This is a genomic window from Rhodococcus sp. ACPA1, assembly GCF_002300195.1.
In the GTDB taxonomy this organism is placed as follows: domain Bacteria; phylum Actinomycetota; class Actinomycetes; order Mycobacteriales; family Mycobacteriaceae; genus Rhodococcus_F; species Rhodococcus_F opacus.
On sequence record NZ_NSDX01000001.1, the window covers coordinates 630,597 to 861,282 of the forward strand.

A 230,686-nucleotide genomic window follows, 5' to 3' on the forward strand; every position below is an offset into this window, starting at 1 on the left:
GGTCGGACGGGTCGCCGTGGGTGGGCAATGCGGCCACCAGCTTTCCGTACCTCGACACGGACGTCACCCGGTCGCTCGGCCTCGCCGGAACGCGTGGCGAGGCCAATTACACCGAGGACGAGATTCTCGAGATCAGCAAGCCGTATTTCGAGAACGGCTGGCAGATCTCCTGCCATGCCAACGGTGACGCCGCGGTCGCCCTGGTCCTCGACGCGTGGGAGCGGATGCTCGCCGACTCTCCACGAGAGGATCACCGACTCCGGCTCGAGCACGTCGGGGCGATGACCCCGGACCAGTTCCGCCGAGCGACCGAACTCGGCGTCACGTGCAGCCTGTTCGTCGACCACCTCTACTACTGGGGCGACGTGCTCGTCGACGACCTGTTCGGTCCCGAGCGTGGAGCACGTTGGGCGGCTGCCGGTTCCGCGATCAAGGCGGGCCAGCGGATCTCGTTCCACAACGACGGCCCGGTCACCCCGACCAACCCGCTGCGCAACATCGCCGACGCCGTCACCCGCCGCACCCGATCGGGACGTGTGCTCGCTCCCGAGGAACGGATCTCCGTCCCGGATGCACTGCGGGCGGAGACGATCAACTCGGCGTGGCACCTCCGGAGCGAGGACGCCATCGGGGCAATCGTCCCCGGTATGCACGCCGATCTCGTCGTGTTGTCGGCCAACCCGCTTCTGGTGGATCCCGACGACATCGCGGACCTCGAGGTGCTCGCCACGATCCTGGAGGGTCGGACGGTCTTCGGAAAGCTGGAGTGATCCGGGTGGCGCCCGGGTCGAGGGCTCTGCGGTCGATCGGGACGTCAGCCGGAAACTGGATCCGGACTTCGGGTTACACCCGCAAATGGCTGGTTCTCGGCGTCGTGATCGGGACCGTCGCCGGGCTCGGGGCGGTCGTGTTCTACGTCGCGCTGTCGGAGGCGACGCAACTGCTTATCGTCGGCATCGGGGGCTACCACCCGCCGACCGCGGCGGGCGACGGTGGGGCGGTCGGCAGCCGGGAGTTCACGAGACCGTGGGCGATCCCGCTCGTGGTGTGCCTGGGTGGACTGGTGTCGGGCATCATCGTGTTCACGCTGGCACCGGAGGCCGAGGGGCACGGCACCGACGCGGCGATCGACGCCGTTCACCGGGACCCCCGCATGATCCGCGTCCGCGTCGTCCTCGTGAAGCTGGTCGCGTCCGCGATCACGATCGGGTCCGGCGGATCCGGCGGTCGCGAGGGACCCACCGCGCAGATCTCGGCGGGTTTCGGATCGCTTCTCGCCCGCAGGCTGGACCTGTCCCCACGGGACGGTCGAATCGCCGTGGCGATCGGCATCGGCTCCGGTATCGGCGCGATCTTCGGCGCCCCGCTCGGCGGCGCGGTGTTGTGCTGCACGATTCCCTACAAGGAAGACTTCGATTTCGAGGTGCTCGTGCCGGCGCTGGTCACGTCGATCGTGAGTTACACGGTGTTCGGTAGCTTCCTCGGATTCGGGCCGCTGTTCGGGTACGCCGCTCAGGACTACGTCTTCGACACCCCGGTCCAGCTGGTGTGGTTCGCGCTCATCGGTGTGCTCGGCGGCCTGATCGGATTGCTGTACAGCGGGACGTTCTACACGGCCGTCGATCTCACCCACCGTCTGCCCGGCAGCCGGATCGTCAAACCGGCGGTCGGCGGGCTGCTCGTCGGACTGATGGCGCTCGTGTTGCCGGAGGTGCTGGGCAGCGGTTACGGCTGGATCCAGCAGTCGATGGCCCGCGGCGACCTCACGGCCATCCCGCTGTGGGTGGTGCTGCTGTTGCCGTTCGCGAAGATCCTCGCGACGTCGCTGTCCATCGGCTCGGGGGGATCCGGCGGCATCTTCGGCCCGGGAATGGTGATCGGGGCGTTCACCGGTGCCGCGGTGTGGCGACTGCTGGAACCGATCGCCCCAGGCGTCCCCGACAATCCGGCGCCCTTCGTCATCGTCGGCATGATGGCCTGCTTCGGGAGCATCGCCCGCGCTCCTCTCGCGGTGATGCTGATGGTCGCGGAGATGACGGGAAGCGTCGGTGTGCTGGTGCCGGGAATGATCGCCGTCGGGCTCGCCTATCTCATCGTGCGCCGATCCGGGAAGACGATCTACCGGGCGCAGCTCGAGAACCGTGCGGAGGCTCGGCTCGCCCCGGGATGATCGGATCGGGGTCCGTGTGCGGAGGGCCGGGTGGATTCCGGCATGCTTGTGGCCATGACTGTTCACGTTCCTCAGTACGTCGACCTCCTCTGGCCAGCGCTTCAGGCTGCCATTGCTCTCGGTGGTTCGGCGTCCAACGAGGAGCTCGACAGCGCCGTCGTTGAGCGAGAAGGGCTTTCGTCCGACGTGCAGGGTGTGCTGCACGGTGACGGTCCGAGCACCGAGATCGAGTACCGGTTGGCGTGGGCCCGCACCTACCTCAAGGGGATGGGTCTGCTCACGAACAGCCGGCGCGGGGTGTGGAGTGTGACGGAGAAGGGCCGCGAGGTCGCCGAGAGCGAGATCCGCCCCCTGCACGCCGAGTTCTCCGCCGAGAACCGCAAGAAGAATGCCGCCCGCAAATCGGCGAAGGCCGCGTCCCGCCGCAACGACGAACCGGATGCCAACATCGCCGAGGCCGAGAACGACGCGGACTGGAAGGACCTCCTGCTCGACACGGTCCTGAAGATGTCGCCGCCCGCGTTCGAGCGGCTGACCCAGCGGTTGCTGCGGGAGGCCGGATTCTCGAGCGCGTCCGTCACCGGTCGCGGCGGTGACGGGGACATCGAGGGGCTCGGCGTGTATCAGTTGTCGTTGCTCAGTTTCCCCGTGTTCTTCCAGTGCAAGCGCTACAGCGGCAGCGTCGGGGCCGGCGCGGTGCGCGATTTCCGCGGCGCGATGGCGGGGCGCGGCGAGAAGGGCCTGCTCATCACCACCGGAACGTTCACCGGTGACGCGCGCACGGAGTCCAAGAGGGACGGCGCACCGCCGATCGACCTGATCGACGGCGACCGGCTGTGCGACCTGTTGAAGGAGCATTCACTGGGTGTCCAGACCACCACGCGCCTCGTCGAGGACGTCGAGGTCAGGTCGGATTACTTCCACTCGCTGGAGCCGAAATGATCAGCGTCGGGTCACCGCCCCGGCACCCGGACACTCTTTCCCGTTGCGGTATGGCCACGAAGCGATCACGCAGGCCCTGAAGCGGTGCCGCCACCGTCTTCCCGTGTGTAAAGAGGAAGTTAAATACACATGTCACTGACGTGAAAAGCGACCGAGGGAAGTCGATATGACGACCACATCGCCGTGGCCGTTGATGGGCCGCACGGTCCGGCCGCCGGCGGGGATGCTGGCGGACCGTCGGTTCGGGATGCTCGTCGACCAGTTCTTCGGACTCTTCCACGACGCCAGCCAGGGCGGTGGGGCGCTGGCCGTCTACCTTCACGGTGAACCGGTCGTCGACGTGTGGGCCGGGTGGGCGAGCCGCGACACGTTCTGGCAGGACGACACCGTCACCCTCACGTTCTCCACGGGCAAGGGCGTCGCGTCCACCGTTCTGCACCGTCTCGCGGGACGCGGGATCATCGACTACGAGGCGCCGGTGGCGCAGTACTGGCCCGAGTTCGCCGCCGAGGGCAAGGACGAGATCACGGTGCGTGAACTGCTTTCGCACCGCGCCGGACTGCACCGGGTTCGCGGGCTCGTGCCCGGACCGCTGAGTCTGATGGACCATTCGCTGGTCAGTGCCGCACTGGCCGCGGCGACCCCGGATCAGCGGCGGCTGAAGGTCCCCGGCTATCACGCGGTGACGTTCGGCTCGCTCGTCGCCGAACTGACGTCCCGCGCGGCCGGAAAACCCTTCACCGAGCTGGTGCGCACCGAGGTCGCCGAACCGCTCGGGGTGAAGGAGTTCTGGTACGAGGTGCCGCCGGCCGAGCGTGCCCGGATCGCGAGGACCTTCCCGCACATCAACCCGTTCGGCGTTCCGTGGGGAGCCACGTCGTTCGCGATGTCGCGGCTGCCGGGTCTGCGCAACGTCGCCGACGCCGGCATGCCCGCCGGCTTCGACGCCCTCGTCCGCAACCCCGCGATCCACGACAGCGTCATGCCGGGGTGGAACGGCGTGTTCAGCGCCCGCGCGCTGGCGCGGATGTACGGGGCGCTGGCGAACGGCGGAACCGTCGGCGGCGTGGAGTTCCTCCCGCCGGACGTCGTGGCGCAACTGAGCCAGGTGCAGACGACGGCCCGCGACTACGTCCTGGGCATACCGATGAACTGGCGGCTCGGCTACCACGCGGGGATGGTGGCACGCCGCAGGCAGCCGTCGAATACCTTCGGGCACTACGGCTTGGGTGGGTCGGGCGCATTCGCCGACGCCGACAGCGGGCTGTCGATCGCATTCGTCACCAACCGCCTCGGCAACATGCTGACTCCCATCGCCGACCTCCGCCTGCCGAAGCTCGGCTCGACGGCGCTCGCCATCGCCGAGAGGCTGTAGCCGAGCAGTTCCGGCCGCCGGCGAACCAATTCGATTTCGACGCGCCGTTTTTCGATCGTCGCGAGCCGCAGGTCTGGAGAGCGGGGGACCGGTAGCATCGTGTCCGTGACCGACGCGACCGCCCACACCAGCCGTCCCGATCGGTTGCGTGTCCTCGTCTACAGCGACGATGCGAACACCCGCCAGAAGGTTGTTCTGGCGCTGGGGACGCGTCCGCACCCCGACCTTCCGGAGTTGGAGTACGTCGAGGTGGCGACCGCGCCCGTGGTGATCCGGCAGATGGATGCTGGCGGTGTCGACCTTGCCGTTCTGGACGGGGAGGCGGTGCCCGCGGGCGGGATGGGGATCGCGAAGCAGTTGAAAGACGAGATCGACGACTGCCCCCCGATCCTGGTCCTGACCGGGCGCCCCGACGACGCCTGGCTGGCCACCTGGTCGCGGGCCGAGGCCGCGGTGCCGCATCCGCTCGACCCGATCCGGTTGTCCGAAGCGGTCATAGCGCTGCTGCGCACCCGCCTCTCAGCTTAGGCTCTCCTGACTCCGATTTCCGCCGCGTGAAGGTGCATCGAGCGCCTGTGCCGCAGGGGTTTTCCGTACTTCGAGATCGCCTGGAACTCGCACGGTCAAATCGACCGGGCTCGACGACTTCCCTTGTACGCTGTGGCATAACTCACAAGAGCGTAGCTTCGGAAACGACCGCCCGGGAATCGGGCGGACAGGCTCGGGAAGAGGGGAGCTGAGACGGCATGAATGTCTACGTGCCGATCCTCGTGCTCGGGGCGATTGCGGTCGCGTTCGCGGTCTTCTCCGTGATCGTGGCGAGGATCGTCGGTCCGAGGCGCTACAACCGTGCCAAGCTCGACGCCTACGAGTGCGGCATCGAGCCGACGCTCTCGCCTCTGGGTGCGGGCCGCATCCCGGTGAAGTACTACCTGACGGCCATGCTCTTCATCATCTTCGACATCGAGATCGTGTTCCTCTATCCGTGGGCTGTTCATTTCGATGCTCTCGGCTTCTTCGGTCTCGGGGCCATGGCCCTGTTCATCTTCAACGTCTCCGTCGCCTACGCGTACGAGTGGCGGCGTGGCGGTCTCAGTTGGGACTGATCGGTCCCGTCAGCGATCCAAAAGCTAAGTCGGAAGAGAAGAGTCGGATATGGGCATCGAGGAGAAGCTGCCGAGCGGCTTCCTGCTGACCACGGTCGAAGGGCTCGCGGGTTACGTCCGCAAGGGTTCGCTGTGGCCGGCGAGTTTCGGGCTCGCCTGCTGCGCGATCGAGATGATGGCCACCGCCGGCGGACGCTTCGACATCGCCCGTTTCGGCATGGAGGCGTTCCGGGCCTCACCGCGGCAGGCGGACCTGATGATCGTGGCAGGCCGGGTGAGCCAGAAGATGGCGCCGGTTTTGCGGCAGATCTACGACCAGATGGTCGAGCCGAAGTGGGTGCTGGCGATGGGTGTCTGCGCGTCGTCGGGCGGCATGTTCAACAACTACGCGATCGTGCAGGGCGTCGACCACATCGTGCCGGTGGACATCTATCTGCCGGGATGCCCGCCGCGGCCCGAGATGCTGCTGAACGCGATCCTCACGCTGCACGAGAAGATCCAGCAGATGCCGCTCGGCGTCCACCGGGAGGAGGTGGCGCGTGCGGCGGAGCAGGCGGCGCTGGCCGCCACCCCCACCATCCAGATGAAGGGCCTTCTTCGATGACCGGGGCGAGCGGCCGTGGTTCGAGGGAGCGAAGCGAACCGAGCGGTTGGGGCCGGGGCCGTGCGGTGGTGTCGGGGGTGCGAAGTGAGCCGAGCGGTTGGGGCCGGGGCCGTGCGGTGGTGTCGGGGGTGCGAAGTGAGCCGAGCGGTTGGGGCCGGGGCCGTGCGGTGGTGTCGGGGGTGCGAAGTGAGCCGAGCGGTTGGGGCCGGGGCCGTGCGGTGGTGTCGGGGGTGCGAAGTGAGCCGAGCGGTTGGGGCCGGGGCCGTGCGGTCTGGACCGAGGAACGAGGGAGCGTAGCGAGTGAGTGACGAGGGAAGACCGCACGACAAGGCCCCGGCACCCGCGAGCGAAGCGAGCCATGTCCCAGAACAGATCGGTGTGCGCAAGGGGCTGTTCGGGGTGCGGGGTAGTGGGGATACGTCGGGGTATGGGCGGTTGGTGCGTCCGGTGTTGTTGCCGGGGAGTACGCCGCGGCCGTATGGCGGGTATTTCGACGAGGTCGCGGATGGGCTGGGGGCGGCGTTGGCGGAGTCGGGTGTGGGTTTCGAGGTGGCGATCGAGTCGGTTGTGGTGTCTCGGGGTGAGGTGACGTTCGGTGTGCGGCGGGAGTTTTTGCCGTTGGTGGCGCGGGCGTTGCGTGATGAGCCGGATCTGCGGTTCGAGATGTGTCTGGGTGTGAATGGTGTGCATTTCCCGCAGGATGCGGGCCGGGAGTTGCGTGCGGTGTATCCGTTGTTGTCGATCACGCACAATCGTCGGATTCGTCTGGAGGTTGCGGCCCCGGATGCGGATCCGCATATCCCGTCGTTGTACGACGTGTATCCGACGAACGATTGGCACGAGCGGGAGACGTACGACTTCTTCGGGATCGTGTTCGATGGTCATCCGTCGTTGACCCGGATCGAGATGCCGGATGACTGGCCGGGTCATCCGCAGCGGAAGGACTATCCGCTCGGCGGCATTCCCGTCGAGTACAAGGGCGCGGAGATCGCGCCGCCCGACGAGCGGCGGGGGTACAACTGATGAGCGAGGACACGGTTTTCACGGTCGCCGGTCAGGACTGGGACGAGGTCGTCGATGCGGTGAAGGCGTCGTCGGGTGATGCGGGTTCGGAGGGCGCCGAGGAGCGGATCGTCGTCAATATGGGTCCGCAGCATCCGTCGACGCACGGGGTGTTGCGGCTCATCTTGGAGATCGAGGGTGAGACCGTCACGGAGGCCCGGTGCGGTATCGGTTATCTGCATACGGGGATCGAGAAGAACCTCGAGTACCGGACGTGGACGCAGGGCGTGACGTTCGTGACGCGGATGGATTACCTGTCGCCGTTCTTCAACGAGACGGCGTATTGCCTCGGTGTGGAGAAGTTGCTGGACATCACGGACCAGGTTCCGGAGCGGGCGAGCGTCATCCGGGTCATGTTGATGGAGCTCAACCGCATCTCCTCGCATCTGGTGGCGCTGGCCACGGGTGGTATGGAGTTGGGGGCAGTCACGGCGATGCTGTTCGGTTTCCGGGAACGCGAGCTGGTTCTGGACGTGTTCGAGATGATCACGGGACTGCGCATGAATCACGCGTACATCCGGCCGGGCGGTTTGTCGCAGGATCTGCCGGAGGGTGCCGTGGAGAAGGTGCGCGAGTTGCTCACGTTGATGCCGGAACGGCTGCGGGACATGGAGAATCTTCTCAACGACAACCGCATCTGGAAGGGGCGTACGCAGGGCATCGGGTATCTCGACCTCACGGGGTGCATGGCGCTCGGCATCACCGGTCCGATGCTGCGTGCGACGGGTCTGCCGCACGATCTGCGTAAGTCGCAGCCGTATTGCGGTTACGAGAATTACGAGTTCGACGTCAGCACCGATACGGGGTGTGACGCGTATGGCCGCTACCTGATCCGGGTCGACGAGATGAAGGAGTCGCTGAAGATCGTCGAGCAGTGCCTCGACAAGTTGCGGCCGGGCCCGATCATGGCGGAGGACAAGAAGATCGCGTGGCCGGCGGATCTGACGCTGGGCCCCGACGGTCTGGGCAATTCGCCCGGGCACGTCCGCGAGATCATGGATTCGTCGATGGAGTCGCTGATCCATCACTTCAAGTTGGTGACGGAGGGTTTCCGGGTGCCGCCGGGCCAGGTGTATGTGGCGGTGGAGTCGCCGCGGGGTGAGCTCGGTGTGCACATGGTGAGCGACGGCGGCACCCGCCCGTACCGGGTGCATTTCCGGGATCCGTCGTTCACGAACCTGCAGTCGGTGGCGGCCACGTGTGAGGGCGGCATGGTTGCGGATGTCATTGCGGCGGTCGCGAGCATCGATCCGGTGATGGGGGGCGTGGACCGATGACCGAGCAAGCAGCACCGAAGCAAACCCCCATCTTCATCGAGTTCGGGCCCCGGCCGGAGGAGCACGGGCTGCTGGTGCGGCCGGGTGCGCGTGAGGAGTATCCGCCGGAGGTTCGTGCGCGGCTGGACGCCGACGCCGACGTCGTCGTCGCGCGCTACCCGAATTCGCGTTCCGCGCTGCTACCGCTGCTGCATCTGGTGCAGGCGGAGGACGGGTGCATCACGCCGGCGGGGATCGAGTTCTGTGCCGGCCGGCTCGGATTGACCGGCGCGGAGGTGGCCGCGGTGGCGACCTTCTATTCGATGTACCGGCGCGACCCGACGGGCGACTACTACGTCGGAGTGTGCACCAACACGTTGTGCGCGATCATGGGCGGCGACGCGATCCTCGCCGCCCTGGAGGAGCACCTCGACCTGCCGCACGGTGGCACGTCCGCGGACGGCAAGGTCACGCTGGAGCACATCGAGTGCAATGCGGCGTGCGATTACGCCCCGGTGGTGATGGTCAACTGGGAGTTCTTCGACAACCAGACCCCGGAGTCGGCTCGCTCACTCGTCGATTCCCTGCGTTCTGGTGAACGGGTGTCGCCGAGTCGCGGCGCGACGCTGTGCACGTTCCGGGAGACCGCCCGCATTCTCGCCGGGTTCCCCGACGAGCGTCCCGGTGCGCTGGCGGAGGGCGGTACCGCGGGTGACGCCACACTGGCCGGCCTGCGCGTGGCGCACGAACGGGGCATGGCGGCGCCGGATCCTGCGGAGACGTCGCTGATCCCGGAGCCGCCGTCGCGGGACACCGAGCCGGTGGCGGCGGAATCGGCGAAGGACCAGCCGTCGCCTGCCCCGTCCGCGACGGTGCCGCCGGATCGGTCCACCTCCGAGACGGATCCGGCGGCCACCGACTCGGGTCGAAAGGGAGACTGACATGCCGCTGACCCCTGTCCTCAGCCGCTACTGGGACGAGCCCGAGTCCTGGACCCTCGACACGTACCGTCGCCACGACGGGTACGAGGCCCTGCAGAAGGCGCTGCGCATGGACCCGGACGAGGTCATCTCGACGGTCAAGGAGGCAGGACTGCGCGGTCGCGGTGGTGCCGGGTTCCCGACCGGGATGAAGTGGTCGTTCATCCCGCAGGGCGACGACAAGCCGCACTACCTCGTGGTCAACGCCGACGAGTCCGAACCGGGCACCTGCAAGGACATGCCGCTCCTGCTGGCCACGCCGCACGCGCTCGTCGAGGGCGTCATCATCGCGGCGTACGCGATCCGCGCCGGGCACGCCTTCATCTATGTGCGCGGCGAGGTGGTGCCGGTGCTGCGCCGGCTGCACGCCGCGGTCGCGGAGGCGTATGCGGCGGGCTACCTCGGCAAGAACATCCTGGGCACCGGTTTCGACCTCGAACTGGTCGTGCATGCGGGTGCAGGGGCGTACATCTGCGGGGAGGAGACGGCGCTGCTCGATTCGCTGGAGGGTCGCCGTGGTCAGCCTCGGTTGCGTCCGCCGTTCCCCGCGGTGGCCGGTCTCTACGCGTCACCGACCGTCGTCAACAACGTCGAGTCGATTGCGAGCGTCCCACCGATCATCGTGAACGGCATCGAGTGGTTCCGGTCGATGGGCAGTGAGAAGTCGCCCGGCTTCACCCTGTACTCCCTGTCCGGGCACGTGACGAAGCCCGGACAGTACGAGGCCCCGCTCGGAATCACCCTGCGGGAGTTGCTCGAGTACGCGGGTGGAGTCCGCGCAGGGCACCGATTGAAGTTCTGGACTCCGGGCGGTTCCTCGACACCGATCTTCACCGACGAGCATCTCGACGTCGCCCTCGACTACGAGGGTGTCGGCGCCGCCGGATCGATGCTGGGCACCAAGGCCTTGCAGATCTTCGACGAGACCACGTGTGTGGTGCGTGCCGTGCTCCGCTGGACCGAGTTCTATGCGCACGAGTCGTGCGGCAAGTGCACGCCCTGCCGGGAAGGCACCTATTGGCTGGTGCAGATCCTGGAGCGGCTCGAGCGAGGGGAGGGGACCGACGCCGATCTGGAGAAGCTGCTCGACATCGCCGACAACATCCTCGGCAAGTCGTTCTGCGCTCTCGGTGACGGTGCGGCCAGCCCGATCATGTCCTCCATCAAGTACTTCCGCGACGAATACCTCGCACACTTCGAGCAGGGTAGCTGCCCGTTCGACCCGCATCAGTCGACGCTCATGGCTGGAGTACACGCATGATCCGGCGCGGGGGCCGTCCGGTCTGGACCGACGAGCGAGGGAGCACAGCGAATGAGTGACGAGGGAAGGGCGGGCGTGAAAGCCCCGGCGCCCACTAACGAAGTAGGCGTCGTCATCGACGGCGTCGAGGTGAGTGTCCCCAAGGGCACGTTGGTAATTCGTGCCGCGGAGATGATCGGCATTCAGATCCCGCGGTTCTGCGATCACCCGCTGCTCGATCCGGTCGGCGCCTGCCGCCAGTGCCTCGTCGACGTGGAGGGGCAGCGCAAGCCGCTCGCCTCCTGCACCACGACTGTCACCGACGGCATGGTCGTCCACACCCAGCTCACGTCGCCCGTCGCCGACAAGGCGCAGAAGGGTGTGATGGAGTTACTGCTGATCAACCATCCCCTGGACTGCCCGGTGTGCGACAAGGGCGGCGAGTGCCCCCTGCAGAATCAAGCGATGTCGAACGGGCGCGCGGAGTCGCGTTTCGGTGAGGTCAAGCGCACGTTCCCCAAACCGATTCCGCTGTCCACGGAGGTCCTGCTGGACCGTGAGCGGTGCGTGTTGTGCGCGCGGTGTACCCGGTTCTCCCAGCAGGTCGCCGGCGACCCGTTCATCGAACTCATGGAACGGGGCGCACTGCAGCAGGTCGGGATCTACGCGAAGGAACCGTTCGAGTCGTATTTCTCCGGCAACACCGTCCAGATCTGCCCGGTGGGTGCGCTGACGGGTTCCGCGTACCGTTTCCGGGCCCGCCCGTTCGACCTGGTTTCCAGCCCCAGCGTGTGCGAGCACTGTGCGAGCGGGTGCGCCCAGCGCACCGACCACCGGCGGGGGAAGGTGCTGCGCCGGCTGGCGGGCGACGATCCGGAGGTCAACGAGGAGTGGAATTGCGACAAGGGGCGGTGGGCGTTCGCCTACGCCACCGAGCGTGACCGGATCACCGCCCCGTTGGTCCGCGGCGACGACGGCATTCTGGCACCCGCCTCCTGGTCCGAGGCCCTGGCCGTCGCGGCGCGGGGATTGGCCGCTGCGCGGGGGAACGCGGGTGTTCTCGTCGGGGGCCGGTCCACGTGGGAGGACGCGTACGCGTACGCGAAGTTCGCGCGAACAGCGCTCGGCACCAACGACATCGACTTCCGCAGTCGCGCGCACTCCGGTGAGGAGGCCGAGTTCCTGGCCGCCCGGGTGGCGGGGCAGCGACTCGCGGTCACCTACGAGGACCTCGACGTCGCGCCGGTCGTCCTTCTCGCCGCGTTCGAGCCGGAGGAGGAATCGCCGATCGTCTTCCTCCGGCTGCGCAAGGCCGCGCGCGCGAAGGCCGTTCCGGTCTACTCGATCGCCCCGTACACGTCCCGTGGGCTGGAGAAGATGTCCGGCCGGCTGCTGCGGTCCGCGCCGAATGCGGAGGCGGAGGTCCTCGACGGACTCCGCACGGGTGATCTGGACTCGGGTGTCACCGAGCTGCTGCGCCGGCCGGGTGCGGTCATCGTGGTCGGGGAGAGACTCGCCGGGGTGCCGGGGGCGCTGTCCGCGGCGATCCGGCTGGCCGACGACACCGGGGCCCGGCTGGCCTGGGTGCCGCGACGGGCCGGCGAACGAGGCGCGCTCGAGGCGGGCGCGCTGCCCGGACTGCTCCCGGGTGGCAGACCGGTGGGCGATCCGGAGGCGCGGCGGCAGGTCGCGTCCGTATGGAACGTCGCGGATCTGCCGGACACCGCAGGCCGGGATACCGCGGGCATCCTCGCCGCGGCCGAGGCGAAGACGCTCGGGGCGCTGGTGATCGGCGGTGTCGAGGCCGACGACCTCCCCGACCCGCAGGCCGTGCTGGCCGCCGTCGAGGCGGCGGGGTTCGTCGTGAGTCTGGAACTGCGCCGCAGTGCGATCAGCGAGCGCGCGGACGTGGTGTTCCCCATCGCACCGGTCATGGAGAAGCCGGGCACCTTCCTCGACTGGGAAGGGCGCACACGCGATTTCGACGCCGCCCTCCGCGCCACCGGGTCGATGCCCGATCAGCGGGTGCTCCACGCGATCGCCGGCGAAATGGGTGTCTCGCTGGGTCTTCCGGACGCCGCGACCGCACGGCGCGAACTCGAGAGGCTCGGCGCCTGGGACGGTGACTTCCCGGATCCGCCCGACCACCCGCAACCGCCGCGGCGGGAACCCGGGCCGGGGGAGGCGGCGCTCGCCACCTGGCGGATGCTCCTCGACTCGGGACGGCTGCAGGACGGGGAGCCGCACCTGGCAGGCACTGCCCGCACTCCGGTCGTTCGGATGTCCGCGGCCTCGGCGGCAGAGTCGGGTGCCGCTGACGGAGATCCGGTCACCGTCACGACGGAACGGGGCGCCGTCACGCTGCCGTTGGTGATCACCGACATGCCGGATCGAGTGGTGTGGCTGCCCCTCAACTCGCCCGGATCCGCCGTCTACCGGCAACTGGCCGCCCGGGCGGGGAGCGTCGTGAACGTCCGCCGCGCGGCCGGCACCAGCGGGATGGTCGCGGGAGGTGCGCTGTGACGATCGAGGCCGTCTACCCCGACCCTGCGCTGTTCGGCCACGACCCGTGGTGGCTGGTGCTCGGCAAGGCCCTGGCCATCTTCGTGTTCCTCGTCCTCACCCCGCTTCTGACGATCCTGGCCGAACGCAAGGTCATGGCCTGGATGCAGATGCGCGTCGGCCCGAACCGGGTGGGCCCGCGGGGCATGCTGCAGAGCCTCGCCGACGGCATCAAGCTCGCACTGAAGGAGGGGATCGTCCCGAAGGGTGTGGACAAGCCGATCTACATCCTGGCGCCGATCATCGCCGCGGTGCCTGCGTTCATGGCGTTCGCCGTGATCCCGTTCGGCCCGGCGGTGTCGATCTTCGGGCACTACACGCCATTGCAGCTGACGGACCTCCCGGTGGCCGTCCTCTACGTCCTCGCGGCCACATCGATCGGCGTCTACGGCATCGTGCTCGCCGGCTGGGCGTCCGGCTCCACGTACCCGTTGCTGGGAGGGCTGCGCTCGACGGCGCAGGTGATCTCGTACGAGATCGCGATGGCGTTGTCGTTCGCGGCCGTCTTCCTGGACGCCGGAACGATGTCCACGTCGGGCATCGTCGCCGCCCAGGAACACACCTGGTACGTCTTCCTGCTGCTGCCGTCGTTCCTCATCTACGTCACGTCGATGGTCGGCGAGACCAACCGGGCGCCCTTCGACCTGCCCGAGGCGGAAGGCGAACTGGTCGGCGGGTTCCACACCGAGTACTCCTCGCTGAGCTTCGCGATGTTCATGCTCGCCGAGTACGTGAACATGGTGACGGTCTCGGCGCTCGCCACCACACTGTTCCTCGGCGGTTGGCACGCCCCGTTCCCGCTCAGCCTGTGGGACGGCGCCAATTCCGGCTGGTGGCCGGTGCTCTGGTTCACGCTGAAGGTCTGGGGTTTCCTGTTCGTGTTCGTCTGGCTGCGGGCCACGCTGCCCCGGCTGCGGTACGACCAGTTCATGGGTCTCGGCTGGAAGATCCTGATCCCGATCTCGCTGGTGTGGGTCATGATCGTCGCCACCGTCCGGGCCTTCCGCAACGAGGGTTACGACGCCCGGTCGATCGCGCTCGTCGTCGCCGGCCTCGTCGTGGCCCTCGTCGTGGTGGTGCTCCTGTGGAAGCGCCTGCGTCCGGGCGGCGTTCGCGCACCCGAGAAGCCGGTCGAGCCGCGGGGACCTGCCGAACTGGCCCCGGAGACACTCGAACCGTTCGACCCCATGGCCGGTGGATTCCCGGTCCCGCCGATGCCGGGTCAGACGCTGCCTGCGTTCCGGCGCACGCCCGTCTCCGTCGCCGGCGCGCACTCCACCGGTCCCACCCAGGAGGACAGCGATGACTAAATTCCTCGGCCCCATAGCGGGTTTCGGCGTGACCTTCTCGACGATGTTCAAGAAATCGAACACCGAGTTCTACCCCGAGGAGAAGGTGCCGACGGCGGCCCGCTACCACGGCAGGCATCAGCTCAACCGTTACGCGGACGGGTTGGAGAAGTGCATCGGGTGCGAACTGTGTGCCTGGGCGTGCCCCGCCGACGCGATCTACGTGGAGGGCGCCGACAACACCGACGAGGAACGCTTCTCGCCCGGCGAGCGGTACGGCCAGGTGTATCAGATCAACTACCTGCGCTGCATCGGGTGCGGGCTGTGTATCGAGGCGTGCCCGACGCGGGCGCTGACCATGACCAACGAGTACGAGATGGCCGACGACAACCGGGCCGGTCTGATCTACGAGAAGGACCGGCTGCTGGCCCCGCTCGAGTCCGGCATGGTCGAGTCGCCGCACCCGATGGCCCCGGGCACCACCGCTGAGGACTACTACCGCGGCACGGTGACCGGGGGAGCGGTGGCTGCGGCGCAGGACGAGTCCGAGGTCGAGGACACGGCGGGGGACAGGCCGTGATCGAGGGAGGAGAGCCGACGTGGTGAACACGATGCCGTCCGCGGTCCAGCTGGTCGCGGAACCCTTCACCCAGACCTCGACGGGCGAGGGTGTGCAGTTCTGGGTCCTCGCGACCGTGGCCGTGATCGGCGCGCTCGGAGTAGTCAGCGCAACCAAGGCCGTGTACTCGGCTATCTTCCTCGCGACGACCATGATCATCCTGGCTGTCTTCTACATCGCCCAGGGCGCACTCTTCCTCGGCGTCGTGCAGATCGTGGTGTACACCGGCGCGGTCATGATGCTGTTCCTGTTCGTGCTCATGCTCATCGGCGTCGACTCCTCCGAATCCCTCGTGGAGAACCTCCGCGGTCAGCGGGTGGCCGCGATCGCGGCGGGACTGGGATTCGGCCTCCTGCTGATCGGCGGTATCGGGAGTGCGTCCGTCTCCGCGTTCACCGGTCTCGATCAGGCCAACGCGGGGGGCAACGTCGAGGGGCTGGCCGAACTCGTGTTCCTCCGGTACGTGTGGGCTTTCGAACTGACCGGTGCGTTGCTGATCACCGCGACCATCGGAGCGATGGTGCTCGCCCACCGGGAGCGTTTCGAGCCGCGGAAGGACCAGCGCGAGTTGTCCCAGGACCGCGTCCGCGAGGGTGCCCGTGTCACACCGCTGCCCAGTCCGGGTGTCTACGCGCGGCACAACGCCGTCGACATACCGGCGTTGCTGCCCGACGGTACGTTCTCCGAGCTGTCCGTCAGCCGGTCGCTCGAGCGGCGGCCGAGCCTGCCCGCCCGGGCGCTGGGCACCGCGGACGTCGCGACCCCCGAACCCGGTGCCACCGACGAGGGGGGTCGGCGATGAACCCCGAGAACTACCTCTACCTGTCGGCGCTGCTGTTCACGATCGGTGCGGCCGGGGTGCTGATCCGCCGCAACGCGATCATCGTGTTCATGTGCATCGAACTGATGCTCAACGCCTCGAATCTGGCGTTCGTGACGTTCGCCCGGATGCACGGCAACCTCGACGGCCAGGTCTTCGCATTCTTCACGATGGTCGTCGCGGCCGCCGAGGTCGTCGTCGGTCTGGCGATCATCATGACCATCTTCCGTTCCCGCCGTTCGGCTTCCGTCGACGACGCCAACCTCCTCAAGAACTGACGGGTCCCCGATGACGCACATCCTCGAGAAGGTGACTTTGCCCGACGACGACTCCCCGATCGGCGGTGCGGCATGAGCGGAACGCTCTCGTCGGCCGTGTGGCTGCTGCCGGTTCTGCCGCTCTTCGGAGCCGCCGTGCTCCTGCTGGCGGGCCGGCGCAGCGATGCGCGGGGTCATCTCCTCGGCTGCGCGACGGCACTGGTCTCCTTCGCGCTCGGCGTCGTCTTCTTCGTCGACATGCTGGGCCGGGACGCAGCCGAGCGGGTCGTGCACCAGACCCTGTTCAGCTGGGTGCCCGTCGGCGAACTCCAGGTGGACTTCGGTCTCCAACTCGACCAGCTGTCCGTGTGCTTCGTGCTGCTGATCACCGGAGTGGGTTCGCTGATCCACATCTATTCGGTCGGCTACATGGCGCACGACCCGGAACGACGGCGTTTCTTCGCCTACCTCAATCTGTTCCTCGCCGCGATGCTGCTGCTGGTGCTGGCCGACAACTTCCTCGGCCTGTACGTCGGCTGGGAGGGTGTCGGTCTCGCCTCGTACCTGCTCATCGGGTTCTGGCAGTACAAGCCGTCCGCGGCGGCGGCCGCGAAGAAGGCGTTCGTGGTCAACCGCGTCGGTGACATGGGTCTGGTCCTCGCGATCATGATCATGTTCTCGACTTTCGGCTCGATCGAGTTCGCCGACGTGTTCACTCGTGCCGACGCCGCCAGCGAGGGCGTGCTGACCGCGATCGGGCTCGCGCTGCTGCTCGCCGCGTGCGGCAAATCGGCGCAGGTCCCGTTGCAGTCGTGGCTCGGTGACGCCATGGAAGGCCCGACACCGGTGTCGGCGCTCATCCACGCCGCGACCATGGTCACGGCGGGTGTGTATCTGATCGTCCGGTCCAACGCGATCTTCGACCTGGCCCCGAATGCCCAGCTCGCCGTCGTGATCGTCGGCGCGGTGACCCTGCTGTTCGGCGCGATCATCGGCTGCGCGAAGGACGACATCAAGAAGGCGCTGGCGGCATCCACGATGAGCCAGATCGGGTACATGGTGCTGGCCGCCGGTCTGGGACCGGCCGGGTACGCGTTCGCGATCATGCTGCTGCTCACCCACGGCTTCTTCAAGGCAGGCCTGTTCCTCGGCGCCGGCTCGGTGATGCACGGCATGAACGACGAGGTGAACATGCGCCGCTACGGCGGTCTGCGCACCGTCATGCCGATCACGTTCGTCACGTTCGGGCTGGGATACCTGGCCATCATCGGGATTCCGCCGTTCTCCGGCTTCTTCTCCAAGGACAAGATCATCGAAGCGGCGTTCGCCGCCGAGGGCGTTCAGGGCGTCGTCCTCGGGACGGTCACGCTGCTCGGCGCGGGACTCACCGCCTTCTACATGACCAGGGTGATGCTGATGACCTTCTTCGGACAACCGCGGTGGGCTTCCGGGGCGAGCGACGCGAGCGGGGATCGTCCCGTCGCCGACCCACACGAATCGCCAGGGGTGATGACGGTGCCGATGATTCTGCTCGCGGTCGGTTCGGTCGCCGCCGGCGCCCTACTCGCCGTCGGCTCCTCCCTGCAGCACTGGCTGGAACCGGTCGTCGGCGCCCACCACGGCGAGCCCGCCCTGCCCCTGTGGGCGATCACCGCACTCACTCTGGTGGTGGTGCTCGCGGGAGTCGCGGTGGCCTACCGGCAGTACGCCCGGCAGCCGATCCCCGAGGTCGCGCCGGAGAAGGTCACCGCATTCACCGCCGCAGCCCGGAAGGACCTGTACGGCGACGCGTTCAACGAGGCGGCGCTGATGCGTCCCGGGCAGGAACTGACGCGAACACTCGTGACCGTCGACGGCAGGGGAGTCGACGGCGCCGTCAACGGGTTCGCCGCGCTCGTCGGCGGAACGTCGATGCGGGTGCGGCGTCTGCAGACCGGGTTCGTCCGGTCGTACGCGCTGTTCATGTTCGCCGGTGCGGCACTTCTGGTCGCGACGATGCTGGTGAGGCTGTGGTGAGCGGGTTCCCGTGGCTGACCGCCCTCTGGGTGCTGCCACTCGTCGGTGCCGGTGTGGTCCTGGCTCTGCCCGTCCACAAGCGCGCGCTCGCGAAATCCGTTGCCGTGGGCGTGTCCGTGGTGGTGCTGTGCCTGGCGGTCGTGCTGGCGATCCGGTTCGATCCGACCGGCGAGCAGTACCAGTTCGTGGAATCGCACGCCTGGATCCCGGCGTTCGGCACCCGGTACATCCTGGGCCTCGACGGCATCGCGCTCGTCCTGGTGCTCCTCACCGCCGTTCTGGTCCCGCTGCTGCTGCTGGCGGGGTGGAACGACGGTGACACCGCGCCCGACTACGGGCAGCGGCGGATGGCCCACACATACGTGGCACTGACGCTGATGGTCGAGGCGATGGTGATCGTGTCGTTCACCGCCCTCGACGTCCTGCTCTTCTACATCTTCTTCGAGGCCATGCTCATCCCGATGTACTTCCTGATCGGAGGATTCGGCGGGGTGGGGAGGACGTACGCCGCGGTGAAGTTCCTGCTCTACAACCTGTTCGGCGGCCTGATCATGCTGGCCGCGGTCATCGGGGTGTACGTGGTGACGGCGCGCCAGGACGTCTTCGGCGGCGGCACTTTCGACTTCCGGGTGATCGTCGCCGAAGGGCTGGACGCCGACCCCGGCGTGCTGAAAGCGCTGTTCCTCGGTTTTATGTTCGCGTTCGCGGTCAAGGCGCCGTTGTGGCCGTTCCACACGTGGCTGCCGGGCGCCGCGGTGGAAGCCACCCCGGCCAGCGCGGTGCTCATGATGGCCGTCGTCGACAAGGTCGGGACGTTCGGCATGCTGCGCTACTGCCTGCAGATGTTCCCCGAGGCGTCCGCGTACTTCGCACCCTTCGTCACGGTGCTGGCGGTGATCGGCATCATCTACGGCGCGGTGCTGGCCATCGGCCAGACCGACGTGATGCGACTGATCGCCTACACGTCGATCTCGCACTTCGGGTTCATCATTCTCGGCATCTTCGCCATGACGAGCCAGGGACAGGCCGGATCGACGCTGTACATGGTCAACCACGGCATCTCGACGGCGGCGCTGTTCCTGATCGCGGGGTTCCTGGTGTCGCGGCGCGGCACCCGCCTCATCGCCGACTACGGCGGGGTGCAGAAGGTCGCGCCGGTGATGGCAGGGACGTTCCTCGTGGCGGGCCTCGCCACGCTGTCGCTGCCCGGCCTGGCGCCGTTCATCAGCGAGTTCCTCGTCCTGGTCGGCACGTTCTCGCGCTACCAGATCGCTGCCGTGGTCGCGACTTTCGCGCTCGTCCTCGCCGCGATCTACGTGCTGTGGCTCTATCAGCGGATGATGACCGGGCCGCTGAAGGAGGGCAACGAGACCGTCCGCGATCTCGTGCGCCGTGAGATCGCGGTCGTGGCGCCGTTGATCGCCCTGCTGCTCGTCCTCGGCGTCTATCCCAAGCCCGTGCTGGACGTCATCACACCCGCGGTGAGCCATGTCCTCGTCACCGTTGGTCAGCACGATCCAGCACCCACCGTCGCCGGACAGGACCCAGAGGGAGGCACACACCGATGAGTACCTCCGAACTCGTACTCGCCCAGTCCTCGACGTTGCGCGCGCCGGACATCGAATACGGTCAGCTGGCACCGATGTTGATCGTGTTCGGCGTTGCTGTCGCCGGTGTGCTCGTCGAGGCGTTCCTGCCCCGGCGCGGCCGCTACTCGAGCCATCTCGTACTCGCGCTCGGAGGACTCACCGCCGCGTTCGTCGCCGTCGTCATGCTCGCCGGAACCCGCGACTCCACAGTCGCGGGCGCGGTGGCCGTCGACGGCCCGACGCTGTTCCTCCAGGGAACGATCCTGCTGATCTCGATCCCCGCGATCCTGCTCATCGCCGAGCGGAGCGTCGACAGCGGGGTCGCCGCCGCGACCGCGGAGGTCACGGCCGCGAGTGCAGCCGAGCCGGAAGGCGGAACCGACGCCTTCACCCCGCAGGCATTCGCCGTCCCCGGCAGCGTCGCCGAACGGGAGGCCACCAAGAACGCCCCGGGGCACACCGAGGTCTTTCCACTCACCCTGTTCGCGGTCGGCGGGATGCTCCTGTTCCCGGCGTCCAACGACCTCCTCACCATGTTCGTGGCGCTCGAGGTCCTGTCGCTGCCGCTGTATCTGCTGTGCGGGCTGGCACGGCGTCGCCGTCTCCTGTCGCAGGAGGCGGCACTCAAATACTTTCTGCTCGGGGCGTTCTCGTCGGCGTTCTTCCTGTTCGGGGTGGCCTTGCTGTACGGCTACGCCGGAACCGTCGAGTTGCCGAGGATTGCCGACGCGCTCGCCCGGGGCACCGACGACAAGACGCTGGCGCTGATCGGTACCGCGCTGCTGTCGGTGGGCCTGTTGTTCAAGATCGGCGCCGTCCCGTTCCACTCCTGGATCCCCGACGTCTATCAGGGTGCACCGACCCCGATCACCGCCTTCATGGCGGCGGCCACCAAGGTCGCGGCCGTCGGCGCGATGCTGCGCATCTTCTATGTGGCACTGCCCGACCTGCGGGCGGACTGGCGGCCCGTGATGTGGGGCGTCGCCATCCTCACCATGGTTGTCGGTGCGGTCATGGCGGTCACGCAGAACGACGTCAAGCGGATGCTCGCGTACTCGTCGGTCGCGCACGCAGGATTCATCCTCACCGGTCTGGTCGCGGCCAACCGGGCCGGTCTGTCGTCCACGATGTTCTACCTCTTGGCCTACGGATTCAGCACGCTCGGCGCGTTTGCCGTCGTCACGCTGGTGCGGGACAGTCGGGGCGAGGCGACGGACCTGTCCCGCTGGGCGGGGCTGGGCCGGCGCTCGCCCCTGGTCGGCGGGGTCTTCGCGCTGTTCCTGCTGGCGTTCGCCGGAATCCCCTTGACGAGTGGGTTCGTCAGCAAGTTCGCGGTCTTCCAGGCCGCTATCGAGGGCGGCGCCGTTCCGCTCGTTCTCGTCGGTGTCGTCAGCAGCGCGATCGCGGCGTTCTTCTACGTCCGGGTCATCGTCCTGATGTTCTTCTCGGAGCCGCAGAGCGACGCCCCGACGATCGTGGTGCCCAGCATGTTCACCGCCGCGGCCATCGCGGTCGGAGTGGTGGTGACGGTGGTGCTCGGAATCCTGCCGCAGGGGGCACTCGATCTGGCCGACCAGGCCGCGGTGTTCTTCCGCTGACTCGGGGCGCTGCCGGTTCGTCGCGGGGCGCGAGCGTCCGATGTGACGGATGTAGTCCAAGTGGCTGGCGGGACCCGTGTGAGTGTGGTGGAATGCAAACCGGACAAGATACCGACTGAGCGAGAGTGAATGTCGGAGACACGCCGGAGCGCGACCGATCGGATATGGGGGCCACAGTGCAGATTTCTCGGAGAGACCTGTTCCGGTACGCGGCAGCGGGATCCGCCGTGGCCGGGATCGCGGCGCTCACGTCCACCACGTCCTCGGTCGGCGTCGCGAAGGCGGACAGCCTCGGCATCCTGATCGACTACGCCGGTGGGGTGCCCTCGGCGGACGCCATTCTCGAGGCCGGCTATGCCGGCGCCATCCGCTACGTGTCCGACCGCCGTCCCGGCGCCGAATGGATGGAAGGCAAGCCGATGCTCGCCGACGAGGCGCAGGCGTTGCTCGACGCCGGACTGTCGGTCGTCTCGTGCTACCAGTTCGGCAAGGGGCCGACGGCCGATTGGCGCGGCGGTCTCGAGGCGGGCAAGCGGCACGCGGAGCGCGGACTCGAATTGCACCTCGCCGCAGGCGGTTCCGAGGACCGGCCCATCTACGCGTCGATCGACGACAATCCCACGCCCGCCGATTTCCTCACCATGATCGCCCCGTACCTCGCCGGGTGGGAGTCGGTGGTCGGCAAGGGCAACACCGGCATCTACGCCAACTCCGCGACGCTGGATCTGGCCGTCCTCGCCGGGCTCGGATCGTGGTACTGGCAGCACGATTGGGGCACACCCGAGGGGTACGTCCACCCGTCGGCGCACCTGCACCAGTACGAGATCGATGCGAGCAACGTCGACGGGGTCGGCATCGACCTCAACGACATCCTGAAGCCCGACTACGGGCAGTGGTGACCGGGCTAGGCCGCCGGTTGCCCGCCCATCCGGGCAAGCCACTCCCGGGCGTCGTCGGGTAGCTTGCCGGCGGCTTCCGCTGCGCGGCACCACTTCTTGGCCGCGGCGAGAAAATTCATCGGGTTGTACGCGTCTTCCTCGCGTGACCACAGGTTGTCGCCGGCGTAGTGCAGGATCGTGATGTTCGCGGCCGCGTGCTCCGAACCGTCGCCGGGATCTTCCATCGGGTTGTCGATCTCGCAGATGACCCATCCGCGGTCCTCGTCGATCACGTACCAGTTCGCCGGGAACGCGGTCATCCGGCTGCCGGGGAACGCCGACATGGTGCGCGTGACCCATGTCCGAATGGCCTCGCGTCCGTCGAAGACTCCGAAAGCGTGCTCGACGTACGTGGCGTCCTCTGTGAAGAGGTCGGCGAAGCCGTTCCAGTCTCCGCGTTCGACGCAGCGGCTGACGGTTCGCTGGTAGTGCGCGAAGGCCTCTTCGAGCTCGGCACGACTCCACGGCATGTGTGCATCCCTTCTCTCGTCCGGCACCCGAATGCGAGCGCCCCCGGAAGATGAGAACACGTTTCAGTTCGTATGTGGGACGTTTTCCGGTGGATGGGACGGCGTGAAACGCTCCTCGAGGCAACTCCGATTACCTGGTGTCACTCTTTTCACTCTGGAACCCGGAGGTCTCCCATGGAGCTGCTTCTCAATTTCGTGTACACCGTCGCCTCGGTCGTCTATACCGCGCTGTTCGTCAACGGATCCTGATGAAGATGTGCACACTACACACCTTGTGTATGGTGCACAATAATGCCTCGGGCAGAATGGCGGTAACTACTGGAGGTGTCGGTGTCCGATCGTGACGAGGTGGCGGCAGATGTCGAGAACGAATTGACATTGCTGTCGCGCTATCACGCCCATGCGCAACGGGCGGGATTCCAACTCGACCGTTCCGCCTACCTACTCCTCGGACGCCTGGAACTGGAACATCCGCTCAGCCTGAAGCAGCTCGCCGAGGCATTCCGACTCGACATCTCGACCATCAACCGGCAGATCGGCGCGTTGCTGAAGCGCGGCCTCGTCGAACGCGTCCCCGACCCGGACGGCGGAATGGCCCGCAAGGTAGAGGCCACCGCGCTGGGGCTCGAACAACTTCACGCCGACCGGGCGCTGGGCCGAAAAGGCGTCGAGCGCATCATCGCCGAGTGGAGTGACCACGACCGGGGCGAGCTGCGCCGGCTGCTGACGAAGTTCAACGGCGAGATCGAGACGTACGACGGCAAATCCTGGCCGCGCGCCGGGCGGACGTCGTGACGGACCGCGTCAGGACTGGACGTGGGCGGTCGCGTCCCGGGCGAGGTCCGGTTCCTCGGCGATGACCGTGAGGTGAGGGTGTTCCGGCGGCGAGTCGTGCCACCCCTTCCACGCCATCAGGGACCACCGCGACAGCCCCGACAGGGCAGACCCGAGGCTGGCGAACGAGGCGGTGCTCAGTGCCGAGCCTGCCGACCCGACCGATCCGATCGAGAGCACCGAGCCGACACTCCCGATGGACAGGATGGAGTAGGCGGAACCGATCGAGAGGATCGACCCCTCCGACCGAATCGACAGTATGGACCGCCGGGCGTGTCGCGATCGCAGTGAGTGGTCGGGTGCGTGATGCGTCGAGGGCATTCCTCGGTCTACCACGGTGGTGCCGTCGGCAACAGTGAAGTGGTGCAGACATGAGCGAAGGGCCCTCCGGAAGATCCGGAGGGCCCTTCGCTCGTCAGCTGTGAAGAGTTACGCGACCTGGAACATTCCGACGGTGGGGAGGAAGCTGCACGTGATCGGCGCGGCGCCTTCCTTCTGCGTGGTCAGTCCACCCGACACGACCGCGAGGACGCGGCCCGGGCCGGTGTCCGCGATCGCCGACAGGGTTGCCGGTCCGTCGGGGTTGATCTTGGCCTCGTTGGTGAGGTTCTGGGTGGCGCGCCGCTGGTTGTCCAGGTTGATCCACGTCACGGTCAGCGGATTGGGCTGTTCGGCGGCAACGGAACTGGTTCCGAGGGCGGTGAACACGAAACCGGCCTGACCTGCCTTGGGTCCGGGCGGGGGCAGCTGGGCCGGACCGGGGACCGCGAGTGCGGTGCCCACGGAGTCGGCGCCCTCTCCGATGCAGCCCTTGCCGATGGTCGGGTAGAGGAACTGCGCGATGACGGGTGCGTTCTCCTGCGGGATCTCGGGTCCGCCGCCGCCGCTGCCGTCGAGGAACGTGATGACGCGCTCGAGGGTGGACTTGAGTTCCGGCGGGATGCCGGGGGACTCGAGGAGGATGCGGGCCTGGTCCAGGATCGCGTCCTGAGGTCCTGCGGCGATGTCTTCGGTACCAGCTGCTGCGCCGATGATCGCGGGTGCGAACGATGCGAGCATCTCCACGGGGATGCCTTCGGGCACGGGCGGCGGCGTCGGCTGCGCATTCGCCTGGGCCGGCACTGCCATAGCGGCTGCTGCGGCAACAGCGAGAGCAGTGACTGCTCTGCGCATACCTCGGGTTCGAAGCACAGTCTCCCCATCCTTAGTCATAACAGCGTGGACGACAACTCAATCCACGTCTGACGGCTCGGGGGGTCACTCTATGTACAGCGCCCCCGGGTTGTACAGCTCACGAGTTCGTTCACCGATAGCTGCGGCATCCCGGTGGGAGTGTATGGCATACAGACCCCGACGGTGATCTTCCGGTGACCATAGCTTGTGGCACGTGTGGTTCGTGTGATTGGTGATGCAACTGTTACGCGCGGCTACGGACACCTCGGGGCCCGCGGAGAGCGCCGTCTACGCTGTGCGGGACCGTTTCGGGATCGGCTGAGACATCTACACACCTCACGGGGAGAGCACCACACTGTGTCCGACCATGCAGCGTCCGACGACGGAGCAGCCTCCGACGACCCGTCATCCGAGCGTTCCCCCACGTCGTCCTGGGGATCGTCCGCCCTGCACGGCTTGTTGCGGTGCGCGCCTGTGCTTCTCGTGTTGTCGGTGCTCGGGCGCATGGCGTGGACGCTGTTGAGTCCCAACGGGATGAACCTCGTCGACCTGCACGTCTACGTAGACGGTTCCGAGGCCCTCCGCGGTGGCAGTCTCTACGACTTCACCTATTCGGAAGTGACACCGGACTTTCCGCTGCCGTTCACCTACCCGCCGTTCGCCGCGCTGGTCTTCTTTCCCCTGCATTTCCTGCCGTTCCCCCTGGTCGGGGTCGGCTGGCAATTGCTCACCATCCTCGCCCTGTACGCGCTGGCGCGAATGAGCCTCGAGCTCGTGCTCGGTGACGCCGCGCGCAGCCCGCACTGGCGGGCGGTCGCGGTGCTGTGGACCACGGTGGGGGTGTGGGTGGAACCGGTGCGCACCACGCTGGACTACGGCCAGATCAACGTCTTCCTCGCGCTGCTCGTGATGACCGCGGTCCGCAGCTCCCGGTGGTGGCTGTCCGGTGCGCTCGTCGGTTTCGCCGCCGGGATCAAACTGACCCCGGCGATCACCGGCCTCTACTTCCTGATGCAGCGCCGGTGGAAGGCCGCGGTCTTCTCGGGCGTCGCGTTCGCCGCGACCGTCGGAGTCAGCTATCTCCTGATCGGCTCGGAGGCTCGGGAGTACTTCACCCACCTGCTCGGTGACGCCGATCGCATCGGGCCGGTCGGCTCGGTGTGGAATCAGTCCCTGCGCGGCGCGTTGTCGCGGCTGCTCGGGTACGACGTCGAGACGGGCGTCCTCTGGTTGCTGGCGGTGGCGGTCACGGCGGTCCTCGCCGTCCTGGCCTGGCGGGCGATCGCCCGGGACGATCGGCTCGGCACCCTCGTCATCGTCGAGTTGCTGGGGCTGCTCGTCTCACCGATCTCGTGGTCACACCACTGGGTGTGGGTCATCCCGATGCTGATCTGGCTGCTGCACGGCCCCTACGGATCGATGCTGGGCACCCGGATCCTCGCCGGATACTGGCTCGTCACCACCCTCATCGGCGTGCCGTGGGTGCTCAGCTTCTTCCAGGACTCGATCTGGCTGATCTCCCGGCCCGCGGTACTCGCGTGGCTGGGCACGGTCGACGTCGTCGGCGCATTCGGTGTCTACGCCTGGGTCGCCTACGCCGGGCGCCGCACGAAGCGTGCCGCGGCTGCCGCCACGGTCAGCCCGCCAGTGAGTCGATCTGCGCAGCAAGATCCAGATCCAGCTGCGTGAGCCCGCCGGCGGAATGCGTCGACAGTGTGTAGGTGACCTTGCGCCACCTGATGTCGATGTCCGGATGGTGGTTCGCCGCCTCCGCCGCCTCCGCGACCTTCCGGACCAGCTCCACGGCTTCGGGGAAACTCGGCGACTCGACGGTGCGGACGAGGGAATCACCCGCCCGCCGCCACCCGGGCAGTTCTGCGAGCGCGGTGTCGATCTCTCCGTCTGACAGCAACTCGGCCATACCCCATGATGGTGCGGTGCCAGTGGAACGTGCAAGGCCTGTCGACCACGCCGGAGAGGTGGTGGCGGCCGCGATCATCGTCGACGGCCGGCTGTTGCTCGCCCAGCGGACCCGGCCCCCGGAACTCGCGGGACTGTGGGAGCTGCCCGGGGGCAAGGCGGAGGCCGGGGAGACCGCCGAGGACGCGCTGCGCCGCGAACTGCGGGAAGAACTCGGGGTCGAGGTGTCGGGCGGCGACCGGATCGGTGACGACGTGCCGCTGCCCGACGGCCGGGTGCTCCGCGCGTACCGGGTCGAGCTGGTGTCGGGAACACCCGTCGCGCTCGACCACGCGGAACTGCGGTGGGTGGACGGACGGGAACTGGGGGAGATCGACCTCGTCGGCAACGACCGCGGGTGGGTGCCGGACCTGCGAGTGCACCTGAACGGGTGGGGCTGACCTCAGGCCGCGCGGGCTTTCTTGAGCCCCTTCTTCAGTTCCTTCTTGGAAGCGCCCTCGTTCTCGAGCTTCTTCATGCGCATGATGACCACCGGGCACTTGATGCAGCGCGTCTTGCTGCGGCAGCACTTCTTCTTCGGTTTGAGACCCGAGACCTTGCCGGCCTTCACCTTGCCCATACTCGGCTCGGCCTTCCTACTACGGTGAACACCGGTATCCGCCGGCTACACCCAGGTTAGCGTCCCCTCAGCTTTCGGCCCCGATCCACACGCGGGACAGGCCGAATTCGACGTGGCGCAGATCACTTTACGCTGGTCGGGCAGGCTCCGGGCAGCCGGCGATGCGCGAAGTAGCCGCTCGGGCGGGTAGTATTCACGTGGCCGCGATGCCTGCACTGGGCGATTTACCATCGCCTCGACGAGGATTCTGAATCGAGATGACAAGGCGGCCGCCAGAAAGCCGTGCGAGGGAACTTTCGCGTGGCCGAATCAACTCAGCCAGGAGAGCCACCGCGTGACCATCACCAGCTTCCGTAACGTTGCCATCGTCGCACACGTCGACCACGGCAAGACCACTCTCGTCGACGCCATGTTGCGTCAGTCGGGGGCATTCGAGGAGCGCGCCGAACTGGTCGATCGCGTCATGGACTCCGGCGACCTCGAACGCGAGAAGGGCATCACCATCCTCGCGAAGAACACCGCCGTCCACAAGCATCACGGCGACGGCAGTGTCACGGTCATCAACGTCATCGACACCCCCGGTCACGCCGACTTCGGTGGTGAGGTCGAGCGCGGCCTGTCCATGGTCGACGGTGTCGTCCTGCTCGTCGACGCGTCCGAGGGCCCGCTGCCGCAGACCCGCTTCGTGCTGCGCAAGGCGCTCGCCGCGTCGCTGCCCGTCATCCTCGTGGTCAACAAGACCGACCGTCCCGACGCCCGCATCGAAGAGGTCGTCTCCGAGAGCCACGACCTGCTGCTCGACCTGGCCTCCGACCTCGACGACGAGGCCGCCGAAGCTGCCGAGCTCGCCCTCGACCTTCCCGTTCTGTACGCCTCCGGCCGCGAGGGCAAGGCGTCCAAGGTTCAGCCCGAGAACGGTCACGCACCGGACGCCGAGAACCTCGACGCCCTGTTCGAGGTGCTCCTCAACTACGTGCCCGCGCCCAAGGGCAACGTCGACGCGCCGCTGCAGGCTCACGTCACCAACCTCGACGCGTCTGCGTTCCTCGGCCGCCTCGCGCTGGTCCGTATCCACAACGGCGAGCTGACCAAGGGCCAGACCGTCTCCTGGTGTCGCGAGGTGGACGGCGAGCCCGTCGTCACCAAGGCCAAGATCACCGAACTGCTCGCCACCAAGGGTGTCGAGCGTCAGCCCGCCGAGAAGGCCATCGCCGGCGACATCGTCGCCGTCGCCGGTTTCCCCGACATCATGATCGGCGACACCCTCGCCGACCTGGAGAACCCGGTCCCGCTGCCGCGGATCACCGTCGACCAGCCCGCCATCTCGGTGACCATCGGCACCAACACCTCGCCGCTCGTCGGCCGGGTCAGCGGACACAAGCTGACCGCCCGCATGGTGAAGTCGCGCCTCGACCAGGAACTCGTCGGCAACGTCTCGCTCAAGGTCCTCGACATCGGTCGCCCCGACGCCTGGGAGGTCCAGGGTCGTGGTGAGCTCGCGCTCGCCATCCTGGTCGAGCAGATGCGCCGCGAGGGCTTCGAGCTCACCGTCGGCAAGCCGCAGGTGGTCACCCGTCAGGTCGACGGCAAGGTGCACGAGCCCTTCGAGGAGCTCACCATCGACAGCCCCGAGGAGTACCTCGGCGCCATCACCCAGCTCCTCGCCAACCGCAAGGGCAAGATGGTGCAGATGGCCAACCACGGCGCGGGCTGGGTCCGGATGGAGTTCATCGTTCCCTCGCGCGGCCTGATCGGCTTCCGCACCGACTTCCTCACCGAGACCCGCGGCACCGGCATCGCGAACGCCGTGTTCCACGGCTACGCGCCGTGGGCCGGCGAGATCCGCGCCCGCCACACCGGCTCCCTCGTCTCGGACCGCACCGGCTCGGTCACCCCGTTCGCGATGATCCAGCTCGCCGATCGCGGAACGTTCTTCGTCGAGCCCGGCGCCGACACCTACGAGGGCATGGTCGTGGGCATCAACCCGCGCCAGGAGGACCTCGACATCAACGTCACCCGCGAGAAGAAGCTGACCAACATGCGTCAGTCCTCCGCCGACGTGATGGAGACCCTCGCCAAGCCCATCAAGCTCGAGCTCGAAGGCGCGATGGAGTTCTGCGCCGGCGACGAGTGCGTCGAGGTCACCCCGGAGGTCGTGCGCGTGCGCAAGGTGCACCTGTCGGCCACCGACCGTGCCCGTGAGCGTTCGCGCTCCAAGGCCCGCGACAAGGCGGCCCTGTAGTCGGCACGTCCGACCACATCAGACACAACCGGGCGAATGTACCTTCGGTCGATCGGCGACCGAAGGTACATTCGCTCGAGGGTTTCCGGAGCCTTCCGGTATCTCTGAGGAAAGGCGGCGCGGTGGTTGCTGGGGGTCGACTCGAGAGAGTTCGAGGAGTGCGGGGCCGAAAGCGTGGGAACGGTGTGGCAGTGACCGCGCTCCTGCTGGCAGTGTCGACGGCGATACTCACGTCGTGCACCGCGGATCCACCCCCGCCGGTCGAGAGTACCGACAGCCCCAAGCCGACGGCGTCGCCGACCGAGAAGCAGCCCGTCGTCGTGGCCATCGACGACGTGGGCAGCGGGTTCAACCCGCACCTCCTGTCGGACCAGTCGCCGGCGAATTCCGCGGTCAGCGCCCTCGTGCTGCCGAGCCCGTTCCGTCCGGTGCCCGATCCCGCCCACCCCGGCGGCAGCAACTGGATTCCCGACTCCTCGCTCGTGATCTCCGCGGACGTCACGTCGCAGGAACCGTTCACCGTCACATACCAGCTGCGGAACGAGGCGCAGTGGTCCGACGGCGCGCCCATCGCCGCCGAGGACTTCCGCTACCTGTGGCAGCAGATGATCAGTGCCCCTGGCGTGGTCGACCCCGCCGGCTACGAACTGATCGAGGACGTCAGGTCGTCCGGTGGCGGCAAGACGGTCAGCGTCGTCATGAAGGCCGCCTACCCGGCGTGGCGTGAACTCTTCACCGACCTGCTGCCGTCACATCTCATCAAGGATTCCCCCGGTGGCTTCGCGACCGGACTGTCCGAGAACATCCCGGTGTCGGGCGGGCACTTCCACATCAAGTCGATCGACCGCGGACGTGACGAGATCCTGCTCGAACGCAACGACCGGTTCTGGGACAAGCCGGCGACGCCCGACCAGATCCTGATGCGCCGCGACGGCACGCCGTCGCAGCTCGCCGACTCGATGCGCAACAACGATACGCAGGTCGTCCAGATTCACGGGGGCACAGCCACTTCCGCCCAGCTCGCAGCGATCCCCACAGTGCGAACGGGTTCGTCGTTCCAGCCGCGCGGACTCGACCTCACGCTGAACGGCCGGGTTCCCGAACTCGCGGACGTCCGGGTGCGGAAGAGTCTGCTGGAGCTTCTGGACACCGAACTGCTCGCCGTCGTCGGCGCCGGCAGCGAGGCGTCGGCGGTCCCGGCGCGCTCGCAGGTCTACGCCCCCTCCGATCCCGGTTACACCGCGACCGCACCCGCGCGGCCGAGCCGCGAGCAGGTGCTGGCGAAGCTGGCCGAGTACGGATACGTCGCCGAAACCCCCACGGACACCGTCGTTCCCGCAGGGGCGGCGCCGTCGACCCAGCTGGTCCGCGACGGCGTCCCGCTGACGCTCGTCATCGGGACACCCGAGGGTGACGACACCGCGAGCGCGGTCGCCAACACGGCCGCCGACCAGTTGCGTGGCGCCGGCGTCGACGCCACCGTGACGTCCCTGCCCGCCGAGGAGTTGTACGGGGAGTCGCTCAGCAAGGGCGACATCGGAGCGGTCGTCGGATGGTCGCGCGCCGGGTCCGACCCCGCGACGGCGTTGGCCTCCCGTCACAGCTGCCCGCCCGCTGTGGTCGCTGCGACCCAACCGAACACCGAAACCACCGGCCCCGAACGTGATTCGGTCGCGGAGGCCGAGGCCCCGTCGAACCTGTCGGGAGTCTGCGACCCCACCCTGCAGCCGTCCATCGACGCCGCGCTGCGGGGGGTCGGTGATGTGCCGCAGGCTCTCGCCGACGCCGACCGCAAACTCTGGGATCTGGCGGCGGTGCTGCCGATCATGCAGGACCGCACGCTGGTCGCGGCGGGACCCGGCGTCGACGGGGTGTCGCTGTCGGGCGCCGTGCCGGTCGGAATATTCAGTGACGCAGCGGACTGGAGCAGGATCAAGGAATGAGTGAGCGGCGACTTCTGCTGGTCCATGCCCATCCCGACGACGAGACCCTCACCACCGGCGGCACCATCGCGCGCTACGCCGCCGAGGGTGCCGACGTTCACGTCCTGACGTGCACGCTCGGCGAGGAAGGCGAGGTGATCGGCGAGGAGTGGGCGCAGCTGGTCGCCGACGCCGCCGATCAGCTCGGTGGGTTCCGGATCGGCGAACTGACGTCCGCGCTGTCGTGTCTCGGTGCGGGAAGGCCGCGGTTCCTCCTGGGGGCGGGGCATTTCCGTGATTCCGGCATGGCGGGCACGGCGTCGGCGGCAGACCCCCGCGCCTTCGTCAACGCCGACCGCGACTCCGTGACCGCCGCGATGGTGGCGGTCATCCGGGAACTGCGGCCGCACGTCGTGGTCACCTACGACCCGGACGGCGGGTACGGGCACCCCGACCACATCCAGGTGCACACGATCACCACCGCGGCCGTCGAGGCGGCGGGTTCGGCGAAGTACCCGGACTGCGGCGAACCGTGGGAGGTCGCGAAGCTGTACTGGACGGTGACCGAGGCGAGCGCGCTCGAGTCGGGAATCTGCCGTATCGGCGACATCCCCGACGGCTGGCGGCTGCCGGAGCCCGGCGAATTGCCGAGCGTCCCGGACGCCGACGTCACGACGGTGATCGACGTGCGGAGCGTGCTCGACGCGAAGAGGGAAGCGTTGTCGGCGCACGCCACCCAGGTGACGGTGGCGCCGAGCGGAACCGAGTACGCGCTCTCCAACGACATCGCGCAGCCGATTCTGGCGGAGGAACATTTCGTGCTGGTACGCGGCGCCGTCGAGGATCGAGACGCCGACGGCAGGGAACGGGACCTCTTCGGTGGCGTCGGTCACTGACCGCCGGTATCTGTGACGAGGGTTACGTATTACACTGTGGCCCACGTCACGCAGCGGCCTAGGTCGAGTCCGCGGGACACCCGTCAGGAGAGGCGATAGATGTACAACTGGGATGTTCAGAACGCCATCGTCGCGTTCGTCGATACGCTTCGGCCTTCGTGGCCGGCCCAGCACGACCTGTACTACAGCGTGCTGTACGGATTCGCCGACATGCAGAGCCATTTGCTGACCCTGCTGGGCTACCCGCCCGTCGCCTGATCCACTATTGACACATGACCGTCGGCGCCGCAGCGAAACCCGGACACCTCGATGTTCTGGGGAGGGTCACCCTCGCGCTGCTGGTGTTCGACGGTTTTCTGTGCGCCGTCCTCTCGGTGCTCTTCCTGCCCACCTACCTCGGGGCCACACCGTTCCCGATCAGCATCCTCGCCGCCGCGGTCGCCAACCTGGCGCTGGTGATCGCTGCCCGGTCGACGACCGGCCGGGTGGGGTCGGGAATGCTGCCGCTCGCGGGATGGGGATTCGGATTCCTGCTCTGCATGTTCGGCGGTCCGGGCGGCGACGTGCTCATGCTCGCCTCCGTCTGGACGCTCCTGCTCCTGATCGGTTCACTGGTCCCGGCGGCGGTCTACCTGTGGAAAGTCAGCGCGAAGGCGGCGTTCGGATCTGTTTCACCGACAGTGGGCGAGGGTACGCGGTAGCGACCAGCAGTCTGCTGAAGGAGCACCGCGATGACAGATCAGAACTTCACGACCGACGACGCCGGCATCCCGGTGTCGAGTGACGAGCACTCGCTCACGATCGGGACGGACGGGCCGATCCTGCTCCAGGATCACTATCTGATCGAGAAGATGGCCCAGTTCAACCGCGAACGCGTTGCGGAGCGCCAACCGCACGCCAAGGGGGGCGGGGCGTTCGGACGGTTCGAAGTTACCGAAGATGTCTCCGCTTACACGAAAGCCGATCTCTTCCAACCCGGCAAGAAGACGGACCTGCTGATCAGGTTCTCGTCCGTGGCCGGCGAGCGGGGCAGCCCGGACACGTGGCGCGACCCACGTGGATTCGCCGTCAAGTTCTACACCGACCAGGGCAACTACGACATGGTCGGGAACAACACACCTGTCTTCTTCATGCGCGACCCGATGAAGTTCCAGGACTTCATCCGCTCGCAGAAGCGACGGGCCGACAACAACCTCCGCGACCACGACATGCAGTGGGACTTCTGGACGTTGTCACCGGAGTCGGCGCACCAGGTCACGTGGCTGATGGGCGACCGCGGCATCCCGCGCACCTGGCGGCACATGAACGGCTACTCCAGCCACACGTACATGTGGGTGAACGCCGCCGGAGACAAGTTCTGGGTGAAGTACCACTTCAAGACCGACCAGGGCATCGAGTTCTTCACACAGCACGAGGGCGACCAGATGGCGTCCATGGACACCGATTACCACACGCGAGACCTGTGGGAGCACATCGAAGGCGGCGAGTACCCGAGCTGGACCTTGAACATGCAGATCATGCCGTTCGAGGATGCCGACGACTACCGGTTCAACCCGTTCGACCTCACCAAGGTGTGGCCGCACAGCGACTACCCGCTGATCCCCGTCGGCAGGATGACGCTCGACCGCAACCCCACGGACTACCACTGCGAGATCGAACAGGCCGCGTTCGAGCCCAGCAACCTGGTCCCCGGCATCGGCCCGAGCCCGGACAAGATGCTGATCGGCCGGCTGTTCTCCTACCCGGACGCCCACCGCTACCGGATCGGCGCCAACTACAAGGAGCTGCCCGTCAACAAGCCGCACGTGCCCGTCCGCTCGTACTCGAAGGACGGCAACATGCGGCACCACAACCCCGGGGATCCGGTCTACGTGCCGAATTCCAAGGGTGGCCCGCACGCGGACCCGTCGCAGGTGGGGGAGACCGCCACCTGGTACAGCGCCGGCGACATGGTCCGCTCGCCGTACGCGCTCCACAGGGAGGACGACGACTGGGGTCAGGCCGGGACGATGGTCCGTGAAGTGCTCGACGACGCCGCCCGGGACCGCCTGGTGGACAACATCGTCGGCCATCTGCTGAACGGTGTCAGCGAACCGGTTCTGGCGAAGGCGTTCGAGTACTGGCGCAACGTCGACAAGACCCTCGGCGATCGGATCGCCGACGGTGTCGGGAAGAAACAGTCGGAGACCGACCCCAAGGCGGGCGAACAGGCCAATGCGGCGCGGAGCAGCGCGCAGGCGAAGGCCTAACGCTCGAACGCCACCGGGTGCCGAGCCTGGTACAGCATCATCTCGCCCGCCCCGGGAATCTTCAGGGACGTGGTGAGGCCGTACCCGTCGTCGCGGATTCCGCGGGTGAACTCGGCGCCCTTGGCCTCGAGTTCCGCGACGGTCGACTCGATGTCGTCGCACATCAGGGAGATCTCGTGATGCGGCCGAGTCGACCACGGCTCACCGCCGCGATCGTCCGAGGTGGGGTGCACACCCATCTCGGACGGTCCGGTGCGGAAAATCAGCCAACCGCCGCCGGCGTCGACGTGTGACCAGCCGAGCACGTCCCGGAAGAAGTCGCGGGCCGCTTCGGCGTCGTCGGCGTAGACCAGTGTGTGCACGGCAGTGATCATGTGGGCAGCTTAGTGCGATTCGTCCGTCACACTGGGAGAATGTCGAACGACGAACTTTCCGGACTGACCATCGCCGTCACCGCCGAACGCCGGGCAGCCGAGTTCATCACGCTCCTCGAACGGCACGGGGCCGCCATCGTCCACACACCGGCCATCCACGTGCTGCCGCTCGTCGACGACTCCGACCTGCGGTCTCGCACCGCCGACATCATCGCGTCCCCGCCGGACCTCCTCGTCGTGAGCACCGCCGTCGGCTTCCGGGGATGGCTGGATGCGGCGCGGGCCTGGGACGAGGAAGACGCACTGCTCGCCGCCCTGCAGTCGGCGCGGATCATCACCCGCGGTCCCAAGGCGAAGGGCGCCGTCCGCGGCGCCGGCCTGCGCGAGGAGTGGTCGCCGGAGACGGAATCGTCCGAAGAGGTGCACGAACACCTCGTCGCCGAGGGTGTGCGCGGTCTACGCGTCGCGGTCCAGTTGCACGGCACCATCACCGAATGGGAGCCGATGACCGACCTGAGCGTCTCCCTCGCCGGTGCCGGGGCCGAGACCACGGCCGTGTCGGTGTACCGGTGGATCAGACCCGAGAACCAGCAGCCGCTGCTGACGTTGCTCGACCAGATCATCCGAGCCGAGGTCGACGCCGTCACCTTCACCAGCGCACCCGCCGTGTCGTCCCTCCTCAGCACCGCGAAGGACACCGACCGCGTCGAGGCCCTCCTGCACGCGTTCCACGGTCCGGTCGCACCCGTCTGCGTCGGCTCGGTGACGGCCTCACCCCTCACCGCCCTCGGCGTCGACACCATGCAACCCGCCCGGCCCCGGCTCGGCAGCATGGCCAAATACATCATCGAGGAACTCCCGAACCGGCGGCATGCGGGGTGAATGGCACTTTCGGCGCTTCAGATAAGGCGGATGTACCGTTCGCCCGGAACTACCGGATCAGGCCGGCGGCACTGGCGGCGTCGGACAGCACCGACTCGAGCATGGCGGGGGTGAGCCGGCCGGTGAAGGTGTTCTGCTGGCTGACGTGGTAGCAGCCGAACAAGTGCAGGGGGCGTTCGGCGCCGGGGAGTTCGACGTGCGCGCCGTGCCCGAACTTGGGCCGCGGCCGGGGGACGGCCCAGCCGGCGTCGTCGAGGACGGGGAGCAGCGACTGCCAGCCGAATCCGCCGAGCACGATCACCGACCGCAGGTGGGGTTGCAGGATGCGCAGTTCGGCGTGGAGCCAGTGGCGGCAGTTGTCGCGTTCGTCCGGGGTGGGCTTGTTCGCGGGCGGCGCGCAGTGCACCGGGGACGTGATGCGGACGCCGAACAGTTCGAGGCCGTCGCCGATGTGGGTGGCGGTCGGCTGGCTCGCGAGTCCCACAGCGTGGAGTGCGGCGTAGAGGAAGTCGCCGCTGCGGTCGCCGGTGAACATGCGCCCGGTCCGGTTCGCGCCGTGGGCGGCGGGGGCGAGACCGACGATCAGCAGCGACGCATCGGGTGGGCCGAATCCGGGAACCGGTCGACCCCAATAGGTTTCGTCACGGAACGACGCGCGCTTCTCGCGTGCGACCTTCTCCCGCCACTCGACGAGGCGGGGGCAGGCTCGGCATTCGATCAGCTGGGCGTAGAGACCGGCGATGTCGGTCAGCGCCGCGCCCACACGTCACCTCCGCCGGGTGTCACCGACTCGACGAGCGACCACGCCTGACCGGCAGGCAGATCGATCACCAGGTATTTCCCGGTGCCTGCGGGTGTGGCGGCGATGACGGTCGCCACACCCGCCCGCCGTTGGAAGAACGTCTGACGGACGGTCCACCCGATGATCCCGTCGGCCTCGAGGCTGTCCCGGGCGCGGTCGAGGGAGCCGCTGCGGGTGATCAACCACCCGGGCAGCACCGCATGGCCGAGTCCACGGTACCGATCCCACGCCAGTACCACGCCGCCGACCGCGAGCGCGACGATCGCGGCCCACGCTGCCCAGAACACGGGCCGATCGAGGATCACGAAGACCAGGGCGACGGCGAGCGCGATCTCGGCGGGGATCAGGGCCCGCGTGTAGCGCCGCCGCTGGGCGACCGGGCCGTGAGGGGTGAGCGGGACCGCAGCCTGACGGTGGTCGCCGATGACGGTGGCCATCACCCGCTCCGCTTCCGCACGCGGCGCCTGGGGGAGCAGGAGCGAGGACTCCCGCCTCTCGGCGCTGACGCCGGTCATGACGGCATCCAGTCGGGCGCCCCCGGCGAGCCGGAGGAGGAGCGGTTCCTCGAGGGTCGTCCCGCGGAGGCGGGCGCGGTCCAGGGTGGTCTGGCGGGTCTTCAGCAGCCCGTGGCTGACGTGCAGGGTGCGGCCGTTGTCGGTCAGCGTCATGTTGCCGTACGTGAGGAGGTACCGGATGCAGGCCAGGGCGCTGGCGGCGATCAGGAGGACGATGATCCCGACGACGACGGCGATGGCGATCCCGACGCGCTCGGCGGATTCGATGCCCTCGGCCACCGTCGACGAGCGGGCGATCTTCGCGCCGATTCCGTACTGGAACGCGAGACCGACGATCGCCGCGATGGTCACCACCCCGGTCACCGAGAACGGGGCGTAGCGGACCCAGGCCGGTGTCCAGTGGCCGATCTCGGTCACTGCAGGCTCCTGCGTGACCGCAGTGTGTTCGACGTCGGGTAAGGGCTGCCGGGCGAGCAGCGCGGCCCGCAGGTCGGGAACCAGCCCGGTGGAGAGGGCGTTGAGTTCGAACTTCGCCGCGTCGGGTTTGGAGCCCACCTGCTGGCCGGTGCCGATGCGCACGATCGACAGCCCGAGCAGGCGATGCAGGACCCCCGCCTCGACGTCGACGGATCGGATGCGGTTGCGTGGTACCGACAGCAGGCGTTTGCGGAACAGGCCCTGCCGCAGTTGCACGTGGACCGGACCGATGCGGTAGCTCGTCGTGAACCACCGCGAGATGCCGAACACGACGAACACGACGATGGCGACGAGACTCCACACGTGGTTGCCGCTCTGGGTGCCGATCACCAGCGAAATCAGCAACACGGGCAGAAGTTTGACGATCTCGTCGACCGGGTGGACGAGCAGCATCCGGCGGTCCAGGCGCAACCAGGGCTGTTCCTCCTCTGCGGCGACCGCGGCCTCGCCGTGCGCGATGGGGGGAGCGATTCCCGGTTCCGGTGCCGCACTCATGTGGCGTCACCGACATTGGTGCCCGCGATCTCGGTGAGCCGCGCGACGGTGCGGTCGGCGGTGTCCTGGTCGAGGGCGGAGATCTTGACGGCACCGGCCGACGACGCCGTCGTGACGGTGACGGTCGCCAGCCCCAGCATCCGGTCGATGGGTCCGCGTTCGGTGTCGACGGTCTGGATGCGGGAGATCGGCGCGATGCGTCGTTCCTGGGTGAACCAGCCGCTGCGGGTGTAGACCGCGGTGTCGCTGATTTCCCAGCGGTGCACCCGGTACCGCCAGAGCGGGACGACGGCGACGTGGAGGATCGCGAGCACGACGGTGATCGAGAGGACTGTGACGTGCACCCACACGGGCCACCAGTGGAAGACGAGGGCGACGGCTTGCACGAGGAAGAGCGGAAGCCAGAGAAGGGCGGCATTGATCGCCCACAGTTGCTTGGCCTTGGGGCTGGGCCGCCACAGCGGGTCCGCCATCGTGACGGTGGTGGGCACACTCATGCCCCTACTTTGGCCGTGCCCCGGCATTCTGTCGAGAACCGACCTATCGTGGGAGAACCCCCCGAAGTGAAAGGAGCGCAGACATGACGTCATTCGATGCGGCCGATTCTCCGGAGGTTCCCGAGGCAGACCGGCTGGAGCAAGAACTCGCCGTGGACGACGACAGTTCCGACGAGGTCGAAGAAGTGTCGTCACTGGAGGTGAACGAGGCGGACGTGGCCGAGCAGAGCCGGGCGGTTCCGGTCGACGAGGACTACCCCCGCGGGTAGCGATCCGCACGGTTCGCGGGAGTCTGGGTGGCAGTGGTCGTCGTCGATGGCGCATGATCGCTGGGTGACCCATTCAGGTGAAGAATCCGGCCGGCCCACGATGCTTCCCATGCCCGGTGTTCCGGCACCAGCTCCGTCCGGCGCGTCTGCGCAGGAAGTGGCCCCCTCCGCCTCCGCGATGCGGCGGGTGCTGCGCCGCGCGCGTGACGGCGCCACTCTGAACGTGGACGAGGCGACGACCCTGCTGCAGGCCCGCGGCGACGACCTGGCCGACCTGTGTTCGTCGGCGGCGAAGGTCCGGGACGCCGGGTTGCTGGCGGCGGGCAGACCCAAGGCTGTCACGTACTCGCGCAAGGTGTTCATTCCCCTGACGCGGTTGTGCCGGGACAAGTGCCACTACTGCACGTTCGTCACCGTGCCCGGCAAGTTGCGGGCCGAGGGGCGCGGCGCGTATCTGGAACCGGACGAGGTGCTGGAGATCGCCCGGCAGGGTGCCGAATTGGGCTGCAAGGAAGCCCTCTTCACACTGGGCGACCGTCCCGAGGATCGGTGGCCGGAGGCCAAGCAGTGGCTGGACGAGCGCGGCTACGATTCGACGCTCGACTACCTGCGTGCGATGTCGATCCGTGTCCTCGAGGAGACCGGGCTGCTGCCGCACCTGAACCCGGGTGTGATGAGCTGGGAGGAGATCTCCCGCCTCAAGCCGGTGGCCCCGTCGATGGGCATGATGCTCGAGACGACGTCTACCCGGTTGTTCACCGACAAGGGCGAGTGCCACTACGGCAGCCCCGACAAGGATCCGGCGGTGCGGTTGCGCACGCTCACCGACGCCGGACGGCTGAGTGTGCCGTTCACGACGGGCATTCTGGTGGGTATCGGCGAGACCGTCCGGGAACGGGCGGAATCGATCATGGCGATCCGCAAGTCGCACAAGGCGTTCGGGCACGTCCAGGAAGTGATCGTCCAGAACTTCCTCGCCAAGCCCGACACCGCGATGCGCGACACCCCGGACGCGGGCCTCGAGGAATTCGCCGCGACCATCGCCGTGTCCCGGTTGCTGCTCGGCCCCGGGATGCGCATCCAGTCGCCGCCCAACCTGGTGTCGAACACCGAGTGCCTGGCGCTGCTGGGTGCGGGTGTCGACGACTGGGGCGGCGTGTCGCCGCTGACCCCGGACCATGTGAACCCGGAGCGGCCGTGGCCGAACCTGGACACCCTGGCCGAGATCACGGCGGAGGCCGGGTTCGAGCTCACCGAGCGCACGGCGGCGCAGCCGCAGTTCGTGCTGGCCGGCTCGCCCTGGATCGATCCGCGGATCACCGGGCACGTGCAGGCTCTCGCGGACCCGCACACCGGGCTGGCGAAGCTCGACACCACGCCGGTCGGGTTGCCGTGGCAGGAGCCGGACGAGTCCTGGGAGTCGGCGGGCCGGGTGGATCTGAACACCGAGATCGACACCGAGGGCCGCAACACCGAGACGCGCAGCGACCTCGGCAGTGCGTTCGGGGACTGGGAGACCGTCCGCGAGCAGGTGCTGGAGTTGAGCGGCCCGGTGCGGGTGGACACGGACGTCCTCGCGGCGCTGCGCAGCGCCGAACGTGACCCGGCGGCCTGCACCGACGACGAATACCTGGCGTTGGCGACGGCCGAGGGTCCGGGGCTCGAGGCGATGGTGGCGCTGGCCGATGCGCTCCGCAAGGACGCCGTCGGCGACGAGGTGACCTATGTGGTGAACCGGAACATCAACTTCACCAACATCTGCTACACCGGGTGCCGCTTCTGCGCGTTCGCGCAGCGCAAGGGCGACGCGGACGCGTTCACGCTGTCCACCGGCGAGGTCGCGGACCGGGCCTGGGAGGCGCACGTCGCGGGCGCGACGGAGGTCTGCATGCAGGGTGGCATCGACCCGGAGCTTCCGGTCACCGGGTACGCCGATCTGGTGCGCGCGGTGAAGAAGCGGGTGCCGTCGATGCACGTGCACGCGTTCTCCCCGATGGAGATCGTCAACGGCGCCTCCCGCGGCGGGCAGAGCATCCGGGACTGGTTGACGGAACTGCGCGAGGCCGGTCTCGACACCATTCCCGGCACCGCCGCGGAGATCCTCGACGACGAGGTGCGCTGGGTGCTCACCAAGGGCAAGCTGCCCACCGCCACCTGGATCGAGGTGGTGACCACCGCGCACGAGCTGGGTCTGCGGTCGAGTTCGACGATGATGTACGGCCACGTCGACAACCCGAAGCACTGGGTCGGGCATCTGCGGGTGCTGCGCGGAATTCAGGACAAGACAGGCGGATTCACCGAGTTCGTGCCGCTGCCGTTCGTGCATCAGAGTGCGCCACTGTATCTGGCGGGCGCGTCGCGTCCCGGTCCGACCAACCGTGACAACCGGGCCGTCCACGCCCTGGCTCGGATCATGCTGCACGGGCGGATTCCGAACATCCAGACCAGCTGGGTGAAGCTGGGGGTCACCGGTACCCAGGTGATGTTGCAGGGCGGTGCCAACGACCTCGGTGGCACGTTGATGGAGGAGACCATCTCCCGGATGGCGGGTTCGGAGCACGGATCCGAGAAGACCGTCGAGGAACTGCGGGCCATCGCCGAGGGAATCGGCCGCCCGGCACGCGAACGCACCACGACACACGCCCGACGCGAGGGAAGGACACCGGCCGCATGAGCGAGACGGACCGGCTGGGCGACGACCAGGTCGTCATCATCCTGGATCGTGCCGCACGGGGCATCAACCCCGTGCTCGATCTGGCTCTCACGGATCCGTTCGGAATCAAGAGCCGGACGTTCACCCCGACAGTGGAGGACCGGAGCGCCGCGGAGGCGCTGCTCGACGGCATCGCCTGGGTTCTCGACACCGTCCAGTTCCCGGGGACGGCGTCGTGGGAGAAGGCGAGCGACGACGAGCGGGCCCAGTGGTGGGTGACGCGGATCGGTGCCCTGAACACGATCGCGGTCGCATTCCCGGGCATCTTCGGTGTGCTGCTCAATCGGCTCCCGATCCAGGACGTGCTCGGGTTCGCGAATCAGGCCGTCGTGCTCGTCGCCGTCGCCCGGGAACACGGCGTGACGAACCGGTCCGACCAGGTGGACCTGCTGGCGTCCGTACTCTGCCGGCGTGAGACGGATGCGCCCGCGGTGCTCGCCGACACGGCGCGATCCGATTCCGCGGACAGCGAGTCGGTGTGGCTCCCGTTCGCGCTGATCGGAGCGCTGTGGCGCACCGCCCGCACGGTGCGCGCGCTCAGTGACGAACTCGACAAGCGTCCTGGGCCGGGCTCGACCTACTCTCTGCTGGGCAACATCCCGGTGGTCGGTGTGGTGGCCGGGTATCTCGGCGAACGGGGCGCGCTGGTGAGAGCCGCGAAACAGGGCGAGCAGTGGATCGCGTCCCGGGCGCCGCTGCCCGCGGCGGTACGCCGGGTCAGGTAACCCTCACCGCAGAGAGGTCCGCCGGGCAGGCGATAATAGTTTCTTCCGCGGGGTACAAGCGGCCCGTACCTCGTGCTTACTCGTGTCAGAAAGGCAGGGAGAGCGGCAGTGCCCTACACGATTGCTGAACCGTGCGTGGATGTGTTGGACAAGGCGTGTATCGAGGAATGCCCTGTCGACTGCATCTACGAGGGCGGACGGATGCTCTACATCCATCCGGACGAATGCGTGGACTGCGGCGCCTGTGAACCCGTCTGCCCCGTCGAGGCCATCTTCTACGAAGACGACGTCCCGGAGCAGTGGAACGGCTACATCGCCGCGAACGTCGACTTCTTCGACGACCTCGGTTCCCCCGGTGGCGCGGCGAAGCTGGGCAAGGTCGACTACGACCCGCCTTTCGTCAAGGCTCTGCCCCCCATGGGCGAGGACTAGATGTGCCTCGTATCCCGGTAGCACAAGCACTTCCCGACTTTCCGTGGGACTCGCTCGAGTCGGCGAAGGCGAAAGCCTTCGCCCACCCGGGTGGCATCGTCAACCTGTCGGTGGGGACCCCGGTCGATCCGGTCGCCCCCATCATCCAGGACGCGCTGACCGCGGTCGCCGCGGTTCCGGGATATCCGACGACGCACGGCACCGAGGAACTGCGGAACGCCGCGGTGGAGGCGCTGCGTCGCCGCTACGGAATCACCGGCATCGATCCGGCAGCGGTGCTGCCCGCGATCGGCACGAAGGAGCTCATCGCCTGGCTGCCACGCCTTCTCGGGCTCGGCGCCGACGACCTCGTCGTCATTCCCGAGCTGGCGTACCCGACCTACGAGGTCGGCGCGCTCCTCGCGGGTGCGCGGGTGATCCGGGCCGACGGTCTCAACCGGCTCGGCCCGGAGGGCGCGTCGCTGATCTTCGTGAACTCGCCGTCCAACCCCACCGGCAAGGTGCTCGGGCTCGAGCATCTGCGCAAGGTGGTCGACTGGGCGCGGCGCCGCGGCGCGATCGTGGCGTCCGACGAGTGCTACCTGGGATTGAGCTGGGAAGGCGAAGCCCTCTCGATCCTCGACGAGCGGGCGAACGACGGCGATCTCACCGGGCTCCTCGCGGTGCACTCACTGTCGAAGACCTCCAACCTCGCGAGTTACCGCGCGGGGTTCGTCACCGGTGACCCGGCGTTGGTGGCCGAACTTCTCGAGGTCCGCAAGCACGCGGGCATGATGGTGCCGTTGCCGATCCAGTCGGCGATGACCGCCGCGCTCAGCGACGATGACCACGAAAACGAGCAGCGTGAGCGGTACCGCCGTCGCCGCGAGATCCTTCTCGCAGCGGTGCTCGGCGCCGGATTCACCGTCGACAACTCCGAAGCCGGGCTGTACCTGTGGGCGACCCGCGGCGAAGCCTGCCGGGACACCGTCGAGTGGTTCGCCGAGCGTGGCATTCTCGTGGCACCCGGGGAGTTCTACGGTCCCGGCGGCGGCACCCACGTGCGCATCGCCCTCACCGCCAGCGACGAACGAATCGCGGCCGCGGCCGAACGACTGGTCTGACCCGAGTCGGCCCGAACTGAGCGGTCACGGTGAAAGTATGGGGCCGTGACCCTCGACGACGTCGCCGAAAAACTGTACGGCCTCGACCCCGGTGAGTTCGTCGAGGCCCGCACCGCGCAGGTGACCGCGGCAAGGGAGAACAAGGACCGCGCCCTGGCGACCGAGATCGGGAAGCTGCGGAAGCCGACGGTCGTCGGCTGGCTCGTCAACCTGCTCGCCCGCGAGCTACCCGACGAGGTCGGTGCGCTCCTCACCCTCGGTGACGCCCTCCGCGACGCGCAGCGACACCTGTCCGGCCCGGACCTTCGGCGGCTGAACACGCAACGGCAGCACGTGGTGCGCGCGTTGGCGCGCAAGGCCGGTGAACTCGCCGCCGAGCGGGGCCGGACGGTCGGGGAGGACGCACTGCGGGATGTGGGGCAGACGCTGCACGCCGCTCTCGCCGACGCCGAAACCGCCGAGCAGGTGCGGCGCGGCCGGGTGGTGACGGCGGCGAGCTACAGCGGATTCGGTCCGGCCGGACTCACCGTCGTCCAGGGAAAAGCCGCGACGAAGACCCCGAAGTCCGAACCCGCCACCACGCCCTCGGCCGAGAAGTCGGGGAGGAAGTCGAAGAAGAAGTCGGTGGAGCGCGACCACGACGCCGAACGGGCGGCGGCGGAGGCGGAACTGGCGGACGCCACGTCGAAGGCGGACGAGGTCCGCGGCGCGCTGGACGACGCGAACGCGGAGCTGGAGCAGGCGCGGTCGACGCTGACGGAGATCGACCACCGGATCGAGGAACTGCGCGCCGAACTCGAACACACCGAGCAGGAGCGGCAGTTCACCCGGAACGCGGAGAAGGCGTCGGCGGAGGCGGTGCACCGGGGGGAGCGAGATCTCGACGCGGCGGAGCGGCGGGTCGAGGACGCCCGGCGCGCAGTCGACGATCTCGGCTGAGGACGTCCCGGCTCCTTGACCTCGAGCGCCGTTCAGGTTCTAGCCTGGCGTCATGTCCTTCACTCAGCAGGAACTCGACTATCTGGCGTCACAACGACTGGGCCGGCTCGCGACGGTCCAGCCGAATGGAACCTTGCAGGTCAGTCCTGTCGGCTTTCACTACAACGCCGCCACGTCCACGATCGACATCCAGGGCTACAACATGGCGGCGAGCCGCAAGTTCCGCAACGTCGCCGACAACGGGAAGGTGGCGTTCGTCGTGGACGACGTGCCGTCCGTCGACCCGTGGCGGGTCCGCTGCGTCGAAATCCGCGGGCGCGCCGAGGCACTCGACGCCGAGGCGGCCCAGGCGAACGATCTCGGCGGACCGACCATTCATATCCACCCCGAACGGATCATCAGTTTCGGACTCGGCGCCACCGACCAGGACGTCCATCAACTCGTGTCGAACGCACGCGACGTGTAAGGCGAACTACGCGACGTCCGGGCGGTAGCCGGCTGCGAGGACGGCGACGGTGGACGGCGGTGTCAGGACGGTGGCGGTGCCGGTCGGCCGGTTCGCCGGAGTCCCGTATCCCTCGGCCGACCACGGGACGACGGTGTCGTCGCGCACGACCGCGGGTCCGCCGTCGAACAGCGCGAAGGCGCCGTCGGGCAACGACGACCACGCGGCCTCGTGAGTGCGCTGGTGGGAACCGACCAGCCGTTCCCCGTGCAGCCGGGCGTCCATCTCGTCCGCGCCGGGCAGCCCGCCCCCGTGTGCCGACTGCCAGGCGACGCGAAAGTCGTTGTACCGCTCGCGTCGGCACAGGGCGCACGGCCGGTGGCCGGCGGCGAGGGCGACCGCCTCGTCGTGGAAGAACAGGACCGTGTAATGGCCCTCGCTCCACTGGGCGACGGTGCGGGCCGGGTAGTCGGTGACGCAGATGATCCACCGCTTGCCGGAATGGTTGCGCACAACGCTGTGCCCGCGGTGCAGGCAGCCCCGGTTCCCCATGAACCGGCCACGGAGTGGAATCGCGACGATCTCGGATCGGGGTGACACGCGATTCCGTTCGGCCATGTGCCGATGGTAGCCAGCCGACCCGCGCGTCAAAACCGGATGAGTACCCCCGTCCGGCGCTAACCTGGGCTCAAGGGTTCCGCTCGGACGGGTCTCCCCGTCCGCCCGCGGTCCCGGTCACAGTTCCTCACGATCTGAGGGCAGGAGGCAGGCAGCATGGACGCCATCACCCAGGTTCCGGTGCCCACCAACGAGCCGGTCCACACGTACGCGCCGGGCAGTCCCGAACGTTCTCGAGTGCAATCGGCACTCACCGACATCGCCACCAATCCCGTCGACATCCCGCACGTGATCGGCGGCAGACACCGGCACGGCAACGGCGAGCGCGTCGACGTCGTGCAACCCCATCGGCACGCCGCCGTGCTCGGCACGCTGCGCAGCGCCACCCACGACGACGCGTCGGCGGCGGTCGAGGCGGCCACGGCCGCGGCACCGCACTGGCGGGCCCTCTCGTTCGACGACCGCGCCGCGGTCATCCTGCGCGCCGCCGACCTGCTGTCCGGGCCGTGGCGCGAGACGCTCGCCGCGGCGACGATGCTCGGCCAGTCGAAGTCGGTTCAGCAGGCGGAGATCGACGCGCCGTGCGAGCTGATCGACTTCTGGCGCTTCAACGTTCACTTCGCACGCCAGATCCTCGCCGACCAGCCGATCTCGTCACCGGGTGTGTGGAACCGGCTCGAATACCGTCCGCTCGAGGGGTTCGTCTACGCCATCACGCCGTTCAACTTCAGCGCGATCGCGGGGAACCTGCCGACCGCGCCCGCGTTGATGGGCAACACCGTGATCTGGAAGCCGTCGTCGACGCAGACCGTCGCCGCGTACTGGACCATCAAACTGCTCGAGGCGGCGGGAATGCCACCCGGCGTGATCAATCTGCTCACCGGCAGTGGGCAGGCGGTCTCGGAGGTGCTGCTGAGCGATCCCCACCTCGCGGGTATCCACTTCACCGGGTCGACCCGGACGTTCCAGCATCTGTGGAGCGAGGTGGGCGCGAACATCGGGAAGTACGCCGGCTACCCCCGGCTGGTGGGGGAGACCGGCGGGAAGGACTTCGTGGTCGCGCATGCGTCGGCCGACGAGGACGTGTTGCGGACGGCGCTGATCCGCGGTGCGTTCGAATACCAGGGCCAGAAGTGTTCGGCCGCTTCCCGTGCGTACGTCCCGAAGTCGCTGTGGCGGCGGATGCGTGACACGTTCACCGCGGAAGTCGACGCCCTCACCTACGGTGACGTGACGGATCTGGAGAATTTCGGTGGCGCCCTCATCGACCGGCGTGCGTACGACAAGAACGTCGCGGCCATCGAACGTGCCCGCAGCGCTGCCGGCCTCGAGATCGCCGTCGGCGGCAAGTACGACGACAGCGTCGGCTACTTCGTCCGCCCCACCGTGCTCCTCGCGGACGACCCGGCCGATGAGGCGATGACCACCGAGTACTTCGGTCCGATCCTGACGGTGCACGTGTACGACGACTCGGCGCCGAACTCGTTCGCCGACGTGCTCGCGAAGGTCGACTCGGCGGCCCCGTACGCGCTGACCGGTGCGGTGATCGCCGACGACCGCCAGGCCGTCGAGCAGGCAACGTCTGCTCTCCGGTTCACCGCCGGAAACTTCTACGTCAACGACAAGCCGACCGGTGCCGTCGTCGGGCAGCAACCGTTCGGGGGCGCCCGCGCCTCGGGCACGAACGACAAGGCGGGGTCCAAGCTCAACCTGCTGCGGTGGGTGTCGGCCCGCACGATCAAGGAGACGTTCGTCCCGGCCACCGATTACCGTTATCCGCACATGGGGTCGGAATGAAAGCGCCCACGGTTCTGGCGAATCCGTTGCGCCCGGCGATCCTCGCGGCGGCCCGGTCGTCCCGTGTCAAACGGGCGGTCACGGGTGCCCCCGTCACGCGGAAACTCGTCGACCGCTTCATCGCCGGGGAGAGCCGGGAAGCGGTGCTGTCGTCGGTCCGGGAGATCCTCGATTCGGGCCGGTCGGTGTCGATCGACTTCCTCGGTGAGGACACGCGAGACGCGGCAGGAGCCCAGGCGACGGTCGACGAATATCTGGCGCTCGTCGCCGATCTCGGGGCGCTACCGGAAGCAGCGGAAGGGACTTCGGGTGTTCGCCGGCTCGAGGTGTCGGTGAAACTGTCGGCGCTCGGGCAGGCGCTCGCCGGCGACGGCCGCAGGATCGCCACCGACAACGCCCGCACGATCTGTGCCGCCGCGGAGGCGGCCGGGGTGTGGGTGACCGTGGACGCCGAAGACCACACGACCACCGATTCGACGCTGGCGATCGTGCGCGAACTCCGCAACGACTACCCCTGGCTCGGTGCGGTGGTGCAGTCGTACCTGCGACGCACCGAGGACGACTGCCGTGCCCTCGCCGGACAAGGTTCGAGGGTCCGGCTCTGCAAGGGGGCGTACCGGGAACCCGAGTCCGTGGCCTTCCAGGACCGCGCCGCCGTGGACGCGTCGTATCAGCGCTGCCTCGGGATCCTCATGGACGGATCCGGGTACCCGATGGTGGCCTCGCACGATCCCGCCGTCATCGACGCCGTCGCCCCGCTGGTCGGGCGCACCGGCCGCGCCGCGGACGCCTACGAGCACCAGATGCTGTTCGGGATCCGGGACGTCGAACAACGTCGGCTCGCCAACGAGGACAAGCAGGTTCGGGTGTACGTGCCGTACGGCAGTCAGTGGTACGCGTACTTCATGCGGCGGCTGGCCGAGCGTCCCTCGAACCTGCGGTTCTTCCTGCGCTCGGTGGTCACGCGGGACTGAACGACGCGGGCCGCCGATCGGCTGCGGCGGGGAATCGCCGTTGTAAGGTTTCGCGGTGACGACTTCGGGCGGGGGATGGACCGGTGCGGTCCTCTACGCCGTCGTCATCGTGCTTGCCACGGTGCTCGCTTCGACCCGCATCGGCGAGGTCCGGCTCACTCGTCCGCCGCGCACCGCGGTGGTGCTGTGGTTGCTGATCGCCGTGCCGTCGCTGCTGCAGATCGTCGTCCCCGCAGTCCTCGACGCCCTCGAGCGTGACCCCACCCAGATCCGGGACCACCAGTGGTGGCGGATCGTCACCTCGGTTGCGGTGCAGGACGGGGGACTGGCCGGAACCGTGGTGAATCTGCTCGTTCTCGCCTGGGTGGCCCCGCCCGCGGTCCGGGTCTGGGGTGGAGCGCGGGCCGTTCTGTTGTTCGTGGCGAGCCAGATCATCTTCGGCCTGTTCACCGCGTTCCTGTTCCCGTCGCCCGGCGCGGGCAACTCGGGTGCCACGCTCGCGCTGGCCGCGTCCCTCGCCGGCCTGGTGGTGATGCAGTCCAAGGAGTGGCGGGCACTCGCCGCAAGCGGCGGCATCGTCGTCGCCGGTGTCCTGCTGGTGGTCGTCGACGACGCCCACGGACTGGCTGTTCTGACCGGGGCGCTGCTGGGCGCGGCGCTGGCCACCGTCAGTCCGCCACCGGGAGACCCACCGGACCGCGCCCGGGCCCTGTGAGAAGCTGACCGTGTGCTGCTGCGATCTCTGAATCCTCTGGCCGTCGCCCAGGGCGACGACATTCCCGACGCCATCCGGATCGGCGACACCACCCTGTCGCGCGGCGACGTGCTCGGTGCGGCGACGTCCGTGGCCGAACGTGTGGCACGCGCGGATCGGGTCGCGATCCTCGCCACCCCCACCGTCACCACCGTCCTCGCCGTCGTGGGCTGCCTCATCGCCGGCGTGACCGCGGTGCCGGTGCCGCCCGATTCCGGTCCCGCCGAACTCGAGCACATCCTGCGCGATTCCGGCGCGCAGGCGTGGCTGGGTGAGGCGCCCGCGGACGCGGCGGGCCTGCCCGTCGTTCCGGTCCGCGTCCACGCCCGGTCGTGGCACAGCTACCCGGAACCGCCCGAGTCGGGCATCGCGTTCGTGCTCTACACCTCCGGCACCACGGGACCGCCCAAGGGAGTCCTGATCAGCAGGAAGGCCATCGCCGCCGGTCTCGACGCCCTCGCGGACGCCTGGCAGTGGACCCGCAACGACACACTGGTACAGGGACTTCCACTGTTCCACGTCCACGGTCTCATCCTCGGTGTGCTGGGACCGTTGCGTATCGGCAGCCGTCTCGTCCACACGGTCAAGCCCACCCCGGCCGCCTACGCCGCGGCACGGGGGACGATGTACTTCGGTGTTCCCACGGTGTGGAGTCGCATCGCCGACGACCCCGAGTCGGCGCGCGCGCTGTCGGGTGCCCGACTGCTGGTGTCGGGCAGCGCCCCTTTGCCCGTGCCGGTGTTCGAGAAGCTGCACGAGCTGACCGGGCTCGCACCCATCGAGCGGTACGGCATGAGCGAGACGATGCTCACGCTCAGCACCCGGGCCGACGGCGAGCGTCGCCCGGGGTGGGTCGGTGTGCCGGTCCGCGGCGTCGAGACCCGGCTGCGCGACGAGCGCGGCGGCGACGTCCCCCACGACGGCGAATCCATCGGCGGTCTGCAGGTGCGCGGCCCGATGTTCTTCGACGGCTACCTGGGCCGGCCCGACGCGACGGCCGAATCGTTCACGGACGACGGCTTCTTCAAGACCGGCGACGTCGCCGTCATCGACCCGGAGGGGTTCCACCGCATCGTCGGCCGCGAATCCACGGACCTCATCAAGTCGGGCGGATTCCGGGTCGGGGCAGGGGAGGTGGAGACCTCCCTCCTCGGCCACCCGAGTGTGCGGGAAGCCGCGGTGGTCGGCCTTCCCGACCCGGACCTCGGTCAGCGGCTCGTGGCGTTCGTGGTGGGGGACGACGTGTCGGAATCCGAGCTGATCGAGCACGTGGCCACGGAACTGTCGGTGCACAAGCGGCCCCGCGAGATCCGTGTGGTCGAGTCGCTTCCACGGAACGCGATGGGCAAGGTGCAGAAAAAGCAGCTGTTCTGAAATCGGTATGGTGGCGGGCGATACCGGCCCAACACGGATTGGCAGGCGCACAGTGAGTGTCGAGAGCATCGTTCAGAGCACCCGAATCGTCCTCGCCTCACGGCCGGACGGCGCGCCCACCGCCGACAACTTCCGGCTCGAGGCGGTGAACCTCCCCGAACCCGCCGACGGTCAGGTGCTGGTCCGCGTCATCTACCTGTCCCTCGACCCGTACATGCGCGGCCGGATGAGTGCCGCCGAGTCCTACGCCGACCCGGTCGAGATCGACGAGGTCATGGTCGGTGGCACCGTCGGGCAGGTGGTCGATTCCCGGCACCCGGATTTCGCAACCGGTGACTACGTTCTCGGGTATGCGGGCTGGCAGTCGCACGCCGTGGTCGACGGCAACCAGCTCCGCACGCTCGACCGCGACGCCGCGCCGCTGTCGACCGCCGTCGGAGTTCTCGGCATGCCGGGCTTCACCGCGTACTCCGGCCTGTTGAAGATCGGGCAACCGAAGGCGGGCGAGACGGTGGTCGTCGCGGCGGCCAGTGGTCCGGTCGGGTCGGCGGTGGGGCAGATCGCGAAACTGAAGGGCGCCCGGGCCGTCGGGATCGCGGGCGGACCGGAGAAGTGTGCCTACCTGCTGGACGAACTCGGATTCGCCGCCGCTGTCGACCACCGGTCCCCGAACTTCGCCGAGGAACTGCGCGCCGCGTGTCCCGACGGCATCGACGTGTACTTCGAGAACGTCGGCGGTGCGGTGGCCGCGGCAGTGCTGCCGCTGCTCAACCTGTATGCGCGAGTGCCCGTGTGCGGCCTGATCGCGCAGTACAACGACACGGAGGCCCCCGAGGGGCCGGATCGGCTGCCGGGGTTCTTCACCCGGGTGCTGGTCAAGAGTCTCACGATCCGCGGATTCATCCAGCGCGAGTTCGTCTCCGAGATGTACGCGGACTTCCAGCGTGATGTGTCCGGGTGGATCCGGGAGGGGCGATTCGCTTACCGCGAGGACATCGTCGACGGGCTCGAGAATGCGCCTGCGGCGTTCATCGGCCTCCTCCGCGGCAGCAACTTCGGCAAGATTGTGGTCCGGGTCGCCGAGGAGACCTGACAGACCCTCGTCTGTGGCACCTCACACCCGCGGGGAGGCCGGGAGGGCCCCGCTCCGCCCGGAGCCGATACTCGATCGGCGGTCGAAGCGCCGACGGACACGGGTCCGGACGACGGCCGTCCACGTGGGATCACCCGTATTCGCCCTGGACAGGGCGCTGTCGTGATACAACGGTGACAGAAGCGAACCCTCGTTATGTTTTCGTGATGTCGATGGTGCGGGAGTTCGGTGTCATCCACATATGGGAGTGATCAGATCTATGACGAATCATAGTTCGGGGCCGGGTTCGCAGATCCTCGTCGACGGCAGGCCCGCCTCGGCCCCGCTGCGCGACACGCTGACCGTCGCGCAGAAACTGGTCCGGCATTTCGCCGACAACGTGACCCCGTGCGGTTCGCTTCCCGGCGAACAACTGCAGAGCGACGTCATGGATTTCACGATCGTCTGCCTCGGCCTCGGTATCCAGATGCTCGACGAGGGCATCAGCCCGACGGACGAGGACCTCGCAGAGGTACGCAACAGTTCCGCGCGCTGGGCCCGCGAGGGATTCCCGTTGAAGCTCGTACTCCGCATCCTCCACGAAGGTATCCAGGAGGCCGGCGACCTCGTCGCCTCGAACGCCCGCGAGGAAGACCTGCCCGAACTCCTGGTCATCCAGAAGGTGATGTTCAGCCTGCTCGAGTGCGTGACCGTCGCCGCCACGACCAGTTACGTGGAGGAACTCGAAGCCGTCAACAGCGAACGTGACGGTGCCGCGGTCAATCTCGTCACGGCGCTGCTCAGCGGCAGAAAGGCGGCGACCGCCGCGCGGCACGCAGGCGTGGAGTTGGCCGACGAGTACGTGGTGCTGGGGCTGTCGATTCCGTCGCATCCCACGGAGGCCGTGACCCACCGGCGCAAAACCGTCGTCGCCCGGCAGAAGCTCCGCCGGTTGCAGATCGAGCTCGCGGACGCCGCGGGTGGTGCCGCCCTCTGTTCGCTGAGCCCGGACGGTGGAACGCTGTTGCTGCCCGGCTCACCCGAGCGGGCCTGGATGGTGTCCCTGCTCGACCGCATCGGAGCGGCCGCCGGAGTTCCGCTCACCGCCACGGCAACCCGGGTTCGCACTGCCGGTATCCCCGCGGCGGCGGACCAGGTCCACGAACTCCTCGACCTCGCCCATCAGCTGGCGCTGGAACCGGGCCTCTACGAGATGGACGATCTGGCGCTCGAATACCAGCTCACCCGGCCCGGACCGGGCAGAACCCACCTGGCGCGGCTCCTCGAGCCGTTGCAGGGCTCACCCGAACTGATCGAGACGCTCGAGGTGCACATCGGCCACGATCTCAATCGGCAGCGCACCGCGAAGCAGATGCACCTTCACACCAATACGGTGGATTACCGGCTCAAGAGGGTGGCGCAGCTGACGGGCTGCGATCCGACCCGCCCGTCCGGGCTGCGGCAGATCCAGGCCGCGCTCGTCGCCCGCCGGCTCGAGGTCGCGCAACCCGAGCGCTGACTCGCTGGTCGCCCGGAGGCCGGGGTTGATACCGCCCCGTCACTAGCGCAGCGTCGTACGCTGCACCGTTCGCTACGATGTGGGGCGGATCATATTCGGTCCGGGTGTGTCGGTGGTCGTCTCGTGACCGAAATGTTAGGGAGGCAGGCGATGGCCGGAGGGCGTCATTCGAGCGCGGGGCAGGAGCGCGACGGTCGCTCGCCCGGGTTCTACGCGGTGTGCGCCGCCGTCGTGATCGGACTCGTGGCCTCCGTTGTCGTCGTCGTTCAGGCGGTGCGCTCCTGGGCCGACGACTGCGATCAGGTCACCGACTACACCCTCGCCGCCGACCCGAGCATCGTGCCCGCTCTGAGCAGCATTCTCGGCGAAGCGAAAGACACCGACCTGGGCTGCGCGAACGTCGCCGTCAGCGGCGCGACGTCCGGCGACATCGCGGGACGGCTCGGCAAGGGAACCGACGCCCCGGATCTCTGGATCCCCGACACCGGCGCCTGGGTGGGCAAGGCGGCACTCACCGCAGCCGGTCCCGTCGAGGTGATGACGGGTTCGATCGCATCGTCACCCGTCGTCCTGGCGTCCCGCGAGGCGGACGCCCCCACGTCGCCGACGTGGCTCGCCGCGCTCCAGATCAAGGACATCCAGCTGGGCAACCCCCTCGTGACCGGCGTCGCGCAGGCTCCGATCAACGCGGCACTCGCCGAGGGCCAGGCCGATCCCGTGTCCGCGGGGACGGTGCGGGCGGCGCTGGTCCCGCTCGCGCAGGAGGAGAGTGCACGCACCGTGGACGAGCCCGTCGGCGAGGAGATGCTGCAGGGCGTCGTCGACAACGGTGGAGTCGCCGTGGCCACCGAACAGTCCGTGCTCGACTTCTCCGACGGTGACGGCGCCCGCACGCTCACCGCGACGGTGCCCCCGACGGGCAGCAACTTCATGAACTTTCCGCTCGTCGTCACGTCGCCGGCCCCCGACCGGCACTACAAGGCCACCCAGGTGGCACGTGCCGTCGCCGCTGTTCTCGGTGGCGACGAGGCCCGCGCGGTACTCGCGGAGAACGGATTCCGCGGACCCGACGGGAGTCCACTGGCCGACGGCCGCGGTGTCGGCAGGGTCACCAAGCTCGCGCTCGAGGACGAGTCGGCACTACAGGACGCCCTCGGCGGGTGGGCGTTGATGGCGTTACCCATTCGCACGCTCGTCGCGATCGACGTGTCGGGGTCGATGGAGACCTCCGCAGGCAACCGGTCGCGCATGGATCTCACGGTCGATGCCGCACTCGCCGGCAATGCGATGTTCCCGGACAGCGTGTCGGCAGGCCTGTGGGCGTTCTCGCAGGGGCTGGGCGGGGGACCGCAGGACTACAAGGAGATGGTCCCGATCCGGCGCTACGACACGGTGGTCGACGGTGTCACGCAACGCCAGTTGATGGCGCAGCAGGCGACGAAGGTCGAAGGGCTCATCGGCGGTGGCACCGGGCTGTACGACACGACGCTCGCCGCGTTCCGGACGGTGCAGGAGACGTACGATCCGCGCGCCGTGAACAGTGTGATCATCTTGACCGACGGTGCCAACGAGGACCCGGACTCCATCACCAGGGACCAGCTGATGAGCATCCTGGAGCGGGAGATGGATCCGGCACGCCCCGTCATCATCGTGACGATCGGCATCACCGACGACGCCGACGCGGCCACGCTTGCCGAGATCTCGCGGGTGACCGGAGGGTCGAGCTACGTCGCGAAGGATCCCGCCGACATCGCGAACGTGTTCGTCAACGCGCTGGCGGCCCGCGGTCGGAGCTAGGGGAATTCCGTTCCGGCACAGTCGGACATTTCGAGCACACCCCTAGCCATTCACCTGCCGACAGTGCTTGGGTGGAAGTCAGGGGTGGACCCATTCGAGGAGCTCGTCATGGCCAAACCGTTCAGAGGTGTCGTCAACCTGGATATTCGTGACTCTGTCCCGGACTGGGGACCGTACGAGCAGCCGAAGGCACCGTCCGGCGCACCGAACGTGCTGTACATCGTCCTCGACGACGTCGGGTTCGGCGCCCTGGGCTGTTACGGCGGGCCGATCGAGACGCCGAACATCGACAAGATCGCGGCCAATGGTCTGCGGTACACCCAGTGGCACACCACCGCCCTGTGTTCGCCGACCCGGTCCTGCCTGCTGACCGGCCGCAATCACACCACCAACGGGATGGCCTGCATCAGCGAATGCGCGGTCGGCTTCCCCGGCGCGAACGGGCACATTCCGCCGGAGTGCGCGACCCTCGCCGAGGTCCTGGTCGAGCAGGGATTCAGCACGGCGATGGTCGGCAAGTGGCACCTGTGTGCCGAGGACGAGATGAACCTCGCCTCCACCAAACGCAACTGGCCCGTCGGCCGCGGCTTCGACCGCTTCTACGGCTTCCTCGGCGCGGAGACCAACCAGTGGTACCCGGACCTCGTCCACGACAACCACCCCGTGCAGCAACCGGCTACCCCGGAGCAGGGCTACCACCTCAGCGTCGACATCACCGACAAGGCCATCGAGTACCTCGACGACGTCAAGGCGATCGCCCCCGACCGGCCGGTGTTCCTGTACTACGCACCCGGCTGCGCGCACGCACCGCACCAGGTGCCCCGGGAATGGGCCGACCGTTACCGGGGCCGGTTCGACGACGGCTACGAGGCGCTGCGCGAGCAGACCCTGGCCCGGCAGAAGGAGATGGGCCTGGTCCCGCAGGACACCGAACTGCCCCCGGTGAACCCGATCGGGACCCCCGACACCCGCACCGGACCCGACGGGCAACCGTTCCCGCCGCTCGACTTCACCCGACCCTGGGACGCCCTGGCCGCCGACGAGAAGCGGCTCTTCGCCCGGATGGCCGAGGTGTACGCGGGGTTCCTGTCGCACTGCGACGACCAGATCGGGCGCCTGATGGCCTACCTCGAGGACACCGAACAGCTCGAGAACACCATCGTCATGCTGGTCTCCGACAACGGCGCCAGCGGTGAGGGCGGCCCGGACGGTTCGGTCAACGAGAACAAGGTCGCCAACGGCGTGCCGGACGATCTGGCCGAGAACCTGAAGATGCTCGACGAGCTCGGCAGCACCAAAACCTACAACCACTACCCGAACGGGTGGGCGATGGCGTTCAACACCCCGTTCAAGATGTGGAAGAGGTATTCGTACAACGGCGGCACCAGCGACCCGTGCATCATCTCCTGGCCCGCCGGAATCGCCGCCCGCGGCGAGACCCGCGACCAATACCACCACGCCATCGATCTCGTCCCGACCGTCCTGGACTGCCTCGGGCTCGAACTCCCGGACACCGTCAGGGGCCACACCCAGCACCCGCTGCAGGGGGTGAGCATGCGGTACAGCTTCGACGCGGCCACCATCCCGACGGCCAAGCACACCCAGTTCTACTCGATGCTCGGCACCCGAGGCATCTGGCACGACGGCTGGCAGGCCGTCACCACCCACCCGGCGATCAGCGGCTGGGCCCGGTTCCCCGACGACACCTGGGAGCTCTACCACACCCAGATCGACCGCGCCGAGCTGCACGACCTCGCCGCCGAGGAGCCCGGGCGGCTGGCCGAGCTGATCGGGCTGTGGTTCCACGAGGCCGGCGCCAACCAGGCGCTGCCCCTCGACGACCGCTCGGCGGTCGAGATCCTCACCACCGCGCGCCCCCAGCTCGCGCCGCCGCGCAACCGCTACGTCTACCGCGCGGGCGGTGCCGAGGTCCCCGAGTCGGTCGCGGTCAACATTCGCAACCGCTCCTACTCGATCGGTGCACTGGTCGATCTCCCCGAACCCGGGGCATCGGGGGTGCTGTTCGCGCACGGCAGCCGCTTCGGTGGGCACGCCCTGTACGTCAAGGACAACCGGCTGCGTTACGAGTACAACTTCCTCGGCAGCGAGGAACAGCGGATCGTCGCCACCGAGGACCTGCCGACCGGCGAGAACCTGCTCCTGGCCGCCTCGTTCGACAAGGACGGTGAGGATCCGCCCGGCATCGCCCACGGGGTGCTGACCCTGTACTACGGGGACCGGAAGGTCGGCGAGGGCCGGATCAAGACGCAGCCCGGCAAGTTCAGCATCGCCGGGGAGGGCCTCACCGCCGGCCGCGACACCGGGGAACCCGTCACCGACGACTACCCCGGCACCGCCCCGTGGGCGTTCACCGGCGGCACCCTGAACCGGGTGGCCGTCGACGTCAGCGGCGAACCCTACGTCGACCTCGAACGCGAAGCCGCCGCCATGCTCTCGCGTGAGTGAGAGCGGAAACGCCATGACGGAGCCCCTTCCGAGCTGGCGTGAGCGTGCCGGCAAGGCGGCCGTCCTGGAATTCGTCGGGCGTGTGACGGCGGAGGACGTTCCCGTGGAGGAGCGGATCGCGGTCTTCGACAACGACGGCACACTGTGGTGTGAGAAGCCGATGCCCATCCAGCTCGACTTCATCCTGCGACGCCTCGTCGTCATGGCCGAGCACGATCAGGAACTTCGCACCCGTCAGCCCTGGCAGGCCGCCTACACGCGCGACTACGACTGGCTCAACGCTGTCATCACCGATCACTACCGCGGCGACGACAGCGGGGTGACGGTGCTCGCCGTCGGGGTGCTGGCCGCGTTCGCCGACGTGACCGTCGAGGAGTTCGAGGCCGGGGCGGACCAGTTCCTGCGCACCGCCCGGCATCCCACCCTCGACCGGGACTACCTGGCGTGCAGCTATGCACCGATGGTGGAGTTGCTCGCGTACCTGGCCGTCAACGGATTCCGCAGCTACATCGTCTCCGGCGGCGGCCGCGATTTCATGCGGCCGATCAGTCACGACGTGTACGGCATTCCGCGGCAGAGGGTCATCGGTAGCGGGGTGTCGCTGATCTGGAAGCACGACGGCGTCAGGGGCGCAATCGTCCGCAGAGCCGAGGCCGACGTCCTCGACGACGGACCCGAGAAGCCGGTGCAGATTTGGAACCGGGTCGGCAGACGGCCCCTCCTGGCGGCGGGAAACAGCAACGGGGACATCCCGATGCTGCAATTCGCGGAGCAACCGGACCGGCCGTCGTTGCGGCTGCTGCTGCGCCACGACGACGCCGCCCGCGAATTCGACTACGTCGCGGGCGCCGAGCAGGCACTCGAACTGGCCGACGCCAACCGCTGGACCGTGGTGAGTATCGAAAAAGACTGGGCAACGGTGTTCCCATCGCTTCCTGACCAGGTCGGATGAGTCCTGTCACGGCCATGGGATCTGCCTACGCGCGGTGGTTGCGGCGGTGAGGAATCGACAGTTGAGGACACCGCGGCGGCGTAAACTTGTCGGGACAGATCGCTGTCGCCACCTGGCGAATCCCTACCGCCGTTCGTGAGGGCACATCATGGTCGCGATGGACTCGTTGCGGGTTTCGTCCGCCCAGGAGGCGCTCTGGCTGGCGCAGAAGTTGGCGCCCGGCCTGTCGAACAATATTGCGGCCTATCTCGACATTTCCGGCGACATCGACCCTTCGGTGATGGAAGCCGCGCTGCGGCGAGTGGCGGACGAGGCTCGCTCGGTACTGGTGAATTTCGTCGAGGACGAGGATGGCCCCCGCCAGGTCGTGCGGGACTCGAAGTCGTGGAAGCCGTTCTTCATCGATGTCAGTGCGGAAGCAGACCCCGAATCGGCGGCGAAAGCGTCGATGTCAGAGGTCGGCGCCGTACCCTTCGATCTCGAACGGGATGCGCTGTATCGAGCAGGCTTGATCAAGGTTCACGGCACGCGATACTTCCTGTGCGCCGTGTGCCACCACATCGTGATGGACGGGTTCGGCGTCGCGATTCTTGCCCGTCGAATCGGTGAAATCTACACCGCGCTGCAGACCGGAAGACCGATTCCTGAATCCGGATTCGGTGGACCGGAGTTGATCGTCGACGAAGATGCCCGCTATCGGCGGTCCGACCGATTCACCCGCGACAAGGAGTTCTGGCGGAACTACACCGCTGCCTTGCCCGAACCACTTCGCCTGCCGCGGCATCCGAGTTCGCCGGTTCCCGTGACTGTGCATCACAGCCTGACGGTGTCGGACGACGAGACCGCGCAATTGCTGACGGCGGCAGAGTCGATCGGGATACCGATGCCGGGCTTCCTGGCGGCAGCGGTAGCCGGACTCTTCCATCGCCTCTCGGGGATGTCGGAGTTCATGATGCGATTGGCCGTCGCCAATCGGGTCGGGGCCGCACGACGCACACCGGGGTTGGTGTCGAATGCGGTGCCGTTCCGGGTGGAGATCCCACCGCGGGCGCTTTTCGCCGCCGTCGCACACGACGTGGGTACCGAGATTCGTGCCATCTTGCGTCATTCCCGTTATCAGGGCTCCGATGTCAGGAGAGACAGAGGACTGTCCGGATCCGTGGAGAATCGTTTCGGTCCGATTCTGAATATCATTCCGTTCTTCGATTCGATCGATTTTGCAGGCAATCCGGCATCCATGCGCGGCGTGTCGTTCGGCCCCGTGGACGACCTCTCGGTTTCGATCTACTACGGCGGTCGGGGCAGTGCCGGAATGAACGTCGAGATCGACGCGAACGGCGCGCTGTACAGCGGTGAGGATGTGCGGCTATATGCAGATCTGCTGATGGCGTTCGTCCGTGCGGTCGTCGCCGACCCGGAAGGCCGGATAGAGGAACATGACTTCCTCCGACCCGCCGAACGCGAACTGGTTCTGCGTACCTGGAACGACACGACGGTACCGGTACCCCGGGCCACGATTCCCGACCTGGTCGAACAGCGGGCCGCCGCGACACCCGACGCGGTGGCACTCACTCTCGGCGATCGGCACTGGACATATCGAGACGTGAATGGTCGAGCGAATCGGTTGGCGCGGTACCTCATCGCTCGCGGTGTGGGCCCGGAATCCCTCGTGGCAGTCGCGATGCAACGGTCCTCCGAGTTGATCGTCGCGCTCCTCGCGACTCTCAAGGCCGGCGGCGGGTATCTCCCGATCGATCCGAACTATCCCAGCGCGCGAACCGCTTTCATTCTCACCGATGCCGCACCGCTCCTGCTTCTGACCGACACCGCGACCGCGGCATCTTTGCCGGACAACGACATTCCCTGTCTCGTGTTGGACCTGGACGACGCCGACACCGACGGCATGTCAGCGGTGATCAACCCCGTCGACGATGACCGGATCGCCCCGCTGAGACCGGGCAATACCGCGTACGTCATGTATACGTCCGGTTCGACCGGCACCCCGAAAGGGGTCGTCATCAGCCACCGCAACGTGGTGTCGTTGTTCGCCGGAACCGATCGGTGGTGCGGTTTCGGAGGCGGGGACGTGTGGGCGTGGTGTCATTCGCAGGCCTTCGACTTCTCGGTGTGGGAGTTGTGGGGGGCATTGATGCACGGCGGGCGGGCCGTGATCGTGCCCTGGGAAGTGGTGCGCTCGCCCGCCGAGTTGTGGAATCTGGTGCGGCGGGAGCAGGTGACGATCCTCAATCAGACCCCGTCCGCGTTCTACGAGTTCGCAGATGCCGAACGCGAGGACCATTCCCCGGGGCCTGATTCGGTACTGCGAATGGTGGTGTTCGGCGGAGAGGCATTGGACCCGGGCCGGCTACGCGGCTGGTTCCCGGGCGAACGTTCGAACAGTCCGATTCTGGTGAACATGTATGGCATCACCGAAACCACGGTGCACGTGAGCTATCTGGAGTTGACCGCACGCGCCGGGGACGGTGGTCGAAGCCCGATCGGGATTCCTATCGGTAACACGCGGGTCTTCGTGTTGGGGTCGGGATTGGTGCCGGTGCCGATCGGTGCGGCGGGGGAGTTGTATGTCGCAGGGTTCGGGGTGGGCCGTGGATATGTGGGTAGGGCCGGGTTGACGGCGGAACGGTTCGTAGCGTGCCCGTTCGGAGAACCCGGTTCGCGAATGTATCGCTCCGGCGACGTGGTGCGGTGGACGTCCGACGGCATGCTCGATTTCATCGGACGCGTGGACGAGCAGGTGAAGGTGCGGGGATTCCGGGTCGAGCCGGGGGAGGTCGAGACGGCTCTGATGTCACATCCCGCGGTGACGCAGGCGGCGGTGATCGCCCGCGAGCCCCCTTCCGGCGCCGATCGTGCGGACGGGGACACCGGAACCGACACGCAGCTGGTGGGGTATGTGGTGCTCGACAGGGGCGTCTCGCTCGTCCGTGACAGAGCACGGGAGGCCGAGCTGGTGTCGCAGTGGCGGCGGGTATACGACGACCTGTATTCCGGGGACGCGTCCCATGCCGGTGAGCAGCTCGACCCGACGGAGTTCGGAGAGGATTTCGGGGGGTGGAACAGTAGCTATACCGGGAAGCCCATCGCCCTCGAGCACATGCGGGAATGGCGCGCGGCGACCGTCGTTCGGATTCGCGAGCTCGGGCCGGCTCGGGTGTTGGAGATCGGGGTCGGAACAGGACTGCTGCTCTCACAGTTGGCGCCGCACTGCGAAGAGTATTGGGGCACGGACTTTTCCGCTCCCACGATCGACGCCTTGCGATCTCGGTTGGCGGAGCGGCAGGACCCCTGGGTCGAGCGGGTGCACCTGCGGGTCCAGGCCGCCGACGACCTCGGGGGTGTGCCGCACGGTGTTTTCGACACCGTGGTGTTGAACTCGGTCGTGCAGTACTTCCCGAACGCGGGGTATCTGATCGACGTGATCGGCACGGCACTGCGATTGCTCCGTCCCGGGGGCGCGCTGTTCCTCGGAGACGTCCGGAATCTCGCGTTGCTCCGGGAATTCGCGACTGGCGTGCAGATCGCCCACGCGGATGCCGACACGACTGCCATGGTGCTTCGCGATCGGGTGCGCCGGGGCATTGCCGCCGAGCAGGAGTTGCTGCTCGCGCCCGAGTTCTTCACAGCATTGCCGACGCTGATCCCCGACATCGGCGGAGTCGACATTCAACTCGAGCGCGTCCGGGCGGTCAACGAATTAAGCTGTTACAGATACGAAGTCGTGCTACGCAAGAAGCCGGCGCAGACCCGGTCGCTGGCTGATGTGCCGTCGACGTCGTGGCAGCGATTCGGCGATCCCACCGTCTTGCGGCAGTTCCTGACGGGCCGGCGTCCGGACCGTGTGCGGGTGATCGGTGTGCCGCACGCGGGGTTGGCGCCCGACGTCGATGCCACACACGCGCTCGACGACGCCGCTGACCGCGATCACGTCTCCGCCCGGCGTGACGCGGACCGTCGAACGGACGCGATGTTGCCGCAGGACTGTCACGACATCGGTGAGGAGCTGGGGTTCGCGGTGTCGGTGACCTGGTCACCGACACCGGGCCTGATGGACGTGATATTCACCGACATCACCACCCGGCCGCACGAGAATACGCAGGCATCGGTCGCGGTATCCGATGTCTATTTGCCCGACGGTCCACTCGGCGACATGACCGAGTACGTCAACGACCCCGGTGCAAGCAGGCTGTCGTCCGAGGTTCGGCGCTTCGTGGCCGGACGACTGCCGGAGTTCATGGTGCCCGCGGCGGTGGTAGTGCTGGATCGGTTACCGTTGACCGTGAACGGCAAGCTCGACCGGAAAGCGTTGCCGGCACCGGAATTCATCGGTGGCGTGTTTCGGGCCCCGCGGTCACCGGTGGAGGAGACTCTCGCGTCGCTCTACGGTGACGTGCTCGGTGTTCCGCGGGTGGGGATCGACGACAGTTTCTTCGACCTGGGCGGGCATTCTCTGTCCGCGACGCGGTTGGTGGGTTTGATCCGCAACGCGCTGGGCGTGGAGGTGCCGATCCGGGTGGTGTTCGAATCCCCGTCGGTCGCGGAGTTGGCGCCCCGGCTGGGCGAGGCCGCGGTGGCGCGGGTGCCGTTGCTCCCGCGGGCGCGGCCCCATCGGGTGCCGTTGTCGTTCGCGCAGGCCCGGTTGTGGTTCCTGTATCGGTTCGAGGGACCGTCGGCGACGTACAACATTCCGGTGGCAGTGCGGTTGACCGGCGCCCTCGACATCGAGGCGGTGGTCGCGGCGGTCGGGGATGTGGTGGCCCGGCACGAGAGCCTGCGGACGGTGTTCGGGGAGGACGAAGGGGTGCCGTTCCAGCGGATCCTGCCCGCGGAGGAAGTCCCGATTCCGGTGCACGCGGAGAAGATCGATCAGGCGCGGTCGAGGCAGGCCGTTGCGGAGGCGGCGGGATATCGGTTCGATCTGTCCGGCGAGATTCCCATTCGAGCAACACTGTTGGAATGTGGTTCCCGAGAGCACATCCTGGTATTGGTGCTGCACCATATCGCGGGGGACGGGGGTTCGTTGGGGCCGTTGGCCCGCGACATCGCGGTCGCATATGCGGCGCGGACCGACGGCGAGATGCCGGGGTGGGTGCCGTTGCCGGTGCAGTACGCCGATTACACCCTGTGGCAGCGGGAGCTTCTGGGCAGTGCGGATGATCCGGGGAGTGTGCTTGCCGCACAGGTCGAGTATTGGCGGGCCGAGTTGGCGGGGCTGCCCGAGTGCATCGAGTTGCCGACCGATCGTCGACGTCCGGCCGAACCGAGTTACCGGGGCGGCACGGTGGAGTTCGTGATCGCACCGGAACGTGCGTCGGCAGTCACGGAACTTGCCCGCAGATGTGGGGCGACACCATCGATGGTGCTCCAGGCGGTGCTGGTGGTGCTGCTTCGCAGACTCGGCGCGGGGGAGGACGTTGCGATCGGGGGACCGATCGCGGGTCGCACCGACGAAGCGTTGACCGAGTTGGTGGGGTTCTTCGTCAATACCTGGGTGCTGCGGGTGGATCTGTCGGGGAATCCGCGGTTCGATCAGGTGCTCGACCGGGTGCGGGGTAAGGCGTTGGCGGCATATGGGAATCAGGATGCGCCGTTCGAGCGGTTGGTGGAGTTGCTGAATCCGGTCCGGTCGACGGCTTATCATCCGTTGTTTCAGGTGTCGTTCGCCATGCAGAACAATGCTTTTCCCGAGGTCGAGTTCCCTGGGTTGGACTGGACCACACTTCCGGCGCCGACCGGGACGTCGCGTTTCGACCTGTCCTTCACTCTCACTCCCGATGACGAGCAGGGTCTGGCCGGGGTCGTCGAGTACGCGAGTGATCTGTTCGACCGCGGGACGGTGGAGGGTATCGCGGCTCGGTTCGTGCGGTTGTCGGAGTTGATCGTGGCGGATCCTCACGGGCGGATCGAGGGGTACGAGATCCTCGGGCCCGACGAGCGTGAGCTGGTACTGCGGACCTGGAACGGCACGAGCGTACCGGTACCGGACTCGACGATTCCCGGCCTGTTCGAGGCCCAGGTCGCCGCGACTCCGGACGCGGTGGCGGTCACGTTCGGTGACGAGAACTGGACCTATCGGGAGTTGAGCAGTCGAGCGAATCGGCTGGCACACCGCCTGATCGGTGCGGGTGTCGGCCCGGAAGTGCTGGTGGCAGTCGCATTGGAGCGGTCACCCGAGTTGGTCGTCGCGTTGTTGGCCATCCTCGAGGCCGGGGGCGGGTATCTGCCGATCGACCCCCGCTACCCGAGTGCACGGACCGGGTTCATCCTGACCGACGCCGCTCCGATCCTGATCCTGACCGACACCACCACCTCGAGCATGCTGCCCGACAACGGTATCCCCACGCTACTACTCGACGCGTACTCGGACGAGGTCGATCAACGGGAGGACATCCCCGGCGACAACGACCGCGCCACACCACTTCGGCCGGACAACACCGCGTACGTGATGTACACCTCCGGATCGACCGGCACCCCGAAAGGGGTCACGGTCGACCACCACAACGTCGTCAACTGCATGGTGCAGGTGGCCGCGAGTCTCGGTGGGCCAGGGCTGGCGCGGGTGCTGGCAAGTACGTCGGTGAGTTTCGACGTGTCGGTGTTGGAGATCTTCGCTGCGTTGTGCGCCGGCGGGAGTATCGACATTGTGCGTGACGTTCTCGTGCTCGGCGAACAGCGCGGCTGGACCGGGGGAGTGATCAGCACTGTCCCGTCGGCGTTCGAGGAGATACTCGATCAGATCGAGAGCACGGTGAGTGCCGAGACGGTGGTGTTCATCGGCGAGCAGTTGTCAGGGCAATTGCTCAGTGCAGTCGGTGCCGCGATTCCCGGTGTCCGGGTTGTCAACGGGTACGGTCCGACGGAGACCACCGTCTACGTGACGAGCCAGGTCGTGGAGTCGTCGGACAACCCTGTCGGTGGGTCGGTGCCGATCGGTGTGCCGGTACGGAATTCGCAGGTATTCGTGTTGGGCGCCGGGCTTCGGCCGGTTCCGGTGGGTGTGGTGGGGGAGTTGTATATCGCCGGGGTTCAGTTGGCGCGCGGCTATCTGGGCCGGCCCGGGTTGACGGCGGAGCGGTTTGTCGCATGTCCGTTCGGGGCGGTGGGTGCGCGAATGTATCGATCGGGGGATCTGGCGCGGTGGACTGCTGATGGTGTGCTCGAGTTCGTGGGACGTGCTGACGAGCAGGTGAAGGTGCGGGGGTTCCGGGTGGAGCCGGGGGAGATCGAAGCGGTACTACTGAAGCACCCGGCGGTGGCGCAGGCAGTGGTCATTGCCCGGGACACCCCGGCGACGGGCGGGCAGTTGGTGGGGTACGTCGTCCTCGAGCCCACCGACACCGACACGGGTGTGGGGGTACGAGAGTTCGTGACGGGGCGGCTCCCGGAGTACATGGTGCCGGCGGTGATCATGCTGGTGGATCGGTTGCCGTTGACGGCGAACGGGAAGCTGGATCGGAAAGCGCTACCGGCACCCGAGTTCACCGGTGGGATGTTCCGCGCGCCGCGGTCATCGATCGAGGAGACACTGGTCTCGCTTTTCGCTGACGTGCTGGACGTCCCGCGGGTGGGGATCGACGACAGCTTCTTCGATCTCGGTGGGCATTCGCTGTCCGCGACACGGTTGGTCGGGCGGATCCGCACGGTGCTGGGGAAGGAGGTCCCGATCCGGGTGGTGTTCGAATCTCCTACGATCGCCGCACTGGCACCGCGACTCGGCTCCGGAGCGGTTCGGCCGCCGCTGGTCCCACGTACGCGGCCTGAGCGGGTGCCGTTGTCGTTCGCGCAGGCACGGCTGTGGTTCCTACACCGCTTCGAGGGCCCGTCGGCCATCTACAACATCCCGGTGACGGTGCGACTCACCGGCGACCTCGACACCGAGGCCTTGGTGGCGGCGATCGAGGACGTGATCGCCCGGCACGAGAGCCTGCGAACGATCTTCGGCGAAGCCGAGGGGATTCCGTTCCAGGAAATCCTTTCCACCGACGAGGTCCCTTCGCCAGTGCAGATAATCGACGTCGAGGCAGACGAGATACCCGCGGCAGTGACCACGGCTGCAGGGTATCGGTTCGACGTCGAACACGAAATTCCGATCCGGGCAACGTTGATGGCGTTCGGATCCCACGACCACATCCTGGTCTTGGTGCTCCACCATATTGCGGGGGACGGGGCGTCGTTGACATCGCTCGCACGTGACATCGCCGTCGCGTATGAGGCCCGTTCGGAGGGCCGGGTTCCGGGGTGGGCACCGCTGCCGGTGCAGTACGCCGATTACACCCTGTGGCAGCGAGAAGAACTGGGCAGTGAGCACGATCCGGGCAGTGTGATCTCCACCCAGCTCGACTACTGGAAAACCGAGCTGGCGGGGCTACCCGACTGCATCGAGCTACCTGCCGACCGGCGACGACCGGCCGCACCGAGTTACGGCGGCGGAGTGGTCGAGTTCTCGATCGGACCCGAACGTGCGACGGCGATAACCGAATTGGCTCACAACAGTGGGGCAACACCATCGATGGTATTGCAATCAATGCTGGCGGTAGTACTCCGCAGACTCGGTGCCGGGGGCGATGTCGCGATCGGGGGACCGATCGCGGGTCGCACCGACGAAGCGTTGACCGAGTTGGTGGGTTTCTTCGTCAATACCTGGGTGCTACGCGTCGATGTGTCGGGGAACCCGCGGTTCGACCAGGTGCTCGATCAGGTCCGCGGGAAGGCGTTGGCGGCGTACGAGAATCAGGATGCGCCGTTCGAGCGGTTGGTGGAGTTGCTGAATCCGGCCCGGTCGACGGCTTATCATCCGCTGTTTCAGGTGTCGTTCGCCATGCAGAACAACGCTTTCCCCGAGGTCGAGTTCCCTGGGTTGGACTGGACCACACTTCCGGCGCCGACCGGAACGTCGCGTTTCGACCTGTCTTTCACCCTCACCCCCGACGGTCACCAGGGTCTGGCCGGAGTCGTCGAGTACGCGAGTGACCTGTTCGACCGGGCAACGGTGGAGGGCATCGTGGCCCGGTATGTGCGCTTGTCGGAGTTGATCGTGGCGGATCCGCGCGGGCGGATCGAGGGGTACGAGATCCTCGAGCCCGACGAGCGCGAGGTGTTACTCCGGACCTGGAACGACACCGTAGCCCCCTTGTCGGAGACCACCGTCGTGGAACTGTTCGAGCGACAGGTGGCGGCGACACCCGACGCCGCAGCGGTGACCTTCTCCGACCGGAGCTGGACTTACCGAGAAATCAACACACAGGCGAACCGGCTGGCGCACTATCTGATCGGCGCCGGGGTCGGCCCAGAAACCGTGGTGGCCGTCGCACTGGAGCGGTCGGAAGAGTTGGTCGTCGCCTTGTTGGCGGTGCTCAAGGCCGGCGGCAGCTACCTTCCCATGGACCCGAACTATCCCAGTGCTCGCGCCGGGACAATTCTCGCCGACGCGGCACCGCGGCTGATCCTGTCCGACACTGTCACCGTGGCCACGCTGCCCGACCACGATATCGACCGGGTACTGCTCGATGCAGACCTGGACCTCGACACGACTGCAGCCGCCGTGAGGGGCCGGGCCGATCACGATCCCGTCGACCGCGATCGGATCACCCCGTTGAGGCCCGATCATGCGGCGTATGTGATGTACACCTCGGGGTCGACAGGTGTTCCGAAGGGTGTCACGGTGAGCCACCGAAGTGTGGTGTCGTTGTGCGCCGGCACTGCCGACCGGGTGGGTGCGGACGCCGCGGATGTGTGGGTGTGGTGCCACTCGGTGGCGTTCGATTTCTCGGTGTGGGAGTTGTGGGGCGCGTTGGCACACGGTGGCCGCGTGGTGGTCGCGCCGTGGGAGGTGGTGCGCTCACCGATCGAGTTGTGGAAGTTGGTGGTTCGCGAACACGTCACGGTTCTCGGGCAGACGCCGTCGGCGTTCTACGGGTTCGGGGAGATCGAGCACGACGACCCCGCGGTCGGGGCCGGTTCGGTGTTGCGCACGGTGGTACTCGGCGGAGAGGTGGTGGATCCCGCAAGGCTGCGGGGCTGGTATCCGGGCGAGGATTCCCGCCATCCACAGGTGAGGATCGTCAACGGTTACGGGCCGACGGAGACGACGGTCTTCGCGGCGATGTACTCGCTACCCGAATCTCGGAGTGGGGGTGACCGGATGAGTGTCCCCATCGGCGTTCCGGTGGGCGGTGTGCGGGTGTTCGTGTCGGGTGCTGGGTTGACGCCGGTCCCGGTGGGTGTGGTGGGTGAGTTGTATATCGCCGGGGTGCAGTTGGCCCGCGGTTATCTGGGTCGGTCGGGGTTGACGGCGGAGCGGTTCGTGGCGTGCCCGTTCGGGGAGCCGGGATCCCGCATGTATCGATCCGGGGACCTGGTGCGGTGGACCGCTGACGGTGTCCTCGAATACGTGGGACGCGCGGATGAGCAGGTGAAGGTCCGGGGGTTCCGGGTGGAACCAGGGGAGATCGAAGCGGTGCTGCTGTCGCACTCTGCCGTGTCACAGGCAGTGGTGATCGCCCGGGAAACCCTCGTCGGCACCGAATTGGTGGGGTACGTCGTTCTCGATTCCCGGACCGATACCGACTCCCTGGGGTTGCGGGGGTTCGCGGCCGGGTTGTTGCCGGAGTTCATGGTTCCGGCGGCGGTCGTGGTGGTGGACGGGTTGCCGTTGACGGTGAACGGGAAGTTGGATCGGAGGGCGTTGCCGGCACCGGAGTTCACCGGTGGGGTGATCCGGGCGCCGCGGTCGCCGGTAGAGGAGACTCTGGTGTCGTTGTTCGCGGATGTTCTCGGTGTTCCGCGGGTGGGGATCGACGACAGCTTCTTCGATCTCGGTGGCCATTCGTTGTCGGCGACGCAGTTGGTGAGCCGGATTCGGTCGGTGCTGGGGGTGGAGGTCCCGATCCGGATGATCTTCGACTCCCCTGCGGTCGCCGAACTCGCACCCCGGCTGAGGGACGGCCCGGCACGGGTGCCGTTGACTCCGCGGGTGCGGCCCGAGCGGGTGCCGCTGTCGTTCGCGCAGGCCCGGTTGTGGTTCCTGTATCGGTTCGAGGGCCCGTCGGCGACGTACAACATTCCGGTCGCGGTGCGACTCACCGGCGACCTCGACACCGGTGCGGTGGCGGCCGCTGTTGCGGACGTCGTCGCCCGGCACGAGAGTCTGCGTACAGTATTCGACGACCTGGACGGTGCACCGGTTCAGCGGGTCCTCCCCGTGGCGGAAGTACCAGCTCCGGTGCACGTGGAGAAGGTCGACCCGGCCGGCGTGATGGCTGCGGTGACGGCGGCGTCGAGGTACCGGTTCGACATTGCACACGAAATTCCCCTCTGGGCAACATTGTTGGAGGCCGGACCCCAGGAACACGTCCTGGTGATGGTCCTGCACCACATAGCGGGGGACGGGGGGTCGTTGGCGCCGCTGGCTCGGGATGTGGCGGCCGCGTATGCGGCCCGCGCCGACGGACACGCTCCGGGGTGGGCACCCTTGCCGGTGCAGTACGCCGATTACACCCTGTGGCAGCGGGAAATTCTGGGGAGCGAGGACGATCCGGGCAGTCTGCTGACCGCCCAGCTCGACTATTGGACAACCGAACTGACGGGGCTGCCGGAGTGCATCGAGCTACCCGGCGATCGTCGCCGACCGGCCGCACCGAGTTACCGTGGCGGCACCGTGGAGTTCGGGATCGATCCCGGATTGGTTTCGGGAGTGGACGAATTGGCCCGCGGTCGTGGCGCGACACCGTCGATGGTGTTGCAATCGGTGTTGGCAGTGCTGCTCCGCAGGCTCGGTGCCGGGGTGGACATCGCGGTGGGGTCGCCGATCGCGGGTCGCACCGACGAAGCGTTGACCGAGTTGGTGGGGTTCTTCGTCAACACCTGGGTGCTGCGCGTCGACGTGTCCGGGAATCCGCGATTCGACGAGGTCCTCGACCGGGTGCGGGTGAAAGCCCTGGGTGCGTACGAGAATCAGGATGCGCCGTTCGAACGGTTGGTGGAGTTGCTGAACCCGACCCGATCGACGGCCTATCATCCGTTGTTCCAGGTGTCGTTCGCCATGCAGAACAACGCTTTTCCGGATGTCGAGTTTCGTGGACTGGACTGGACCACACTGTCGGCGTCGACCGCGACTTCTCGTTTCGACCTGTCCTTCACCGTCGCCCCCGACGAGCAGCAGGGTCTGGCCGGGGTCGTCGAGTACGCGAGCGATCTGTTCGACCGGGGCACGGTGGAGACCATCGCGGCCCGGTATGTGCGGCTGCTCAGGTGCATCATCGAAGATCCGCAGGGTCGGATCGAAGGCTACGAAATCCTGGAACCGACCGAACGCGAGCGGGTACTGCGGACCTGGAACGACACGAGCTCGCCGATACCGGATGCGACGATCCCGGGCCTGTTCGGGCAGGAGGTCGCTGCAACTCCCGATGCCGTGGCAGTGACGTTCGGTGGCGAGAACTGGACCTACCGGGAGCTGAGCAGTCGAGCGAATCGGCTGGCACGCCATCTGATCGGTGCGGGTGTGGGGCCGGAAGTACTGGTGGCGGTTGCACTGGAGCGGTCACCCCAATTGGTTGTCGCGTTACTCGCAGTCCTCGAGGCCGGGGGCGCGTATCTGCCGATAGACCCCCAATACCCGAGTGCGCGGACCGAGTTCATCCTCGCCGACGCCGCGCCGCTGCTCATCCTCACGGATACCGCAACCGCACGCACGCTGCCGGACAGTGACATACCCCGGATACTCGTCGACGTCATCTCGGACGAGGACGGACACGCGGAGGGCCTCAACCCCGACGACAGCGATCGCACCACGTCACTGCGACCGGGCAACACCGCGTACGTGATGTACACCTCCGGATCGACCGGGACGCCGAAAGGAGTCACCATCGACCACTCCAACGTGGTGAACCTGGCGTTGCACGGATGGCCGGACGGACCCGGTGAGCGCGTGTTGCTGCATTCGTCGATGGCGTTCGATGCCTCGGCGTACGAGTTGTGGCCGACACTGCTCAGTGGAGGCCGGTTGGTTGTCGCCCCGCCCGGGTCGCTGGACAGCGAGGTGCTCGAGCGGGTCGTCGACGCGGTTGGTGTGACGTCGATGTTCTTGACGACCCCGCTGTTTCACCTGTTGAGCGATTCGCCGGACCATGAGAGGGGAGCGCTCGACCAGCCACGTCAGTTGGTCACCGCGGGCGATGTGTTGTCGCCGCGCGCTGTACGACGCGTCCTCGCCCGCCACCCGCGCATCACCGTGGTGAACGCGTACGGGCCGACGGAAACCACCGTGTGTGCCACCGCGTACTCGGTATCGGGTTCGACGGGCTTCGACGACCAGGTCAGCGTGCCGATCGGGGTGCCGATCGGTAATGCCCGCGCACTCGTCTTGGGAACCGGGATGGTGCCCGTCCCGGTGGGTGTGGCCGGGGAGTTGTATATCGCGGGATCAGGTGTGGGCCGCGGGTACATCGGCCGGCCGGGGTTGACGGCGGAACGGTTCGTGGCGTGTCCGTTCGGCGAACCGGGCTCACGGATGTACCGCTCGGGTGATCTGGTGCGGTGGACGACCGAGGGTGTGCTGGACTTCGTCGGCCGCGCAGACGAGCAGGTGAAGATCCGCGGAATCCGAATCGAACCCGGCGAGATCGAAACGGTGTTGGTCTCGCACCCCGCAGTGGGATCGGTCGTGACGGTGGACCGGGTAGGTCCGTCGGGGCAGAAGGTGCTGGTGTCGTATGTGGTCGCGGCGCCCGGGGCCGAGGTGGACGTCGAGGCGTTGCGACTGCTCGCGGCGGGCCGTCTACCGGACTACATGGTGCCGTCGGCGATCATCGTCGTCGACCGGATACCTCTCACACCGGCCGGCAAACTCGACCGCCGAGCACTTCCCGAGCCTGATCTCGCATCCGACACCCCGTACCGGGCTCCACGATCCATCGCCGAGCAGACATTGGCGGCGGTGCTGGCCGACGTCCTGGGTGTCGATCGGGTGGGTGTCGACGACGACTTCTTCCGGCTCGGCGGGGACAGCATCATGTCGACCCAGGTGGTGTCGCGGGCGCGGGCTCGCGGCGTGCTGGTGTCGGCGCGAGACGTGTTCGAGCGACGGACCGTCGCCGGGCTGGCCTCCGTCGCGCATCCGGTGAGGGATGACGACTCCGTCGTTTTCGAGGACGTGCCGTTGCCGCGTCCGGCTCCAAAACAGCTGTCGGGCATCGAGGCACGGTATCCCGAGGCCGTGGAGGTGTGGCCGCTGGCACCGCTGCAAACAGGTTTGGTCTTTCACGCGATGCTGGCGTCGGAATCGGCCGATGTGTATGCGGTGCAGACGGTGCTGGGTCTGTCCGGGCAGGTGCATGCGGACCGTGTGAAGGCCGCGGCACAGGCGATACTCGATCGCCACGCGAATCTGCGGGTCGCGTTCCTCACCGAGGGGGTGGCGGAGCCGGTCCAGGTGGTGCTCGAGGGCCTCGTGGTGCCGTGGTGGGAAGCCGACGTCAGTGGTGTCGATGCCGGGGAGCGAGACGACGAACTGGCACGGCTGCTGTCGGACGATGCGGCTGCCGGCTTCGACCTGTCGGAGCCACCGCTCCTGCGTTTCGGTTTGGTCGCGATGGGCGACGAAGACTTCCGGCTGGTGGTCTCGTATCACCACGTACTGCTCGACGGATGGTCGATGCCGTTGCTGATGCGGGAGATGCTGACCGTCTACGGTGCCGGCGGGGACGGAGCCGTACTGGAACCCGTGGTCTCGTATCGCCGGTATCTCGGGTGGCTCGCGACTCAGGATCGGCAACGGTCGCTGCAGGTGTGGGAGGAAGCGCTCGACGGTGTGGAGCCCGCGCTGCTCGCGACCGGGCGCCCGGAATCGGCGCGGGGATCGTCCGTGCTCCGGCGTGCGCTCGACGAGGGCCTGTCGTCGGCGATACCGGAGCTGGCGTCTCGGTGGTCGGTGACGGTGAATACCCTGGTGCAGGTCGCGTGGGCGATCGTGCTGGGCATGCATACCGGCCGCCGTGATGTGGTGTTCGGCGCGACGGTCTCGGGTCGGTCCGGACAGATTCCCGCCATCGAGTCGATGGTGGGGCTGTTCATCAACACGGTCCCGGTGCGGGTCCGGCTTCGTCCCGAGGAATCCATCGCCCGGTTGATCATCCGGGTTCAGGCGGAGCAGGCGGAGTTGATCGAGCATCATCATGTTCCGCTGCCGGAGATCCAGCGGGTCGCCGGCGTGGGGGCCCTGTTCGACACCTTGACGGTCTTCGAGTCGTACCCGAACGATCTGCGGAGCCTCGCCTCCTTGCTCGAGTCGACAGGCTCCCTCGCGATCACGTCCCTGGATTCATTTGGGGGAACCAACTATTCGTTGACGCTCGCGGTGGAAGCCGGTGAGCGGACGTCCGTATCGCTGTGGTATGTCCCAGCCTTGTTCGATGACGACGAGGTGGGTCGGATCGCGGACAGGTTCCACCGAGTTCTGGAATCACTGGTGGCTGCGCCGGAGGGCGCGACGGGAGACATCGACCTCCTCGCGCCGGAGGAACGGAACCTGCTGGTTCCCGTGCGCGGCGCGGCCGCGGAGACGGTCCGGACACTGCCGGAGATCCTCTCTGCCGCAGTCGTACACGATCCGAGTGCGGTGGCGGTCGTGTGTGGAGAGCGCTCGCTCACATACCGGGAGTTGGATGACGAGTCGAGTCGTATTGCACGGGTGTTGATCTCACGCGGGGTCGGGCCGGAATCCGCGGTGGCCGTGGCGGTGCCGCGGTCGGTGGAGTCGGTGCTGGCGGTATGGGCGGTGGCGAAGGCAGGTGGTGCGTTCGTTCCGGTGGATCCGTCGTATCCGGCGAGTCGGCTCGAGTACCTGATCGCCGATTCCGCCGCGCGTTGCGGAATCACGGTCGCCGCGTGCGTCGGTACCCTGCCGAGAACCCTCGACTGGTGGGTGCTCGACGATCCGGAGGTGCGAGCCGAGTGTTCCCGTCGGTCCACTGAATCGGTGACCGATGCGGGCCGGATCGCTCCGTTACGGGCCGATCATCCCGCGTACATGATCTACACGTCGGGGACGACGGGTCAGCCGAAGGGCGTCGTCGTACCGCATCGGGGACTGGGTAGTCTCGCGGCGGAGATGGCGGAGAGGTTCGCCGTCACGGCGGATGCACGCGTGCTGCACGTGGCGTCGCCGAGTTTCGATGCGTCGGTGCTGGAGTACCTGCTGGCGACGGGTTCGGCAGCGTCGATGGTTGTGGTTCCGGCGGGTGTGGTCGGTGGTGAGGAACTGGGCCGGATTCTCGAGAGTGCGGCGGTGACGCACGCGTTCCTCACCCCCACGATGTTGGCGACGGTGCCGGTCGAGCGGATGTCGTCGGTGCGATGCCTGCTCACGGGTGCGGAGGCGGTTCCGGTATCGGTGGTGGAGTCGTTCGCTGCGGGACGGCGGATGCACGACCTCTACGGGCCGACGGAGGCGACCGTGGCGGTCGCGGCCTCGCCGTCGTTATCCCCGCACGGTCCGGTGACTCTGGGCGGTCCGGTCCGGGGTGCGTCCCTGGTGGTGCTGGACACGTGGCTGCGTCCGGTGCCGGTGGGAGTGGCGGGGGAGTTGTATGTCGCCGGGGCCCCGCTGGCTCGGGGATATCATGATCGGACGGGACTGACGGCGGAGCGATTCGTGGCGAACCCGTTCGGCTCGCCGGGTGAGCGGATGTATCGCACAGGCGATGTCGTGCAGTGGACCGAGCGGGAAACCGGTGTAGGACTGGAGTATCTGGGGCGCAGCGATTTCCAGGTCTCGGTGCGGGGCCGTCGGATCGAGTTGGGCGAGATCGACGCTGCGCTCACCGAGCAGCCGGGAATCGGCTCCGTGGTGACGGTCGATCGGAAGGGCCCGTCCGGGCAGACGGTGCTGGTCTCCTACGTGGTCCCCGCAGCCGGGAGTGAGGTGGACGCCGAGAGCGTGCGGACGGTGGCGGCGGGCCGCCTGCCGGAGTACCTGGTGCCCTCGGCGATCGTGGTGCTCGAGAAGTTGCCGCTCACACCGGCCGGCAAGCTCGACCGCAGTGCGTTGCCGGAGCCGGAGTTCTCGTCGAGCAAGGCGTTCCGGTCTCCTCACACCGAGACCGAGGAGATCCTCGCCCGCGTGTTCGCCGAGGTACTCGGCGTCGACCAGGTGGGGATCGATGACGGATTCTTCGATCTGGGTGGCGACAGCATCCGGTCGATCCAGTTGGTGTCGCGCGCGAAAGCGCGGGGTGTGCTGATCACGGCGCGGGATGTGTTCGAGCACAGGACTGTCGCGGGGCTGTCCGAGGTTGCAGTCCTGAACCACGACCCGGATCGGGTCGTGGTTCAGGAGTTGTCCGGTGGCGGAGTGGGGACGATGCCGTTGACGCCGATCGGGCGGTTCCTCCTCGCGCGGGGTGGTGGGTACCGCCGATTCGCGCAGACGATGGTGTTGGAGTTGCCCGACGGTATCGATCGGGCCGGGTTGGCCGCCACCATCGGCGCCGTGATGGCACGTCATGACATGTTGCGATCGCGTGTGGTGACCGATGACGCTGGGGAGCAGAAACTTCGGGTCGATCCCCCGGATACGGTCGACGTGAACCGCCTGATTCGACAGGTCCACTGTGATGACGTACCGGGCGATCCGGCGTGGCTGCGGCTGGCGTCGGCGGAGTTGGATGCGGCCCTGGGGCGTGTGGATCCGGCGGCGGGCGTAATGGTGCAGTTCGTGTGGCTGGACCACGTCCCCCGTGACGGCGACGGTTCGGCGGGTTCGGGTCGGCTGCTGGTCGTGGCCCACCACCTGGTCATCGACGGCGTGTCGTGGCGGATCATCATCCCGGACCTGGCGGCGGCCTGGGCGCGGGTGCGTACCGGCGAACGCCCGGAACTGCCGGCCGGCGGGACGTCGATGCGGCGGTGGGCACACGGGCTGGTGGACGAGGCATTGCGGCCGGGGCGAGTGGCCGAGTTGCCGTTGTGGCAATCGATTCTGGAGGGCCCCGACCCGACGTTGGGTTCGCGCAGACGCGACCCGATCCTCGATGTTCTGTCCACAGTGCAGCACGTGCGGATCCAGGTGCCAGCGCACGCGACAGCGTCGCTGCTCACCAGGGTCCCCAAGGTCTTCCGCGCAGGCGTCGACGATGGTCTGCTGGCGGGGTTGGCGATGGCGTTGACCCGCTGGCGCCGCCGTCGCGGGGTTGTCGAGCCGTCGTCGTTGATATCCCTGGAGAATCATGGTCGCGAGCAGCACGTCATACCCGGTGCGGATCTATCCCGCACGGTCGGCTGGTTCACGACAGCTTTCCCGATTCGCCTCGATATCGCGGGCGCCGATCTCGACGACGCATTCGCCGGCGGGCCCGCTGCCGGGATCGTGCTCAAAGCGGTCAAGGAACAGGTGCTGGCGCTGCCCGACCGTGGCATCGGTTACGGGCTGCTTCGGTATCTGAACGCGGACACCGCACCGCAACTCGGGAAGTATCCGGGCGGACAGATCAGTTTCAACTATCTGGGGCGCATCTCGGCCGCCGATGTTCCCGAGGAATTCCGTGACCTCGGCTGGATGCCCGCGAGCGAGGGAACGGCGCTCTCCGCGACGATGGATCCGGACATGCCGGCGATGGCCGAAGTGGACATCAATGCGATGGTGACCGACGGTCCGGACGGTCCCCGACTCGGTGCCGTGTTCGGATTCCCCGCCGGGGTGCTCTCCCGTGACGATGTTCAGGAACTTGCCGACCTGTGGTGCGACGCAGTCTCGGCACTGGCTCGGCACGCGCAGGGGCCCGGGGCCGGCGGGCTGACACCGTCCGACGTGCCGCTGGTGTCGGTGTCGCAACGCGATATCGAGTCGTGGGAGGACCGGTACCCGGGCGTCGTGGATGTGTGGCCGTTGACCGCGATGCAGTCCGGCCTGTTGTTCCACTCGATGCTGGCCGGTTCGGCGTTCGACGCGTACACCACCCAACTCGTTCTGCATCTCGGCGGACGGGTCGATCCAGGGAGGATTCTCGCTGCGGGACAGGCTTTGCTGGATCGCCATGCGAACCTGCGGACCGCGTTCGTCGACGATCCCGAATCCGGGCCGGTACAGGTCGTCCTCGGCGCAGTCGCGTTGCCGTGGCGCGAGGTCGACCTGCGGAACCTTCCCGAGGGCACTCGAGACGGCGAGTTCCAACGTCTTCTCGTCGAGGATCAGGCCACACATTTCGACCCGGCGGCGCCGCCGCTGATCCGGTTCACGCTCGTGACGATGGGACAGGATCGATTCGAGCTGGTGATCACCAATCATCACGTGCTGCTCGACGGATGGTCGATGCCACTGCTCGCTGAGGAACTACTCGTGCTGTACGTCTCGGGAGGCGACGCCGCCGCGTTACCGAGAGCTACGGGGTACCGGAATTTTCTGGTCTGGCTGGCCGCGCGCGACCGAGCCGAATCTTGTCGAATCTGGGCGCAGGCCCTCGCCGGGATCGAAGAGCCGACCCTGCTGGCGCCCGCGCACCCGGAGCGGGAAACAACCTCGGGGGAAGAGCACGTGACGGTCGAACTGCCCCCGGAGACGGCCGCGAGCTTGTCGGTGCGGGCCGCCGAACTGGGTGTCACGCTGAACACCGTCGTTCAGGGAGCGTGGGGGATTCTGCTCGGACAGTTGTCTGCCCGGCGGGATGTGGTGTTCGGCGCGACGGTCTCCGGCCGGCCGGCCGGACTGCCCGGTGTCGAGTCCATGGTGGGCTTGTTCATCAACACTCTGCCGGTGCGGGTTCAGTCCACACCGGGCGACACTGCTGCGGAGTTGTTGACCCGGTTGCAGAAGCAGCAGGCCGGCTTGTTCGATCACCACTACCTCGGGTTGACGGAGATAAACAAGGCCGCCGGGGTGCGCGACCTGTTCGACACCCTCGTCGTGTTCGAGTCGTACCCGATCGATCGCGCCGCGTTGGCAGCCGCAGACCCCATCGACGGAATGGTCGTCACCGGAGTTCATACGATCGACGCGTCGCACTACCCCATGACCCTGATCGCGAGAGTCGACTCCCAACTTCGGTTGACCGTGGCGTATCTGCCGAACCTGTTCGGCGCCGCAGCCGTCGACACGATCGCCCGGCGGCTCACCCGTCTCTTGCAGACAGTCGCGGACGACCCTCACGTCGCCGTGGACCGCATCGACCTCGTCGAATCAGGCGAGCGTCGGTTGGTGGTGGGAGCGTGGAATGACACTGCGGTCCTCGTGCCGGAGGTGACACTTCCCGACCTTTTCGAACGCCAGGCGGCTGTCACGCCGGAGGCGGTGGCCCTGACGTCCGACGACGAGCAGCTGACGTATCGAGAGGTCGGCGAGCGAGCGAACCGGTTGGCTCGGAGACTGATCGCGCACGGCGTCGGTCCGGAGTCTCTGGTCGGTGTCGCCGTGCGACGTTCGATCGATCTCGTGGTGGGAATCTATGCGGTCGTGACGGCGGGTGGAGCATATGTGCCGATCGACCCCGACTACCCCAGCGAACATATCCGGCACATGATGGAGTCCGCGGCACCGGTCTGTGTGTTGACGCGATCGACCGACCGCGTACAGATCCCGGGCGGCGTCCCCGTGCTGGAGATCGATGGCGCGCAAGGACCTGATGTCGACTCCTCACCCGTCCGCAACGAGGATCGAATCACCCTGTTGAGGCCGGGTAACACGGCGTACGTGATCTTCACGTCCGGCTCGACGGGCCGGCCGAAGGGGGTCGCTGTCAGCCATTCGGCGATCGTGAATCAGTTGCTGTGGATGCGGGACCATTTCGGCTTCGACCACGACGACGTTGTGCTGCAGAAGACCCCCGCGACATTCGATGTGTCGGTGTGGGAGATGTTCCTGCCACTGGAGGTCGGGGCGCGGCTGGTGATCGCCAAGGCCGAGGGACACCGCGATGCGGCCTATCTCGCCGAGATGATCAGATCGGAGAAGATCACCACCGGCGACTTTTCGCCGTCGATGCTGGCCATGGTCGACGAGCGACTCGAGCCGGCTGATTGCGACTCGCTTCGACGAGTCTTCTGCGGCGGCGAAAACCTGCTGTCCTCGACGGCACGCCACTTCATGGAGCGCAGTGGCACTGCGCTCCACAACGTGTACGGGCCGACCGAAACGGCCCTTCAGGTCACCCACCATCGATGCGGCCCGTCGGAGGACACGAGCGCGCCGATCGGCGCGCCGGTGTGGAACTCCCAGGTCTTCGTGCTGGGTGCGGGGTTGGTGCCGGTTCCGGTGGGTGTGGTGGGCGAGTTGTACATCGCCGGGGTGCAGCTGGCCCGCGGTTATCTCGGCCGGTCGGGGTTGACGGCGGAGCGGTTCGTGGCGTGTCCGTTCGGGGCGGTGGGTGCGCGGATGTATCGGTCGGGGGATTTGGTGCGGTGGACCGCCGAGGGTGAGCTCGAGTTCGTGGGGCGCGCGGACGAGCAGGTGAAGGTGCGGGGGTTCCGAGTCGAACCCGCCGAGGTCGAGGCGGTGCTGCTGACGCATCCTGAGGTGGCGCAGGCGGTAGTGGTGGCCCGCGCCACCGGCAGTGGCACCGAGTTGATCGGATACGTGGTTCTCGACATCGACGGGGTCGACGGGTCGAGTGATCCGGCGGCCGGGGTTCGTCGTTTCGTGGCCGGGTTGTTGCCGGACTTCATGGTTCCGGCGGTGATCATGGTGGTGGATCAGCTGCCGTTGACGGCACACGGGAAACTGGACCGGAAAGCGTTGCCGGAACCGGAGTTCACCGGCGGCATGCTGCGGGGTCCGCGGTCGCCGGTGGAGGAGACTCTGGTGTCGTTGTTCGCGGACGTGCTCGACGTCCCGCGGGTGGGAATCGACGACAGTTTCTTCGACCTGGGTGGGCATTCGTTGTCGGCGACGCGGTTGGTGAGCCGTATTCGGTCGGTGTTGGGTGTGGAGGTTCCGATCCGGGTGGTGTTCGAGTCCTCGACGGTGGCGGAGTTGGCACCCCGACTCAGGGAAGGCCCGGTCCGGGTGCCACTGACCGCGAGGGTGCGGCCCGAGCGGGTGCCGCTGTCGTTCGCGCAGGCCCGGTTGTGGTTCCTGTATCGGTTCGAGGGCCCGTCGGCGACGTACAACATTCCGGTCGCGGTGCGACTCACCGGCGACCTCGACACCGGTGCGGTGGCGGCCGCTGTTGCGGACGTCGTCGCCCGGCACGAGAGCCTGCGAACCGTGTTCGGTGAGGAAGGGGGTGTGCCGTTCCAGCAGATCCTGCCGGCTGAGCAGGTCGTCGCGGAACTGCCGGTTCAGATCGTCGACGTGCGGGACAGCACTCTGATGGATGCAGTCGCGGAGGCGGCGGGCTGTCGATTCGACCTGTCGGTAGAGATACCCCTGCGGGCCCGCGTTTTCCGAGTTTCCGAATCAGAGCACGTGCTGGTACTGGTGCTGCACCATATCGCGGGGGACGGGGGTTCGTTGGGGCCGTTGGCCCGCGACATCGCCGTCGCGTACGCGGCGCGCACGGCGGGCCACGCGCCGGAATGGGTGCCGTTGCCGGTCCACTATGCGGATTACACGTTGTGGCAGCGGGAGATCCTGGGCGACGAGTCGGATCCGGAGAGTGTGCTGGCCACTCAGGTCGATTATTGGCGGGCCGAGTTGGCGGGGCTGCCCGAGTGCATCGACCTACCCACCGATCGGTGCCGACCGCCGGCACCGAGTTACCGCGGCGGCACGGTGGAGTTCGTGATCGCACCGGAACTGGGTTCGGAGGTAACCCAACTGGCCCGCAGCGCGGGGGCGACACCATCGATGGTGCTCCAGGCGGTGCTGGTGGTGCTGCTTCGCAGACTTGGCGCGGGGGAGGACGTTGCGATCGGGGGACCGATCGCGGGCCGCACCGACGACGCCCTGGCCGAGTTGGTGGGGTTCTTCGTCAATACCTGGGTGCTGCGGGTGGATCTGTCGGGGAATCCGCGGTTCGATCAGGTGCTCGACCGGGTGCGGGGTAAGGCGTTGGCGGCGTATGAGAATCAGGATGCGCCGTTCGAGCGGTTGGTGGAGTTGCTGAATCCGATCCGGTCGACGGCTTATCATCCGTTGTTTCAGGTGTCGTTCGCCATGCAGAACAACGCTTTTCCCGAGGTCGAGTTCCCTGGGTTGGACTGGACCACACTACCGGCGCCGACCGGGACGTCGCGTTTCGACCTGTCTTTCACTCTCACTCCCGATGACGAGCAGGGTCTGGCCGGGGTCGTCGAGTACGCGAGTGATCTGTTCGACCGCGGGACGGTGGAGGGTATCGCGGCCCGGTTCGTGCGGTTGTCGGAGTTGATCGTGGCGGATCCTCACGGGCGAATCGAGGGGTACGAGATCCTCGAGCCTGACGAGCGTGAGCTGGTACTGCGGACCTGGAACGGCACGAGCGTACCGGTACCGGACTCGACGATTCCCGGCCTGTTCGAGGCCCAGGTCGCCGCGACTCCGGACGCGGTGGCGGTCACGTTCGGTGACGAGAACTGGACCTATCGGGAGTTGAGCAGTCGAGCGAATCGGCTGGCACACCGCCTGATCGGTGCGGGTGTCGGCCCGGAGGTGCTGGTGGCGGTCGCATTGGAGCGGTCACCCGAGTTGGTCGTCGCGTTGTTGGCCGTCCTCGAGGCCGGGGGTGCATACCTCCCCATCGACCTGCAGTACCCCGGTGCACGAACCGGGACCATCCTCACCGCCGCCGCTCCGCTGTTGATCCTCAGCGACACCGTGACCGAAAACTTGTTGCCCGACAACGACATCCCCCGGATGCTTCTCGACACCCGCACCGACGAGGGCGGACGATGGGAGGCGCGAAACCCCGACGACAACGACCGCACCACACCACTGCGACAGGACAACACCGCGTACGTGATGTACACGTCCGGGTCGACGGGTGTTCCGAAGGGCGTCGCCGTGAGCCACCGGAGTGTGGTGTCGCTGTTCGCCGGTACCGCAGGGTGGGCCGGCTTCGACGCCGGGGACGTGTGGGGGTGGTGTCATTCGGTGGCGTTCGATTTTTCGGTGTGGGAGTTGTGGGGGGCGTTGGTGCACGGGGCCCGGGTTGTGGTGGTGCCGTGGGAGGTGATGCGTTCGCCGGTCGGATTGTGGGAGGTGGTGGTTCGGGAGCGGATGACGGTTCTCGGTCAGACGCCGTCGGCGTTCTACGAGTTCGCCGAGGTCGAGCGTGAGGATCCCGCTGTGGGGGCGGATTCGGTGCTGCGGATGGTGGTGTTCGGCGGTGAGGTGTTGGATCCGGCCGGGTTGCAGGGCTGGTCCCGGGGCGAGCGCGTGAATCCTCTGATTCTGGTCAACGGGTACGGGCCGACCGAGACGACGGTCTTCGCGGCAACCTTCGTGCTACCCGAGTCGGGTGAACGCGCCGACCGGGCGAGTGTGCCGATCGGAGCGCCGGTGGGCAATACGCGGGTGTTCGTGCTGGGTGCGGGGTTGGTGCCGGTTCCGGTGGGTGCGGTGGGGGAGCTGTATATCGCCGGGGCGCAGTTGGCTCAGCGGTATGTCGGTCGGCCGGGGTTGACGGCGGAGCGGTTCGTGGCGTGTCCGTTCGGGGAGCCGGGTGCGCGGATGTATCGATCCGGGGATCTGGTGCGCTGGACCGCCGGCGGAGTGCTCGAGTTCTGCGGAAGAGCGGACGAGCAGGTCAAGATTCGTGGATTCCGGGTCGAACCCGCGGAGATCGAGGCGGTTCTCCTGAAACATCCGGCCGTGACCCAGGCGGTGGTGGTGGCCCGGGACACCGTCACCGGCACCGGATTGGTCGGTTACGTGGTCTCCGACGCCGCCGACACCGCCGGCACCGACACAGGTGTCGAGGTCCGTCGGTTCGCGGCCGGGATTCTGCCGCAATACATGGTTCCGGCGGCGGTGATGGTGCTGGACCGGTTGCCGTTGACGGTGAACGGGAAACTGGATCGGAGAGCGTTGCCGGCACCGGAGTTCACCGGCGGGGTGTTCCGGGCGCCGCGGTCACCGGTGGAGGAGACGCTGACTTCGCTCTACGCCGAGGTTCTCGGTGTTCCCCGGGTGGGGATCGATGACAGTTTCTTCGACCTGGGTGGGCATTCGTTGTCGGCGACGCAGTTGGTGAGCCGGATTCGGTCGGTGTCGGGGGTGGAGGTCCCGATCCGGGTGATCTTCGAGTCTCCGACGGTCGCCGAACTCGCACCCCGCCTGGGTGAGGAGGTCGAACCCGACGCGCTCGATCCGTTCGCGGCCATCTTGCCGATCCGAAGCGAAGGATTCGGACCGCCGCTGTGGTGCGTCCACCCGGGCGGCGGACTGAGCTGGTGCTACATGGGCCTTCGCGCCCACCTCCCCGGCAGGCCCATATATGGTCTGCAAGCACCGGGCTTCGATGGAGTGACGCCGCTACCGACGTCGATCGAGACGATGGCCGCCGACTATCTCGAGCAGATCCTCACCGTTCAGGACGATGGCCCGTTTCTTCTGCTCGGATGGTCGTTCGGTGGCCTTGTCGCCCATGCGATCGCCACCGCGCTGGAACGCCGGGGGCTCGAGGTTGCATTCCTCGCGATGATGGACAGCGTCCCCGGTGCCGGGGATCTCCTCATCGGCCGGGCGGCGCCTTCGGATGACGACATTCGACAGTCGATCCGGGCATGGGCGCAGAGCCGCTACGGCGAAATCGTCGATTCGCCCGACTATGCGCCCGTCTGGGATGCCGCACGTGCAATCTATCGGAACGACCTACGGCTGGCCGCCGACCACGTACCGCAGATCTATCACGGTGACGTGGTGTTCCTCCGTCCGACATTGACGGATGACGGATCGATGTCGAGCGAGTCCTCGGCCGAGACGTGGCACGCATACGTCACCGGCGACATCGTGACTCACGACGTTTACAGCACGCATGCCGATATGGATCAGCCTCGTCCCCTCGCCGAGATCGCACGGATCATCGACCATGCACTGGCCGAACCGGGTCGGCGCACACGACAACCGGAAGGCTGATGACGGGCGGCGGCCCACCACGCGGCGATCGGACGGGAATCCTCTGCGAACACCCTCCCGAACAGGAACACTCACACCATGGACACGGTCAGGTTCTTCGAACTCGCAACCGAAGTGTTCGAAGTGCTCGGTGTCCTCGCGATGGTTGTCGGGTTCCTCTTCGCCTTCTTCCTCGCGGTGCGCGCGTGGAAGCGGACCGGAGACGGCACTCAGGCGTTCAAGACCCTGCGGGAGTCGCTCGGGGGCGCGATCCTGCTCGGCCTGGAATTGCTCGTCGCAGCAGACATCGTCAAGACGGTCACCTCGACGCCGTCGCTGACCGATGCCGCCGTCCTGGGAGTGATCGTGCTGATCCGCACCGTGCTGAGCCTGTCCATCGAGATCGAAATCGACGGTGTCGCACCGTGGCGGAAGGCGTTCGTGACCGGACCGCAGGTGCTCGCCCATGCGGCGCGCTCGTCCGCGGGGCAGGAGCCGAGTTCGGGCCGGTGAGTCGCCGGCCCGAACCGGTCACACCGTCTGCGGCCGCTTGCGCAGCCGGGTGTTGAGCACACCGAGCGCTGCGATGACGAGGAACAGGACGCACGTCGAGATCAGCTGGGTGCGGGCGTCGGTGTCGAAGAGCATGAGGACGACGAAACCGGCGAGCATTGCGAGCGTGACGTAGCTGAGCCACGGGAACAGCCACATCCGCACGGTCAGCTTGCCTTCGCGTTCGAGCTGCGGGCGCAGTCTCAGATGCGAGACGACGATGAAGATCCAGATGACCAGGAGCGCCGAACCGACGGCGTTCAGGAGAAGTCCCAGGAGGTCGTCCGGCAGCCACCAGTTGAGCAGGACGCTGACGAAACCGAAGAACACCGACAGCAGCACCGCATTGAGGGGCACCCCGGAATTCGAGATCCGGGCCATGAACGCGGGACCGTCGCCGCGCCGGGACAGCGAGTACGCCATCCGCGACGTGCCGTAGATGTTGGCGTTGAACGCCGACAACAACGCGACCACGACCACCAGTTCCATGAACCCGGCCACGTACGGGATGTGCGCCTGGTTGAGGACGGCCACGAACGGTCCGCTCTTCAGGTCCGAGGAATCCCAGGGAAGGACGAGGACCATGATCGAGATCGAACCGAGGTAGAAGACGCTGATACGCCAGACGACGCTGCGCACCGCCACGGCGATCGACCGCTCGGGGTCCTCGGATTCAGCGGCGGCGATGGTCACGATCTCGATGCCGCCGAAGGCGAACGCCACCACCAGTAGTCCCGCGGCGACCCCGGCGAAGCCTTCCGGCATGAAGCCGCCGTGGCCGAAGAGGTTGGTGGTGCCCACCGGTTCGGTGTCCGGCAGCAGGCCGAACACCAGCAGCACGCCGATCACCAGGAACGCGATGATGACGGTAACCTTGATGGCGGCGAACCAGAACTCGAACTCGCCGAAGTTGCTGACCTTCGCGAGGTTGACGGCCGCGAAGAAGATCACGAACACGAGGGCGACGACCCATTGCGGCACGCCGGGCAGCCAGCCGCTCACGATGCCGGACGCGCCGGTGATCTCGGCGCCGAGCACCATGATCAGCATGAACCAGTAGAGCCAGCCCATCACGAATCCGGCCCACTCGCCGATGCCGATCCGCGCGTAGTGCGAGAACGATCCGCTGGCGGGGATTGCCGCTCCCATCTCGCCGAGCATCCGCATCACGAAGACGACGATGATGCCGGCGAGAAGGTAGGAGACGAGGACGGCGGGACCGGCGGTCGCGATGCCGACACCGGTGCCGAGGAACAGTCCGGCACCGATCGCGGAACCGAGGCCCATCATCGTGAGGTGACGGACCTTCAGGCCCCGGCCCAGGGTGCTGGTCGAATCGGTCATGGTGCCGGGTGTTCGCGTACCGCTCACCGGGTCAGTCGTTTGCGTGCAGAGCGGCGTTCAGTTCCACGCCGGTGCCCTTCCACGGCACGACCTCGACGGCTCCCGACACGGAGTTGCGACGGAACAGCAGGTTGGACTGGCCGTTGAGTTCCTTGGCCTTCACGACGGTGCCGTCCGGCCCGGTGACCTTGGTGCCCGCGGTCACGTACAGGCCGGCTTCGAGGACGCAGTCGTCGCCGAGGGAGATGCCGAGACCGGCGTTGGCGCCGAGCAGGCAGCGCTTGCCGACGGAGATGGTCTCCTTGCCGCCGCCGGACAGGGTGCCCATGATTGACGCGCCGCCGCCCACGTCGGATCCGTCGTCGACGACGACGCCGGCGGAGATACGGCCTTCGACCATGGAGTTGCCGAGCGTGCCGGCGTTGAAGTTGACGAAGCCCTCGTGCATCACGGTGGTGCCGCTTGCCAGGTGGGCGCCGAGGCGGACGCGGTCGGCGTCGGCGATGCGGACGCCGGACGGCACGACGTAGTCGACCATGCGCGGGAACTTGTCGACACCGAACACGGTGACCACGCCGCGGATGCGCAGACGCGACCGCACCTTCTCGAAGCCCTCGACCGCACAGGGACCGAAGTTGGTCCACACCACGTTGGACAGCAATCCGAACAGACCGTCGAGGTTGACGCCGTGCGGGGTCACGAGGCGATGCGAGAGGAGGTGAAGGCGCAGGTAGGCGTCGTGCGCGTCGACCGGCGGCGCCGACAGGTCGGCGATGGTGGTGCGCACCACGACCTGGTCGACCTCACGCGCTTCGTCGGGTCCGGCGAGGAGTGCCAGATCGGAAGGGATGTCGCCACCCTCGATCCGCACGGTGCCCGCCTCGTCGAAGTTTCCCAGCTCGGGCGCCGGGAACCAGGTGTCGAGAACCGTGCCGCCGACGGTCACGTTGGCGATGCCTACTGCTGATGCTCCCTGTGTGCTCACGGCAGTAAAGGTTACTGCCTCATTACTCGGGCATTCCCAGCGGTCGTTATCGGGGCGTGATCGAAACGAAACCGAGCGGGTTCCGGCCATGTGGGGGACCATGCACGGGGCACGTGAGACACACCGGGAAAGGTCGTGGGAATGCGCATTTCGCACTGGGGTCGATTCATCGGAGGAGGCGTGCGGGCCGTGGCCGCGGGCGCACTGCTCGCCGGGGCCGTGTCGGTGGTGGCGCCGCAGACCGCGTCCGCCGCTCCGGTGTGCCCGGGCGCCGGCCAGGCACCGGTCCTCGTCGGGCGGGTGCCCGGAGCGGCGCTCGAGGGCGTCGCCGTGGACGGCGGCGGCCGCCTCTACACGACGGACCTTCTGAGCGGGCGGGTGTTCCGCCTCGACGCCCCGGGAACCCCCGCGGTCCCGGTCGCGACGGTGCCGGACGGCGGGGCCGGGGCGCTGGCCTGGGCGTCGGACGGTTCCCTGCTGGTGGGGTACGGCGCGGACGCCCGCGTGTTCCTCGGCGACATCCTGCGCCCGGGTGCGATCGCGAAACTGAACACCGCGACCAACGTGCTCACCCCGTTCGTATCGGGGCTGAGCGCCGCGAACGGACTCGATGTCACCGCCGACGGAACCGCATACGCCACCAACGACTTCGGAACCCAGATCGGACGGGTGTTCCCCGACGGGCGGGTGGAGCCCCACTGGGCGACGCTGCCCAGCGCCAACGGCGCGGTGCTCGGCGCGGACGATCGGTACCTCTACGTGTCGCGGACGTTCGTGAATCCGGGCGTGAGCCGGATCCCGCTCGCGAACCCCGGAGCGCCCGAGAGCATCCTCGACCTGGCCGGTCTCGACAACTTCGCCGCTCCCGACGGCCTGGCCCTGGACTCGCGAGGCCGTCCGGTGGTCCCGGCCAACGTGCGCGGCGAGATCTGGCGGCTCGACTCGCCGGGGCAGTACTGCGTGCTGGCCTCCGGTCTGCCGACGTCGAGCATGGTCGTCTACGGGCAGGGGTCCGGCGGCTTCTCGGCGGGACGGCTGTTCCGCATCGGTTTCGACGGTGCGATCTACGAGATCCCGGGCGGCTTCGACGGGTAGCAACGCCCGAGCGGGCGGACGGGTCGGCTTAGGGTGGACGGGTGAGCCCACTCGACCTCCACGCCGATCCCATCGACCTCACCGCCGCCCTGGTGGACATCCCGAGCGTCTCGCACGACGAGTCGGCGATCGCCGCAGCCGTCGAGTCGGCGCTGCGGGAGCAGACCACCGGTTTCGAGATCATCCGCAACGGGAACGCCGTACTCGCCCGGACCGATCGGGGGCTGCCGAGCCGGGTGATGCTCGCCGGTCACCTCGACACGGTGCCGATCGCCGACAACGTGCCCTCGCGGCGTGAGGGCGATCTGCTGCACGGATGCGGAACGGTCGACATGAAGTCGGGCGACGCGGTGTTCCTGCACCTCGCCGCCACCATCGAGAATCTCGCGCACGATCTGACCCTGGTGTTCTACGACTGCGAAGAGATCGCGGCCGTCCACAACGGGCTCGGACGGATCGAACGCGAGATCCCCGAGTGGCTGCGCGCGGACGTGGCGATCCTCGGCGAGCCGACGGGAGGCCTCATCGAGGCGGGATGTCAGGGCACGTTGCGGGTGACGCTGACCACCCGCGGCACCCGCGCGCACTCCGCGAGATCGTGGCTGGGCGACAACGCGATCCACCGCTTCGCCCCGGTTCTGCAGCGGTTGTCGGACTACACCGCGCGGTCGGTGGACATCGACGGCTGCGTGTACCGGGAGGGGTTGTCCGCCGTGCGGATCGCAGGCGGCGTCGCAGGCAACGTGGTGCCCGACGCGGCGGAGATGGACGTGAACTTCCGCTTCGCCCCCGACCGCAGCGCCGAGCAGGCGATCGACCACGTGCGGGAGGTCTTCGACGGGATCGAGCTGGGTTTCGAGGTCACGGACCTGTCGCCGGGAGCCCTGCCCGGGTTGAGCGACCCGGCGGCTGCGGCCCTGATCGAGGCGGCGGGTGGCGAGTTCCGCGCCAAGTACGGGTGGACCGACGTCTCGCGGTTCTCCGCGCTCGGCATCCCGGCCGTGAACTACGGTCCCGGCGACCCGAACTTCGCCCACAAGCGGGACGAGCACGTGCCCGTGCAGCAGATCACCGACGTGACGACGGTGCTGCGCGCCTATCTGAGCGCCCCGTGACTGCCCGGTGCCCCGAACGGGCCACCCGCTAGCCTGGGGCGCATGGCACCCGAGAAGAACACTCACGGCCGGAAGTCCTCGTCCGTGAAGCACCGGGGTCCGGTGCAGTTGAGGCGCGCCCGCAAGGACGACACCACCACCACCGACGAGCGGTTGCTCGACGAGCGGGGCTCGACCGACTGGGTGCACACCGACCCCTGGCGGGTACTGCGGATCCAGAGCGAGTTCATCGAGGGGTTCGGTGCCCTGGCCGAGGTGCCGCGCGCGGTCACCGTCTTCGGTTCCGCTCGCACACCGGACGGCCACCCGGAGTACGAAGCGGCTCGGGCGCTGGGTGCGCGCCTGGCCGAGGCGGGTTACGCCGTCATGACCGGCGGCGGCCCCGGCGTCATGGAGGCGGCCAACCGCGGTGCCAGCGAATCGGGTGGTTACTCCATCGGCCTCGGTATCGAGCTACCGTTCGAGGAGGGCCTCAACGAGTGGGTCGACCTCGGCATCAACTTTCGCTACTTCTTCGCGCGCAAGACGATGTTCGTGAAGTACTCGCAGGCGTTCATCTGCCTGCCCGGCGGGTTCGGGACGCTCGACGAGCTGTTCGAGGCGCTGACTCTGGTGCAGACGCGCAAGGTCACGAGATTCCCGATCGTCCTGTTCGGCACCGAGTACTGGTCCGGGCTGGTGGACTGGTTGCGGGGAACTCTCCAGCGCAGCGGCAAGATCTCGGAAGGTGACGTCAATCTCTTGCACGTCACGGACAGTGTGGAGGAAGCGGTGCAGATCGTCATACGGTCGCAGCAGGGTGTCGACGAAGCTGCCCTGCTCGGAACGGAGGATCAGTGGTGATGCCGAAAACTGTTCCGACGCAACCGTTCTCGGTGTGCGTCTACTGCGCGTCCGGCCCCGTCGACGACCATTTTCTGGAACTCGCGGCCCGGGTCGGCACCGAAATCGGTAAGCGCGGTTGGCAACTCGTGTCCGGCGGCGGCAACGTCTCGATGATGGGCGCGGTGGCCGAGGCCGCCCGCGCGGCCGGGGCCACGACCGTCGGTGTCATCCCGAAAGCGCTGGTGCACAGGGAAGTCGCCGACGTCGACGCCGACGAGCTGGTGGTCACCGACACCATGCGCCAGCGCAAGCAGATCATGGAGGACCGGGCCGACGCGTTCGTGACTCTGCCCGGCGGTATCGGCACGCTCGAGGAGCTGTTCGAAACGTGGACCGCGGGCTATCTCGGCATGCACGAGAAGCCGGTGGTCCTGCTGGATCCGCACGGTCACTACACGGGGCTGCTCGACTGGCTCGACGGGCTGCGGGGCGGCGGTTTCGTGGCGCAGCGCGCCCTCGACAGGCTGCTCGTCCGGTCCGATGTCGGGGAGGCACTGGACGCCTGCGTGTCCTGAGGCGGCGTCCGGTCCGCGTCGTGGCGCACGTTGTTACCGTGCAGTAAGGTGACCTGACTCATACTGCAGGCCTGAGGGGATGTCATGCGTTCTGAAGCTCGTTCGACGATCGGGGTGGTCGACCTCGCGAAGCGGCTGCCGGCCATGATTCCGGAGCTGCCGATCATGGCGAAGGGGGTCCTCGGCCTGATCCGGACCCCCGACGCGAGGGAATCGATCGGCCTCGTCTTCCAGCGCGCCGCCGCAGCGCACCCGCGCCGCACGTTCCTGCGGTTCGAGGGCGAATCGCTGAGCTACCGGAACGCCAACATCCGCGTGAACCGCTACGCCCACGTGCTCGCCGACCTCGGCGTGGCACGCGGGGACGTCGTCGGGATCCTCGGTAAGAACTCGCCCGAGACGCTGCTCATCGCCCTCGCCGCGGTCAAGCTCGGCGCCGCCGCCGGGATGCTGAACCACAACCAGCGCGGAGATGTACTGGCCCACAGCATCTCGCTGCTCGACAGCCGGGTCCTGGTGGTGTCCGAGGCGTGCGGCGAGGCCATGGACTCGCTCGACGAACCGCCCGCCGTGCCCTCGGTGCTGTACTTCGACGACCTCGACCGCCTCGCCGGGAAGGCCGGGGACGACAACCCCGAGGTGTGCGAGCAGATCCAGGCCCGGGAGAAGGCCTTCTACATCTTCACCTCCGGCACCACGGGACTGCCGAAGGCCAGCCTGATGAGCCATTTCCGCTGGCTCAAGAGCATGTCCGGACTCGGCAACATGGGCGTCCGGCTGCGTGGCAGCGACGTCCTCTACTGCTGCCTGCCGCTCTATCACAACAACGCGCTGACGGTGTCGCTGTCCTCGGTGCTCGGGTCGGGTGCGACGCTCGCACTGGGCAAGCAGTTCTCGGCGTCCAAGTTCTGGGCCGACGTCGAACTGAACCGGGCCACCGCGTTCACCTACATCGGCGAGCTGTGCCGGTACCTGCTGAACCAGCCCGAGAAGCCCGGCGACCGCGACAATTCCATCCGGCTGATGGTCGGGAACGGTCTCCGTCCGGAGATCTGGTCCGAGTTCACCACCCGGTTCGGGATCTCCCGGGTCGCCGAGTTCTACGGCGCCAGCGAGTGCAACATCGCGTTCGTCAACGCGCTCAACGTCGACCGGACGGCGGGCATCTGCCCCCTGCCGCACGCGGTGGTCGAGTACGACGAGGACAGCGGATCGCCGCGGCGGCACTCCGGCGGCAAGCTGCGGAAGGTGCGCACCGGCGACGTCGGACTGCTGCTGTCGAAGGTGACGGACCGGGCGCCGTTCGACGGGTACACCGATGAGGAGGCCACCGACAAGAAGCTCGTCCGCGACGGCTTCGAGGACGGCGACTGCTGGTTCGACACCGGCGACCTGGTGCGCCGCCAGGGCTGGTCGCACGTGGCGTTCGTGGACCGGCTCGGCGACACGTTCCGCTGGAAGGGGGAGAACGTCGCGACCACCGAGGTCGAGGGCGCACTCCTCGCGCATCCCGCGGTCGAGCACGCCGTCGTCTACGGCGTCGAGATCCCCGGGACCGACGGTCGCGCGGGGATGGCCGCGGTGACGTTGCACGAGAACGAGAAGTTCGACGGCGCCGACGTCGCGGAGTTGCTGTTCCAGCGGCTGCCGTCGTACGCGGTGCCGCTGTTCGTCCGCATCGTCGATTCCCTCGAGCAGACGTCGACGTTCAAGAGCCGCAAGGTGGAACTCCGCAAGGAGGGTTACGACGTCGAGGACACAGACACGTTGCACGTGCTGTCCGGGCGCAGCGACGGCTACAAGCCCTCGTACGACGGGTACGTCGACGAAGTGGCGAAGGGTTCGCTGCCCAAGGGGTGATGCGCCTTCGGCGCCCGTGAGTACTTGTCAACCGCCCGCCGTTAACAAGTACTCACGGGTGGTTTCGATTTCGCTGCGTGCCAATATTGGTGACATGGCCGAGACAGACGTACCGCCCGCGCCCGACCACCCGTCGCCCACGCTGTGCGGGCGCCCCGTGGCGGTCGATCGTGCGCTCGTGATGGCCATCGTGAACCGGACACCCGATTCGTTCTACGACCGCGGTGCCACGTTCACCGATTCCGCCGCCATGTCGGCGGTCGAACGGGCTGTGGACGAGGGTGCCGACCTCGTCGACATCGGGGGTGTGAAGGCCGGACCGGGTGACGTCGTCGACTCCGCGGAAGAGACCCGGCGGGTGGTGCCGTTCGTGGCCGCGATCCGCGAGCGCTACCCGGAGTTGCTCATCAGCGTCGACACCTGGCGTAGCGACGTGGCCCGGCTCGCCGTCGCCGAGGGTGCCGATCTCATCAACGACACGTGGGCCGGCGCCGATCCTGCGCTCGTCGAGGTGGCCGCGGAGACGGGTGCCGGCATCGTCTGCTCACACACCGGGGGAGCGGTTCCGCGGACCCGCCCGTTCCGCGTCCGCTACACCGACGTCGTCGCGGACGTCCTCCGGGAAGTGGTGTCGGCCGCCGAGAACGCGGCCCGGCTGGGTGTGCCCGCCGACTCGATCCTCATCGATCCGACCCACGATTTCGGGAAAAACACCTATCACGGGCTCGAGTTGTTGCGGCGAGTGGAAGATCTTGTAAATACGGGATGGCCAGTGCTCATGGCGCTGAGCAACAAGGACTTCGTCGGGGAGACTCTAGGGGTAGATCTCGTCGAGCGGTTGGAGGGAACATTGGCAGCGACAGCGATGGCCGCCGCAGGAGGCGCCCGTGTCTTCCGTGTCCACGAAGTTGCCCCCACGCGTCGAGTGGTGGACATGGTGGCCGCGATTCAAGGCCGGCGCGCACCGTCCCGCACCGTGCGGGGGCTGGCATGAGTGCCGTGGGGGCCCGGGCGGCCCGCACGATGGTGGCGGAGGAGCGAACCCCACGCAGCTGGGCCGAGGCGAACAGCTGGGACCAGCCGTCGTGGAGCATCGCCGAACTCGAACGGGCCAAGGCTGGGCGCACCGTCTCGGTGGTCCTGCCGGCGCTCAACGAGGAGGAGACCGTCGCCGCGGTGGTGGACACGATCCACCCGTTGCTCGGTGGTCTGGTGGACGAGTTGATCGTGCTCGATTCGGGATCGACGGACCTGACGGCGGAACGCGCACGCGCGGCGGGCGCCACCGTCATCAGCCGGGAGGAGGCGGTGCCCGCGTTCCCGCCCGTGGCGGGCAAGGGCGAGGTGCTGTGGCGTTCCGTCGCCGCGAGCACCGGTGACCTCATCGCCTTCGTCGACTCGGATCTCATCAACCCGGATCCGGCCTTCGTCCCGAAGCTGCTGGGACCGCTGCTGACGGCCGACGGCATCCATCTCGTGAAGGGCTACTACCGCCGTCCGCTCCGCCTCAGCGGCACGGAGGACGCCAACGGAGGTGGCCGGGTGACCGAACTCGTGGCGCGTCCCATGCTGGCCTCGCTCCGGCCGGAGCTGACGTGTGTGCTGCAGCCGCTGGGCGGCGAGTACGCGGGCACCCGGGAGTTGCTGTCGGCGGTTCCGTTCGCCCCCGGCTACGGCGTCGAGATCGGCCTGCTGCTCGACACGTACGACCGTCTCGGACTCGGTGCGATCGGGCAGGTCAATCTGGGGGTGCGCAAGCACCGCAACCGCCCGCTGTCCGAACTCGGGGTGATGAGCAGGCAGATCATCGGCACGATGATGCGGCGCTGCGGGGTGCCCGACTCCGGGGCGGGTCTGACCCAGTTCCTGGTGGACGGCGACTCCTTCGTTCCGACGACGACGGACGTCGCGCTGGCCGACCGCCCGCCGATGAACACGGTGTGCCCCTGACCGCGCGCCCCTGAAGGAGGTTGCTGTCAGACGTCCGTGACAGGATCGGGGCATGGTGACAGCCCTGCTCTATCTGCTCGTCATGGCGTTCGTCGGCGCGATGCTGTTCCTCGCCGCCAGTGCGGTGTTCGGCCGTTCCGAGGAACTCGCGCCCCTGCCGCCCGGCACCACACTCACGGCCCTGCCCGCCGAGGGTGTGACGGGCGCCGACGTGGAGGCGTTGCGATTCCAGCAGACGCTGCGGGGGTACAAGGCCAGCGAGGTCGACTGGGCGCTGTCCCGGCTGGGCCGTGAAATCGATTCGCTGCGTGAGCAGTTGGCGGCGGTCGAAGCCGCGTCCGAACGGCCGGGGGATGCCTCGTGACAGCCCCCGAGGACCGGGTGCGGTGCGAGTGGGCGGTCGACACGGACGGGTCCCGGCTGTACCGGGACTACCACGACCTCGAGTGGGGTCGTCCGCTGCACGGCCGCGACGAGTTGTACGAGAGGCTGTGCCTCGAAGCGTTCCAGTCGGGACTCTCGTGGATCACGATTCTCCGCAAGCGCGAGGCCTTCCGGGCCGCGTTCGCCGGGTTCGATCCGGAGGCGGTGGCCCGGTACACGGAACGCGACGTGGCGCGCCTGCTCGAGGACGCGTCGATCGTGCGGAACCGGGCCAAGATCGAGGCGTCGGTGAGCAATGCGCGGGCCCTCCTGGAGTTGTCGGACACCGACCTCGACACCCTGCTGTGGTCGTTCGCCCCGCCGCCGCGCCCGAGCCGCCTCGCCACCGTGAACGACGTCCCGGCCGTCACACCGGAGTCCACCGCGATGGCGAAGGAATTGAAGCGCCGAGGGTTCAAATTTGTGGGCCCTACCACTGCTTATGCACTCATGCAGGCCACCGGGATGGTGGACGACCACGTGGCCGCCTGCTGGGTCCCGATCACTGCCTGAACTGCCGGTGGACCTGCCTATTTGTGACTCAGGTTCCCGGTACTCGTGTCCATAGGGAAGAATGGATGTCACAAGCCTCGCCGAGTGTTGGCGGGGTGCCAAAATTTGTCGAGGCGCAAGCAGGCAGCGCAGATCTGGAGGGAGCAGAGGATGGCGGCCATGAAGCCCCGGACCGGGGACGGTCCCCTCGAAGCAACCAAAGAGGGACGAGGAATCGTCATGCGGGTTCCGCTCGAGGGTGGTGGACGTCTGGTTGTCGAGCTCACCCCGGAGGAAGCTGCCGCACTCGGTGAAGAGCTCAAGGGCGTCACCAGTTAGTCGAGTGCGGAGAGAACCTCACAGGGCAGGCCCCGTCGCCGTTCTCGGTGCGGGGCCTGTTCCGTGTCCGGAACGGGGAGGCGAACGTTCGTGCTGGCCGATGTGACCGACCTGTTGGCGTGCCCGCAGTGCCGGTCCCGTGTGGAACTCGACGACGGCGCGATCCTGTGCGACCAGGGGCATGCCTTCGATGTGGCGCGTCAGGGTTACGTGAGTCTGATGACCGGCGCCGGTGGCAAGTTCGACGGCGACAGCCCCGAAATGATCGCGGCACGTGCGGACTTCCTCGGCGGCGGCAGCTTCGACCCGCTGATGGACGCCGTCGCCGACGCGGTGGTGGCGGGCACCGGGCCCGGCGACGATCCCCGGATCCTCGAGATCGGCGCGGGCACAGGCCACTACCTGGCGCGCGTCCTCGACGCCGTCCCGACCGGCCGGGGAATCGGGCTCGACGTGTCCAAGTATGCGGCGCGGCGCATCGCCAAGGCTCACCCACGCGCCGGCGCAGTGGTTGCCGACGTGTGGCAACACCTTCCGGTGCGGGATCACGTGCTCAGCCACGTCCTGTGCGTGTTCGCGCCGCGCAACGCCGACGAAGCGCACCGGGTGCTCGCCGAGCGCGGCTCCCTGGTGGTCCTCACCCCCACGGAGCGGCACCTGGGGGAGCTCGTGGACCTGCTCGGCATGGTCCGGGTGGACGATCGGAAGGTCGAGCGGCTCGGGGCCGCGATGTCCGGGCGGTTCGAGCGTACCGACCACATGGCCGTGGAGTACCCGATGTCGTTGTCGCACCTCGACGTGGCCCGGCTCGTCGGGATGGGGCCGTCGGCGCGGCACCTCACCCCCGACCGGCTCGCGTCCTCGATCGCGGCGCTGCCGCAGGAATATCCGGTGACGGCGTCGGTGACGGTATCCACCTACGCCCGGCTCTGAGCCCCTCGGTCAGCGCCGGGACAACGCGTCCTGGTAGACGTCGAGCGTCTGCTGTGCGATGGCCGCCCAGGAGAACTCGGCGATCGCCCGCGCCCGCCCGGCCTTGCCCATCGCCTGGGCAGTGCCGGCGTCGGCGGCGATTGCGTTGACCGACTCGGCCAGCGCCTGTTCGAACGCCTCGGGCTCGTACGAGTTGTAGTGCACCAGACGGCCGGTGACCCCGTCCTCCACCACCTCGGGGATACCGCCGACGTCGGACGCCACGACCGCGGTCTCGCAGGCCATGGCCTCGAGGTTCACGATCCCCAGCGGCTCGTACACGGACGGGCACACGAAGACGGTTGCGGCCGACAGGATCTCCCGCACCTGGTCGGTGGGGAGCATTTCCCGCACCCAGAACACGTTGCCCCGGTGCGCCGCGAGCGCGGCCACGGCCTGCTCGGTCTCGGCGGCGATCTCCGGGGTGTCGGGGGCCCCCGCGCACAGCACCAACTGGATCTCGGGCGCGAAGTGGTGTGCTGCGGCGATCAGATGACCGACGCCCTTCTGCCGCGTGATACGGCCCACGAACGCCACCATCGGCTGGTCCGGGTCGACGCCGATCTTGGCGAGGGCGGAGTCCCGCGGACCTGCGGGCCCCGCGTGCCAGACCGACGTGTCGATCCCGTTGCGCACCACGTGGACCCGGTGCGGGTCGACGAACGGGTACGCGTCGAGGACGTCGAGTCGCATCCCGGCGCTCACGGCGATCACCGCGTCGGCGTGCTCGACGGCGTTGCGCTCGGACCACGAGGAGATGCGGTAGCCGCCGCCCAGCTGCTCCGCCTTCCACGGCCTCCGTGGCTCGAGGGAGTGGGCGGTGAGGATGTGGGGCACGTCGTACAACGCGGACGCCAGATGGCCCGCCAGGCCGGTGTACCAGGTGTGGGAGTGCACGACGTCGGCACCGGTCGCGGCGTCGGCCATGCGCAATTCGGCAGACAGCGTCGCGAGTGCCGGATTGGCCCCGGCCAACACGGGATCGGGGGTGTGCACGACCGCTCCGACGCGCGGAGCCCCCATGCAGTGCACGTCCACCTCACACAGCTGCTTCAACTGAGCAACCAGTTCGGTGACGTGTACACCCGCACCGCCATAGATCTCCGGTGGGTATTCCTTGGTCATCATCGCCACCCGCACCGGCCTAACGTAACCGTCCGGGACGCTTCGGGCCACCGCTCTCGGACACATTCAGGTATCGGAGAAACGGTGACTCGGCGCTTCGCTGGCGGGGGGAGTGGCCGCCCGATAGGTTGACAGGGTGAGGAGCCAGCCACATGTGCTTGGAATCGTGCTCGCCGGCGGCGAGGGCAAACGTCTCTATCCGCTCACCGCGGATCGGGCGAAGCCCGCTGTGCCTTTCGGAGGCGCCTACCGGTTGATCGATTTCGTGCTCAGCAATTTGGTCAATGCGGGATACCTCCGCCTGTGTGTTCTGACGCAGTACAAGTCGCACTCGTTGGACCGCCACATCTCTCAGACGTGGCGACTGTCCGGGTTCGCGGGTGAATACATCACTCCCGTTCCCGCGCAGCAACGTCTGGGCCCGCGCTGGTACACCGGTAGTGCGGACGCGATCCTGCAGTCGCTGAACCTCGTCTACGACGAGGATCCCGAGTACATCGTCGTGTTCGGTGCCGACCACGTGTACCGGATGGACCCGGAGCAGATGGTGCAGCACCACATCGAGTCGGGTGCCGGGGTGACGGTGGCCGGGATCCGGGTGCCGCGCAGCGAGGCGTTCGCGTTCGGCTGTATCGACAGCGACGAGTCGGGTCGCATCGTCCAGTTTCTCGAGAAGCCGGCGCATCCGCCGGGCACCCCGGACGACCCCAACATGACGTTCGCGTCGATGGGTAACTACGTGTTCACCACCAAGGTGCTGGTCGACGCGATCCGGGCCGACTCCGAGAACTCCGATTCCGACCACGACATGGGCGGCGACATCATCCCCGCGCTCGTCGAGGCGGGTGAGGCGTCCGTGTACGACTTCAAGGACAACATCGTTCCCGGCGCCACCGACCGCGACCGGGGCTACTGGCGCGACGTGGGAACGCTCGACGCATTCTACGACGCCCACATGGACCTCGTGTCGGTCCACCCGATCTTCAACCTCTACAACCGTCGGTGGCCGATCCGCGGTGAGACGGAGAACCTCGCGCCCGCCAAGTTCGTGCAGGGCGGCCTCGCGCAGGAGTCCGTGGTCGGGGCCGGGTGCATTCTGTCGGCGGCCACGGTGCGCAACTCCGTGCTCAGCTCCAACGTGATGGTCGACAGCGGCGCGACGGTCGAGGGCAGCGTCCTCATGCCCGGTGTGCGCATCGGCAAGGGCGCCGTGGTACGCCGCGCCATCCTCGACAAGAACGTGGTCGTCGGCGACGGCGAAATCATCGGCGTCGACCTCGAGCGCGACAAGCAACGCTTCGCCGTCAGCAACGGCGGCGTCGTCGCCATCGGCAAGGGCGTCTGGATCTAGCGGGAGGGCCCCGGAACGGGGCTCTCAGAGCTTGGACGCGCAGAGCAGTCCGTCGCCGATCGGCAGGAACACGCGGATCAGCTGGTCGTCCTCGGCGAGTGCCTTCGCGGCCTCGCGGACGGCGACGGTCGCCGCGTCACGCTGGCTCGGGTCGACGACCCGCCCCCCGTGCAGGGCGTTGTGCAGCACGATCGCGCCGCCCGGACGCAGCAGGCGAACCCCTTCGCGGACGTAGTGCGGGTGATCGACCGGTGCGCTGTCGACGAACACCAGGTCGTACGCCCCGTCGGCGAGCCGCGGCAGGACGTCGAGTGCCCGGCCGTTGATCAGCCGGGTCCGGGCCGGTGCGATGTCGTTGGTCCGGAACGACAGCTTGGCGGCCCGCTGGTGCTCGGGTTCACTGTCGATGGTGGTGAGGACGCCGTCCTCGCGCATGCCCCGGAGCAGCCACAAACTGCTCACACCCGCGCCGGTTCCGACCTCGACGACCGTCTTGGCGTCCAGCATGCGGGCAAACAGGGCTAGAGCAGCACCGACCGCGGGAGGCACCGGTCCGGCACCGAGGTCGTCCGCCCGCTCCCTGGCCGCACCGAGGGCCTCGTCTTCACGGACAGCCCCTTCTGCGTGGGTGAGTATCCGTTCGGCGTTTGTCTGCACGCACATGAGGCTATCGGGGTCTCGTCATCGCCGCTGCGAGGCGCGCTCGACGACAATGCCGCGACCTGCTCGGCCGCGATTCTCAGGAATACCTCAGCTTGCTCACACCGCACACATATCGCGGTGGGAAAGAGTATGTCCAACGCCAGATCCGAAGACCGCCCGGCGGGGAGATCACGACGACGGAGGAAAGTCCGAGAATCCGGGAACAAATCCCGGGCGTCGGGAGTTGACGCCTATACCACGTCCAGTGATCTGCGGTCCTGAGTAGGAGGATCCACTTAACTCGATGAGCAACCACACGATGGCTCCAGACGAGAGAAACACCGACGAGCAGCTGTCGGACGCCGAGCTGACGGGCACGGCTGTGTTCGATGCCACAGGCGAGAAGTCGGCCATGCCGTCCTGGGACGAACTCGTCCGCGAGCACGGCGACCGGGTCTACCGACTGGCCTACCGGCTGTCGGGCGACGCGCAGGACGCCGAGGACCTCACTCAGGACACGTTCATCCGCGTGTTCCGTTCCCTGTCCGACTACCAGCCCGGCACGTTCGAGGGCTGGCTGCACCGCATCACCACCAACCTCTTCCTCGACATGGTCCGCCGTCGTAACCGCATCCGCATGGAAGCGCTCCCGGAGGACTACGATCGTGTCCCGGCCGACGGACCGAACCCCGAGGAGATCTACCACGACGCCCGCCTGGACGCGGATCTGCAGGCAGCGCTCGATTCGTTGGCCCCGGAGTTTCGCGCCGCGGTCGTGCTGTGTGACATCGAAGGACTGTCCTACGAGGAGATCGGTGCCACACTGGGTGTCAAGCTCGGAACCGTGCGTAGCCGCATCCACCGCGGCAGGCAGGCTCTGCGTGAGCATCTGGCTGTGAACGGAAAGGTTGACTCCGATCAGATCGGCGTCGGGTAGTTACCAGGAGGGACGAATGACGCAGGGGCGTGTACCTCGCCAGTTTGGCTCCACCGAACACCTGGCGAGTGAGGCGATCGCCGCCTACGTCGACGGTGAACTCCGCATGTCCGCTTATCTGCGCGCCTCCCACCACCTGTCGATCTGCCCCGAGTGCGCGTTCGAGGTGGACTCCCAGCAGCAGGCACGGCGTGCCCTGCGCCGCAGCGGCGACGTCGCCATGCCGTCCGGTCTCCTGGGTCTGCTGAGCCAGATCCCCAGTTGCAACCAGGGCGATCCCGCCGACAAGTCCCCGTTCGACTCCCACTCCCCGGATTCGCCGGTCACGAGCGCGTACTCGATCACGAGCCGGATCTGGTCCCGGCGCCGGCGCCGTTGAGCGCATCCGGACCGACGACGGCGGTGTCCACGCTCAGCGAGGCATCGGTGATACTGGGGCGCGTGACTGACGCACACGAGGGGGACACGACAGCGTGACGGCGGATTACAAGACTCCGGGTTCCGATACGACGGCACCCGACGGTCCCGTGGCGGACGAGTCGGGCACTCTCCGCCCGGCGGACGCCCCACGGCTCGATCCGAGGCCCGTCTACCGGCCGCAGATCGACGCAGCGTCCAGCCGCGCGTTCGGCCGTCCGGGTGGCGTCACCGGCTCCTTCGCCCCGTCCGATGCCCGGCGTGAGAGCGAACCCTCGGTGAAGGTCGGTGCCCCCGACCCCCTGCTGGCGGAGGCGTTCGGCCGGCCGGACGGCGAGGTCGACACCATTCAGCGTGATCCCCACCGCAAGCCCGCGACCCCGGCGGGCGAGGCACCGCCCGCCGACCCCTGGCGTAATCCCGACGCGGGCGTCGAGCTCGGCTCCCCGGCGTTGCACGCCGAAGAACATTCGCGCCCGCCCGCTCCCGCGCTCAGCGCCCGCGAGGTCCTGTTCGGCGGCAAGGTGGCACCGAAGGCGCTCGTCGCGCTCGGCGGAGTCGCGCTCGCGATCGGTCTGGTCGGCGGCCTCCTCGCCGCCGTGATCACCGCCGATCGCAGCTCGCTCACCAGCCAGAGCGTCACCCTCGTCCAGGGCGGCGGCGAGGAAGACCTCGGCCAGTCGCCCGTCGCGCAGGTCGCGGACGCCGTCCTGCCCGCCGTCGTGTCCATCCAGGTGGCGGTCGGCGATCAGGGCAGCACCGGTTCCGGTGTCGTCATCGACGGCGCCGGCTACATCGTCACCAACAATCACGTCATCTCCGCCGCGGCCACCGCCCCCGACGGCGGCAAGATCCAGGTGATCTTCTCGGACGGGACCAAGGCCGAGGCCCAGATCGTCGGTCGCGACATCAAGACCGACCTGGCCGTGCTCAAGGTTTCCGCCGACAATCTGACGGTCGCGGAACTCGGCAAGTCCGGCGACGTGCAGGTGGGTGAGGACGTCGTCGCAGTCGGATCGCCCCTCGGGCTCAGCAAGACCGTCACCCGCGGAATCGTCAGTGCCCTGCATCGTCCGATGCGACTGTCCGGCGAGGGCTCCGACACGAACGCCGTCATCGACGCCGTCCAGACCGACGCCGCCATCAACCACGGCAACTCGGGCGGCGCGCTCGTCGACGACACCGGCCGGGTCATCGGCATCAACACCGCCATGCTCAGTGAGTCCGGCGGCTCGGTGGGTCTCGGCTTCGCGATTCCCATCGACGACGTCACGACGGTCGCTCAGACCCTCATCCGGGACGGCCGGATGCACCACCCGGACATCGGCGTCAACGCCCGCACCGTCGTCAACGACAACACCAGCGGCGCCCAGGTGGCCAATGTCCGCACGGACAGCCCGGCCGCGCGGGCCGGGATCGTCGAGAACGATGTGATCGTCAAGGTCGGCGACCGCACGGTCACGAGCGCCGACGAACTGGTCGTCGCCGTCAACCTGCAGAAGATCGGCGAACCCGTCCGGGTTCAGCTGATCCGCGAGGGCCGACTCGTCGATGTCGACGTGACCCCGGCCTCCGACTGACTCGAGAGGTTGCTGTGAGATCGCTCCGTCACCTGGGCACACACCCTCACCGCACAGTAGGCTGACCACGTGTTCGGCAACATTGGTTGGGGCGAGTTCATGGTCCTCCTCGTCGCGGCTCTGGTCATCTTGGGACCCGAGCGGCTTCCGGGTGCGGTCAGCTGGGTAACGAAATCACTGAGGCAGGTCCGTGAGTATGCGAGCGGCGCCAGCCAGCAACTCAAGGACGAGCTCGGTCCGGAGTTCGAGGATCTGCGCAAGCCGCTGTCGGACCTCAATCAGCTGCGCGGCATGACACCGCGCGCGGTCATCACCAAACACCTGCTCGACGGTGACGATTCGATTCTCACCGGCAACTTCGACAAGCCGAGTTCGGTGTCGTTCGACAAGTCGGGAACGAAGGCCGTCAGCGCCGATCCGTCGACACCCACTCCTGCGCAGAACAAGCCGCTCGCGGCAGGCGAGCGCCCCCCGATCGACCTCGACGCAACGTAGACGCTGCGCGCATGTGCGCCTTTCCGGTTGTTCCAGCAACCAGAAAGGCGCACGGGCCCGGAGGGCCTACAGGTGGCGGGTGGTGTCGATCCCCAGCGACATTCCGGCGAGTCCACGCTTGCGGACGGCCAGCTTGTCGGCGATGTCGCGGAGTGCTGTCGCGGCCGGCGAATCCGGGTGGCCGAGGACGATGGGAACACCGCCGTCGCCGCCTTCACGGACCGCCTGCTCGAGCGGGATCTGCCCCAGCAGCGGCACCTTCGCGCCCACGGCCTTCGTGAGTCGGTCGGCGACGGCCTGCCCGCCGCCGGACCCGAAGATGTCCATCCGGCTGCCGTCGGGCATGTCCATCCAGGACATGTTCTCGACGACTCCGACGATGCGCTGACGGGTCTGCAGTGCGATGGCGCCTGCGCGCTCGGCCACCTCGGCGGCCGCCTGCTGCGGGGTCGTGACGACGAGGATTTCCGCACCGGGGATCAGCTGTGCGACGGAGATGGCGACGTCGCCGGTGCCGGGCGGCAGATCGAGCAGCAGAACGTCCAGGTCGCCCCAGAAGACGTCGGCGAGGAACTGCTGCAGCGCGCGGTGCAGCATCGGACCACGCCACACGACCGGGGTGTTGCCCTGGGTGAACTGGGCGATGGAGATCATCTTCACGTCGTGCGCGACGGGCGGCATGATCATGCGTTCCACCTGCGTGGGCTTGGCGTCGGTGCCGAGCATGCGGGGAACGGAGTGCCCGTAGATGTCGGCGTCGAGCACGCCCACCGACAGTCCGCGGGCGGCGAGTGCGGCGGCCAGGTTGACGGTGACGCTGGACTTGCCGACGCCGCCCTTGCCGGACGCGACCGCGTAGACGCGGGTCAGCGAGCCGGGCTGGGCGAACGGGATGACGGGCTCGGCCGAGTCTCCGCGCAGCGACTTACGGAGTTCGGTGCGCTGCTCGTCGCTCATCACGTCGAGTTCGACGCGGATCGCACCGACACCGGGAACGTCCGCCACGGCCTTGGTGACCCGGTCGCTGATCTCGGTCCGCATCGGACAGCCCGCGGTGGTCAGGTAGATCGCGATGTCGACGCTGTCGTCGGCCGCGATGTCGACGCTCTTGACCATCCCGAGTTCGGTGATCGGTTTCCGGATCTCGGGATCCTGGACGCGCGCCAGGGCGCTACGTACAGCGGACTCGCTCAGGACTGGCATGACTCAATGGTAAGGATGTGCGCTCAGTGGATGCGCGGCAGGTCCGCGGCCGCCGGGATGATTCCGCTGGAGTAGCCGGCGGACCATGCGAGCACGTTGGCCACATAGGCGGCGGAGTTGTTGTAGCGGTGCACGGCCTTGGCGGCCTGAATCGGATCCTTGACGTTCAATCCGCCGTCGCACAGGTACTTTCCGGTGGTCAGCGCGGAGTCGAAGAGGTTCTGCGGATCGGCGACGCCGTCGCCGTTTCCGTCGCCCGCGTAACGATTCCACGTCTCGGGGAGGAACTGGGTGGGTCCGACGGCGCGGTCGTAGTTGGCGTCGCCGTCCAGCTTGCCACCGTCGGTGTCGCGGATCACGGCGTTGCCGCCGAGGGTGCCGTCGAGGACGGGGCCGAGGACGGGCTTGAGCATGTTGCCCTTGTCGTCCGCCTTGCCGTCGTAGGCGTGGGTGGACTCGACGCGGCCGATTCCGGCGATGAGCGTCCAGTACATGCCGCAACCCGGCTGTTCGACCGCGAGGATGCGCTCGGCGTTCTGGTAGGCCGCGACGCTGATGGCCGGGATGCCGAGCGCGCCCTGGGCGATGCTCGCCGGAAGGGGAGGGGTGGCCTGGACGGGTGCGAGTGCCGGCGCAGCGGGCGCCTCCGCGGCCGCCGGTGCGGCTTCGGCGGCGGTGTCGGCCACGGGGGTGACGGCTTCCGCGGCCTCGGGTGCGGTGTCGGTCGCCTCCTGGGCGACGTCGGCGACCTCCGACGAGGAGCTCGTGGAAAGGAAAGGGACCTTGGGTGCGGCGCCGGCCGTGTTGGCTGCGGTGATCAGTCCGATGGGGACGAGTCCGGTAAGCGCGATGACCGAATTGCGGCGGATATGGGAATCCGTCTTCTTGTTGTGCCGACCCACTCGATTGCCTCCTGCGACCCCCGTCTTGGGGTGTTCCGTTCAACTGACCGGATCGAGGCTACCTGATTCGATATGTTTCCGTTATCCAACCGTGATCAAACGGGCTTGTATCGCACGGTTCCGTTACTCCGAAGGCACGTGAGCGAGGGTAACCAACACGGCAAGGTCACGCCAGGACGTGGACGTGCCGGGGTGTCGGAGGGATCGGGCCGGTCGCTGCGTCAGGAGCCGGACACCGGAACGCTCCGCCGCGCGCCCTGCAAGCAGAGCGCGCGGCGGAGGAGGGGGTGATTACCGGGGAACGGCGTCGGCCGGAGGGGCGTCCGGGGCGGGCTCGACCGGGGCGGGTGTGGCGGATGCCGGAGCGCCGGGGTCGGCGGGCGGGCAGAAGATCAGACAGGGCAGTTGCGGCAGCGGCGGGAGTCCGGGAATCGGCGGGGCCGGCGTGGGCGTCGGGGGAGTGGCCGCACCGTCCGTGGACGGCTGCGGGGTGGTCGCGAGATCACGCGGGAGGTCCGCTTCGGCCGCGGCGGCGTCGGCGAGCCGTCCGGGCGAGGGCGAGGCCGACTCCGACAGCTGGCTCGGCGTCGGCGTTCCACCGTTCCTGTAGGCGTTCGACCAGGTGATGACGTTGGCCGCATACGCAGCAGAGTTGTTGTACCGCAGGACCGCGCGGGTCTCCTGGAGCGGATCGCGGAGGTCGAGACCGCCTGAGCAGAGGTACCGGGCGGCCGCCAGCGTCGCGTCGAACACGTTGTTGGGATCGGCCACGCCGTCCGCGTTGCCGTCGGAGGCGTACTTGGCCCACGTGGACGGAATGAACTGCATCGGCCCGACGGCGCGATCGTGCCCGGGGTCGCCGTCCGTGGCGCCGCGGTCGGTGTCTCGGATGACCTCGTTGCCCGCCAGCCGGCCGTCGAGAACGGGGCCCAGAATCGGGGTGAGTGTGGTGCCGACCGAGTCGGTCCGGCCGCCGCCGGCATGACCCGATTCGATGCGGCCGATCCCGGCCAGCAGATGCCACGGCAGACCGCACTTCGGGGACTCCGCCATCATTTCGAGTTCCGCGGACCGGTACGCGTTGAGCACGATCTCCGGGATGCCCAGCGCGCTCAGGATCACCGGTGCGGCGATGAGCCCGGTGCCGGACGGCGACGTCGGAGATGTGGGATTTGTCACCGCGGGCAGCGGCGCGGGCGCGGGCGGCGGGGGAGCGGCCCTCTGGGACCGCGCGATCCGGGGTGTCGGCGCCACGATTCCCGACGGCGGGAAGTACGCGGCCTGGGGCGTGGTTCCCGGCGTGATCGAAGCTGCTCCGAGCGTCGTCGCCCCGCCGGTGGACGAGACGGCACTGGTGCCGACGGATGCGCCGCTGACCGCAGAACCGCCGGTCGAGGACCCGAGGGTGGCAACTGCGCCCACTGTCAGGGCAGTCACCGTCAACAGTCCACGTATCCGCACTCGATCACCCCCTGCGGTGCTCTTCCTTTTCGCACACCGCATACATCCGAGAAGATGTGACTGACGTTACATATACGTGATCGACCCTGCCGGAGTTTGCGGGGATTCGCCGAGCCTCATTTGCGCCGGGTGCGGGTCTCTTCCTCGTCGCCCAGCAGCGACTTGATCTCGTCGAGTTCGCGCCGCAGGTAGTCGCGGGTGGCGACCTCACCGATCGCGATGCGCAGAGCCGCCAGTTCCCGTGCGAGGAACTCGGTGTCCGCCTTCGTCTGCTCGGCGCGCGAGCGGTCCTCCTCGAGGGAGACGCGGTCGCGGTTCTCCTGGCGGTTCTGCGCCAAGAGGATCAGCGGCGCCGCGTAGGCGGCCTGGGTGGAGAACGCCAGGTTGAGCAGGATGAACGGGTACGGGTCCCACTGCAATCGGACGGCGAAGACGTTGATGATGATCCAGACGATCACGACCACCGTCTGGATCATCAGGTAGCGGCCCGTGCCGAGGAACCGGGCGAAGTTCTCGCTGGCCCGGCCGACGGCCTCCACGTCGTACGTGACGCGGAAGCGGCGGGTGCCCCGCGGGGTGTCGAGGCGCTGTCGGTCGGACAGGCTCCGGGCGGCTGCGCTGGCTGATTTCTCGCTCATCCGTCGATCTCCTCTTCACGCCAGTCCTCGGGGAGGAGGTGGTCCAGGACATCGTCGACAGTGACCGCACCGATCAGGTGGTCCTCGTCGTCGACCACCGGCCCGCACACCAGGTTGTAGGTCGCGAAGTAGCGGGTCACCGACGTCAGGGAATCCTCGGGTGCCAGCCGTGGCATGTCGGTGTCGAGCAGTCCGCCGACCAGGCTCGCGGGCGGCTCGCGCAGCAGTTTCTGCAGGTGCACGCATCCCAGGTAGCGGCCGGTCGGCGTCGCGGTCGGTGGGCGGACGACGAACACCATGCTCGCGAGGGCGGGGGTGACGTCCGAGATCCGGGCGCGGGCCAGGGCCTCGGCGACCGTCGTCGACGCGGTGAGGACCACCGGCTCCGGCGTCATCAGACCACCCGCGGTGTCGGGGGAGTGCTCGAGCAGCCGGCGGACCGGCTCGGAGTCCTGCGGATCCATCAACTGCAGCAGCGATTCGGCCTCGGTCTCGGGAAGCTCACCGAGGAGGTCGGCGGCGTCGTCGGGGTCCATGGCTTCGAGGACGTCGGCTGCCCGCTCGACCTCGAGGTGCATGAGCAGGTCCGTCTGGTCGTCGGAGGGCAGTTCCTGGACGACGTCGGCGAGGCGTTCGTCGTCGAGTGCGAGGGCGAGTTCGTGGCGGCGTTTCTCCGGCAGGAGCCGCATCGCGTTCGCGACGTCGGCCGCGCGCATGCCCTCGAACTGCGTGAGCAGCGCCGAGACGCCCTGGCCGGGCATCGCCAGGTCGGTCTGCGTGAGGCCCTGGACGTGCTGCCACTCGACGACGTGCATGGCGGCGCGGCGACCGAGTCGGCCGCGGTGCCCGCGCACCGCGACCTTCGACACCACCCAGTCCCGGGTGCGGGTCTGCTCGATGCCCAGATCGACGACGATGATGTCGGCGTCCCGCAGCTCCTCGAGTTCCGGGTCGTCCACGCGCACGTGGGAATCCGCCACCTGGGCGAGTGCGAGCACCTCGCCGGGCCGCTGCTGGAATCGGCGCAGACTGACGTTGCCGGTGGTGAGTGTCACCGAGCTCGGTTCGATGGCGGTGACGCGGAGCATCGGGACGAAGATGCGTTTGCGCGTGAACAATTCGATGACAAGTCCGAGGACGCGCGGCTGCTGCCGGCCGACGCGCGCGGTGATCACCACGTCCCGGACGCGGCCGATCGACTCCCCATCGGGGCCGAGCACCACCAGGCCGGCCAGCCTGGCTGCAAAAACCTTGTTCGCAGCTGCCATGATTGCCAGGCTAGATCCTTGTACAGAAATACAGGGAATCGAACACCTGCGAAAGTGGAGGATCGTCCGTCATGAGTTCCGTCTACAGGCCACGGCGATCGGTGCTCGCCGTTCCGGGCAGCAGCCGCAAGATGATCGACAAGGCGAAGGGGCTGCCCGCGGACGAGATCTTCCTCGACCTCGAGGACGCGGTGGCACCGCTCGCCAAGCAGGAAGCGCGCGGCACCATCGCCGAGGCGCTCGCCGAGGACGGGTGGGGCGACCAGATCAAGGTGGTGCGGGTCAACGACTGGACCACCGAGTGGACGTACGCCGACGTCGTCGAGGTCGTGGGACGCGCGGGCGCCCACCTCGACGCGATCCTGCTGCCGAAAGTGCCGGACGCCAGCCATGTTCAGGCCCTCGACCTGCTGCTGACCCAGATAGAGAAGGCCAACGGGCTCGAGGTCGGCCGGATCGGCATCGAGCCGCAGATCGAGAATGCGATCGGGCTCACCAACATCGACGCCATCGCGACGGCCAGCCCCCGCGTGCAGACCCTGGTGTTCGGTCCCGCCGACTTCATGGCGAGCATCAACATGCGCACGCTGGTCGTCGGGGAGCAGCCGGACGGCTACGACCGCGGCGACGCCTACCACCACATCCTGATGACCATCCTGATGGCCGCCCGCGCGCACGGGGTACAGGCCATCGACGGTCCCTACCTGCAGATCCGCGACGTGGAGGCGTTCCGCCGGTCGGCGCAGCGCACGGCCGCGCTCGGCTTCGACGGCAAGTGGGTTCTGCATCCCACCCAGATCGAGGCGGCGAACGACGTGTTCAGCCCCCGTCAGGACGATTACGACCGGGCCGAACTGATCCTGGACGCCTACGAGTTCCACACCTCCGCGGCCGGCGGGGGTCGCGGTGCCGTGATGCTCGGCGACGAGATGATCGACGAGGCGAGTCGCAAGATGGCGCTCGTGATCTCGGCCAAGGGGCGCGCCGCGGGTATGAAACGGACCACCGAGTTCGTGCGACCCGACGAGAAATAGCCTCAGCAGGCAGAATGGTTCTCACAGGACCGATCCTGAGAGAACCACACGAGGAGACCAGCTGACGATGACGAATCCACTCGGACAGTCCAATGGGGCGCGGCGTGGGGCTCTGCCGGAACCCCCCACGGGCTGGCCCATCGGTTCGTATCCCACCTACGCGGAGGCGCAGCGCGCCGTCGACTACCTCTCCGATCAGGAATTCTCGGTGGAGGACGTCACCATCGTGGGTGTCAACCTCATGCAGGTCGAGCGGGTGCTGGGCCGCCTCACCTGGGCGAAAGTGATTGGCGGGGGCATTGTTTCGGGCGCCTGGCTCGGCGTGTTCTTCGGTTTGCTGCTGGGCATCGTCACGGGCGGTTTCCTGGCGCCGCTCGTCGTCGGCATCGTCGGCGGCATCATCTTCGGGCTGATCTCCACGACGATCCCGTACGCGGCGACGCGGGGAACCCGGGACTTCGCGTCGACGATGCAACTGGTCGCCGGGCGGTACGACGTGCTGTGCGAGCCGAAGTCGGCGGAGAAGGCCAGGGACATGCTGGCCAAGCTGGCGCTCTGATCGGCGCTCTCGCCTCGGCCTGCGGGTTGCGGCCGGGTCACGGATTGCGTCCTATTCGCGACGTTCGCGGCGATTTCACCCAGTTCGCCGACGATGTCGGATAGGTTTACGGCGCAATGCGTGGGCCCAGGCCCTCGCCGAAACCGTGACCTGTCGGTGGAGTGCGCGTTCCGGCAGGAACAAATGTGCGGGCCCGCGTGCCCAGCCGTACCGCGACTGGATCCGTGAGGGGCCGCTCGAGGAGGCGGCTGTGCTGCATCGCACCAAGCCCGGACGCTCGCTGAAGTGGGGACTGATCGGTGCGGCCACCGTCCTCACCATTCCCCTGCTGGCTGGGTGCGGGTCGTCCGAAGAGGGCATCGTCCTCAGCTTCTACACGGCTGCCGACGGCGCCGAACAATATGCGGAGGCCGCGGCCAACTGCACGGCCGCGGCCGGCGGCCGGTACACCGTGGAGCAGCGCACGCTGCCGAAGGGCGCGGACGATCAGCGGCTCCAGCTGGCCCGCCGGCTCACCGGAAACGACACGTCGCTCGACATCATGACACTGGACGTGGTGTGGACCGCCGAGTTCGCCGAGGCCGGCTGGGCGGTGCCGCTCCCACCCGGCATCGCGGCGGAGGTCAGCGAGGGCACGCTCGAAGGCCCCCTCGAATCCGCGAAGTGGCAGGACCAGCTGTACGCCGCGCCGCTGAACACCAACACCCAGTTGCTCTGGTACCGCAAGGACCTCATGCCGGACGGGCAGCCGCCGCAGACGTGGGATCAGATGATCGACATCGCGGAGGGCCTCGCGGCGGAGGGCCGGCCCAGTTGGATCGGGGTGCAGGGCAAGCAGTACGAAGGCCTGATGGTGTGGTTCAACACCCTGCTCGCGAGCGCGGGCGGGTCCGTCGTCGCCGAGGACGGGACCACCGTGACGGTTGCCGACGGCGACGCCGCGCTGAAGGCGCTCGAGGTCATGAAGCGGGTGGCCACCGCGGAGGGTGCCGACCCGTCGGTTTCCCAGGGCGACGAGGCGTCGTCCCGGCTGGGGATGGAGAGCGGAAAGGCTGCGTTCGAGGTCAATTGGCCGTTCGTGCTGCCGGGCATGATCGAGAACGCGGAGAAGGGGGACCTGCCGTTCATCGACGAGAAGGGCAACCCGACGTCCGTGGACACGGGCAACACGGTGCTCACCGTCGACGGTCAGCAGAACTTCCTTCCGGCGCCGTACCCGTCGGTGATCCCCGGGCGACCGGCCGAGGTGACGATCGGCGGGTTCAACATCGCGGTCGCGAAGACCAGCCAGCACCCGGACCTGGCGTTCGAGGCGGTGTCGTGCCTGCGGAACGAGGAGAACCAGCGCAACAACGCCGTCAACGGTGGTGTGCCGCCGACGTTGGCGAGCCTGTACGACGACCCGGCGTTCCAGGAGGCGTACCCCGCGTGGCGTGAGGTGCGGGAGAGTCTCGAGACGGCATCCGTCCGCCCGGTGTCACCGGCGTACCAGAGCATTTCGACCCTGATCACCGACACGCTGAATCCGGTCGGTGACATCGACCCGCCGCGTACCGTCGACGAACTCGCCGAACAGGTACGCAAGGCGGTCAACTCGGAAGGGCTGATCCCGTGACGACCGAAACCGTGCAGGCGGACCGGGCCGAAGAGCCGAAAGTCGCGTCGAAGAAGCAGATCTCGGAAGGGAAGAAGGCCGAACGCCGACTGGGTTTGTGGTTGGTGGCTCCCGCCGCGATCCTCATGGTCGCGGTCACGGCCTACCCCGTCGTCTACGCGGTGTGGCTGAGCCTGCAGCGTTACGACCTCCGCTTCCCCGACGACCGCAAATTCGTGGGCCTCGCGAACTACGTATCGGTGCTGTCGGACGCGTACTGGTGGCAGGCCTTCGCGGTGACGGTGGGCATCACGGTCGTGTCGGTGGTCATCGAGTTCGTCCTGGGCCTGATCCTGGCGCTCGTGATGCACCGGACGCTGGTCGGGAAGGGCATCGTGCGGACGGTGGTGCTGATCCCGTACGGCATCGTCACCGTGGCCGCCGCGTACAGCTGGTACTACGCGTGGACCCCGGGCACCGGGTATCTCGCCAACCTGCTGCCCGACGGCAGCGCCCCGCTGACGCAGCAGATTCCGTCGCTGGCGATCATCGTGCTCGCCGAGGTGTGGAAGACGACGCCGTTCATGGCGCTGCTGCTGCTCGCCGGACTGGCCCTCGTTCCCGACGACCTCCTCAAGGCCGCGCAGGTCGACGGCGCCGGGGCGTGGACGAGGCTGGTGCGGATCATCCTGCCGCTGATGAAACCCGCGATCCTCGTGGCGCTGTTGTTCCGCACCCTCGACGCGTTCCGGATCTTCGACAACATCTACGTCCTCACCAAGGGCGCCAACGACACCGGATCATTGTCGATCCTCGGCTACGACAACCTGTTCAAGGCGTTCAACCTCGGTATCGGCTCGGCGATCAGCGTCCTGATCTTCCTCTGCGTCGCACTGCTCGCGTTCGTGTTCATCAAGCTGTTCGGCGCCTCGGCTCCCGGGTCCGACACGGAAGGAAACCGATAGCCATGGCCGTCGTCGACACACCTCGCCGCAAGATCAGCTGGTCCGTGGTCAACCTGCTCGTCCTGCTCTACGCACTGGTCCCGGTGCTGTGGATCGCCAGCCTGTCGTTCAAACCCGCGGGAACGATCAAGGACGGCAAGTTCATTCCGCAGAAGTGGACGCTCGACAATTACCGCGGGATCTTCCAGACCAACGCGTTCACCAGTGCGCTGATCAACTCCATCGGCATCGGTCTCATCTCCACCGTGATCGCCGTCGTCATCGGCACCATGGCCGCCTACGCCATCGCCCGGCTGGACTTCCCGGGTAAGAAGCTCCTGGTCGGTGTGGCTCTGCTGATCGCGATGTTCCCCCAAATCTCCCTCGTGAGCCCGCTGTTCGACATCGAGCGCAGACTCGGGCTGTTCGACACCTGGGCGGGTCTGATCCTCCCCTACATCACCTTCGCGCTCCCGCTGGCCATCTACACGTTGTCCGCCTTCTTCAAGGAGATCCCCTGGGAGCTCGAGAAGGCGGCCAAGATGGACGGCGCCACACCGGCGCAGGCATTCCGGAAGGTCGTGGCACCGCTCGCAGCACCGGGCATCGTCACCGCCGCGATCCTGGTCTTCATCTTCTGCTGGAACGACCTGTTGTTCGCGATCTCGCTGACCTCGACGGAACGGTCCATCACCGCGCCCGCCGCGATCGCGAACTTCACCGGCGCCTCCCAGTTCGAGGAGCCGACGGGCTCGATCGCCGCGGCCGCAATGGTGATCACGATCCCGATCATCATCTTCGTGCTGTTCTTCCAACGACGCATCGTGGCCGGTCTGACCTCCGGCGCAGTGAAGGGCTGAGACCTGCTTGCAGGGTCGAAACTATGAAGGAGTTTCTGTGGCCGAAATCGTGCTCGACAAGGTGACGAAGCTGTACCCGGACGGCGCCAAGGCGGTGAGCGACGTCGACATCACGATCGCCGACGGCGAATTCATCATTCTGGTCGGACCGTCCGGTTGCGGAAAGTCGACCACTCTCAACATGATCGCCGGGCTGGAGGACATCTCGTCCGGTGAACTGCGCATCGCTGGGGAGCGGGTCAACGAGAAGGCGCCGAAGGACCGCGACATCGCGATGGTGTTCCAGTCGTACGCGCTGTACCCGCACATGACGGTGCGGCAGAACATCGCGTTCCCGCTCACCCTGGCGAAGATGTCGAAATCGGACATCGCGGCGAAGGTGGACAACGCCGCCAAGATCCTCGACCTCACCCAGCACCTCGATCGCAAACCGGCCAATCTGTCGGGCGGACAGCGGCAACGGGTCGCGATGGGCCGGGCGATCGTCCGCAGCCCCAAGGCGTTCCTGATGGACGAGCCGCTGTCGAACCTCGACGCCAAACTCCGCGTCCAGATGCGCACCGAGATCGCCCGGCTGCAACAGCGACTCGGCACCACCACGGTGTACGTCACGCACGACCAGACCGAGGCGATGACCCTCGGCGATCGGGTGGTGGTGCTGCGGGGCGGCGTGGTTCAGCAGATCGGGGCGCCGCAGGATCTGTACGACCACCCGAACAACCTGTTCGTCGCCGGGTTCATCGGTTCGCCGTCGATGAACTTCTTCCCGGGGCAGCTCACCGCCGACGGGGTGTCGACGCCGCTCGGCGAGTTCACACTGCCCCCGGAGACACGCGACAAGATCGGGTCGTCGAACACGGCGAAGGACGTCGTCGTCGGGATCCGGCCCGAACACTTCGAGGACGTGGGGCTCGTCGACGAGGGGCAGCGAGCGGCCGGTGCCACGTTCACGGCCAACGTCGAGGTGCTCGAGTCGATGGGTTCGGACAAGTACGCCTACTTCACGGCCGAGGGACCGCAGGTGACCTCCCGGGAACTCGAGGAGCTCGCCGCCGACTCGGGGACCGCGGTCGCAGGCGGCGGGCAGCTGGTCGCCCGGTTGTCGACCGAATCGTCCGCGGCGCACGGCAGGCCGGTGGAACTGTGGTTCGACCGGGCGAAGATCGCCCTGTTCGATCAGGACTCGGGAGCCAACCTCACCCTCTGACCGGAGCGCTCACCCGAACCTCTGGTGTTCGCTCCGCCGAGGCCACCGACCGTGCCCCACTCGGCCGCGAGGGCGGTCGCGTGGACCTCGTCCTCCTCCTCGTCGGAGGGGGTGCGGGTGGTGCGCGTGATCCCGAAGAACGGCAGCAGCCCGGCGAGGGCGGCCGCGGTCGCGCCGACGACGAACGCGATCACGTACGCCGATTCGGTCGGGACGTCCGTTCCGTCGATCGTGATGCCGGCGAGCAGGGTCGCGAGCAGCGCACTGGCGAACGAACTGCCCACGGACCGGGCGATGGAGTTGATGCTGTTCGCGACGCCGGTCTCGTCCTGCCGGACCTCGGCCACGAGCAGCGACGGCAGCGACGCGTACGCGAGGCTGATGTAGGTGTTGACCAGCAGGATGGCCGCGATCACCTCCCACGTGCGGTCGTGGGCGAAGACGAACACGACGAAACCGCTGACGCCGACGACGCTCGCGGCGATGAGGACGGCACGGGAACCGAAGCGGTGGATTAGTTTTCCGCTGAGGATGGAGGCGAGGACGCCGCTGATCGCGCCCGGCAGCAGGTACACGGTGCTGGCCTCGAGGACGGTGGCTCCGAAGCCGTATCCGGCCACCGCGCGCGGGGTCTGGACGAAGTACGAGCTGCCCAGGAACATCACGAACATCGACATGCCGACCACGAGCGCGGACAGGTGGGTGACGAGGACGGGTGGGTTGGTCAGCAGCCGGGGCGCGACGAGTGGGTCGGTGATCCTGCGTTCGTAGAGGAACCAGCCGATCAGGACCAGGATTCCGGCGATTCCGCTGACGATGGTGACGGGAGACGTCCAGCCCCAGGTGCCGCCCTCGGCGAGCGGCAGCAGGACGAGGACCAGGCCGGCGGCGAGACCGGCCGCGCCGATCCAGTCGATGGAACCTGTGCCGACGCGCGGGCGGCGGGGGATGGCGATCCAGGCGAGGACGAGTCCGGCGGCGGTGATGGCCGACGACAGCCAGAAGATGCGGTGGAAGTCGGCGCCGTCGGAGACCAGCACACCGGTGAGGACGATGCCGAAGCATCCGCCGAATCCGAGGGTGCCGGAGAAGATCCCCATCGCCCCGGTCAGCTTCTCGGCGGGAAGTTCGTCTCGCAGGACCGCGATGCCGATGGGAAACAGCGCGAACGACACGCCCTGGAGCACGCGGGCGAAGATCAGCACTCCCACGGACGTCGACAGCGCACCGATCAGGGAGCCGAGCAGCACGACCACGAGCACCCCGAGAAGGACGGGGCGTTTGCCGCGGAGATCGGCGAGGCGGCCGAGGACGGGTGTCGCGGTGGCGGCCGCGAGGAGGTTCGCGGTGAGGAGCCAACCGACGGCGGTGGGGCCGACGTCGAGTTGCGCACCGATGGTCCCGACGATCGGCACCACCAGTGTCTGCAGAACGGCGACAATCATCACGACGAAGCACATGACGGGCAGGAGTGCCCTGGCTGCGGTTGTCGATCCGGCGGCCATGGGGTCCTCCTGTAGGGGTCGGTGAACGGGCGTAATCAAATACGGTACTGGGGCTAACTAACGAGGGGGTTCACGGTGGGGTCTGACCGCATGTCGAATCGAGCACTGGGCCGGGCGACACTGGCCCGGCAATCGCTGCTGAGCCGGTCGGACGCGTCCGCCCTCGACATGATCGAGCACCTGTGCGGACTGCAGGCCCAGGCACCGGCCCCGCCGTACTTCGCACTGTGGGCGCGGTTGACACGATTCCGCGCCGAGTCGCTGTCGGACCTCATCGAGAATCGCGCGGTGGTGCGGATGGTCGCGATGCGCGGGACCGTGTTCGCCCTGTCGGCCTCGGACGCGCTCTCATTCCGTCCGCTCACGCAACCGCTGCTCGACCGCGACCTCCACACCAACACGCAGTACCGGTCGAGTCTCGACGGGATCGACCTCGGCGCCCTCGCCGCCGCGGGACGCGAACTGGTGCGCGACGAACCCCGCACGCAATCGCAGATGCGGCCCCTGCTCGAGGAGCGGTTCCCCGGCCGCGACGGCGCCGCGCTCGCCCACGGCGTGCGGGGACTGGTCCCGATGGTCCAGGTTCCGCCGCGCGGGCTCTGGGGCAGGTCGGGGCAGCCGGCGCTGTCGACGCTGGAGTCGTGGGTGGGTCGTCCACTGTCCGCCGCGCCGTCCATCGACACGATGCTGTTGCGCTACCTCGCCGCGTTCGGCCCCGCGAGCGCGCGGGACGCCCAGGCCTGGTCGGGACTGACCCGGCTCGGTGAGGTCCTGGACCGGCTGCGGCCGGAACTCCGGGCGTTCGCGGGGGAATCGGGACCGGAACTGTTCGACCTTCCCGACGCACCCCGGCCGGACCCGGGCACCCCCGCCCCCGTCCGTATCCTCGCGCCGTTCGACAACGTGCTGCTCTCGCACGCGGACCGCGGACGCCTCCTCGACGACGACGTGCGGAAGAAGGTCTTCACCCAGAACGGCATCATCAAACCTGCCGTCCTGGTGAACGGCAGGGTCGCGGCCTTCACCACGACGGTGGTCGAGAAGTCCCGTGCGGTACTCGACGTGGAGCCGTTGGCGAAGATCGCGAAGACGCACCGCACCGCGATCGAGGCGGAGGGCAGGCGACTGTTGAAGTTCGCGCACCCCGACGCGCCCGAGCGCGTCGTGCGGTTCACGGGCTAGCCGGTTTGTGTCTGCGCGGTGCGAGGTGACTGAGCTCGGCGATGATCTCGTCGTTCCAGACATGCTGGCGCACAAGGCGGTACCGCTCCCGCGCCACCCACAGGTAGGCCTCGGCGTCGGTGTGGTCGGGCAGCATCTCGGCGGCCCGCAGCATCCGGACCACCGGCAGGAACTCCTCACCGAACCAGCGCCGCGCCACGGTCTCACGGCTGAGGAATTCGCCCACCTCCTGCATGAGCCGGAAGCCCCACGCCTCGACGCTCTGGCTGATCTCCGCGTACTCCCAGGGATCGGTGACGACCACGGCCGCCCGCTGTGGCCCGCTCAACGGCACCCGCGTGAGGAACAAGCGGCGGTGATCCTTGATGACCAGGTCGCCGCGCTGCGCGATCCCGTCGGGGGAGATCTTGGTCTGGATCTCTGTGACGTAGGCGTCGATCGTGCTCCAATGCATCGCGTACGCGATGGAGACACGGTGGTGGCCGTCGCTGACGAAGTGCATGGACCCGATCCGATACACCTGGATCGGCGGCACCGACTCGCCCCGGCGCTGTGCGGCCGCCAGCCGTTGCCAGCGCTCGCGCACGCGGGTGGACGTGGGCCGGAAGAACCGGTCGAAGTCGCGGGTCCGGTCGACGCTCCCGACGATCGAGTTGACCGGGATCACCTGCAGTCCGAGCGATCGTTCCCCGACTCGGCCGACGGCCGCGACCACCTCGTCGAACGGCAGGATCTCGTTGACGTCGTCCGGTTCGCGGCGAAGCCAGCTGACCAGCCGCGACAACTCGGCGCGACGACGCTGGCGGGTGAAATCGTTCTCCGCGTCGGCGGCGGGGAACCCGGTGTCACGTGCCATGCCTGCGCCTGACGATGGTGGGGTCGGCGCCCGGGGCCAACTCCATCAGGGTGAATCCCACGGTGTTGATCACCGTGGTCGCGCCGAGCGTGCGGTCCTCGGCCGCCCGGCCGTACGGGTGGACGTGCCCGTGAATCATGACGCGGGCCTGCAGCCTGCCCGCCAGGGTCTCGAAGCATTCGAAACCCCGGTGCGGTGGATCCTCCTGGTCGCCCACTCCGCGCGGTGGGCTGTGCGTGAGCAGCACGTCGACGCCGGACACACCCGAGCGGCGTGCGTGCCACGCACTCGTCAGAGCCAGGTTGCGCGCCCGCCGCCGCTGCTGCCGCTCGGTCCACTGATTGGGGCCGTCGTTGTAGCGGATCGACCCACCCAGGCCTGCGATGCGCAGGCCCGCGATCCGCACGATCCGGCCGTCTGCGTTGACCGCGCCGCAGGGTCCCGGCCACGCCGAGGGCAGACCCGCCCGCATCCATCCGACACGTCCCGCGGAGTAGCCGGACAGATCGGCGTCGTGGTTGCCCGGCACGAAGACGCACGGCGCGTCGAGCGCGTCGATCAGGTATTCCAGGTAGTCGAACGGGAGATCGCCCGCACCGAGGATCAGGTCGACGTCCATGGCACGCACCTGCGAACTCCACAGCGACTCGATCGTCTCGTCGGACACTGCGAGTACCGAGACCATGCTCCGACGCTACCGGCTCGCGAGGCCGGAGGACGGGTGAGCGGCTTCGGTGGTTTGATTGCGGGGTGACTGACAGCGTTGTGGCCTCTGTTCGCGCGCACCTGCTGGGGCAGATCGGGGGACCGGAGCCGACTGCGGCATCGGTGACGTTCCTGGGCGTCGAGCCGCTGGACGTGCTGCGGTTCGCACCCGACGACGAGGATCTGGTTCGCTATGTGACCCTGGGGTGCTCCCGGCACCCGATGGGCGACCCCGGTGAGCTGGTGGCCGACCCTCTCCGTGGCCCCCGCGCCGAACTGATCCTCACCCTGCGCGGCGGGGCCGGGGTGGCGTCGGGAGTGGCGCGCACACTCGCGGTCCTGGCGGCGGCGCCCTCGGTGGAAGGCGTGGTTCTCGTCGAGGACGCCTTGCTCGACGTGGGGGAGCCGCTGTGGAAGGACACACCGTTCACCGCCGTGCTGCTCGGTGAGTCGACCATCCCCGACCTCCCGCTGCCCGAACCCGCGGAGGCCGTGCGGTTCCTCGCGGTCGTGCCGATCACCGGCACCGAGGCGGCGTGGGTCCGACTGCGCGGCGCCGGCGCACTGCGCGACGCCTGGGCGGAGGCGGGCATCGACGTCCGCGATCCGCACCGCGGAGCAGCGTCCCTCTAGAGCCAGTGGTTCCGGCGGAACGTGACGAACAGGCCCACCGTCACCGACGCGATCACGAACACCACGCCGTGATAGCCGTACTGCCAATGTAGTTCGGGCATGTTGTCGAAGTTCATGCCGTAGATGCCCGCGATCATCGTCGGCACGGCCGCGATGGCCACCCACGCCGAGATCTTGCGCATGTCGGTGTTCTGCTGCACGGCGATCTTCGCAAGGGCGGCATCGACGAGTGAACTGAGGACCTCGTCGTATTCGGCGATCCGCTCGGCGACGGTGGTGTGGTGGTCGAGGACGTCGCGGAAGTAGCGGCGGATCTCCTTCGGCACCGGATTGCCCGGGGATCGCGTCAGCCGGAGCAGCGGATTGGACAGCGGGTTCACCGACTTGCGGAGTTCGACGATCTCGCGCTTGAGAAGGTAGATGTGTTCGACCGCGACGCTGCTGCGCGGACTGAACACCGCCTCCTCCATGCCGTCGACGTCCTCCTCGATGGCCTGGGTGACCTCGAGGTACGTGTCCACCACGTGGTCCGCGACCGCGTGCAGCACCGCGTACGGACCCAGGGCGAGCCGCTCCTGGTTCGCCTCCAGCGCATGGCGGACGTTCGCGAGCGGGGAATGGTCACCGTGCCGCACGGTGATGACGAAGTCGGCGCCGACGAACACCATGATCTCGCCGGTCTCGACGATCTCGCTGGCGGTGGCCACCGACTCGTGCGGCACGTAATTGACCGTCCTCAGTACCAGGAACAGCACGTCGTCGTAGCGTTCCAGCTTCGGCCGCTGGTGGGCGTGGACGGCGTCCTCGACCATCAATTCATGCAGCCCGAATGTCTCGGCCACGCTCTCCATCTGCCCCTCGTCGGGGGCGAGCAGCCCGACCCACACGAACCCTTCGCCCCGTGTGCGGACCTCGGCCATCGCGGCCTGGTGCGTGTACTTGCCGGGGAGCCTCGTGCCGTCGACGTACACACCGCAATCGACGATGGCGCGCGCGGTCGGGATGCGGATCCTGGGGCCGGGGTCCCTGTCACCGCTGCGCTGATCCTTGTCGCTGCCGCGCTTGGGGAGCGAGGGCACAGACGGCACGGGGCCCTCCCTTCACCGTCGAGTCGGAAACGCTGCTGGTGAATCGTACGTCAGCCCCGCTCCGGGCCGGCGGCGTCGCACGACACGCCAGGCTTCCGGGGCGCACGCTCGGACCCCGTGCCGCGACACCTGACAGACTGGTCTGGTGCTCATCGATCTCCACACCCATTCGACGGCCTCCGACGGAACCGACAGCCCGGCGGACCTGGTGCGCGCCGCGGGGTCGGCGGGACTCGACATCGTGGCGATCACCGATCACGACACGACGGCGGGGTGGGCCGAAGCGGTCGCGGCGTTGCCCGCGGGGCTCGCGCTGGTGCGCGGCATGGAGATGTCCTGCGAGGGGCGCGGTGAGGACGGACGCCCGGTCGCGGTGCATCTCCTCGCCTACCTGTTCGATCCCGCGCACGCGGCGTTCGCACGCGAACGGGAGCGATTGCGGAACGAGCGGATTGTGCGAATCCGCGCGATGGCCGAGTTGATGATGGAGGACGGCCTTCCCATCGATGCCGACGAGGTGCTCGCGGAGGCGGGCCCCGCGGCGGGGCGCCCGCACCTGGCCCGGGCCCTGATGCGCGCCGGTGTGGTCGGCAGCGTCGGTGAGGCGTTCGTGGATCTGCTGGCCCCACGCGGCCGGTACTTCGTCGACAAGTCGGACACCCCCCTCGACGACGCCGTGCAACTGGTGGCGGAGGCCGGGGGCGTGAGCGTTCTCGCCCACGGACGTGCCCGCACGAGGGGACGGCTGCTGTCACTCGATCACGTCCGAGACCTGGCGGGAGCCGGTCTGCACGGGCTCGAGGTGCATCACCCCGACCACTCGGCGGACGACGCTCGGGTACTCCAGGAAGTGGCCGACGAACTCGGCCTGGTCGTCACCGGCTCCTCCGACTACCACGGCACGAACAAGGCCATCCGGCTCGGCGAGTTCACGACGGACACCGACGAATTCGACACCCTCGTATCGAAAGCATCCGGGGTGCAGGTGGTCTCGGCGTGAACACGCACGAGTCCGAGCGGTACGACCCCTACGGTCCCACCCTCCCGAGGACGGTGACGGCCACCGAACCGCGCCGCAGCCCTCTCGTGGTCCGCACGCTGCGCGCCCTCAGCGGGGCCGTCGCCGCCGGAGTGGTGATCCTCTGCCTGGTCGTGATCGGCTCCGCCTACGTGGGCGGCGGCCGGGGCTTCCCCGGCCCGGGGACGATCTCCATCACCGCGCACGTGGCCGCGTCCGTGTTCGTGATCGTGGCGCAAAGGTTTGCGGACCGCCGCGACGGTCTCGTCGCAGTGGTCGCATCCGTCGCCGTCCTCGCGGCGGCGGCGCTTCTGCTGGCTACCCAGTGGTGGGGTTGACGGACGCTCGGCGCGTTATGTGAAACCGGCTCTCACAGTGACCCATCGGTAACTTATTCTCACAGGTAGAGGCCAGAAAACGTGAGACATCTGACTCTCGTGGCAATTTGATTGTGCATCGATATTCGTGCCAGACTTAGCACCACTCCGACGTCGGCGCCACCGCCCTTCGGCGGGGGTTTTATGGCAGTGTTGCCAGGGCTCACCCGCCCGTGCCATGACGCTTCGGAAGTTCTGCGGCCATCGTGATCGCGCACCCCGGAAGCTTCACCCTCAGTTGTCGTTCGTGGAGTAACTGTGAAGATCAGCGCCGATCCTCACGGTTACCTCTCAGTAACCCGGCCCCGAGTGAGCCTGGACTTAGCAGGAGTGTCATCGTGTCCATCGTGTCCGAACCCACCACACCGCAGAAGGTCGAGCTGACCGACGAGGAGATCTTCGCCGGCCACATCGGGGGGAAGCTCTCGGTCGAGACCACGACCGCCCTCGATACCCAGCGCGCCCTGTCCATCGCCTACACCCCCGGCGTCGCGCAGGTTTCCCGCGCCATCGCCGCCGACGAAACCCTCGCCGACCGCTACACCTGGACCAGCCGCCTCGTGGTCGTCGTCTCCGACGGCTCCGCGGTCCTCGGCCTCGGGGACATCGGCCCGCGCGCCTCCCTTCCCGTGATGGAGGGCAAGTCCGCCCTGTTCAAGAACTTCGCCGGCCTGAACTCGATCCCGCTGGTCCTCGACACCAAGGACCCCGACGAGATCGTCGAAACCCTGATCCGGCTGCGCCCGAGCTTCGGTGCCGTCAACCTCGAGGACATCTCCGCGCCGCGCTGCTTCGAGATCGAAAAGCGCGTCATCGAGGCCCTGGACTGCCCGGTCATGCACGACGACCAGCACGGCACCGCCATCGTCGTCCTCGCCGCCCTCAAGGGTGCGGTCACGGTCCAGGACCGCGACCTCCACCAATTGCGGGTGGTCATCTCCGGTGCCGGCGCCGCCGGTGTCGCCTGCGCGAACATCCTGCTCGCCGCGGGGATCGCCGACGTGACCGTCCTCGACTCCAAGGGCATCGTCTCCGCCGACCGCAAGGACCTGAACGAGGTCAAGGTCGACCTGGCCGCGCGCACCAACCCCGCCGGCCGCCGCGGCGGCACCGCCGAAGCCCTCAACGGGGCGGACGTGTTCCTCGGGGTGTCCGCGGGCACCGTCCCGGAGGAGCTGATCGCGACGATGGCGAAGGATTCCATCGTGTTCGCGCTGTCGAACCCGGACCCGGAGATCCACCCCGACATCGCCCGCAAGCACGCGGCGATCGTGGCCACCGGACGCTCGGATTTCCCGAACCAGATCAACAATGTGCTTGCCTTCCCCGGTGTGTTCCGTGGTGCGCTCGATGCCGGTGCCCGCCGGATCACCGAAGGTATGAAGCTCGCCGCCGCCGAGGCAATCCTCTCGGTCGTCGGTGACGAGCTGGCTGTAGACAAGATCGTTCCCAGCCCGCTCGATCCTCGCGTCGCCCCCGCTGTCGCGGAGGCAGTCGCCGCCGCTGCTCGTGCAGAAGGCGTCACCGACTAGCGAGAATCCGTCGAGCACCCCGATCCGGAACCCGCACCCACGGTTCCGGTGTCGGGGTGTTTGCCGTTGGGCGACTTCTTCGCTACGACGCGCGTTCGGCGATCTGTTCGGCGCTCGGGTTGCGGCGCAGGCGGCCCGTCCCCGGAACGGACGCCCACACCGCCAGCGCGAGCAGGCCGTCCACGACGAGGGCGAGGATCGTCACGAGCAGCGCACCGACGAGCACCCGGTCGTACTGGCGGAGCGCCAGTCCGTCGAAGATGTAGCGTCCCAGGCCGCCGAGGTTGACATACGCGGCGACCGTTGCGGTCGCGATGATCTGCAGGGTGGCGTTGCGTAGCCCGCCGAGCATGAGCGGCAGCGCATTCGGGGCCTCGACACGTGTGAGGACCTGCCACTCGGTCATTCCCATCGCGCGGGCGGCGTCCACGACCGTCCGGTCGACGTTCGCGACACCCGCGTAGGTGCCCGCGAGCACCGGCGGGATTCCGAGGATCACCAGGGCCAGGATCGGCGGGATCAGACCCAGCCCGAGCAGCAGCACCAGGAACGTCAGCAGACCCAGCGTCGGCAGCGAGCGGAGCGCGTTGACCAGACCGACCACGACAACGTCACCTTTGCGCAGATGTCCGATGATCAGACCGATCGGCACTGCGACCACCGCGGACAGTGCGACCGCCAGGAAGCTGTACCAGAGGTGTTCGAGGATGCGGGCGCCGATTCCGGTGCTGCCCGACCAGTTGCCCGGGTCGACGATGTACTCCCATGCGCCGCCGAAGATGTTCACGAAGCCTCCCCTGCGGCCGGGGCCGCCGACTGTCCCGCGACCAGCGGCGTGCGCCGGACCTTCTGCTGCCGGGTCCACGGTGTCAGTGCCCGGCCCACCAGGAACAGCAGCAGGTCGAACGCGAGGGCCAGAACGACGATAGCGATGATCCCGGCGAGGATCTGGTCCGGGTAGTCACGCTGGTAGCCCTGGGTGAACAGGGTGCCGAGCCCGCCGATCCCGATCAGCGAACCCACCGACACCAGCGAGATGTTGGTCACGGCCACCACTCGCACATTCGCGACGAGAACGGGTAGCGCGAGGGGCAATTCGACGGTCAGGGCCCGGCGGAGCCGTGTGAAACCCATCGCGGTGGCCGAGTCGACGACGTCGGCGGGAACGGAGTCGAGGGCCTCGGGCACGGCGCGGATGAGCAGGGCGGTGGAGTAGATCGTCAGCGCGATCACCACATTGAGCGGATCCAGGATCTGCAGTCCGACGACGGAGGGGATTGTCACGAACAATGCCAGCGACGGGATCGTGAACGCGATGCCCGCGACGATCAGCGTGATCTTCCGCAGCCAGGACGCACCCCGGATCGCGGTCCCGACCGGGACCGCGATGAGCAACCCGATCAGGAGCGGAACCAGCGCGAGGTAGAGATGGGTCTTCGTCAGGTCGACGACGACCGAGAAGTTGTCGATGAGCCACCGCATGGGATCACGGCCCGTCCGGGGTTGCCGGTTGGGCAGTGAAGAAGTGCTCACCCCTCGCGCGATCCTCGGCTGCCCGCTGCTCGGCCAGCTTCGCGATCACCTCGGAGCCGAGGATGCCACCGGTGACCGCGCCGCCGGCGTCGACGGCCACTCCGATGCCCGACGGAGAGGAGATCGCCGCGTCCAGGGCCTGCCGCAGGTCGGAGCCGGGGGAGAAGAGGGAACCGCCCGCCGCAGTGCATTCGGAGACGGGCCGTCCGGCCCGCGCCCCCTCGACGCCGGTGACGTCGATCCACCCCCGCGGTACGCCCGCATCCGTGACGACCAGGACCCATTCACCCTGTTCGAGCCGGAGTGCGGGCAACTCCTTCTCGGTCGCCGTCCGGATGGTGTGCAGCGGAACCTGATCTGCCGTCCGGAACGACAGCCCGCGGTACCCGCGGTCGCGTCCCACGAACGAGGCGACGAAATCGGTGGCCGGCGCGGACAGCACCGTGTCGGGCGCGTCGTACTGCTGCAACCGGCCGCCCGGTCCGAAGACCGCCACCCGGTCACCGAGTTTGACGGCCTCGTCGATGTCGTGGGTGACGAACACGATCGTCTTGCGCATCTCGGCCTGCAGGCGCTGCATCTCGGCCTGCAGATCTTCGCGGACAACGGGATCGACGGCGCTGAACGGCTCGTCCATCAGCAGGATCGGCGGGTCGGCGGCCAGCGCCCGCGCGACCCCGACGCGTTGTTGCTGCCCGCCGGACAACTGGCCGGGATAGCGGGACGCCAGCGCCGGGTCGAGTCCGACGCGTTCGAGAACCGCCAACGCGGCCTTGCGGGCGTTGCGTCGTGAGTCGCCGCGCAGCACCGGCACGGTCGCGACGTTGTCGACCACCGTGCGGTGCGGCAGCAGTCCTGCGCTCTGGATGACGTAGCCGATGCCGAGCCGAAGCTTCACCGCGTCGGTCTGGGCGATGTCGCGGCCGTCGACCGTGATCGTTCCCGCGGTCGGGGTGATCATCCGGTTGATCATCCGCATCGACGTGGTCTTGCCGCAGCCGGACGGCCCGACGAAGACCGTGAACGATTCGGCGTCGATCTCCAGGTCGAGGTTGTCGACCGCCGTCGTGCCGTCCGGGTACTGCTTCGTGACTCCCGAGAATGTGATCACGGCAGGCTCCTCACGAGACCGGCTTGTCGAGCCCCTGGTCCGTCACCCACTGCTTCGCGGCCGCAGCCGGCTCGGTTTTCGCCTCACCCGAGACGGAATCGTTGAGCGCGACAAGCTCTTCGGTGGTCAGCTTCGCCGACAGCGCGTCGAGCGCCCGGGTCAGTTTGTCGGAGGACTTGGTGGCGCGCACCACCGGCACGACGTTCTGCGCCGCGAAGTTGTTCTGCGGATCCGCGAGCACGACGAAACCGTTCTGCGCGATCGCCGGGGACGTCGTGAAGATGTCGGCGGCCGTGATCTGTCCCGACGCGAGGGCGTCCACCGTGGCCGGTCCGCCGCCGTCGGCGATCGGGACGAAGTTGTCGGCCGTGATGTCCAGGCCGTACTTGGCCTTCAGGCCGGGCAGGCCACCGGGACGTTCCTGGAATTCGGCGGGTGCACCGAACTTCACCTCGTTCGAGTGCGCCGCGAGATCCGCGATGGAGGTGAGGTTCCAGCGCTGCGCCGTCTCCTTCGTGACGACGACGGCGTCCTTGTCCTCGGCCGGGGCCGGCGTGGTGATCGTCAGCTCCGAACCCAGCGCGGCCGGCAGCGCGGCGTCCACATCGGCGGCGCTCGTGGCCGTCGAATCCGGGTCGAGATACTGCAGCAGGTTGCCCGTGTAATCGGGGATGACGTCGATCGACCCGTCCTTCAGCGCAGGAATGTAGGCCTCACGGCTGCCGATGTTGAATTTCGTCGTCACGTCGAACCCGTTGGCGCGGAGGACCTCGGTGTAGATGTTCGCGACCGTCTCCGATTCGGGGAAGTTCGCGGATCCCACGATGATCGTGTTCGGGTCGTCACCCGATCCCTCGCCGCCGGCGGACAGGGGGTCGGATCCGCCACCGCACGCCGCGAGCGACACGACGGCCACCGTCGCGAGAGCGATACTGCCAACGGAGCGGCGGGTGAAACCCGACAGAATTCGTGAGGTGCGCATGAGCGTCCTTCCCGTTGTCACCGGCGCCGGACCTGCCGACGGAAACCGGTGGACGCGTGTCCGCGCCATCGGTTGGCCAGTGTAACGATAGGGGCGGACAGAGCACGGTTTTCGACCAGCTCGAGGTAAACGAAAGGCGCGACGTGGAACACACACGCACAGACGGACCGGCCGGGCGCCCGGCGGCATGGTTCCGGGCCCTGATCGCCGGGTCCGCGCTGCTACTGGTCGCGGGGGTGGCGTCGGGATGCGCAGGCGGTGACACGACCCTCGACGGTTCCGCGGGACAGGGGCCGGGCGAGATCGTGGTGGGTGCGGGTGACGGCGCGGAGAGCCGGATATTGGCCGAAATCTATGCGGGTGCCCTGCGTTCGACCGGGGCGCCGGTCGTCACCGACGGGGGACTCGGCGACCGGACCGCGTACCTCGGACAGCTCGATGCCGGAAACGTCACGCTGGTGCCGGAGTTCACGGGCCGGTTGCTGCGCTACTACGACCCCGAATCGGCGGAGACGGAACAGGACGATGTGTTCGAGGCGTTGAGCAAGGCTCTGCCGCAGGGGCTTTCGATCTCCGACTTCGCGGCCGCCGAGGACAGGTCGGCGCTGGCCGTGACCTCGCAGACGTCGGGGCAGCTGGATCTCACCACCCTGGACGAACTCGTTCCCTCGTGCAGCCGGAGCGCAGCCGTGCTCGCCCCGGCGTTCGAGGCCGACGCGCTTCCCGACCTCGCCGGCTGCACGTTCGCGCAGACCCGGACAGTCGCCGACGACGCCGCCGCCGTCGGCGAACTCGCCGCCCCGGCATCGGCGGACGGAGCCGTGCGGGTGGCCGGGGTGACCACCGCGTCACCGGACGTCTCGGACGCCGATCTGGTGCTGCTGGCCGACGACGATCACGTGTTCACCGCACAGAACGTGGTGCCGCTGTTCCGGATCGGAACTCTCACCGAAGCCCAGCTGAAGGCGTTGAACGTCGTGGCGGGTGAGCTGACGACCGCGGACCTGGCCGACATGATCGGCCAGGTCCGCGGTGGTGCCGATTCAGCCGACGTGGCGCGGGTGTGGCTCGACGCTCATCTGTGAACCCAGGAACACCCCGAGTTCCGCGACCGCATCTGCGGCCTCGCGGACCAGGGACGCCTGCAGGTGGGCGACGTGCCACAGGCGGGCGTACTCGGTGAGCGTGACGTCCACGTCCGACTCGTTCAGCTTGTCGACGAATTCCATGATCTGCGGGTAGAGCACCTCGTCCACCCCGACGTGGATCAGCGTCGGCGGCAGTCCCGCCAGATTTCCGTGCAGCGGTGCATAACCCGGATCGTGTGCGTCTCCGTTGCCCAGGTACTTCTCGGCGGCGTCGAACGACCACGCCGTGTTGACCACGAGATCCCGATCCCGGGACGTGTCACGCCTGCCGGGATCGACCCACGGGGCGATCAGCGCCAACGCGGCCGGAGTGACACCGTGCCGGTCGATCAGGCGCCGCGCGGTGGCGACCGTCAGGCCACCGCCCGCCGAATCGCCCGCGATGGCGAGTTGCTCTGTCTCGTAACCGTGTTCGGTGTTCAGCTCCATGTACGCCGCGACCGCGTCCTCGAGCCCGGCCGGGAACGGATGCTCCGGAGCCAGCCGGTAGTCGAGGGTGTAGACGACACTGCCGGATTCCCTGGCGATGTGAGCGGCCAGCGAACGGTGCGTGGCGAGCGAACCGATCGTGTACGCCCCACCGTGCAGGTAGAGCACGGCGGTCCGGCGTTCGGTGGCTCCCACCGTGATTCGCTCCGCCGGCCGCCCGGCCAGCGAGGTCGGGCGGACGACGGCACCTGCAGGGACCTGCTGCAGCGGAGCGCCGAGGTCGAGGATCGCCCTCTGGACGGTGTACGGAAGCCGGGCGTCGAGGCTGAGGCGGTAGAAGGGCCGGAGGGCCGCCGCGACGACCGGCAGCGGCAGGTGGAAGCTCATCGGTACCTCAGTTCGACTTGGGGAGGACTCGTCCGGCGACGAGGGCAACCACACGCTGGTAACTCGGTCCGACGAGCCGCACCCAGGCGTCGAGGAACTTGGCGTCGGCGCCGATCAGGACGCGCGGCTTGCCCTTGCGGACACCGTTCACGATGGTCTCCGCGGCCGCCTCCGGAGTGGTGCGAGCGAGTTTCTGGTCGAAGAACTTCGCAAACGTGTCGAGGTCCTCGCCCGGTCCCGCGGTGGCGTTGCGGGCGATGGCCGTCTTGATGCCACCCGGGTGCACACACGTCACCTTGACGGGGTGCTTGGCGATCAGCATCTCCTGGCGCAGCGACTCGGTGAAACCGCGCACCGCGAACTTCGCCGAGTTGTACGCGCTCTGACCCGGCATGGACAGCAGCCCGAAGAGGCTCGAGACGTTCACCACGTGGCCGTCGCCCGACGCGATGAGATGCGGCAGGAAAGCCTTGGTGCCGTTGACGACTCCCCAGAAATCCACGTCCATGATCTTCTCGATGTCCTTGAACTCGGACTTCTCGAACTCACCGTGGTAGGCGATGCCGGCGTTGTTGTACACCTGGTTGATCTTGCCGAAGTGCGCCCGCACGTCGTCGGCGTACGCGAGCACCGCCTCGCGCTGGGTGACGTCCAGGTGATCGGCCTTGACCTCGGCGCCCAGTGCCTCGGCCTGGCGTGCCGTCTCGGCGAGCCCGACCGTGTCCATGTCCGAGATCGCCAGTCTGGCACCCCGGCCTGCCAGGTTGAGGGCGAGCGCCCTGCCGATACCGGAACCGGCTCCGGTGATCACGACTACCTTGCCTGCGAACTCGCTCACTGTGCTGTCACCTTGTCGTCGTCGAGGTCGATCTGTGCCGGGATGGCGGCGGGGCCGGGGGTCTTGCCGTTCACGTGCACGGGTGCGGGCAGATCGGCGGTGGCCACGCTGTCGTACGCGGTGAGGTCGAAGCGCTTCGTCTCGTTCCGGAACTGGAACGTGAAGCCCGGCCACAGCGTGGTGTTGTTGCCGTGCTTGTCGAGGTACCAGCTCGCGCACCCACCGTTGTTCCAGACACTGTGCGACAGCTTCTCCTGGAGTTCGGCGTTGTACCGGTCCTGGGCGTCCTGACGGACCTCGATCTTGCCGATGCCGTACTTGTCGAGCGTCTGAAGGGCGTCGACGAGGTAGTTGAGCTGCGACTCGATCATGAAGACCATCGAGGTGTGGCCCAGGCCCGTGTTCGGACCCACCAGGAAGAACATGTTGGGGAAGTTCGCGATCGCCGCGCCCTTGTAGCCCTGCTGTCCGCCCTCGTCGAAGACGTCGGCGAGCGAGCGCCCGTCCTTGCCGAAGATGCCCTCGAACGTGGGGGAGTCGGTGACGTGGAAGCCGGTGGCGACGACGATGGCATCGACTTCGCGGACGGTGCCGTCCTTCGAGACCACCGAGTTGGCCCTGACCTCGGCGATGCCGTCGGTCACCAGGTCGACGTTGTCCTGCGCGAGGGTGGGGTAGTAGTTGTTCGAGATCAGCATGCGCTTGCAGCCGATCTGGAAGTTCGGCGTGACCTTCTTGCGCAGATCCTTGTCCTTGATCTGGCGGCGCAGGTGGCGCTCGGCCGCCAACTGCAGCGGCTTCATGAAGACCGGGGCCTTCGCGAGTCCGACGACCTGGCTCTCGCGCATCCAGTAGATGCCGGTGCGGCACAGCTTCTGGAAGCCGGGGAGGTACTTGAACGCGGTGTGCTCGAGCTTCGTGTACTCGCGGTCCGCCCGGGGCAGGATCCACGGCGCCGTGCGCTGGTACACGTCGAGGTGCGACACCTTCTTGCCGATGGCGGGCACGATCTGGATGGCCGAGGCGCCGGTGCCGATGACGGCGACGCGCTTCCCCGTCAGGTCGGCGTCGTGGTTCCAGCGGGCGGAGTGGAAGATCTCGCCCTGGAAGCCTGCGATGCCCTTGATGTCGGGGAGGGACGGCTCGCACAGCGCGCCGACCGCGGACACGAGGACCTTCGCGACGAAGTTCCCCTTCGTGGTGGTGACCTCCCAGCGGGTGGTCGACTCGTTCCAGTGGGCGGACTGCACGTCACAGCCGAACAGGTGCTTGTCGCGCACCTTGTACTTGTCGGCCACCGACTGGATGTACTTCTGGATCTCCGGCTGCGTCGAGAACGACCGTGTCCACTCCGGGTTCAGCGCGAACGAGTAGGAGTACAGATGTGAGGGAACGTCGCACGCCGCACCCGGGTACGTGTTGTCTCGCCAGGTACCACCGACATCGGTGCCGCGTTCGAGCACGAGGAAGTCGATCTTGCCTGCCTGGGTCAGCTTGATCGCCGCGCCGAGGCCGGCGAACCCGCTGCCGATGATCAGCGTGTCGATGTGCCGGACACCTGCGGTGGTGGCGGAAGTATCTGTGACGGGGAGACTCATGTAAGAGACAATAGGGCGCTATTGAGGGGCAGTCAATAGCCTATTGACCTTCATTCAGTAGTCTTGTCTCATGGACGTCGTGAAGCGGACCCGTCTCAGCCCCGAACAACGGCGCGCGCAACTGATCGATCTCGGCGCGAAGATGCTGGCACAGCGCCCGTTGGAGCAGATCTCCGTCGAGGACATCGCCGATCAGGCGGGTGTCTCCCGCGGCCTCCTGTTCCACTACTTCGCGTCCAAGCACGACTTCCACCTCGAGATCGTCCGGCACACCAGCAGCGAGATGCTCGCCCGCACCGCCCCCGACCCGTACGTCGGGGAAGCGCGGGATCCGATGCAAATCCTGCGCTCGGTGCTCGCGTCGTACGTCGACTACGTCAGCGAGAACCGTGGCACGTACGTGTCGCTCCTGCGGGGAACGGCGAGTGGCGACCCGGACATGCGCGCCGTCTTCGAGGAGACCCGCGCCGTGATGTCCGAACGGACCCTCGAACAACTGCCTGCGATCGGGATCGAGCCCACCCGGGCGGTCGAACTCGCCGTCCGGGGCTGGATCGCCTACGTCGAGGAAGTCACGATCACCTGGCTGCGCGACCCGCACCTGACCCGCGACGAACTGATCGAACTCAACGTTCAGGCGCTTCCCGCGCTCGCCGTCGCCGCCGCACCCGAGATCGCCGCCGCGCTGGTGTCGGCCACCACGACCCGACACCCCTAGTACTCGGGGCACACCCGTAGTACCCGCGGGTGACACCGGTTTCGTTCCCCGGCGTGACGTGGTCACGCACGAGACGTTCCTAGCGTTCTCGTCATGACCACCCTCGATCTCCGCTCCCGCGTCGTCGCCTCCCGCCAGGTGCCGCTGGCGGTGATGGTCGCCGCGATGTCCGCCCTCGCGCTGGTGTGCGCCGTCGGCCTCCTCGTCGACGACCGGACCGTGCTCGGGGTGTCCGTGTGGCTCGAGCCGCTGAAGTTCGCGGTCTCCTTCACGCTCTACGGGGCCACCCTGGCGTGGTTGCTGACCCTCCCGCACCGAGGCAGCAGATGGACGCGTGCCATGGCAACGGTGTTCGCCGTGACCGGCATCCTCGACGTCGGATTCATCGCTGTGCAGGCTGCGCGCGGAACGTTCAGCCACTTCAACACGTCCGACGACGCCGTCAACACGATCGGCCAGTACGTGTTCATGACCGGTGTCCCCGGACTGTTCGTCGCGAACCTCGTGATCGCCCTGATCCTGCTGTTCCAGCGCGTGGGGGACCGTCCCCTCACCCGAGCCATCCATGCAGGCCTGTTCCTGGCGGTGGCCGGGATGGCACTCGGCTACCTCATGGGATTCCAGGGTCGCCAGACGACGACCGACGCGAACGGCCGCGTCGTCGAACTCGCCGCGCGGCACAGCGTCGGCGTCACCGACGCGAAACCGGGACTGCCGGTCACCAACTGGAGCACGTCCGGCGGCGACCTCCGCATCCCGCACTTCGTCGGACTGCACGGCCTGCAGGTGATGCTGATCGGCACCCTCGTCCTGAGCGTCCTCGCGTCGCGGATACCCTGGCTCCGCAGCGAGGGAACCCGAGCCTCCCTGATGGCCGTGCTGGCGCTCGCCTACACCGGGCTGCTCGCCGTGCTCACCTGGCAGGCGTTCCGCGGCCAGCCGCTGATCCACCCCGACGCGCTCACCCTCGCCGCCCTCGGTGGACTCCTCGCCGCCACCGCCCTCGCCGTCCGGGCCGTGAGGTCGCGGGCGGAGGCCGGGCAGCAGGCGGGGCCGGCCTAGAGATGCCGCAGGAAGCGGTCGGGTCCGTCGAGGAACGACCGCCAGTTGCGGACGAGGTCGAGCTGATTCCACTCGGGGTAGTCGATGCCCTCGTCGGTGAGTTCCCAGATCTCGGCGCCGGGCGCGGCGGCGAGGAGGGGAGAATGCGTCGCCATGATCACCTGCGAGCCCTCCTCGGCGAGATCCGCGATCACGCCCAGCAGCGCCAGACAGGACTGGAACGACAGCGCGGCCTCCGGCTCGTCCAGAATCCACAGGCCGACGCCGATCGGACGGTCGGCGACGTACCGCAGGAACGACTGACCGTGCGAGAGCTGGTTGAACGACGGATCGTCCGCACGGGGACGTGACTCGTCGGCCGCACCGAACAGCGAATGCATCGACTCGGCACGCAGGAAACACCCGCCGTACGGCTGCGGCCGGGCGCCGACACACGTGAGGTGAGTGCCGAGGTCCGCGTCCTCGGGGCTGGATCCCGCCGACCACAACCGGTCCTGCGCCCCGCGGAACCCGCCCTGCCAGGCCGCGGCGATCGACTCGACCAGCGTCGACTTCCCGACACCGTTCTCACCCACGATCACCGTGACCGGCCGCTCGAATGCCAGCCCGTTGTCGCACAGTTCCGCCACCGAGGGCAGGTCCAGATACCACGAAGCCGGGTCGAATCCGCTCCGTGGAGTGAACTCGACCCGGCTCAATGGCAGATCAGTCAAACGCTCAGCTGAACGCTTCAGCCGAAGGCTTCATCGATGATCTCCTGCTGTTCCACAGCGTGCACCTTGCTCGAACCCGACGACGGTGCCGACATCGAACGACGCGAGATGCGCTTGATTCCGGACAGCTTGTCGGGCAGCAACTCGGGCAGAGCGAGACCGAAGAACGGCCACGCACCCTGGTTCGCCGGCTCCTCCTGAACCCACCGGAACTCAGTGGCGTTCGGGTAGCGGTCCAGCGTCTCGCGGAGACGACGGCTCGGAACCGGGTACAGCTGCTCGATACGGACGATCGCGATGTCCTCGCGGTTGTCCTTCTGCTTCTTCGCCAGCAGCTCCCAGTACAGCTTGCCGCTGACGAGGAGGACACGACGAACCTTGTCGCGTTCGGCGTCGCCCGTCTCGTACGTGGGCTCCTCGAACACCGAGCGGAACTTGCCGGTGGTGAAGTCCTCGACGTCGGAGACCGCGGCCTTGTTCCGCAGCATCGACTTCGGGGTGAAGACGACCAGCGGGCGGCGGATTCCGTCGAGCGAGTGACGACGCAGCAGGTGGAAGTAGCTGGCCGGGGTGGACGGCACGGCCACGGTCATCGAACCCTCGGCGCACAACTGCAGGAAGCGCTCGATCCGACCGGACGTGTGGTCGGGACCCTGACCCTCGTGGCCGTGCGGCAGCAGCAGCACGACGTCGGACAGCTGGCCCCACTTGGCCTCACCGGACGAGATGAACTCGTCGATGATCGACTGCGCGCCGTTGACGAAGTCACCGAACTGCGCCTCCCACAGCACGAGCGCGTCCGGGTTGCCCACGGAGTAGCCGTACTCGAAGCCGACGGCGGCGAACTCGCTGAGTGCGGAGTCGTAGACCAGGAACTTGCCGGGGTTCTCGCTGCCCAGGTTCTGCAGCGGGGTGTACTCGGCGCCCGTCTTGCGGTCGATGAGGACCGAATGACGCTGCGTGAACGTGCCGCGCTTGGAATCCTGGCCGGACAGGCGAACCATCTTGCCCTGGTCGACCAGCGAACCGAATGCGAGCAGCTCGGCGAACGCCCAGTCGATCTTGCCCTCGCGGGACATTTCGCGGCGCTTCTCGATGACCGGCTTGACGCGCGGGTGCACGGTGAAGCCCTCGGGCACGTTGACGAACGCGTCGCCGATTCGCTCGAGCACCGACTCGTCGACGGACGTCTTCAGCTTCGTGGGCAGCACCTGGTCGAGCTCGACCGACTCACTGGGCTCCGGCGTGTACTTCTCGAGTTCGCGAACCTCGTTGAACACCCGTTCCAGCTGGCCCTGGTAGTCGCGGAGTGCGTCTTCGGCTTCCTTCAGCGAGATGTCGCCGCGGCCGATCAGGGATTCGGTGTAGCTCTTACGCACGCTGCGCTTGGTGTCGATCACGTCGTACATCGCCGGCTGCGTCATCGACGGGTCGTCGCCCTCGTTGTGACCGCGACGGCGGTAGCAGATCATGTCGATGACGACGTCCTTCTGGAACTTCTCCCGGAAGTCGACAGCGAGCTGGGCGACCCAGACGCAGGCCTCGGGGTCGTCGCCGTTCACGTGGAAGATCGGCGCGCCGATCATCTTCGCGACGTCGGTGCAGTACTCGGACGAACGCGAGTACTCCGGGGCGGTGGTGAAACCGACCTGGTTGTTGACCACGATGTGCACGGTGCCGCCGGTGCGGTACCCGCGCAGCAGTGCCAGGTTCAACGTCTCGGCCACGACACCCTGACCGGCGAACGCGGCGTCGCCGTGCAACATGAGCGGCAGGACGGTGAAGCCGTCCTCACCCTTGTCGAGGATGTCCTGCTTCGCGCGGACCAGGCCCTCGAGGACCGGGTCGACCGCCTCGAGGTGCGACGGGTTGGCCGTCAGCGACACGGTGATGTCGTTGTCGCCGAACATCTGGATGTAGGTGCCCTCGGCGCCGAGGTGGTACTTCACGTCGCCGGAGCCGTGCGCGGCCGCCGGGTTCATGTTGCCCTCGAACTCCGTGAAGATCTTCGAGTACGGCTTGCCGACGATGTTCGCGAGAACGTTGAGGCGACCGCGGTGCGGCATGCCGATGACGACCTCGTCGAGCTGGTGCTCGGCGGCCTGGTCGATGACGGCGTCCATCATCGGGATGACGGACTCGGCGCCCTCCAGGGAGAAGCGCTTCTGGCCGACGTACTTGGTCTGCAGGAACGTCTCGAACGCCTCGGCAGCGTTGAGCTTGCTCAGGATGTACTTCTGCTGAGCGACCGTGGGCTTGACGTGGTGCGCCTCGACCCGGTCCTGCAGCCACTGCTGCTGCTCCGGCTCCAGGATGTGCGTGTACTCGACGCCGACGTGGCGGCAGTACGCGTCGCGCAGCACGCTGAGCACGTCGCGCAGCTTCATCTTCTCCTGGCCGTGGAAGCCGCCGACCTTGAACTCGCGGTCGAGGTCCCACAGGGTCAGGTCGTGCGTGCGGACGTCGAGGTCCGGGTGGCTGCGGAACTTGTCCTTGACGAACTGCAGCGGATCCGTGTCGGCCATCAGGTGACCGCGGTTGCGGTACGCGGCGATCAGCTCGAGAACACGGGTGTTCTTGTCGACGGCGCCTTCGGGCACGTCCTTGCGCCAGCGGACCGGCTCGTACGGGATGTGCAGCGCGTGGAAGATCTCGTCGTAGAACTCGTCGCTGATCAGCAGGTTGTGGATGGTCCGGAGGAAGTCGCCGGACTCGGCACCCTGGATGATGCGGTGGTCGTACGTCGAGGTGAGCGTCATGAGCTTGCCGACGCCGATCTCGGCGAGGCGCTCGTCGCTCGCGCCCTGGAACTCGGCGGGGTACTCCATCGCGCCGGCACCGATGATGGCACCCTGGCCGTTCATCAGTCGCGGCACGGAGTGCACGGTGCCGATGCCACCGGGGTTGGTGAGCGAGATCGTGACACCCGAGAAGTCTTCGGCGGTGAGCTTGCCGTCACGCGCGCGCCGGACGATGTCCTCGTAGGCGCTGTAGAACTGCGTGAAGTTGTGGGTGTCGGTGTTCTTGATCGCGGCGACGACGAGGGACCGGCTGCCGTCCTTGCCCGGCAGGTCGATGGCCAGACCGAGGTTGGTGTGTGCGGGGGTGACCGCGTTGGGCTTGCCGTCGATCTCGGCGAAGTGCCGGTTCATGTTCGGGAACGCCTTGACCGCCTGCACGATCGCGTAACCCAGCAGGTGCGTGAACGAGATCTTGCCGCCGCGGGTACGGGCGAGGTGGTTGTTGATGACGATCCGGTTGTCGAACATCAGCTTCGCAGGGATGGCGCGAACGCTGGTGGCGGTCGGAATGGCCAGAGAGGCCGACATGTTCTTGGCGACGGCAGCAGCTGCGCCGCGGAGAACCTTCGACTCTTCTACTGCAGGAGCGGGAGCGGACGCCTTCGCGTCCTTCGCCGCGGTCTCCTTCGCGGGTGCGGCCTTCTTGGGGGCCTCGGTCTTCGGGGCAGCAGCCTTCGGAGCTGCACCGTTGGGTGCAGTCTTCGGTGCGGCACCGTTGGCCGTCTTGGTCTGAGGCTTGGGTGCGGTCTCGGACTCGGGAACCGGGGGAGTCGACGCCTTGGCGGAGGGAGCGGCAGCAGGTGCGGCGGTGGTGGTGCCGTTCGTGCCGTGTCCGTTGGCTGCGCCTGCCTTGGCGGCGGCGTCGGGAGAGTAATCCGTCAGGAATTCGTGCCAACTCGCGTCCACGGACGACGGATCGTCCTGGAAACGCTGGTACATTTCGTCAACCAACCACTGGTTCTGTCCGAACTGGGATGTAGAGCTGCTGCTCACGGCAGGTGTTCGCCTCGTTTCTATTTCGGTACCCGATCAGAGCGCCTATATACATGAGACTAGCCCTCGCGTGTGACGTGTAGATCGCCAGGCCTGCACGTGTGAGCTGTCTCACGGCCAACCGATGGGGTCACCATCGATGACGGTTCTCGCCCCGCGATTATTCCCCGCGCCGGTCTCCGCCGCATCCCACAGTCCCGAATAGTGGCCACCGGCATAGCGCAGGGTGGCGTGCGATCCGGTTTCGACCACCCGCCCCTCGTCGATGACGAGGATCACATCTGCCCGGGCCGCGGTGGCCAGTCGGTGGGCCACCACCACCGACGTCCGGGTGCGGGTCACACGGCTGCTCGCCTCGAGAACTACCTGCTCGGTGGCCGGATCGAGCGTCGCGGTCGCTTCGTCGAGCAGCAGCAGGTCGGGGTCGACCAGCTCGGCCCGGGCGAGCGCGATCAGCTGGCGCTGGCCGGCCGACAGGCCCTGCCCGCGCTCGCCGATGGGGTGACGCATCCCACCCCGCAATCCGGCGATCGTGCCCAGTGCGCCGACCGCGCGTGCAGCGTCCTCGATCTCTTGACGGCTCGCATCCGGGCGGCCGTACGCGATGTTGGTGGCGACGGTCCCGGTGAACAGGTGGGCTTCCTGGGGGACGACGCCGAGGCGTCCGCGGTACGCGCCGAGCGGGTACCGGCGGAGGTCCACGTCGTCGACGAGCACCGCGCCGGACGTCGGGTCGTAGAAGCGGGCGAGCAGTTTCACGATGGTCGACTTGCCCGCGCCGGTCCGGCCGACCAGGGCAACGGTGGTGCCGGCGGGGATGTGCAGGTCGATGTCGGTCAGGGCGTCGCTGTCCGCGCCCTGATAGCGGAACCCGACGTCGCGCAGGCGCAGCTCGCCGCGCAGGTGCCCGTCGATCGGCTGGAGGTCCTCGCGTGAGGTCGCACGCTCGATGGAACTGGGTGTGCGGAGCAGGTCCCCGATCCGGAGCAGACCGACACTGGCCTGCTGGTACCCATCGAACACCTGGGACAGCTGCTGGATGGGCCCGAACAGGAGCCCGAGGTACAGCACGAAGGCGACGAGCGTCCCGGTCGTCGTGTCGCCGCCCGCGACCTGGCGCGCACCGACGAACACCACGGCGGCCAGGGCCAGGTCCGAGAGGAACGCGATGAACGGGAAGTACAGCGAGATCGCCCGCTGGGATCGCATCCGGCTGCGCCGGTAGCTGTCGGCCCGCTCGGCGAACCGGCGTGCGGCGAACCCTTCGCGGCGGTATGCCTGGGCCGCACGGAGCCCGGCGATGTTCTCCTGGAAGTCGGCGTTGACGAGCGAGATCCGCTCACGCGAGACCGTGTACGCCACCGAGGAGATCCTGCGGAAGATCAGCGTCGCGACGACGAGCGGCGGGATGACGGCAAGCGCCACCAGCGCGAGCGTGACGTCGGTGGCGACGAGCGCGACGGTGATACCGAGGACGGTCAGGACGCTCACCACGGCGGTGGACATTCCGGTCTGGATGAACGACGACAACGCGTCGACGTCGGTGGTCATCCGGGTCATGATGCGACCGGACAGCTCGCGCTCGTAGTAGTCGAGTCCGAGCCGCTGCAGGTGGGCGTAGCTGCGCACCCGCAACCCGAACAGCACACGTTCCCCCGCTCGGGCGGTGAGGACCGTCATCAGTGCGACGACGAGCCAGCCGGCGACCACGAGAGCGACGCCGACCCCCGCCGCGGTCCACAGCGTCGCGGAGTCCTGCGGGACGACACCGCGGTCGATCGCGAACCGGACGATCGACGGGAACGCGATCCCCGCGAGCGAGTCGAGCGCGAGGCAGACGACGACGGCGACGAGGAGGGCACGGACCGGCCGCAGGATCCGCGACAGCCGGAAGTCGGGCTCGGGCAGGCGCAGGTTCCGGGTGTCGATGCCCGGGCTCTCGACGGCGGGCGGAAGCGCATCCACGGCCTGCCGAAGCTCCGGGGTCGCGGCTACGTTGCCCAGCGCTCCCGCCATCGGTCCGCCGGCGGCACGGCCGCCGCCGGGTCCCGCGCCGGGAGCCGGGGTGCGGCCGGACGCGGCGGGCACGTCCCACTCCTCGGCGCCCTCCGGCCACAACTCGGACTCGGACGGCATGCGCTGATACGGCATCGGCTCGCTCGGTGCGGGGACGCTGACGTCGATGGGGCCCGCGTTGTCGGGGGAGGCGAACAGTGCGCGGAAGAGCGGGCACCGTTCGTCGAGTTCGGCCACCGTGCCGGAATCGATGATCCGTCCGCGGTCGAGGACGGCGACCCGGTCGGCGAGCGACAGGGTCGAGCGGCGATGCGCCAAGATCAGAGCAGTTCGGCCACGATTCGCCCGCAGCGCCGCGAAGATCGACGCCTCGGTGGTGGCGTCGACGGCGGAGGTCGCGTCGTCGAGGATCAGCACTCTCGGGTCGGTGAGGAGTGCGCGTGCCAGCGCGATCCGCTGCCGCTGCCCCCCGGAGAGGGTGAGACCGCGTTCGCCGACCACGGTGTCGTAGCCGTCCGGCAACGCGGAGACGAACTCGTCGGCGGCAGCCATGTCGGCGGCGGCGCGGATCTCCTCGGCGCTGGCGTCCGGCCTGCCGAGGGCGATGTTGGCCGCGATGGTGTCGGAGAAGAGGAACGGCTCGTCGAACACGAGGCCGACGGCTTCGCGCAACTGCTCGGCGCTCAGCTGCGCGACGTCGAACGACTCGCCCGCCGACGTGAGGGACACGGAGCCCGAGGACGGGGCGTAGAAGCGCGGGAGCAGCAATGACAGGGCGGTCTTGCCGGAGCCGGCCATCCCGACCACCGCGACCGTCTCGCCGGGTGCGATATGCAGGTCGAGTCCACGGAGGATGTGCCGGTCGGATTCGAAGCCGAACGTGACCGCGCGCAGGTCCACACCCAGCGGCCCGCCGGGCAGGGCGGTGGGGTGCGGCGGGTCCGCGACCTCCGGTTCGGCGTCGATCACCTCGTACACGCGCTCGACGGCGGCCCGGGACAGCTGGGCCATGATCACGACCGACGACAGCGTGCGGGTGACGCCGGTCATCGTGGCGACGTACGTCGCGAAGGCGAGGAACGTGCCGATCGTGATGGAGCCGTGCAGGGCTAGGTAGCCGCCGACCGCGATGACCCCGACGAGACCCAGTTGGGGCAGTGCCGCCATGGTCGGTGCGAAGCGCGCATTGATCCGGGCGGTTCGCAGGCGTTCCGCGTACAGCGTCCGGCTGTGGTCCTCGAGCTGGTCGACGGCCCGGCGCTCCTGGCCGAAGCCCTTGACCACGCGGACGCCGGTGACGGTCTCCTCGACGTGCTGCGCGAGGTCGGCCGCCCGTTGCTGCGCCGACCAGGTGGCCGCGAACAGTTTCGGTCGCATCGCGTAGACGACGAGGCACACTGCGGGGACGATCACCAGCGCGACGACGGTCAGCAGCGGTGACAGCCAGGCCATGATGGCGAGCGCGAGGACGAATTGGAGCAACGCGCCCGCCGACAACGGGACCATCGCGAGCAGGCCCTGCACCAGTTGGAGGTCGGTGATGGACCGGGAGACCACCTGACCGGTGCGGATCTGATCCTGCCCCCGCCCGTCGAGCCGTTGCAGCGCACCCAGCAGTCCCAGCCGCAGATCGTGCTGGACGTCGAGCGACAGCTTCCCGGCGAGCATCCGGCGGCCGTACTGGCAGCCGAAGCGGACGCACGCGAGCAATGCGATGAGCAGCGCGGCGATGCCGATCACCTGGGTGTCGCGACCCGAGCCGGCGGCGTCGACCGCGTACTTGGTGAGGAGGGGAAACGAGATGTCGATACCCGCGGCGACGACCGTCACGGACAGGGCACCGACTGCGACGCGGCGGTGCGCCCAGCACTCACCGCTCAGCCGTCGAATCCAGCCCGGCCGTGCCTGATCCTGCTCCAGCGTCTGCTCCCGTTCGATCACCGAACCGGACGCACTCTCACCTGCCACTGGATCCACGTTAGCGCCGGGTACCGACAGGGGCGGCACCCGGCGCGGTGTCAGGTGATGTCGCGCTGCCGGGTGAGCGCCCAGCCGCCGCCGACGACCACCGCGGTCCACACGAGCAGGGCGAGGGGCGCGGTGGGCCAGAGCGTCAGCCAGTCGATCTCGTTGCCCGCGGCCGCGTTCGCGACCGTCCCGAGGGTGGCCGACACGGGGAGGACACTGCCGACGGAGCCGATGCCGATCCCGCTGAGGATCGAGCGGAGGATCATCTCGCCGAGGGTGTACCAGACCACCAGGGCGATGCAGCTTCCGACGGACGAGCCGGTGAGCATCGACACGCCGCCGCCGATGAGCGCCCACAGCGCCCCGCAGAGCAGGGCCGCCCCGAGCATGGCGAACAGGGATCCGCGCAGTTCGAAGGTGTCACCGCCGAACGTCAGCAGCAGGGCGACGCTGACCACCTCCACCACGAGGCAGTAGAAGAAGCCGAAGGCCGCGGTGACGGCGAGCTTGGTGCCGATCACCCCGTCCCGGCCGCGAGCGGTGAGGAATGTGGTGGTGAGCGTCTTGTACCGGAATTCGGTGCCCACGTTCACCGCCCCGAAGAGCGCGGCGAACAGGACGACGAGGGCGACCGCGACCGCCAGCCCGAACAGGGTGGCGGCGAGGTTGGCCTCGCCCGGATCGGCCTCGAACGCGTCGGTGAACGCACGCATCACCGGCAGGGTGATCGCGCTCGAGAACATCCCGACGATCAGCGGTGCGAGACCGAGCATCCACCAGAACCGCAGTGTGGTGACCTTGCGGAATTCCGCGGTGAGCAGCGCCGTCATCGCGGACCTCCGGACATCGGACCCTGCTGGGGGTGTGCGGATGGTGGACCGTAGCCCGGTGGCGGGGCGTACCCGGGAGGCGGACCGTAACCCGGCTGTGGGGCGTACCCGGGAGGTGCGTACCCGGGCTGGGGCGCGTACGTCGGCGGTGGGCCGTACCCCGAGGGTGCCGCGGCGCTCGCTCCGGCCACGTACTGGCCTGCGGTCATCGACAGGAAGAGTTGCTCGAGGTCGATGTGATCGCCGACGGCACCGAAGATCGTGACCCCGGCTTCGGCGGCGACGGACTCGACGAGTTCGAGGGACGCGCCGACGACGGCGAGGCGTCCGTCCGCGAGCGACCGGGCATCGACGATGCCCTTGGCGGCCAGGGCGGTCGCCAGCGCGGGCGGGCTCGAGGACGCGACGAGCAGCCGGCTCTGCTGCGACTTGCGCAGTTCCTCCATTCGTCCCTGATAGACGAGGGAGCCGCGGCTGACGATCACGAGATTGTCGACGGTCTGCTCCACTTCGCGGAGGATGTGACTCGAGATCAGCACGGTCCGGCCGGATGCGGCGAAGCCCTTCAAGAACTCACGCAGCCAGGCGATGCCCTCGGGGTCGAGTCCGTTGGCCGGTTCGTCGAGGATCAGGATGCGCGGATCACCCAGCAGCGCCGTCGCCAGCGACAGCCGCTGACGCATGCCGAGGGAGAAGCCGCCCGCCTTGCGCCCGGCGACGTCCTCGAGCCCGACGAGCGCGAGCACCTGCAGTGCGCGAGCGTCCGGCACGCGAATCGCGGACGCGTACACCTTCAGGTGGTCGAGTGCCGTCCGGTTGGGGTGCAGGCTCTGCGAATCCAGGACGGCACCGACTGTGCGCGCGGGGTCGACGAGGAGGCGAATCGGGACACCGGCGACCGTGGAGGCGCCGGACGTCGGCTTCACGAGACCGAGGATCATCCGCAGCGTCGTGGTCTTGCCCGACCCGTTGGGCCCGAGGAATCCGGTGATCGATCCCTGCGGCACGGTGAAGCTGAGGTCCGTGACCGCGTCGACGTTCTTGAAGCGTTTCGACAGCCCCCGCACCTCGATCGGCGCCGTGAAACTTCCCGGGATTGCTGTGGTCAACCCGTCCTCCCCTGCCACAATCGAATGGAACTGTTTCGACCCTACTGGGCTGCCGTGCCGAGATTCACCAACTGACGTACAGGGCGTCTGCGACGGCGCATGCTGAAACCAATCGATTGGGGACGCACATGAGCAAGCACCACCATCACCATCGCGACGTCATTTCTCCCGCCTACACGGGGCGCCTCTCGATCGATCCGTTTCCGGCGCTGCGGCTGCCGGACGAGGAAACCGATCCCGAGGCCGCCTACCGGTTCATCCACGACGAGTTGATGCTCGACGGCAGTTCGCGGCTGAACCTGGCCACGTTCGTCACCACGTGGATGGATCCCGAGGCCGACAAACTGATGGCCGAGACGTTCGACAAGAACATGATCGACAAGGACGAGTACCCCGCCACCGCGGCGATCGAGTCCCGTTGCGTGTCGATGGTCGCCGATCTGTTCCACGCTCCCGACCTGTCGACCACCGACCCGTCCAGCGCCACCGGCGTCTCGACGATCGGTTCGAGCGAGGCGGTCATGCTGGGTGGTCTCGCGCTCAAGTGGCTGTGGCGGGCGAAGCGGGAGGCGGCCGGGAAGGACACTGCGCGACCGAATCTGGTGCTCGGCAGCAACGTCCAGGTGGTGTGGGAGAAGTTCTGCCGGTACTTCGACGTCGAGCCGAAGTACCTGCCGATGGAGAAGGGCCGCTACGTCATCACGCCGGAGCAGGTTCGGGACGCGGTCGACGAGAACACGATCGGAGCGGTCGTGATCGTGGGCACCACCTATACGGGGGAGCTCGAGCCGGTGGCCGCGATCGCGGATGCTCTCGACGACCTCGCCGCGTCCGGCGGCCCGGACGTCCCGATCCACGTGGACGCGGCGAGCGGTGGCTTCGTCGTTCCCTTCCTGCAACCGGAGTTGCTGTGGGACTTCCGGGTTCCGCGCGTGGCCTCGATCAACGTGAGTGGTCACAAGTACGGATTGACGTATCCGGGGATCGGGTTCGTGGTGTGGCGCGACAAGGAACACCTTCCCGAGGGGCTGGTGTTCCGGGTCAACTACCTGGGCGGCGACATGCCGACGTTCACCCTGAACTTCTCGCGGCCCGGCAATCAGGTGGTGGGACAGTACTACAACTTCCTGCGACTGGGCCGGGCCGGCTACCGGTCGATCATGGAGACGCTGCGCGACACCGCAGTTCGCGTGGGCAGACGCATCGCCGAGATCGAAGGCTTCACCCTGATCACCGACGGCACCGACATTCCGGTGGTGGCGTTCGAACTCGTCGGCGACCCCGGGTTCACGGTCTTCGACGTGTCACACGAGCTGCGGGCGCGGGGGTGGCAGGTGCCCGCCTACACGATGCCCGCCGACGCGGAGGACGTGGCAGTCCTGCGCATCGTCGTGCGCGAGGGCTTCAGCGCCGATCTCGGATCCCTCGTCGCCGAGGCGATCGAGGAAGTGTGCGCCGAGCTCCGCGAGAAGGGTGGCGGGCGTTCGACGGAACAGCACTTCGCCCACTAGGTCAGGCCTCGATCGCGCGGAGTTCGTCCGGCCAGCGGGCCGGGGCGGGCCCGAACGCTTCGCGCGCGTTCTTGACGACACCCTTGCCGATGGCCCGGTTGCCTGCGCCGCCGATGGCCGCGCCGATGCCGGCGGGCACCAATTTGCCGAGGATCAGTGCGCTGCGGCGGGCGGCGTACTTGGTGATGAACTTGCGCACCAGGGTGCTGTTCATGCCCTTCATCGTGGGGCCGGGGATGCGGCTGGTGATGGCGCTCGCCCAGTTCTTCGCCGTCACGCCCGTCGCCTTCTGGACGATTTCCATGCCCGATTCGCCGAGCGCCACCGAGAGGACCAGTGCGCGCCGCTGCTGGTGGTCGGCGGCGGAGATGCCGTGCACCGACGCGACAGCGAGAGTGAGGAGAGCCGCCGCTTCCAGGAAGAACGCCGATTCGGCGCCCACCGCCGCGATGGACGCGACTGTGCCGACTCCGGGAATGGCGGCGGTGGCGCCGACTGCGCTGCCGCTGCCCGTCACGGCCAGCAGGAACATCTTCTCCATGCGCTCGATGATCTGCGCGGGCGACTCACCGGGGTGCGAGCGCCGGACCCATTCGACGTACCTGGCCACCGCGGGAGCCTGGAGACGGCTTCCGTTGTCGAGGACCGAGACCAGTACCTTCTCCACCGGTCCACCATTGCCAGCCATCGGGGCTCCCGTCTCGCCGTGTGCTTCGAGTGTGCTGGCACCGACTGTAGGTGAGTGAACGGTGTGGCCGGTGTCGGCACCGTTGCCTAGGCTGGTTTCGTGAGCGTCGCCGACAGCGATACCGCGGTGTCGTCCGGGGCCTTCCGGCGCCCGGCGGTACCGTTGCGCGCGCTGGTCACGGGATACGACGGCTATCGGCTGGCCGGTTTCGAGCCCGGAATCCACCTCGGTCTGCCGTCGCCCTGCCTCACGGTGATCGTGACGATCGACGAGCCGCTCGACATCGCCGCCCAGGCGACGCCCGAGCAGGCGCCCGGTCGTTTCGACACTCTGGCCAGCGGCATCGCCACGGCACCGGTGACGATCCGGCACGACGGCAACCAGCACGGCGTCCAACTGGCACTCAACCCTCTCGGCGCCCGGGCACTACTGGGGGTGCCCACCGCCGCCCTCGGCGCCTGGGTCGTCGGACTGGAGGAACTGCTCGGTCCCGACGCGGGGGAACTGACCGAACGGCTGTCGCTCGAACCCGGCTGGGACGAGCGGTTCGCGATCCTCGACGACGTCCTGACTCGCCGCGCGGCGCCGGCGGAGATCGACCCGCACCTCACCCGCGCCTGGCATCTGCTCGTGGCTGGCGAGGGTACCCGGGTCGGTGACGTCGCGCACGAGGTCGGCTGGAGCCGAAGGCATCTGGTGAACAAGTTCGTCGCAGAGTACGGCGTGACGCCCAAGGACGTGGTGCGGTTGTCGCGTTTCCACCGTTCGCACCGCATGCTCAAGGGTGCTGCCGGGGCGACGCTCGCCGACGTGTCCGCGGTGTGCGGGTACTACGACCAGGCCCACATGGCGCGGGACTGGCGCGACCTCGCGGGCGTCGCACCGTCGCGGTGGCGCGAGATCGACCCGTTCTCATTCGTCCAAGACCCCTACCACGACGAGGGCGCAGAGTGATGACATGACTACTTCGACGCACACCACATGTGTGTGGCCCACCCTCGTCTACCGCGATGCGCGGGCCGCGATCCGCTTCCTCGTCGACGCCTTCGGGTTCGCCGAGAAGGCGGTGTACGGCGAGGGCGACCGGGTCGATCACGCCGAACTCGGCTGGCCGAAGGGCGGCGGGATCATGCTCGGCTCGCCCAGTGAGGACTCGGTCATCAGCGACCTGCCGGCGGGGACCGGCTCGGTGTACCTCGTCGTCGACGACCCCGACGCCCTCCACGAGCGCGCGGTGGCCGCCGGTGCCACGATCGTCCGCGGACTCCGGGACGAGGATTACGGATCGCGCGGATTCACCTGCCGCGACCCCGAGGGCGTGTTCTGGAGTTTCGGCACCTACACCGGCTCGTAGACCGGCCCCATCACGCCCCGTGCCCGGCCGGGACGTCCTCGCCGGGCCTCGGCGGAGGTGGCGGTGTGCCGTCCCCGAACGGCCTGCCGCCCAGCTGTTCACGCCCGTGCGGTTCGAGCCAGCCGGACAGATCGGGACCCTTCGGCACGATCCCGGTGGGATTGATGTCGGTGTGCACCATGTAGTAGTGCTGCTTGATCTGGGTGAAGTCGATGGTGTCGCCGAACCCGGGTGTCTGGAAGAGATCGCGGGCATAACCCCACAGCACGGGCATCTCGTCGAGTTTGTTCCGATTGCACTTGAAATGTCCGTGGTAGACGACGTCGAAGCGGGCCAGGGTGGTGAACAGGCGCACGTCCGCCTCGGTGATCGTGTCCCCGACGAGGAACCTGCGGTCGGTCAGGCGGTCCTCGAGCCAGTCGAGCCGGGCGAACAGGCGGTCGTACGCGGAGTCGTACGCCTCCTGTGATCCGGCGAAACCACACCGGTACACCCCGTTGTTGACGTCGCGGAACACGAGATCGGCGACCTCGTCGATCTCGTCGCGCAGCGGCTCGGGGTAGAGGTCGGGCGCGCCCTCACGCTGGTACCGCGTCCATTCCGAGGACAGATCCAGGGTGATCTGGGGGTAGTCGTTGGTGACCACCTGCCCGGTGGGGACGTCGACGATCGCGGGCACGGTGATGCCCCGCGAGTAGTCGGGGAAACGCGCGAAGTACGCGTCCTGCAGGCGCGGGATCTTCAGCACGGGGTCGAGCCCGCCCGGATCGAGATCGAAAGTCCAGCTGCGCTTGTCGTGGGTGGGGCCGCACAGTCCCATCGACAACACGTCCTCGAGTCCGAGCAGTCGCCGGACGATGATCGCGCGGTTGGCCCACGGGCACGCCCGGGCGGCGACGAGACGGTAGCGGCCGGGTTCGACCGGATAGCCGTCGCGGCCGTCGGCCGTGATGCGGGTGGGGATGTAGTGGGTGTCGCGCGTGAACTCGGCGCCGGATTCGACGTAGGCGCCTTCCGTGCTGTGCGATTCTGCCGTTCGGTCTGTCATGGTCGACTCGTCCCCGTCTTTCGATGTGTCTCAGAGCGTACTTCGGGAGATCGTGACCGCGGCGTACGTTCCCAGTTCCCGGTACCCGGCGCGGGCGGCGAGCGCGCGCGAGGCCAGATTGTCGCGGGGTGAACGGCATTGGGCGATCAGGCCGCTGTCGAGCGCGTCGTCGGTGGCGATCCCGGCGACCGTGGCGCCCAGTCCCCGGCGCCGGAACTCCGGCGCCGTCAGCACGCCGACATCGGCGAGGAAACCCTGGAACTCGGCGTACCCGGCGGAACTGATCGGCTGCTGCGCGTCGTCGAGAATCGTGAACCATCGGTCGCGGTCACCCAGATGGGCCTCGGTCACGTCGTCCGGGGGACACGCCTCCTCGACCTGCCGGACGTGGTCGTGTTCGTGGGAGACGAGCGGTGGCTGCCCGGTCGCGGGATCCTGGTAGTCGGTGCCGAACGCGAGCACCAGGGGACCGGCGCACCGTCCGGACCGATCCTGGGTGAGGGCGAGCAGGGTCGCGGATTCGGTCAGTTCCTCCGACGTGTGCCCGTCGGCACGCTCGATCGCCCACCGCGGTCCGACGAGCGCGGACGTCTCGCCCAGGCGCAGGAATCGGATCGTGTCCGTGTCGTCGTCCACCCGGACGGCGCGGTCGTCGGCGCCCGGCCGGGTGGACAGTGCGTCGTCGGGCAATCCCAGTTCGCGTGACCAGGCGAGTCGAATGATGTCGAGTTGATGGGAGTCCACGGGACCCACGGTAACCGCTTGTTCCCTGTCAGCCCGGACGGTATATTCCACGTGGAGTATTCGACTCGGAATAGTGGGAGGTGGTGACCGTGGCACTTACGCCGCTCGGTGTCACCATCCTCGGTCTGCTGTGTGAGCGCACGATGCATCCGTACGAGATGTACCAACTCGCGGCCGCCCGGCGTGGGCGCGTCGTGAAGATCCGGCCGGGGTCGCTCTACCACACCGTGAGCAGGCTCGAAGGTGAAGGACTGGTGCGCACCACCGGCACCGACCGGGCGGGAAACCGGCCCGAACGCACCATGTACGAGGTCACGGAGGCGGGCCGGGAGGCCCTCGTCCAACGGGTGAGCGACATGCTCGCCACCCCGGTGCGCGAGTACCCGCAGTTTCCCCTCGCCCTGGCGGAGGCGCACAACGTCGACGCCCCCACCGTCGTTGGACTGCTCCGGGAACGGCTCGATCACCTCACCCGCGAGATCGACGAACTCGAGACCGCCGCCGCGCTCGCCTGTTCCACCGAGACCCCCAGGCTCTTCCTCCTCGGCAACGAATTTCTCGTCACCGTCGCCCGCGCGGAGCACGAATGGCTCAGCGCCCTGGTGGCCGACATAGACTCCGGAGCCCTTCCGTGGCTTTCGCCGGAACTTCTCGAACGACTGACACACTCACGCCGGATCCCATCCGGTTCAGCAAAGGATTGACGATGGACACCGAGCGCACCGCACCACCCACGTCGCCACCCGAGCATCGAAATCCGTGGCCGGCTCTGTGGGCCCTCGTCATCGGCTTCTTCATGATCCTCGTCGACAGCACCATCGTCGCGGTGGCCAACCCGGCGATCATGAACGACCTGCACACCGACATCAACAAGGTCGTCTGGGTCACCAGCGCGTACCTGCTGGCCTACGCGGTGCCGCTGCTGGTCACCGGTCGACTCGGTGATCGGTTCGGTCCCAAGAACATCTACCTGATCGGGCTCGTCCTGTTCACCGGGGCGTCGCTGTGGTGCGGCCTGTCCGGCACCATCACCATGCTCATCGTCGCCCGGGTCTTCCAGGGACTGGGCGCCGCACTGATGACGCCGCAGACGATGGCCGTCATCACCCGCACGTTCCCGCCGGACCGCCGCGGCACTGCGATGGGTCTGTGGGGTGCCGTCGCCGGTGTCGCCACCCTGGTGGGACCGCTCGCGGGCGGCGTGCTCGTGGACAATCTCGGCTGGGAGTGGATCTTCATCGTCAACGTGCCCGTGGGCGTGATCGCGTTCGTGCTGGCCTGGCGGCTGGTGCCCGCGCTCGAGACCCACGAGCACAAGTTCGACATCCCCGGTGTCGTACTCAGTGCGCTCGGCATGTTCTTCCTCGTGTTCGGAATCCAGGAAGGCAGCTCGTACGACTGGTCGGCGACCGTTCTGGCGTCGATCGGCGCCGGCCTCGTCCTTCTCGGCGTCTTCGTCTGGTACCAGTCCTGGAACAAGAACGAGCCGCTCCTGCCGCTGGGCCTGTTCAAGGACCGCAACTTCTCGCTCGCCAACGTGGCGATCACCGCGATGGGGTTCGCGATCACCGCGATGGTCCTGCCGCTGATGTTCTACACGCAGGCGGTGCGGGGTCTGTCGCCGACGAAATCGGCCCTGCTCCTCGTGCCCATGGCCGTTCTCACCGGTGTGTTCGCCCCGTTCATCGGCAAGCTGGTGGACCGCACCCACCCGCGGTACATCGCGGGCGCCGGGTTCCTGCTGTTCTCGATCGCGCTCGGCTGGCTGGCCATGGTCATGTCGCCCGACGTCGCGATCTGGGAACTGCTGCTGCCGATCGGTCTGATCGGTCTCGCCAACGCGTGTATCTGGTCGCCGCTCGCGGCCACGGCCACGCACAACCTTCCGCCCCATCAGGCGGGCGCCGGAGCCGGCGTCTACAACACGACCCGCCAGGTCGGCGCCGTCCTCGGCAGCGCCGCGATCGGCGCGCTCATCACGGCCCGCCTGTCCGCGCAGGGGCTGAACGCCGACAGTCAGGAGGCCGGCGTCGGCGAGATGCCCGAGTTCGTGAAGGAGCCGTTCGCGACGGCGATGTCGCAGTCGATCTGGCTGCCCGCCGCCGTCCTGCTGATCGGTTTCGTCGCCTCGGTGTGTTTCGCGCGACCGCTGCGTGAGAAGAAGCCCGGAGTCAGTGCGGGCGACGCAGCCAGTCGGGAAACATCACTGCAGGGTTGAGGTAGTCCGCGGGATCGAACGCCTGCTTGATCGCCCACATCGCGGTGATGTCCTCGTGGCCGAGGGCGAGGTCCAGGTAGTTGCGCTTGTGTGCGCCGACGCCGTGCTCGGAGGCGATGTTGCCGCCGTGATCGCGGATCAGTTCCGTGACCGGCCGGTACAGCACGGACTCGTCGGGGCAGCGCAGCACGTTGAGGTGGACGTTGCCGTCGGCGACGTGCCCGAACAGTACCGGGACCGCGTCGGGGGCCCGGCCCGTCACCAGTGCGACCGCGTCGGCGACGAACGCGGCCAGGGTGTCCAGCGGGAGGGCGGCGTCGAACTTGAGCGGGGGCCCGAACAATCCGACCACCTCCGCGAACGCCTCCCGCGCCGCCCACACCCGGGCGCGGCCTGCGGGATCGATCCCGACAGCGGGTTCGTCGTCGGGATCGCACTGCTCCAGCGCCCCGGCCAGCTCGTCGGTGAGGTCGCGCCGGCCGGCCAGTTCCACGAGGAGGTACCACGGCAGACCCGTCGGAACGGCGAAACCCAGCCGCGAGGAGGCCAATTCGAGCCCGCGTCCGTCGAGCATCTCCACGGCGTCCACCCCCTCGAGCCGCCGGACGACGCGAGCGGCGTCGATCAAGCCGGGCAGTTGCGCGAAGCCGGCGAGGGCGGTCACACGGAACTCCGGCACGGGGCGGAGCGTGAGATCGACGGTCGTGACCACACCGAGAGTGCCCTCGCTGCCGACCCACAGCGCGGGCAGGTCGTATCCGCAGTTCTCGGCACCCACCCGCATGCTGCGCCGCACGATCGCCCCGTCGGGCAGCACCACTTCCAGGCCCAGCACCTGCGCCGACATGTGTCCGTACCGCACGGTGTGCAGCCCACCGGCATTGGTCGACACCATGCCGCCGATCGTCGCGGAATCGCGGGACGCGATGTCGACGCCGAACAGCAGTCCGGCGTCGGCGGCGGCGTTCCGGAGCGTCGAGAGGGTGACCCCGGCGCCGACGGTGACGCGCAGGTTCTCGCGGTCGACGGCACCGACTGCGGTCAACCGTTCCGTCGACAGCAACACGTCGTCGTGCTCGGGCACCGTCCCCGCTTCGAGTCCGGTGCGGCCACCCTGCACGGTGACCTTCACCCCGGCTCGGCGGCAGATGCCCAGCACGGCCGAGACTTCCGCGGCATCCGCGGGCCGGACGAGTGCGCTCGCCCGCCCGCTGTAGCGCCCCGTGTGGTCGGTGGCCCGGGCGGCGAGCACGTCCGCGTCCACGGTCACGAACCGTTCGCCGACGACGTCGGCCAGCGCCGCACGCAGCGAGTCCACACCCCGATCGTAGGCGGAACGCGTGTGGCAGTCTGGCGGCATGACTGAGCCTGCAGCCGCGCATCCCACCCGACTCGAGCGTGTCCGGACGGACGCCGGCGCCGAGATCGCGATCCTGACGTTCGCCCACGGCGCACTGAACCTCTTCGATCAGGCGATGTTCGACGCCGTGCAGGCCGACGTCGCGGCGCTCGCCGAGGATCCGCCCCGCGCGGTGCTGCTGCGCGCCGAGGGCAAGGTGGTCTCCGCAGGAGTGGACGTCCACGTGTTCGACGGGCTCACGGCGGACCAGGGCGCGGACCTGTGGCAGGAGTTGTTCGCCGAGATCTGCCATCCGCTCGAGGCGCTGCCGTGCCCCGTCGTGTACTCGGCGCACGGACTGACGCTGACCGCGGCCTTCGAGATCGCGCTCGCCTGCGACATCATCCTCGCCGCACCGAAGGCGAAGTTCGGACTGGTCGAGACGGTGGTGGGGCTGACCCCGTCGATGGGCGGTCCGCAGCGGCTGGCCGAGCGGGCGGGGTCGGGCCGCGCCCGGGAACTGGTGATGACCGGCGACCTGTACGACGCCGCGACGCTGCGCGACTGGGGCGTGGTCAACGCCGTCCACGAGGACGTCGACGCGGAGGCCCGCGCCCTCGTCGCACGGCTGGCGGACGGGCCGACACGAGCACACGACGCCACGAAGCAGATCATCTCCGCGTGGCGGTCGGGTGGAGTCGCGCACGCCGACTCGATCACGCCCGACGTGTCGGGTGCGCTGTTCGAGACCGACGACCTCCGGGGTGCGGTACGCAGCTTCCTCGACGTCGGACCGGGCAAGGCGACGTACCGCGGGCGGTAGGCGTCGGCGATCCGCTCCCCGCAACTGTGACGGGCGTCATATAGTCGTGGCAACGTCCCGGTCGCGCAGCAGTGTCGTCAGCGGAGGTGCAGATGCCGTCGTCCCTCGTCGAGTACCCGAGTAGTGGTCCCTTCTTTCACGACGACCGGGTGGTCCGTGGTCGCGACGGCCTGCTCCGGTACGGCGGGCTCAACCCGTCGCTCACCGAGCTGCTCGACATCTCCGTGCACCGCTACGCGGGCCGGGTCGCCGTCGAGGAGGACGGTGGCCGGTCGCTCACGTTCTCGCAACTGTGGACGTCCGCGGCGCGGGTGGCCGGCGGGCTGAAGTCGAAGGGCGTCGAGATCGGCGACCGCGTCGCCGTCCGGCAGCCCATGGGGGTCCGCTGGGTCGAAGCCTTCCTCGGGGTGTTGCTCGCCGGCGGCGTGCCGGTCGGGGTGAGCCCGGCACTCGACGACGCGCAGACCGGTGAGGTGCTCGCCGACAGCGAGTCGGTACTGATCCTCGACGGCGAACTGCCGGAGGGCATCTCGTTCATCGACGACGGCGCGAGCCCCGACGAGCTGGTGCTGCTGTCGTACACGCCCGGACCGTCGGAGTCCCCGAAGGGTGTGGAGCTGAGCAACGAGAACGTCCTCTCGACCATCGAATCCGTGCTCCACGCGCGCGGGTTCAGCTCCGAGGGACTGCGGAATCTCCTCGTCGAACCCGAACTGCACACCGTCGGATCGCTCGTCGAACTGCTCTCGACGCTGGTGGTGGGCGGAACGGTCCTGCTGACCGGGAGCACCGACGCGGCGTCGTGGCGCGGCACCGGTGCCGACGTGCTCACCGCGGCGCCCGCCGTCCTCCTGCGGGCCGTGGAGACCTCGCGGGTGACGAGCTTCGGCCGGCGCGCGGTGCGCTGGATCGACTACAGCGGCTCCGGACTGTCCCTGGAGCAGTCGCAACTGCTCCGGCGGACGTTTCCTGCGGCCAGGCACTTTCTCGGGTGGGGGATGACCGAGACGTGCGGGGCGGGCCTCGCACTGCCCGACGAGTGCGCTCTGACACACGCGGGCAGCGTGGGCGTCGCGTTCGGCGGGATGGAGGTGGCCCTCCTCGGTCCCGACGCCGGCCGCGGTGTCGGCGAATTGCTGTGTCGCGGTCCAGGAGTCAGCCGCGGCTACTGGAACCGGCCCGAGGTCACCGCGAAGACCTTCACGGGTGGCTGGTTTCACACCGGCGACACCGCGAATATCGACGGCGACGGCTTCGTCCGTATCGTCGACCGCGACACCGCTGCCTAGGTGGTGCGAAAGGCAGGTATCCACCCGTGAGCTCTCCCGTCGCCGAGCTGCACATGCACATCGAGGGTTCCCTCGAACCCGAGCTGATCTTCGCGCTGGCCGAACGGAATTCCGTGCAGCTGCCGTACGCGGACCTCGACGATCTCCGCTCGCGGTACGAGTTCACCGATCTGCAGTCGTTCCTCGACCTGTACTTCGCCAACATGCAGGTGCTGCGGACGGCGCAGGACTTCGCGGACCTCACCCGCGCCTATTTCGCACGGGCGTCGGCGGGCGGCGTCGCGCACGTGGAGTTCTTCTTCAACCCGCAGGCCCACGTCAATCGTGGTGTCCCGCTGCAGGAGGTGCTCGACGGGATCATGGACGCGGTGGGAACCAGCGAGCGGGAGTTCGGCCTGAGCAGCGCCGCGATCGCCGCGATCCTGCGGGACCGTCCCGTGCACGAGGCGGAGGAAGTGTTCTCCGAGATCATCCGGTTGCAGACGCCGATCGTCGGGCTCGGCCTCGACTCGGCCGAGGTGGGCAACCCGCCGTCGCTGTTCGAGGACGTGTTCGCCCGCGCCCGGTCGGAGGGGCTGCACGTGGTCGCCCACGCAGGCGAGGAAGGTCCGCCGGAGTACATCTGGCAGGCGCTCGACCTCCTCGGCGCCGAGCGCATCGACCACGGGGTGCGGGCGCTCGAGGACCCGGCGCTCGTAGCGCGTCTGGTGGACGAGGAAGTGCCGCTGACCGTGTGCCCGCTGTCGAACGTGCGACTGTGCGTCGTCGACTCGTTGTCCGAGCACCCGCTGCGAACCATGCTGGAGGCGGGTCTGCTCGTCACCGTGAACTCCGACGATCCCGCGTACTTCGGTGGGTACGTCGACGACAACTTCGCCCAGCTGCGGGATCAGCTCGGCCTCACGGATGCCGAGCGGGAAACCCTCGCGCGCAACTCGATCACGGCGTCGTTCGCAAGCGACGCGCGCAAGGCGCAACTGCTCCGCGGCTGACGGTTCCGGCCCTCAGTCGATCAGCCCCGTGTCGCCGAGACTCGCGACGACCGCCAGGACGTCGCGGTCGCGGCCGTACGGGCCGACCAGGCAGAGGCCGACGGGAACCCCGTCGTCGGTGCGCAACGGCACGGTCGCGTTGGGCAGTCCGGAGATGGTCGCGAGGCACGTGAGCATGCCGGTGGCGCGCATCGTGTTCCGGAACCGGTCACCGCTGGGGTAGCTCGTCCGCTCGGGGGCCGTGGAGGAGGTCGCGGGCAGCAGGAGCAGGCTGTCGCCCACGTACGCGGTGATCGTCTGCGACGCCTCGCCGAGCATGATCAGCTTCCGGCCGTACGTGGATTCCCAGATGCGGCTCGCGGCGGCGAAATTGCGGCCCGGTTCGTCGCCGAGCGACGTCATCGCGCCGCCCACCCAGTCGCCGTGCAGCCGCCACGCCTCGTAGCCCTGCACGGCGACGACGGCGTCGTACCAGTCGGGAAGCCGGCCGATGTCCGTGTCGGTCCACGTCAGCCGGGGGAGGGAACTCTTCTCCCACGCGGTGAGGGCGCGCCGCACCGCACCGAGCGCCCCCGCCTCGGCGACGGCGTTGATGCCGTCGGAGGTGAGCGCGCTGCGGAACGGGGTCTCCGCCGTGAGCGGGAGAAGCGCGCCGGAGACCGCGACGAGGGTGTCGAGGTCGCCGCAGACCCACGCCGGGGTGTCGAACGTGGGGGACAGCGGGAACAGTCCGTCGGTGGAGACGGCGCCCCGGGACGGTGCGAAGCCGTACAGGCCCTGATACGAGGCGGGGATGCGGACGGAACCGGTGGTGTCGACACCCAATCCGATGTCGGCGGCGCCCTGCGCGACCGCACTCGCGGCGCCCGACGTCGCACCGCCGGGGAGGCAGTCCTCGGCGCGGGGGTTGGGCGGGGTGCCGAACTGCTGGTTGATGCCGGAATGCCCGTAACCGAGGTCGTCGGTCTGGGCCAGGCCGACGACGCGGGCGCCCTGACCGAGGAGGCGCGCCACCACTGCGGCGGTATCGGTTTCGACGGGTGCCTCGGCGAGACGCCGTCCGCTGCCCGCACCGATCTGCTGTCCCGCAACGGCGTACAGGTCGGTGACGGCGAGCCGCTTGCCGGCGAGGGGCCCGTCACCGGTCGGCGCGACCAGCGGATCCCCCTGCACGCGCCACGTCGCCTTGTCGACGGGCACGAACTCGGACACCGCTCCGCCGCCCGGAACGGACAGGCCGTCGGGAAGCGGCGGAACCTCCGGGTCGTGCAGGCGTTCCCCGCACGCGCCGAGCATCACGGCACCGAGCGCCGCCGCTCCGGAGGCACCCGCGACGCGAAGGAAGCCGCGACGGTCGAAAGATCGACTGGGGGGCACCTAGCCCACGTTAGCGACCGAGGACCTGCTGGAGGTACGCGTTGCCGAACATTCGCTCGGGGTCGTACTTGTCGCGCACGGCGACGAACTCGTCGAAGTTCGGATAGGCAGGCCGCAAGTCGTCGGCGGTGCGGCCGTGCATCTTGCCCCAGTGCGGTCGCCCGTCCGCTTCCCGGGCGATGGCCTCGACCGCGGAGAAGTACGGCTCGTGATCGCGGCGATGGTACTGGTGCACCGCGATGTACGCCGTGTCCCGGCCGTTCGCCGTCGAGAGCCACACGTCGTCGCCCGCGGCGAAGCGGACCTCGACGGGGAACGCGACCGTGAAACCGGACTTCTCCACCCACGAGTCGATCGCCGCGAGAGTGTCGGGAAGCGCCTCGGTGGGAACCGCGTATTCCATCTCCCGGAACTTGACCCGGCGCTCCGACGCGAAGACGCGGTAGCTGCGGTCGGTGAATTCGCGCGCGCTGAGCATGCGCGACGACAGCCGATTGATCTTCGGGATCGCTGCCGGCGCAAGGCCGGCGGCCCTGTTGATGCCCTCGAACAGGACGTTGGCGAGCAGTTCGTCGTCGACGTAGGCGCGGACCGGGTGGAGGGGAGAGACCGGGGTGTCACCGGGTAGCCGGGTGTTGCGTTTCGTCAGCACGCGGCGGGTGTGCGGAAACCAGTAGAACTCGAAGTGGTCGATCGTGGTGCGGTCGTGGTCGAGCCGGTCGAGGGTGGCGTCCAGTGACTCGGGCTTCTCGACGGCATGCATCACGTAGTGCGGCACGCACTGGATCGTGACCTTCGAGATGATGCCCACGGCGCCGAGCCCCAGCCGTGCCGCCTCGAACAGTTCGGGGTTCTCGGTGGGGGAGCAGTCGGCCACCGAGCCGTCCGCCAGCACCACCTGCAGGGCGCGGACCTGAGTGGCGAGCCCTCCGAAACGCGCACCGGTGCCGTGGGTTCCGGTGGACAGCGCACCCGCGATGGACTGCACGTCGATGTCGCCCAGGTTGATCATCGCCAGGCCACGGTGCCAGAGTTGCTCGCTCAGGTCGTGCAACCGCGTGCCGGCGAGGACGGTGACGAGGGCGCCCGCCGGTTCGTCGAGGGTGACGGATTCGATTCCGGTGAGGGCGTCGAGGCTGACGAGGATCCCGTCGGTGACGGCGACCCCGGTGAAGGAGTGACCCGACCCCACGGCCTTGACCCGCGTTCCGTGCTCCGCGGCACCGCAGACGAGCGCGCTGAGTTCCTCCACCGAGCGCGGAGTTGCGAAGCGCAGCGGGTTCGCCGTCTCGGTGCCCGCCCAGTTGCGCCATGTGTCCTGTGCCATCCGCCCATCATGAACCTGGACGCTCGTCCAGGCAAATGACGGGTTGGTCGGGCGTCCGTGTTGGTCACGGGCGAGGCTCCCGCAGGTTCTACGATCAGAGGATGCTGAACAGGCTTCCTGCGGATGAACGTCGTGCCCAACTCGTCGAGTCGGCGCTCGCCATCGCGGAGCAGCGCGGCGTCGCGTCGGTCACGGTGCGTGCCGTGGCGGAGGAGGCGGGCGTCTCGCTCGGTGTGGTGCACTACTGCTTCGAGAGCAAGGAGGAGCTCCTCGCGGCGATGGGTGAAAGCCTTGTTCTGCAGCTCAGCGCGTCGATGCGGCTGGCGTTCGGTCAGGTTCGGCACGCGCCGGACCTGCGCGGGATCGACGGTCTGCGCGAACTTCTCCACATCGGGATCAGCGGAATGTGGCCGATCATCGAGGCCACCCCGGACCGTCAGTTGCTGACGTACGAGATCACCGCGCAGGCGTTGCGGCACCGGGCGTCCGGGAGCGAGCGGGCCGGCGACATCGCGGGGCAGCAGTATCGGACCATGGACGAGGAGGCGATCGAGTTCCTCGCCGAGTGCGCCCGCATCGCCGAAGTCGGCTGGGCCACCCCGGTCGAGGCGATCGCGCGGTTCGGGCTGGCCATCCTGGACGGGCTCGTGCTGCGGTGGCTGGTGGACCGCGACAGTGAGGCGATGATCGCGGCGCTGGACGACATGGTGCACGTGATCGCGTCGAAGGCGGTCGAGCAGGACTGAGCGGCCCCTTTTTATCTGGACAATCGTCCAACTCGATGGTTGACTGGCGTCGCAGACCGATGGAGAAGATTGGACGAACTGTGACGCCCACGCTCGACCGTCTCATCGCCTCGACGACCGAGGTCGACCCGCCGCTGGCCGCACTCGACCTGACCGCGCTGCGCGCCAACGCCGCCGACCTGGTGCTGCGCGCGGGCGGCACCCCCGTCCGCGTCGCCAGCAAATCCGTCCGCTGCCGCGCGGTCCTCCAGGTCGCCCTGGGGGAGAATCTCACCGGGGCCGGCGGGTTCCGCGGGATCATGGCGTATTCGCTTCGCGAGGCGATCTGGCTCGCCCGGCACGGCGCGGACGACATCCTGATGGGCTACCCGACGGCCGACCGCGGGGCCCTCGCCGAACTCGCGGCCGATCCCGAACTGCTGAACCGGATCACGTTGATGGTCGACAGCGACGACCACCTCGACTTCGTTCTCGCCGCTGCCGGCACCACGTCCCTCCGGGCCCGGCTGTGCATCGACGTCGACGCCTCGCTGCGGCTCGGGCCGGTCCACATCGGGGTCCGCCGCTCCCCGCTCCGCGAACCGTCCGCTGTCGCCGCGTTCGCGAGGCGCGCCGCCGGGCGGGGGTTCGCCGTCGTCGGTGTCATGTTCTACGAAGCGCAGATCGCGGGTCTGCCCGACTCCAGTCCGCCGATCGGCTGGATGAAGCGGGCGTCCGCGAAAGAACTCGCGACCCGTCGCACTGCCGTGGTGAACGCCGTGCAGTCGGAGGTCGGGGTGCTCGAGATCGTCAACAGCGGGGGCACCGGCTCGCTGGAGGTGAGCTCCGCGGACCCGGTCGTGACGGAGGTGACCGCCGGCTCCGGTCTGTACGTCCCGACGCTCTTCGACAAGTACCGCGCGTTCCGTCCGCACCCGTCGCTGTACTTCGCCCTGTCGGCGGTCCGGCGCCCGGCACCCGGCATCGCGACGCTGTTCGGCGGCGGCTACATCGCCTCCGGTCCCGCCGGGGGCAGTCGCGTGCCCACGCCGGTGTGGCCGCCGCGGCTGAAGCTACTGCGCAACGAGGGCGCCGGTGAGGTCCAGACCCCGGTGACCGGAAAGCCGGCAGCGGATCTCGGCATCGGCGACCGCGTGTGGTTCCGGCACGCGAAGGCCGGCGAGCTGTGCGAGCGGTTCACCGAGGTGCACCTCGTCGAGTCGGACGGCTCCCGCACCGTGGTGCCCACCTACCGTGGCGAAGGTCAGTGCTTCGGCTGACCGGTGAGCCGCATGAAGGCACCCAGCTCGGTCAGACCTTCCGGGGTGCTCGGCATGTACTGCGTCAACGATTCCGACCGGATGATGATCGCAGCCCACTTGCCGCGGGACACCGCCACGTTCATCCGGTTCCGCGACAGCAGGAACGACATGCCGCGCGGCACGTCCTCGATCGCCGACGCGGTCATCGACACGATGGCGACGGCCGCCTCCCGCCCCTGGAACTTGTCGACCGTGCCCACCTCGACCTTGTCGAGGCCGACCGCGGCCAGATCGCGTTCGATCAACCCGACCTGCGCGTTGTACGGCGCCACCACCAGGATGTCGGACTCGTCGAGTGGGCGGGTGCCGTCGAACTCGCTGGGGTCGGTCCAGCCGGAACCGAGCAGCTTCGTGATCCGGTTGACCACCTCCCGCGACTCCTCGGGGGATTGGGTGGCGTTGCCCTGGTGGTCGACGAAGACGGTGTGCACACCCGGTTCCATGCCGTCGAGTCGTCGTGCGGCACTGGCCGATTCCTGCGAACGCAGCTTGCCGTCGTAGGACAGTGTCGACACGGGCGCGCACAGTTCCGGGTGCATCCGCCATGTGCGTTCGAGGAAATAGCCCCGGCTCTCGGGCAGCGCCCCGTGCCCCTCGGCGAGCCACCCGAGGGCCGACGCGTCCACCGGTTCCGGGTGAGTGCCCTGGCTGACCTGCGGAAGTTGCTGAGGATCGCCGAGAAGCAGGAGATTGCGGGCCGCGCCGCCCACCGCGATGGTGTTGGCGAGAGCGAACTGCCCGGCCTCGTCGATGACCAGCAGATCGAGGCTGCCGGGCGGAACCCGGTCGGTGTTCGCGAAGTCCCATGCGGTCCCGCCGATCACGCAGCCCGTTCCCTCGGCCTGGTCGATGAAGCCGGGGTAGTCGTTGGAGCTGATGTCGGTCCACGTCGCGGCGCGATGCCGCCCGTCCTTCTTCGCGACGAGTTCGGCGGGGAGCCCGGCCTTCACGACGCCGCCGAGCATGTTCTCGATCACCGAATGCGACTGTGCGACCACGCCGATCCGCCAGTGGTGCTGCTCGACGAGCGCCTTGATCACCCGGGCCCCGGTGTACGTCTTGCCGGTGCCGGGAGGCCCCTGCACCGCGACGTACGAGTCGTCGAGCTCGAGTAGTGCCGCGGTGATCGCGCCCGCGTAATCCGTGCCGTCGACGGGTGGGAGCGGATTCCCGCTCCGGGTGCGCGGGTCGGACCGCCGCAGAATGTCCACCGACGCGCACAGCGGGAGCTCCGGCAGCGGCGAGCACATGCCGTCCGCGGCCACCGCGATGGACGATTCGATCCGATCGGTCGTGATCGGGGGCCCGGGGGTGATCGCCGTCGGAAGTTGCACGTACTCCTCGCCGTTCAGGAGTTCCTCGACGATCACCACGTCGCGGCGGCGGCCGTCCTTCCCGACGTCGATCACGTTGACCGTGCACGTTCCCCGCTGCTGCGGATTGTCGCCCGCGACCGCCTCGGGTGCGGGGGTGTCGTACAGCGCGTACATCGTGGTCTTGGGCCCCACCGTGCTCCCGGTCCCGAAACGGCCGGTGAGCTGAAGTCGCCGGCGCAGCTTGCGCTGCCGCGGGCTGCTCTTGTGCCAGCTCTCCTCGACGACCGCGGACGACACCACCAGAACGTCCCGGATGTCCGACAGTTCGTCGTGCGGCACGACCAGCCGGTCGAAGTGCGCCCACCAGAACGGTTTCCGCTCACGGCGGTGATAGCCGACCGCCGCCGCCATGAGCGCGGCCGCCTGCTGGTCGTGTCCCCGGTGCTCGCTCGGTCCGTGCCCGGCGAACTCGCGTAACGCCGCCTCGGTGGGGGTACATTCCTCGGTCACCGGGGTGGGCCCGTCGCCGGGCGGCCGGAGGGCGACGCCGTGCGTCTCCGCCTGCCCGATCAGCCAGTCGCGCAGCCGCAGCGTGGAATCGCAGTCGTACTCGTTGTAGTCGGCGATGCCCTGCAACAGCGCGCGTGCCTCGTCCTCGCGGCCGTTGTCGCGGTGATCGCAGTAGTCGGCGTACGCGACCACCGATGCGGCGGCGTTGGTGACGTCGCCGTCGCGCGGCTGCTCCGGCATGTACAGCGGTTCGAGTTTCTTGATGCTGTAGGACTGTTCGCCGATGCGCAGGCACCCGCGCACCACCGGATACAGATCGACGAGGACGTTGTCGCGCAGCAGGGTGTCGACGGTCTCCTCGCCGACGCCGTGCCGTCCCGCCAGCCGCAGCAGCGCCGACTTCTCGTACGCGGCGTAGTGGTAGATGTGCATGTTCGGGTACTGCTGACGACGCGCGGTCACGTAGTCGAGGAAGTCGACGAGTGCCTGCCGCTCCTCGGCGCGGTCGTGTGCCCAGAACGGCCGGAACACGGAGGCGTCGGCGGGACCCTCGACCACGCCGAAAAGGTATTCGAGACCCCAGTCCGTGGATCCGTTCTCGGCCCAGAGCGGGTCGCCCTCGAAGTCGAAGAAGATGTCGCCGTCGTCCGGTTCGGGCAGTCCGCCGAGCGCCTGCGGGGCGTACACCTGGAACTCGGGGGTCCCCGAGGACTCCTGCCGCAACTGCAGGGCGGCCTGCGCGCGAAGCGATTCCAGGGTGCGCTCGGGCAGGCCCTCGACGCTGCCCGCGTGCGAGGCGAGGGCGTCGAGAGTGCCGATCCCGGCCGCGATCAGCCGGCTCCGCTGCGTCGAGCGCATTCCGGCCACCAGCAGCAGGTCGCGGTGCTGCTCCACCTCCGGGGTGCACGTGTCGCACCGGCCGCACGCCGTGTACCGGGGGTCGCCCCACTCCGCGAGGGACTGCTCGTCGCGGTGCTCGTCGAGAATTCGCTCGAGCGAGGACCGTCGCGCGGAGTACACGGGAACGATGTCGCCGAGCGAGTGCGCCGAGTCGCTGTCGTCGCCGAGCAGCAGGTGGACCTCGGGGGACGTCGGGATTCCGTTGCCGGCCAGCGCTTCCGCGTACGCGGCGAGCTGCAGCAGGGCCGACACCTTCGCGTGCCGTGACAGTTTGGTGTCGTACACGGCATACGTGTCGCCGTCGCGGACGAGGAAATCGCAGAAACCCAGGAAGCGGCCGTCGAAGAACGTCCCCTGGTACACGACGTCGGCGCCGCCGCGGATCGCCTCCACGGTGGCCAGGTTCGCCTCGAACAGACCCACCGAGGTGTATTCGGGACGGTCCATCGTGACCACCCCGTCGCCGTACTCGGCGCGGAACTGCTCGAGCCGGCGATGTTCGTGAGCATCGCCCAGGCTCGACGTCCGTCGCAGCATCGGGTCGTCGTTTACGGACGTGGCGGCGGAACCGGCCCCGGCGAGCCCGAGCGTGGCGTCCAGCCGGCGCAGCAACGCGAACTCGCAGGTGGCGGCCGCCGAGAGGTCGCTGGCGCTGTAGACGATGGTGTCGTCGAGGAGGAACACAGCTACGTCCCCAGTTCTGCCGGTGAGTTCACCCGGCCGATTGTGCCATCGGGGTGCGACAGAGCCAGAATGGCAGCCATGCCCTTCTTCGACGGCCACTCCGGACGAGTCCACTACCGGCACTGGAGCGCGGTGGGAGGACCCGTCGCGCAGCTGGTGTTTCTCCATGGCATGGGGCAGCACACGGGTCATTACCACCGGTTCGCGCGCGGACTGACGCCCGCCGGAATCGGGGTGTGGGGGATCGACCAGGCCGGTCACGGACTGTCCGAGGGCGACCATCCGGGATCCGTGGCGGACCTGGCGGAGGACGCCGCGCTTCTCACCGGCCTCGTCGGCAGACATGCGCCGGATGTTCCGCTCGTGCTCATGGGGCATTCGCTCGGTGCCGCGGTCTCGATGGAACTGCTCGCGTCCGGTGACTCCGGTTTCCGGTGCGCGATTCTGTGCGGGACGCCGAAGACCGCCGCCGTGCAGCAGACGGCGGATGCGCTCGGGTCACTCGGGATACCGCTGCTCGCGGTCCACGGCGTGGACGACCGCATCGCACCGATCGACCCCGTCCGGGACTGGGCGGCGGGGATCGGAGGCCTCGAGTTCCGGGAGTTCGAGGACGCCGGACACGACCTGCTCCACGAGAAGGTCCACACATCCGTGACCGCGGTGGTCCGCGACTTCATCCTCGGCGCTGCGCGCCCGTGAGTGGTCGAGGAGTGCAGGCACTCCTCGACCACTCACGGGCGGCGGAGCCGCTTACGCGTAGATGGCCTCGATGGCCGCGCCGTGCTCCTTGTGGATGACGTTCCGCTTGAGCTTCAGCGTGGGAGTGAGCTCACCGGTCTCCTGCGTGAAGTCGACCTCGAGGATGCGGTACTTCTTGATCCGCTCCGGGTTGGACACCTTCTTGTTGCCCTCGGCCACGGCCTCGTCGATCTCGGCGACCAGGTCGGGGTTCTTCACCAGTTCGGACACCGGGGCGTCGGCGGCCAGTCCGTGGCGTTCCTTCCAGCCCGGAAGGGTTTCGGAGTCGAGGGTGATGAGCGCGCCGATGAACGGCTTGCCGTCACCGACGACGAGGCACTGGCTGATCAGCGGGTGCGCGCGGAGTGCGTCCTCGAGTACCGCAGGTGCGACGTTCTTGCCGCCCGCGGTGACGATGATTTCCTTCTTGCGTCCGGTGATCGAGATGTAGCCCTCTTCGTCGATCGAGCCGAGATCGCCGGTGTGGAACCAGCCGTCCCGGATCGAATCCGCGGTGGCCTGCTCGTTGTGCCAGTACCCGCCGAACACGACGGGACCCTTCAGGAGCAGTTCGCCGTCCTCGCCGATCTTCGCGGCGTGGCCGTCGATCGGCTTGCCGACGGTGCCGACCTTCTGCGCGCGGGTGGTGTTCACGGAGATGGCGGCGCTCGTCTCGGTGAGGCCGTAGCCCTCGTACACCGGGACGCCGATGCCGCGGAAGAAGTGACCGAGGCGTGCACCGAGTGCGGCGCCACCGGAGACGGCGCGGTCGCACTCGCCGCCGAGGGCGGTGCGCAGCTTCGAGTAGACGAGCTTGTCGAACAGGGCGTGCTTGAGCTTGAGGCCCAGCCCGGCGCCGCCGTTGTCCTGCGCCTCGCTGTATGCGATGGCCGTGGCGGACGCCTTCTCGAAGATGCTGCCCTTGCCGCCGTCGTACGCCTTCTGCTTGGCGGAGTTGTAGACCTTCTCGAACACGCGCGGCACCGACAGGATGAAGTGCGGCTTGAACGCGGCGAACTGGTCGAGCAGCGTGGTGAGGTCGGCGGTGTGCGCGACCGTGACCTTGGCGTCGAACGCACCGAAGGAGATGGCGCGGGCGAAGACGTGCGCGAGGGGCAGGAACATCAGGGTGCGCCTGCCCGCGTACATCGCGTCGCTGAGTGCCAGCTTCACGGCCGCGGACTCCGCGTAGAAGTTGGAGTGGGTCAACTGCACGCCCTTGGGGCGGCCCGTGGTGCCCGACGTGTAGATGAGAGTCGCGGGGGAGGACGCGCGCACCTGGTGACGACGCTCGTGCAGCTGCTCGTCGGTGACGCCTTCGCCGCGCTTCGACAGTTCGTCGATGGCGCCGCCCTCGATCTGCAGGACCTCACGCAGGTCCGGCGCGGCATCGGTGACGACCTTCAGCGCGTCGGCCTGCTTGGCGTTCTCGACGACCAGCAGCGACGTGCCGGAGTCTTCGAGGATCCACTTCGCCTGATCGGGCGCAGACGTTTCGTAGATGGCGACGGTGCACCCTCCTGCCGTCCAGATCGCGTAGTCGATGACGACCCACTCGTACCGGGTCGCCGACAGGATCGCGACGCGATCACCGAGCTCGACGCCGGAAGCGATGAGGCCCTTCGCGACGGCGGAGACCTGCTCCGCGAACTCCGCGGCGGTGACGTCTACCCACCCACCGTTGCCGGGGCGCTTGAACGGAACGAACTTCGGGTCTTCCTCGGCATGACGGAAGACCGTGTCCGCCATGGAGGCGTCCTCCGGAATTGAGAACGACTGCGGTACCGAGAATTCACGCACTATGACCCCTCCACTGAAACGACATGACGGATGTGCATTCGATCACATTTGTCCCAGTTTCGCACCAGGGTCGATGTCCGTTATGTGTATTTCTGTTCTGACCAGCGGAGATAAGTGTAACTCGGCGTAAACTGATAACTCAGGCAGCCTCTTCCACGCGGCGCGAGTTGGCCGACAGCCAGCGCCGGATCGCGTAGTTCAACTGGTCGGGATCGACACCGAGTTCGGTGGCGGTCGCCGCGAGGATCTCCTCGGCGAGGCCGTCGTCGGTGGCCTCCGAAATGCCGAGCGCGCCGCTGATGAACACGTCCGCCACCCGATTCGGCCGGACCCCGGGGATCCCGGCGAGCATCAGGAAGTGCGCCCACGTGACATCGCTGCTCTCCCCGCACACCTCGATCCACGCGTCGTGGATCTGCTCCAGGGCGGCTTCGTCGCGGGCGGCCTCGAGAAGGTCGTCGATGCTGTTGATCCGGAGCTGGTGTAGTCGCTCCGCCGCCAGCTGGATGTGGCGCGCTTCGATCGGCACACCGGTCGCGGAGTACCGCCTCTTGTACGAACCGACCTTGCCCGCCCACTGCTCCGAGCTGCCCGCCTCCTCGAACGTGCGGAGAAGGTCGCGCGCGCCGTCGGTGAGGGGCTGATCGGGGTGCGCCCGCCGGTACGCCAGGTAGCGGTCGACGACGGCGACCTCGCTGTGCCCGGCGCTCGACTGCACCGATTCGATGATGCAGAGGGCGAGGCTGTGCCGGTAGGCATCGGAGGTGACCCAGCCGGACGGGTCTCCCAATCGGTCGCGGCACGCGGTGACGACGGTTTCGACGGTATCGGCAGAGACGGTCACGAGATCCTCCAAAGGCAGTCTGTTCTGTGCTCTGTCCGGTGTATCGACAGGGCCTCCGGGAACGTTGCACTGGAGCTGAAGATTCCTCGAGAACCACCGTCAGTGGTGGGCCAGCAGGTCTGTGACCTCGCTGTCCGAGAGTTGATGAAAATCGTCGTACGCGTTGCCGACTCCGCCGAGATCGGCCGGAATGTACGGGCAGACCACCTCGTCGGCGGTCACGCGCAGACGTCCGACGGCCTCGGGCGCCGCCACCGGGACCGCGACGATCACGCGTGCCGCGCCCAGTTTCTTCACCGATTGGCACGCCACCGCCGCGGTCGCGCCCGTGGCCATGCCGTCGTCGACGAGGACGGCCGTGCGGCCCTTGAGTGACACGCGCGGCTTCCCGCCGCGCAGCACCCGCGCCCGCCGTTCGAGTTCGCGGCGCTCCTTCGCCTCGACCATGGCGAGTGCGGGCTTGCTGATCCGGGCGATGCGGATGACGTCGTCGTTGATCACCCGGGATTCGCCCTCGCCGATGGCGCCCATGGCGAGTTCCGGCTGCCACGGGACACCCAGTTTGCGGACGAGGACCACGTCGAGGGGCGCCGACAGGGCGGCAGCGATCTCGAACGCGACGGGGACGCCGCCGCGCGGCAGACCGAGCACCACCAGATCGGTGCCGCGCAGGTGCTCCAATGCGGCGGCCAGTCTGCGGCCGGCGTCGGCGCGACTGGTGTACAACATCGAACGCTCCGTGATCGGGGAGAACGGTTCGTCTCCGACGCTACTCCCTATCGGGCCGTTCAGATCTCGCCGACGGTGAATCGGCGCAGGGCGAGGGCGGGGTTCTTCTCCCGCACCTCGGTGATTCGCTCCGCGCTGACCGCCGCGACCGCGGTGCCCACCCGCTCACCGAGCGAGGCGAGGGTCACGCCCATCGGATCGACGATCATGCTGTTCCCGGCCCCGGTGCGCGCGCTCTGGTCGGCGGCGGCCACGTACACGGTGTTCTCGATGGCGCGTGCCCGCACGAGAGTGGACCAGTGGTCCTCCTTCAACGGTCCGGGCACCCACTGTGCGGGCAGCAGCAGCACGTCGGCGCCCGCGTCGACGATGCGGCGGGTGACCTCGGGGAACCGGAGGTCGTAGCAGGTCTGCATGCCGAACGTGAGGCCGTCGACCGCGAAGGTCTCCGGGGCGCCGATCTCCCCGGCGCGTATGACGTCGGATTCCTTGTAGCCGAACGCGTCGTACAGGTGGAGTTTGCGGTAGGTGGCGACGATGTCGCCGCCCGGTCCGAGCGCGACGAGGGTGTTGGAGATGTGATCGTCCCCGGGCAACTGCTCGTTGACCCCGGCAATCAGGTGGACGTCGAGTTCCTTCGCGGTCGCGGCCAGCCCGCTGACGAACTCGCCGTCCAGGCCCTCGGCCGACTCGACGATCCGCTCGTCGGTTCTCGGCGCCGTGAACATCGCGTACTCCGGCGCCACCACCACCTTTGCGCCGCGGCCGGCGGCCTCGGCGGCGAGCGTGCGCAGGGTGCGCAGGTTCTCCTGCTTGTCCTGACCGGGAGCGAACTGAATGACAGCGACATCGACCATGCCGTCCACGCTAGGCGACGAGGTGCGGCAGGTGTCTCCCGTCCCGGTCGCCGCGTATTTCCGCGGCGTGGCGATGCACTGTGGACTCGTGCACTAAACTGCTGGTCAATGAGTGATATCGAGCGTGACCCCGAACCCCCCACTTTTGCCGACCTCGACATCGATGATCGGGTCTTGAAGGCACTGTCCGATGTGGGCTACGAGTCGCCCTCGCCGATCCAGGCAGCCACCATTCCGCCCCTCCTCGCCGGCAACGACGTCGTCGGCCTTGCGCAGACCGGCACCGGCAAGACCGCTGCGTTCGCGGTACCGATCCTCTCGAAGATCGACCTGACGCAGAAGTCGCCGCAGGCGTTGGTCCTCGCTCCGACGAGGGAACTGGCGCTGCAGGTCGCGGAGGCGTTCGGCAAGTACTCCGCCCATATTCCGGGCCTGCACGTCCTGCCCATCTACGGTGGTCAGAGTTACGGCGTCCAGTTGTCGGGGCTGCGGCGCGGCGCACACGTCGTGGTGGGCACGCCCGGTCGAGTGATCGACCACCTGGAGAAGGGCACGCTCGACCTGTCCAAGCTCTCCTACCTCGTCCTGGACGAGGCCGACGAGATGCTGAAGATGGGTTTCCAGGAGGACGTCGAGCGCATCCTCGCCGACACTCCGGAGTACAAGCAGGTGGCGCTGTTCTCGGCGACGATGCCGGGGGCCATCCGCAAGATCTCGAAGCAGTACATGCACGATCCCGTCGAGATCACGATGAAGTCGAAGACGTCGACGGCCTCCAACATCTCGCAGCGGTACGTCCAGGTGGCGCACCAGCGCAAGCTCGACGCCCTGACGCGTGTCCTCGAGGTCGAGGACTTCGAGGCGATGATCATCTTCGTGCGCACCAAGCAGGCCACCGAGGACCTCGCGGAACGACTGCGCTCGCGCGGATTCTCCGCGTCGGCGATCAACGGCGACATCGTGCAGGCGCAGCGTGAACGGACCATCGGCCAGCTCAAGAGCGGCGCCCTCGACATCCTCGTGGCCACCGATGTGGCCGCGCGTGGTCTGGACGTGGACCGCATCTCCCACGTCGTCAACTACGACATCCCGCACGACACGGAGTCGTACGTCCACCGGATCGGCCGCACCGGTCGCGCCGGGCGCGCCGGTGAGGCGCTGCTGTTCGTGGCGCCGCGCGAGCGGCACCTGCTCAAGGCCATCGAGAAGGCGACCCGTCAGCCGCTGGCCGAGATGCAGCTGCCCAGCGTCGACGACGTCAACGCGCAGCGGGTGTCCAAGTTCGGCGACTCGATCACCGAGAGCCTCACGTCCGACAACCTGGCGTTGTTCCGCAAGATGATCGAGGACTACGAGCAGGAGCACGACGTCCCGCTCGCCGACATCGCCGCCGCGCTCGCGGTGCAGTCGCGCGACGGTGAGGCGTTCCTCATGGCGCCCGAACCGCCGCCCGCGCCCCGCCGCGAGCGCGAGCCCCGCGAACGTCCGGCGCGCCGTTTCGACGACGGCCCCCCGACGCGGTCGCGTGGACCGGAGGGCCAGGAGCTCGCGACGTACCGCATCGCGGTCGGCAAGCGGCACCGTGTCGTGCCGGGTGCGATCGTCGGTGCTATCGCGAACGAGGGTGGGCTGCGGCGCAGCGACTTCGGGCACATCAGCATCCGCCCGGACCACAGCCTGGTGGAGTTGCCCGCAGACCTGTCCAGCGAGACCCTGGAAGCCCTGCGCCGCACCCGGATCTCCGGTGTGCTGATCCAGCTGCAGCCCGATTCGGGTCCGCCGTCGGGTCGGCCGCGCGGTGGCCGCGACGATCGGGCAGGCGGAAAGTTCCAGCGCGACCGGGACAGCCGGAAAAGGCCGCGCGAGTAGTTCTCGCGCGGCCGTCCCGAACGGGATTCCCGGCGGTTACGCCGGGGGAGCGGGAGCCGGGGCGGGCTGTGCCGCCTCGGCGGGCAGCGGACCCTCCTCGGGAACGAAGAACGAACCGACGGTCGGCAGCACGTAGCACGTCGCGTTGGTGTAGCCGACGGTGCCGAAGATCGATGCCACGACGGTGCCCGGCCCCGTCGCCACGACCTTGTTCAGCGCCGGGTAACCGCCGTCGGTGACGCCGTCGAGGGGCAGGATTCCGCTGGCGCCGGTGTTGGTGTTGATCCACGCGACGTTGAGTCCCGACGACTTCACGACACCGGGGTATGCGGAGAGGGCCTGGAACCTGATCTCGTTGGCCTTCACCTCGGCGGTGGGCCCGGTGGTGCCCGATGCCAGCGTCAGCGTGACCGGTGCGACGGTGCCGCAACCCACGGTCGGTGCGGTGTAGAGGAACGGCGTGTACGCGCCCGCGACGTCATGCAGCACGGTCGACGTGGCCAGCGCCTCGACCGCGGCCTTCTCCTCGGGCTTGTCGGCCTGGGTGCGCAGTTCGGCGAGTCCGGGGAGGTCCGGGGTGGCCGGTTCCGCCGCTGCCGTGCCCGAGAGGCCGAAAGTCGCCGCGATACCGACCGTTGCCGCCGCGATCGTGCGTCGCATCACGCTCATACCGTCCACCTGAACTCCTCGTTGTCTCGTCCGGGCAGCTCTGCAGCGCCGCCCGAGCGGAGAATTTACCCGAGAGAGTGGAATCAGTCAGGACCAGCCGCTGCCGCCGGCCAGCGTATCGGCGCGTGCGCCGTCGAGGGATTGCCGGATGATGTCGGCGTGACCGGCGTGCCGGGCGAGTTCCTCGATCTGGTGCAGCAGCATGTAGCGGACCGTGAAGGTGACTCCCGACGCCATCCACTGCGCCACGTCGGCGGGCAGGTCGACGTCGCGCTCCAGATCGGTTTCGGCGGCGACCGCGGCCTCGGTGGCGCGCTGGGCGTCGTCGAAGCGGGCGAGGAGGTCGTCGACGGTCTCGTCCTCGGCGACGTTCCATGCGGCCATCCACGCTGCCACCGGATCGCCGCCGGCATCGCACGGGGCCCCGGTGATGCGGGAGGTCATCGCCTCTTCGCCGTCGATCACGTGCTTGAGGAGGGAAGCCAGGCTCATCTCGCTGGCGCTGGGCACGCTGCGGGCCTGCTCCTCGGTCAGCCCGGACAGCGCGTTACGAAAGGCGGTCCGCTGGTTGTCCAGCATGAGGAGAAGGAGTCCGCGCTCGTCGGAGATGGGGTTCTGGGTGCTGGGTGTCTCGGTCATGCGTTCAGTCTGGCGCGGATAGCGGACACCTACTGTCCTCGATCGACACTCTGCGCGCGTTCCCGGCGGTTCGGCCAGGACCGACCTACGATCGAGGCACGTGTCCGGGGAACGCCCCTGTTCCTGTGATCGAGTCGCGAACCGAGGTGCTTATGCCCCTGGAAGATTCGTCGTCGGCCTTCGCCGACCCGTCCCGGGAGGGTGCGGCCCCGCCGGAGCACGACCTCGAAGGGCACATCATCGAGGCCCGGTCCGAGGACTTCTTCCACGCCCGAGAACTGCAAGTGGACAACGAGTGGTTCAAGACCGCGGTGTTCTACGAGGTTCTGGTCCGCGCGTTCTTCGATTCCTCCGGCGACGGAACGGGCGATCTCCAGGGGCTGACGTCCAAACTCGACTACCTGTCCTGGCTCGGCGTCGACTGCCTGTGGCTGCCGCCGTTCTACGACTCACCGCTACGCGACGGCGGATACGACATCCGCGACTTCCGCGCCGTGCTCCCGGAGTTCGGGACGGTCGAGGACTTCGTCCAGCTCTTCGATCAGGCGCACCGCCGCGGGATCAGAGTCATCACGGACCTGGTCATGAACCACACCTCCGACACACACGCATGGTTCCAGGAGTCGCGCGCCGACCCCGAGGGCCCGTACGGCGACTTCTACGTGTGGTCGGACCGGGACGCGGGGTACCCGGCCGCGCGCGTCATCTTCGTCGACACCGAGACGTCCAATTGGACGTGGGATCCGGTGCGCAAGCAGTACTACTGGCATCGTTTCTTCTCCCATCAGCCGGACCTGAACTACGACAATCCCGACGTCCAGGGCGCGATGATCGACGTGCTGCGGTTCTGGTTGGACCTCGGAATCGACGGCTTCCGGTTGGACGCCGTGCCCTACCTGTTCGAGCGGGAGGGCACCAACTGCGAGAACCTGCCCGAGACCCATGCGTTTCTCAAGAAGTGCAGGGCCGTCATGGACGCCGAGTACCCGGGGCGGGCGCTGCTCGCCGAAGCCAACCAGTGGCCGTCGGACGTCGTGGAGTACTTCGGGGAGCCGGACGTGGGCGACGAGTGCCACATGGCGTTCCACTTCCCGCTGATGCCCCGCATCTTCATGGCCGTGCGGCGGCAGAACCGGTTCCCGATCTCCGAGATCCTCGCGCAGACCCCGCCGATTCCGAGCTCGTGCCAATGGGGAATCTTTCTCCGGAACCACGACGAGCTGACGCTCGAAATGGTGTCGGACGAGGAGCGTGACTACATGTATTCCGAGTACGCGCAGGATCCGCGGATGAAGGCGAACATCGGCATCCGGCGACGTCTCGCGCCGTTGCTCGAGAACGACCGCAACCAGCTCGAGCTGTTCACCGCGCTGCTGCTGAGCCTGCCGGGTTCGCCCGTCCTCTACTACGGCGACGAGATCGGCATGGGCGACAACATCTGGCTCGGCGATCGGGACTCGGTGCGAACGCCGATGCAGTGGACTCCCGACCGCAACGCCGGATTCTCCCGCGCCGACCCGGCGCGAATGTACTTGCCGGTCATCATGGATCCCACGTACGGCTACCAGTCGGTGAACGTCGAGGCGCAGATGAACTCGACCAATTCGTTGCTGCACTGGACCCGGCGCCTGATCCAGGTCCGCAAACAGCATCCGGCGTTCGGAACGGCGTCGTTCACAGAGCTCGGCAGCGCGAACCCGGCCGTCCTGTCGTATGTTCGGGAGACGCCGCCGAGCCAGGACCGGCCGTACAGCGACGTCATTCTGTGCGTCAACAACCTGTCCAGGTTCCCGCAGGCGGTGATCCTGGACCTCACCCAGTTCGCCGGCCGAATTCCCGTGGAACTCACCGGTTCCGTTCCCTTCCCCTCCATCGGGGAGGACGGGTACATGATCACACTCCCCGGTCACGGATTCTTCTGGTTTGCGCTGCAACCGGATCCGAAGTCCGACGGCGCGGTGAGCGGACACCCGGTCAGCAGCGAAGCGGAACAGGCGGTGCAGCAGTGAACGAACCCAGCAGTGAACGCATTCCCGACGAGACCCTCGAGCGGCAACTCGTCCGATGGTTGCCGGATCGGCGGTGGTTCGCCGCCAAGGGCACCACCATCTCGGCGGTGCGGATCCTGCTGCGCCACGAGTTGATGTCGGTCTTCGGCTTCTCCGCCGAGCATCTCCTGGTGTCGGTGGAGTTCGAGGCGGGGCCGCCGCAGGTGTACCAGATACCGCTGGGGTTCCGCAGTCATCTGCCCGAGGACCTCGAGCCGTGGGCGCTGCCGGACGGCGACGGGAACATCATGATCGCGTACGACGGCCTGCACGATGCCGAGATCATCACCCTGTACGCCGACCTGCTGTCGGAGGCCGAGGGGTCCGGGCCGGTGCAGTTGAAGACCGTGCCGGGCACGGTGATCGAAGCGGGGCTCCGCGGGCGGACGCTCGGCGCGGAGCAGTCGAACACGTCGGTGGTGCTGGGGGAGAAGCTTCTGATGAAGATCTTCCGTCTGGTCACGCCGGGGGTGAACCCCGACGTCGAACTCCACCTCGCGCTCGCCGAAGCGGGCAGCGAATACGTGGCGACGCTGCGAGCGTGGATGGAGACGGACGTGGCCGGGATTCTGACCACCCTTGCGATGGTGCAGGATTTCGAGGCCAACTCGGCGGACGGGTGGAGCATGGCGCTCGGCAGCGTCCGCGACCTCCTGATCGAAGCGGATCTCCACGCCGCGGAGTTGGGAACGGACTTCGCCGGCGAGTCCTACCGGATGGGCGCCGCGGTCGCCGAGGTGCACGCGACCCTGGCGCGTGCGCTCGGTGCGGAGGAACGACAGGTGGCGTCGACGACCGTGGAGGCGATGACGCGCAGGCTGGACGCCGCCACCTCGATCGTTCCCGAACTGGGAGCGGTGGCCGCGGCGGTGCGGGGCAAGTTCGCCGAGGCGGAAGCTCTGGGAGCCACCACCGTCCAGCGGATTCATGGCGACCTGCACCTGGGTCAGGTGCTGCGGACGCCGGAGCGGTGGCTGCTCATCGACTTCGAGGGGGAGCCCGCCAAGACGCTCGACGAGCGCCGCGAACGGGACAGTCCGTTGCGGGACGTCGCGGGAATGCTGCGGTCCTTCGACTACGCCGCTCACCACCTGCTGGCCGATTCGGTGCCGATGGGAGCGATGGGGGCGGCGTCGCAGCGGGACTTCCGTGCGAGGGAGTGGGCGCAGCGCAACGCCGACGCCTTCTGCGAGGGCTATGCCTCCGTGTCGGGCACCGACCCGCGTGAGGCGGCGGCGTTGCTGCGGGCCTACGAACTCGACAAGGCGGTGTACGAGACCGTGTACGAGGCGAGGAACCGCCCGAATTGGATCGGCCTGCCCCTCTCCGCCATTCGCAGACTCACCGGAGTACCTCGGTGAGAGTCGGGGACGAGACCGTGCCCGTGTCGAACTGAGTGCGGTACAGCTCCTCGTACCGGCCGCCTGCGGCGAGCAGTTCGGAGTGGGTGCCGCGTTCGACGATGCGCCCGGCCTCGACCACGAGGATCAGATCGGCGGCGCGGACGGTCGACAGCCGGTGCGCGATCACCACCGCGGTCCGTCCGGCGAGGGCCTCGCCCAGCGCCTCCTGGACGGCGGCCTCGGACGTGGAGTCGAGGTGCGCCGTCGCCTCGTCGAGGATGACCACCCGCGGATGCGCGAGCAGCAGGCGCGCGATGGTCAGCCGCTGGCGTTCGCCTCCCGACAGCCGGTAACCGCGTTCGCCGACCACTGTGTCGAGGCCGTCGGGCAGGGCGGCGACGAGGTCGGTGAGCCGCGCCCGTTCCAGCACCTCCGCGAGTTCGGCCGGCGTGGCGCCCGGGCGGGCGAGCAGGAGGTTGGCCCGCACGGTGTCGTGGAAGAGGTGCCCGTCCTGAGTCACCATGCCGACGGTGGCCCGCACGGAGTCGGCCGTCAGGTCGCGCACGTCCACCCCGCCGAGTTTCACCGAGCCGGCGTCTGCGTCGTAGAGCCGGGGAACCAGTTGGGCGATGGTGGACTTGCCGGCTCCGGACGATCCCACCAGCGCGACCATCTGCCCGGGTTCGGCGCGGAACGACAGCTGGTGCAGTACGTCGACGCCGCCGCGGGTGTCGAGGGTCGCGACCTCTTCGAGCGACGCCAGCGACACCTTGTCGGCGGAGGGGTATGCGAACTCCACGGAGTCGAACTCCACCGACACCGGGCCCTCGGGCACCGCGACCGCGTCGGGCTTCTCCGCGATCAGCGGCTTCAGGTCGAGGACCTCGAAGACGCGCTCGAAGCTCACCAGCGCACTCATCACGTCCATGCGTGCGCTGGCCAGTGCGGTGAGGGGCGAGTACAACCGGGTCAGCAACATCGCCATCGCGACGACGGCACCCGCGTCGAGTTGTCCGCGCAGTGCGTAGAACCCGCCGAGCCCGTAGACGAGCGCCAGCGCGAGAGCGGATACGAGAGTGAGCGCGGTGACGAACACCGACTGCAGCATCGCCGTGCGGACGCCGATGTTCCGTACCCGCCGGGCACGGACCGCGAACTCGGCGGACTCCTCGGACGGACGGCCGAACAGCTTCACGAGTGTGGCACCCGGCGCCGAGAACCGCTCCGTCATCTGAGTGCTCATCACCGAATTGTGGTTGGCTGCCTCACGATTGAGTTGCGCCAGCCGTGCGCCCATCTTGCGGGCGGGCAGGACGAAGATCGGCAACAGCAGCAGCGCGCACAGCGTGATCTGCCAGGAGATCCCGATCATCACGATGAGCGTGATGCCGAGCGTGACGAGGTTGGACACCACGCCCGACAGCGTGTCGCTGAACGCGCGCTGCGCGCCGATCACGTCGTTGTTGAGGCGGCTGACCAGCGCGCCGGTGCGAGTGCGGGTGAAGAACGCGATCGGCATCCGCTGCACGTGGTCGAACACGGCGGTCCGCAGGTCGAGGATCAGGTTCTCACCGATGCTCGCGGACAGCCACCGCGTCCACAGGGCGAGTGCGGATTCGAGTACGGCGATGACCGCGATGAGCGCCGCGAGGCGCACGACGACGGACACCGCGTCGCCCCCGACGATGGCGTTGACGACACGGCCCGCCAGCACTGGGGTGGCCACGGCCAGCGCGGCCGTGACGACGCTGAGCAGCAGATACCACCCGAGGCTGCGCCGATGCGGCAGGGCGAAGCGGGCTATCCGCCGCAACGTGGTGCGGGAGAAGGGTCGACGATCCTCTTGGGCGTGCATCGCGTTGTACATCGCGTTCCACGCCGTGACTTCCATGCTCATGCCAGCGGCCTCCTGTCGCTACCCCCACGGTAGAGCCGGGGTATGACACGACGGTAGAACCTCAACGTTACTCGAGGTCAAGCTGCGGGCGGGAAGCGCTACTTCGCGACGTCCACGACCACCCGCGTCGGATCGGACAGGGTCGACACCGTGAAGGGACGGTCCGGTTGGGTCACGCCGATGAACGACTGCGTGACGCCTTCGAACACGAGCGCGCCGTTCACCTCGGTCACCGTGCCGCCGGGAACACCGGGCACCGGGTTGGGGCCCGAGTATCCCTCCACATCACTGTCGAACGGGTACGCCGAGCCGTCGATCTGCACCTGGAGGATGCCGTTGCCCGACACCGGGATCGTCTTGCCGCTGCCGTCCTGCACCGCCTCGTCCACATATGCGACCCGCCAGCCCGGCGTGCCCTTGCCGCCGAGTTCGTACACCACGCGGTCGAATCCCTCGTGCTCGCCGACGCGGACGTCGGTGACCGTGAGCTTCGCGGACTCGGACGCCGCGGACGATTTCGGCGACGCGTCGGTCGGGATCGGCGCCGACTCGGATTCGAGGGCGCTGCTGGTGGTGGCGGCCGCGGCCGGGGACGTCGCCGCCACACTGCTGGCGGAGTTCGACTCCGAGCATCCGGTGAGCGTCAGCGTCAGGGCGCAGGCGGCGAGCGCGGCGAAGGGACCGATCCGGTGGTTGATCATGATCCGATCGTAAGCCGGGTCCGATCAGACACGAGGGAGCCCCTGGCGTGGCGTCGCGATCGCGTCCAGGTACAGCCAAGTGCCGTCCTCCCGGACGAATCGGCTGTTCTCGTGCAGCGATTCGCGGTGGCCGTCCAGTACGTAGTGCGCGCGGAACTCGACGGTGCCGGTGGTGTCGAGCAGTCCGCCCCCGCTCGTGCCCAGGATGTCGAGGCGGGTCCAGCGCTGCTCCGGATCGAGGTCCAAAGTCTCGGGCCGCGTGCTCGGATGCCACGTCGCGAGGAGGTAGTCGGCATCCAGCACGGCGAACGCGCTGAACCGTGATCGCATCAGGCGTTCGGCCGTGGGTGCCGTCGTCTCGCCGCGGTGATACCTCCCGCAGCAGTCGTCGTACGGTTCACCGAGCAGGCAGGGGCATCGAGCGGTCACGGTTCCAGTATGGACGGCGGTCACACGAGCTTGTGGGTGCGGTCCTTCCAGTACGGCGCGCGCAGTTCCCGCTTGAGGATCTTGCCGGTGGGGTTGCGGGGCAGCAGGTCGACGATGTCGACCGTCGTCGGGCACTTGAACTTCGCCAGACGCTGGCGGGTGTAGTGGATCAACTCGTCCGGTTCGATACTCGTCCCGGTCACCGGCACGACGACAGCCTTGACCGTCTCACCCCAGTGGTCGTCGGGCACGCCGATCACCGCCACCTCCGCAACCGCCGGGTGCTCGACGAGCACCCGTTCGATCTCGGGGGAATACACGTTCTCACCGCCGGTGATGATCATGTCCTTCAGCCGGTCCTCGATGAACACGAAACCGTCGGCGTCCGCGCGTCCCATGTCGCCGCTGCGCAACCATCCGTCGGCGGTGACGGCCTCCGCCGTCGCCTCGGGCTTGCCGAGATACCCGGGCGTGCGTTGATCCGAACGCCACCACAATTCCCCCGTCTCGCCGGGGGCGACGTCCTCGGCCGTGGCCGGGTCCACGATGCGCATCTCCACACCGGGAATGGGCTGTCCCGCCGACGCCATCCTCTCCTCCTGCGCCGGGTCGCGATGCACCTCGGGCAGCAGAGCGGTGACGACACCCGCGCACTCGGTCATTCCGTAGACCTGGACGAACTCCGCCTCCGGCCAGGCCGCGAGCGCGCGGCGCAGCAACGGCATCGGCATCGGCGCCGCGCCGTATGTGATGCGATGCAGCGCACCGAACGCGGCGACGGCCTGCTCGCCGGCGGCGAGCACTCCGGCGATCACCGGCGGCACCAGGAACGCGATGTTCGCACCCGCCGCGAGCGCACCGAACAGGGACGGGGCGTCGGCCTCCCTGGCGAAGTGGCACCGGGCGCCGGCGTGCACACCCATGATGGCGTAGCAACTTCCGCCGACGTGGAACAGCGGCATGGCGACGAGTAGGCAGTCGTCGTGCCGCGCGGGCAGGATCTCGAGCACCGCGGCGCTGTGGGCGATCAGGTTGCGGTGGGTCAGCTGAACCCCCTTCGGCCTGCCGGTGGTTCCCGAGCTGTACAGGATCAGGGCGGTGGCATCCGCTCCCACCTCCGGTGTCGACGACAGCACGGACGCCTCGGCGAGCCACGGCTCGAACTCGTCGTGCTCTCCGCCGACGGTGATGATCTGCTCGATGCCGGTCAGCCGGTCGCGCAGTGCCATGACCTGTTGGAGGAACTCGTTGCCCACGAACAGGATCCGCGCCCCGGAATCGTTGATCACGTAGTCGAGTTCCTCACCGGCCAGGCGCCAGTTGGGGACTGCGGCGGCCGCGCCGAGTAACGAGGCGGCGTAGGTGACCTCGAGGCAGGACAGATGGTTCTTGTCGACGAACGCGACCGTGTCGCCCGCCCCGATTCCGCCCTCCGCCAAGGCTCCCGCGATGTGCAGGATCCGGTCGTGCCATCCGGACCACGTGTAGTCGGTGCCCTGGAACTGCACGGCGACGTCATCCGGTCGGACCTGCGCCCAGTGCGCGAGTCGGTCGAAGATGATCTCGTTGTCGGCGTCCGACATGCGCCCACCTCTCGTCTGTGACGTCAGTCACATCAGGCTAGTAGCCGGTGATCCGATCAGTGACGTTTTGCCTCACGCGGCCGAACTGCTGCGGCTCTGTGTGTCCGCGCGTCGCAGCGCGGCGGTGCCGATGGCGCCGACCACGATCAGAGTGATGCCCAGCCAATCGGGGTCGTTGTCGGTGACGAGCATCGCGATCCCCACGCCGACCACGAACGGCGGCAGGAAGTCGAACAGTTTGACGAGGGGCGGTGCCACCTCTTCCGGTTCTCCGGGCTCCCGCGGCGTCTGCGCGCTCGCCACGTCCGGATACCACTCGGTGAAGGACAGCGCGAACAGCAACGCCCCGATCGGGATGATCCAGCCCGTCCAGAAATTGTCCGGTTGGTCGAGGACCAGGTCGCCGTACAGCCCGGCCGCCGCCGATACTGTGAAGGACAGCGCCCACACCAGCGTGATGAGCTGATTGACCTTGAGGAACAGCGGCGAGGTCCAATACTCCTCGGGCGTGGTCTCTTTCGCGTACGGCAGGGTGAACGGATTGCGTAGCAGCAGCGAGCCGAACGCGAACGCGACCAGCGCCAGGCTCGACATCTCGCCCGACCACTTCTCCAGCCACGTGATCAGGTCGTCGGATGCGAACAGTCCGATCGCGGCGAGGCAGCCGAAATAGAGGATGTCGAACACTTCGAGGGGTTTGAATGTTCCGCCGCGTCGGTGGCTGAGGAACAGGAACAGGATCGACAACCCGAGAGCGGTGGCGACCGACTCCTCGAACCGCCCGGGACCGGACAGCAGCGACATCAGGATCCACGGCGCCAGGCCGGCGAAGGGTGATTGCAGGAACGCGTCGAGGAACCGCGATCCCGCCCGGGGTTTGGGGGATTCGTTGGCCATGAGGCTCTCCTTCGCACCGGCGATACCGGAATTCTCCCAGGTCGGCACTTCCGTTGTGGGCGTTTCCGCGCGGGTCTCCGTGTCCGAGATCACGGCCGCGGGGACCCAAGATCAGGGTGGTCCCTGATGGCGGGCCGCCGCGGGTGTCGACAAGATGGAGGAGTGCGCCGCGCGTGCACCGACCCGGCCCGTCACCACGGGGCCGGACCGCCACAAGAGGAATGACGAAAGGCGATCATGAGCACGCATGCCCCCGCTGTCGCTGCCCGTGCTGTCGAGCTGTCCAAGACGTACGGCACCGGCGACACCCAGGTTCACGCGCTCAGCGCGGTATCCGCCGAGTTCGCCCGTGGTGAGTTCACCGCGATCATGGGACCGTCCGGTTCCGGTAAGTCGACGCTGATGCACTGCCTGGCAGGTCTCGACGCGGCCAGTTCGGGTTCCGTCCTCATCGGCGACACCGAGTTGACGACGCTGACGGACAAGCAGATGACGCAGCTGCGACGCGACCGGATCGGCTTCGTGTTCCAGGCGTTCAACCTGGTGCCGACGCTGACGGCACTGGAGAACATCACCCTTCCGCTGGACATCGCGGGCCGCAAGCCGGACGCCGCGTGGCTCGAGAACGTGCTCACCAAGCTCGGACTGCAGGACCGTCTCGAGCATCGCCCCGGCGAGTTGTCCGGCGGTCAGCAGCAGCGAGTAGCGTGTGCCCGCGCCCTTGCGGGGCAGCCGGAGATCATCTTCGGCGACGAGCCCACCGGCAACCTCGACTCGAAGTCGTCGGGGGAGGTGCTGTCGATCCTGCGGGCGGCGGTGGACGAGTTCCACCAGACCGTCGTCATCGTCACGCACGATCCCCGCGCGGCGGCCTACGCCGACCGGGTGGTCTTCCTCGCCGACGGCAAGATCGTCGACGAACTGCGTGACCCGACGGCCGATTCGGTCCTCGACACGATGAAGCGACTCGACGAGCCCGCCCACGCCCTCGCGTCCGACGCGGCGGTCTGACCGCATGGCGTCCACATCCAGCGCTCCGATGCGCAAGGTGTCGCTGCGCAACCTGGCGGCACACAAGGTCCGGCTGGCGCTGACGGTGCTGTCCGTGGTGCTCGGCACCGCGTTCGTCGCCGGCTCCTTCGTCTTCACCGACACCCTCCAGAAGACGTTCGACTCGATCTTCGAGAACACCGCGCAAGGTGTCGACGTCCGGGTGTCGAGCGAGGAGCGCAACTCCAGCGGAGTGCCCCTCGCCGACCTCGACACCATCACAGCGCTGGACGGAGTGCGCGCGGTGGCACCTGCCGTCAGCGGGCAGATCGTCCTCATCGACTCCGACGGCGCCGCCGTACAGACGGGTGGTGCGCCGAGCATCGGCGAGTCGTACCTCCCGCCGGGTCAGGCGCTCGGTGAACCCGACGAATACGTTCAGGGGGGCCCGCCGGCCCAGGTCGGCCAGATGGCCGTCAACGCCAGTGCCGCCGAACGCGCGCAACTGGCGGTCGGCGACACCACCAAGGTCCTCGTGCCCGCTCGCGGCATGGTCGACGTCACCGTCTCCGGCATCTACGACACCGGCAACGAGACCGGTGGATTCATCGGCGCGACGTTCGTCGACTCGCAGGCCCGTCAACTGTTCACCGACGGCAAGCACGTCGAGTACATCGACGTCGCCGGAACGGGTCTGTCCCAGACCGACTTGCGCGACGAGATCGCCGCGGCCCTTCCCGACGCGAAGGTCCAGACCGGCGACGAGGTGCGCGAGGAGACCAAGGCGCAGGTGACGGAGGCGCTGAGCTTCATCAATTACTTCCTCCTCGCATTCGGTGCGATCGCCCTGCTCGTCGGCACGTTCATCATCTACAACACGTTCTCGATGATCGTGGCCCAGCGCCTGCGCGAACTGGCACTGCTCCGCGCGATCGGTGCCAGCCGCAAGCAGGTGGGCCGTTCCGTGGTCTTCGAGGCCCTCGTGGTCGGCGTGATCGGCAGCGCGATCGGGATCGCCGCCGGCGTCGGCCTGGCCTACGGTCTGCGCGCACTGCTGAACGCGTTCGACGTCGGTCTGCCCGAGGGGCCCCTGCAGGTGGGGCCGCGCACGATTCTCATCGCCCTCGTGGTCGGGGTGCTGGTGACGACGATCAGCGCGTACGCGCCCGCCCGGCGCGCGTCCAAGGTGCCGCCGGTCGCGGCGATGCGGGAGGAATTCGCGTCCACCGGTGACTCACTGCACGTGCGGACCATCGCCGGCGCCGTCCTCGGTGTCCTCGGCGTCGTGGGACTCGTGATCGGCTCGCGCGGCACCGGTGGTGGCGCGGCCGCGGTCGTCGGTGCCGGCGCGCTCGGTCTGATCCTGGCCGTGCTGTTCGCCGCCCCGGCGTTGTCCCGGCCGATCGTCGGGGCCCTCGGAGCGGTACTGGCCAAGCCGTTCGGCCCGGTCGGGCGCCTGGCGCGCACCAATGCCGTGCGGAATCCGCGTCGCACCGCCGCCACCGCGTTCGCACTGACGCTCGGTCTGATGCTCGTGTCCGTGATCGGTGTGTTCGGCGCGTCCGCGAAGGCCAGCGTCAACCAGCTCGTCGACTCCGGGGTGTCCGCCGACTACGTGCTCACCGGCCCCAACCAGATCGGTGTGCCCAGCGGCGCGGCGAGGGCCGTGCGGAACCTCGACGACGTCCAGAGCGCCGCCGCCCTGCATCCGGTGTCCGTGAAGGTCGACGACGAGCAGCAGCAGGGCGCGTCGCTGGACGGCCCGCTCGAGGGCGTCCTCGACTACAAGCTCGTCGAGGGCGGCGCAGATCTGACGGGCAACCACCTCATCGTGTCCCAGACGACGGCCGCGCAGAAGGGCTGGACACTGGGGACGACCGTCCCGATGACGAGCGCGGACGGGAAGGTCGTCGACGCCGAGGTGACAGGCGTCTTCGAGGACAACCAGCTGGTCGGCGACTGGCTCGTCTCGGACGACGTGTACCGCCAGGTGATGCCCGCCGCGACCATTCCCGACCTGGCTGTCCTCGTCGACGCGAAGCCGGGTGCGGATCTGACGCAGCTGCGCGCCGACCTCGAATCCGCGACCAAGCAGTTCGTCGTGGTTCAGGTGCAGGACCGCGAACAGTTCAAGGGAACGCAGGGGCAGCAGATCGACACGCTCCTCGCCATCCTCTACGGACTGCTCGCACTCGCCGTCGTGATCGCGATCCTCGGCATCATCAACACGCTCGCGCTGTCGGTGGTCGAGCGTCGGCGGGAGATCGGCATGCTCCGCGCGGTCGGAATGCAGCGGTCCCAGATGCGTCGCACGATCTATCTGGAGTCGATGCTGATCGCGGTGTTCGGCGCGGCCGTCGGCGTGCTGCTGGGTATCGCATTCGGTTGGGGCTTCGTGAGCACCCTGAAGGACCAGGGGCTCGACCAGGTGACGGTGCCGTGGGGGCAGGTGATCGCGATGCTGCTCGGATCCGGCGTGGTCGGCGTACTTGCAGCGCTGTGGCCGGCGAGCCGCGCCGCCCGCACCCGGCCGCTCGAGGCCATCGCCGACCTCTGACCCGTGAGTACTTGTCAACCGCGGGCGGTTGACAAGTACTCACGGGTGCGGAGCGCGTTTGATATGACTTGTGCCAGAGATGTGATGGCGGTCATGTTCGTCGCAGGGGCAGATTGGGTGGGTACGGGGACAGTGCAGAGAATTGTGATCGTCGGAGCGGGCCTGGCAGGTCTGCGCACAGCCGAGGAACTCCGGCGGGCCGGATACGAAGGTGACCTGGTTCTTCTCGGCGGGGAGCCGCACCTTCCCTACGACCGCCCACCGCTGTCGAAGGAAGTGATGCGCGGGGAGACGAGCGACACCACGCTCAAGCCGCGTGAGTTCTTCGACGAGAAGAACATCCAGTTGCGTCTGGGGGTCGAGGCGGTCGCGGTGGACACCGGATCCCGCATCCTGAGACTCGCCGACGGCACCGAACTCGGCTACGACGAACTGGTGATCGCCACCGGCCTCGTGCCGCGGCGGATACCGGGTCTGCCCGACCTCGCGGGCGTCCACGTTCTCCGGTCCATCGATGAGAGCCTGGCGTTGCGCGCGGACCTCGCCGAGGGCAAGCGGGCACTGATCGTCGGCGCGGGCTTCATCGGCTGCGAGCTGGCGGCGAGCATGCGGGCCGGTGGTCTCGACGTGGTGCTGGTGGAGCCGCAGCCGACGCCGCTCGCGTCCGTGCTCGGCGAGAAGATCGGCGGACTCGTCGCCCGGCTGCACACGGAAGAGGGAGTCGACCTGCGTGCCGGTGTCGGGCTCACGTCGCTGGTGGGCACCGACCGCGTCACCGGAGCCGTCCTCGGCGACGGAAGCGAGGTGGACGTCGACGTCGTGGCGATCGGAGTCGGCTCGGTGCCGGTCACCGCGTGGCTCGACGGTTCGGGCGTCGAACTGGACAACGGTGTGGTGTGCGACGGCGTGGGACGCACGGCGGTGCCGCACGTGTGGGCGGTCGGCGACGTGGCCGCGTGGCAGCTGCAGGTGGGCGGTCGAAAACGTGTCGAGCACTGGAGCAATGCCGGTGAGCAGGCCAAGATCCTCGCCGGGGCGTTGACCGGGACCGGCGACGAGAACGCCGCCGCTCAGGTGCCGTACTTCTGGAGCGACCAGTACGACATCAAGATCCAGGCGCTGGGCACGGTGGCGGCCACCGACGAGGTGCACGTGATCAAGGACGACGGCCGCAAGTTCCTCGCCTACTACGAGCGGGACGGCATCCTGGCGGGTGTCGTCGGCGGTGGAATGGCGGGGGGCGTCATGAAGATGCGGGGCAAGATCGCGGCGGGAACTCCGATCGGCGAGGTCCTCGAGGCCGCGTCGGCGTAGGCCGCCGGGCGGGGGCGCGATAGATTCTCCGGGTGATTGTTGCGCTCATCGACTCGGGTCTCGGCATGCTGCCGACGTCGGCGTGGCTGCGCAAGTTGCGACCCGAACTGGATCTGATCCTCGCTCTGGATCCGGACGGGGCTCCGTGGGGTCCCAAGCCGGAACAGTGGGTGATCGACCGCGTTCTCGCGACCGCGCAGCGCTGCCTCGACCGCGGAGCCGAGGTGATCGTGCTGCCGTGCAACACGGCGAGCGTCACCGCGCTCGACCACGTCCGGGAGTTCGTCGGACCGGCTGTTCCGGTCGTCGGCACCGTTCCGGCGATCAAGCCGGCGGCCGCCGCGTGTCCGTCGGTGGCCGTCTGGGCGACCGCGGCAACGACGGCGAGCCGGTATCAGGCCGATCTGATCGAGAAGTTCGGGAACGGCAGTTCCGTGGTGGGTGTCGCGTGCCACGGTCTCGCCGAGGCGATCGACCGCGGCGAGCGGGACGCTGCCACCGCCGCCATCGCCTCCGCAGTGGAGCGCACACCTGACGGTGTGGGCGGGGTGGTGCTGGGCTGCACCCACTATCCGTTGGTGGCCGACGAGATCGCGGCGCAGCTCCCCGCCGGCGTGCGGTTGTTCGACAGCGCCGAGGCGGTGGCGGCGCATACCCTCCGCCGTATCGATGCGTTGAACCGTCCGAGCGCGGGGGAAGGCACCGTCGAGGTCTTCCTCAGCGGCAGGCCCGGGCGGCTGCCCGCGAGCGCCGAGGCGTTCCCCGCCGGTCAGCTGTTGTCGGCGGGGCGTTCTCAGCCGAGTTGAACCATCCCGGCCGCCACGACGCGTGCGACGTTGTCGAGTTCCTCGCCGTGCCGCCTCGGCAGGTCGTCGAGGTCGTGGAGGCGGTCGCTGCCCGCCACGGAGAACATCGCGGCCACCCACGCCGTCGCACAGGCCCGGAGCGTCCCGGGTTGCACGGGGTAGGGCGAACTGGCCTGCAGGAGACGCTCGGTGATGTCGCTGAGGTAGTCGCGGAACCGTCGCAGGTGCGCACGGACGTCCGGGTGGGTCTCGGCCTCGCGCCAGATGATCACGCGCATCACCGACGAGTGGTGATCGCGCAGATTCAGCGCGTTGTCGAGGTTGACGAGGCTGGCGGCGGGGTCGCCCGGAGTCACCAGGGGGCCCACGTCGCCGAAGGGTTCGGTGGGCAGTCTCTCGGACAGCAGCGCCAGAAGGATGTCGGTCTTGGAGGGGAAGTAGTAGAACACCAGTCCTTTCGGGACGTGCGCGGCAGAGGCGATCGATGCGGTGGACGTGGCATCGAATCCGTGTACGGCGATGAGGGATTCGGCGGCGTCGAGAATCAGTTCTCTCGCGTCGCCGTCGATCTTCGCGCTGCGCCGCCGTCGGCCTTTCCGCGGTTGGGGGCCACCGGGCTTACCGAGATGGGGTGCTGGCATGAGCCTTTCCGGACGTGAACGGCGGGGCGCAGGCCGTAAGCCTGCGCCCCGCCCGAATCGATGTTCTCGATGCTGTGGTTCACAGATCAGTGATGTGTCGCCAGCCCTCCGTGTCCGTGCATCCGGGAACTCATCATCGGCAACCCTGTGACAGCCACGACGACTGCCAGGACACCGACTACCCATGCGGTCCACGACGCGCCCGTGAATGCGTCGAAGTTCATCACCCACGGGGAGAGGAACAACAGCACTCCGAAGACGGCCATCGCGTATTCGGCCACAGTCATCTCCGGGCGGCTCATATGGACGAGACCGGAGAGGGCCACGAGTACACCGAGCACGATGAGTGACCACATCGCGGCGTTGTTGGTGTCGAGCCACAACGGCGAGAGCGCCGCGAAGGCTCCGATCACGATCGCCACCACATCTTGCATACGACTCCACGATCTCATGTCCAGCCTCCTCGAAATGGATTGTGTCCACCTCGAGTACACGCCTGATTGACCGCCCGATCAATACTTGCACCGTTGCATTCGGATAACGCGAACAGCAGGTCAGAGTATGTTTCGTGATCTTCGCCCGCGCTGTCGCGGCGACTGTCGGTCCCGTGTGGGACAGTGCCTTCGTGACTTCCACCGCGGACGACGTGAAGCGCGCACTCGACGAGTTGTCGGACGAGACCGACGCCGTCAATCTGGCACGGTTCTTCAAGACCGGTCCGGGGGAGTACGGGGAGGGCGACGTCTTCATCGGCGTGCGGGTTCCCGGGACGCGCAGCGTGGTTCGTGCGCACGCCGATCTGGATCTTCCGGAGGTGACGGTGCTGCTCGACAGTCCGGTGCACGAGCATCGACTGGCGGGGCTGCTGGTGCTCGCGGCGCAGTTCGACCGGGCGGCCAAGGCAGGCGATGACGCTCTGCGCGAGAAGATCGCGTCCTTCTACCTCGAACTGGTGATGCGGGGACGGGTGAACAACTGGGATCTGGTGGACTCGTCCGCCGACCGGATCCTGGGCGCGTGGCTGTACGACCGGCCGCGGGACCCGGTGTTCGAGCTGGCCGCGGACGACGACCTCTGGCGGCGCCGTGTCGCCCTGCTCAGTACGTTCGGTTTCATCCGCCGGGGTGACGCCTCCACCACGCTCGAGGTGGCGGAGCGTGTTCTCGGTGATCGCCGCGACCTCACGCAGAAGGCGACGGGCTGGATGCTGCGCGAGGTCGGCAAGCGGGTCGACCGCGACCTGCTCACCGGTTTCCTCGACCGGCACGCTGCGGCGATGGGCCGCACCGCGCTGACGTATGCGTGCGAGCATCTGACCGCAGAGGAGCGTGCGGGCTACCGCGCGATGCGGTGACGGGATACCCGCTACATTCGGTGGCATGACTGCTCCCGCGCCCACTCGCCGCCGCCGACGTGCCGGGGTGATTCTCGGCGCCGTCGTCGCTGCGATGGTCGTCGTCGCGGGAGGCGTGTTGTGGCTGGCGCCGGACCGCTACCTGCCGTGGGACACCGCAGAATTCCCGGCCGTCGACACGTCCGCGTTGTCGCCGCAGCAGGCACGGATCGTCGGGCTGCTCGAGGCCGAACACGACAGGCAGCGGCCGGGCACGTTCTACTCCGAAGGGGTCGAAGAGCCCTGGTGTGCGGACTTCGTCAGCTGGATCATGCGGGAAGCCGGCCAGCCGCTGGCGAATCCGAATTCCGGGCACTGGCGGATTCCCGGGGTCTACACGTTGCAGGAGTACTACGAGTCGCAGTCGCGGTTCGAGGGGGTCGGTGGCGGATACCGCCCGAGCGTCGGGGACGTGGTGCTCTACGACAACAGCAGCTGGGTCGGCCAGCACACCAACGTCGTCGTCGCGGTCGACGGAGACACCGCTACGACGGTCGGCGGCAACGAGTTCGGCCGTATCCGCGTCCACACCGTGGACTGGACGAGCGACTCCGCCGTCGTCGGTTTCGGCCGGCTCGGGTGAGCGGAGTCAGAATTCGATCTTGAGGTGATCGGTGACCGGCCGGGCCTGGCAGCCCAGGATGTAGCCGCTCTCGATGTCCTCGGGGTCGAGGATTTCGCTGTTCTCCATCTCGACCTTGCCCTCGAGCACGGTGCACGCACAGGACCCGCATTCGCCCTCCTGGCAGGAGTAGGGCACGTCGATTCCCTTGGCCAGCATGATGTCGACGAGGGTCTGCTTGCGGGGCCAGCTCAGGTTGTGGATCTCGCCGTCGAGTTCCACCTCCACGGTCGCGGCGTCGGCGGCCTCGTCCTCGGTGACCTCCACGACGTCGGCGTCACGGAACGGGTCGCCGGCCAGCGAGTTGAACACTTCGGCGTGCACCTGGCCGCGGGGCATCCCGGCGTCGGCGAGGGCCTTGTGGATGGTGTCCATGAACGGCGCCGGTCCGCACATGAATGCTTCGTGGCCCAGGTAGGGCGCGACGGCGGAGGCGAGCTGATCGACGCCGGGCAGGCCCTGGACCGTCTCGAGCCAGTGGATGGACACGAGGCGCGACGGGTACCGGCCCGCGAGGGCGCGGAGTTCCTCCGCGAAGATGACCGACTTCTCGTCGCGGTTGGCGTAGAAGAGCACGACCTTGCCGGACCCCTCGGTGAGGGCGGACTTGAGGATCGAGATCACCGGCGTGATGCCACTACCTGCCGCGAACAGCAGGAAGTCGTGGTCCAGTGACTTGGGGGTGAACACTCCCGACGGGGGGAGGACCTCGAGGGTGTCGCCGACGGCGACGTTGTCGCAGAGCCAGTTGGACCCGTAGCCCTCGGCCGTCCGCTTGACGGTCACCTTGGGGGCGTCGTCGGTGAACGGTGAGCTGGCCAGCGAGTAGCACCGGGCGACCGAGCCCGTGCGGTCGCTGGGGATGCGCAGGGTGAGGAACTGGCCCGGCTTGTAGGCGAACTTGTCGGCGAGGTCTGCCGGGACGTCGAAGACCAGTGACCGGGAGTCGGGGGTTTCCTCGACCACGCCCGACACGGTGAGCACCACCGATCGTGAGCTGTGCGGCACCTCGACAGTCGTCATCGTGTGTGCAGTCCTTCCGTACTTCGCAGCGCCGGAACGCTCGCTTGCCTGCTCCAAATATAGAACAGGTTCTAGTTTTTGCCTAGCGGGTGGGCTCCGCGTGAAGTGGACAGCCTATCGAGTGCCGCCCCCTCCGGTTCGGCCCGGCCGCACCTGCCCGTTCGGGCAGTTTGTGCGCCGCGGTCGGACGGTTCGGCCCTGCAGGCCTGTGACGGGGGCCCGAACTAGGTCACAGTGGATTCCAGGTGAGACGCCGATCACATCAAGTGCGTTCCCTTCCACAACGCTTCAGATCCGACATCGACAAATCGAGGAGACGGCCATGGCCATCGAGCTCAACCAGATCTGGGACTTCCCCATCAAGGAATTCCACCCGTTCCCGCGGGCACTGATGGGAGTGGGCGCCCACGACATCATCGGCGTCGAGGCGAAGAACCTCGGATTCAAGAGGACCCTGCTCATGACCACGGGCCTGCGCGGTTCGGGCATCATCGAGGAACTGGTCGGCAAGATCGAGTACCAGGGCGTCGAGGTCGTGCTCTACGACAAGGTCGAGTCCAACCCCAAGGACTACAACGTCATGGAGGCCGCCGCGCTCTACCAGAAGGAGAAGTGCGACTCGATCATCTCCGTCGGCGGTGGCTCGAGTCACGACGCCGCCAAGGGTGCCCGGGTGGTGGTCGCGCACGACGGCCGCAACATCAACGAGTTCGAGGGATTCGCGAAGTCCACCAACAAGGAGAACCCGCCCCACATCGCCGTATCCACCACGGCCGGTACGGGTTCGGAGACATCGTGGGCGTACGTCATCACCGACACGTCGGACATGAACAACCCGCACAAGTGGGTGGGATTCGACGAGGCGACCATCGTGACCCTCGCGATCGACGACCCGCTGCTGTACTACACCTGCCCCCAGCACTTCACGGCGTACTGCGGATTCGACGTCCTCGCGCACGGCAGTGAGCCGTACGTGTCGCGTCTCGACTTCGCGCCGTCGCTCGGCAACGCGCTGTACTCGGTGGAACTCGTCGCGAAGAACCTGCGGGAGGCCGTGTTCGAGCCACGTAACCTGAAGGCCCGCGAGGGAATGATGAACGCGCAGTACATCGCCGGCCAGGCGTTCAACTCCGGCGGCCTCGGTATCGTGCACTCCATCTCGCACGCGGTCAGCGCGTTCTTCGACAGCCACCACGGCCTGAACAACGCCATCGCCCTGCCCCGCGTCTGGGAGTACAACCTGCCGTCGCGGTACGAGCGCTACGCCCAGCTGGCCGGAGCGCTGGGGGTCGACACCCGCAACCTCACCACGGTGCAGGCCGCGGACGCAGCGGTCGAGGCGGCCATCCGCCTGGCGAAGGACGTCGGCATTCCGGACAACTTCGGTCAGGTGCGTACCGACTCGTACGACAAGAACCAGATGAACACCAAGAAGTACGAGGGTCGCGGTGACACCATCCGGGGCGACGAGAAGACCGTGCGGGCCATCTCCGAACACATCCAGGGCGACTGGTGCACACCGGGCAACCCGCGCGAGGTGACGGTCGAGTCGATGCTCCCCGTGGTCGATCACGCGATCAACAGCGCGTACTGACCGACCGCTGAAACTCGCGTCCGGGGCGGGCGCCTCACCCAGCCCGGCCCCGCCCCGGATGCGTTCCCACCACACCGCTGACGAAGGACGGACGCCCCGATCATGACTGCACCGCACACAGCCCCGGAACCGGAGGACATCCGCTTCGCCGACGGCGCGGAACTGAAGGAGGCGTTGCGCGAGGTCGACTACATCGCCGACGACGAGTTCGCGGTGGTCGTCCACCTGGCGACCGCGCTCGAGCGCCCGTTGCTGCTGGAGGGGCCTGCCGGCGTCGGCAAGACGGAGCTGGCGAAGTCGCTGGCCGAGGCGTCGGGGCGGAAGCTCGTTCGGCTGCAGTGCTACGAAGGTCTCGACGACAACCGGGCCCTGTACGAGTGGGACTACGCGAAACAGCTTCTGCACGTGCAGATGTTGCGCGACCGCATCGGTGAGAAGATGGGCGCGTTCGACGACGTCGCCGAGGCGTCGCAGTTCCTGGCCGCGCAGGATTTCGGATTGTATTCGGAGAAGTTCCTGTCGGTCCGCCCGCTGCTCGAGGCGATCCTGTCGCCGGACCCGGTGGTGCTGCTCGTCGACGAGGTGGACCGCACCGAGGAGTCGATGGAGGCGCTGCTCCTCGAAGTTCTCGCGGAGGGACAGGTCACCATCCCCGAAGTGGGGACGTTCACCGCGCGGTCGGCGCCGTGGGTGATCCTGACGTCCAACGACACTCGTGAACTGTCGCCCGCACTCAAGCGTCGTTGCCTGCACTACCACCTCGGCTACCCGACACCACAGCGCGAGCGGGACATCGTGACGGCCAGGGCGCCCGAGGTCGAGGAGGCCGTCGCGGCGGACGTGGTGGATCTGGCGCGCACGCTGCGGCAGTTGCCGCTCCGCAAGAGTCCGTCCATCGCGGAGGTCATCGACGCGGCCCGTGCGGCGGTGGTCCTGAAGTCGACGGGGGTGGCCGTGAGTTCGCAGGCCGCGGTCCGCGACATCCTGCTCACCGCCCTGCTCAAATACACCAGCGACGTCGAACTGGTCCGCACCCGGCTCTCCGGCGAACAGCCCTTCCCGGCGGACGGTGGCGAAACCGCTCCGGCCGGGCCGGTGGAGCGGGTGACGGTCGCATCGCGGCCGGCCAACACCACCACGGCCGTCTTCCGCGGGCACGGTGGCCGCGACCGGGGCGGCATCGGCGCGGGTCGGCAGGGTAGGCGCTGACGATGCTCCGCCCGCAGCCCGACCCCTCCCCGTCGCTGCCCGCGCAAATTCTCGACGTGCTCGCGGCGTCCTTCGGAAAGGTGTTGCGCCGCTACGGCGTCGCCGCGTCTCCTGCCGAGGTCATCGAGGTCCGCCGGGTGTTCGGCTTGGTCGGCGGCCGTGACCTGCCCACACTGAGGACGTCGCTGCGTGCGGTCTGCGCGAAGTACACGTACGAGCAGGCGGGTTTCGACCGCGCCTTCGACGTGTTCTTCGCATCGATCGCCGACGCGGCACCCGACGCGCGTCCCCCGTCCCGGACCGAGTTCGCGGAAGGCCTGCCCTCCGCGCTGGAGGTGGCGGACAACGCGGAGACCGCCCGGTACGCGGAGTACAACGAGCGCGCCGCCGAGGTGGGCGACCACTTCGACACCCCCGAAGCGCAGAAGGGTTTCAACCCCCACAAGGACGACGACGACGTCAGCATGACGTCGAGCGACGCGGATCTGTCCGTCGATTCGGAAGCCGAGTCCGGACGACGCGGTGTCACGTACACGGTGGAGGTCGAGCGGGCGGCGAGCACCGCCGTCGGTGACCTGGCGTCGTCGACGAGCGGTGCCGTCGTCGGATCGTTGTCCTGGGACGATCCGGAGTCGATTCTCGCGTGGCTCGACCTCTACGACCCGAGCACGGTCTACGCCGATTCCGATGGGGCCGAACCACTCACCGCGGCCCAGCTGAACCGGCTGGCGGAGGCGGTGGAGGCATTCGTCGGCGCGCTGGCGGACGCCCGGGACCTGGCCGCCGGACCCGCAGAAGCACCGGGGACCACGAGCGGCTCGGTGTCGGCCACGTCCCGTGCCGAAGTGAATCAGGCGTGCTACGAGGTGCTTCGGCGGATGCGCGGACCGTCACGCCCCCGCCCGCGCGAACTGGCGCGGGGCCGGCTCGACATGCGCCGGACCGTGCGCGCGAGCCTGCGGACCGAGGGCATACCCTTCCACCTCATGGTGAAGGCGCCCCGCCCGGACCGGGTGCGGGTGCTGATCCTCGCGGACGTGTCGCTGTCGGTGCGACCCGTCACCGCCTTCACCCTCCGGCTGGCACAGGCCATGCATCGCCGGGCGAGCCGCTGCCAGGTCCTGGCGTTCGTGGACCGGCCCGTCGACGTCACGGACACCCTCCTCGCCGGGGCCGACGACGACGCGCTCGCGTCGGTGCTCGCCGACCCGCGCATCGACCTGGAGGCGAGCAGCGACTACGGCCGCGTGTTCTCCGACGTGCTGACCGAGTTCGGCACCGACGTGAACTCCCGCACCTCGGTGGTCGTCGTCGGCGACGGGCGGTGCAACGGCCTCCCTCCGGGTGTCGACGAGTTCGCCGAACTGCGTCGCAAGGTGCACCGGCTGGCCTGGATCACCCCGGAACCCGAGCGGTACTGGACCCAGGCGTCGTGCGCGATGCCGGAGTACGCGGAGATCTGCGACCGTGTCGTCGTCGCGCGGGATGCCGCCCAGCTGATGTCCCGCGCCGCCGAGCTCGGGCACGCGTTGCGGTGACGATCCCGTCTACCTACCCGATCGGGTAGGTACGTACCTGTCCTTCGGTGGGTGTGGGAGCTCGTCCCGGACCGTAAGGTCTAGGTCAGAGTCTTGTAATCTGGATCACATGCACGCAGGTGTCGGGAGGAGTGTCGACTTGTCCGTGTCCTATCCGTCCACCCGCACCACCGCCCCGGGCAGGCTGGTGAAATTCCATGCGCCCGAGATCGTGTTCGGTATCGGGTCGATGGTCGAGGCCGCGCACGCGGTACTCCGCCTCGGCGGATCGAGGCCGATGCTCGTCACCGATCCGGGTCTGATCGACGCCGGCTGGGCCGCAGAACTTCAGGATCAGCTGCGCGAGCAGGGCCTCACCCCCGTCGTGTGGAGCGCGTTGACGCCCAACCCCAAGGACCACGAGATCGCGGCCGGGCACGACGCGTACCGCGAGGGTGAATGCGACGTCCTCGTCGCCCTGGGCGGCGGCTCCGTCATCGACGCAACGAAGGGCATCGCGGTGCTCGCCGCGAACGGGGGCAACATCCTCGACTACGAGGGAGTCGACCAGGCCACCAGTCCGATCCCGCCGCTGGTGATGGTGCCGTCCACGTCGGGCACGGGCGCCGACGTGTCGCAGTTCTGCATCGTCACGGACACGAGGCGGGGCACCAAGATCACCATCATCGGCCGCGCGCTCGTGCCGGACGTGACCGTGATCGACCCCAGGCTGCTGACCACCATGCCGGAGTGGCTCAACGCGGCGACCGGCCTGGACGCCCTCACGCACGGTATCGAGGCGTTCGTGTCGCTGGCCCACAACCCGCTCACCGACCACCATGCGCTCCGCGCGGTCGGGCTGGTCACCGACACCCTCGTCCGCACCATCGAGGAGCCGATGGAGATGGAGTCGCGCGCCGTCATGGCGCAGGCGAGTCTCGAAGCCGGCCTCGCGTTCACCAATGCGATCCTCGGTGCCGCGCACGCGATGAGCCATCAGGTCGGGGGACTGCTCGACCTGCCGCACGGAGTCATCAACGGCATCCTTCTCCCGCACGTGATCCGATTCAACGCCACCGACGACGCCACCCCGTTCGTCGCCATCGCCGCCGCCCTCGGTCTCGAGGAGCGTCGCGGAACACCCGAGGAGGCTGCTCTGGCGGTCGCGGACCGGGTGGAACGCCTCGCCCGTGAGGTCGGAGTTCCGAAAGGTCTGGGGCAGTTGGGGGTTCGTGAAGCCGACCTGTCACGCCTGGCCGAGTTCGCGCTCCGCGACGCCTGCATGTCCACCAACCCGCGCACGGCCACCCAGGAGCAGATGGTGGCGCTGTTCCGGACTGCGCTGTGAGCGCATGAACGCCCCGGACCTGTCGACGCTCACCGGACTGCGGTCCGGCAAGCCGACGTTCTACCCCCAATATCGCGGCGCCGCAGAACGTCTCGAACGTGTCGTCCACGCACTGGAACTCATCTCGCGGGCCCTCGTCCGCACGGTGGAAGGCCCCGAGACCCTCATCTGCGCGGTCGCCGAGGCGGCCCGGGCGCACCTGGACGCGCGATGGATCGCGTTCGCCCTCGCCGACGGCATGCTGCCCGACGCCGGCCCGCGCCGGCTCGTCCTGGGGCCGGACGCGACGCCGTTCCTCGTCGACAACGTCGAGGGCCCCCCGCTGCCGGACGAGGTCGTGACGTGTCTGGCCGACATCCGGTCCGCGCGCACCGGGGGCGCTCCCGTCATCGACGCGCACCATGCCTTCGTGCCGATCGTCCTCGAGGGTGGCGTCGTCGGAGCCTTCGCGGCCTGGACGGCCGAGCACCGCACGCTCGACACGACCGACGGCGCGGTCCTCAGCATCCTCGCGAGCCAGACCGCCGTGGCACTGCAGAATTCGGCGCTCTACCAGCGGGGTCAGCTGCTGCTCGAGCGGGCCGAGCACGCGTACTCGGAGGCGCGTCGTACCGCTTCCGATCTGGCGGTGCGCAACGCCGAACTCGAATCCACCCAGCGTCAACTCGGAGCGGCGCACCGGCACCAGGTCCTCGACGAGGAACGACACCGGATCGCGCGCGAACTCCACGACAGCGTCACGCAGGCGGTGCTGTCGGCGGGGATGCAGATCGAGGTGTGCCGGAGCGGTGTCCCGGACGACGAACGCAGCGAGAGGCTCGATCTTGCAAAGGAATTGACGCGCCGCGCCGTGGAGCAGTTGCGCTCGGCCATCTACGCGCTCAATCACTCCGGCGGTTCCGACCGGACGTCCCTGCCCGAGATGCTCGAGCAGCTCGGGGTGGTGCACATGCCCGACGAACTCGCGGTCACCGTCCGCGTCGGCGGGACCCCCGCCGAGCTGTCCAGCGACCGGGAACACGCGCTGCTGAGGATCGCCGGCGAGGCACTGTTCAACGCGGCGGTGCACGCCAACGCGACGCGCGCCGTCCTGCGGCTCACGTATTCGGCAGATTCGGTGCTGCTCTCCGTCGCCGACGACGGAGACGGAGACCCCAAGCGGATGCGCCTGATGCTGCGGATGGCGGCGAACAACGACCTCGACGGGCACCACCGCGGGTTGGCGAACATGCAGGCCCGGGCAGCCGAATTGGGCGGCGCTCTCGAAGTGGCGCGGGCCAGGATCGGCGGAGTCCGGGTGGCTGCCCGGATCCCGTTACATTCCGACAGTGAGGTGGACCGATGACCATAAGAACCTCGGTGCGTGACCAGACCGGGTCCGCCCGCCCCACCTCGGTGGTGAAGCTCGTGCTCGTCGACGACCACGCGATTCTCCGTCAGGGTCTGCGTTCGGTCCTCGAGCGGGAGCCGGATCTCGAGGTGGTCGGGGAAGCGTCGTCCATGCAGGAGGCGCTGGCCGTCGTCGGTGACGTCGCGCCCGATGTCGTGCTGATGGACTTGAAGCTGTCGGCGGCCTCCGACTACGAGGGGCTGGCACTGTGCGCACAGCTGTCCGCCGCGGACGGCACGATGGGTCTGCTCGTGCTCACGACGTTTCTCGACGAGCAGCTCGTCGTCCGCGCCATCCACGCCGGCGCCCGCGGCTACGTGGTCAAGGACGTCGACACCACCGAACTGGTGCGCGCCATCCGCGCAGTGTCTCGCGGCGAGAGCGCATTCGATTCACGCAGCGCGTCGGCGGTGATCCGCTCGCTCAACGGGCAGACGACGCCGCGGGACGGGCTCACCGAGCGTGAACTCGAGGTCCTGCAACTCCTGGCCAAGGGTCTTTCGAATGCGAAAATTGGTGAGCGGCTGTTCATCTCGGCTACGACGGTGAAATTTCACGTCAGCAACATCATGCGCAAACTCGACGTCGGCCGCCGTGCAGAGGCCGTATACGAGGCGGGCAAACTCGGTCTGATCTGATCCGGCCCCGTCGCGGCCGGGGCCGCGGAACCCGTCGTGACCACCCGCGAACCGGCGTAGCGTCCCCATCATGGCTGCGATCTCGGTGGAGAATCTCGTCAAGACGTTCGGGCCGACCCGCGCACTCGACGGTCTCGACCTCGAGGTGGGGACGGGGGAGGTGCACGGATTCCTCGGCCCCAACGGGTCCGGCAAGTCGACAACCATCCGGGTACTGCTCGGCCTGCTGCGCGCGGATTCGGGCAATGCCCGCCTCCTGGGCGGTGACCCGTGGCGCGACTCGGTGTCGCTGCACCGGCGGCTCGCCTACGTTCCCGGTGACGTGAACCTGTGGCCCAATCTCACCGGCGGCGAGGCGATCGACCTCCTCGCGGGGTTGCGCGGCGGGCTGGACGAGCCGCGGCGCGCGGAACTCCTCGAGCGGTTCGAACTCGATCCTACGAAGAAGGCGCGCACGTACTCGAAGGGCAACCGGCAGAAGGTCGCGCTGGTGGCCGCGTTCGCGTCGGACGTCGAACTGTACGTGCTCGACGAACCCACGTCCGGGCTGGATCCGTTGATGGAGTCGGTGTTCCAGGACTGCGTCGAGGAGATGTCCGACGCGGGGAAGACGGTCCTGCTGTCGAGTCACATCCTCGCGGAGGTCGAGGCGCTGTGCGATCGGGTGAGCATCATCCGCGAGGGCCGGACGGTGGAGACCGGCACCCTCGCCGAACTGCGTCACCTTACGCGCACGTCGATCACCGCCGACACGCAGCGGCCGGTGACCGGACTCGACGCCGTCGAGGGGGTCTACGACGTGCGAGTCGACGGCCTGCACACCCGGTGCGAGGTGGACACCAGCGCGATCGACGGGGTGCTGCGCCATCTGCTGACGTTCGGGATCACGTCGCTGACGTCGACGCCCCCGACGCTGGAAGAGTTGTTCCTCCGGCACTACGGGGACGAACTGGCCCGGGAGGGCGAGAACCACCGGCGGGCCGAGTCCGGGACGCGGACGCCATGAGCACGGTGACGGCGCCGGCGCCGGCGGGCCGCGGCCAGTATGCGGGAACCGCCCGACTCGTACGGCTCGCCCTGCGCCGCGACCGAATCCAATTGCCGGTGTGGCTGCTCGCGCTCGCAGCGCTGCAGGCATTCTCGGCGTCGAGCGTGCTCGGCCTGTATCCCACGGAGCCCGACCTGCGCAGTTTCGCGATGGCCACCGCGGCGTCGCCGGTCGCGCTGGCCACCAACGGTCTCGTGTCGGGGTACAGCGCCGGCGCCGTGCTCGCCTGTCAGATCGTCATGCCTCTGTCGCTGGCCGCCGGCCTGATGACCACCCTGCTGGTCGTGCGGCACACCCGCCAGAACGAGGAGACCGGCCGCGCCGAACTCGTCGAGGCCGCCGTGGTGGGCCGGAAGGCTCTGCTCACCGCGGCCCTGGTGGTCGCGGTCGGAGCGAACCTTGCTCTCGGACTACTCAACGTCGTGGTGCTGTTGGCGGCGGGTCTGCCACTGGACGGGTCGGTGGCGCTCGGCGCGGCCGTCGCCGGTGCCGGTATCGCGTTCGCGGCGATCGCCGCGGTGACAGCGCAGGTGACGGACAGTGCCCGCACCGCCAACGGACTCGCCGGGGCCGCCCTGGGCGTGGCATTCCTGTTGCGTGCGGTGGGGGACATGACGGGGACGGTGACGGACAACGGCACGCGGGTGGTGAGTGGCTGGCCGACGTGGGTGTCGCCGATCGGCTGGGCCGAGCAGGTCCGTCCGTACGACGACAACGCCTGGTGGGTGCTGGCGTTGACCACCGTGTTCGCACTCGCGGTCGGCTCGGTCGGCTTCGCCCTCACGGAGCACCGGGACATCGGCTCCGGGCTCGTGCCGACCCGCCCGGGCCCCGCCCGCGCGTCCCGTTCGCTGCCGACGGCGGTCGGATCGGCGTGGCGGATGCAACGGACGATCCTGTTCTGGTGGGCACTCGGGATCGTCGTCCTCGCCGTGGTGTACGGCGCGATCGCAGACCAGATCGACGACTTCCTCGGCGAGGGGGAGCAGGTGGCCGACATGATGGAACAGCTCGGTGGTGGCACGACGAACATGGTCGACGCCTACTTCGCCGCCATCTTCGGCATGATGGCGATCGCGGTCGCGGGCTACGCCGTGCAGGCATTGCTCCGGATGCGCGGAGAGGAGTCGGCCGGGCGACTCGAACCCGTTCTCGCGACAGCGGTCTCGCGTCCGCGGTGGATGCTGGCGCACGTCGGCCTGGTCACGGCCGGCATCGTCGTCCTGCAGGCGCTGACCGGGGCGGCGACCGGTCTCGCGTACGGTCTGGTGACCGACGACGTGCCGGGAAAAGTCGTGAACCTCGCCGGGGCCGCCCTCGTTTTCGTACCGGCGATCGGGGTGGTCGCAGGAGTGGCGGTGTTGGCGTTCGGCGGCGTCCCCGCCTGGTCGGCCGGGCTCTCCTGGGGTGCGCTCGCGGGCTGCCTGATCTTCGGATTCCTCGGATCACTGCTCGGGCTGCCTCAGGCGGTCCGCGATCTGTCGCCGTTCACACACGTCCCTCCCGTTCCCGCCGCGGAGGTGACGGCCACTCCTCTGGTCTGGCTGGCGGTGATCGCCGTCGTCGTGGGTGCCGTCGGAGTGGTGCTGTTCCGTCGGCGCGACCTCACGAATTCGTAGCGGCAGAGCGAGGCTGGGTCGACGGGCGGCGCCGCAGGTCGGTGTCCAGCATGCGGATCAACTCACCGACCCGTCCACCGCCACCCGGTGCCGGTGGAAAGCGTTCGAGCACGTCGACGACGACCGGTGTCGCACGATGCACCGCCTGGTCGAGGTGTCCGGCACCGACGGTCCGATCGTCACCGGCGACGAGCTCGGCGGCTCTGGCCGCGTGAGCGCCCGCTCCGAGAATATGTTTGACCTGGGTGGCCTTGGCCAACGGATGCAAATAGGCGGCGCCTGCCGCAGACATCGCTGCCCACGCGGCGTCCCGCGCAGCCGCAGTCTCCGTGCCTTTGGCTGCCGCGAGCGCCGCCCATGCTGTGTCGCGCAGGGATTTCCCACGCTCACCACCCCGCGCGAACTCCCACGCAGCAGTGATCGCGGCGCGGGGCCGCGAGTCGTGCGGCTGATCGGCCTCGAATATCGCGAGCACCATCTCCGCGCACCCCGCGGCAAACGCGGCGACCTCACGAAGTTCCTGTTTGCTCAGAACGATCTCGCTCGCTTCCCCTGCCATGGTTCCATTTTCGACCATCGGGGGCGGTGCCGTACCGCGATTTCACGCTGTGTCTCCCCCGGACAGGGGCCGCACGTCGGCGACGTCGTACTCGGCAACCGACGCCGAGAGCATTTCCGCGTCTTGCTCGTCGCTCGGACCGCTGCCGCGGAAGGTTTCGACCGCCGCTTGCGACTCCCAGCGCTCGAAGACGTTGATGCGACCGGGGTCGACCAGGTCGGCGGTGATCGCGAAGTCGAGGCAGCCTGCTGCGCTGCGTGCCTGTTCGACGACGCTCACGCAGCCTGCGAGATAGGACTCGCGCTGCTGGGGTGCGACGATGATGTGTCCTGCGACGATGACCATGGGTTCGCTCCTCTTTCAGGCGTCTTCCTGTCGAGCCGGGTGGGTGAAATTCGAGCCGGGACTGTCTTCGCCACAGCACCTCTCGTCCAGTACAGACAGCATGCGCGCGCGAAACTCATCGCGGTCGTTGTCGCCCCAGCACAGCAGATTCGACATGTCGGCCGCGTGGGGGGCGATTACCATGCCGGGCATGGAGTGGACTGACGATCTCCGCGGGCGGATGGACGAACTACTCGACGAGTACCGGGCCGCTCTGCGCGGCGGTCTCGACGGTCTGGACGACGAGCAGGCGCGCCTGCGTCTGGTGCGCTCGAAGACGACGCTGCTCGGATTGGTCAAACACGTCACTTACGTCGAGGGCGTGTGGTTCGACCAGGCGGTGACCGGTCGCTCGTACCGGGAGATCGGCATCGCGAGGACCCCCGACCAGTCGTTCACCCTCACCCGGGCCGACACCATCGCATCCGTGCTCGACGCCCACGCCGAACGCTGTGACGCATCCCGGCGGACCATGGCCGCCCTGGCGCTCGACGACACAGTCGACGGCCGGGGCGAGCGCACCGTGTGGGCGCTGTACCTGCAGGTACTGCGTGAACTCGCCCAGCACGCCGGTCACGCCGACATCCTGCGCGAGCAGATCCTCACCGGCCACATTCCTTGATCGCTGATGGTCGTGTGACCTACTGGGGGCGGATCGGATTGCAGCCGACGCTGACGTAGGTGACGATCCCCTCTTTCAGCCCGCAGGTAGTGAAGGCGCCCGTCGAGACGCCGACCTCCCACCACGGGGCACCGATCCCGCCGACGCACGATCCGGTCGACGGTGTCCCCGTCGGCACCCACAGGCCATCGCGACGATAGCCCTGAATCCACGGAATGTGCGAGACACCCCCGGGTCCCGGAATCGCTCGTGGCGTCAGGCCGAAGCACTCGACGGTCCCGACGTGGACAGCAGTCCTGCCGGCGGGCACGTCGTACGCCGTGCAGTGCGAGGTGCCCGATGTGGGCGTGGTGCCGGTATGACAGTCGGCCGAGGGTTCGGCCTGGGCGGGTGCGGCGGCCACCGCGACCACCGCGGCGGCGAGGGCAGACGATGCGGCCGCTCCGGCGAGGAACCTGCGGATCCTGTGGGTCATCGGATACTCCTTCGGGTCCGGCGGCCCCGCTGACGATCGGGTCCGTATGTTGCTTCTGTCGGTGCGGCATCGGATTTCGTTAGCTGAACCTTCGTGGCGCCGACTCAGGCGAAAGGGATCGAGTTGTGGCGGACCCACCGGAGGAGGCGTAGGGGCGGGTGACGAAGTCCGGAGTGGTTCGCCGGACCTGTCGGAAAGCGTCTATTGATCGGGTCGCGTTCGGTTGCTAGAATCGAACAGAGTTTCGAACAGCCTTGGGGGAGGTTGGTTGTGGGGGAATTGGTGGCAGCGGATCTGGACGAGTTGCGTGCGTTCACGGCGCGGCTACGATGCGTCGAGGCGGGTGGGGACGCCGGGTTGGGCATCGAGTGGCTCGATGCGATCGAGGCGTTGAAGTCGGTCGGGTGCGCGGTGCAGGCGGTGATCACCGACGGCGTCGCGACGAGTATCCGCGAGGACCGCAGGGCTCGGGGGTTGCCGCGGGTGGAGTGGGACCGGGGCATCGCGTCGCAAATTGCGTTGGCGCGCAGGGAATCCCCGAACCGCGGCGGGCGGCATCTGGGGTTCGCACGGGCTCTGGTGCACGAGATGCCGCACACCCTCGCGATGTTGCGGACCGGGCGGTTGAACGAATGGCGAGCCACCCTGTTGGTGCGCGAAACAGCCTGCCTGTCGGCGGCGGATCGGGGCAGCGTGGATCGCCGGTTGTGTTCGGACCCGGCCACTCTCGACGGGGTCGGGGACCGGGGTCTGATCGCACGGGCGAAGGCGTTGGCGGTCGAACTCGACGCCGCAGCGGTCGTGGCCCGGCATCGTAAGGCGGTGTCCGAACGTCGGGTGACGACACGGCCGGCGCCGGATTCGATGGCGTATCTGAGTGTGTTGATGCCGGTCGAGCAGGCGGTGTGCCTGCAGGCCACGCTGGGGCGGGATGCGGACAGTTTGATCGCGACCGGGGACAGTGGTGGCCGCACCCGCAATCAGCTGATGGTGGACCTGTTGTTCGACCGCGGCACCGGGCGGGCCGCTGCTGGTGGTGTTCCGGTGGCGGTGAATCTGGTGCTCTCGGACGAGACCCTGCTGGCCGGCGGGCACGAGGCCGCGCAGTTGCAGGGGTTCGGGCCGGTGCCGGCGGGGATCGCCCGGCAGTTGGTGGCCGACGCCGTCGACAATGACACCGAGACGTCGCTGCGGCGGGTGTATTCGTGCCCGCAGTCGGGGGCGCTGACCGCGATGGAATCGCAGTCCCGCACGTTCCCGAAGAGCCTGCGACAGCTGATCGACCTCCGCGACCGGACGTGCCGCACGCCCTGGTGTGATGCCCCGATCCGGCATCACGACCACATACGTTCACGCCGAGAATCCGGTGCCACGACGGCGGAAAACGGGTCCGGGCTCTGTGAGGCCTGCAATTACGCGAAAGAAGCACCGGGCTGGACGGCCCGACCCGTGCACAACCCCGGCCGCACCCACCTCATCGACGTCCGCACCCCGACCGGGCACCACTACCGGTCGGCGGCCCCGCCGCTCCCGGTTCCGGCGCACCTGCGGGCGTCGTGAGGTGGTAAGCCGTCGATGACGAGCCAGCCGCCGTGGTGTTCGAACACCTCGAACGGGCGTCCCGTCGATTCACCGAGCTTCGTGAGCGACGGGGTGTCGAAGGTGCGGATGTGTCCGTGGCAGGCCGTTGCCTCGTCCTCGTAGGGGACGGCGACGACAACCCGGTCGCGGGCAACGCGGAGGGCCTCGGATATCACTGCAGCCCCGATGTTTTCGTCCACGTGTTCGAGGAGGTGGATGGCGGTGACGGTGTCGGCGCTGTTGTCGGGAACCGGTACGTGCGCGGCGTCGCACACGAGGGTGCGCAGATCGAGTCCGAGTTCCGGTGCCACGGCGTCGAGGAGGGTCATGGTGCCGGGCAGGATGTCGGTTGCCGTGACGGACCGACCGGCGCGGGCGAGTCGGAGCGGAAGGAATCCGAAGCAAGACCCGAGGTCGAGAACCGAACCGCGGACCAGTTGTTCCGCCTTCTCGTGGATCGGTGCGAAGTCGGCGGTGCCGTCCAGCAGTTCGTTCAGGGAGTTGCGGTAGTAGACGGTCCACGCTTCGAGCGCACCGTCGACGGTGGAGCGGACCAGTCCGACCATGGTCGATTCGAATTCGTCCTGACCGAAGTCGGCGTCCTCGATGGACGCGGTAACCGAGGCGACGAGTCGTTCGCTCAGATCTTCGGGTGTCAGGGCGTGCGCCACCCGCAGCTGGTCGCCGTCACGGGTAAGTGTGAGTGGCCCGGCCGCGACCCGCTCGACCGTGACGTGACCATGTGACCACAGCCCGGATTCGCACGGTGCGAGGGAGTCGAAAGGGGGCGTGTCGAGAGTGGAAGTCATTCGAGGCAACCTTGCCGAGAGGTGATGGCGGGAGTGGGTCAGGTTCGGGTGTCGGGCTCGCCGAGGGAACTCAGCCCATCGTAGAGCGATTGCATTCCGCTGGCGAGTAGTTCGTTCAGTTCGAGCGAATCGTCGTCGAGCCACTGCTCGTACGCCGACATCGCAACGCCGAGTAGGAGATAGCCGACTGTCCGGGGGACGTGGTCGGTCGGTGAGGTTCCGAGCCGGCTCGCGACGTACTCGGCGATGACGTTGCGCCACCCTTCGTACATCACCACCGAATACGCCTGCAGGGCCGGGACTCGCAGGATCAGCCCCATGCGTTTGCGGTGGTTGATTTCCTCGCTCGCGGGAAACGCGTTGAATTGCAGGAGTGCTGCGGTGAGTCCGTCGACGATCGGAATGTCGTCGGGTTGGGCTGCGAGTTGGGCGCGCATTTCGGCGAGGTGTGCGTCGAAGTCTCCCCATGGGATCGCGTTCTTGGACGGGAAGTAGCGGAAGAGGGTGCGTCGGGCGATGCCGGATGCTTCGGCGACTTCGTCGACGCTGGTGGCGTCGAACCCCTGTTCCGTGAACAGTTCGATCCCGACGGTGCTGATCCGATCCTGCGTTGTGGACGGGCGTCGCCCTATCCGACTGGATGGTTTTCGACGACTTCTCAATTTTCGTCCCCTCCCGATCTGTCATTCTGCACTCGATGCCATTACAGTGGTGAGGCGAGTCACAGGGACGGTCTCCTATGACGGGGAACATCCCTCCGGCTCGCGCCGTATCACCGAACAGTAGGAGGAAATCATGTCGGATCGCGACAACAACGTGCTGGAAAACGACTTGGTCGAGGAATCCCTGGTGGAAGAGGTCTCGATCGACGGCATGTGCGGCGTGTACTGATCATGTCCGCTCCAGCTTCTGCTTCAGTGGCCGGCAACGCCGGTATCGATCTCGATGTGGGCTGGAAGCTTCATCCGCAGGTGGCGCTGCGTCCCGAACCTTTCGGGGCGCTGCTCTACCACTTCGGGACGCGCAAGCTGTCGTTCCTGAAGAACCGCACGATCGTCGCGGTGGTCGAAGCCCTTCCCTCACACGCCGACGCCCGGTCCGCACTGCGGGCGCAGGGTATCGGGGACGACACTGCCGCGCAGTATGCGCGAGCGCTCGGCACGTTGGCCGAGTCGCACATGATCGTCCCCGCCTGACCAGCTCTCTCCACCCGTACCAGAGGACACAGCCCATGACCTCCATGCTCGAAAGGCCTTCCGCTCCGGTCGGCCGCCTCGTCGACCAGTTCGAACTCGGTCTCGACGCCCCGATCTGCCTCACCTGGGAGTTGACCTACGCGTGCAACCTGTCGTGTGTGCACTGTCTGTCCTCCTCCGGCCGGCGTGACCCGCGGGAGTTGAGCACCGAGCAGTGCAAGTCGATCATCGACGAACTGCAGCGTATGCAGGTCTTCTACGTGAACATCGGCGGCGGTGAGCCGACGGTTCGCTCGGACTTCTGGGAGCTGGTCGACTACGCGACCGCTCACCAGGTGGGGGTGAAGTTCTCCACGAACGGGGTGAAGATCGACAAGAAGGTCGCCGCCCGGCTCGCGGCCAGCGACTACGTCGACGTGCAGATCTCCCTCGACGGTGCGACGGCCGAGGTCAACGACGCCGTCCGCGGTCCGGGTTCGTTCGCGATGGCGGTGCGGGCACTCGAGAATCTGTCCGAGGCTGGTTTCAAGGACACGAAGATCTCCGTGGTGGTCACCCGGCACAACGTGTCCCAGCTCGACGATTTCAAAGCCCTGGCCGACAAGTACGGCGCCACCCTCCGCATCACCCGGCTGCGACCGTCGGGGCGCGGCGCGGACGTGTGGGACGAACTGCACCCCACGCAGGCGCAGCAGCGAGAGCTGTACAACTGGCTGGTCGCCAACGGCGAGGGCGTACTCACCGGCGACTCCTTCTTCCACCTATCCGCCTACGGCGATGCGTTGCCCGGCCTGAACCTGTGCGGCGCCGGACGGGTGGTGTGCCTGATCGACCCGATCGGCGACGTCTACGCCTGCCCGTTCGCGATCCACGAGCAGTTCCTCGCGGGAAACATCGTGGCGGACGGCGGTTTCCAGCAGGTGTGGCAGACGTCGGAGCTGTTCCAGGAGCTGCGGTCCCCGCAGACCGGCGGCGCGTGCAGCAAGTGCAACCACTACGACTCCTGCCGCGGCGGATGCATGGCCGCGAAGTTCTTCACCGGGCTGCCGATGGACGGCCCGGACCCCGAATGTGTGATCGGCAACGGCGAACTGGCGTTGGCCGCCGCGGGGGAGATCCCGAAATCCAGTGTCGACCACTCCCGCACCGGCCAGCGCCGGACTCCGCGGGCGCCGGTTCCGTTGACGCTGATGGTGCGTCCGCCGGCCAAGATTTGTGACGAGAACCCGCTTGCGGGCATGGACCAGACGTAAGTCGTCTGCCAGGTACGAGAGGTATTGCCATGGGTAAGAATCCGTTCTTCGAGACGGTGGCGGAGGCTCAGCGTCGCGCGAAGAAGCGCCTGCCGAAGTCGGTGTACGCGGCGCTGATCGCCGGTTCCGAGCGGGGCGTGACTGTCGACGACAACATCGCGGCGTTCGCCGAGCTGGGGTTCGCCCCCCACGTCGTCGGTCTGTCCGACAAGCGTGAGCTGTCCACGACCGTGATGGGACAGCCGATTTCGCTGCCCGTCGTGATCTCCCCGACCGGTGTGCAGGCGGTGCATCCCGACGGTGAGGTCGCGGTCGCCCGTGCGGCGGCGGCACGCGGAACGGCGATCGGTCTGAGCTCGTTCGCGAGCAAGTCGATCGAGGAGGTCACGGCGGCCAATCCTCAGACGTTCTTCCAGATGTACTGGGTCGGTACCCGGGACGTGTTGATCCAGCGGATGGAACGCGCCCGTGCCGCCGGGGCGACCGGACTGATCATCACCACCGACTGGTCGTTCTCGTACGGACGCGACTGGGGCAGCCCGGCCATCCCCGAGAAGATGGACCTCAAGGCGATGCTCCAGTTCGCCCCCGAGGGCATCAGCCGTCCGAAGTGGTTGTACGAGTTCGCGAAGACCCGCAAGATCCCGGATCTGACCACCCCGAACCTGGCGCAGCCCGGTCAGGAACCGCCCACGTTCTTCGGTGCCTACGGCGAGTGGATGCAGACGCCGTTGCCGACGTGGGACGACATCGCGTGGCTGCGCGAGCAGTGGGGCGGACCGTTCATGCTCAAAGGTGTCATGCGTGTCGACGACGCGAAGCGCGCCGTCGACGCCGGGGTCACCGCGATCTCCGTGTCGAATCACGGCGGCAACAACCTCGACGGCACCCCGGCGCCGATTCGGGCGCTGCCCGCCATCGCGGAGGCCGTCGGCGACCAGGTCGAGGTGCTTCTCGACGGCGGTATCCGCCGTGGCAGCGACGTCGTGAAGGCCGTCGCGCTCGGCGCGAAGGCGGTCATGATCGGCCGCGCGTACCTGTGGGGCCTCTCGGCGAACGGTCAGGCCGGCGTCGAGAACGTCCTCGACGTCCTCCGCGGCGGTATCGACTCGGCGCTGCTCGGGCTGGGTCATTCGTCCATCCACGACCTCACGCCGTCCGACGTCGTGATCCCGCCCGGATTCGCCCGTGTGCTCGGCGCCGAATCCTGACCGACGAACGGCGTAGATGTCTGCGCGACTGACAGACCCGATCACCCTGGCCGGACGCCACGCCCGGTCCAGGGTGCTTCTGGGTCCGCACCCCACCAATCTCGGTGTGGGAAGAACGCTTTCACCGCGGCACGTCGCGTACTACGAACGTCGGGCGCGTGGTGGCGCGGGGATCGTCGTCACCGAGGTTGCGTCGGTCCATGCCTCCGACTGGCCGTACGAGCGGGCGCCGCTGGTGTCCGACTGCGTCGGCGGCTGGCGGGACGTCGTCGCGGCGTGCCGTCCGCACGGCACGCTGGTGCTGGCCGGGCTGGGGCATACCGGACTGCAGGGGTCGAGTGCGTATTCGCAGGCGGTGCTGTGGGGACCGTCGGGAATTGCCGACGTGATCTCCCGTGAGATGCCGATGCAGATGGAGCAGGCGGAGATCGACGTTCTCGTCGAGGGCTTCCGTGCGGCGGCGGCCGCGGCCGTGTCCGCGGACGTGGACGGTGTCGAGCTCGACGCCGGACCGAGAGGGCTGCTGCGACAGTTCCATTCGAACCTCACCAACATGCGCGAAGACGGGTACGGCGCCGACCCGCTGCGCCTCACCCGCGAGGTCCTCGCCGCCGTCCGCGACGAGTTGGGCCCCGGCCGGGTCCTGTCCCTGCGCCTGAGCTGCGACGAGGCGACGTCCTGGGCGGGGATCACGCCGTCGATCGCCGCGGGACACGCACGGGAACTTGCCGAGGCACTCGACCTGCTCGTGGTGGTCCGGGGCGGGCCGATGACGCCGAACGCGTACCGCCCCGACTTCCACCGGCCACCCGCGTTCAACACCGAACTCTGCCGGGACATCCGGGCCGCCGTCGCGGGCGTGGTCCCGGTCGTTCTTCAGGGCAGCGTCGTCGATCCTGCCGATGCCCGGCGGGCGCTCGACGAGGGTGTCGCCGACGTCGTCGAGATGACGCGTGCCCAGATCGCCGACCCCGACCTCGTCGTCAAGATCCGGCGCGGTGCGGTGCCGCGGCCGTGCGTTCTGTGCAATCAGACGTGCCAGGTGCTCGACCCCCGCAATCCGGTCGTCACCTGCGTCGGTAATCCGACGGCCGGATACGAGACGGTCGATGCCGCCGAGGACACCGCTGATGTGGCCACCGGCGCGGTGCTCGTGGTCGGCGGCGGTCCGGCAGGTCTCGAGGCGGCGCGAGTGCTTGCCCTGCGCGGTCACCGGGTCACGCTGGCGGACGCGTCGGCTCGGTTCGGCGGGATGGTGCGGGCCGCCCCGGGTGCGCCGCACCTCACGGCGCTGGCCGACTGGCTCGAGGACGAATGCCGGAGGCTCGGAGTCGAATTCCGTCTCGGTACCGCTGTCTCGGACGCCGAACTCGACGCCGCGGAACGCGAGGGCGCGAGGGTGATCCTCGCGACCGGCAGCAGGCCGCGCCCGTTGCCGTTCCCGGTCGAGGGGAGCGTCCGGTGTGTCGGCGCCGCGGACCTGCTGGACGGCGGCGCGCCGGCGGAAGGGCCCCACGTCGTCTTCGACCCGGTCGGCGGACCGGTCGGCGTGGCAATCGCCGAATGGCTCGCGGCGCGGGGGCGGGCCGTGAGCATCGTGACCCAGGATTCCGTGGCCGGCTCGCGACTCGGCATGACCGGGGATCTCGCCGACGCCAACACCCGTCTGCAACGAGCCGGGGTGACGCGCCACCTCGACAGCCGCATCGTGTCGATCGGCGACGAAGGTGTGCGCTTACGCAACCGGTACACCGCCGAAGAGTCGGTGGTGCCGTGCGCCCTGCTGATCGACTGCTCGCATCGCCTCCCCGAGGACACCCTCGGCTCGTCGCACACGGATGCGGTGCGGGTCGGCGACTGCGTGGCTCCCCGCACACTGCTCGAGGCTGTCCGTGAGGGTCGCGCCGAGGCGCTGACCTGGACCGCACACGGACAGAACGAGTTCGACCACCATCCGTTCACCCTCGTCAACGAGAGATAGGACATTTCATGGGACAGTTCGACGACAAGGTCGCGTTCATCACCGGGGCTGCCCGTGGGCAGGGGCGGACGCACGCGGTGCGGCTGGCGCGGGAAGGTGCGGCGATCATCGCCGTGGACATCTGCGGGCCGGTGTCGGAGTACAACAGTTACGAGCCGGCGACGCCGGACGACCTGGCCGAGACGGTGCGGCTCGTGGAATCCGAGGGCGGCAAGATCCTCGCCGAGCAGGCGGACGTGCGGGACAGTGCGCAACTGAAGGCTGTCGTCGACCGGGGAGTCGAACAGTTCGGCCGACTCGACATCGTGATCGCAAACGCCGGGATCTGCAATTGGAACCGCTTCTGGGAGATGCCCGACGAGCAGTGGGAGACGCTGATCGACGTGAACCTCACCGGCGCGTGGAAGACGCTGAAGGCTGCGGTCCCGGCGCTGATCGAGGGAGGTCGCGGGGGTTCGATCATCGTGATCAGCTCGGTTGCGGGTATCAAGCCGCTTCCCGGGCAGGCGAATTACGCCGCCTCCAAGTTCGGGCTCGTCGGACTCACCCAGACCGCGGCGAAGGAACTGGGCGAATACGACATCCGAGTCAACTCCGTTCATCCGTACGGGGTGAAGACTCCGATGGGCACCGATCCGGGCAGCCTCGTGATACTCGAGAAGCACCCGCACTATCTGTCGAGCTTCGGCACCATCCTCACCGACCACCCGCTGGCCGACACCGACGACATCACCGACGCGGTGCTGTGGCTGGCCGGTGACGGTTCGCGGAGGGTCACGGGCAGTCAGGTCGCCGTCGACATGGGCAACACCAAGGTGTGAGCACCTCCGCGTACCGCCACCTGTTCACCCGATTGCGCCTGGGGCCGCTGACCCTGCGCAATCGGGTGGTCTTCTCCGCGCACCTGACGGGGTACGCCGTCGACGGCCTGCCCACCGCGCAGCACGCCGCCTACTATGCGGCGCGCGCGAAGGGCGGTGCGGGCCTGATCATCTCCGAGGAGCACGCCACCCATCCGGGGGACTGGCCGTACGAGAAGGTGATCGCCGGCTACCGGCCGGAGGTCGTCCCGGGGTACCGGCGGATCACCGACGCGGTGCACGAGCACGGTGTCCCGATCCTGGCTCAGGTCAACCACAACGGCGGCCAGGGATCGAGCATGTACTCGCGGCGGCCGCTGTGGGCGCCGAGCGCTGTCCCCGATTCACTGTTCCGTGAAGTTCCCAAGGCGGTCGATCAGCGGGAGATCCGGACCCTCGTCGACGGGTACGCGCGCGTGGCCGAGCACTGTGTCCGAGGCGGATTCGACGGGATCGAACTGCAGTGCTCCCACTCGTCGCTGGTGCGCAGTTTCCTCGCCCCCGCCACGAACCAGCGCACGGACCGTTATGGAGGGTCGCTGGAGAACCGTGCCCGGTTCCTCCTCGAGGTCGTCGAGGCAGTGCGTGCCGCGATCGGTCCGGACCGCGCACTCGGGGTGAGGCTCGCGGGGGAGGATCTGTTCGACGGTGGAGTCCGCCTCGACGAGGCGGTGGAGGTGGCCGCTCTGATGGAGGCGGACGGCCGGGTCGACTACATCAACACGTCCATCGGGATGGCCACCGAGACGCTCCATATGATCGAGGCGTCCATGGCCGTCCCTCGCGGGTATGCGTTGTTCGTCCCGAACGCCATCCGGCAACGGGTCGGTCTTCCCGTGGTCGGTGTCGGTCGATTCTCGGATCCGCACCAGGCCGACCAGGCTCTGCACGAGGGGCACTGCGACCTGATCGGGATAGTGCGCGGCCAGATCGCGGACCCGGACTTTGCGGCGAAGGCCCTGGCCGGCGAAGAGGGAAACCTCCGAACGTGCCTGGCGTGCAATCAGGAATGCATCGGACGCATGGGGCTGGGCCGGTGGCTCGGGTGCGTCGTCAACCCGCGCGCGGGCAGGGAAGCGGTCCCGCTGCCCGAACCGACCGTTCGCGGCAGGCGGGTCTTCGTGGTCGGCGGGGGACCGGCCGGGTTGAAGGCCGCGGCGACCGCGGCGCAGCGTGGTCACGACGTCACGCTGTTCGAACGCGCGACTGTTCTCGGCGGCCAGGTCCGGACGGCCGCCGCCGTCCCGGGTCGCCGCGAGTTCCTCGAGCTCGTCGTCGATCTGGAATCGGAATGCGTTCGGCGCGGTGTGGACGTGCGGACCGGCACCGACGCGACCGCTGAGACGGTGGTGCAGGGACGACCCGACGTGGTGGTGCTCGCGACCGGGGCACGTCCGCGACGTCCGCGTTGGGCGGGTGCGTCGGGCCGGGTGGTGGACGTGCGGGACGTGCTGGAAGGTCGCGCGCGTCCGTCCGGGACGGTGCTGGTGGTCGACGAACTGGGATTCCATCAGGGCACGTCCGTCGCCGAGTTCGTCGCCGACGCCGGGTGTGCCGTCACGATCTGCACACCGGGGATGATCGTCGGCCAGGACCTGGGCATCACGCTGGACCTCGAGGGATGGAACCGGCGGGCGCACGGCAAGGGCATCACGCAGGTGACGGATGTGGTGCCGACCGGGTGCGACGTCGTCGACGGCGGGCGGCTCGCGGTCACGCTCCTGCACCACCCGACGGGTGAGCCGCGGCAGCTCACCGTCGACTGGGTGGTGTCCTCGGCGCATCAGCGGCCGGAGGACGGTCTCTGGAAAGAGCTGGCCGACAGCGGTATCGAGGTCCATCGCATCGGCGATTCCCTGGCTCCGCGCCGCGCGCATTCCGCCGTCATCGAGGGGGAGCGGGTGGCGCTCGCGCTGTAGTGCGAGCAGCAGCCGGTTCCGCGTCGCCTAGCATCGGAGGATGCCCCATTCCGGACACCTCGACGACGCGGTGTGGCCCGAACTCGTGTCCCGTGTGTCGACGGTCGTCGTCCCGGTCGGCTCCCTCGAGCAGCACGGTCCGCATCTGCCGCTCGACACCGACACCGCCATCGCCGATGCCGTGTCCCGCGCGCTGCCGCACGTACTGGTGGCACCCCCGATCGCCTACGGCGCCAGCGGCGAGCACGAGGGGTTTCCCGGGACCGTCTCGCTCGGCGCGGAGGCGCTCGAGACCGTCCTGGTCGAGTACGGCAGGTCCGCGTGCCGGTGGGCCGACCGCGTGCTGTTCGTCAACGGACACGGTGGAAACGGGCCCGCGCTCGTCAAGGCTGTCGCCTTGCTACGGTACGAGGCTCGCGATGTGGCCTGGGTGCCGTGTGCAGTACCCGGGGCGGACGCTCATGCCGGGCGTACGGAAACGTCCTTGTTGCTACACCTTTCACCCGGTCGGGTGAGGTTGTCTAGGGCTGAAGCCGGTAATACGGAACCTGTTGCGAGGTTGATGCCAAGACTGCGCGAAGGCGGTATGGTCGCCGTGTCGGCCAACGGCGTGCTCGGTGACCCGACGGGCGCTACGGCCGCGGAGGGGGCGCAGATCTTCGGCGTACTCGTCCAAACAGTCACCAAGGCACTGGCCCGGTGGGAACCGGGCCCCGATGGAAGGCTCCGGTGGGAACCGGGCGCCGATGGGAGGCTCCGATGACCCGCACGGGCGTCCTCGAGTTGCCGAGGGCGGATTTCCGGCATGCCGACGCGACTAATTTCCGGCATGCCCTGCCAGCGCTCTCCGATCCGCATACGATCGACTGATGCGCCAAGCTCGACTTCCCGATGGATTCGGGATCCGAATCGACCCCAAGGTACGCGCATATTCCGGAGGTCGAGTGCTCATCGGCGGTTCGCCGACTCGGATGCTGAAGCTGGCGCCCACCGCGGCGGCCATGATCGGAGACGGCTACCTCGAGGTCGTCGATCCGCAGTCCGCGGTCGTCGCACGCCGCCTCCTCGATTCGGGGGTCGCCAACCCGCGCCCCATGAGTACTCCGTCCCCCCGGGATGTCACCGTTGTCATTCCGGTGAAGAACAACGCGTCCGGGCTGCATCGGGTGCTGGCCTCGCTCCGCGGACTCGAGGTGGTCATCGTCGACGACGGCTCCGACGTGCCGATCGTCGCCCCCGTGCTGCAGAACGGGTGCGGTGGCCGCGTCACCGTCCTGCGCCACGAGACGGCCAAGGGGCCTGCCGCGGCGCGGAACACCGGTCTGCGTTACGCCGCAACTCCGTTCGTGGCGTTCCTCGACTCCGATGTCCTGCCGCGCACCGGCTGGATCGAGGTCATGCTCGGCCACTTCAGCGATCCCGCCGTCGCACTCGTCGCCCCGAGGATCGTGGCGCTCGAACCCGAGGCGAGCACACTCGCGCGGTACGAGCACGCCCGCTCCTCCCTCGACCTCGGACGCAAGGAGTCCGCGGTCCAGTCCGGCGGCCCGGTGTCGTACGTCCCGAGCGCTGCGATGATCGCCCGTCGCGAGGTGCTCGACGAGTTCGGCGGCTTCGACGAGTCAATGCACGTGGCGGAGGACGTCGACCTGTGCTGGCGACTCCAGGAGTCGGGCTGGCGACTACGGTACGAGCCGGTGGCCCACGTCGCGCACGATCACCGTGTGACGTTCGGAAAGTGGTTCGACCGCAAGCTGTTCTACGGCACCGGTGCGGCGCCGCTGGCGGCGAGGCATTCGGGCATGGTTCCACCGCTGTCGATGTCGCCGTGGACGTTCTTCGCGTGCCTCGCCGCCGCCACCTGCACCCGGCTGGGCCTGCTCGGCGCCGTCGCCACACTCGCGATGATGTTGCTGCGCCTGCGCCGAATGTTCACCGGCCTCGACCAGCCGACCCGCATCGCCGCGATACTCGCGGCCCAGGGCTTCGCCGGCGGTGCCTGGCAGTTGGCGTCCGCGATGTGTCGCCACTACTGGCCGATCACACTGCTGGCGGTGCTGCTCTCGAAACGGATTCGCCGCATCGCGCTCGCGATCGCCGTCGCCGAGGGCGTCGCCGACTGGGTGACCCACCGGGAGCCCGGAGGGCTGGGACCCGTGCGGCACACGGTGTTCAAGCGGATCGACGACGTCGCGTACGGCGCCGGGCTCTGGAAGGGCGCGATCACCGCCCGCGACCTCGACGCATTGAAGCCCCGGTTGAAGTCGTAGTGGCCGATCCGATTCGCGCCGCCGACGTCGTGGTCGTGGGTGGCGGTTCGAGCGGATGTGTGGTGGCCGCTCGGCTCAGCGAGAATCCCGGACGATCGGTTCTCCTCCTCGAGTCCGGACCCGGTTACCGGTCGGTGTCCGACTGTCCCGTGCTCGACTACCGGACGCTGCCGGTCGGTCCGGGCAGCGCGTTCGCCGAGACGTACGGCGTGGAGTTGGCGCCGAGCGTTCCCTCGGCCATGGTGCGCGGGCACGTCCTCGGCGGTTCGGGCGCCGTCAACGGCGCCTACTTCGTCCGTGGGACGGAAGCGGATTTCCGGCACTGGCCCGCGTCGTGGTCGTACGAGAACGTGCTGCCGGCCTTCCGGGCACTCGAGCGTGACGCCGACTTCGACGACTCCCGGCACGGCACGACCGGGCTGATGCCCGTTCGCAGGCAGCCCGCGGAACGGCTGAGCGAGATCAGCGCGGCATTCCGCGCCGCGGCGCTCGGCGCAGGACATCCCGAGGAACCGGACAAGAACGGCGCAGGCGTCGGCGGGATCGGTCCGGTGCCCCTGAATGTCGACGGCGGCCGCCGAGTCAGCACGGCAGTGGCGTACCTGCTGCCGGCGTGGGAACGGCCCAATCTGACGGTCGAAGCGAATTCCGACGTCGTCCGAATCCTGTTCTCCGGTAACGAGACCGTCGGGGTGGAGGTGGAGTCGGACGGCGTGCGGCACACGGTCCGCACCGGCCGGGTCGTGCTGGCGGCAGGTCCCGTCGAAACCCCGGTGCTGCTGATGCTTTCGGGAATAGGACCGGCAGAACACCTGACGAACAACGACATTCCCGTCGTACTCGACGCGCCCGGTGTCGGTAGCGATTTCAGTGATCACCCCGAAGTGGCTCTGCCGTACCGTATCCGGGACACGCTCCGCCGCAGTGACACGAGTCCGGTGGTCGAAACGGTGCTGAATGTCGGCGACCTCGAGATGCGTCCGTACACGGCGCCGTTCGACGTGCTCGTCCCCGGATCCGGGCAGCCCGACCCGGTCCTCGGGATCGGGCTCATGGTGACGGACAGCCGGGGCGACATCCGGCTCACGTCGCGGCACCGCCGGGACCGTCCCCGAATCGAATACCGCTACGCGCAATCGGCCGCCGACCGCCGGGCGCTGCGCGAGGGGCAGGCCATCGGACTGGAACTGCTCCGTTCGCCGGAGCTCGGTCCGCTGGTCGTGCCGCTGTCCGAGGAGGTGTCCGATCGCGCGGTGCTCGCGCATCTGGGGACGTCGCTGCACCTGTGCGGCAGTTGCCGGATGGGCGGACGCGACGACGAGGGGGCGGTGGTGGACGAGTGGTGCAACGTCCGCGGAATGGAAGGGCTGACCATCGCCGACACCTCGGTGTTCCCGGTGGTCCCGAGCCGTGGGCCGCACGCCACGGCGGTGATGGTCGCCGAGCGCGTCAGTACCTTCCTGGGGGAGTGACCGAGGGGGCGACACGGGCCCGTGTGATGCGGGTTACAGTAGGCAGAGACGCCGTGGAGGAGTTCGATGCAAAGTCAACCGCCCACAGGGGGCAATCCGTGGGTCGCCGTGCGCCCGGGAGACGACGTCGCGATGCTGGCACGCAGGGTGTCGTCGGCGCATCAGTTGTTCGTCGAGCGTCACGCACCCTCCGGTCGTGCCCCGGACGGTGAGGGAAATTCCGTCCGTTCCGTCATCCTCGACTCGTGGATGCGCAGCACCAGCAAGGGAGTGAACCCGGACGGGTCGGCCCGCGCGGTCGATCTGGCGGCCGCGGATCTCGCCACGTACCGGGCGTCGCACCCGATGTCGATCATCCGCCCGGTGGTCCGCAAGCTTCTCGTCGAGGACGCCGCCGACACCGGACTGCTCGTGGCCATCACGGACGAGAAGGGTCAGCTGCTGTGGGTCGAGGGCGATTCGTCCGCCAAGGACCGCGCACTGGAGATGAACTTCGTCGAGGGTGCCGACTGGAGTGAGGACACCGTCGGCACCAACGCCCCGGGTACCGCGCTGGCGCTCGACCATTGCGTGCAGATCTTCGGTGCCGAGCATTTCAGCCGCTCGGTGCACGACTGGAGTTGTTCGGCGGCGCCCGTCCACGACCCCGCGACCGGGCTGATCGTCGGGGCGATCGACATCACCGGTGGTCCGCGGGTGGCGGTGCCCGAGGTGCTCTCGCTGATCAGGGCGACCGTCGCGGCCGCCGAGGCGGAGTTGCGACTGCACCAGCTGCGTTCACCGCACCCGCTCGTCGAGACGGTACTGCGGTTGGAGGTCCTGGGATCGGGACGGCCGACTCTGGTTCGTGGGCCCGAACGCATCCCGCTGTCGCAGCGGCACGCGGAGATTCTCCTGCTCCTGGCGGAGCACCCCGAAGGCCTGAGTTCCGACCGCCTCGCGGTGCTGCTCGACGAGAACGAACTCGACGCCGTCACGATTCGTGCCGAGATGTCGCGCTTGCGTAAGGTTTTCGGTCCCGCAAACCTCGGTTCACGGCCCTATCGGCTGCTCGCCGAATTGACGTCGGACGTCCGGCAGGTCCGCGGAGCCCTGGATCGCGGCGAGCTCGCCGCCGCCCTCGACGTCTACTCGGGCCCGGTCCTTCCCGGGTCTGAGGCGCCCGGGGTCGAGGATCTTCGCGACGAGTTGCGGGCACGCGTCCAGGCGGCGCTGCTGCGCGAGGGTGATCAACGGTTGCTCGCCAAATGGACCACGTCCGTCCACGGCCGCGAGGACGTCGCCGCATGGGAGGCGTATCTGGCAGGTCTCGACCCGCGTTCGCCCCTGTATTCCCAGGTCAAGTCCAGGATCGATCTGTTCGATCAGCAGTACGCAACGTAGTTGCAACGGTACGGTCCCTAGTGTTGTGAGTCACACCCAGTTCCACCCGAGTTTCACGACACCAGGGAGTTATCGATGACCGTGTATGCCCGCCCGGGTTCGCCGGACGCCGTCATGTCCTTCCAATCGCGTTACGACAACTGGATCGGCGGCCAGTGGGTTGCGCCCGTCAAGGGCCAGTACTTCGAGAATCCGACACCCGTCACCGGGCAGCCGTTCTGTGAGGTCGCGCGTTCGACGTCGGAGGACATCGAACTTGCGCTCGACGCCGCACACGCTGCGGCTCCGGCCTGGGGTAAGACGTCGGTGGCCGAGCGCGCCATCATCCTGAACAAGATCGCGGACCGCATCGAGGAGAACCTCGAGTCCATCGCGCTCGCCGAGTCCTGGGACAACGGCAAGCCGATCCGCGAGACCCTGAACGCCGACATTCCGTTGGCCATCGACCACTTCCGCTACTTCGCCGGCGCGATCCGGGCGCAGGAAGGTGCACTGTCGGAGATCGACTCCGACACCGTCGCCTACCACTTCCACGAGCCGCTCGGCGTCGTCGGCCAGATCATCCCCTGGAACTTCCCGATCCTCATGGCCGTGTGGAAGCTCGCTCCCGCACTCGCCGCGGGCAACGCGGTCGTTCTCAAGCCGGCCGAGCAGACCCCGGCGTCGATCCTGCATCTGATCTCCGTCATCGGCGACCTGCTGCCCGCCGGTGTGGTGAACATCGTCAACGGCTTCGGTGTGGAGGCGGGCAAGCCGCTCGCCTCGAGCCCGCGGATCCGGAAGATCGCGTTCACCGGTGAGACCACCACGGGTCGGCTCATCATGCAGTACGCGTCGCAGAACCTGATCCCGGTCACCCTCGAACTCGGTGGCAAGAGCCCCAACATCTTCTTCTCCGACGTTCTGTCCTCCAATGACGACTACCAGGACAAGGCGCTCGAGGGCTTCACGATGTTCGCCCTCAACCAGGGCGAGGTGTGCACCTGCCCCTCGCGTTCGCTGATCCAGGAGGACATCTTCGACGAGTTCCTCGCGATGGCGGCCATCCGCACCAAGGCCGTCCGCCAGGGCGACCCGCTCGACACCGACACGATGATCGGCGCGCAGGCCTCGAACGATCAGCTCGAAAAGATCCTGTCGTACATCGAGATCGGCAAGGGCGAAGGCGCCAAGGTCGTCACCGGCGGTGAGCGCGCCGAACTCGGCGGCGATCTGTCCGGCGGCTACTACGTGCAGCCGACGATCTTCACCGGTCAGAACAAGATGCGGATCTTCCAGGAGGAGATCTTCGGTCCGGTCGTCTCCGTCACGTCGTTCAAGGACTACGACCAGGCCATCGAGATCGCCAACGACACGCTGTACGGCCTCGGCGCCGGCGTGTGGTCGCGGGACGGTGGCGTCGCCTACCGGGCCGGACGTGACATCCAGGCCGGCCGCGTGTGGACCAACACGTACCACCAGTACCCCGCGCACGCCGCGTTCGGTGGCTACAAGCAGTCCGGTATCGGCCGCGAGAACCACCTGATGATGCTCGAGCACTACCAGCAGACGAAGAACCTGCTGGTCAGCTACGCCCAGAAGGCTCAGGGCTTCTTCTGATGGACGCAGCCCGGGCGCCTCAGCGCCTGAAGGCAACCGTCGGGGCGGTGGAGCTTCTCCGCCGCCTCGGCGGTACCCACGGGGCGCTGATGATGCATCAGTCCGGCGGGTGCTGCGACGGCTCCGCGCCGATGTGTTACCCCGACGGTGAATTCATCGTCGGCGACCGCGACGTGCTGCTCGGCGTCCTCGACCTGCGTCTCGGTGTCGGGGAGACTCCGTCCACCCGGGCCGAGGGTGCCGATGCCGTGCCCGTGTGGATCTCCGGTTCGCAGTTCGAAGCGTGGAAGCACACTCAGCTGGTGCTCGACGTGGTGCCCGGTCGCGGATCGGGATTCAGCCTGGAAAGTCCCGAAGGCATGCGCTTTCTCAGTCGTGCACGTGCCTTCACCCCGGAGGAGAACGCCAGCCTCGCCGCGGAGGAGGTCATCGTGGGCCAGCAGTGGGAGCAGGGCTGGAGGCCCGCGCCGTCCCTCGAACCGCAGGTGGTCGCCGAAGCCGTCGACGCATGTCCCGTGCCCGCCCGCCGCCCGGTCCCATAGCACCCGAAGCGCCTACGACCCAGGTTTTTACGTCGCGGTCACGTTCTGCTGACACGACGTGTACACAACTCGTTCACCATTGGCCTCGGCCGTTCGATTCCGCTCCCCGAGCGGTGCGGGCGAGGCACCATTCGGATCGACGTAGGGGACGGAATGTCACTCGTAGAACCATCCAAGAATTCCGGAACCGGTCAACATCACGATGCTGCCGATTTCCACTCGGAAGACAGCAGCTATCTGGAAAAACGCACGCTCCGTAAGGGTTCGGCGGGCTGGGTGCTGCTCGCCGGCCTCGGTGTCAGCTACGTGATCTCCGGCGACTACGCCGGATGGAACAACGGACTGGCCGAGGGCGGATTCGGCGGCCTGCTGATCGCCGGTGTCGTCATCGCCGGCATGTACCTGGCCATGGTGCTGGGCATGGCCGAGATGTCGTCCGCCCTGCCCGCCGCCGGCGGCGGTTACACGTTCGCGCGGCGCGCACTCGGGCCGTGGGGCGGATTCGCCACCGGCACGGCCATTCTCATCGAATACGCGATCGCGCCCGCCGCCATCGCGACCTTCATCGGCAGCTACGTCGAGTCACTGAACCTGTTCGGTATCACCGACGGGTGGTGGGTGTACCTGGCGGTCTACGCCATCTTCATCGGAATCCATCTGACCGGCGCCGGCGAGGCACTCAAGGCCATGTTCGTCATCACGGCGATCGCACTGGTCGGTCTCGTGATCTTCGCGGTATCCGCGATCGGTCTGTTCGACGCGGGCAACCTCACCGACATCACCGCGACCGATGCGGTGGGCGCGTCGAGTTTCCTGCCCTTCGGCGCATTCGGAATCTGGGCGGCCGTCCCGTTCGCCATCTGGTTCTTCCTCGCCGTCGAAGGCGTGCCGCTGGCCGCGGAGGAAGCCCGCGAGCCGGAGAAGAACGTGCCGCGCGGAATCATCATCAGCATGCTCATCCTCATCGTCACGGGGGCAACTGTCCTGTTCCTCGCCACCGGAGCGCTGGGTGCCGAGGCCCTGTCCACGTCCGGCAATCCGCTGGTCGAGGCGCTCGGTGACGGAACCGCGGCGAAGGTCGTCAACTACATCGGACTGGCCGGCCTCGTCGCCAGCTTCTTCTCGATCATGTACGCCTACTCGCGGCAGACGTTCGCGCTGTCCCGCGCCGGCTACCTCCCGACGAGTCTGTCGATCACCAATTCGCGGAAGGCGCCCACGCTCGCCCTCATCGTGCCGGGTGTCATCGGGTTCGTGCTGTCGCTCACCGGTGAAGGCGCGATGCTGCTGAACATGGCGGTGTTCGGCGCGGCCGTCAGCTACGTGCTGATGATGGTCAGCCACATCGTCCTCCGCAGGCGTGAGCCGGAGATGAAGCGCCCATACCGCACCCCGGGCGGCATCGTCACCACGTCGTTCGCACTCGTCATCGCGGCCGCCGCCGTGATCGCCACCTTCCTCGTCGATCCGGTCGCCGCGCTGTGGACCCTCATCGCGTTCGCGGCCTTCATGGCGTACTTCGGCCTGTACAGCCGCCACCATCTCGTTGCCAATTCCCCCGACGAGGAGTTTGCTGTTCTTGCACAGGCGGAAGAAGAACTCGAATGACCACCTACAGTCACGGAGTCGCGGGAACCGGGTACACGTTCGACGGTCTCGTCGACCTCATGGCCAAGGCGACACCGCTCCGCAGCGGCGACGAACTGGCCGGGTGCGCGGCGTCCTCCGACGCCGAACGCGCCGCCGCGCAGTGGGCGCTGGCCGACGTCCCGCTCGGCACGTTTCTGAACGAACTCGTCGTTCCCTACGAGGACGACGAGGTCACGAGGCTCATCATCGACTCGCACGACCGGGTCGCGTTCGGCGAGGTCTCTCATCTCACCGTCGGCGGCCTGCGCGACTGGCTGCTGGACGTCGCGGCGCGGGACGGTGCGGCCGAGACGTTCCGCCGCGTCGCCCCGGGGCTCACCCCGGAGATGGTCGCGGCGGTCAGCAAGATCATGCGCAACCAGGACCTCATCGCGGTCGCGCGGGCCGTCACCGTCACCGCGGGGTTCCGGACGACGCTCGGCGTACCGGGACACCTGGGAACTCGGCTGCAGCCGAACCATCCCACCGACGACCCGCGCGGAATCGCGGCCGCCACGCTCGACGGACTGCTGCTCGGCTGCGGTGACGCCGTCATCGGAATCAACCCGGCCACCGATTCGCCGCACGCCACGGCGGAACTGCTCCACCTGCTCGACGACATCCGTCAGCGCTTCGACATTCCGGCGCAGTCGTGCGTGCTGTCGCACGTGACCACCACGATGGGCCTGATCGAGGAAGGCGTCCCCGTCGACCTCGTGTTCCAGTCCATCGCCGGAACTCAGGGGGCCAATTCCAGTTTCGGCGTGAACATCTCGCTGCTCCGTGAGGCCAACGCGGCCGGCCGTTCCCTGAAACGCGGCACCGTCGGCGACAACGTCATGTATCTCGAAACGGGTCAGGGTTCGGCGCTCAGTGCGGGCGCCCACCTCGGCACGGGTGGCAGGCCTGTCGACCAGCAGACCCTCGAGACCAGGGCGTACGCGGTGGCCCGTGATCTCGAACCACTGCTGATCAACACGGTGGTCGGTTTCATCGGTCCGGAGTACCTGTACGACGGCAAGCAGATCATCAGGGCCGGGCTCGAGGATCACTTCTGCGGAAAGCTCCTGGGCCTGCCGATGGGTGTCGACGTCTGCTACACCAATCACGCCGAAGCCGACCAGGACGACATGGACACGCTGCTCACCCTGCTCGGTGTCGCAGGCGCGGCCTTCGTCATCGCGGTACCCGGCGCGGACGACGTCATGCTCGGGTACCAGAGTCTGTCGTTCCACGACGCGTTGTACGTACGTCAGGTGCTCGGACTCAGACCGGCACCGGAATTCGAGGACTGGATGCGCCGTCTCGGCATGGTCGACGACGCGGGACGGGTCCTGCCGGTCGACGCCGCGGCGTCGCCGCTGCGGGCGCTGACGGTGGCACGATGAGCGATCCTGTGGTGCACGACTTCTGGGCGGAACTGCGGGCCACGACGCAGGCGCGTATCGGACTCGGCCGCACAGGTGACGCCCTGCCCACGCAGCGCGTCCTCGAGTTCCGGTCGGCGCACGCCGCCGCACGTGACGCCGTCCACCAGCCGCTCGACGCGGAGGCGCTGGCCGAGCAGGTCGAGGCCGTGGGCCTGGGCAGGCCGGTGGTCGTCACGAGTCAGGCGTCGGACCGCAGCGAATATCTGCGGCGGCCCGACCTGGGCCGCACGCCGGCCGACCTGTCCGCGGTTCCCGGGGGAACGGCCGAGGTGGGGTTCGTTCTCGCCGACGGGTTGTCGCCCCGGGCGCTCACCGATCACGGGGTGTCCCTGCTGTCCGCTCTGGTCGACGAGTTCGGCGGGACGTACTCGCTGGCGCCGCCGGTGATCGCGACCCAGGCCCGGGTGGCGCTCGGAGACCACATCGCGCAGGCACTGGGCGTGCAGACGCTGGTCCTGCTGATCGGGGAGCGGCCCGGACTGTCGGTGGCCGACAGTGTCGGCGTCTACCTCACGCACCTCCCGCGTCCCGGACGCACCGACGCGGACCGGAACTGCGTGTCCAACATCCACCCACCCGAGGGGCTCGGCTACGAACTCGCGGCCCGCGTCGTGGCGGGTCTCGTGTCCGGCGCCAGGAAACTGGGCCGGTCCGGGGTGGAGTTGAAGGACACGTCCCGCGCGGATGCGCTCGCCGCCCCCTCGGAGATCCTCGAACTGTAGTCGTGTTATCTAAAGGGCGGCAGGTCCGGCCGGACCTGCGGAGAACCGCCCTGGACGGGGTGTGACGAGGAGAGATCTATGGCCTTCGCTGGCAATGTGGACGAGTTGGCCCTGCTGCAGGCGGTCCGGTTGAAAGAGCAGGTCAGCGCGACTGTTCTGGCCGAGCATCTCGGTGTGAGCGCCGCGTCCGCGCAGGCCGCCTACGACGCGCTGCTGACCCAGGGCAAGGCGCAGGAAGTGTCGGACGGCCGGATCGGGCTCACCGAGGCCGGACGCTCGGAGCTAGAGGATCAGCTCGACGCCGAGCGGGTGTCCATCGACGAGGACTCCATCGCGGAGGTGTACGAGAGCTTCGTGCCGTTCCACGAGGAGTTCGTCGGACTGATCGATTCGGCCGACGCCGATCAGCTGGCCGACCTGGACCGCCGTGCGTCGGTCGTGTTCGACGACCTGTCGGCGTTCGTGCCCCGGTTGTCCCGCTACCAGGACCTGTTCGCCGACGCCCTCGCGAAAGTCGCTGCGGGGGAGACGAAGTGGATCTCGGAACCCGTGATCGACTCGTACGCCACCGTGTGGGCCGAACTCCGTAAGGAGCTGCTCGGCGCGTCCGGCACCGCCGAGTGACGTGACACGCGTCACCACCCCCCCATTCGGGGGTGGTGACGCAGTGAGCCGGATCACTACTTTTCCTCTCATCCGGGATACGCCCACCAGGGTGTTCCCCACGGACCACGGAGGAATCGAGTGACCACAGTCTCCAACTCGGGTGCGGGCGCCCCCCACGCCCCCACACCGGTGCGCCATAGCGGTACCAGCGTCCGCAAGGTGGCCATCGCCAGCGGCATCGGCACGACCATCGAGTTCTACGACTTCTTCATCTACGGCACCGCCGCAGCCCTGGTGTTCCCCACGGTGTTCTTTCCCGCCCTCGGCTCCACCGCCGGCACCGTCGCCTCCTTCGCGACCTTCGCCGTCGCGTTCGTCGCCAGGCCCGTGGGTGCCATGCTGTTCGGCCACTACGGTGACCGGATCGGACGTAAGAAGACGCTGATCTCCACGCTCATCCTGATGGGTGTCTCGACGTTCCTGATCGGCCTGCTGCCCGGCGCCGAGACGATCGGGGTCGCGGCCCCGATCCTGCTGGTGCTGCTGCGTTTCGGTCAGGGATTCGCGGTCGGCGGCGAGTGGGCGGGCGCCACGCTGCTGACGGCGGAATACGCACCCCCGGGCAAGCGCGGTCTGTACGCGATGTTCCCGCAGCTCGGCCCCGCGGTGGCCTTCATCCTCTCCAGTGCCACGTTCCTCGTCACCGGCACCCTGCTCGGCGACACCAACGAGGTCTTCCTCGAATACGGGTGGCGGATTCCCTTCCTGTTCAGTGCCGTCCTGGTCGGCATCGGCCTCTACATGCGACTGGCGATCGAGGAGACACCGGTGTTCCGTGCGGCCCAGCAGGCCGACCGTGCCGACGCGACCCCGCGGACCCTCCCGCTGATGGACGCCTGGCGGTACCAGACCAAGGAGATCCTCCTCTCGGCCGGCGCGCTCGCGACACTGTTCGCGTTCTTCTACATGGGCACAGCGTTTCTCACCAGCTACGGCACGAAGACTCTCGGGTTCAGCCGCCCGTTCGTGCTGACGGTCGGGATCGCCTCGGCCGTGGTCTTCGGATTCACGATCGTCGTCTCCGCTCTGTACTCGGACCGGATCGGGCGTCGACGGGTCATCATGATCTCCTGCGGACTGGCCGTCGTGTGGGCGCTCGCGCTGTTCCCGCTGCTCGACACCGGTTCACCCGTCGCGTTCACGATCGGCGTGATGGTCACGCTCGCCATCTTCGGAATTGCCTACGGCCCCTGCGGGGCGCTGCTTCCGGAAATGTTCCAGACGCGCTACCGCTACACCGGCGCCGGCCTCGGCTACAACCTCGCCGGAGTGCTCGGCGGCGCCGTGCCGCCGCTGATCGCCGCACCCCTGGCGTCCGCGTACGGCAGCGCCGCGATCGGCGTGCTGCTCGCCGTCCTCGGCGTGGTCAGCCTGCTGTGCACGAAGGCCCTGGTGGAAACGAAAGACGACGCGCTCTGACAGGGCCGGCGAGGGGTGTCCGGACTTCGCACAGATACCGGCGCCCCTCGCCGTGCAGTATGCCCTGGATCACATCAACCAAGAGTAAGTTCGACCGCGGAAGGGCCTTCGGGTCTGCCCGTCCCGTAGGTGCCCGAACGGGCTCCTGGAGAGGAAGAGTGATGACAACCCCGCTTCCCAGTTACACCAACGGCGTGTGGGACGCCCCGATGCTCGGCGACACGATCGGAGACAACTTCGACCGGACGGTGGCAGCCCACGGTGATCGTGACGCCCTGGTCGACCGGCCCTCGGGGCGGCGGTGGACGTACGCGGAGCTGAGGCGGGACGTCGACGCCGTGGCGGTGGGGTTGCTGAAGCGGGGTATCGGGAAGGGCGACCGGGTCGGGATCTGGGCGCCGAACTGCCCGGAGTGGACGCTGATCCAGTTCGCGACGGCCAAGATCGGCGCCGTGCTCGTCAACATCAACCCCGCCTACCGGGCGCACGAGTTGAAGTACGTGCTCGATCAGGCCGGTATCCGTCTGCTGGTGTCGGCGCCCGAGTTCAAGTCCTCCGACTACGCGGGCATGATCGAGGAGGTTCGGCCGCAGTGCCCCGACCTCGAGATGGTGGTGCTCCTCGGCAGTGCCGAGTGGAGCAAGCTGGCGTCGGACGGAAAGGCTGTGCACGCCGCCGACCCCTCCCTGCTGCCCGCCGCGCAGGCGGCCCTGTCCTCGGACGACCCGATCAATATCCAATACACCTCGGGGACAACCGGATTCCCCAAGGGTGCGACGCTCAGCCACCACAACATCCTGAACAACGGATACTTCGTCGGCGAGCTGTGCCACTACACGGAGAACGACCGCGTCTGCATCCCGGTGCCGTTCTACCACTGCTTCGGCATGGTGATGGGCAACCTGGCGTGCACGAGTCACGGCGCGACCATGGTCATCCCCGGACCCTCCTTCGACCCGAAAGCCACGCTGCAGGCCGTCGAAGCGGAGAAGTGCACATCTCTGTACGGGGTGCCGACGATGTTCATCGCCGAACTCGCCGAACCGGACTTCGCATCGTTCGACCTGTCGAGCCTGCGGACCGGAATCATGGCCGGATCACCCTGCCCGGTGGAGGTGATGAAGCAGGTCATCGAACAGATGGGGATGGCCGAGGTCTCCATCTGTTACGGCATGACCGAGACGTCCCCGGTGTCGCTGCAGACCCGGTCGGACGACACGATCGATCAGCGCGTGTCGACGGTCGGCCGCGTCGGTCCGCATCTCGAGGTCAAGATCGTCGATCCGGCAACGGGACTGACCGTTCCGCGGGGCACGCCGGGCGAACTCTGCACCCGGGGATACTCGGTGATGCTCGGGTACTGGAACAACCCGGAGAAGACCGCCGAAGCGATCGATGCCGGACGGTGGATGCACACCGGTGACATCGGTGTGATGGATTCCGACGGCTACGTCGCGATCACCGGGCGGATCAAGGACATGGTCATCCGCGGCGGCGAGAACGTCTATCCCCGCGAGATCGAGGAGTTCCTGTACACGCACCCGGACATCCTCGACGCCCAGGTCATCGGGGTGCCGGACGCGAAGTACGGCGAGGAACTGATGGTATGGGTGCGGATGAAGGACGGTGCCGAACCCCTGGACGCGGCCAAGGTGCGCGAATTCTGCACCGGCAAGCTCGCCCACTACAAGATCCCGAAGTACGTGCACGTCGTGGACGAGTTCCCGATGACCGTGACGGGCAAGGTGCGCAAGGTCGAGATGCGCGAGCAGTCCCTCGACCTGATCGGGCGCACCTGACCCGCCTCGTCACCTGGCTCGCAGCAACGTCGCGACGGCGTCCTGCCCGCGTCGCTCGGCATTCTGCAGGGCCGTCCGTCCGTCCGCGTCCGCGATGGACGGATCGGCGCCCGCGTCGAGCAGCAGGCGGACGACGTCCTGATAGCGGTCGGAGCCGTCGCCGTAGACCACGGCCTCGAGCAGGGCCGTCCAGCCCGGCTCGTTGACGTGGTCTACCGGCACACCCGCCTCGATCAGCATCCGCACGGTGTCGACGTGGCCGTGCTCGGCCGCCGGGATCAGCGCGGTTCCGCCGAACCGATTGGTGCTGGTGACGTCGGCTCCCCGCTCGAGGGTGAGCGCGAGAATCTCGTTCAGTCCCTCCGCGCCGGCATACAGGAACGCCGAGTCCTCGCGCGCGTTTTTCGCGTTGACATCTGCTCCGGCGTCGATCAGTGCCCGCGCGGTGGCGACGTCGTCACGGGCGACGGCGTCGAACAGCGCGCGTTCCAGTTCGGGCGTCGACACGGGGGCGGCTCTTCAACCCAGCGCCCCGGCGATCGCGTCGAGCCCGGCGGCCGCGCACGCCTGATCCCGCATTCCGTCGGGAGCGCCGCCGACGCCGATACCCGCGATCGACCCGCCGGCCGACTTCACGCTCACGCCGCCGGCGAGGAACAACGTGCCGGGAAGGTCGGCAACCGTCGCGCCGTCGCCCTTGGCCCGTTCGCTCAGATCGCTGGTGTTCGCGCCGAACGCGGCAGCGGTGTACGCCTTCTGACGGGCCGCCTCCACGGTGTGCTGAGCCGCGTTGTCCCCGCGCAGCATGGCCTGCACGTTGCCGGCGCGATCGACCACCGACACGGTGACGAAGCCGAGCCCGTCGGCCTGGCACTTCGCGAGCGCCGCCTGCGCGGCGACCTGCGCAGTGCCGATACCGAGACGGTTCTGGCTCACCACGCCGTCCGCACCGTCGATCGGAGCCGGTGCAGCGGCGGTCGCGACAGGAGTGGACGCCGGACTCGCCTCGTCGGACGCGGACGTGCCGCACGCCGAGGTGGCGACGATCGCGGCGAGCGGGACGGTGATCGCCAGAATGCGGGGCAGGCGGCGGAAGGTGCGCATCGGAAGGCCTTTCGGGAAGTGACGAGCTGACGTGACCAGCCTGGCCCGGCGGTGCCGGTGACCGCATCGGGCCGACGGCGCTCCCGAACTCATCCGTCCGGCCCCGGCAGATCATCCGAACGGTTGATCCGCGACCCACGGCAGATCCGTAGGATCAATCGACGTGACGACACCTGTGGACGGAGTGGACAGGTCGGACGGCGCGGGTCTGCGCGGCCCGCTCGCTACCGCCATCCATGTGTCGTTCTCCGTCCTCCTCGCGACGTCGACGGCGCGGTATCTG

191 protein-coding genes (2 of these 191 only partly in view) are annotated in these 230,686 nt (G+C 68.1%); 128 read left to right on the forward strand and 63 right to left on the reverse strand.

The genetic code is table 11. The features are described 5' to 3' along the window. The 20 genes from CJ177_RS02795 to CJ177_RS02890 all read left to right on the forward strand — a co-directional run. Positions 1–770 carry the 3' end of an amidohydrolase gene (locus tag CJ177_RS02795; protein WP_095867233.1) on the forward strand. The gene continues 862 nt to the left of window position 1, outside the view, so 770 of the gene's 1,632 nt are visible here — the last part of the coding sequence; its start codon lies beyond the left edge, outside the window; it ends in the stop codon at positions 768–770. Further along, entirely contained in the window at positions 767–2,170 is a 1,404-nt protein-coding gene (locus CJ177_RS02800; RefSeq protein WP_025432176.1) for a chloride channel protein, read from the forward strand. The genes CJ177_RS02795 and CJ177_RS02800 overlap by 4 nt, the downstream gene beginning before the upstream one ends. A 42-nt stretch (positions 2,171–2,212) precedes the next feature. Further along, positions 2,213–3,112, forward strand: a complete 900-nt coding sequence (locus CJ177_RS02805; RefSeq protein WP_005253670.1) for a restriction endonuclease — start codon at positions 2,213–2,215, stop codon at positions 3,110–3,112. Between the two features lie 166 nt (positions 3,113–3,278). Continuing rightward, entirely contained in the window at positions 3,279–4,487 is a 1,209-nt protein-coding gene (locus tag CJ177_RS02810; protein WP_005239102.1) for a serine hydrolase domain-containing protein, read from the forward strand. Between the two features lie 105 nt (positions 4,488–4,592). Beyond that, positions 4,593–5,015: a response regulator transcription factor gene (locus tag CJ177_RS02815; protein WP_025432177.1), complete on the forward strand. Its 423-nt coding sequence runs from the start codon at positions 4,593–4,595 to the stop codon at positions 5,013–5,015. A 218-nt stretch (positions 5,016–5,233) separates the two neighbouring features. Further along, entirely contained in the window at positions 5,234–5,593 is a 360-nt protein-coding gene (locus tag CJ177_RS02820; RefSeq protein ID WP_005239104.1) for an NADH-quinone oxidoreductase subunit A, read from the forward strand. Between the two features lie 49 nt (positions 5,594–5,642). Next, positions 5,643–6,197, forward strand: coding sequence for an NADH-quinone oxidoreductase subunit B family protein (locus CJ177_RS02825; protein WP_005239105.1), 555 nt, complete (start codon positions 5,643–5,645; stop codon positions 6,195–6,197). Positions 6,198–6,497: 300 nt separating this feature from the next. Then, positions 6,498–7,220 carry an NADH-quinone oxidoreductase subunit C gene (locus CJ177_RS02830; RefSeq protein WP_095867234.1) on the forward strand — a complete coding sequence of 241 codons (723 nt, stop codon included), beginning with the start codon at positions 6,498–6,500 and terminating at the stop codon, positions 7,218–7,220. Further along, entirely contained in the window at positions 7,220–8,536 is a 1,317-nt protein-coding gene (gene nuoD / locus CJ177_RS02835) for an NADH dehydrogenase (quinone) subunit D (RefSeq protein ID WP_005239107.1), read from the forward strand. Before CJ177_RS02830 ends, nuoD begins: the two co-directional genes overlap by 1 nt. Continuing rightward, entirely contained in the window at positions 8,533–9,456 is a 924-nt protein-coding gene (gene nuoE, locus CJ177_RS02840; protein ID WP_095867235.1) for an NADH-quinone oxidoreductase subunit NuoE, read from the forward strand. The genes nuoD and nuoE overlap by 4 nt, the downstream gene beginning before the upstream one ends. Before the next feature lies 1 nt (position 9,457). Next, on the forward strand, positions 9,458–10,756 hold the full coding sequence (gene nuoF, locus CJ177_RS02845) for an NADH-quinone oxidoreductase subunit NuoF (RefSeq protein ID WP_095867236.1): 1,299 nt from the start codon (positions 9,458–9,460) through the stop codon (positions 10,754–10,756). A 51-nt stretch (positions 10,757–10,807) separates the two neighbouring features. Continuing rightward, complete coding sequence (locus tag CJ177_RS02850; RefSeq protein ID WP_095867237.1) at positions 10,808–13,258, forward strand: NADH-quinone oxidoreductase subunit G; 2,451 nt, start codon at positions 10,808–10,810, stop codon at positions 13,256–13,258. After that, complete coding sequence (nuoH, locus tag CJ177_RS02855) at positions 13,255–14,607, forward strand: NADH-quinone oxidoreductase subunit NuoH (RefSeq protein WP_095867238.1); 1,353 nt, start codon at positions 13,255–13,257, stop codon at positions 14,605–14,607. The genes CJ177_RS02850 and nuoH overlap by 4 nt, the downstream gene beginning before the upstream one ends. Further along, entirely contained in the window at positions 14,600–15,166 is a 567-nt protein-coding gene (gene nuoI, locus CJ177_RS02860; protein WP_095867239.1) for an NADH-quinone oxidoreductase subunit NuoI, read from the forward strand. The genes nuoH and nuoI overlap by 8 nt, the downstream gene beginning before the upstream one ends. Positions 15,167–15,197: 31 nt before the next feature. Further along, positions 15,198–16,007, forward strand: a complete 810-nt coding sequence (locus CJ177_RS02865; protein WP_005239115.1) for an NADH-quinone oxidoreductase subunit J — start codon at positions 15,198–15,200, stop codon at positions 16,005–16,007. Next, positions 16,004–16,303, forward strand: coding sequence for an NADH-quinone oxidoreductase subunit NuoK (nuoK, locus tag CJ177_RS02870; RefSeq protein ID WP_005239116.1), 300 nt, complete (start codon positions 16,004–16,006; stop codon positions 16,301–16,303). The genes CJ177_RS02865 and nuoK overlap by 4 nt, the downstream gene beginning before the upstream one ends. A 72-nt stretch (positions 16,304–16,375) precedes the next feature. Continuing rightward, entirely contained in the window at positions 16,376–18,298 is a 1,923-nt protein-coding gene (gene nuoL / locus CJ177_RS02875; RefSeq protein WP_095867240.1) for an NADH-quinone oxidoreductase subunit L, read from the forward strand. After that, positions 18,295–19,866, forward strand: coding sequence for an NADH-quinone oxidoreductase subunit M (locus tag CJ177_RS02880; RefSeq protein ID WP_005239118.1), 1,572 nt, complete (start codon positions 18,295–18,297; stop codon positions 19,864–19,866). Before nuoL ends, CJ177_RS02880 begins: the two co-directional genes overlap by 4 nt. Next, positions 19,863–21,485 (forward strand): NADH-quinone oxidoreductase subunit NuoN, encoded by a 1,623-nt coding sequence (gene nuoN / locus CJ177_RS02885; protein WP_095867241.1) that lies wholly within the window; start codon positions 19,863–19,865, stop codon positions 21,483–21,485. Before CJ177_RS02880 ends, nuoN begins: the two co-directional genes overlap by 4 nt. 164 nt (positions 21,486–21,649) lie before the next feature. After that, complete coding sequence (locus CJ177_RS02890) at positions 21,650–22,384, forward strand: DUF1906 domain-containing protein (RefSeq protein WP_095867242.1); 735 nt, start codon at positions 21,650–21,652, stop codon at positions 22,382–22,384. A 5-nt stretch (positions 22,385–22,389) separates the two neighbouring features. Here CJ177_RS02890 and CJ177_RS02895 read toward each other — a convergent pair whose 3' ends face one another. Next, a complete protein-coding gene (locus tag CJ177_RS02895) occupies positions 22,390–22,893 on the reverse strand; it encodes a nuclear transport factor 2 family protein (RefSeq protein WP_095867243.1) in 504 nt (167 codons plus the stop codon). 324 nt (positions 22,894–23,217) lie between these two features. Between CJ177_RS02895 and CJ177_RS02900 the strand changes: the two genes are divergently transcribed. Further along, entirely contained in the window at positions 23,218–23,688 is a 471-nt protein-coding gene (locus CJ177_RS02900; protein ID WP_025432180.1) for a MarR family winged helix-turn-helix transcriptional regulator, read from the forward strand. A gap of 9 nt (positions 23,689–23,697) precedes the next feature. Here the strand turns inward: CJ177_RS02900 and CJ177_RS02905 are convergent, their stop codons facing one another. Together CJ177_RS02905 and CJ177_RS02910 are read right to left on the reverse strand one after the other, a co-directional pair. Beyond that, on the reverse strand, positions 23,698–24,048 hold the full coding sequence (locus CJ177_RS02905) for a hypothetical protein (protein WP_005239128.1): 351 nt from the start codon (positions 24,046–24,048) through the stop codon (positions 23,698–23,700). Between the two features lie 108 nt (positions 24,049–24,156). Further along, on the reverse strand, positions 24,157–24,939 hold the full coding sequence (locus tag CJ177_RS02910; RefSeq protein WP_179443150.1) for a hypothetical protein: 783 nt from the start codon (positions 24,937–24,939) through the stop codon (positions 24,157–24,159). Between the two features lie 318 nt (positions 24,940–25,257). Here CJ177_RS02910 and CJ177_RS02915 point away from each other — a divergent pair, with 318 nt between their 5' ends. Beyond that, positions 25,258–26,589: a mannosyltransferase gene (locus CJ177_RS02915; protein ID WP_061700255.1), complete on the forward strand. Its 1,332-nt coding sequence runs from the start codon at positions 25,258–25,260 to the stop codon at positions 26,587–26,589. Here the strand turns inward: CJ177_RS02915 and CJ177_RS02920 are convergent. Continuing rightward, positions 26,537–26,821: a 4a-hydroxytetrahydrobiopterin dehydratase gene (locus CJ177_RS02920; RefSeq protein ID WP_005239148.1), complete on the reverse strand. Its 285-nt coding sequence runs from the start codon at positions 26,819–26,821 to the stop codon at positions 26,537–26,539. The two genes, CJ177_RS02915 and CJ177_RS02920, sit on opposite strands and share 53 nt — an antisense overlap. A gap of 58 nt (positions 26,822–26,879) precedes the next feature. Between CJ177_RS02920 and CJ177_RS02925 the strand changes: the two genes are divergently transcribed. After that, positions 26,880–27,260, forward strand: coding sequence for a (deoxy)nucleoside triphosphate pyrophosphohydrolase (locus CJ177_RS02925; RefSeq protein WP_005239150.1), 381 nt, complete (start codon positions 26,880–26,882; stop codon positions 27,258–27,260). Between the two features lie 2 nt (positions 27,261–27,262). On the opposite strand, the gene CJ177_RS47260 is transcribed toward CJ177_RS02925, so the two are convergent. Beyond that, positions 27,263–27,439, reverse strand: coding sequence for a hypothetical protein (locus CJ177_RS47260; protein ID WP_005239152.1), 177 nt, complete (start codon positions 27,437–27,439; stop codon positions 27,263–27,265). A gap of 334 nt (positions 27,440–27,773) precedes the next feature. Between CJ177_RS47260 and typA the strand changes: the two genes are divergently transcribed. The 6 genes from typA (at position 27,774) to CJ177_RS02955 (ending at position 34,748) form a co-directional block, all read left to right on the forward strand. Further along, positions 27,774–29,681 carry a translational GTPase TypA gene (gene typA, locus CJ177_RS02935; RefSeq protein WP_095867244.1) on the forward strand — a complete coding sequence of 636 codons (1,908 nt, stop codon included), beginning with the start codon at positions 27,774–27,776 and terminating at the stop codon, positions 29,679–29,681. Positions 29,682–29,803: 122 nt separating this feature from the next. After that, positions 29,804–31,624, forward strand: a complete 1,821-nt coding sequence (locus CJ177_RS02940; protein ID WP_005239156.1) for an ABC transporter family substrate-binding protein — start codon at positions 29,804–29,806, stop codon at positions 31,622–31,624. Further along, positions 31,621–32,499 (forward strand): N-acetyl-1-D-myo-inositol-2-amino-2-deoxy-alpha-D-glucopyranoside deacetylase, encoded by an 879-nt coding sequence (mshB, locus tag CJ177_RS02945; RefSeq protein WP_095867245.1) that lies wholly within the window; start codon positions 31,621–31,623, stop codon positions 32,497–32,499. The genes CJ177_RS02940 and mshB overlap by 4 nt, the downstream gene beginning before the upstream one ends. A gap of 99 nt (positions 32,500–32,598) precedes the next feature. Beyond that, the gene (locus CJ177_RS47265) at positions 32,599–32,757 is read left to right on the forward strand and encodes a hypothetical protein (protein WP_005239161.1); all 159 of its coding nucleotides are present in this window, start codon (positions 32,599–32,601) and stop codon (positions 32,755–32,757) included. Positions 32,758–32,771: 14 nt separating this feature from the next. After that, positions 32,772–33,200, forward strand: coding sequence for a hypothetical protein (locus tag CJ177_RS02950; protein ID WP_061041619.1), 429 nt, complete (start codon positions 32,772–32,774; stop codon positions 33,198–33,200). Between the two features lie 30 nt (positions 33,201–33,230). Beyond that, the gene (locus CJ177_RS02955; RefSeq protein ID WP_061041620.1) at positions 33,231–34,748 is read left to right on the forward strand and encodes a catalase; all 1,518 of its coding nucleotides are present in this window, start codon (positions 33,231–33,233) and stop codon (positions 34,746–34,748) included. Here the strand turns inward: CJ177_RS02955 and CJ177_RS02960 are convergent. Next, on the reverse strand, positions 34,745–35,122 hold the full coding sequence (locus CJ177_RS02960; RefSeq protein ID WP_005239167.1) for a VOC family protein: 378 nt from the start codon (positions 35,120–35,122) through the stop codon (positions 34,745–34,747). The genes CJ177_RS02955 and CJ177_RS02960 overlap by 4 nt on opposite strands. A 39-nt stretch (positions 35,123–35,161) precedes the next feature. Between CJ177_RS02960 and CJ177_RS02965 the strand changes: the two genes are divergently transcribed. Continuing rightward, positions 35,162–36,004, forward strand: a complete 843-nt coding sequence (locus tag CJ177_RS02965) for a uroporphyrinogen-III synthase (RefSeq protein ID WP_025432182.1) — start codon at positions 35,162–35,164, stop codon at positions 36,002–36,004. Positions 36,005–36,053: 49 nt separating this feature from the next. On the opposite strand, the gene CJ177_RS02970 is transcribed toward CJ177_RS02965, so the two are convergent. From CJ177_RS02970 to CJ177_RS02980, 3 genes are read right to left on the reverse strand one after another with little or no spacing between them, the layout of a single operon-like run. Next, positions 36,054–36,767 (reverse strand): uracil-DNA glycosylase, encoded by a 714-nt coding sequence (locus tag CJ177_RS02970; RefSeq protein WP_095867246.1) that lies wholly within the window; start codon positions 36,765–36,767, stop codon positions 36,054–36,056. Beyond that, positions 36,752–38,293, reverse strand: coding sequence for a PH domain-containing protein (locus tag CJ177_RS02975; protein ID WP_095867247.1), 1,542 nt, complete (start codon positions 38,291–38,293; stop codon positions 36,752–36,754). The genes CJ177_RS02970 and CJ177_RS02975 overlap by 16 nt, the downstream gene beginning before the upstream one ends. Beyond that, complete coding sequence (locus tag CJ177_RS02980; protein ID WP_061041623.1) at positions 38,290–38,790, reverse strand: PH domain-containing protein; 501 nt, start codon at positions 38,788–38,790, stop codon at positions 38,290–38,292. Before CJ177_RS02980 ends, CJ177_RS02975 begins: the two co-directional genes overlap by 4 nt. A gap of 83 nt (positions 38,791–38,873) precedes the next feature. On the opposite strand from CJ177_RS02980, the gene CJ177_RS02985 reads away from it, so the two are divergent. The 7 genes from CJ177_RS02985 (at position 38,874) to CJ177_RS03015 (ending at position 45,437) form a co-directional block, all read left to right on the forward strand. After that, a complete protein-coding gene (locus CJ177_RS02985) occupies positions 38,874–39,059 on the forward strand; it encodes a hypothetical protein (RefSeq protein ID WP_005239177.1) in 186 nt (61 codons plus the stop codon). 46 nt (positions 39,060–39,105) lie between these two features. Continuing rightward, entirely contained in the window at positions 39,106–41,733 is a 2,628-nt protein-coding gene (locus CJ177_RS02990) for a bifunctional FO biosynthesis protein CofGH (protein WP_095867248.1), read from the forward strand. Continuing rightward, positions 41,730–42,497 (forward strand): hypothetical protein, encoded by a 768-nt coding sequence (locus tag CJ177_RS02995; protein WP_095867249.1) that lies wholly within the window; start codon positions 41,730–41,732, stop codon positions 42,495–42,497. Before CJ177_RS02990 ends, CJ177_RS02995 begins: the two co-directional genes overlap by 4 nt. A gap of 108 nt (positions 42,498–42,605) precedes the next feature. Beyond that, the gene (fdxA, locus tag CJ177_RS03000) at positions 42,606–42,929 is read left to right on the forward strand and encodes a ferredoxin (RefSeq protein WP_005239185.1); all 324 of its coding nucleotides are present in this window, start codon (positions 42,606–42,608) and stop codon (positions 42,927–42,929) included. A 2-nt stretch (positions 42,930–42,931) separates the two neighbouring features. After that, positions 42,932–44,032 (forward strand): succinyldiaminopimelate transaminase, encoded by a 1,101-nt coding sequence (gene dapC, locus CJ177_RS03005; RefSeq protein ID WP_095867250.1) that lies wholly within the window; start codon positions 42,932–42,934, stop codon positions 44,030–44,032. Positions 44,033–44,077: 45 nt separating this feature from the next. After that, complete coding sequence (locus CJ177_RS03010) at positions 44,078–44,971, forward strand: hypothetical protein (RefSeq protein ID WP_095867251.1); 894 nt, start codon at positions 44,078–44,080, stop codon at positions 44,969–44,971. A 52-nt stretch (positions 44,972–45,023) separates the two neighbouring features. Then, on the forward strand, positions 45,024–45,437 hold the full coding sequence (locus CJ177_RS03015) for a PPOX class F420-dependent oxidoreductase (RefSeq protein ID WP_095867252.1): 414 nt from the start codon (positions 45,024–45,026) through the stop codon (positions 45,435–45,437). A 6-nt stretch (positions 45,438–45,443) separates the two neighbouring features. On the opposite strand, the gene CJ177_RS03020 is transcribed toward CJ177_RS03015, so the two are convergent. Beyond that, the gene (locus CJ177_RS03020) at positions 45,444–46,034 is read right to left on the reverse strand and encodes a hypothetical protein (RefSeq protein ID WP_095867253.1); all 591 of its coding nucleotides are present in this window, start codon (positions 46,032–46,034) and stop codon (positions 45,444–45,446) included. A 156-nt stretch (positions 46,035–46,190) separates the two neighbouring features. Between CJ177_RS03020 and pruA the strand changes: the two genes are divergently transcribed. The 11 genes from pruA to CJ177_RS03075 all read left to right on the forward strand — a co-directional run bounded on the left by pruA (position 46,191) and on the right by CJ177_RS03075 (position 85,233). Further along, on the forward strand, positions 46,191–47,831 hold the full coding sequence (gene pruA, locus CJ177_RS03025) for an L-glutamate gamma-semialdehyde dehydrogenase (protein ID WP_005239196.1): 1,641 nt from the start codon (positions 46,191–46,193) through the stop codon (positions 47,829–47,831). After that, the gene (locus CJ177_RS03030; protein ID WP_095867254.1) at positions 47,828–48,805 is read left to right on the forward strand and encodes a proline dehydrogenase family protein; all 978 of its coding nucleotides are present in this window, start codon (positions 47,828–47,830) and stop codon (positions 48,803–48,805) included. Before pruA ends, CJ177_RS03030 begins: the two co-directional genes overlap by 4 nt. A gap of 55 nt (positions 48,806–48,860) precedes the next feature. Beyond that, positions 48,861–49,520: a rhomboid family intramembrane serine protease gene (locus CJ177_RS03035; protein ID WP_095867255.1), complete on the forward strand. Its 660-nt coding sequence runs from the start codon at positions 48,861–48,863 to the stop codon at positions 49,518–49,520. Positions 49,521–49,532: 12 nt separating this feature from the next. Then, positions 49,533–50,933, forward strand: a complete 1,401-nt coding sequence (locus CJ177_RS03040) for an acyl-CoA synthetase (RefSeq protein WP_095867256.1) — start codon at positions 49,533–49,535, stop codon at positions 50,931–50,933. Between the two features lie 52 nt (positions 50,934–50,985). Next, on the forward strand, positions 50,986–52,026 hold the full coding sequence (locus CJ177_RS03045; protein WP_095867257.1) for an NADP-dependent oxidoreductase: 1,041 nt from the start codon (positions 50,986–50,988) through the stop codon (positions 52,024–52,026). 259 nt (positions 52,027–52,285) lie between these two features. Beyond that, positions 52,286–53,524 (forward strand): CdaR family transcriptional regulator, encoded by a 1,239-nt coding sequence (locus CJ177_RS03050; protein ID WP_025432186.1) that lies wholly within the window; start codon positions 52,286–52,288, stop codon positions 53,522–53,524. Positions 53,525–53,674: 150 nt separating this feature from the next. After that, positions 53,675–55,321, forward strand: coding sequence for a substrate-binding and VWA domain-containing protein (locus tag CJ177_RS03055; RefSeq protein ID WP_095867258.1), 1,647 nt, complete (start codon positions 53,675–53,677; stop codon positions 55,319–55,321). A 108-nt stretch (positions 55,322–55,429) separates the two neighbouring features. Next, positions 55,430–57,787 carry an arylsulfatase gene (locus CJ177_RS03060; protein ID WP_095867444.1) on the forward strand — a complete coding sequence of 786 codons (2,358 nt, stop codon included), beginning with the start codon at positions 55,430–55,432 and terminating at the stop codon, positions 57,785–57,787. 13 nt (positions 57,788–57,800) lie between these two features. Then, on the forward strand, positions 57,801–58,739 hold the full coding sequence (locus CJ177_RS03065; RefSeq protein ID WP_095867259.1) for an HAD family phosphatase: 939 nt from the start codon (positions 57,801–57,803) through the stop codon (positions 58,737–58,739). A 148-nt stretch (positions 58,740–58,887) separates the two neighbouring features. After that, the gene (locus tag CJ177_RS03070; protein WP_095867260.1) at positions 58,888–84,741 is read left to right on the forward strand and encodes a non-ribosomal peptide synthetase; all 25,854 of its coding nucleotides are present in this window, start codon (positions 58,888–58,890) and stop codon (positions 84,739–84,741) included. A gap of 78 nt (positions 84,742–84,819) precedes the next feature. Beyond that, the gene (locus CJ177_RS03075) at positions 84,820–85,233 is read left to right on the forward strand and encodes a DUF1622 domain-containing protein (RefSeq protein ID WP_005239218.1); all 414 of its coding nucleotides are present in this window, start codon (positions 84,820–84,822) and stop codon (positions 85,231–85,233) included. 18 nt (positions 85,234–85,251) lie between these two features. Here CJ177_RS03075 and CJ177_RS03080 read toward each other — a convergent pair whose 3' ends face one another. Beyond that, positions 85,252–86,643 (reverse strand): amino acid permease, encoded by a 1,392-nt coding sequence (locus CJ177_RS03080; protein ID WP_306453374.1) that lies wholly within the window; start codon positions 86,641–86,643, stop codon positions 85,252–85,254. A gap of 4 nt (positions 86,644–86,647) precedes the next feature. Continuing rightward, positions 86,648–87,601, reverse strand: coding sequence for a 2,3,4,5-tetrahydropyridine-2,6-dicarboxylate N-succinyltransferase (dapD, locus tag CJ177_RS03085; protein ID WP_061046243.1), 954 nt, complete (start codon positions 87,599–87,601; stop codon positions 86,648–86,650). A 141-nt stretch (positions 87,602–87,742) separates the two neighbouring features. Here dapD and CJ177_RS03090 point away from each other — a divergent pair, with 141 nt between their 5' ends. From CJ177_RS03090 to CJ177_RS03140, 11 genes are all read left to right on the forward strand, one after another. Next, on the forward strand, positions 87,743–88,696 hold the full coding sequence (locus CJ177_RS03090; RefSeq protein ID WP_095867261.1) for an SMP-30/gluconolactonase/LRE family protein: 954 nt from the start codon (positions 87,743–87,745) through the stop codon (positions 88,694–88,696). A gap of 41 nt (positions 88,697–88,737) precedes the next feature. Then, a complete protein-coding gene (gene dapE / locus CJ177_RS03095) occupies positions 88,738–89,811 on the forward strand; it encodes a succinyl-diaminopimelate desuccinylase (RefSeq protein WP_005239228.1) in 1,074 nt (357 codons plus the stop codon). Positions 89,812–89,853: 42 nt separating this feature from the next. Then, positions 89,854–90,654: a TIGR00730 family Rossman fold protein gene (locus CJ177_RS03100; protein ID WP_095867262.1), complete on the forward strand. Its 801-nt coding sequence runs from the start codon at positions 89,854–89,856 to the stop codon at positions 90,652–90,654. After that, the gene (locus CJ177_RS03105; protein WP_061046246.1) at positions 90,654–91,211 is read left to right on the forward strand and encodes a TIGR00730 family Rossman fold protein; all 558 of its coding nucleotides are present in this window, start codon (positions 90,654–90,656) and stop codon (positions 91,209–91,211) included. The genes CJ177_RS03100 and CJ177_RS03105 overlap by 1 nt, the downstream gene beginning before the upstream one ends. An 84-nt stretch (positions 91,212–91,295) precedes the next feature. Continuing rightward, a complete protein-coding gene (locus tag CJ177_RS03110; RefSeq protein WP_095867263.1) occupies positions 91,296–93,071 on the forward strand; it encodes a long-chain-acyl-CoA synthetase in 1,776 nt (591 codons plus the stop codon). Positions 93,072–93,165: 94 nt separating this feature from the next. After that, entirely contained in the window at positions 93,166–94,065 is a 900-nt protein-coding gene (gene folP, locus CJ177_RS03115) for a dihydropteroate synthase (protein WP_005239236.1), read from the forward strand. Continuing rightward, positions 94,062–95,021 carry a glucosyl-3-phosphoglycerate synthase gene (locus CJ177_RS03120; RefSeq protein ID WP_011598038.1) on the forward strand — a complete coding sequence of 320 codons (960 nt, stop codon included), beginning with the start codon at positions 94,062–94,064 and terminating at the stop codon, positions 95,019–95,021. Before folP ends, CJ177_RS03120 begins: the two co-directional genes overlap by 4 nt. A 52-nt stretch (positions 95,022–95,073) precedes the next feature. Next, positions 95,074–95,385, forward strand: a complete 312-nt coding sequence (locus CJ177_RS03125) for a DivIVA domain-containing protein (RefSeq protein WP_005239244.1) — start codon at positions 95,074–95,076, stop codon at positions 95,383–95,385. Next, positions 95,382–95,957 (forward strand): DNA-3-methyladenine glycosylase I, encoded by a 576-nt coding sequence (locus CJ177_RS03130; protein WP_095867264.1) that lies wholly within the window; start codon positions 95,382–95,384, stop codon positions 95,955–95,957. The genes CJ177_RS03125 and CJ177_RS03130 overlap by 4 nt, the downstream gene beginning before the upstream one ends. A 150-nt stretch (positions 95,958–96,107) precedes the next feature. Further along, entirely contained in the window at positions 96,108–96,275 is a 168-nt protein-coding gene (locus CJ177_RS03135) for a DUF3117 domain-containing protein (RefSeq protein ID WP_003936084.1), read from the forward strand. 90 nt (positions 96,276–96,365) lie between these two features. Continuing rightward, the gene (locus CJ177_RS03140) at positions 96,366–97,208 is read left to right on the forward strand and encodes a putative RNA methyltransferase (RefSeq protein WP_005239249.1); all 843 of its coding nucleotides are present in this window, start codon (positions 96,366–96,368) and stop codon (positions 97,206–97,208) included. Between the two features lie 9 nt (positions 97,209–97,217). Here CJ177_RS03140 and glgA read toward each other — a convergent pair whose 3' ends face one another. Then, on the reverse strand, positions 97,218–98,387 hold the full coding sequence (gene glgA / locus CJ177_RS03145; RefSeq protein WP_025432189.1) for a glycogen synthase: 1,170 nt from the start codon (positions 98,385–98,387) through the stop codon (positions 97,218–97,220). Positions 98,388–98,508: 121 nt separating this feature from the next. Here glgA and glgC point away from each other — a divergent pair, with 121 nt between their 5' ends. After that, complete coding sequence (gene glgC / locus CJ177_RS03150; RefSeq protein ID WP_005239253.1) at positions 98,509–99,723, forward strand: glucose-1-phosphate adenylyltransferase; 1,215 nt, start codon at positions 98,509–98,511, stop codon at positions 99,721–99,723. 24 nt (positions 99,724–99,747) lie between these two features. Here glgC and CJ177_RS03155 read toward each other — a convergent pair whose 3' ends face one another. Beyond that, positions 99,748–100,386 carry an O-methyltransferase gene (locus tag CJ177_RS03155; RefSeq protein ID WP_005239255.1) on the reverse strand — a complete coding sequence of 213 codons (639 nt, stop codon included), beginning with the start codon at positions 100,384–100,386 and terminating at the stop codon, positions 99,748–99,750. A gap of 283 nt (positions 100,387–100,669) precedes the next feature. On the opposite strand from CJ177_RS03155, the gene sigE reads away from it, so the two are divergent. The 4 genes from sigE to tatB all read left to right on the forward strand — a co-directional run bounded on the left by sigE (position 100,670) and on the right by tatB (position 103,794). Continuing rightward, positions 100,670–101,302, forward strand: a complete 633-nt coding sequence (sigE, locus tag CJ177_RS03160; RefSeq protein WP_005239257.1) for an RNA polymerase sigma factor SigE — start codon at positions 100,670–100,672, stop codon at positions 101,300–101,302. 16 nt (positions 101,303–101,318) lie between these two features. Then, entirely contained in the window at positions 101,319–101,681 is a 363-nt protein-coding gene (locus tag CJ177_RS03165; RefSeq protein WP_095867265.1) for an RNA polymerase subunit sigma-70, read from the forward strand. Positions 101,682–101,775: 94 nt separating this feature from the next. Then, positions 101,776–103,299 carry a trypsin-like peptidase domain-containing protein gene (locus CJ177_RS03170; RefSeq protein WP_095867266.1) on the forward strand — a complete coding sequence of 508 codons (1,524 nt, stop codon included), beginning with the start codon at positions 101,776–101,778 and terminating at the stop codon, positions 103,297–103,299. A gap of 69 nt (positions 103,300–103,368) precedes the next feature. Then, positions 103,369–103,794 (forward strand): Sec-independent protein translocase protein TatB, encoded by a 426-nt coding sequence (tatB, locus tag CJ177_RS03175; protein WP_025432191.1) that lies wholly within the window; start codon positions 103,369–103,371, stop codon positions 103,792–103,794. A gap of 66 nt (positions 103,795–103,860) precedes the next feature. Here tatB and CJ177_RS03180 read toward each other — a convergent pair whose 3' ends face one another. The 5 genes from CJ177_RS03180 to CJ177_RS03200 form a co-directional block, all read right to left on the reverse strand. After that, positions 103,861–104,997 (reverse strand): Mrp/NBP35 family ATP-binding protein, encoded by a 1,137-nt coding sequence (locus CJ177_RS03180; protein ID WP_005239264.1) that lies wholly within the window; start codon positions 104,995–104,997, stop codon positions 103,861–103,863. Between the two features lie 23 nt (positions 104,998–105,020). Beyond that, a complete protein-coding gene (locus CJ177_RS03185; protein WP_061046237.1) occupies positions 105,021–105,899 on the reverse strand; it encodes a lytic transglycosylase domain-containing protein in 879 nt (292 codons plus the stop codon). A gap of 291 nt (positions 105,900–106,190) precedes the next feature. After that, positions 106,191–107,360 (reverse strand): lytic transglycosylase domain-containing protein, encoded by a 1,170-nt coding sequence (locus tag CJ177_RS03190; RefSeq protein ID WP_025432192.1) that lies wholly within the window; start codon positions 107,358–107,360, stop codon positions 106,191–106,193. Positions 107,361–107,476: 116 nt separating this feature from the next. Beyond that, complete coding sequence (locus CJ177_RS03195; protein ID WP_005239269.1) at positions 107,477–107,998, reverse strand: DUF1003 domain-containing protein; 522 nt, start codon at positions 107,996–107,998, stop codon at positions 107,477–107,479. Beyond that, the gene (locus tag CJ177_RS03200; protein WP_005264648.1) at positions 107,995–109,266 is read right to left on the reverse strand and encodes a magnesium transporter MgtE N-terminal domain-containing protein; all 1,272 of its coding nucleotides are present in this window, start codon (positions 109,264–109,266) and stop codon (positions 107,995–107,997) included. The genes CJ177_RS03195 and CJ177_RS03200 overlap by 4 nt, the downstream gene beginning before the upstream one ends. 71 nt (positions 109,267–109,337) lie before the next feature. Between CJ177_RS03200 and CJ177_RS03205 the strand changes: the two genes are divergently transcribed. From CJ177_RS03205 to CJ177_RS03230, 6 genes are all read left to right on the forward strand, one after another. Further along, on the forward strand, positions 109,338–110,300 hold the full coding sequence (locus tag CJ177_RS03205; RefSeq protein WP_005573471.1) for a CoA ester lyase: 963 nt from the start codon (positions 109,338–109,340) through the stop codon (positions 110,298–110,300). A gap of 67 nt (positions 110,301–110,367) precedes the next feature. After that, positions 110,368–110,859 (forward strand): general stress protein, encoded by a 492-nt coding sequence (locus CJ177_RS03210; RefSeq protein ID WP_005239275.1) that lies wholly within the window; start codon positions 110,368–110,370, stop codon positions 110,857–110,859. Between the two features lie 250 nt (positions 110,860–111,109). Continuing rightward, on the forward strand, positions 111,110–112,474 hold the full coding sequence (locus CJ177_RS03215; protein ID WP_179443153.1) for an ABC transporter substrate-binding protein: 1,365 nt from the start codon (positions 111,110–111,112) through the stop codon (positions 112,472–112,474). Beyond that, a complete protein-coding gene (locus CJ177_RS03220; protein ID WP_005573473.1) occupies positions 112,471–113,418 on the forward strand; it encodes a carbohydrate ABC transporter permease in 948 nt (315 codons plus the stop codon). Before CJ177_RS03215 ends, CJ177_RS03220 begins: the two co-directional genes overlap by 4 nt. 2 nt (positions 113,419–113,420) lie before the next feature. Beyond that, positions 113,421–114,257 (forward strand): carbohydrate ABC transporter permease, encoded by an 837-nt coding sequence (locus tag CJ177_RS03225; protein WP_005239292.1) that lies wholly within the window; start codon positions 113,421–113,423, stop codon positions 114,255–114,257. Between the two features lie 37 nt (positions 114,258–114,294). Then, positions 114,295–115,464: an ABC transporter ATP-binding protein gene (locus tag CJ177_RS03230; protein WP_005239295.1), complete on the forward strand. Its 1,170-nt coding sequence runs from the start codon at positions 114,295–114,297 to the stop codon at positions 115,462–115,464. Here CJ177_RS03230 and CJ177_RS03235 read toward each other — a convergent pair. Then, positions 115,434–116,969: an MFS transporter gene (locus tag CJ177_RS03235; protein WP_095867267.1), complete on the reverse strand. Its 1,536-nt coding sequence runs from the start codon at positions 116,967–116,969 to the stop codon at positions 115,434–115,436. The genes CJ177_RS03230 and CJ177_RS03235 overlap by 31 nt on opposite strands. A 90-nt stretch (positions 116,970–117,059) precedes the next feature. On the opposite strand from CJ177_RS03235, the gene CJ177_RS03240 reads away from it, so the two are divergent. After that, positions 117,060–118,151 carry a winged helix DNA-binding domain-containing protein gene (locus CJ177_RS03240; RefSeq protein ID WP_179443154.1) on the forward strand — a complete coding sequence of 364 codons (1,092 nt, stop codon included), beginning with the start codon at positions 117,060–117,062 and terminating at the stop codon, positions 118,149–118,151. Here CJ177_RS03240 and CJ177_RS03245 read toward each other — a convergent pair. Together CJ177_RS03245 and CJ177_RS03250 are read right to left on the reverse strand one after the other, a co-directional pair. Beyond that, on the reverse strand, positions 118,141–119,007 hold the full coding sequence (locus tag CJ177_RS03245; RefSeq protein WP_005264657.1) for a hypothetical protein: 867 nt from the start codon (positions 119,005–119,007) through the stop codon (positions 118,141–118,143). The genes CJ177_RS03240 and CJ177_RS03245 overlap by 11 nt on opposite strands. Further along, the gene (locus tag CJ177_RS03250; protein WP_005264659.1) at positions 118,997–119,692 is read right to left on the reverse strand and encodes a metallophosphoesterase; all 696 of its coding nucleotides are present in this window, start codon (positions 119,690–119,692) and stop codon (positions 118,997–118,999) included. The genes CJ177_RS03245 and CJ177_RS03250 overlap by 11 nt, the downstream gene beginning before the upstream one ends. Positions 119,693–119,757: 65 nt before the next feature. On the opposite strand from CJ177_RS03250, the gene CJ177_RS03255 reads away from it, so the two are divergent. Continuing rightward, positions 119,758–120,345, forward strand: coding sequence for a suppressor of fused domain protein (locus CJ177_RS03255; RefSeq protein ID WP_005239304.1), 588 nt, complete (start codon positions 119,758–119,760; stop codon positions 120,343–120,345). Here CJ177_RS03255 and corA read toward each other — a convergent pair. After that, a complete protein-coding gene (corA, locus tag CJ177_RS03260) occupies positions 120,342–121,433 on the reverse strand; it encodes a magnesium/cobalt transporter CorA (protein ID WP_025432195.1) in 1,092 nt (363 codons plus the stop codon). The genes CJ177_RS03255 and corA overlap by 4 nt on opposite strands. Positions 121,434–121,578: 145 nt before the next feature. Here corA and CJ177_RS03265 point away from each other — a divergent pair, with 145 nt between their 5' ends. The 3 genes from CJ177_RS03265 to CJ177_RS03275 all read left to right on the forward strand — a co-directional run bounded on the left by CJ177_RS03265 (position 121,579) and on the right by CJ177_RS03275 (position 124,360). Continuing rightward, positions 121,579–122,433, forward strand: a complete 855-nt coding sequence (locus CJ177_RS03265; protein ID WP_025432196.1) for a PHP domain-containing protein — start codon at positions 121,579–121,581, stop codon at positions 122,431–122,433. After that, on the forward strand, positions 122,430–122,789 hold the full coding sequence (locus tag CJ177_RS03270; protein ID WP_005239311.1) for a hypothetical protein: 360 nt from the start codon (positions 122,430–122,432) through the stop codon (positions 122,787–122,789). Before CJ177_RS03265 ends, CJ177_RS03270 begins: the two co-directional genes overlap by 4 nt. Positions 122,790–123,166: 377 nt before the next feature. Beyond that, positions 123,167–124,360, forward strand: a complete 1,194-nt coding sequence (locus CJ177_RS03275; protein WP_005239312.1) for an NADP-dependent malic enzyme — start codon at positions 123,167–123,169, stop codon at positions 124,358–124,360. Positions 124,361–124,442: 82 nt separating this feature from the next. Here CJ177_RS03275 and CJ177_RS03280 read toward each other — a convergent pair whose 3' ends face one another. From CJ177_RS03280 to CJ177_RS03295, 4 genes are read right to left on the reverse strand one after another with little or no spacing between them, the layout of a single operon-like run. Then, positions 124,443–125,147, reverse strand: coding sequence for an ABC transporter permease (locus CJ177_RS03280; RefSeq protein WP_005253728.1), 705 nt, complete (start codon positions 125,145–125,147; stop codon positions 124,443–124,445). Next, a complete protein-coding gene (locus tag CJ177_RS03285) occupies positions 125,144–125,842 on the reverse strand; it encodes an ABC transporter permease (RefSeq protein ID WP_005239327.1) in 699 nt (232 codons plus the stop codon). Before CJ177_RS03285 ends, CJ177_RS03280 begins: the two co-directional genes overlap by 4 nt. Positions 125,843–125,846: 4 nt before the next feature. Next, the gene (locus CJ177_RS03290; RefSeq protein ID WP_025432197.1) at positions 125,847–127,004 is read right to left on the reverse strand and encodes an ABC transporter ATP-binding protein; all 1,158 of its coding nucleotides are present in this window, start codon (positions 127,002–127,004) and stop codon (positions 125,847–125,849) included. 10 nt (positions 127,005–127,014) lie between these two features. Further along, on the reverse strand, positions 127,015–127,986 hold the full coding sequence (locus CJ177_RS03295; RefSeq protein WP_061041031.1) for an ABC transporter substrate-binding protein: 972 nt from the start codon (positions 127,984–127,986) through the stop codon (positions 127,015–127,017). 143 nt (positions 127,987–128,129) lie between these two features. Here CJ177_RS03295 and CJ177_RS03300 point away from each other — a divergent pair, with 143 nt between their 5' ends. Beyond that, complete coding sequence (locus CJ177_RS03300; RefSeq protein WP_095867269.1) at positions 128,130–129,071, forward strand: ABC transporter substrate-binding protein; 942 nt, start codon at positions 128,130–128,132, stop codon at positions 129,069–129,071. On the opposite strand, the gene CJ177_RS03305 is transcribed toward CJ177_RS03300, so the two are convergent. From CJ177_RS03305 to CJ177_RS03315, 3 genes are read right to left on the reverse strand one after another with little or no spacing between them, the layout of a single operon-like run. Continuing rightward, positions 129,030–129,950 (reverse strand): alpha/beta hydrolase, encoded by a 921-nt coding sequence (locus tag CJ177_RS03305; protein WP_061041033.1) that lies wholly within the window; start codon positions 129,948–129,950, stop codon positions 129,030–129,032. The two genes, CJ177_RS03300 and CJ177_RS03305, sit on opposite strands and share 42 nt — an antisense overlap. A gap of 7 nt (positions 129,951–129,957) precedes the next feature. Next, on the reverse strand, positions 129,958–130,788 hold the full coding sequence (locus CJ177_RS03310; RefSeq protein WP_005239336.1) for an SDR family oxidoreductase: 831 nt from the start codon (positions 130,786–130,788) through the stop codon (positions 129,958–129,960). Then, positions 130,785–132,386 carry an NAD(P)/FAD-dependent oxidoreductase gene (locus tag CJ177_RS03315; protein WP_095867270.1) on the reverse strand — a complete coding sequence of 534 codons (1,602 nt, stop codon included), beginning with the start codon at positions 132,384–132,386 and terminating at the stop codon, positions 130,785–130,787. The genes CJ177_RS03310 and CJ177_RS03315 overlap by 4 nt, the downstream gene beginning before the upstream one ends. 70 nt (positions 132,387–132,456) lie before the next feature. On the opposite strand from CJ177_RS03315, the gene CJ177_RS03320 reads away from it, so the two are divergent. Both CJ177_RS03320 and CJ177_RS03325 read left to right on the forward strand, forming a co-directional pair. Further along, entirely contained in the window at positions 132,457–133,104 is a 648-nt protein-coding gene (locus CJ177_RS03320) for a TetR/AcrR family transcriptional regulator (RefSeq protein WP_005239342.1), read from the forward strand. Positions 133,105–133,197: 93 nt separating this feature from the next. After that, positions 133,198–134,166, forward strand: coding sequence for a hypothetical protein (locus tag CJ177_RS03325; RefSeq protein ID WP_257014368.1), 969 nt, complete (start codon positions 133,198–133,200; stop codon positions 134,164–134,166). Here the strand turns inward: CJ177_RS03325 and CJ177_RS03330 are convergent. The 5 genes from CJ177_RS03330 to CJ177_RS03350 all read right to left on the reverse strand — a co-directional run bounded on the left by CJ177_RS03330 (position 134,163) and on the right by CJ177_RS03350 (position 144,596). Next, complete coding sequence (locus tag CJ177_RS03330; RefSeq protein ID WP_005239346.1) at positions 134,163–134,879, reverse strand: AAA family ATPase; 717 nt, start codon at positions 134,877–134,879, stop codon at positions 134,163–134,165. The two genes, CJ177_RS03325 and CJ177_RS03330, sit on opposite strands and share 4 nt — an antisense overlap. A gap of 17 nt (positions 134,880–134,896) precedes the next feature. Continuing rightward, complete coding sequence (locus CJ177_RS03335; protein ID WP_037179071.1) at positions 134,897–138,673, reverse strand: multifunctional oxoglutarate decarboxylase/oxoglutarate dehydrogenase thiamine pyrophosphate-binding subunit/dihydrolipoyllysine-residue succinyltransferase subunit; 3,777 nt, start codon at positions 138,671–138,673, stop codon at positions 134,897–134,899. A gap of 111 nt (positions 138,674–138,784) precedes the next feature. Then, positions 138,785–142,657, reverse strand: a complete 3,873-nt coding sequence (locus CJ177_RS03340) for an ABC transporter ATP-binding protein (RefSeq protein ID WP_095867271.1) — start codon at positions 142,655–142,657, stop codon at positions 138,785–138,787. A 50-nt stretch (positions 142,658–142,707) separates the two neighbouring features. Beyond that, positions 142,708–143,487 (reverse strand): ABC transporter permease, encoded by a 780-nt coding sequence (locus tag CJ177_RS03345; protein WP_005239354.1) that lies wholly within the window; start codon positions 143,485–143,487, stop codon positions 142,708–142,710. Beyond that, entirely contained in the window at positions 143,484–144,596 is a 1,113-nt protein-coding gene (locus tag CJ177_RS03350; protein ID WP_005239355.1) for an ABC transporter ATP-binding protein, read from the reverse strand. Before CJ177_RS03350 ends, CJ177_RS03345 begins: the two co-directional genes overlap by 4 nt. Before the next feature lie 128 nt (positions 144,597–144,724). Here CJ177_RS03350 and CJ177_RS03355 point away from each other — a divergent pair, with 128 nt between their 5' ends. Then, positions 144,725–146,107: a glutamate decarboxylase gene (locus tag CJ177_RS03355; RefSeq protein ID WP_005239357.1), complete on the forward strand. Its 1,383-nt coding sequence runs from the start codon at positions 144,725–144,727 to the stop codon at positions 146,105–146,107. 1 nt (position 146,108) lies between these two features. On the opposite strand, the gene CJ177_RS03360 is transcribed toward CJ177_RS03355, so the two are convergent. Beyond that, positions 146,109–146,795 carry a hypothetical protein gene (locus tag CJ177_RS03360; protein ID WP_005239360.1) on the reverse strand — a complete coding sequence of 229 codons (687 nt, stop codon included), beginning with the start codon at positions 146,793–146,795 and terminating at the stop codon, positions 146,109–146,111. Between the two features lie 99 nt (positions 146,796–146,894). Between CJ177_RS03360 and CJ177_RS03365 the strand changes: the two genes are divergently transcribed. Both CJ177_RS03365 and CJ177_RS03370 read left to right on the forward strand, forming a co-directional pair. Continuing rightward, entirely contained in the window at positions 146,895–147,749 is an 855-nt protein-coding gene (locus tag CJ177_RS03365) for a helix-turn-helix domain-containing protein (RefSeq protein WP_095867272.1), read from the forward strand. A 4-nt stretch (positions 147,750–147,753) separates the two neighbouring features. Beyond that, complete coding sequence (locus tag CJ177_RS03370) at positions 147,754–148,149, forward strand: VOC family protein (RefSeq protein WP_005239365.1); 396 nt, start codon at positions 147,754–147,756, stop codon at positions 148,147–148,149. 10 nt (positions 148,150–148,159) lie between these two features. Here the strand turns inward: CJ177_RS03370 and CJ177_RS03375 are convergent, their stop codons facing one another. Further along, positions 148,160–149,197 carry a glutathione S-transferase family protein gene (locus CJ177_RS03375; RefSeq protein WP_005239366.1) on the reverse strand — a complete coding sequence of 346 codons (1,038 nt, stop codon included), beginning with the start codon at positions 149,195–149,197 and terminating at the stop codon, positions 148,160–148,162. A gap of 30 nt (positions 149,198–149,227) precedes the next feature. Beyond that, positions 149,228–149,950: a GNAT family N-acetyltransferase gene (locus tag CJ177_RS03380; RefSeq protein ID WP_095867273.1), complete on the reverse strand. Its 723-nt coding sequence runs from the start codon at positions 149,948–149,950 to the stop codon at positions 149,228–149,230. Positions 149,951–150,021: 71 nt separating this feature from the next. Between CJ177_RS03380 and CJ177_RS03385 the strand changes: the two genes are divergently transcribed. Then, on the forward strand, positions 150,022–150,645 hold the full coding sequence (locus CJ177_RS03385; RefSeq protein WP_257014369.1) for a PadR family transcriptional regulator: 624 nt from the start codon (positions 150,022–150,024) through the stop codon (positions 150,643–150,645). 2 nt (positions 150,646–150,647) lie between these two features. Next, the gene (locus tag CJ177_RS03390) at positions 150,648–152,159 is read left to right on the forward strand and encodes an MFS transporter (protein WP_005239372.1); all 1,512 of its coding nucleotides are present in this window, start codon (positions 150,648–150,650) and stop codon (positions 152,157–152,159) included. Here CJ177_RS03390 and CJ177_RS03395 read toward each other — a convergent pair. After that, positions 152,113–153,477, reverse strand: coding sequence for an FAD-binding oxidoreductase (locus CJ177_RS03395; RefSeq protein ID WP_005239374.1), 1,365 nt, complete (start codon positions 153,475–153,477; stop codon positions 152,113–152,115). The two genes, CJ177_RS03390 and CJ177_RS03395, sit on opposite strands and share 47 nt — an antisense overlap. A gap of 40 nt (positions 153,478–153,517) precedes the next feature. On the opposite strand from CJ177_RS03395, the gene CJ177_RS03400 reads away from it, so the two are divergent. The 3 genes from CJ177_RS03400 (at position 153,518) to CJ177_RS03410 (ending at position 156,602) form a co-directional block, all read left to right on the forward strand. Next, complete coding sequence (locus CJ177_RS03400; protein WP_005239376.1) at positions 153,518–154,321, forward strand: enoyl-CoA hydratase/isomerase family protein; 804 nt, start codon at positions 153,518–153,520, stop codon at positions 154,319–154,321. Between the two features lie 92 nt (positions 154,322–154,413). Further along, on the forward strand, positions 154,414–155,610 hold the full coding sequence (locus CJ177_RS03405) for a class I adenylate-forming enzyme family protein (protein WP_025432206.1): 1,197 nt from the start codon (positions 154,414–154,416) through the stop codon (positions 155,608–155,610). 26 nt (positions 155,611–155,636) lie between these two features. Continuing rightward, positions 155,637–156,602: an adenosine deaminase gene (locus tag CJ177_RS03410; RefSeq protein ID WP_025432207.1), complete on the forward strand. Its 966-nt coding sequence runs from the start codon at positions 155,637–155,639 to the stop codon at positions 156,600–156,602. 12 nt (positions 156,603–156,614) lie between these two features. On the opposite strand, the gene CJ177_RS03415 is transcribed toward CJ177_RS03410, so the two are convergent. Then, complete coding sequence (locus CJ177_RS03415) at positions 156,615–157,979, reverse strand: amidase family protein (RefSeq protein ID WP_095867274.1); 1,365 nt, start codon at positions 157,977–157,979, stop codon at positions 156,615–156,617. 10 nt (positions 157,980–157,989) lie between these two features. Then, positions 157,990–159,306 carry a D-arabinono-1,4-lactone oxidase gene (locus tag CJ177_RS03420; RefSeq protein WP_095867275.1) on the reverse strand — a complete coding sequence of 439 codons (1,317 nt, stop codon included), beginning with the start codon at positions 159,304–159,306 and terminating at the stop codon, positions 157,990–157,992. A 101-nt stretch (positions 159,307–159,407) separates the two neighbouring features. On the opposite strand from CJ177_RS03420, the gene CJ177_RS03425 reads away from it, so the two are divergent. Together CJ177_RS03425 and CJ177_RS03430 are read left to right on the forward strand one after the other, a co-directional pair. Further along, positions 159,408–160,052 (forward strand): TetR/AcrR family transcriptional regulator, encoded by a 645-nt coding sequence (locus tag CJ177_RS03425; RefSeq protein ID WP_095867276.1) that lies wholly within the window; start codon positions 159,408–159,410, stop codon positions 160,050–160,052. Positions 160,053–160,111: 59 nt separating this feature from the next. Continuing rightward, positions 160,112–161,311 (forward strand): amino acid deaminase/aldolase, encoded by a 1,200-nt coding sequence (locus CJ177_RS03430; RefSeq protein WP_095867277.1) that lies wholly within the window; start codon positions 160,112–160,114, stop codon positions 161,309–161,311. Here the strand turns inward: CJ177_RS03430 and CJ177_RS03435 are convergent. Next, positions 161,296–164,763, reverse strand: a complete 3,468-nt coding sequence (locus tag CJ177_RS03435) for a bifunctional RecB family nuclease/DEAD/DEAH box helicase (protein ID WP_095867278.1) — start codon at positions 164,761–164,763, stop codon at positions 161,296–161,298. The genes CJ177_RS03430 and CJ177_RS03435 overlap by 16 nt on opposite strands. Before the next feature lie 78 nt (positions 164,764–164,841). On the opposite strand from CJ177_RS03435, the gene CJ177_RS03440 reads away from it, so the two are divergent. Continuing rightward, positions 164,842–165,465 carry an alpha/beta hydrolase gene (locus CJ177_RS03440; RefSeq protein WP_095867447.1) on the forward strand — a complete coding sequence of 208 codons (624 nt, stop codon included), beginning with the start codon at positions 164,842–164,844 and terminating at the stop codon, positions 165,463–165,465. A gap of 51 nt (positions 165,466–165,516) precedes the next feature. On the opposite strand, the gene CJ177_RS03445 is transcribed toward CJ177_RS03440, so the two are convergent. The 4 genes from CJ177_RS03445 to CJ177_RS03460 form a co-directional block, all read right to left on the reverse strand. Then, complete coding sequence (locus CJ177_RS03445; RefSeq protein WP_005239393.1) at positions 165,517–167,304, reverse strand: long-chain fatty acid--CoA ligase; 1,788 nt, start codon at positions 167,302–167,304, stop codon at positions 165,517–165,519. Between the two features lie 139 nt (positions 167,305–167,443). Further along, on the reverse strand, positions 167,444–168,148 hold the full coding sequence (locus CJ177_RS03450; protein ID WP_095867448.1) for a heme peroxidase: 705 nt from the start codon (positions 168,146–168,148) through the stop codon (positions 167,444–167,446). Positions 168,149–168,247: 99 nt separating this feature from the next. Further along, on the reverse strand, positions 168,248–168,877 hold the full coding sequence (locus CJ177_RS03455) for a phosphoribosyltransferase (protein ID WP_061041796.1): 630 nt from the start codon (positions 168,875–168,877) through the stop codon (positions 168,248–168,250). A 59-nt stretch (positions 168,878–168,936) separates the two neighbouring features. Continuing rightward, the gene (locus tag CJ177_RS03460) at positions 168,937–169,734 is read right to left on the reverse strand and encodes a carbon-nitrogen hydrolase family protein (RefSeq protein WP_061041797.1); all 798 of its coding nucleotides are present in this window, start codon (positions 169,732–169,734) and stop codon (positions 168,937–168,939) included. 108 nt (positions 169,735–169,842) lie between these two features. Here CJ177_RS03460 and CJ177_RS03465 point away from each other — a divergent pair, with 108 nt between their 5' ends. Then, positions 169,843–171,603 carry a DEAD/DEAH box helicase gene (locus CJ177_RS03465; RefSeq protein ID WP_025432210.1) on the forward strand — a complete coding sequence of 587 codons (1,761 nt, stop codon included), beginning with the start codon at positions 169,843–169,845 and terminating at the stop codon, positions 171,601–171,603. Positions 171,604–171,639: 36 nt separating this feature from the next. On the opposite strand, the gene CJ177_RS03470 is transcribed toward CJ177_RS03465, so the two are convergent. Together CJ177_RS03470 and CJ177_RS03475 are read right to left on the reverse strand one after the other, a co-directional pair. After that, complete coding sequence (locus CJ177_RS03470; protein WP_095867449.1) at positions 171,640–172,272, reverse strand: hypothetical protein; 633 nt, start codon at positions 172,270–172,272, stop codon at positions 171,640–171,642. Between the two features lie 87 nt (positions 172,273–172,359). Then, positions 172,360–172,911 carry a DinB family protein gene (locus CJ177_RS03475; protein ID WP_095867279.1) on the reverse strand — a complete coding sequence of 184 codons (552 nt, stop codon included), beginning with the start codon at positions 172,909–172,911 and terminating at the stop codon, positions 172,360–172,362. 152 nt (positions 172,912–173,063) lie between these two features. On the opposite strand from CJ177_RS03475, the gene treS reads away from it, so the two are divergent. Continuing rightward, positions 173,064–174,920, forward strand: coding sequence for a maltose alpha-D-glucosyltransferase (gene treS, locus CJ177_RS03480; RefSeq protein ID WP_095867450.1), 1,857 nt, complete (start codon positions 173,064–173,066; stop codon positions 174,918–174,920). After that, positions 174,917–176,320, forward strand: coding sequence for a phosphotransferase (locus CJ177_RS03485; protein WP_095867280.1), 1,404 nt, complete (start codon positions 174,917–174,919; stop codon positions 176,318–176,320). Before treS ends, CJ177_RS03485 begins: the two co-directional genes overlap by 4 nt. Here CJ177_RS03485 and CJ177_RS03490 read toward each other — a convergent pair. From CJ177_RS03490 to CJ177_RS03510, 5 genes are all read right to left on the reverse strand, one after another. Then, positions 176,301–178,199: an ABC transporter ATP-binding protein gene (locus CJ177_RS03490; protein ID WP_005239412.1), complete on the reverse strand. Its 1,899-nt coding sequence runs from the start codon at positions 178,197–178,199 to the stop codon at positions 176,301–176,303. The genes CJ177_RS03485 and CJ177_RS03490 overlap by 20 nt on opposite strands. Positions 178,200–178,297: 98 nt before the next feature. Continuing rightward, positions 178,298–178,900 (reverse strand): hypothetical protein, encoded by a 603-nt coding sequence (locus tag CJ177_RS03495; protein WP_005239414.1) that lies wholly within the window; start codon positions 178,898–178,900, stop codon positions 178,298–178,300. Positions 178,901–178,924: 24 nt separating this feature from the next. Next, positions 178,925–179,353, reverse strand: a complete 429-nt coding sequence (locus CJ177_RS03500) for a YchJ family protein (RefSeq protein ID WP_095867281.1) — start codon at positions 179,351–179,353, stop codon at positions 178,925–178,927. After that, complete coding sequence (locus CJ177_RS03505) at positions 179,350–180,912, reverse strand: long-chain-fatty-acid--CoA ligase (RefSeq protein WP_095867282.1); 1,563 nt, start codon at positions 180,910–180,912, stop codon at positions 179,350–179,352. Before CJ177_RS03505 ends, CJ177_RS03500 begins: the two co-directional genes overlap by 4 nt. A 72-nt stretch (positions 180,913–180,984) precedes the next feature. Beyond that, on the reverse strand, positions 180,985–181,902 hold the full coding sequence (locus CJ177_RS03510) for a hypothetical protein (protein WP_005239420.1): 918 nt from the start codon (positions 181,900–181,902) through the stop codon (positions 180,985–180,987). Between the two features lie 144 nt (positions 181,903–182,046). On the opposite strand from CJ177_RS03510, the gene CJ177_RS03515 reads away from it, so the two are divergent. The 4 genes from CJ177_RS03515 (at position 182,047) to CJ177_RS03530 (ending at position 187,476) form a co-directional block, all read left to right on the forward strand. Then, positions 182,047–182,820, forward strand: coding sequence for an ABC transporter ATP-binding protein (locus CJ177_RS03515; protein ID WP_005239421.1), 774 nt, complete (start codon positions 182,047–182,049; stop codon positions 182,818–182,820). A 4-nt stretch (positions 182,821–182,824) separates the two neighbouring features. Further along, positions 182,825–185,356: an ABC transporter permease gene (locus tag CJ177_RS03520; RefSeq protein WP_095867283.1), complete on the forward strand. Its 2,532-nt coding sequence runs from the start codon at positions 182,825–182,827 to the stop codon at positions 185,354–185,356. 84 nt (positions 185,357–185,440) lie between these two features. After that, positions 185,441–186,670 (forward strand): NAD(P)/FAD-dependent oxidoreductase, encoded by a 1,230-nt coding sequence (locus CJ177_RS03525; RefSeq protein ID WP_179443161.1) that lies wholly within the window; start codon positions 185,441–185,443, stop codon positions 186,668–186,670. 32 nt (positions 186,671–186,702) lie between these two features. Continuing rightward, the gene (locus tag CJ177_RS03530; protein ID WP_095867284.1) at positions 186,703–187,476 is read left to right on the forward strand and encodes a glutamate racemase; all 774 of its coding nucleotides are present in this window, start codon (positions 186,703–186,705) and stop codon (positions 187,474–187,476) included. Here CJ177_RS03530 and CJ177_RS03535 read toward each other — a convergent pair. Both CJ177_RS03535 and CJ177_RS03540 read right to left on the reverse strand, forming a co-directional pair. Continuing rightward, complete coding sequence (locus CJ177_RS03535) at positions 187,464–188,117, reverse strand: TetR/AcrR family transcriptional regulator (RefSeq protein WP_005239429.1); 654 nt, start codon at positions 188,115–188,117, stop codon at positions 187,464–187,466. The genes CJ177_RS03530 and CJ177_RS03535 overlap by 13 nt on opposite strands. Before the next feature lie 86 nt (positions 188,118–188,203). Next, positions 188,204–188,569 (reverse strand): SPW repeat protein, encoded by a 366-nt coding sequence (locus tag CJ177_RS03540; RefSeq protein ID WP_025432213.1) that lies wholly within the window; start codon positions 188,567–188,569, stop codon positions 188,204–188,206. A gap of 173 nt (positions 188,570–188,742) precedes the next feature. Between CJ177_RS03540 and CJ177_RS03545 the strand changes: the two genes are divergently transcribed. Both CJ177_RS03545 and CJ177_RS03550 read left to right on the forward strand, forming a co-directional pair. Further along, the gene (locus tag CJ177_RS03545; protein ID WP_257014370.1) at positions 188,743–189,471 is read left to right on the forward strand and encodes a DNA alkylation repair protein; all 729 of its coding nucleotides are present in this window, start codon (positions 188,743–188,745) and stop codon (positions 189,469–189,471) included. A gap of 25 nt (positions 189,472–189,496) precedes the next feature. Continuing rightward, positions 189,497–190,093, forward strand: a complete 597-nt coding sequence (locus tag CJ177_RS03550) for a CHAP domain-containing protein (RefSeq protein WP_061041801.1) — start codon at positions 189,497–189,499, stop codon at positions 190,091–190,093. A 6-nt stretch (positions 190,094–190,099) separates the two neighbouring features. Here CJ177_RS03550 and CJ177_RS03555 read toward each other — a convergent pair whose 3' ends face one another. Beyond that, positions 190,100–191,155 (reverse strand): ferredoxin--NADP reductase, encoded by a 1,056-nt coding sequence (locus CJ177_RS03555; protein WP_061041802.1) that lies wholly within the window; start codon positions 191,153–191,155, stop codon positions 190,100–190,102. 322 nt (positions 191,156–191,477) lie between these two features. Between CJ177_RS03555 and mdo the strand changes: the two genes are divergently transcribed. The 8 genes from mdo (at position 191,478) to CJ177_RS03595 (ending at position 201,518) form a co-directional block, all read left to right on the forward strand. Beyond that, positions 191,478–192,749: an NDMA-dependent methanol dehydrogenase gene (gene mdo / locus CJ177_RS03560; protein ID WP_005239439.1), complete on the forward strand. Its 1,272-nt coding sequence runs from the start codon at positions 191,478–191,480 to the stop codon at positions 192,747–192,749. A 102-nt stretch (positions 192,750–192,851) separates the two neighbouring features. Then, complete coding sequence (locus CJ177_RS03565) at positions 192,852–193,958, forward strand: MoxR family ATPase (RefSeq protein WP_095867286.1); 1,107 nt, start codon at positions 192,852–192,854, stop codon at positions 193,956–193,958. 2 nt (positions 193,959–193,960) lie between these two features. Continuing rightward, the gene (locus tag CJ177_RS03570) at positions 193,961–195,496 is read left to right on the forward strand and encodes a VWA domain-containing protein (RefSeq protein WP_095867287.1); all 1,536 of its coding nucleotides are present in this window, start codon (positions 193,961–193,963) and stop codon (positions 195,494–195,496) included. A gap of 139 nt (positions 195,497–195,635) precedes the next feature. Beyond that, positions 195,636–196,823 (forward strand): iron-containing alcohol dehydrogenase, encoded by a 1,188-nt coding sequence (locus CJ177_RS03575; RefSeq protein ID WP_306453375.1) that lies wholly within the window; start codon positions 195,636–195,638, stop codon positions 196,821–196,823. Between the two features lie 4 nt (positions 196,824–196,827). Beyond that, entirely contained in the window at positions 196,828–198,168 is a 1,341-nt protein-coding gene (locus CJ177_RS03580; RefSeq protein ID WP_025432216.1) for a histidine kinase, read from the forward strand. Beyond that, on the forward strand, positions 198,165–198,851 hold the full coding sequence (locus tag CJ177_RS03585; RefSeq protein ID WP_025432217.1) for a response regulator transcription factor: 687 nt from the start codon (positions 198,165–198,167) through the stop codon (positions 198,849–198,851). The genes CJ177_RS03580 and CJ177_RS03585 overlap by 4 nt, the downstream gene beginning before the upstream one ends. Positions 198,852–198,921: 70 nt before the next feature. Further along, complete coding sequence (locus CJ177_RS03590; RefSeq protein ID WP_005239455.1) at positions 198,922–199,857, forward strand: ABC transporter ATP-binding protein; 936 nt, start codon at positions 198,922–198,924, stop codon at positions 199,855–199,857. Then, positions 199,854–201,518 (forward strand): ABC transporter permease, encoded by a 1,665-nt coding sequence (locus CJ177_RS03595; RefSeq protein ID WP_025432218.1) that lies wholly within the window; start codon positions 199,854–199,856, stop codon positions 201,516–201,518. The genes CJ177_RS03590 and CJ177_RS03595 overlap by 4 nt, the downstream gene beginning before the upstream one ends. On the opposite strand, the gene CJ177_RS03600 is transcribed toward CJ177_RS03595, so the two are convergent. Then, entirely contained in the window at positions 201,505–202,077 is a 573-nt protein-coding gene (locus tag CJ177_RS03600; RefSeq protein ID WP_095867288.1) for a putative immunity protein, read from the reverse strand. The two genes, CJ177_RS03595 and CJ177_RS03600, sit on opposite strands and share 14 nt — an antisense overlap. Before the next feature lie 42 nt (positions 202,078–202,119). Further along, on the reverse strand, positions 202,120–202,422 hold the full coding sequence (locus CJ177_RS03605) for a putative quinol monooxygenase (RefSeq protein ID WP_005239462.1): 303 nt from the start codon (positions 202,420–202,422) through the stop codon (positions 202,120–202,122). Between the two features lie 190 nt (positions 202,423–202,612). Between CJ177_RS03605 and CJ177_RS03610 the strand changes: the two genes are divergently transcribed. Next, positions 202,613–203,083, forward strand: coding sequence for a DinB family protein (locus tag CJ177_RS03610; protein WP_197436102.1), 471 nt, complete (start codon positions 202,613–202,615; stop codon positions 203,081–203,083). Between the two features lie 19 nt (positions 203,084–203,102). Here the strand turns inward: CJ177_RS03610 and CJ177_RS03615 are convergent, their stop codons facing one another. Continuing rightward, positions 203,103–203,558 carry a hypothetical protein gene (locus CJ177_RS03615; protein ID WP_095867289.1) on the reverse strand — a complete coding sequence of 152 codons (456 nt, stop codon included), beginning with the start codon at positions 203,556–203,558 and terminating at the stop codon, positions 203,103–203,105. Positions 203,559–203,828: 270 nt separating this feature from the next. Here CJ177_RS03615 and CJ177_RS03620 point away from each other — a divergent pair, with 270 nt between their 5' ends. Next, positions 203,829–205,118: an HNH endonuclease signature motif containing protein gene (locus CJ177_RS03620; protein ID WP_095867290.1), complete on the forward strand. Its 1,290-nt coding sequence runs from the start codon at positions 203,829–203,831 to the stop codon at positions 205,116–205,118. Here the strand turns inward: CJ177_RS03620 and mftM are convergent. Further along, positions 205,064–205,948: a mycofactocin oligosaccharide methyltransferase MftM gene (gene mftM / locus CJ177_RS03625; RefSeq protein WP_095867291.1), complete on the reverse strand. Its 885-nt coding sequence runs from the start codon at positions 205,946–205,948 to the stop codon at positions 205,064–205,066. The genes CJ177_RS03620 and mftM overlap by 55 nt on opposite strands. A 38-nt stretch (positions 205,949–205,986) precedes the next feature. Further along, entirely contained in the window at positions 205,987–206,610 is a 624-nt protein-coding gene (gene mftR, locus CJ177_RS03630; RefSeq protein WP_005239471.1) for a mycofactocin system transcriptional regulator, read from the reverse strand. A gap of 133 nt (positions 206,611–206,743) precedes the next feature. Between mftR and mftA the strand changes: the two genes are divergently transcribed. The 19 genes from mftA (at position 206,744) to CJ177_RS03725 (ending at position 229,299) form a co-directional block, all read left to right on the forward strand. Then, complete coding sequence (gene mftA, locus CJ177_RS03635; RefSeq protein WP_005573048.1) at positions 206,744–206,839, forward strand: mycofactocin precursor MftA; 96 nt, start codon at positions 206,744–206,746, stop codon at positions 206,837–206,839. Between the two features lie 2 nt (positions 206,840–206,841). Then, on the forward strand, positions 206,842–207,144 hold the full coding sequence (gene mftB, locus CJ177_RS03640) for a mycofactocin biosynthesis chaperone MftB (protein WP_080578158.1): 303 nt from the start codon (positions 206,842–206,844) through the stop codon (positions 207,142–207,144). Positions 207,145–207,179: 35 nt separating this feature from the next. Then, entirely contained in the window at positions 207,180–208,397 is a 1,218-nt protein-coding gene (gene mftC / locus CJ177_RS03645; RefSeq protein WP_095867292.1) for a mycofactocin radical SAM maturase, read from the forward strand. Between the two features lie 29 nt (positions 208,398–208,426). Next, complete coding sequence (gene mftD / locus CJ177_RS03650; RefSeq protein ID WP_061041805.1) at positions 208,427–209,608, forward strand: pre-mycofactocin synthase MftD; 1,182 nt, start codon at positions 208,427–208,429, stop codon at positions 209,606–209,608. A gap of 16 nt (positions 209,609–209,624) precedes the next feature. Further along, on the forward strand, positions 209,625–211,589 hold the full coding sequence (locus CJ177_RS03655; RefSeq protein WP_095867293.1) for a mycofactocin system FadH/OYE family oxidoreductase 1: 1,965 nt from the start codon (positions 209,625–209,627) through the stop codon (positions 211,587–211,589). An 8-nt stretch (positions 211,590–211,597) separates the two neighbouring features. Beyond that, the gene (locus tag CJ177_RS03660; RefSeq protein ID WP_005239482.1) at positions 211,598–212,410 is read left to right on the forward strand and encodes a mycofactocin-coupled SDR family oxidoreductase; all 813 of its coding nucleotides are present in this window, start codon (positions 211,598–211,600) and stop codon (positions 212,408–212,410) included. Next, on the forward strand, positions 212,407–214,368 hold the full coding sequence (locus CJ177_RS03665) for a mycofactocin system FadH/OYE family oxidoreductase 2 (RefSeq protein WP_005239484.1): 1,962 nt from the start codon (positions 212,407–212,409) through the stop codon (positions 214,366–214,368). Before CJ177_RS03660 ends, CJ177_RS03665 begins: the two co-directional genes overlap by 4 nt. Positions 214,369–214,408: 40 nt before the next feature. Next, entirely contained in the window at positions 214,409–215,131 is a 723-nt protein-coding gene (mftE, locus tag CJ177_RS03670) for a mycofactocin biosynthesis peptidyl-dipeptidase MftE (protein ID WP_095867294.1), read from the forward strand. A 106-nt stretch (positions 215,132–215,237) separates the two neighbouring features. Further along, positions 215,238–216,638, forward strand: a complete 1,401-nt coding sequence (mftF, locus tag CJ177_RS03675; protein WP_025432222.1) for a mycofactocin biosynthesis glycosyltransferase MftF — start codon at positions 215,238–215,240, stop codon at positions 216,636–216,638. Next, a complete protein-coding gene (gene mftG, locus CJ177_RS03680) occupies positions 216,638–218,110 on the forward strand; it encodes a mycofactocin system GMC family oxidoreductase MftG (protein WP_095867295.1) in 1,473 nt (490 codons plus the stop codon). The genes mftF and mftG overlap by 1 nt, the downstream gene beginning before the upstream one ends. A gap of 66 nt (positions 218,111–218,176) precedes the next feature. Then, positions 218,177–219,493 (forward strand): helix-turn-helix domain-containing protein, encoded by a 1,317-nt coding sequence (locus tag CJ177_RS03685; RefSeq protein WP_005239497.1) that lies wholly within the window; start codon positions 218,177–218,179, stop codon positions 219,491–219,493. Positions 219,494–219,568: 75 nt separating this feature from the next. Continuing rightward, positions 219,569–221,092, forward strand: a complete 1,524-nt coding sequence (gene adh, locus CJ177_RS03690) for an aldehyde dehydrogenase (RefSeq protein ID WP_005239499.1) — start codon at positions 219,569–219,571, stop codon at positions 221,090–221,092. Beyond that, positions 221,092–221,634: a DUF779 domain-containing protein gene (locus CJ177_RS03695; RefSeq protein ID WP_061041809.1), complete on the forward strand. Its 543-nt coding sequence runs from the start codon at positions 221,092–221,094 to the stop codon at positions 221,632–221,634. Before adh ends, CJ177_RS03695 begins: the two co-directional genes overlap by 1 nt. Before the next feature lie 153 nt (positions 221,635–221,787). Further along, positions 221,788–223,242 (forward strand): ethanolamine permease, encoded by a 1,455-nt coding sequence (gene eat, locus CJ177_RS03700; protein ID WP_061700627.1) that lies wholly within the window; start codon positions 221,788–221,790, stop codon positions 223,240–223,242. Further along, positions 223,239–224,651, forward strand: a complete 1,413-nt coding sequence (locus CJ177_RS03705) for an ethanolamine ammonia-lyase subunit EutB (protein ID WP_005239502.1) — start codon at positions 223,239–223,241, stop codon at positions 224,649–224,651. The genes eat and CJ177_RS03705 overlap by 4 nt, the downstream gene beginning before the upstream one ends. Next, on the forward strand, positions 224,648–225,415 hold the full coding sequence (eutC, locus tag CJ177_RS03710) for an ethanolamine ammonia-lyase subunit EutC (RefSeq protein WP_061700629.1): 768 nt from the start codon (positions 224,648–224,650) through the stop codon (positions 225,413–225,415). The genes CJ177_RS03705 and eutC overlap by 4 nt, the downstream gene beginning before the upstream one ends. 78 nt (positions 225,416–225,493) lie before the next feature. Beyond that, on the forward strand, positions 225,494–226,039 hold the full coding sequence (locus CJ177_RS03715) for a hypothetical protein (protein ID WP_061700630.1): 546 nt from the start codon (positions 225,494–225,496) through the stop codon (positions 226,037–226,039). 120 nt (positions 226,040–226,159) lie between these two features. Then, the gene (locus CJ177_RS03720) at positions 226,160–227,500 is read left to right on the forward strand and encodes an MFS transporter (protein WP_373560030.1); all 1,341 of its coding nucleotides are present in this window, start codon (positions 226,160–226,162) and stop codon (positions 227,498–227,500) included. Positions 227,501–227,661: 161 nt separating this feature from the next. Then, complete coding sequence (locus CJ177_RS03725; protein ID WP_095867296.1) at positions 227,662–229,299, forward strand: AMP-binding protein; 1,638 nt, start codon at positions 227,662–227,664, stop codon at positions 229,297–229,299. A 9-nt stretch (positions 229,300–229,308) separates the two neighbouring features. Here the strand turns inward: CJ177_RS03725 and CJ177_RS03730 are convergent, their stop codons facing one another. Both CJ177_RS03730 and CJ177_RS03735 read right to left on the reverse strand, forming a co-directional pair. Then, a complete protein-coding gene (locus CJ177_RS03730) occupies positions 229,309–229,806 on the reverse strand; it encodes an ankyrin repeat domain-containing protein (RefSeq protein WP_095867297.1) in 498 nt (165 codons plus the stop codon). Positions 229,807–229,818: 12 nt separating this feature from the next. Next, positions 229,819–230,403: a heme-binding protein gene (locus CJ177_RS03735; RefSeq protein ID WP_005239508.1), complete on the reverse strand. Its 585-nt coding sequence runs from the start codon at positions 230,401–230,403 to the stop codon at positions 229,819–229,821. 163 nt (positions 230,404–230,566) lie between these two features. On the opposite strand from CJ177_RS03735, the gene CJ177_RS03740 reads away from it, so the two are divergent. Continuing rightward, on the forward strand, positions 230,567–230,686 hold the beginning of the coding sequence (locus tag CJ177_RS03740) for a sensor histidine kinase (protein ID WP_095867298.1). 1,083 nt of this gene lie beyond the right edge of the window; 120 of the gene's 1,203 nt are visible here — the first part of the coding sequence; its start codon is at positions 230,567–230,569; its stop codon lies beyond the right edge, outside the window.

Excerpts from the sequence above, each read along its gene's own strand:
- CJ177_RS03440 (WP_095867447.1), top strand. The coding sequence starts at position 164,842 with ATGCCCTTCTTCGACGGCCACTCCGGACGAGTCCACTACCGGCACTGG.
- CJ177_RS03535 (WP_005239429.1), bottom strand. The coding sequence starts at position 188,117 with ATGCCAGCACCCCATCTCGGTAAGCCCGGTGGCCCCCAACCGCGGAAA.
- CJ177_RS03020 (WP_095867253.1), bottom strand. The coding sequence starts at position 46,034 with ATGGCCGAACGGAATCGCGTGTCACCCCGATCCGAGATCGTCGCGATT.
- CJ177_RS03735 (WP_005239508.1), bottom strand. The coding sequence starts at position 230,403 with ATGCGCACCTTCCGCCGCCTGCCCCGCATTCTGGCGATCACCGTCCCG.
- CJ177_RS47265 (WP_005239161.1), top strand. The coding sequence starts at position 32,599 with ATGTACAACTGGGATGTTCAGAACGCCATCGTCGCGTTCGTCGATACG.
- pruA (WP_005239196.1), top strand. The coding sequence starts at position 46,191 with ATGGACGCCATCACCCAGGTTCCGGTGCCCACCAACGAGCCGGTCCAC.
- mftC (WP_095867292.1), top strand. The coding sequence starts at position 207,180 with ATGACCTCCATGCTCGAAAGGCCTTCCGCTCCGGTCGGCCGCCTCGTC.
- CJ177_RS03360 (WP_005239360.1), bottom strand. The coding sequence starts at position 146,795 with ATGGCTGGCAATGGTGGACCGGTGGAGAAGGTACTGGTCTCGGTCCTC.
- CJ177_RS03235 (WP_095867267.1), bottom strand. The coding sequence starts at position 116,969 with ATGGCCGCCGGATCGACAACCGCAGCCAGGGCACTCCTGCCCGTCATG.
- CJ177_RS02920 (WP_005239148.1), bottom strand. The coding sequence starts at position 26,821 with ATGGCCGAGTTGCTGTCAGACGGAGAGATCGACACCGCGCTCGCAGAA.
- CJ177_RS03610 (WP_197436102.1), top strand. The coding sequence starts at position 202,613 with ATGGAGTGGACTGACGATCTCCGCGGGCGGATGGACGAACTACTCGAC.
- CJ177_RS03325 (WP_257014368.1), top strand. The coding sequence starts at position 133,198 with ATGACCACCCTCGATCTCCGCTCCCGCGTCGTCGCCTCCCGCCAGGTG.
- CJ177_RS03305 (WP_061041033.1), bottom strand. The coding sequence starts at position 129,950 with ATGAGCTTCCACCTGCCGCTGCCGGTCGTCGCGGCGGCCCTCCGGCCC.
- CJ177_RS03205 (WP_005573471.1), top strand. The coding sequence starts at position 109,338 with ATGAGTTCCGTCTACAGGCCACGGCGATCGGTGCTCGCCGTTCCGGGC.
- mftE (WP_095867294.1), top strand. The coding sequence starts at position 214,409 with ATGCCCCATTCCGGACACCTCGACGACGCGGTGTGGCCCGAACTCGTG.
- CJ177_RS03585 (WP_025432217.1), top strand. The coding sequence starts at position 198,165 with ATGACCATAAGAACCTCGGTGCGTGACCAGACCGGGTCCGCCCGCCCC.
- CJ177_RS03165 (WP_095867265.1), top strand. The coding sequence starts at position 101,319 with ATGACGCAGGGGCGTGTACCTCGCCAGTTTGGCTCCACCGAACACCTG.
- CJ177_RS03715 (WP_061700630.1), top strand. The coding sequence starts at position 225,494 with ATGGCCTTCGCTGGCAATGTGGACGAGTTGGCCCTGCTGCAGGCGGTC.
- CJ177_RS03660 (WP_005239482.1), top strand. The coding sequence starts at position 211,598 with ATGGGACAGTTCGACGACAAGGTCGCGTTCATCACCGGGGCTGCCCGT.
- treS (WP_095867450.1), top strand. The coding sequence starts at position 173,064 with ATGCCCCTGGAAGATTCGTCGTCGGCCTTCGCCGACCCGTCCCGGGAG.
- CJ177_RS03460 (WP_061041797.1), bottom strand. The coding sequence starts at position 169,734 with ATGGTCGATGTCGCTGTCATTCAGTTCGCTCCCGGTCAGGACAAGCAG.
- CJ177_RS03600 (WP_095867288.1), bottom strand. The coding sequence starts at position 202,077 with ATGGCAGGGGAAGCGAGCGAGATCGTTCTGAGCAAACAGGAACTTCGT.
- CJ177_RS03225 (WP_005239292.1), top strand. The coding sequence starts at position 113,421 with ATGGCCGTCGTCGACACACCTCGCCGCAAGATCAGCTGGTCCGTGGTC.
- CJ177_RS03420 (WP_095867275.1), bottom strand. The coding sequence starts at position 159,306 with ATGGCACAGGACACATGGCGCAACTGGGCGGGCACCGAGACGGCGAAC.
- CJ177_RS03250 (WP_005264659.1), bottom strand. The coding sequence starts at position 119,692 with ATGGTCTCGGTACTCGCAGTGTCCGACGAGACGATCGAGTCGCTGTGG.
- CJ177_RS03060 (WP_095867444.1), top strand. The coding sequence starts at position 55,430 with ATGGCCAAACCGTTCAGAGGTGTCGTCAACCTGGATATTCGTGACTCT.
- CJ177_RS03180 (WP_005239264.1), bottom strand. The coding sequence starts at position 104,997 with ATGCCAGTCCTGAGCGAGTCCGCTGTACGTAGCGCCCTGGCGCGCGTC.
- CJ177_RS03495 (WP_005239414.1), bottom strand. The coding sequence starts at position 178,900 with ATGATCAACCACCGGATCGGTCCCTTCGCCGCGCTCGCCGCCTGCGCC.
- CJ177_RS02960 (WP_005239167.1), bottom strand. The coding sequence starts at position 35,122 with ATGATCACTGCCGTGCACACACTGGTCTACGCCGACGACGCCGAAGCG.
- CJ177_RS03240 (WP_179443154.1), top strand. The coding sequence starts at position 117,060 with ATGTCGAATCGAGCACTGGGCCGGGCGACACTGGCCCGGCAATCGCTG.
- CJ177_RS03105 (WP_061046246.1), top strand. The coding sequence starts at position 90,654 with ATGCCGAAAACTGTTCCGACGCAACCGTTCTCGGTGTGCGTCTACTGC.
- CJ177_RS03525 (WP_179443161.1), top strand. The coding sequence starts at position 185,441 with ATGGCGGTCATGTTCGTCGCAGGGGCAGATTGGGTGGGTACGGGGACA.
- CJ177_RS03155 (WP_005239255.1), bottom strand. The coding sequence starts at position 100,386 with ATGTGCGTGCAGACAAACGCCGAACGGATACTCACCCACGCAGAAGGG.
- CJ177_RS03540 (WP_025432213.1), bottom strand. The coding sequence starts at position 188,569 with ATGAGATCGTGGAGTCGTATGCAAGATGTGGTGGCGATCGTGATCGGA.
- mftF (WP_025432222.1), top strand. The coding sequence starts at position 215,238 with ATGCGCCAAGCTCGACTTCCCGATGGATTCGGGATCCGAATCGACCCC.
- CJ177_RS02865 (WP_005239115.1), top strand. The coding sequence starts at position 15,198 with ATGCCGTCCGCGGTCCAGCTGGTCGCGGAACCCTTCACCCAGACCTCG.
- folP (WP_005239236.1), top strand. The coding sequence starts at position 93,166 with ATGGCCGAGACAGACGTACCGCCCGCGCCCGACCACCCGTCGCCCACG.
- mdo (WP_005239439.1), top strand. The coding sequence starts at position 191,478 with ATGGCCATCGAGCTCAACCAGATCTGGGACTTCCCCATCAAGGAATTC.
- CJ177_RS03195 (WP_005239269.1), bottom strand. The coding sequence starts at position 107,998 with ATGAGCGAGAAATCAGCCAGCGCAGCCGCCCGGAGCCTGTCCGACCGA.
- CJ177_RS02825 (WP_005239105.1), top strand. The coding sequence starts at position 5,643 with ATGGGCATCGAGGAGAAGCTGCCGAGCGGCTTCCTGCTGACCACGGTC.
- mshB (WP_095867245.1), top strand. The coding sequence starts at position 31,621 with ATGAGTGAGCGGCGACTTCTGCTGGTCCATGCCCATCCCGACGACGAG.
- nuoE (WP_095867235.1), top strand. The coding sequence starts at position 8,533 with ATGACCGAGCAAGCAGCACCGAAGCAAACCCCCATCTTCATCGAGTTC.
- CJ177_RS03425 (WP_095867276.1), top strand. The coding sequence starts at position 159,408 with ATGCTGAACAGGCTTCCTGCGGATGAACGTCGTGCCCAACTCGTCGAG.
- CJ177_RS03455 (WP_061041796.1), bottom strand. The coding sequence starts at position 168,877 with ATGTTGTACACCAGTCGCGCCGACGCCGGCCGCAGACTGGCCGCCGCA.
- CJ177_RS03515 (WP_005239421.1), top strand. The coding sequence starts at position 182,047 with ATGAGCACGCATGCCCCCGCTGTCGCTGCCCGTGCTGTCGAGCTGTCC.
- CJ177_RS03050 (WP_025432186.1), top strand. The coding sequence starts at position 52,286 with ATGACGAATCATAGTTCGGGGCCGGGTTCGCAGATCCTCGTCGACGGC.
- nuoK (WP_005239116.1), top strand. The coding sequence starts at position 16,004 with ATGAACCCCGAGAACTACCTCTACCTGTCGGCGCTGCTGTTCACGATC.
- CJ177_RS03245 (WP_005264657.1), bottom strand. The coding sequence starts at position 119,007 with ATGGCACGTGACACCGGGTTCCCCGCCGCCGACGCGGAGAACGATTTC.
- CJ177_RS03390 (WP_005239372.1), top strand. The coding sequence starts at position 150,648 with ATGGACACCGAGCGCACCGCACCACCCACGTCGCCACCCGAGCATCGA.
- CJ177_RS02890 (WP_095867242.1), top strand. The coding sequence starts at position 21,650 with ATGGGGGCCACAGTGCAGATTTCTCGGAGAGACCTGTTCCGGTACGCG.
- mftM (WP_095867291.1), bottom strand. The coding sequence starts at position 205,948 with ATGACTTCCACTCTCGACACGCCCCCTTTCGACTCCCTCGCACCGTGC.
- nuoF (WP_095867236.1), top strand. The coding sequence starts at position 9,458 with ATGCCGCTGACCCCTGTCCTCAGCCGCTACTGGGACGAGCCCGAGTCC.
- CJ177_RS03075 (WP_005239218.1), top strand. The coding sequence starts at position 84,820 with ATGGACACGGTCAGGTTCTTCGAACTCGCAACCGAAGTGTTCGAAGTG.
- CJ177_RS03405 (WP_025432206.1), top strand. The coding sequence starts at position 154,414 with ATGCCGTCGTCCCTCGTCGAGTACCCGAGTAGTGGTCCCTTCTTTCAC.
- CJ177_RS02955 (WP_061041620.1), top strand. The coding sequence starts at position 33,231 with ATGACAGATCAGAACTTCACGACCGACGACGCCGGCATCCCGGTGTCG.
- CJ177_RS02975 (WP_095867247.1), bottom strand. The coding sequence starts at position 38,293 with ATGAGTGCGGCACCGGAACCGGGAATCGCTCCCCCCATCGCGCACGGC.
- CJ177_RS02820 (WP_005239104.1), top strand. The coding sequence starts at position 5,234 with ATGAATGTCTACGTGCCGATCCTCGTGCTCGGGGCGATTGCGGTCGCG.
- CJ177_RS03210 (WP_005239275.1), top strand. The coding sequence starts at position 110,368 with ATGACGAATCCACTCGGACAGTCCAATGGGGCGCGGCGTGGGGCTCTG.
- CJ177_RS03125 (WP_005239244.1), top strand. The coding sequence starts at position 95,074 with ATGGTGACAGCCCTGCTCTATCTGCTCGTCATGGCGTTCGTCGGCGCG.
- nuoI (WP_095867239.1), top strand. The coding sequence starts at position 14,600 with ATGACTAAATTCCTCGGCCCCATAGCGGGTTTCGGCGTGACCTTCTCG.
- CJ177_RS03695 (WP_061041809.1), top strand. The coding sequence starts at position 221,092 with ATGGACGCAGCCCGGGCGCCTCAGCGCCTGAAGGCAACCGTCGGGGCG.
- CJ177_RS03430 (WP_095867277.1), top strand. The coding sequence starts at position 160,112 with ATGGAGAAGATTGGACGAACTGTGACGCCCACGCTCGACCGTCTCATC.
- CJ177_RS02995 (WP_095867249.1), top strand. The coding sequence starts at position 41,730 with ATGAGCGAGACGGACCGGCTGGGCGACGACCAGGTCGTCATCATCCTG.
- CJ177_RS03605 (WP_005239462.1), bottom strand. The coding sequence starts at position 202,422 with ATGGTCATCGTCGCAGGACACATCATCGTCGCACCCCAGCAGCGCGAG.
- nuoN (WP_095867241.1), top strand. The coding sequence starts at position 19,863 with ATGAGTACCTCCGAACTCGTACTCGCCCAGTCCTCGACGTTGCGCGCG.
- CJ177_RS03345 (WP_005239354.1), bottom strand. The coding sequence starts at position 143,487 with ATGACGGCGCTGCTCACCGCGGAATTCCGCAAGGTCACCACACTGCGG.
- CJ177_RS03465 (WP_025432210.1), top strand. The coding sequence starts at position 169,843 with ATGAGTGATATCGAGCGTGACCCCGAACCCCCCACTTTTGCCGACCTC.
- CJ177_RS03285 (WP_005239327.1), bottom strand. The coding sequence starts at position 125,842 with ATGCGGTGGCTCATCGACAACTTCTCGGTCGTCGTCGACCTGACGAAG.
- CJ177_RS02910 (WP_179443150.1), bottom strand. The coding sequence starts at position 24,939 with ATGACTAAGGATGGGGAGACTGTGCTTCGAACCCGAGGTATGCGCAGA.
- CJ177_RS03320 (WP_005239342.1), top strand. The coding sequence starts at position 132,457 with ATGGACGTCGTGAAGCGGACCCGTCTCAGCCCCGAACAACGGCGCGCG.
- CJ177_RS03570 (WP_095867287.1), top strand. The coding sequence starts at position 193,961 with ATGCTCCGCCCGCAGCCCGACCCCTCCCCGTCGCTGCCCGCGCAAATT.
- sigE (WP_005239257.1), top strand. The coding sequence starts at position 100,670 with ATGAGCAACCACACGATGGCTCCAGACGAGAGAAACACCGACGAGCAG.
- CJ177_RS03065 (WP_095867259.1), top strand. The coding sequence starts at position 57,801 with ATGACGGAGCCCCTTCCGAGCTGGCGTGAGCGTGCCGGCAAGGCGGCC.
- CJ177_RS03370 (WP_005239365.1), top strand. The coding sequence starts at position 147,754 with ATGACTACTTCGACGCACACCACATGTGTGTGGCCCACCCTCGTCTAC.
- mftD (WP_061041805.1), top strand. The coding sequence starts at position 208,427 with ATGGGTAAGAATCCGTTCTTCGAGACGGTGGCGGAGGCTCAGCGTCGC.
- CJ177_RS03580 (WP_025432216.1), top strand. The coding sequence starts at position 196,828 with ATGAACGCCCCGGACCTGTCGACGCTCACCGGACTGCGGTCCGGCAAG.
- CJ177_RS03655 (WP_095867293.1), top strand. The coding sequence starts at position 209,625 with ATGTCTGCGCGACTGACAGACCCGATCACCCTGGCCGGACGCCACGCC.
- CJ177_RS03615 (WP_095867289.1), bottom strand. The coding sequence starts at position 203,558 with ATGACCCACAGGATCCGCAGGTTCCTCGCCGGAGCGGCCGCATCGTCT.
- CJ177_RS02985 (WP_005239177.1), top strand. The coding sequence starts at position 38,874 with ATGACGTCATTCGATGCGGCCGATTCTCCGGAGGTTCCCGAGGCAGAC.
- CJ177_RS02895 (WP_095867243.1), bottom strand. The coding sequence starts at position 22,893 with ATGCCGTGGAGTCGTGCCGAGCTCGAAGAGGCCTTCGCGCACTACCAG.
- CJ177_RS03595 (WP_025432218.1), top strand. The coding sequence starts at position 199,854 with ATGAGCACGGTGACGGCGCCGGCGCCGGCGGGCCGCGGCCAGTATGCG.
- CJ177_RS03090 (WP_095867261.1), top strand. The coding sequence starts at position 87,743 with ATGCGCATTTCGCACTGGGGTCGATTCATCGGAGGAGGCGTGCGGGCC.
- CJ177_RS03295 (WP_061041031.1), bottom strand. The coding sequence starts at position 127,986 with ATGCGCACCTCACGAATTCTGTCGGGTTTCACCCGCCGCTCCGTTGGC.
- CJ177_RS03470 (WP_095867449.1), bottom strand. The coding sequence starts at position 172,272 with ATGAGCGTGATGCGACGCACGATCGCGGCGGCAACGGTCGGTATCGCG.
- CJ177_RS02805 (WP_005253670.1), top strand. The coding sequence starts at position 2,213 with ATGCTTGTGGCCATGACTGTTCACGTTCCTCAGTACGTCGACCTCCTC.
- CJ177_RS02950 (WP_061041619.1), top strand. The coding sequence starts at position 32,772 with ATGACCGTCGGCGCCGCAGCGAAACCCGGACACCTCGATGTTCTGGGG.
- CJ177_RS03355 (WP_005239357.1), top strand. The coding sequence starts at position 144,725 with ATGAGCAAGCACCACCATCACCATCGCGACGTCATTTCTCCCGCCTAC.
- CJ177_RS03110 (WP_095867263.1), top strand. The coding sequence starts at position 91,296 with ATGCGTTCTGAAGCTCGTTCGACGATCGGGGTGGTCGACCTCGCGAAG.
- eutC (WP_061700629.1), top strand. The coding sequence starts at position 224,648 with ATGAGCGATCCTGTGGTGCACGACTTCTGGGCGGAACTGCGGGCCACG.
- CJ177_RS03015 (WP_095867252.1), top strand. The coding sequence starts at position 45,024 with ATGTCCTTCACTCAGCAGGAACTCGACTATCTGGCGTCACAACGACTG.
- CJ177_RS03120 (WP_011598038.1), top strand. The coding sequence starts at position 94,062 with ATGAGTGCCGTGGGGGCCCGGGCGGCCCGCACGATGGTGGCGGAGGAG.
- CJ177_RS03550 (WP_061041801.1), top strand. The coding sequence starts at position 189,497 with ATGACTGCTCCCGCGCCCACTCGCCGCCGCCGACGTGCCGGGGTGATT.
- CJ177_RS02965 (WP_025432182.1), top strand. The coding sequence starts at position 35,162 with ATGTCGAACGACGAACTTTCCGGACTGACCATCGCCGTCACCGCCGAA.
- CJ177_RS03705 (WP_005239502.1), top strand. The coding sequence starts at position 223,239 with ATGACCACCTACAGTCACGGAGTCGCGGGAACCGGGTACACGTTCGAC.
- CJ177_RS03685 (WP_005239497.1), top strand. The coding sequence starts at position 218,177 with ATGCAAAGTCAACCGCCCACAGGGGGCAATCCGTGGGTCGCCGTGCGC.
- CJ177_RS03490 (WP_005239412.1), bottom strand. The coding sequence starts at position 178,199 with ATGAGCATGGAAGTCACGGCGTGGAACGCGATGTACAACGCGATGCAC.
- CJ177_RS03725 (WP_095867296.1), top strand. The coding sequence starts at position 227,662 with ATGACAACCCCGCTTCCCAGTTACACCAACGGCGTGTGGGACGCCCCG.
- CJ177_RS03505 (WP_095867282.1), bottom strand. The coding sequence starts at position 180,912 with ATGTCGGACGCCGACAACGAGATCATCTTCGACCGACTCGCGCACTGG.
- CJ177_RS03400 (WP_005239376.1), top strand. The coding sequence starts at position 153,518 with ATGACTGAGCCTGCAGCCGCGCATCCCACCCGACTCGAGCGTGTCCGG.
- nuoD (WP_005239107.1), top strand. The coding sequence starts at position 7,220 with ATGAGCGAGGACACGGTTTTCACGGTCGCCGGTCAGGACTGGGACGAG.
- CJ177_RS03070 (WP_095867260.1), top strand. The coding sequence starts at position 58,888 with ATGGTCGCGATGGACTCGTTGCGGGTTTCGTCCGCCCAGGAGGCGCTC.
- CJ177_RS03555 (WP_061041802.1), bottom strand. The coding sequence starts at position 191,155 with ATGACGACTGTCGAGGTGCCGCACAGCTCACGATCGGTGGTGCTCACC.
- nuoL (WP_095867240.1), top strand. The coding sequence starts at position 16,376 with ATGAGCGGAACGCTCTCGTCGGCCGTGTGGCTGCTGCCGGTTCTGCCG.
- eat (WP_061700627.1), top strand. The coding sequence starts at position 221,788 with ATGTCACTCGTAGAACCATCCAAGAATTCCGGAACCGGTCAACATCAC.
- CJ177_RS03590 (WP_005239455.1), top strand. The coding sequence starts at position 198,922 with ATGGCTGCGATCTCGGTGGAGAATCTCGTCAAGACGTTCGGGCCGACC.
- CJ177_RS02850 (WP_095867237.1), top strand. The coding sequence starts at position 10,808 with ATGAGTGACGAGGGAAGGGCGGGCGTGAAAGCCCCGGCGCCCACTAAC.
- CJ177_RS03100 (WP_095867262.1), top strand. The coding sequence starts at position 89,854 with ATGGCACCCGAGAAGAACACTCACGGCCGGAAGTCCTCGTCCGTGAAG.
- CJ177_RS03200 (WP_005264648.1), bottom strand. The coding sequence starts at position 109,266 with ATGGCAGCTGCGAACAAGGTTTTTGCAGCCAGGCTGGCCGGCCTGGTG.
- adh (WP_005239499.1), top strand. The coding sequence starts at position 219,569 with ATGACCGTGTATGCCCGCCCGGGTTCGCCGGACGCCGTCATGTCCTTC.
- CJ177_RS03375 (WP_005239366.1), bottom strand. The coding sequence starts at position 149,197 with ATGACAGACCGAACGGCAGAATCGCACAGCACGGAAGGCGCCTACGTC.
- CJ177_RS02905 (WP_005239128.1), bottom strand. The coding sequence starts at position 24,048 with ATGCCCTCGACGCATCACGCACCCGACCACTCACTGCGATCGCGACAC.
- CJ177_RS03030 (WP_095867254.1), top strand. The coding sequence starts at position 47,828 with ATGAAAGCGCCCACGGTTCTGGCGAATCCGTTGCGCCCGGCGATCCTC.
- CJ177_RS03475 (WP_095867279.1), bottom strand. The coding sequence starts at position 172,911 with ATGACCGAGACACCCAGCACCCAGAACCCCATCTCCGACGAGCGCGGA.
- CJ177_RS03135 (WP_003936084.1), top strand. The coding sequence starts at position 96,108 with ATGGCGGCCATGAAGCCCCGGACCGGGGACGGTCCCCTCGAAGCAACC.
- mftB (WP_080578158.1), top strand. The coding sequence starts at position 206,842 with ATGTCCGCTCCAGCTTCTGCTTCAGTGGCCGGCAACGCCGGTATCGAT.
- CJ177_RS03055 (WP_095867258.1), top strand. The coding sequence starts at position 53,675 with ATGGCCGGAGGGCGTCATTCGAGCGCGGGGCAGGAGCGCGACGGTCGC.
- CJ177_RS02810 (WP_005239102.1), top strand. The coding sequence starts at position 3,279 with ATGACGACCACATCGCCGTGGCCGTTGATGGGCCGCACGGTCCGGCCG.
- CJ177_RS03520 (WP_095867283.1), top strand. The coding sequence starts at position 182,825 with ATGGCGTCCACATCCAGCGCTCCGATGCGCAAGGTGTCGCTGCGCAAC.
- CJ177_RS47260 (WP_005239152.1), bottom strand. The coding sequence starts at position 27,439 with ATGGGCAAGGTGAAGGCCGGCAAGGTCTCGGGTCTCAAACCGAAGAAG.
- CJ177_RS03565 (WP_095867286.1), top strand. The coding sequence starts at position 192,852 with ATGACTGCACCGCACACAGCCCCGGAACCGGAGGACATCCGCTTCGCC.
- mftA (WP_005573048.1), top strand. The coding sequence starts at position 206,744 with ATGTCGGATCGCGACAACAACGTGCTGGAAAACGACTTGGTCGAGGAA.
- CJ177_RS03315 (WP_095867270.1), bottom strand. The coding sequence starts at position 132,386 with ATGAGTCTCCCCGTCACAGATACTTCCGCCACCACCGCAGGTGTCCGG.
- CJ177_RS02980 (WP_061041623.1), bottom strand. The coding sequence starts at position 38,790 with ATGAGTGTGCCCACCACCGTCACGATGGCGGACCCGCTGTGGCGGCCC.
- CJ177_RS02990 (WP_095867248.1), top strand. The coding sequence starts at position 39,106 with ATGGCGCATGATCGCTGGGTGACCCATTCAGGTGAAGAATCCGGCCGG.